Here is a 180,000-nt window from a genome sequence, read left to right on the forward strand (position 1 = left end):
CGGACGTTTGTGCCATGTTCCTTTAATTTAAAGAAACGCTCCATGAGTCGTAATTCCTCCTACGCAAAGCATACTCGTATTGTTGTCGTTCACTTGCTGTAATATTCGCCTTTATATACGCTATATTACATCCGTTATTTTAGGCTCTCGCCTACGGCTTGTCAACAGAAAAAACGAATGTTACAAATTAAACACATATGTATTGTTCGGAAAACAGATAACCCGCGAGCTATTATACAGCTGGCGGGTTATCATTTAGAATAATCAGATATTTTTGTACTTATCAAAAGCATCAGCTGTATCCGGTATATTTTCCAGATAAACGATCTTCCCTTCTGCATCCAGTCGGGCTTTGTCCACTCCAGTAAGTGTATAAACTTCGCCTGTTGCCTTTTTACCGCACACTGCCCATCTGGTTTGATAGGTATCAGCTTCTTCAGCTGATTAATCGTTCTCTACTTACTTGATCATCTTTTGCTAAATCGTAGTAATAAAAATATTCTTCTAAAATCTTCATGGAGTGGCCTCCAAAATCATTTTGTCCTCGCACATTTCACATATTCTTCACATTGCTAGACATACGCTGTAGTGCATCTGTTAAAGCCACAATTTCCTCATCTGCAAACTTATAGAGAAACTTTTCTTGAAAGGCTTGTCTTTGCTCTGTCAAAACTTGCAGCTCTTGAATTCCTAATTCGGTTAAACGTATATAGGTTACACGCTTATCCTGCTCTTTTTTACTTCGTAAAATCAGACCTTCCTCCTCCAGCCTTTTCAGATGCCGGGTCACTGCTGCACCATCCAGAACGAGCAGATGTTGAAGCTCCAGCTGACTTAATTCCTGACGATGATTAATATGATACAAAATTTCGACCTTGGTGAAGCTGGTTTTTAGCTGTGTTTCAAAAGCGTTATTCATTTCTTTACACAAAAGATGCATTCGATAAAATAGCTGGCTTTTTTCAGAGCAATGTTTGATGACATACCCTCCTCCTAATACTTGACCCATCAATTGATTCATCAAGCATTATACACCCTCACTAAAAATAAACAAGTCCTGAGACAAGTCTATAGACAAATCCTACAATCCCAAAAAGATGCTCAAGCTAAACGAATAGTCTGAGCATTCTAGAATTTATAGTTAAGGTCATTCGATGTCTTTCCTACTCTATTAGATCGTATTGTTGATTTCGATAAATTTATGTTCAATTGCTGTCATTTCGTGATTGGGGCGGGATATTAAATATGTATCCATGTAGCCAAAAATTGAAGGAACCGGTAAATAAGACGTTACTTTAAATTGTCGCGCCAGCTTTTTGGACATAAGGGTAATTCCCATTCCCATCAGAGCGAATTCTACCATCGTATCAAATATTCCAACCTCGACAACCTCCCCATGGGTCAATTGCATGTCCTGATACATCTTCTCTAAATGCGTGAGGTACAGGCAGCTATCCGACAATATGATAATAGAAGCTCCTTGCAGTACCTGTTGGAGATCCGAGCCTTCGTGTATACCTTTCCCCACCAGCACAAGCTCTTCACGGCATATTTTTTGATAATGAATATATGGGTTGGTAGGATATCCTGTAACAAAAGCAATATCAAGCTCGCCGTCGAGGATGAATTGCTCCATTTCCGTGGTAGTTCCGGTTTTTAATGTCACCGAAGCCTGCGGGTACATCTCATATACCTTCGTTAGCGCCCTTGTTGTTTCGCCTGCTACAATGGACTGCATTGTGCCGACACGCAATTTTTCCTCCTGGGGTCTCATTTTCATCTCCGTGTCTTGCCATAGCAGTAAAATTTGCTTGTACTGAGCATATAGAATTTCGCCTGCGGGTGTCAGTTCCATACCACGAGGCTTTCGGTAAAATAACGCTGTGCCGTAATAGGCCTCCAGCTTCTTTATTTTTGCTGTCATATTCGATTGCAGATGATTCAGCTTCTGGGCAGCTTCTGTTAGACTTCTAAGTTCCGCCACTGAAACAAATGCCTGCATATTCTGAATATCCACCATTTCATCTCCCATCAAATAAAATGATATCTATATCATTAACAAACATTATTCTTTATGAGTTAAGTGTATTATATTGGGCTTGAGCGGTATTTACTACCCACATTTTAAAATCAGGAGGGATGGCACATGGTACAACAGAAGATTCGTGCAGGTATCATAGGAGGTTCGATGAATAACAAATGGGCCAGCCAAACACATATTCCGGCTTTGCTCAAGCACCCAAGCTTGGATATCACAGCCATCGGCACTTCCCGTATGGAGAGTGCACGAAAAAGTGCAAAAGGCGTGGGGGCGTCATTAGCTTTTGACGATGCGAAAAAGCTCGCAGCTTCAAGGGAAGTGGACATGGTCGTGGTGAGCATAAAAGTTCCCCATCATCACGAGGCCGTAATGGCGGCTATCCATGAGGAGAAGCATATTTTCTGTGAGTGGCCTCTGGGAGCCAACACTGCGGAAGCTGCTGAAATGGCTAAGGCGGCGGAACTGGCGGGCATTCATCATACCGTCGGCTTGCAGGCACGGCAGGATTTTGAGGTTCAAACGATGAAAAAGCTGGTGGAAGACGGGACAATTGGTGAAATTGTATCCTGTCATATGCAAGTAGCTACTTCTGGCAAAGGAGGACGAACAGATCAGGATACGGCATACTTGCTGAATAGAGCCAGTGGTGCCAACCTACTAACCATTAACGGGGGACACTCTTTGGATGCACTGCAATACATCGTTGGTGAATTCCGCGAGCTATCGGCTGTCACAGCATCCCGTTATAACGAAGCCATTATTCAGGAAACGGGTGAAATCATTGCCAAGGATACAGCCGATCAAATTCTGATTCACGGGCTGTTAGAAAAAGGAACTCCGGTATCGGTTCACATTCAGGGCGGGGTGAATTCTAAGTTTGAGCTAGAGATTCAGGGGAAAAAGGGCAGTTTGCGTTTGAGCCAGAATCCTTCGCTTGGACATGTTCAATTTGGGAATCTGACGCTTGAAAAACTTGTATATGATCAGGGAAGTCATCAAAGTTATATTCCTAATGGCTTTTTTGAACCCATACGCATAGCTGCTGAACCTGATGGCTGCTTAGACTTTCCCAAAGAAGGAGTAACCCTGAATGTAGCCAAGGCCCATCATGTATTTGCCGAGGATATTTTGACGAGCACCCGTCTCGCCCCCGATTTCAACCATGCACTAAACCTACATCAGCTACTGGACCGCATTGAGGAATCGGCTGCAACCGGCAAAAAGATTGTATGGTAAGGTAGATTTATTATAAAGAACCTTCAATATCAAGATAGATGTGGAATTGAAGGTTCTTTATAATATTAATCAGTTGAAATTCTCCTTTATTTAATAAAGTCATGCATTCTCGACTTTTATACTATCACCTTCAACCAAAATAAATTCCGCGTTGCTGATTGGATATAAATTTAATTGGCTGCCATATTCCTCAATGATGTTCTCCACCGCTTTTTTAAACGGGATGTTCGTATGGTGGGGGACTGGATAGAATTCAATTATTCCGAGCGCAGCAAAAGAATCCAAAGCAGACGCCTCCTGCACATTGTCCATAAGTCGGACATACTCGATATTCGATGATAAAATCATCGAACCTGCCGATTCGCCTATATACAACTTCCCTGCATTAACTTCTTCAGCAATGATTTTGTCAGCCCCGCTTCTTCTTAGCTCTTGAAGTAAATAAAATGTGTTGCCTCCGGTAATATAAATATAGTCATTTTCTCTAATTTTACTTTCTATTTCATTCAATGTTGCTGTGCTGATTTCGATTTCATCCACGACTAATCCTAAATTCTCTAATGCTTTTTTCCCTGTATTCACATAAAACTTAACTTTCTCTGGAATACTTGCGGTTGGGATGAAAGTGACTTTTTTTCCTTCCAAGTTTTCATCGGCGAAATGGACTAAGCATGGTGCAACATCCTTAAATGAGGACGACAAAAATAATTTTCTCATGTCTTTATTCTCCTTAGAATAGCGTTTAATGAAATGGGATATGTAACACTCTAATCTAGATAAATTATAAAATATATTAGTATCAAAACATGACACCATTAGAGGATGACATGAAAAAATAAACGTTTAATTCCATACTTGCTTTAAGCTATCTATAGCTTAAAGCAAATAAAATCATATAAAAAAAGGAGACATTACCATTGAATAATATCTCCTTTTTTCAGTCTTCATATTCCGTTTTTGTAACAACAAATGAATTTATATCTTCGTAGCATGAGGCAATACTATTCGCCTTTAGCTAAAACCCAATTGAGGTTGCCGTGTAGTAAACTTTCCCGAGCAAAGGTTCGATCTTGCCCCCGTAAAAAAGACTCCAACCGCATAGCGATAGTTCGCCGATGCGGAGGAGCCTGATGTTGTATTGGTGAATCTCAAAGGGTTCGTGGTTAAGATGCGGGAGTCTCCACGCTTATTCCCACTCGATTGTTGCTGGTGGTTTGGACGTTACGTCGTACACGATACGATTGACGTTGTCCACTTCGTTGACGATACGAACGGATATTTTTTCCAATACGTCCCAAGGGATACGTGCCCAGTCAGCGGTCATGCCGTCGATCGAGGTTACTGCGCGAATACCTACAGTGTAGGAATACGTACGGGCATCGCCCATAACGCCAACGCTCTTCATATTCGGCAGAGCGGTGAAGTATTGCCAAATTTCCCGATCCAGACCCGCTTTGGCAATCTCCTCGCGCAAAATAAAGTCAGAATCACGTACAATCTTGAGCTTGTCCTCTGTTACTTCGCCCAATACACGGATGGCAAGACCCGGACCTGGGAATGGCTGACGCCATACAATTTCGGCCGGAAGTCCGCATTCTTCGCCGACTTTACGCACTTCATCCTTGAACAAAGCATTCAGTGGCTCGATCAGTTTGAATTTCATGTCTTCCGGTAAACCGCCTACGTTATGGTGCGACTTGATGGTTTGCGCCGTTGCTGTTCCGCTCTCTACAATATCTGTGTACAACGTGCCTTGTGCCAGGAAGTCAAAATCATCGAATTTAGCTGATTCTTCTTCAAAGACGTAAATAAACTCGTTACCGATGATTTTACGTTTTTGTTCCGGATCATCCACTCCTGCCAGTTTGGACAGGAAACGTTCACGTGCATCAATTTTGACAACTTTCATATCAAATTTACCAACGAACGTCTCCATTACACTTTCGGCTTCACCCTTGCGCAGCAGTCCATGATCAATGAACATACATGTCAATTGGTCGCCGATCGCTCTGTGAATAAGCATGGCTACAACGGAAGAATCTACGCCGCCACTTAAAGCGCACAGTACTTTCTTGTCGCCTACTTGCTGACGGATTTCACGGATTTGCTCTTCAATGAACGATTCCATGGTCCAGTTGCCTTCACAGCCGCACACTTCATACAGGAAGTTGCTAATCATCTCATTACCTTGAACAGAATGACGTACCTCTGGATGGAATTGTACTGCATACAGATTCCGTTCCAGATTACTCATCGCAGCAATCGGCGCACTCTCTGTTCCCGCATCCAGTGTAAAGCCGGTTGGCAGATCTGTAACGTGATCGCCATGGCTCATCCACACGGTTTGACGGGAATCCAGTCCTTTAGTCAACCGAGCGCCCTCATTGAATTGCACGTCTGCTTTGCCATATTCACGCTTGCCCGCACGTTCTACCTTACCGTCCAGTTGATGAGCCATCAGTTGCATGCCATAACAAATACCAAAGATAGGGATGCCAAGATCATAAATTGCCCGATCCACCTGAGGAGCATTGTCTGTATATACGCTGGAAGGTCCGCCTGAGAAAACAATCCCTTTCGGCGCCAGCTCTCTCAGCTTCTCCGCAGGCGTATTGTATGGAAGGAGCTCGCTATATACGCCGAGATCCCGAATTCTTCTTGCAATTAACTGGTTGTATTGTCCTCCAAAATCGAGAACTACAACGATTTCATTAGGCTTATTCATTACCGTGCCTCCCTCAATTGTTCGTTTCATTATACGCAACGATAAAACAACACGTCAAGAAATCAACCATAGTTGAGTGGTCATGAAAAGATTGATAAAATAAATTGATTCTAAATTACTTAATCTGTCCGTAGGAGTGTACACAATGGATGTGCTGAAGTGGATCGCGCAATTGTTCGAAGAATATGGATACGGCGTCCTTTTTTTCGGCTTGCTGCTGGAATTTATTGCCTTGCCTTTTCCCGGGGAAACCACGATGGCTTATGCGGGATATCTTTCCTATGCCGGTACCCTGGATTTCAGCAAGTTGGTGCTGCTAGCGTTTTTGGGCACAACCATCGGTATGACCATTACCTACTTTATCGGAAAATGGGCTGGACTCCCCTTTATTCAGAAGTACGGCAAATGGGTTTTGTTATCGCCGGACAAGCTTCAGAAAACACAAAAGTGGTTTCAACGTTATGGATACTGGCTTATTTTCCTTGGATATTTCATCCCAGGTGTCCGCCATTTTACTGGCTATTTTGCTGGAATTATAGCTCTTTCTTTCCGTAAATTTGTCTTGTATGCTTACAGCGGTGCATTATTCTGGGTCGTCCTCTTTCTAAGCATTGGCAAGCTGTTTGGTCCGCAATGGGATGCCATTTTCCATTTGGTTGAGCTATACGCACTACGAATCGCAGCTGTCGTTGGGTTCATCATCCTGCTGTATTTTATATATCGGTGGAGAAGCTTCCTGTTTGGATCACTATACAAATCCAAAAAATCGGTAAAAACCAGCAACAAGGATGACACGGAATAGTCACACTCCTGCCGCCTTATGACTACAGGCCCTTGCATAATATATCGAAATCACGAAAGGTATTACTACATCCCCCGCTCTTCCAGCCGAGCCCACCATTCGCGGCTCCATCATCTCGGGCGCTCCCCTTACTCCAAACATAGACAATCCGATGATACCTTGGCTCTACGTCGTCAGCATACCCAACAATCGACCCTGTAAATACAATGGGGCCAAGCATAAATTCATATTTTCAGAGCATACTAAGCCAACAAACTCCAATATCGGAGGATTTTACGTATGCCGAATCCGAATAAAAGTTGTCCACTTACTCATGTGTCCTCTAACTTGAAAGATAATGTAAATCATATCGAGAGCTCCTTTGGGAACAGCGTAGATGTAATCATTAAAGAGCTATTATGGATGCAGAAATGGCCAGCGGCTCTGTTTTATATCGATGGTCTGGTCAACACTCAATTACTTCATGATTCCGTCCTGCGTTCATTAATGCGCGTAAACGAACATCATGTACCGGAAGGCACAGAACCATTCGACTATTTGAAGGATCAAATTTTGATTGCAGGTAACTCGGGTAGTGTGGATGAAATGGATGCCTTATTCAACCAGATGCTATCCGGCGGTATTATCATTTTGCTGGACGGATACGCAAAGGGCATATGGATTGATGCTGTCGGTTGGGAGGATCGCAGTGTTAGCGAGCCCCAATCCCAAAGTGTCGTACGGGGTCCAATGGAGGCTTTTACCGAAAATTTGCGTACTAATACTGCTCTGATTCGCAGACGAATCCGCGATCCGCGCCTGTGGATGGAAACAAGACAGATCGGGCAAGTCACCCACACCAACGTGGCTGTAATGTATGTCAAAGGCATCGCTGACGAAGGAGTTATTCAGGAACTGAGAGAACGTTTGGACCGAATTGATATTGACGGAATTCTGGAAGGGGGTTACATCGAGGAGGAAATTCAGGATGAAACCTTCACCCTGTTCCCCACCATTTATAACAGCGAGCGTCCGGATTCAGTCGCTGCCAGCCTGCTGGAAGGCCGAATTGCTATCTTGGTGGACGGGACACCCTTTGTTCTGTTGATTCCCGCACTATTTGTGCAATTTTTCCAGTCACCGGAGGATTATTACCAGCGTGCTGATATCAGCACGTTGTTGCGTTTGCTGCGTTTCTTTTCCTTTTTTATCGCTATGCTTGCGCCAGCAGTTTATATTGCGGTAACTACCTTTCATCAAGAGATGATACCTACAAACTTATTGGTCAGTCTCGCTGCACAAAGGGAAGGCGTACCGTTTCCGGCTTTTGTCGAGGCGATGCTCATGGAAATAACTTATGAAATTTTGCGTGAAGCAGGAGTTCGAATTCCCAAGACTGTCGGACAGGCCGTATCCATCGTAGGTACACTGGTCATTGGACAAGCAGCCGTGGATGCAGGAGTGGTCTCGGCGGCTATGGTTATTGTTGTATCCATTACAGCGATCTCCAGCTATGTTATTCCGGAAAACGGTCTTTCCATTGCGGTTCGTATTGCCCGCTTTGCCTTAATGATGCTAGCTGCAGCCTTCGGGCTTCTTGGAATATTGATGGGGGTAATCGTACTTTTACTGCATTTGACCAGTCTGCGATCCTTCGGAGTATCTTATATGAGCCCGTTCGGTCCCTATGTGGAAAGCGATATAAAAGATACGCTGTTTCGCCTACCTTGGCCTCGCATGAAGACACGGCCTCAATCCATCTCTATCCAAAATACGATTCGCCAAAAAACGAAAAGAAGACGGATTGGCAATAAATCGAAAACCAGAAGGGATCAGCCATGAAGCAGACCATACATTTGTTCTTCGTCTGGGGACTGATTGTATTACTATTAGGTGGTTGCTGGGATCGCAAAGAATTAAACGAGCTGGGCATCGCTATTGGGATCGGAGTGGATATGGAAGGTGACCAGTATCAGGTGACGGCTCAGGTGGTTATTCCTTCGGCAGTAGCTTCCAAATCTGCAACAAGTGGAGGCTCTCCGGTGGTTACTTATCAGGCCACTGCGCCCACGATACAAGAGGCTATTCAAAAAATGACGGATACAAGCCCGCGATCCATCTATTTATCCCATATTCGTATGCTGATTTTAGGCGAGGATTATGCGAGAAAAGGAATATCTGATGCGATTGAAGCCTTGATGCGAGAACCTTTTACCAGAAGCGACTTTTATATTGCGATAGCCAAAAACAACAAGGCCTCAACGATGTTAAATATCCCCACCTCACTGGAAAAGTTGCCTGCCAATAAAATGTTTGCTTCGTTGGATACGTTAACTAAAACTTGGGCTCCTGCCACCAAAGTAACCATGGATCAACTGATTAGTGACTTGGCTAATCCTGACATCCAGTCCACTCTGCCCGCACTGGAAGCTGTCGGTAATGTAGATTCGTCCGTTGAGAAAGGTGAAGATGACAATAAAAGCATATCTCCTGAAACCATATTAAGATTCTCTGGCATCGGTGTATTAAAAAAAGACCGCTTATTGGGCTGGATCAACGGACAAGACAGCAAAGGGTTCAATTACATTCGGAATACAGTGGAATCAACTACAGGACACGCCGACTGTCAGGGAGGGGGTAACATTGCCTTATTGACCTTAAGCAGCAACACCCAAAAAAAAGTGATCATTCGCGATGGAGAACCTGTTATCTCCATATCCGTTACCAACGACAGCACAGTACGAGAGGTCAACTGTAAGCATATGAAGTTAAGCAGTATGGCTGATATTAAAGAAATTGAGGCCGCAAGCAATGAAAAAATCGTTGAAATTTTGAAGCATTCCGTCGAGACTGTTCGACGGGAGTTTAAGTCAGACATTTTCGGCTTTGGTCAGCTGATCCACCAGTCCAAACCTGAGCTTTGGAAACGACTAAAAGAAGAAAAAGAAAATCCATTTTTGGACTTACAAATTGAATATAAGGCAAAAACTACGATCAAAAAAATTGGTTCCTTGTTTGAATCGTTCCAAAAAGAAATGAAGGAGTGAGCTTGGTGGAGGAGAAAGGGCGTATCAGCATTACAAATATAGCCGTACTCGTATTTTTGAGTATTATCGGAGACTGTGTATTGGTGTATCCCTCCCTCATTACTAGCATATCCAAGCAGGATGCCTGGATCAGCTCATTACTTAGCATCCCTGCAGGACTGGCTGTACTACTGCTATTCCTGCGGGTACATCAGCTGTATCCTGATCTCACCTTTGTTCAGCTCTGCCAGCGCATTTTGGGTCCGTGGCTAGGCGCCCTCATCTCCATATGGTATTTGTTCCATTTAATGATGAATTCAGCGATTTATTTAAGAGAAGTCGGAGATTTTATGAACAACCAGACCTATGTGATGACACCTCTTCCCGTTATCAATTTACTTTTAATCCTTGTGCTGGTGTGGGGGATGTATATGGGATTGGAACCAATTGCGCGTACGGCTCAAATCTTATTTCCATTATGCTTGGCTTTCGCTTTGTTTTTAATCCTATGCTTGCTTCCCCAATGTGACAGTCAGCAGCTTAAGCCTATGATGGAGCAAGGTATTCCTAAAATTATGGAGGGCAGCCTATTTGCGCTCTCCTACCCATTCGGTGAACTAGCTTTTTTACTCATGATTTTTCCCTATGTGAGCAAACAACCGGGTCTAAAAAAATCAGTTTTACTCTCAGGACTTACGGCCAGCATTCTGTTAAGCGTACTACTCCTGGTTTCTCTCATGGTGCTGGGCCCTTTTGTAACCGAACATAGTGTGTATACCTCTTATACGTTATCTAAAAAAATCAACATAGGAAATTTCCTGCAGAGAATTGAATCCATGATGAGTACTGCCTGGATTATCACTACTTTTGTTAAAACCATTTTACACTTCTATGCCTTTACCTTAGGAATGACTCAACTACTGCGATTAAATAATGTTCGGACCTTTCTTGGTCCTAGCTTCATGATCCTGTTTGGTCTGATTATCGTGTCGGCGCCTAATATTACTTACTATCTGGATACGATCGTCAACGCCTGGATTTATTGGGATTTGACGGATTCTGTTGTCTTTCCTTCGCTGCTGCTTATCGTATACAAGTTAAGATCGAAAGGCCGCCACAGCCTGGAACCCAGTTGATCCACACCCTTTAACGGAAGGAGCATTCACCGTGCTAATCACCACTGTTATTATCTGTATCGGTTTAGCCATTGCTGCCAAGGATTTGCCAGGTTTGTATCAAAAGCATCGCTTTAAAGATATGTTCGTGTATATCATTATGCTCGGAATAGGCACATGGCTTAGTATTCTTGCTGCCAAATCAGAGGTTACGCCAAGCCCGCTGATTTTGATTGAAATCATCTACAACCCTGTTAACGCTTTTGTGTCACAGGTATTTGGTTTTTAGAAAGGAGACAGCCACATGTCAAAAAAAGCACGTATTAGCGTTCGGCAAGTGACTGTCCTGATGTTTATGAGTTTAATCGGGGATATGCTCTTAATCTATCCGACTATGATTACACATATTGCTCTTCAGGACGCCTGGATCAGCTCCATGCTGTCCATCCCGCTGGGCTTAATCATTATTTACGTGCTTATTCGCGTTCATGAGCTCTACCCTAACCTTACACTTATTGAAGCGATTCGCAAAATTTTGGGACCCATCTTAGGAACCGTTGTCTCCTGCTGGTATCTGTTTTATTTTTTAATGAACACCGCTCTTATTGCGAGAGAGGTAGGCGATTTTCTGACTACACAGTTATTAGTACACACCCCTCTGCGTGTTCTACTCGCTATGGGAATATTCTTAATGGTGCTTACTGCGCTAATGGGAATTGAAGCTTTCGGTCGGGTTAGCGAGATGCTATTACCAGCATATATATTAATTTTCTCTGGTCTGATCCTTGCACTCCTGCCACAAGTTCAGCTTTCTAATATACGGCCTGTTTTGGAAAATGGGCTGGCTCCTGTTGCTAAAGGAATGGTACCAGGCGCGGCAATGCCTTTTGCCGGAATGTCTATTATGCTCATGGTTTTTCCTTATGTAAACAAAAAAGACCATTTTAAAAAGGACATATTGTTCGCTTCCCTTATAGGAGGAATCGTGATTAGCCTGTTTCTGCTGCTCTCCCTTCTTGTGATTGGGCCCTTTGTGACCCACTACAGTCCATACATTTCTTCTGTACTCACGACAAAAATTAATGAACTGAACTATATTACACGCGTTGAATCGCTTGTTGCTTTAATCTGGGCACTGGCTGCCTATTTCAAGGGAGTTCTTTTCTTCTATGCCTTCACTTTTGGAACCCCCCAGTTGTTCCGAATTTCTAATAGTCGTCCATTCGTCATACCCGCAGGAGCGATTGTGTTTGGTATGACCATTTTGATAACCCCAAATGTGTTTTATTATGTAAGAACTCTTGTTTATCCGATGGCTGCCTGGCATTATACGAACGGCTTGTTCATCCCGCTTCTTTTGTGGGTTGTTTACCTCTGTCGGCAAAAGTGGAAGCATCGACAAAACGGGCCGAAAAACTAACAAAAACCTTTTGAAACCGATGCTTAAAAAAGCATAGCCCGATTCCAAAAGGTTTTTTTCATAACTTATGCCATGTCCTGAATGTATGCCAGTGCTGCATCAATATGCCCTTTTACTCTTAAACTGCGCCATTCATGAACTAAAATGCCATTCTCATCAATAAGGAACGTAGAGCGAACAATGCCCATGTACTGCTTGCCGTACATCTGTTTTTGCTGCCATACACCATATGTTTCAGCCACCTGATGCTCTTCATCAGATAACAACTGAAAAGGTAGACCGTACTTGGCAATAAACTTGTCATGCTGCTTAAGTGGATCGGGGCTTATGCCCAGAATCACGGTGTTCAAACCTTCAAACTCCGCATGTTTATCCCGAAAATCACAAGCCTGGGTCGAGCAGCTAGAGGTTAAGTCCTTGGGATAAAAATACAACAATACTCTACTGCCGCGATAATCCGACAGCTTGACACTCTTGCCCTCACTACCAGGCAATTCAAAGTCTGGTGCAGCTTGTCCAATAACGGTCAATGTCGTGGACATCTTATCATCTCCTATCTTGTAGGGGTTCTTATATCATCCACCCTATGAGCCAGCCCCCCGGTAACGCCGAATCCCCCAGTTCCAAGCCAGTAAGCCCAATGTCAGAAAAACAATTCCCATCACAGGAGTTAAGAGCGCCATATGGCGCATGTCCTCTCGTTGAAGGAATAGAGAAGCCGGATATACGCCAACAAAAGCAAAAGGCAGTATCCAAGTCAGCACAACCTGAATGGCACGGTTATAGATCGTTACCGGATAACGTCCGTAGCCCTGAATATTGTACATGAGCGGAATAATTCCTGTGGGCGCATCCGAAAAGAATGAAAGAGAAGTCAATATGGTGTATATACCCGTATAGATCGCCACGGCACTTAGACTCAAAACGATCAGCGCCGGTACGAACCACCACTCCATAGCCAAATCCATCTGTGCGCCGCTGATCCCCATAATAATCAGGCCGATCACTGAGCCGACCAGCGCGGGCGGGTCCACATTTTCAAGGAAAATCTGGAACAGATTATACGCAGGACGGGTCATTACCCGGTCGAGTTCACCTTTTACAATATAACGCTCGCTAAAGTTCCAAAGGTTAACGAAACAACTGAACAGTCCATAAGGAACCATAAAAAATCCGTAAACGAACACAACTTCGCTTTCACTCCAGCCACCCAAGCTGTTCGTATGCATAAAAATAACTAAAATAAAAATAAGATTCGTGGCCTGAAAGAGCAGATCCGAAATGACTTCTACCCAAAAATCGGCACGATAGGTGAGCCGTGATTTCATGTAATTTTTCAAATATTCGCTAATGAGACCCAAATAGTACATCATCGGCTTACCCTCCCTGCACGAACAGACGTCTGCGCGCCAGCCGCCAAATGATGATCATCGGCACGAACAGAACGACCAGCCAAATGATTTGGATACCCAGCACATTCCAGATGCCAACGCCTTTTACACGTCCCGTAAATACAGAGCCCGGCAAATAAGTAATTGCCTGAAACGGCATCCATTGGGAAACTGTCGCCAGCCAGCCCGGAAACAAACTGATTGGCAAGATCAACCCCGAGAACAGGTCTACGACTACGCGCTTCATGCGCATCATGCCCTCATTATTTTCAATAAAAAAGGCCGTCAATCCTGTAATGATATTAATCTGAGTATTAATCAGAAAGCTGAAAAACAGCATGACCAGAAAACCAATCCAGGCTACCGGGTCACTAGGAAGCTTCACGGGAAACAGCAGCATCGCAATCGCCATGCCCGGAATCATAAACAAGAGGAAGCGAAACATCCCCTCACCGAGTCCCTGCATAAACTTAACAAGTACATAGTTATAAGGTCGGATCATCTGAATAGCAATGCTTCCATCCCGAATATCCGTCGATATTTCGCGATCCAGATTGTTAAAATAAAAGGCTCTCGCCATCCACGATACGGCTACATAGGTTGTCATCTGAGCAGCAGTAAAGCCTCCAATACTACCCGCATCACCATATATCGCTTTGTATGTGAAATAATACACGCCAATATTCATGGAATAAATAAGTATGCCTGAATAATAGTTCACACGATAAGCAAGCATGGTGAGGAATCGAATACGAATAAAATCGGTATATACGCTAAGCATGAACTTTGGCCTCCACTATCGGATTGCCCTGGCGTTCTGCCGAGCCAGACTGATAGATACTGCGGACGATATCATCCGTGTTGGTTTCAATGATTTTGATATCCGTAATGTCCGTGCGACCAACTACGTTAGCTAGTACATCCGATACATTAATATGAAGAGGAATCCACACCTTGGCAGCCAAATCGTTATCCATGGTCCACGTCAGCGGCATATCGGCTGTCCATGCCTGCAATTGCTCCAGCTGTGTCGTCGTACCAAATTGAAACCGTACTTCCCTTCCTGTCCCCCAACGATCCTTGAGATCATCCAGTCCACCATCATAAATGATATTCCCATCATCCAACATAATGACGCGCGAGCACAGCGCTTCAATATCCTGCAAATCATGGGTTGTCAGCAAAATAGTGGTCCCGTGTTCACGGTTCATGTCCTTCAAAAACTCGCGAATTTCGGACTTCACCATAATATCAAGTCCAATGGTCGGCTCGTCCAGAAAAACAATGGACGGATTGTGCAGCAAAGCAGCTACCAACTCACAACGCATCCGTTGTCCAAGGCTAAGCTTGCGTACCGGGCGACTTAGCAGATCCTGCAATTGCAGCCTCTCTACCAGCTCATCCAGCCTACGTTTGAAGTCTGTGGCCGGAACCTGATATACTTTGCGCAGCAGTTGAAAAGACTCGATCACACCGATGTCCCACCAAAGCTGGCTGCGCTGACCGAAAACAACGCCAATGTTACCTACAAATTTCTCGCGATCCTCATAAGGGACATATCCTCCCACCTTGAGATGTCCCGATGTCGGCACGAGAATACCTGTCAACATCTTAATCGTGGTGGACTTTCCGGCCCCGTTCTCACCAATATAACCGCATATTTCCCCTTGCGGAATACGGAAGGATATATCTTTGACCGCAGCCACCTCGTTGTATTCGCGGGCGAATAAATCAAGGAAGGCACCTTTTAAGCCCTCGCGGTTTTTTTGAACCTTAAATGTTTTGCGCAGATCCTGCACATCAATTGCTAGCATGCTATACCTCTCAATCAGGATTTGTAAAATCCATAGTTAAATTGATTGTGCTCCAAAAAGAAATTATAATGTAATGAACTGAAAAGCGAAAGGGAGAGCATCCATGACAAGCAGAACCAAAAGGACGATATGGTCGGTTCTAGCCGTGGTAATCGTCGCGATTGTCGGCTTTGCCGTGTACTATTTTACATCCATTTATAATCAGCTGGATAATCTGCATAAAGAGGGTGCTAACTCCCCCTTCAAAAATGTAAAGCAGGTCGATCAGGTTCGTACACCAGAACCGCCCAAGTGGGAAGGTACCGATATGGTCAACATTTTGCTGATGGGTGTCGATGGCCGTGGCATCCAGAAAGGGGAAGTCCCCCGATCGGATAGCATGATGGTCGTATCACTGGACCCCGTGAAGAAAAAAATCCACTTGTTCTCTATTTTGCGTGATACGTACGTGGATATTCCCGGCTACGGAAAAAATCGAATCAATACTGCCATTACTCATGGCCCCAATACGGCCATGAAGACGGCTGGCGATCTATTGGGCATCCCAGTGCAATATTATGTGTATACGGATTTCCAAGGCTTTATCAAACTGGTAGACGCTGTAGGCGGCATTGATTTTGAAGTGGAAAAGGATATGCATTATACAAGTAATGCGGATAAGCATGAATACGATATTGATTTGAAAAAGGGTATGCAGCATCTGGACGGCAACACGGCGCTTCAATATGTGCGGTTCCGCCATGATGCCATGTCCGACTTCTCCCGTTCCGGACGGCAACGGGCATTTTTGGAGGCCGTAGCCCAGAAAATGCAGACCACGACTTCCATTGCTAATCTGCCAAGCATTTTAGAGCAGGTTAACCCGTACATTGATACAAATCTCAGTGTTAACGATATGTGGAAGCTGGCGAATGTAGGGTACCAAAGCAGCTTTGCAGGTAGCGAACAGGTTCCACCGATGAAGCTGCTTGGAGAAGAAAATGTGGGCGGCGCGGCAGTTCTTACCGTCCGCGATCCCGAAGAACTGAAATCATATGTGCAGGATATATTTAATAATCCTCCCACACAAACACAGGAACAAAATAAGGATCAGAACGAAACGAAACAGCCAGATAGTGCATCGTCTTCCAAGACGGATAAAGCCTCCTTTACAGGGGCAGTAAAACCAGTAATGAGGATGCTTCCACACAATCAACAACAAAGACAGGACAAAAAGAGCTATAATGATGTATGCAGGGGCAGCCGTGAACGCTGCCCTTTGGCGTGTGTATACCCTATTTTAATGAACGGAAAGGAAGTTTTGATGATGAAACGGGATAACTCCGAAGCACTATATAAAGAAGCCCTGGAGCATATTGTCGGGGGCGTTAACAGCCCTTCACGCTCCTTTAAAGCTGTAGGCGGCGGCGCTCCAGTATTTATGAAACGCGCCCAAGGTGCTCATTTCTGGGACGAGGATGGCAATAAGTATATCGACTATTTGGCGGCCTACGGCCCTATTATTACCGGACATGCTCACCCCCATATTACCAAGGCCATCAGCGAAGCGGCAGCGAATGGCGTATTGTATGGAACCTCGACGGCCTTGGAAATCAAACTGGCCAAGATGCTAAAAGAGGCCATTCCTTCTATGGATAAAGTTCGGTTTGTGAATTCCGGCACAGAAGCGGTCATGACGACGATTCGTGTGGCACGGGCCTATACTGGGAGGAACAAGATCATCAAATTTGCCGGTTGCTACCACGGTCACTCGGATCTGGTACTTGTAGCCGCAGGCTCCGGCCCTTCCACACTGGGCATACCTGACAGCGCAGGCATTACAACCAACATTGCGAGCGAGGTCATTACTGTGCCATTCAATGACCTTGACGCGTTGCGCCAAGCTTTGGAGCGCTGGAGCGACGATGTTGCGGCAGTCATGGTAGAGCCGATTGTCGGTAATTTCGGCATGGTGATGCCGCAGCCGGGTTATCTGGAAGGGCTGTGCTCGATGGCGCGGGCGAATGGCTCCCTCGTCATTTATGACGAGGTCATTACCGCCTTCCGCTTCCACTACGGCTCAACCCAAACGTATGCAGGTTTGGACAACCATGATGCGATTCAGCCGGATTTGACCGCACTGGGCAAAATCATGGGCGGCGGTCTGCCGATTGGTGCATACGGCGGTAGCAAGCAGATCATGGAGCAGGTTGCCCCACTCGGCCCAGCCTATCAGGCAGGTACAATGGCGGGCAACCCGGCTTCGATCTCGTCAGGCATCGCCTGCCTTGAAGTTCTTCAAGGGGAAGGCGTGTATGAAGAGATGGAACGTCTGGCTGTGAGACTGACGGACGGTATTCAGTCTTCCGCTGATCGTTATGGCGTGCCATTGACGATCAACCGCATTCGTGGAGCGTTCTCGACGCATTTCTGTGATCATCCGATCACGAATTACGCGCAGGCGCAGGATACGGATAGCGAAGCGTTCGCATCCTTCTTCCGCCACATGCTGGATCGCGGTATTCATCTGGCTCCATCCAAGTTCGAAGCCTGGTTCCTCACAACAGCGCATACGGACGAAGATGTGGATGCCACGCTGGAAGCGGCGGACGATTCGTTCCGTGCGATGTCACAAGGTAAATAAGCAGAGCAGTAAGCGATAAAATATGAATAGGATGAGAGCTGGAAGTAATCTTAGGGACGGGTATCCGACCTCTGGGACTGCGTTCTGGCTCTTTTTCATTTCACAACTGTACCCGTACAGTTGCAGATTTTATGAATTGTATCTGATTATGCTATCCGGTTATATTGAGAGAACCACAAGTTGAGATCATGATTACGGGGGTTTATTATGCACAGTCGTTCCGGAAATGGGGTCGCCTATCTGGCAGCTCTCAGCTATGCAGCTATACTTGGCTTTTCATTTTTATTTGTAAAATTGACGGTGACAGAGGCAAGCCCGCTGGATGTGATCGCCCACCGTTTTGCGTTGTCATTAATCGCTTTGACCATTCCAGTACTGCTTGGTTGGATCAAAATCAATATCAAGTTGCGTGATATGCTGCACATTTTACCATTGGCGCTGCTTTCACCTTTACTGTTTTTCCCCTTGCAAGCGTTCGGGCTAATGAGTACTTCTTCATCGGAGGGCGGAATTATTCAAGCTACCGTTCCAATCTTTACGCTTCTGCTAGCCTCCTATTTTCTTAAAGAGCGCACAACAGTGCTTCAAAAGATATCCTTACTGCTATCTGTCTTTGGTGTCGTTTTTATATTTGTGATGAAGAGCGGAGCACCGTTAGCTTCCAATAGCTTTGGCGGTATTTTTCTGCTCGTGCTCTCTGCTATATGCCTATCTGGCTATAACGTGCTGGCTCGTCCATTAACACAAAAGTACAGTCCAATGGAACTGACCTACGTTACCTCCATTTTGGGATGTATCGTTTTTAACTTGGCGGCCTTGGGGTATCATGCCATAGACGGTTCCATGAGCGCTTATACTGCGCCGCTGGTAAAGCCTGATTATTGGATGGCACTGGCCTATCTGGGCATACTATCTACCCTCGTCACCTCGCTGTTATCCAGCTTTGCCTTGAAGTGGATCGAAGCCTCCAAAATGAGTGTGATCGGTAATCTATCCACCCTTATTTCCATGATAGCGGGTGCTTATATTTTGAAGGAACAGCTTGCCTACTATCACATTATTGGTGCTGTGGTGATCATTATCGGTGTGGTGGGCACCAATTTCGGAGGAAGAAAAAGCTTCACGCCGATCAAAACAACTTCGGCTAAATCACAATAATGGGCTAAAAGCAGACAGGTGTTAATTTGCCTTCAAAACAAGAAAACTCCAAGCTGGGTCATTCCAGCCTGGAGTTTTTAACTTCATAGTTTTTTGCGCACTAGACCGGGTACGCCATAACACTCATTAACGCCAGCTCCGGCTGTGTCGTGTCCAGTCTACTATATTGTACAATGATAGGCACATCGCTAGTGACCGTAATTGCGTAAGGAATACCTGGCGGAATCCGTTCGCCGGACTTTTCCAGCGAGGCTGTTCGGATATGGCGGGTTCGTCTTCCTTCCACCACCTCGATCATTCCCTCCAACGGCTCACGGTCTTCAAAATAAATGTCTATGCTCAGCTTTGCCGCACGGTTTCCACAGTTCAGCACACATATACTCTCATGACTGAGCAGCTCTCCCCGGCTTTCCGGTGGAATATATCCATCGGGGATGACCCAGAATAAACTTCCTCGCGGCTGGTTAGCCGCCTTTTCCTGAGACTGTTCAGGTTCTCCCATGCCATTAGCCTCCTTTCACCTATGAATACCTTCACACCTCTAAAGCCTTTTTTACCCGTACGGATTCTCTTTGGTACGCAGCAGTTGAGCCAGAAAAGCAAGCGTCAATCCTTGGCCCCATCCCTGAATGCGTTTGTAGGGTACGTTGCGATAGCCATCTATATCGTTCATTACAGCAGTTCCAGCGGATACGCCAGTCACTGTGCCGTCCTCTTTAATGCGGGAAAGGATGCCGTCGATCGCCTTTTGCGTGTATTTGTTAAACAATCGGCCCTGCATAAGCAAAGCAGTCGCAATCCCTGCCGAGCCGGAGGTTTCCAGATAAGAGGTATCATCATTCAGCACTGTATGCCATAGTCCTTCTGAGGATTGCAGCCGCACTAGTGCATTGAGTTGGTCACGCAGCGAGCCGTCAATGATCATATAGGATGGATGCTGCACCTCCACACATTTCAGCGCCTTGGCCATCGTGAGGGCTGCCCATGAATTGCCGCGCGCCCAGTATATTCCCGACATGCGGCTTTGGTTCGCATGATCCCAGCCGTGATAATACAAATTCGTATCCGGGTCCTGCAAAAATTCTTCATGCCCGTGATATTGCCGGATTCCATCCTCCCAATATGTCTTGTTGCCCAGCAAATGCCCGATCCGCAGCAGATAATAACCGGCCATAAACATCGTATCCACCCATGCTTGCTGCGGAAATACATCATGTAGTGAATTCACGGTGTGCTGGAAAATGCCATCGGCAAACCGCTCAGCTTTTTTCGTCAAAAATTCTGCCATCTCGATGGCGATATCCAGGTATTTTTGCTCACCTGTAGCCTGATGTAGTGCCAACAAACAATGTCCAATAGAAACGCCGTTTACCGACAGAGGCGGAAGTCCATCCTCGATATTCTCGTCAACCCATTCTTTCAGCTTGGTCAAATACTTTTCATTGCCTGTTGATTCATAGGCCTCGCATACTCCATAAAAGGCTACTCCACCCGGCCAATCCCAGCTATAGTGCATTTGAAACGTGCGTTCCACTACACGGCCAATCACCTGTTTAATCTGTTCCTCATCAAAACTCAATGCGGGCATTGCTACGTCTCCTCCTTTGGTAAGCTTCACGTTAGTTGCCCTCCTTGCCACCTGTTCCAAAAAAGGTCATCCGTCAACGTAAGTACATGCGCAGCGGTTGCAAATCCAGTTCCTTCACAGCCGCCGTCACCATATTTGCAATCCGGATCGCACCATTCTCATGAAAATGCGTATTATCCTCCAGGCCGCCGGAAAAGTTCATGTATTCCCCAGGCAGCAGCCACATAAAAAGCTCCTTGCTTTCTTCAGGGCCCAGCTCTTCATATAACTCCTGCGTGCGGGCAGACAAATCAATGAGCGGCACGTTCGCTTCTTCCGCCAACTCGCGAACCGCCGTTATATAGTCGCCATGTGTATCGGACAGCGTACCATCCTCGTTAAAATAGCGACGATGTACAGGCGTAATCAGCAACGGGGTTCCGCCCTTGCTTCTCGCTCCGTCGGTATATAGGCGCAAATGCTCCTTGTAGGTCGTAAAAGGCTCCGTGGCCCGCTTCGGATCAGGCTTCTGATCATTATGACCGAACTGGATGAACAGGAAGTCTCCTGTCTTCATTTCTCCCAAAATAGCGTCCAGACGTCCCTCGTCCACGAAGCTTTTGGAGCTTCGTCCCGATACAGCGTGATTATCCACGCAGACATCATGCTTGAACAGGGCTGGCAAAGCCTGACCCCAGCCTGTATAAGGATAGCCGGACAGCCCTTGATCCGTAACCGTAGAGTCTCCGGCTAGGAATAGCCGAAGACTCTGCAGTGCGGGTGCAATTTCCAGAGCATTGAGCCGTGGCGCAGTGCCAGATACGGTGAGGCGCAGTCTGCCGCCTCGGACAGGCACCGTAAACATCGCTTCCGTGAACTGGCCCGGCAGCGTGTGTACCGGGGGCAGCATATGCTTGCCTTCGCCAGCCTGGAATCGCGTGAGCGTTTCCGCCAGTGGATCGCCGACCAGTATAGTGACGAGATACAGCCCGTCTGGCACATCTGCAATAAACGAAGCGTTCAGTGGAATACAAAAGCTGTTTCGCAGCCGTGTGCGTGCATCCTTGGCTGGCTTCTGCCTTTGTCGCCCGTACACATGCTCTGTAGTCTCGAAGCCATAGCCCTGTTCAGCTGTATATATGCAATCCGGGGACACTGCCTTGTAGCCATCCGCAGGCTCTCCCGGACCAAAGTCAAACTTCCACATTTTACTCACTCCTCGGTCTTAACCCTTCAGGCCACTCGTGCTCATTCCTTCTACGATTTGTTTTTGGAAGGCGAAGAATACAGCGATAACAGGTAGCAGGCTTAAGATAGACATCGCGAACATTCCTCCCCAGTTGGAGGCTGACTCGCTATCGAGGAACATTTTGAGTGCAATCGATACGGTATATTTCTCTGGAGAGTTCAGATACAATACCGGACCTAACAGATCCTCCCACTTCCAGTAGAATGAGAAGATGGCCGCCGTTGCCAGCGAGGATTTGAGCAAGGGTAAAATAATTCGAAAATACAATCGGAACTTGCCGCATCCATCAATCGTCGCCGCTTCATCCAACTCTGCTGGAATCGTGCGTATAAACTGCACCATCAGAAAGATGAAGAACGGCATCCCGAAAAAGGATGGTACTACCAACGGTAAGATTGTATTGATCCATCCAAGCTTGGTGAAAATGATATATTGCGGTACCAGCACTACATCCCCTGGCAGCATCAGCGTCACCATCATCAGAGCAAACCACAAGTTACGCCCTTTGAATTTCAAGCGTGCGAAGCCAAATGCGATCAATGAGGAGGAAAGCACAGCGCCAATCGTTGAAATCACTACGATCGTGAGCGAATTTAGAATATATGTGCCGAAGTTATAACCAGTTGTGCCTTTCCAGCCTGTTACATAGTTTTGCCAAATCCATTCTGTAGGGAAAAGTGAGGAGGCTGTGACGAATATCGTCCGACTTTCTTTAAATGAGCTGAACAGCATCCAAAACACGGGATACAGCATTAGGAGCGCCAGTGCAGCAACCAGAATGTGATAAATTGGCCATTTGAACGTTTTCCATGCCATTGGTATCAGCGCCCCTTTTCCGTTTCATAAAATACCCAAAATTTGGATGTTATAAATAAAATCGCAGTCAGTATCGCAATCATAATAAGCATGACCCAAGCCATAGCCGCCGCATATCCCATATTGCTGAACATAAACGCCTGCCGGAACAGATACAGTGAATGCAGCATCGTTCCATCCATTGGGCCGCCCTCACCCTTGGAGATAACATAGGCCGGGACGAAGGTCATAAAAGCACTGATTGTCTGCATTATCAAGTTAAATAAAATAATCGGACTCAGCAGTGGCAGCGTAATACTGAAAAATTTCCGTACTGGCGTAGCACCATCTACACTGGATGCCTCGTACATTTCATGCGGAATGTTTTTCAGTCCTGCCAGAAAAATAAGCATGGATGAACCAAATTGCCATACAGACAAGGTGATTAGCATCATTAGCGAAGCATTCGGATCACCAAACCATTTCACCGGGGTTGCCCCCAAGGCCGAAAGCAAGCTGTTAACAATGCCCTCATTACTGAAAATATTGCGCCACATGATGGATACTGCAACGCTCCCCCCGATAATAGAAGGCAGATAGTACATCGTCCGATAGGTGCCCACCATGCGTGACTTGGTATTCAAAATCATCGCCACAAACAACGCGAAAATCAGTCGCAACGGTACACCGACCAGTACATACGTAAACGTGACTCGGATCGAATTCCAGTATTTCGGATCGCCTGTGAACATTTTTTCGAAGTTACCCAGACCAATCCATTTGGGCGGGGTGAACAGATTGTAGCTGGTAAAGGATAGATACAGCGAAATAAACATTGGAATTAATGTAAATGCCAGAAAGCCCACAATAAACGGGCTGATAAACGCATATCCGGTCATATTGGCTTTCAAGCTCTGATGATTTCGCAAGCTCATCAAGCCTCCCTTCTGTTGCATTTTAAAAATCAGCAAATTTAAATGTATCTATTAATCGTTGTTATATGAATTTTATTGTGATATTTACAAAGGTTGCCTCTGCGATGGGTTCGTCGGATCAACCGTGCGCAATCATGCTTGGCCCTACGCACGGTTAACCTAACGAAACGTTCCTTCAACCCTGCATTATTACTGCTTGTTATTCGCAAGGATGGTATTCGCATCAGCCCGGAATTTGACCGCTGCGTCTTCAGGCGTCATCTGTCCGAAATTGACTTGCTCAATATAATCGGTCAGAGTCGCAATCACTTCTGGCGATCCAACCGGCGGCGGCGGGCTCATTGGAGAAGCCTTAGGCTCCATGGAAGCCACAAATTCAAACACCTGCTTCGTTGCCTCGCTCAACTCCGGCGCTACAGCTTCTTTGATTTTGGCAGAAATCGGTACGCCGCGTTCGCCTTTAATCAATTTATTCGCTTCTACATCGTTCATCCAGAAATCAATAAATTTAGCGGCCTCATCCTTCACCTGTGAACGGGAAGCCACTGCCCAGTACATTGTAGGCTGCATATACACGCCTTTTTCCATATTCGGTCCAAACATCGGAGCAAGCGCCATTGGGCGATTAACGACCTGTTGTAAGCCCACATATTGATTGGACCACTGCCAAATGCCGATGCCTGTTCCTTTAACGATATCCGATTCCTCAAGAATTCCCTTGGTTTGGTTCATGACTTCAGGAGTCGGTGTCGCCCCCTTTTTAATTAGCTCAGCTAAACCGCCGAAGAAATCAACAAACAGCTTATCGTCGTCATACCCCAATCCTGTTCCTTCCGTATTGTAGAGAGACTTTCCATGTGTCCGCAAATAGTAGTGGAAGAAAATATCCGCAGCCATTGAGCTGTCAAAGTAAACTTTATTAGAGGCTGCCTTCAAAGCCAGCTCTTTGTATTGATCCCATGTCCAGTCGTCAGGAATTTTGTCTATGCCCGCTTTTTTGAGCAATGCCGGATCATATTGGAAGCCCAACACATTGACACCTGTTGGAATACCATATTGCTTTCCGGCAATGATCCCGGTTTTGAGTACATTTTCGTTCACATCAGCGACTTGGATTTTCTGATTCAAGTAAGGCGCCATATCCTCCAGTTGGCCGTTCTTCGCATATTGGCTAATATACGAAATGTCCATCTGTACGATATCCGGCAGTTGGTTTGCTGCCGCCTGCGGGGCGAGCTTCTTCCAGTAGTCATCAAAAGAGGCATATTCCACATCAATCGTCACATTCGGATTTTTTTGCTTATACAAATCGATAACCTTCTGCGTATATTCGTGGCGCGTATCCGATCCCCACCAAGCGATCCGCAACTTTACTTTCCCGTCTGCACTTGTGCCCGAATTGCCTCCACCGTCTGCTCCACTACATGCCGTCGTCAAAACGAGCAGCATCGCTATGATCAGAAACCATCCCTTTTTGCCCACCTATCTCTCCCCTTTTCGCTGTTCTAGAAAGGAGCCTTATTACAAGTAACAATGTACTTACGCAAATTTAATAGCGTTTACATTTGCTCCTGTAGTTATTTTCCCAAATGCAGAGAAACATTGGAATACACAAATCCGATTTCAAAGGTTCAAAAAACAGAGGGACTCAGCAGCTCATCCCCGTTCGTATGATTTAATGTACTCGGACGGTGTCATACCTGCCCATTTTTTGAACACCTGGCTAAAATATTGCGCATTCCCGCCGAAGCCGAACCATTCGGCCAGCTCAAACACCTTTACGTCTCCCGTCTTCCGAATATGCTCAGCCGCACGTTCGATCCGGTAACGATTGACGTAGTGCGAAAAGTTTTCGCCCGTCACTTTTTTGAAAATTTTCCCTAAGTAGTCGGAATTCATATAGAGCATTTGCCCCGCCACTCCGTTCAGTGAAAGATCGGATTTTCTATAATTTTGCTCAATAATAGTGATCATTTTATCCACCGTGGAAGATTGGCGGTATACGTTGCTTTTATAATAAATTGCGGTCATTCGTTCGGCAGCTTCCTGTACAAAAGATTTGAGACATGCCAGTGTTTTTTGCTCTGCCAGCACGACCATTCGGCTCGTGAACGCCGCACGCTCTTCTTCAGGACATATACGGATCATGGCCGCATAGAGCTGTAGCACATAGGAACGGGTTACGGAGATTTCCAGCTTCATACGGGACAGGATGCCGAACAGCCGATCCACTTCCTGTGCAACTTCCTCCCTATTTCCAGCCTTGATCAGCAGACCGAACTTCTCCTCGTCCAGCTCCAAATCTGCCATCTCCCGGGTGTCCTCAGCCGCCAAATCCTCCTTCGTAATGAGACTCCCCTCTCCGGTGTAAAAGCGGTGATTCATACAATGCAAAGTCTCCCGGTACATCCCCCGCGAATGCTGCATGCTATCCGACTCGCTAACTGCGACGGTCACCTCCAGCTTATAAAAGCGGTAAAATGTCGTACGTACCGCTTCAATCTGTTTCATAAATCGAGATGTGTCATCCTCACTCTCCAGCACAATTAGCAGCTGCCCTTGCATAGTCGTACTGAGCAAGACATGATCCATTAAATCCCCTGCTATATTTTGCAAAGCAAACAAATGCTCCGGCTCGTGGGACTCCTCCACCCGCAGCAGCAGCATTCGAACCTGCTTATCTTGCAACTCCAGACCGAACAAACGCTCATAAAAAGCGATATCACGGCTGCCGTAAGTTTTATAGGAAATAAACTCCTTCAAAAAATGCTCCTTCACATGCGGCAGCATACGCTGAAAATCAAGCTTCATCCGGTTCACAAACTGCTTGCGTTCTTCCTGTTCCTCTCGCTCCTGTCCCAACTCTGTCAGAGCGTCATGAATTTGCCGCTCGTTGCAGGGCTTCAACAAGTAGTGCTTCACCCCGTATTGCATAGCCCGACAGGCATAGTCAAAATCTTTGTAACCTGACAACAGAATAAACCGAACGTCTGGAAAATGCTCCGTCGTTTTGGCAACGAGTCCGATACCGTCCAGTCCTGGCATAGAAATATCGCTGATCACAAAATCAGGCGGACTCGCCTGGATCTGATCGTATGCCTCAATTCCATTACGCGCCGTACCTACCAGCCTTGTTCCTGCCTTGCCCCAATCGACCACCTGTGATATGCCTTCCAAAATCATACGCTCATCATCAACCAGTAGCACCTTGTACACGACCCTGATCCCCTTTCACATATGGAATACAGACATGAATTGACGTTCCTGCTCCTGACTCGCTATGCAGCTCTATCCCCCAAGGTGTACCAAATGTCAGGCTAATCCGTTCTTGAATATTCGCAAGTCCAATCCCCCGCCCACGGGTGGTGATCTGTCCGCTCCGCAGCTTTTCCAAGAAATCCGGGGTCATTCCAGGTCCGTCATCTTCAACCCGCAGGAACAGCGCCCCTTCGCTTTCTCTGACCACAATCGTGATCCGACACGGTTCAATACGCGGCTCCAGCGCATAATGGATTGCATTCTCCACCAAGGGCTGAAGTGTTAGCTTCGGAATTTGCGCGTCCATCAATTCTTCCGGGACATCGAGATGGAAAACGAGACGTTCATCAAAACGTGTTTTTTGGATCGTTACGTAGCTTCTCACGATATCCAGCTCTTTTTGAAGCGGAATCAGCTGTTCTTCAAAACTGACCGCGCTGCGTAATAAAAAAGCAAGGGCTTCCACCATTTCTGAAATCCGATCCTGTTTATTGGCCTTGGCGAGCCAGTTCACAGACTCTAATGTATTGTATAAAAAATGTGGATTTATCTGTGCCTGAAGCGCCTTTAGCTCTGTTTCCCGCAGCAGTAGCTGCTTGGCAACATTCTCATTAATAAGCTCACGGATACGGCGGATCATCTTCTTATACGTCCGATGTAGTAAGCCTACCTCATCCTGTGTGGAAAGGGGGACCGCTCCAAGCGCTTCCTCTTCCAGACGGTCGAGATCGCCTTTTTCTATTTTACGCATGTTCTGGATCAACTGAACGATCGGTTGCGTAATGCTGCCCGACAGCCTAGCTCCTAGCGCCAATGCAATAAGGAGCATAATGACAAAAATAGCGCTTACAATTTCTTTGATTATCGTAATACTGCGAAACATATCATCAAAGGGAGTCATATGTAAATACGTCCAGCCCGTATAAGAGGATTTGATTTGAGCAGCAAAAAAGGTCCCGCCTGTATAGGTCGCGATCCCGTAAGGCTGCTTCCGTCCAAGCTCTGCCTGAATATCGCTCTCACTCAAAAGCGGTGTTTCGGGATAGATCATCCGTCTTCCGTCTGTAATCATTAACTGTCCGTCACGGCCGGAGGTCTGCACACGATCCGCTACAATCCGGTCAATTCGCACACGAATCGCAAGCGTTCCAAACCCGTTCAGCGTAAAATTGGAATCGGTAAAAGATTTGAATTGCCGTGCTGCCAGCAAGGAGGAATGGCCTGCCGCATACCATGCATGGGAGCCGTCATATTCGTCTGCCAACTCCGACAGGGTGGATCGAAGCTCTTGGGGGATACCTTCGCGGTTGCCCGCACTCATCACCTGTCCCTCTTTGTCGATTACCATCATAGAATAGACATAGGTTTCAGAGCCGGCAAAGGCAATAAGCCTATTCGTTATTTTTTTGCGCAGTACCATTTTGACATAAGGTGACGTTTCCTTTTCCAACTGGAGCAAATAACGCTGAAGCTGCTCGTCCGTTATTACCTTAAAAGTAACCTTTTCAACATCCTTCAGTTCATTTTCAATGCCAATTGAAGAAATATTGAGTACCTCGGATGTCTTTTTGTACATTTGATTATCATAAATATGAAATACGTATTTAAGTATGACTGCAACAACCGCAAAATTAACCAGCATGAGTACCGTAATCAGCAGTACCATCTTATGATGGATTCCAGCATTTTTGTAAGCGCTCTTAAAATAGGTAATCAGTACATGTCGCCTCCTTCGCTCATCCTGCACGGTCCAGCTCAAAATGGAGAAAACTCTATATATTATACAAAATACCCCATGCCTTGGTCATTCGGCAAGAGGTATTTGGGTTTGCTTAGCGTTGATCGTTTGCTTTCGATTTGTCCGCCTTGCTCATATATTCGTCATATCGGTCATCAAGTTCACGTGCCATACTCCGGTATTTTCGCGTCTCTTCGACAATAGGGTCCATTTGATTCTGAACCCGCACCTCATATTTGGGGCTGAGTCGTTCCCGTTTTTTGGCCTCATTCTCACGAATTTCGCCTTCCGTCAGCAGTTCACTGAGCTGGCGTTCCAATTCTTCGGATTGGCTCATCGCGATTTCCTCCTTCAGGATGATGGTTACGTAGTATTATAACCCGGTTGCGTCCGCTTCTTTCAGCACTTGAATAAGTTGAGAATGAATAGCTGTATTCGTAGCTACAACATGCCGTACACTCAGGTCATAAGGTTGGCCTAATGTGTTCGTAATGGTGCCTCCTGATTCCTGTACCAACAAAGCACCCGCGGCCACATCCCAGGCATTCAAACCGATTTCGCAATAAGCGGACAAACGTCCCGACGCCACATAAGCCAAATGCAAGGCTGCCGAGCCGAGCGCCCGAATGCCCCGTACTTGAGGTGTAAGAACCTGCGTAATTTTCATATTCAACGGTTGTGCATACGTACGATCCGGCGGGAAGCCGATGCACACCAGACTATCTCCCAGCGTTTCTTCTTTCGATGCTTGCATACGATTTCCGTGGACGTATGCGCCTTTTCCCTTTTCCGCTACAAACATTTCATCGCGGGACGGATCATAAATTACACCGACAATTACCTCTCCACGATGAGCCAAGGCAATAGACACACTGTAGTACGGCAGACTGTGCACGAAATTGGTAGTGCCGTCTACCGGATCAATGATCCATAAATATTCCTCTTCACGGGCAGCCTCTAATGCTCGGGCTGAAGCTTCAGCTCCCGGCTCTACCCCTTCTTCACCCAAAATGGCATGATCGGGAAAATGGGTGAGGATGAGTCTGCGAATCATCTGTTCTGCACCTTTATCTACCTCGGTTACTAGATCGGTCGAAGATTGCTTGGTATTCAATTGTTCAACAGTGCCCAGTCTGCTCTTAATCCATTCCCCGGCTTTGGATGCCGCATTAATAGCCACGGCCGTATAGCTTTTTCCTGATACGATATAGGGAACCTTTTCGTTTTCATGTTCGTTCAACGTGTTCACTCTACTTTCTATATCATTGTTACGTGGTTTACGAATCTGCCCTGCAGACAGTCTCTTAACCATCTCTGTTTCAGTACAAGTTTGCTAGTTTACACATTCTAGTATACACAATAAGCTTCATAAAGTTTCTCCATATGGAAGCTTTATCCGCAAAATACTACTTTTTAAGGCGTAATTTCTATGGAAGCCCCATCCAACACTTTGACCCCGTTATCTTCCTGAAGACGCAGTTCATTCATTAATCTGAACAATGCTTCATCCTTAAGTTTGGCTTCAAGCATGACATCAATCCGATCCGTATATCCAGCAATATTACGCAGAAAGGTCAGCAACGGCTCCACCAGAACACCGTCTGCATGACCACGAGGGTCTTTTTCACTTTTGGGACTGGAGGCATGAATTTTGGGCGGCAATGGATGATCAGTAGAAGATCCGGCTTGAGCCAATTCCCCTTTCCAGGTATCCAATATATCCGGCCATAGCTCCCACGGCTTTTCCCCCTCGTTATTGACCCATTGATGATGAATATCGAGAACCATCGGCAAGCCCGTTATTTTGCAAGCTTCCAGTGTTTCCACCGCATTGAACGTTTTATCATCATTTTCCAATGTTAACCGTTGTCTTAATGAAAGATCCAGGGCATTCACTTGCTCTACAAAACGCTGACCTGAGGTCACCTTATCTCCGTAGGCACCACCAATATGAATGTTGTTCTTGGCTTCGGCACCAAGTCCCATGGCCTCCAGCATCGCCACGTGGTACTTCAGATCATTAATGGAGCTCTGCAACACTTCAGGACGGGGAGTGCTGAGCACTGTAAAATGATCGGGGTGAAACGATACCCTCATCTTATTCGCCTTGACATAGTCCCCCACCTCTGCAAAATCAGCGGCAAGCGCCTCAAACGGGTCCCAGTCCCACAGATCCTGATGGGTCGCAAGCGGAATCAGCTTGGATGAGAAACGATAGACCTGAATATCACTCGCACGATTATGACGCAGTAGCCTCAATGTATTATGGAGATTTTCGGCTGCAATCCGTTCTAGCTTGCGGATCGCCGCTTCTCGGTCTCCGATCTTGTTAAAGCTGGCCATGGTCATAGTTTTAGAAGGGGATGCATTTTGCACGGTGACTGACATGGCAACATATCCGAACCTTACGATCATAGATGTCCTTCCTTTCAGCAGTTTACAGTAGATGGCAAGGCCGCCTTCATTCTGTGACCTAAACCCCTTTTCTACTGATCATACCCGGAAAAGCACCTGCTGATTCGGTGTATTGCACAAAACTGTAAGAAACAAACAGCTAGGATTGCTGCTGTGCTCCAAAAAACATTTCATCCGCCAATGCGGTCTGAATTCTTGATTCCTCTTCATTCAGCTTACGAATGAGAGTCATTTCTACCTCGGTCACTTCGTCACCTTGGAAATTGATTTCGGCGATACAGCCCACAATCTGAACGATGGCTACTGCCACGTTGTCCACGCTGTATGCGATGACCTTCTGTCCTGTCGGAAAAACGCGCAGTCCGGATTTAACCATTTTGCCACGTCCATATTCCAGCAGTTCATAAAGTTCTTGTTCGCTCTTGAATTTGCACACCGAGTTAAATTCAGTTTGAAAGCCCATGTCTAGCCGCCACCTTTCATATTTAAGGGTTTGGTAAAATGCTCAAGTACATCAATATATATGAACAAAAAGGAGAGTGATCAGCTCCCCTTCATTTTTTTCGTTTATGAGTTCTCATAGTGCAGTGCCGACCGGCGCTCATAACGCTCCAGTGCAAGAGCAATCATGCGATCCAGTAGACTTACATAGGATACGCCGGTTTCTCTCCACAACAATGGATACATGCTGAACGGTGTAAAGCCAGGCATCGTATTCACTTCATTAATAAGGATATGTCCATCTGAGCGTCTGACGAAGAAATCTGCACGGGAAATCCCGCAACCTTCCAGAGCGCGGAAAGCTTGCAATGCGGATTCACGGATACGATCTGCCACTTCCTCGTCCAGTGGTGCCGGAATGAGCATTTCCGATTGACCATCGGTATATTTGGCAGCATAGTCGTAGTAATCACTCGACGACACAATTTCACCCGGTACCGAGGCAATCGGCTCATCATTACCAAGTACGCTGACCTCAATCTCACGGGCATCGACGTACTCTTCCACGATCACCTTCAGATCAAATTGCAAAGCCAGATCTACAGCCTTTTCCAGTTCTTCTCGGTTACTCGCTTTGGAAATACCGACACTTGATCCCAGATTGGCTGGTTTGACAAAGCAAGGATAACCTAGCTCAGTTTCAATGTTACGCACCAAGTCATGACCGGTTTGTGCCCACTGTGTACTATTAAAATAGCAGTATTTCACTTGCGGCAATCCTGCATGCTCAAACAGCTTCTTCATGACGCCTTTATCCATACCTGCTGCCGAAGCCAGCACTCCTGCCCCGACATAGGGCATATCCGCCATTTCGAACAGACCCTGAATCGTTCCGTCCTCGCCAAAGGTGCCATGCAGCAGCGGAAACAGTACATCCAGTGTCTGCTCTCCATACAGCTTGCCGAACAACGTATCTAATGCCGCCTTGGTGCCGCCCTCAGCATGCTCCAGCTTCAATTGCTCTACAGTAGTCAGAGGCGCATTTAACAGCGTCCCTCTACGCCAATCGCCAGCCTTCGTAATATAAAAAGGAATAATCTCGTATTTCTCATAGTTAAAAGCGTTCATTACCGCATACGCCGTTTGCAGCGATACCTCATGTTCGCCCGATTTACCACCGTACACCAGCCCTACGGTCAATTTTTGATTTGCCATGCCTATCCTCCGCTTTCTTGCTTTCGTCATTGTGCCTGATTTGCTTCACTGTACCTGTTATCCATCATCTCATTTAAAAATAGTCGGCGATGTGATAAAAGCGATATACCGTATTGTCCGTCCACGCATACGAATTTTTATAGTCCCAATAACGATGTCTGGAGCTTACCGTATGTGCATTGACTAGCGGCATGCCGCCAGCATCAAAGGCCGTTACCACCGTGCTGTGCTGGAAAGTTCCGTCACCATCCCAATCATAAAAAATGACGTCCCCCAGCATGAGCTGCTCCGGTCGACTCACCTGCTCTGCGGTCAACCCCCAGGAACTGGAACCCAAATACCGTTCCAGACTGTTGGAAACCGCCCAGCTATAACTCCACAGCTCACGTCCGGCGACCCGTCCTTTATACCACCAGCCCGATTCTCTTTTACCAGTATAGTGGATCGGTGCACCACCTGCAAAGAGGCACTGCGAGATATAGTTGGTGCAATCCACATCAAAAGCCTCAAACTCCGGGTTAAAACTATCCCACCACTGATCTGCATAGGCCGCTGCTTCTTCACGGCGATATCGACTGGGGCGTGCTGATGAACCGAAGCCCAGCACACCACGATTTAGCAGCGGCAGACTTCCTCCCTGATTAAACGACGCTTGTTCGAAAGGAACCTCTCCTCCCGCTGGCTTTCTTTCTGCCGGATCACGCTCAATCCTCGTCACCTGCCAGGCTTCACCCTCGCGTGTAAACGTTAGGCGCTCCCGTTCAATCCGATCCTCCCGGTGAGTCATCCCGCCCTTCTCATAAAAGAGCCGCACATGCAGTTGTACATCGACCACTGCCTCATCTGGGGTATCCTGCACTATTCGTATCGGCTTGGCTCGTGTCTCGCTGCGTAGGGGTACAGCGTCCCGTTCGCTGTACCACTGCTCCAACCTGGCCGCACGTGCTGCCCGCTCCATTCGCTGGCCCACCTCCAGGTACTCATCCGGCTGTGGTACACCATTTACCTCACTGCGATTGTACTGATTCACGTAAGCAAAAAGGGCCTGTTTCCATTCCCGCTCCCCCATCCCTATCCCTCCATTTTTCGTCTTGCTATCCTTATTTGGGGATAACCTCGCCGATATATAACTTCCTTTCTTTCCTCTCTGGTCTGATATGCTCTCTATCTATAAGTATGAATCTCTAAAGCTTGGTATGAACATCGAAAAACGCGGGGGAACGGAACGTTTTATTTTCCAGTCTGACACGCATAATTTAGGTCAAAAAAACTTTACGGAACCGTCTGAAAACGGTATACTTAATCCAAAAGCAATCATTTTGAAATCATGTTTCATCTAATGAAACGAATTACATTCATCTCAACCTCTTAACTTACGATGAACCGCTGAAGATGAAATTGAGAACGCAACCAATTAAAACCAAATTGTGCAAGACGTCGAAAAAAGACATCCCTATTTTCCCGCAAGCATCCACTTCAAGGAGGTAATACTTATGTCAGGAAAAGATCAATTCTCCATTGCCCGTAGCTTGGAAGTTAACGGGAAGCCTTATCGCTACTATAGTCTTAAGGCACTGGAGGAACAAGGAAAAAGCGGTGTTGCCAAGCTGCCTTTCTCCATTAAAGTGTTGCTGGAAGCTGCGGTTCGCCAGTTTGACGGACGCGCCATTACTGAGGAACATGTGCAGCAACTGACAGGCTGGGCTGAGGATCGTGACACCAACAAGGAAATCCCGTTCATTCCTGCACGTATCGTGCTTCAGGATTTTACAGGCGTCCCGGTGGTTGTCGATTTGGCGGCCATGCGTGATACGGTGAAAAAAGCGGGCGGCGATCCGAAACAAATCAACCCGCTCGTTCCCGTCGATCTCGTAATCGACCACTCGGTTATGGTTGATGCTTTCGGTACCAGTGACGCGCTGGACTACAATATTAATGTAGAGTTTGAACGCAACGAAGAACGGTATCGTTTTCTGCGCTGGGCGCAAACGGCATTCAATAACTTCCGTGCGGTGCCGCCGTCCACTGGTATCGTTCATCAGGTTAATCTAGAGTATCTCGCCTCCGTAGCCGCGACCAAAACCATCGACGGCGAAACCGTGGTCTTCCCAGATTCCCTCGTGGGAACGGACTCCCATACGACGATGATTAACGGGCTGGGTGTTGTGGGCTGGGGTGTCGGCGGGATTGAGGCAGAGGCCGGTATGCTGGGGCAGCCGTTGTATTTTGTCACTCCCGATGTGATCGGCTTCAAACTGACAGGCAGTCTGTCAGAAGGTGCTACCGCTACGGACCTGGCGCTAACAGTTACGCAAATGCTGCGTAAAAAAGGCGTGGTCGGGAAATTCGTAGAATTTTACGGCCCAGGTCTGGCCAACATCAGCTTGGCTGACCGTGCGACTGTGGCCAACATGGCACCGGAATACGGCGCAACGATCGGCTTTTTCCCAGTTGATGCCGAAACGCTGGCTTACCTGCGCAGCACCGGACGTACCGATGAGCAAGTCAGCCTCGTAGAGGAATATTACAAAGCTCAAGGCATGTTCCGCACAGCCGATACCCCAGACCCTGTGTTCAGCGATACGATTGAGCTGGATCTGGCTTCGGTTGTACCGAGTCTCGCCGGACCCAAACGTCCGCAGGACCGTGTTGAGCTCAGCCGCATGAAAGAAACCTTCGAAGGCATTATCCGTACCCCGGTAGACAAAGGCGGCTATGGACTGAGCGATGAAAAGATTGCACAGAAGGTTCCACTGACCCATCCGGACGGCTCCACCAGTGAACTGGGTACTGGCTCAGTCGTGATTGCAGCGATTACAAGCTGCACGAACACCTCCAACCCAAGCGTTATGCTAGGCGCGGGCTTGCTCGCCAAAAAGGCAGTACAACGCGGGCTCAAAAAGCCAGGCTATGTTAAAACAAGCTTGACACCAGGTTCCCTTGTTGTAACGGAATACCTGCAAAAAGCCGGGCTGATCGAACCACTCGAAGCCCTCGGCTTCCATGTTGCAGGCTACGGCTGCGCGACCTGTATCGGTAACTCCGGTCCACTTCCTGACGAAGTGAGCCAGGCCATTACAGACCATGATCTGACCGTCGGCGCAGTCATTTCCGGTAACCGGAACTTTGAAGGACGTGTGCATGCGCAGGTCAAAGCCAACTATCTTGGTTCGCCGCCACTGGTTGTCGCTTACGCGCTGGCAGGTACGGTGAACATTGATTTGACGAATGACCCGCTTGGTTATGATCAGGACAATCAGCCTGTCTACCTGAAAGATATCTGGCCTTCTTCCGAAGAAATCAAAGAAGCGATCAGCCTGTCTCTCAGCCCGGATATGTTCCGCCGCAAATACGAAAATGTATTTACAGCCAACGAAAAATGGAATTCCATTCCGGTTCCTGAAGGCGAATTGTATGAGTGGGATGAAAACTCAACTTATATTCAAAATCCGCCGTTCTTTGAAGGACTTCAAGATGGTGTGCAGGATATCATGGAAATCCGTAATGCCCGTGTACTTGCCCTGCTGAATGATTCGGTCACGACTGACCACATCTCGCCAGCAGGCAACATCGCCCCTTCCAGCCCGGCAGGACTGTACTTGAAGGAGCATGGTGTTGAACGCAAGGACTTCAACTCCTACGGCTCTCGTCGCGGTAACCATGAAGTCATGATGCGCGGTACATTCGCCAACATCCGAATCCGCAATAATGTAGCTCCAGGCACCGAGGGCGGTGTGACCAAGTACTTGCCAACAGATGAGGAAATGTCCATCTATGATGCGTCCATGAAATATCAGGCAGCCGATCAGAACCTGATCGTCATTGCCGGCAAGGAATACGGCACAGGCAGCTCCCGTGACTGGGCGGCCAAAGGTACACTGTTGTTAGGTGTTAAAGCCGTCATTGCTGAAAGCTTCGAGCGGATTCACCGCAGTAACCTGGTCGGCATGGGTGTACTGCCGCTGCAATTCCAGGAAGGCTATGGCTGGTCCAGCTTGGGTCTCAATGGTCGCGAAACCTTCGACATCCTCGGCATTGACAATGACGTGAAACCAGGTCAAGAACTTACGGTTGTAGCCAAACGCGAAGATGGCACCAAGTTCGAATTCCCAGTCACTGCCCGTCTGGACAGCACCGTCGATATCGACTACTACCACAACGGTGGTATTTTGCAAACCGTATTGCGTCAAATGATTCAAGCGTAATGATCGATTGAATCATGAAAATCCCCTCCCAAATGCGGTGTAAACTGCAACTGAGAGGGGATTTTTTACATGCTCGAAGCATTCAGGAGAAAACATATTCCAAGGATTGAGAACACTAGGGTTATAAGAAGCGTGAAGAGACCAGGCAGGCTTTTCATGATTGTAGAACTTTCTTCGCTCTTGAACTGACGTCTGAGAAAAGGCTGGAGAAAAAGCATAATTACAAAAGCTATGAAGCTAAGTGCACACAACAACCATACTTCAGGGGAGGATTTGTCAACAAAACGATCAGCCACATCATTGAAATTGTAGTGGATTGCTACATTTCTCGGCATTGTCGGATAGATAAACAAGTAGATACTGAAGGGCACAATAGAAAGAAGAATGGAAAATAAATTTAAAATATTTAATCTACTTCGCATGAAAATCCTCCTTATTAGAGCTAAACAATTTATATGATACACAGATCAGCAGTCTATATTTTTACTTCCCTGGCTTAGTAAGAGAGAAATAATAAAACTAATCATCGTGGAAAAAAAAGAGGCGAGTACCATATACACATTAACTTCTTGTCCTAATCCTACTTCAAACCAACTAAGCGGTTAGTAAAGGACATTCCCACTGCTAAATGAAAAAAAGCCGACCCACTCAGGACCGGCTTCCAACCATGTTCTCTTATTCTCTTACCTTCGCTTGCCAATTACTTCGAAATATCCAAAAAGCCCTCTCCGAACACATCCCGTACATCATGAATGGTAATAAACGCTGCTGTATCGATAGCTTTCACAATCTTTTTAAGCGCGGACACCTCTTGTTTACTAATGACGATATATAGGACTTCTTTTGGATTTTTGGTGTAATATCCGTGTCCTGACAGGACGGTAACTCCACGGTCCATTTGCGTAATGACCATCTCGGCAATTTTATCTTGGTGCTCCGAAATGATCATGACCGCTTTTTTCGGGTTCAGTCCTTCAATCATGAAGTCCATCACCTTCGTACCAACGTACAAAATAACGATAGTCAGCATCAATTTTTCCGGACCAATAATAAAATAGGAAGAGAATGCAACAATCAGATCAAAAAACAACAAGGCATAGCTGATATTCCAATCCAGATATTTGTTAGCGATCCGGGCTAAAATGACGGTTCCTGCCGTTGTACCACCGACCCGTACAATTAAGCCAATTCCAACCCCTACCAAAACTCCGGCAAATACAGCATTAATCGTCGGCTCATGCGAATCAATCCGCCAGTTGACCGTTAAATGCAAAAACAATGAGTTAAATGCGACCGCAATTATAGTGTACAAGGTCGTTCTCTTGTCCAAAAATTTATATCCAACAATCAGCAGCAAGCCATTAATCACCAGATTGACGATCGAGGGAGACCACTGAAACAGGTAGTACAAGATGATCGTGACCCCTGTAACGCCCCCCTCGCCAAACTCATTCGGGATCACATACAGATTAACAGCCAGCGCGAAAAAAAACGCACCCAGAATAATAAATACGATATCTGCAATACTTTTTTTCATATATGCTCTAATCCTCTCTCTAACATTTCAACGGATGAATTGCCAGATGGATTGGCTGACTCTTCTTGCCAAAATACGCTGACAACCAGTTCATGGTATCTACTACCCAACATAAAGTCAATACAACTTTGACACTTTAATTCGCCACCAGACTGCCTTAGTCCAAGCTTAGAATTCCGCAAAATTCTGCTAATACAAGGTTATTCGACAAAAAAACACAATCCCGACTACTAAACTAAGAAAACGGGCCTCTAGCCCTTGTTTAGGCCCTAGGCACATTTTCCCCTAAAATGACCATCCTCCTAATACACATTTTGGACACATACGACCATTTTCCTGTTTTATGGCAAAAGCGTTTTACTTTGGATAAATGCGGGTATAATGATTGAAACCTTACCAAGCAACCTACATGGCATTACGACATCAAGTACATATAAATAGTCCTATACAGTTGTCCTAAGCAACTCAATCTGAATTTGACAATATGGAATTGGAGGAATGACCCACATGAATACAATGAACTTAACTGTCCACACCCTGATGCCCTTTCACCACCAATACCAACGTGCCAACGCGGTGAGTATGCAGAAGAAAGAAGATAGCTCGGAGAAGAAGCTCAGCTTTCAGGACATTTTGAATGAAAAAATGGGTAAAAAATAAAGCTCCGTTAATCCAGTGCATATCTCGCTTTACATAAGCTGAAAAGCCGTAGTTTTCTACATCGACTGTAGAGAACCACGGCTTTTTGCTATCTCACGCGTTTCTAAACCTAAACTCATACATTCATGGAAATAAACCTCTGACGAGCTTAACTGTACTATTTGTTGAGGCTTCCCAGTTGATTGACTTTCGTATCGCTACCGATTTATCGCTCGCCATCCCGATACTGCTCTGCCTTCTCACGCATCCCGGCGACGACGGCTTCCTCGGTATTCAGTTTCTTATCTGCCGCATAGGCACGAATGTCCTGTGTGATACGCATACTGCAAAACTTAGGACCGCACATCGAGCAAAAGTGTGCTTCCTTGGCCCCCTCTGCCGGTAGTGTTTCATCATGGTAGGACAAGGCCCGCTCAGGGTCAAGCGAAAGATTGAACTGATCGTGCCAGCGGAATTCAAAACGCGCCTTGGACAAAGCATCGTCCCGCTGCTGTGCACGTGGATGGCCCTTCGCCAGATCGGCAGCATGTGCGGCAATTTTGTAGGTAATAACTCCCTCGCGGACATCATCCTTGTTCGGCAGACCCAAGTGCTCCTTCGGCGTAACATAGCACAGCATGGACGTCCCGAACCAACCGATCATGGCCGCCCCGATAGCTGAGGTAATATGATCATATCCTGGTGCGATATCCGTCGTCAGCGGTCCTAAAGTATAAAAGGGAGCCTCCTTACAAATTTCCATTTGTAAATCCACATTCTCCTTGATTTTGTGCATAGGGACATGTCCCGGCCCTTCAATCATGACCTGGACATCATGCTTCCATGCGATTTGCGTTAGCTCGCCCAACGTCTTCAGCTCTGCAAATTGTGCTTCATCATTCGCATCATAGATACTACCCGGACGCAGACCATCCCCGAGAGAAAAGGCCACATCGTAGGTTTTCATAATTTCACAGATTTCTTCAAAATGCGTATACAAAAAGTTCTCCTGATGGTGCGCAAGGCACCAAGCTGCCATAATCGACCCGCCCCGGGATACAATTCCCGTCATTCTATTCGCCGTCATCGGTATATATCGCAGCAATACTCCCGCATGAATTGTAAAATAGTCCACTCCTTGCTCCGCCTGCTCAATCAGTGTGTCTCGATACAGCTCCCACGTCAGCTTCTCTGCTTCGCCGTTCACCTTTTCCAGTGCCTGATATAGCGGCACCGTCCCAATCGGTACGGGTGAATTCCTAATAATCCATTCACGCGTTGTGTGGATATTACGACCTGTGGACAGGTCCATGACGGTGTCTGAGCCCCAGCGTACCGCCCAGGTCATCTTCTCCACTTCCTCCTCGATGGAGGACGTAACCGCGGAATTTCCAATGTTTGCATTGATCTTCACGTGAAAATGGCGCCCTATGACCATGGGCTCGCTTTCCGGGTGATTGATATTTGAAGGTAAAATGGCTCGTCCAGCCGCCAACTCCTGCCGCACAAACTCGGGCTCCACTCCTTCACGGATCGCCGCAAATTCCATTTCAGGCGTAATGATCCCTTGCCGCGCATAATGCATTTGCGTCACAGTGCGCCCTTGTGAAGCCCGAAGCGGACGGTTAGTCACGCCGGGAAATTCCACTGTTTCCCGTTTGGAGCCGGGTTTCAGTCCATTATCCTCCGGCTTGACGGCGCGGCCCGCGTAAGCCTCCACATCCCCCCGTTCCAGTGCCCAAGCTCGCCGTAATGGTGGCAAGCCCTGACGAATATCTACCTGATAGGCTTCATCTGTCATCGGACCGCTGGTATCGTACACACGCAGTGGCTCATGATACTCTATCCCCTGCGGCGTATGTGTGGGATGCAGCGCGATTTCACGCTCTGGCACGGCAATGTCCGGCCGAGAACCTTGAATATACACCTTGCGGCTCCCCGGGAAAGAATTAACCCTACTGGATTGCTCCGCACTTGTCTTCTCTACTGCTGTTGATTTCATTCCTGTTTCTTTTGTTCCTTCGGTTTCCATCGATTTCATGATCCATTCCTCCCGTATCGTTGAAATGACACACCGATCCGGAACCATTCCGAGGGTGGCGCTGATCTATGCAAAAAAGCCGGTTCCCTAGGGAACCGGCTAATCAAACGAGGCAGCTATCCAGACAGCACGCACATGGAATAAAACCCTATGCGTCACCGCAGACAGCAGCTGCGTATACATTTCAATGGCCGATTACTTCCCTACGCTGGTATGATCCAGATCAGGTGCAAAGGGTCCGGAATCTTGCCCGATTCCATCTCAGCCTGCATTACAGGCTCCCCCAGTAACTGTGATACTTTCTATTCACATGAATTGGCGGCTATAACAGACATCCGCCATCTCTATCAGACTACTTTAAATTTATAGCTTTGGCAACCCTTGTATGATTTCCTTTTGTATTGATTACTGTTACGGGAGCATAAGCCCCATTTCCTTAGCTGCTTCGATCAAAACCGGAGCAAAATCATGCAGCGTCTCAGGCGCAAGTCGACTGACCGGGCCGGATACAGATAAAGCCGCCGCGACCTGCCCCTTTCGGTTCACAATAGGCGCGGCCACAGCCGCAGCTCCTGGCTCACGTTCTTCATAGCTAGTCGCATACCCCTTCTCGCGAATGTCCTGCAGCTGGGCTTTATATACCTCAGTATCTACTGAGGGAGGCCATTCTTCACTGCTTAGCAGTACCTCCAGCTCCTGTGGCGGCATAAAGGCCGCCAGCACCTTGCTGGAGGCTCCCACAGCCAGCGGCATACGCGCTCCCACGGGAGCAACCCTGCGGATCGCCTGATTGCTCTGCACGGCTTGTATGCGAATACGCATGCTTCCATCCCGCAGGTACAAGCTGACCGTCTCCCCTAAGCGATCACGCAGTCCTTCCATTGCAGGCTGTAACAACACCGCCGGCTCATCGCTTTGGGACAGATGCGTCGACAGCTCCCATATGCGAAAACCAAGCCGATATTTTTCCGTTTCGGCATTCCGAACGACAAATCCCCGATCCTCTAGCGTAGTCAAAAGACGATGAACAGTGCTTTTATGTAGACCAATTTGGGAGGCAATCTCCGTTAGACCAAGATCAGATTCTGCGGTAAAACACAGCAGTATATCAAGTGCACGCTCTACAGCGCGGACGGTTAATTTACGGTCTTCCATCGTGAACCGCTCCTCTTGTATCCATATTCGTTTCACACTATGAAACATGGTTACATAAATTATATAGAATAGTCGCGGCTACTGTAAACCGATGTTTTTGTGACAACCATATTACAGAACAAGAACAAACATCGACAATTCTTTGCATCATTTTTACTTTTCCGGTTCAGACGTTGACTTTGGATAATACCCATCATACGATAATAGGTATCTATACGGACATACCCTACTATTTTCAAGTGGAATTATACCTAAATTTTATGATTCGAAGATCAATTCTATATAAGGAGGCTCTTACATGATTTCGACATCCCAGCGCAACGCTCAGCTACAGACCGCTGTTCAGGAGCCGTCCACCCCACTCTTTAATCCCCGTATGCTGCGGTTCAAGCACGTTGTGATTGCTCTGCTGCTGTCGGTCGTATTTTTTCTATTGTTTTGTTTTATTGCCTTGCATGCTTACATCGCCTGGGTGCTTACGAATCCCACCGTCGCGCCATTATACTCTAATCCGATGCAGGCCAAAGGTATGCCTTATGAGGAAGTCAGCTTCCCAGCCAAGGATGGTAGCCGCATGGTACAAGGCTGGTATATCCCGGCAGATCAATCGCGGAAAACCATAATTTTTAGTCATGGCTATGGAGCTAACCGCGAAGAAAGCTGGATTCCCATGTATGATCTGGCGCATTATGCCCATAGCTTGAACTTTAATGTGGTCATGTTCGATTACGGATTTGCGTCACAAAACAGCAAGGCCGTCGCAACCGGAGGCAAGGCAGAATCCCAACAGCTTCTTGGGGCCATCCAGCTTGCAAAACAACGCGGCTCGTCGGAAATTATTGTATGGGGCTTCTCTATGGGAGCAGGAACCGCTCTTCAGGCGGGTTTGCAAACCAAAGATGTGGACGCGATGATTTTGGACAGCACCTTCCTACTGGAACCGGATACGCTCTACCATAACATTCACAATCAAATTAATTTGCCGAGACATCCATCTTTGGAAATACTGGAGTTGCTGTTTCCAGTCTTGAACGGCACCAGTTTGCATCAGATTCCATATCAGGAGGTTAAAAAAGAGGACTATCCGTTTCCAATCATGTTTGTGCATGGTACACAGGATGAAAAGGCCCCTTACCCCATTGCGGAAAAGCTCGCTGCCAATCAGACCAACCCGCTTTCCAGTGTATGGATTGTCAAAAACGGGATACATGAGCTTATTTTCAGAGAGCACCCTCGTGAATATTTGCGGCGGGTATCGACGTTTTTAAGCAATGTGCAGGAGCTGGAGGACAAGAAAACCACGGCTGCTGCCCATAAACAAACGACTACGAAGTAAAGAATTATTTTCGAAATAAGCATTCATCGCCTTGAAGAAGTCTGCCTATGGACACTTAACCCGTGCCGTAGACAGGCTTCTTTTTTTATTTTCCACGATTAATTATTGTTCTGCACAACAGGTATAACCTGATGAAGGAAGTTCATAGACATATTCCCGATGAGACGGCGAATATACTGGGTACATATGCATCCAGGACAGATCTGCTAGATCTGCCGGATAGCCATAGTGGGATACGGGAGGTAAAAACGATGCTGAGTACTTATGGGTCTTTCCTGCCCTTACGTGTGCTGGAGGAAATTCGTCATTGGAAGCAGCAGGAAAGTTGGCATGTGGAAGTGATTAAATCCGCTACTGAAGGGCTAGAACCTGCTTATGTGCGGCTGCTGGATGATTGGCGAACCGTATTTGAACAAACGGAACGGGCCGCCATAGAGTTGCTTGAAGAGCAACGGAGCGCGCTTGATCCGGTAGAACAGGCATGGCAACATCAGGAGAAAAAAGCGTCGTCTGCCCCCCAAGCTCATACACACCAGCTGGATAAACCATCAGCACATTCAAGGGGATCAGACGCATCAGCAACTGGAGAGAAACCGTTGTCCGAATCAGGCTTGAATTCACAGTCTGCCTCTCAAGAATTAAATCGTCGACTGGACGATTTGCTGCAAACTGCGAACCGTCAATCACAAGAATATGTACGGCAGCTAGGTTTGCTGACCGAGCACAGTCATGCATTGCGTCAACAGCCAAAATCCGCCGGAGTTGTAATACACGCAGCACATGAAAGTCAATATTTCCTGATTTCGACAACTCCCTTTCAAGAGCCCGGCTCCATCGCACGAGCCGCTGGGTTGTATCATGTAGCGGCAGAGGGTGAGGATTACCCGGAGCAAGCGTTTCGAGAGAGGCATGCCAGCATGAGAGGAGAAGGTTCTGGGGCTACTAAAGGCGTCCAGTCCGGTCAGACGCAACCTTCAGCAGCGGAAAAATCCTTAGTCGGTCGCCCGGTCCCTATTGGGGGACATCGGCTCCCTCCGCTTCCTTACCCTTATAATGCGCTTGAACCGTACATTGATGAAAAAACGATGCGTATTCACCATAACAAGCATCATTTGAGCTATGTGAATGATCTGAATAAAGCGGAAAAGAAACTGGAAGAAGCCCGAAAAACAGGTGATTTTGACCTCGTAAAGCATTGGGAACGTGAACTGGCATTTAACGGTGCAGGTCATTATCTGCATACTCTTTTTTGGACGATCATGAGCCCTCAAGGCGGTGGAAACCCAAGCGGACCGCTGGCTGAACAGATTAAAAAGGATTTTGGCAGCTACGATGCCTTCAAAAAGCAATTTAGTTCGGCAGCCGAAAAGGTCGAGGGCGGCGGCTGGGCTATCCTGGTATGGAGCCCGCGCGCCGGGCGGCTTGAAATTTTGCAGGCCGAAAAGCACCAGAACCTGACTCAATGGGAGTCTATTCCGCTGCTGGCGATCGATGTGTGGGAACACGCATATTACTTAAAGCATCAGGCCGAACGTAATAAATACATCGAAGATTGGTGGCATGTCGTCAACTGGCCTGAGGTGGAGGCGCGCTATGCTCAAGCCTCTAAGCTAAGATGGCAACCATTCTAAGCTAAAACAAACTACACCTGCAAATCGTACCGCTCTCTGAGCGCTGCCATCTGTTCTGCCAATCCTTCCGGTTGCACCAGCGAGCCATCGGCAGGCAAAATGGCAGCCCGGCTCTCGACCACACGGCGCAGCGATGCTGTGTACGCCTCGACAGACGGCACACCAGCTAGCTCTGCGAGGCTGCCCATCGTTGCCGGATTCACCTGGGGATAATCCGGCTGCTGCACGCCTGTCGGCGTATCCCCGGCCGCCTCTCGATAAAACTGCTGCACCGCCTGTGCGCGCTCTGCTCCGCGGCCCTCAATCATCACAAATGCTGTGATGATATACGCCTTGGCTTGACGCCGCTGCGCAATGCCGCAAAACTTGCGTCCCCCAACGCTCACATCGTAGTCCCCGGGACAGAAGGACCCGATGATTTCTCCGGTCTGCGCCTCGACAGACCACGGGGCCAGCGCATCGGCAATCAGCCCTGCCATGAGCCGAAAATCCTCATGCAGGCTGATGGCCCGCTGCGGATTCGGCAGGATCAAGGACAGGTTCAGTACCCCCCTGTCCAGCATGACGGCTGCTCCGCCTGAAGGACGCACACATACCGACGTTCCTGAGCTGCGCACCCGCTCCATCGCCTGTGGGGCGTTGGGAAGCCTGCGGTCCCGGTGACCAATCACAAGCGCTCCCGGATGCCGCCATAAATGCAAAATGGGCGCAGCTCCTTTCCCTACTTGCCGACAAGCTAGCTCCTCCCAAGCCAGCGGAAACAATACGTCTTCCTGCGTAGTCGTCAGTGGCGCTTCCAACCATTGCAACGCAGGCAATGCTGTTGTTATTTCTGTTGAGCTATGTATATGATCCATACGTTATCCCCTATCTTAAAAATAACTGTTATCCATAGGCTAATCGTAACTTTCAGGGCAGCTATGCTGCCATTTTTTTATTTCATTCTTCACAGCAACGATCCCGTCTTCTCTATTTCTGATGTTAACAAAAAAAGGCGGCTACGCCTATGCGTAGACCACCCTTTTTTTCATCCTATCACGCCGTGTTCAATCATTCCTTAATCAGGGACAAGAACTCTGCGCGTTGTGCTGCATTATCACGGAACGTGCCGCGCACTGCAGACGTTACCGTTTTGCTGCCAGGCTTTTTGACGCCTCTGGCACACATGCATAAGTGCTCGCCTTCCACGACCACCATAACTCCGTGAGCGGAGACCGCTTCATTTAGAATATCAGCGATCTGCGATGTAATACGCTCCTGTACTTGTAATCGGCGGGTCACCGCCTCCACCAAACGGGCAAGCTTACTTAGTCCTACAATTTTACCGCTGGGTACATAGCCGATATGCACTTTTCCGAAGAAAGGAGCCATATGGTGTTCACACTGACTGTAATAGACAATATCCTTCACGATTACAAGCTCCTCGTGATTCTCGTCAAATGTCACACCCAGCGCATCCCGTGGATCAACCTCATAACCCGCAAATATTTCCTCATACATGCGCGCAACGCGTGCCGGTGTTTCCAACAAACCTTCACGCTTGGGGTCCTCACCGATCAGTTTTAAAATCTGCTCCACATGGTACTCGATTTTATCCCGGTTATCCGCAGCTTTGCGGTTAATATAATCTTTTACGCCAGCCACAGTAATCCTCCTCTATGCAGCAACCTCATGCGGCATCCGTGCTCACGTTGCTCATTATTTCCGACGGCCCTGATTTTTACGCGCACCAGGCTGATTTTTGGAGAACTGTTGGTTCTTCATCATCTGCTGGGCTTTTTGCATCTGTTTCCCATTCAGGTTGTAGCCCATCTGTTTGGCCATTTTTTGCAGCGTTTCAGGGTCGTTTTGCATCTTTTCAAGCTGTTTGCGAAGATAATAAGCACCGATGAAAAATCCCCCGACCAAGCCAACAATCAGGGTAATAATCGGAATGACAATATTCCACACCACGAAGTCGTCACCTCTGTATATTTATATGAAACATCTTGAATTACACGAACCTATCATAGCAAAACATGGGACAGCTAGCAAATTACTTTTTGCAAACATATGTCCTTATTCCTTCTCCAATTCCAGCAGCTTCATCTTGACTGGCAAGCCTCCGGCATAGCCGACCAAACTTCCATTTGCACCTGATACCCTGTGACATGGAAACAGGATTGGCAATGGATTTTTGTTATTGGCTCCGCCGACAGCACGTACCGCCTTGGCTCGTCCGATCGATTCTGCAATATCTTGATAGGACACACTTTGTCCGTACGGAATATTTTGCAGTGCGCGCCATACCTGCTCTTGAAAAGGAGTGCCTCTCAAATCATAGGCTATACTGAATTCCCGTCGTTCTCCCGCAAAATATTCACGCAGTTGTTCTGCAGCTTCGCGCAGCTTTTCCGGCTCCTGTACATAGACATATTCCCCGACCCATGTCCGGGCCCATTGCTGAAGCAATGCTTCCTTCGCATAAAAAGAGCCATAGTCAATTCGACATAGCCCACGATCCGTAGCACACAGCGTCAGCGTGCCCACAGGCGTCTCCATTTCATCATAATAAATCGTAGTTGGACCCTGCGAATCCTCCGTCTTTAATTCAGCAGAAGTTTGTTGCTCTGCCTGCTCTTGTTCCTCTAGCTTGGAATGCGCCTGTGCGATCATTTCGCGTACTTGCTCATGTTGTTCCTTCTCTGATGCTTGCTTGATCGCTGTCATAGCGTTTTCCCCTCCTATTCGACTCAAAGCCCACGCCGCCGTGCCTCTCAGCTCGGGACGCGGATCATCCAATAAAACCTCCGTCAATTTGGGCACCGCGCTAACATCCTTGAAATTGCCAAGACCAATGACTGCATTGCGTTGAATCGGCTTCTTCCCCCGCCAGGCCGCCGCACTTTGACCAAATCGGTCTTTGAATTCGCGATTGCTCAAATCCAGTAACGGTAACAGCAACGGCTTCACAATTTCAGGATCGGGTGTAAGCTCGGGATGATGATCCCAGTTAAGGCCTCGATTTTTGGGACATACGATTTGGCACGTATCACATCCATACAGCCGATTCCCTATTTTCAGCATAAACTCCTCGTCCAAAAAGCCCTTGGTTTGCGTCAAAAAGGACACACACCGCTGGGCATTCAGCTGTCCCGGACCTACAAGCGCGCCGGTAGGACATGCATCCAAACATTTGGTGCACTCTCCGCAACCATCCGTAACCGGTTCATCTGGCTGGAAAGGAATGTTCGTCAACAGCTCCCCCAGATAAATCCATGATCCCAGTGTCGGTGAAATCATCATCGTATTTTTGCCGCTAAAGCCAATCCCTGCGCGTTCCGCAACAGCTCGATCCGACAGCTCTCCGGTATCCACCATGTTTTTTAAAATTGCATCAGGTACCCGCTCACTTATAAAAGCCTCAAGCTTTTCCATCGCTTCACGCAATACCAGATGATAATCTTTACCCCAGGCTGAACGCGCCAAAATACCACGGTACTTGCCCTTGTCCGACTTCGGCGGGTCCTTCATTTTGGAAGGATACGCCACCGCAATGGCAATCAGGGATGCAGGCTGCGAGCCATACAGCTCCGGATAGATGCGCTTATCAATATCGGGCTCTTCAAAGCCGGACTCATAGCCTTTAGCACGATGCTCTTCCAATATAGCTTTCAGAGACAGAAAGGGATCGGCGGATGCGAACCCGATGGAGTCGATACCCAGCCCTGGAGCTGCCTCAATAATTTCCTGCTTGAGCGAAGCCCAAGTCGAGGCCGTTCCGGTAGCCGTCCGAGTTAATTCGCGTTGCATCCGATACTCACCTCTCTTCTACTTTTATCATTACGGCTATGAGAATGTTGCAACATTCTCATATCTCAAATTTCAACAGAAAACAGCAACAGATGCTACCGTAAATTTTTAACAGCACTTGTCGCCAGAAAATCACAACGATTATTCAGTTCGTTGTCACTGTGACCTTTCACCTTCACATATTCAACCTCATGCTTACCCATCAGTTCCCACAGTTCTTCCCATAGTTCCTTGTTCTCCACCGGCTGATTTTTACTGTTACGCCAGCCATTACGGAGCCAATTCTTAATCCAGCCTTGTTTGAAGCAATTGACGACATAGGCAGAGTCACTGTGTACTTTTACACGGCACGGCTCCTTGAGCAGCTTCAGCGCTTCAATCACCGACTTGATCTCCATACGGTTGTTTGTCGTCATCTTTTCGGCACCCGACAGCTCCTTGCGGTGCTCTCCATACAACAAAATGACCCCCCAGCCCCCTGGGCCCGGGTTACCCGAACAAGCACCGTCGGTATATACCATCACTTCTTTCATCGTTCTCTTCCTTTCCTGATTGGGAAACGCTGATCCGTTATAACTCTGATCGGTTCGCACGTATTCCGCATTGATTTCAGACTATCGTTGCTCATAGCCACTTCCACTCCGAGATCGGCCAAAATATAAACTCTGCACGTCCCAGTAAATCTTCAGACTTAACGCTGCCAAAATACCGGCTATCCTTGCTTGCAGCCGTATGGCGATTATCGCCCATGACAAAAAAGTGTTCCGGCTCCACTGTAAAAGGACCGTAATCACCATCCTCCACGTCCGAGTTGGTGTACGGCTCATTTAGCAGCTCACCGTTTACATACAAATGATTATGCTCAATCCGAATGACATCTCCGGGAATACCTATGACTCTTTTCACTAAAAATCTTGGGCTGGACAGTTTGGAATCGGGATCTTTTAAAATCACAATGTCCCCTCTCCCCGGATCATGAAAATTATAAACCAGCTTATTAACGAACAAATGCTGGCTTTCCGTTAGCGTCGGTTGCATCGAATGTCCTCTGACCGTGGACAAGTTAAATACAAACAGGTTTAGAAGCAACAAGACGACCATTGCAATCAGCAGAGTAACTAACCAATCGCGTATGTAACCAGAGCGACCTGCCTGTTTGGACGTTTCCGGTGAAGGTAGCAGGTCTGACGAAGGAGTCAAAGCATCCATAATTAACCTCCTCAACCCTGTTATAAATAGAAAAGCATATCCCGTACCCGATTGCAACGGTTACTCAGATATGCTCTAAATGTAAATATTATACTTCATTTCTGTATATCGATTGCCGATTAATGAGGTGCCAAAATACTCAGCTTCTGAAACGCCTGTAAAATCTGGCTTGCTCCGTAGCCCATAGCTTCGTACAACGGCATGGCCGCACTGTTATGCTTGTCCCCGGCTACCCAAATACGGCTAACCTTACGTTGCTGAAAACGTTGCTCCATGGACTCCACAAGCGATTTCCCAATTCCCATCCGACGATGATCCGGGTGAATAGCAATACGATAGTAACAACCATGATTCTGATCAATCGTGCCAATCAGGGCACCAACGATCTCTCCCTCTTCTTCGGCAACGACGATCAAACCGGAATCCCACGAAAGCTGACGGGCAAAAGCACCCACCGTCTCTTTGTAGCACTCCTCTGACAAGGCAATTTGCATGAGTTCCGTAACTGAATTCACATCACTTAATTGAAAGGAACGAACGTGCATAAGTAATATCTCCCTTTTCGTAAGCATAATAAAAAAATTGAGACAGCACCGTCATTTTTACATAAATCCATAAAGCGCTTATCATGGTGTTAATCACAAGGCATTATGATAAAAATGCATACGATCTGCTATATATGAAATGAAGAACAGGAAAAGGGTGTATGCCCTCAAGTTCGTCATGTCATAGACATGACAGCTTATAGCAGACGACAAAAAAGCCGAAAATTCTGCTTCCTTGACCATTAAACCATACTTTTTGACGGAATACATCCCTTTTTCTAATGTAAGCGCTATATATAAAGCGTTTACATTTTTGGAGGTCAAATTTACCTCTTTTTACCTATGTATTACGTATTCCAATCGGGTTTTTGGACATGCTATCTACCAGGCCCTATTGCTCAGTTTGGTATTTTACAAACAAAAATGTTGAAAAAATAGGCTGGATGCGGTTTAATATAACTATCGAGGGTATTATTACATAGGAACACTTACCCAACCATATAACCAGGAGGGATTTTATTATGGCATTTCAATTACCAGAACTTCCTTACGCAAAAGACGCACTGGAACCACACTTTGATGCACTGACAATGGAAATTCACCATGATCGTCACCATAACACATATGTTACGAACTTAAATGCAGCTCTGGAGAGCGCTCCTGAACTGCAAAGCAAAAGCCTGGAGGATCTGATCTCCAATCTGGACAGCGTTCCTGAAAGCATCCGCACTGCGGTTCGCAATAACGGTGGTGGACACCACAACCACAGCCTGTTCTGGGAAGTTATCGGTCCTAACGGCGGTGGACAGCCAACAGGTGCAATTGCTGAAGCAATCAACAACGAACTGGGTGGCTATGACAAATTTAAAGAAGACTTCACTAAAGCAGCTACAACTCGTTTTGGTAGCGGCTGGGCTTGGCTGGTTGTCGGCAAAGACGGCAAACTGGCAATCACTAGCACTCCAAACCAAGATAGCCCGCTGTTCGAAGGTCTGACTCCGGTACTTGGACTGGACGTTTGGGAGCATGCTTACTACCTGAAATATCAAAACAAACGCCCAGATTACATTGCAGCTTTCTACAATGTAATTAACTGGGATGAAGTTAACAAACGTTACGCGGCTGCAAAGAAATAAGCCAGTAGCAACATTCTTATCCTAAATCATGAAGGGCTGTCTCAAAAGTAGATTTTCTACGAATGAGACAGCCCTTTTGGCATTCTGTGGTAAACTGGTGGAAATCATTCTTTATTACAGTCCCAGGAGGGTAATGGATGCAGACTTTTTTTCGTTATAACTGGATGGTTCGAGAACAATGGTATCGCTGGTGTGAAGAGGTGCCGCAGGAGGAACTGCTAAAAGAACGCATCGGCGGGGCTGGCGGCATTCTAAAAACGCTCTTTCATATCGTTGATGTAGAATGGAGCTGGGTTCAAATCATTCAAGGCAAACCTGATTTCCAGGAGGACTTCTCTCAGCATAATACGCTGGATAAAGTCCGCGAGCTGGACTCGAAGTTTCGACTCGATGTGGAGCCGTTCGTCCTCGCCTGGCATGAAGGTCTGGAACGAAAAAGGTTTGAAGATCACCGCCCGGACGGCAGAATTGTGATCGATGCCTGGGGCGAGGTGATGCGCCATGTCATTGCCCACCAAATTCATCATATCGGACAGTTGTCCGTATGGTCGCGTGAGCTCGGCAAGGCCCCGGTTTCAGCCAATGTAATTGGCAAAGGGCTGATTGAGAGCGATCCATCCATATAGGTCATTTCTTAAGATATTGCTTTTGACCTCTTGCTCTTGATAACACCATAAGCCAATGTAAATAATGCTCCACATATCAGGGCAATAAGATGAGCGACAAGATAATTGATATGACCGTGGTTATCTGACGCTGCAATTGCAAAGCCAGGAAGAGCCGTGGTTCCGAATCCTATGGCTGTCAGCTTGCTTAAATATACATATGCTCCGGCAACCATTCCTCCGAGACATCCAGCAACCAGAGGGAACTTATACTTCAAAGTGACCCCGAAGATCGCGGGTTCCGAGATTCCAAAAAGTACAGACCCGAATGCAGAGTAACCCAGTTCTTTAACCTTGGTGTCTTTGCGATTCAAAAGAATATACCCCAATACGGCGCCCCCTTGAGCCATCAAAGCTACCGATGCCAATGGATTGATAAAATTTCTGCCTGTGTCAGTTAACAGCTGTGCTTCTACCGCGCCCATAACATGGTGCAAACCTGTAATAACGATGATCTGCTGAATACCTGCAAAAAACATAAAGCCGAATATTCCTAGGTTTTGCGTCATCCAAAGCAACGAAACAGTCACCAGACTGGCTAGCTCCCGCCCAAGAGGGCCGATAATCGTAAACAATAGCAGAGAAGAAACAAAGACCGTCAGCAAAGGAGCCAAAAATAGTTTAATCATGTCTGGAACCTTTTTGTTAAAAAACTGATCCAACTTGGCTACCACATATCCCATCATCAGAGCAATAATAATACCGCCCTGAAAGCCTACCAACTGTACGGGAAGGCCGAAAAGACTGATCGATTCCGGATTTTGGCTCCCTTTAGCTACCTCAAAGGCATCCGCCAAGGCTGGATGAAGCATAATCGCACCCAGCACAAGCCCCAGAATCGGACGGCCACCATATCTCTTGGTTGCAGAATAAACAACAAGCAGCGGCAGGATGGTGAAAATACCTGTGGAAACGATTTGAACAAAGCGATTGATCCCTTGGAAAATTGGATACATCTCCACAATCGATTTAGGGCCGAATAGCCCCTTCTGGCCTAATAGACCGGTGATCCCCATTAACAATGCGGCGGCAAGAATTCCAGGCATGATCTCAATGAAGACATCTGACAGCGATTTAATGGCTTTTTGAAAAGGATTTTGCTTTTGTGCAGACTTCGATTTGACATCACTTAATGACATATCTTCTGTTCCGGTCAGTTTGGAGAACACGGCATAGATATTATTGACCAGCCCTGCTCCGAAAATGATCTGCAGTTGATCCCCAGCTATGAAAACACCTTTAACCAGATCAATATCTTCAATCTTTTTTAATTCCGCTTTTTCATTGTCCTCAAGTACAATTCTTAATCTTGTGGCACAATGGGCCACACCGATAATGTTCTCTTCACCACCGATATATTTTAAAATTTCTTGAGAAATTTGCTTATACTGCTTTTCTTTTGCTTCCATCTAGTAAAACCTCCTCTAGCTGAATCAGATGATGTCTTCTTTAACAAATCTCCAGAACAGACCTAAAAAGTCCTGCTTCACCCTGGTCAGCGTTATGCCTACATGCATTAATTCATCACCGCCAAACAGCTCACCAGTTTCTATATTTCTGTAAATGTAGTCTGGATTCAGACCTTTGAATTTTAACGTTTTAATCGCGGCAGCGGGTTGGGATAAAACCTTGAAATAGCTGGCCGCCATTTCCGTTTGATCTTCTGACACAAAGCTCCATGCGGCTTCTTTTTCATCAAACGGATTAATAATTCTGTAAAAGTTTCCAAACTGAATGAGCGATCTCAGTCCCTTATATAGAGCTATCTGTTTTTTCACCATTTCTTTTTCTTCAACGGTTAATGTCGTCAAATCCAGCTCATATCCTAAATTCCCGGCCATGGCGACATAACCTCTGGTCTCCAATGGTGTTATTCTGCCCACTTGATGGTTAGGTACCGTGGAGACGTGTGCGCCCATCGTAATCGGAGGGTAGACAAGACTTGTCCCCCATTGAATTTTCAGTCGGCAAATGGCGTCCGTATTATCACTCGTCCAGGTCTGAGGCATGTAATAGAGCATACCGGCATCAAAACGGCCTCCTCCACTAGAACAGCTTTCGAATAAGACATGGGGAAACTTCGATGTAAGCTCTTCCATAATACTGTAGAGTCCCAGGATATAACGATGCGCCGTCTCCCTTTGTCTCTCAGGTGGCAAGGCGACCGAACCCACATCTGTCATGTGACGATTCATGTCCCATTTTACATAAGTAATTGGAACGTTCGATAAAATATCGGAAACCGACTTAACGATGTACTCACACACTTCCTTCCTCGATAAATCCAACATAAGCTGATTTCTTCCCAGCGTATACGGACGATCAGGGACATGGATACACCAATCGGGATGCCTTCTGTATAAATCACTGTCTATGGATACCATCTCAGGTTCAAACCACAAACCAAACTCCATACCCAGATTTCGAATGCGATTGGCAAGATCCGGCAATCCATCTGGAAGTTTGCGACGGTCCACCACCCAATCGCCTAATGAAGTATTGTCATCATCTCGTTTCCCAAACCACCCATCATCCAATACAAACAGCTCCACTCCTACACTTTGAGCTTCCTTCGCCAACTGCTCAATCTTGTCGGCATCAAAGTTAAAGTAGGTGGCTTCCCAGTTATTAATCAGGATCGGCCGTTCCTTGTCACGAAATGGTCCACGACATAATCTGTTCCTGTATAATTCATGATAAATTCTCGACATGCCGCCCAAGCCATTTTCGGTGTATACCATAACCACTTCTGGCGTTTGGAACGACTCCTCCGGTCCAAGCAGCCATGTGAAATCAAAAGGATTAATCCCCATCGTGACTCTAGTGTTCCGATAGGAATCTACCTGCGTCTGGGCCGTAAAGTTCCCGCTGTACACCAGATTAAAGGCGTATACTTCGCCCTGATCTTCATCTGTCCCTTCTCTTACAAGTGCCATAAAGGGTGCCTGATGAGGGCTGCTAGCGCCACGGCAACTGTCTACCATTTGAATTCCGGGTAAAATTTTTCTCCTTGCTATATTTTTTTCATTGTTATGCGCACCGTACAAGGTAATGAGTTCATATTCATCATCTCGAAAATCCACACTGGCACTTAACGCTCTAAGCAGTTTTAGCTGCTGCTGACCTTCATTATCAAAACGGACATAACGGGTAATGACATCCCGCTTTGGATATAGGCTATAGGATAGTACAATCTTTACATCAATTAATGGATCTTCAAGGATGATTTCCAGTGTTTCTACTTCGCCATCATCCTCCGCATACGTAGAAGGAAGCCCTTTCAATTTTGCTTTGCCTTGGTAAACCCGATGTTCTTTATACCGAAAATCTGTCACTGTAGAACCATTCTCCAATTGAAGCTGATACGCAGGAATCCTGAAATCACTATTTCCAAATGACGGGTATTCTTGCGGGATGGTATCCAGTGAAAAGGCTCGATCCGCCCCATCCGGATTGGGTGAAAATCCTCTATCCATAAAGATGATTTTATTGCTTCCCCGATAGTTCTGAATTTTCTTTCCCCAATACAGATGGGCTAAATAACCATCTCGTATAACCTGCATGACATAACTGGTATTGTTGCCTTGTAAATGGAATAAAAGCTTCTCTTTATCGATGATTATAGCCATAGTGACCCCCTTATAGCGCCAATAGTAATATTTTCAAAAAGTATAAATTATGTTGTTTCCTTGTTTCTTACACCCTAATCATAATGGAATAGTTTTAATAATTATATGGAATAATGTAGACTCTATATGAAACGGTGTGATAATATGCAGAGATGAATTAAGAGGTGAAAACAAATGAGTTCGCATTTTTCCAATCATTCCTATAACAACTTAGATCTCAATCTATACACATGTGGAAAAGAAAGCTGTACCAGCAAACACTCTTATGGTCCAGCCATACGAAGCGGGTATATGGTGCATTTTATTTTAAAAGGAAAAGGGATCTTTAAAGTCAACGATAAAATCTATCATTTGGAGAAAAACGATGCTTTCTTTATTGAGCCGAAGGTTTTAATTTACTACGAAGCGGATGAAGTCGACCCATGGGAATATGCCTGGATCGGTTTTAATGGGGTGCAAGCAAAAGAATATCTAAGCCGGACCTGTATCCATAGGGACAATCCCATTTTCCGGTTTGAAGCAGAGGGCAATCTTGCTCGCTGTATGGAAAGTATCGTCGTTTCTTCTACGCTGAAATCCAACAAAGACCTGTTGCTTACATCCAAGCTGTATGAATTCCTGTATCTGATGTTTGAACTTTACCCTAATCAGGAAGTCAACAATGAGGTAAGACAGCAGCGGTATATCAAAGAAGCGCTTCTCTTTATTCAACAAAACTATTCACACTTCATTACCGTAAGTGACATTGCCAAGTACATTTCAATTGACCGTTCGTATTTGCATCGTTTATTTAAACAGCAACTCAATAAGTCACCACAGGAATTTTTATTGCATTTGAGGATTGAAAAATCTTGCTCCCTCTTAAAAAATACTTCCCTGAAAATCGGAGATATCGCTCGATCAGTAGGGTATAAAGATGTACTCCTATTCTCTAAGATGTTCAAAACGGTCAACAAATTGACCCCATCCGAATACCGAAAAAATCACCAAAAATAACACTTGCATCCCCTAGTCCCTCTTGTAGTGTCATAGCTTCGCTTGTTATTCGAGATCATTGTCTCAACCAGTCCCAAACATGTTTCTACAAGTAGGGGGTGAACAGTTTAGCACAAGGGGTCAAGCCCCACGGGCAGAGACGTTCTACCCCGGCTACCCGTAATAAACCTCTTATGAACAAAGAGGTCAACCAGTAAAAACTGGCTGACCTCATAATACGAACGGACAGGATAGTTGGTTGTTCGCGAAAAATAATAACTCCTTTAATTCCGGAGAGCCAGAGCGGCGCAACAGCAGCTGGATCTCTCCAACGTACGTCTCAAGCTGGTCGATTACGATTTATCATTAGGCCGCATCTGCGATGTCTGCCTTTAAAATCATGGAATTTCTATGAAAATAAAAGTATTTTCCTCTTAATTCACTTCATTCTCATTTAATCATCCATGTAAAAAAGTGTTTTATTTATATAAGCTTATACGAAAGCGAAAGCTTTTTTTAGCGGCAAAAAAATAACAAAGGAGGTTTTTTCGTGAACTCAAACACTGCTCTTATAAGAAAAGGCGGCGCAAATGTGTCGTCTTCCAAACGTCTTCCGTGGGTCGGGCTACTGGCCTTAGCCATGGCGGGATTCATCTGCATTCTTACGGAAAGCCTGCCCGCTGGATTACTGCCGCAAATTGCACAGGATCTTGGGGTCACAGAAGCTCTTGCCGGACAATTGGTCACTCTCTATGCGGTTGGATCTCTTCTGGCCGCCATTCCTTTGACAACGGCTACCCGCGGGTGGAGACGACGGCCGCTCCTGCTGCTGTGCATCATCGGCTTTCTTGTATTTAACACCATCACCGCGTTATCTTCCGTTTATGTGCTGACGCTTGTCGCGCGTTTCTTAGCAGGTGTCTCGGCAGGTGTTCTGTGGGGGATGACGGCCGGTTATGCGCGGCGCATGGTGCCTGATTCGCTGAAAGGAAGAGCGATGGCCGTAGCAATGGTTGGCACCCCGCTGGCATTGGCTCTGGGCGTTCCGCTTGGCACTTTTTTCGGTGCATATACAGGGTGGCGTCTCATTTTCGGAGCTGTATCATTACTGACTGTAGTCCTTATTGGCTGGGTGCTTTGGAAGGTGCCGGATTATGCCGGTGAGCCTGCCGGTGATCAGCTCCCTTTTCACAAGGTTTTCCTGATTCCCGGTGTACGGCCGATTCTGTTCGTCGTTTTGGCATGGGTGCTGGCTCATAATATTTTGTACACTTATATTGCACCGTATCTTGCGAAAACCGCGTTTGCTCAGCGAGTGGATTTGGTTCTTCTTATTTTCGGAATTACCTCGGTAGTCGGCATTTGGGTGATAGGCATGCTGATTGACCGTTTTCTAAGGATGCTGGTTTTAATCAGCATCGCGGGATTTGCTTTGGCTTCTGCAGCCTTGGGAATCGGAATGGATCAACCTGCAATCATTATTCTTAGTGTTACGGTGTGGGGGCTTACGTTTGGCGGGGCAGCCACTTTACTGCAAACAGCAATAGCACAAGCTGGGGGAAAAAGCGCTGATATAGCCCAATCGATGCTGGTTACCGCGTGGAATGTGGCAATCGGCGGAGGAGGTATTATCGGCGGTGTTATTCTTGAACTGCTTGGAGCTGAATTCCTTCCGAGCTTATTAATCATCCTGCTGCTTCCCTCCTTGCTTGCAGCTTGGCTAGCTAAAAAGCATGGCTTTCCTTCCTAAAGGATCTATGAGTATGTGCAACATAAGCAAAAAATGAATCCGCTGCAAGGCGGATTCATTTTTTTGGATTTTAGAATTACATCTTATGCGAGCAAATTCGTTTCTCCAATGAGACTTTTATAAGCGATTGGTGAAGACATTACGATCAGAGTCGTATAGGTTCCGTATTGATCGCATCGGTTTTCAAACGCCTCCAGCTCCTGGGTTGTTTCCGTGAGGACCTTCAATAAATAATTATACTCCCCGCTTATCCGATAACATTCGGTGACCTCCGGTGATGAACGACAAAAATCAAGGAAAGGATAGCAATTCCGGGTCCGAACAAGCATATAGGCGTGGCATTGCTTACCCACTTTTTGCAAAGAAATGACGGTTCGGTATTCCTCGATAATACCCTTTTCTTCCATGCGTTTCACACGTTCAGTTACGGCTGGCTGAGACAGTCCCACCAACTTTCCTAAATCTGTCATTGATAATCTCGCCTGGTTCTGCAAATGAAGCAGGATGCTTTTATCGATTTCGTCCAAAAAAATCGCCCCCTTAAATTTAAAAGTTATTTCTTTTAAATACCTATAGAATCATCGCGAATTTCTTTATAAAACGTGTTTGTTTTATGTTAGTCGCCAGAAATTATTTATATAATAAACACACTTGCTATAAATAATCAAGTAAATTACAGTAGGAGAGGATGAGAAGTATGAGAAATATAGATCTGGAATTGGTGCATAAAAGAGTCAATGAGGTAATTGACCATGCACTTGAGGAAAAAAGGATCGTGGGTACCGTTGTCCAAATTGCATTAGGCGGAAACCTTGTTTACAACAGACCTGCTGGTTGGGCCGACCGCGAGCAGAAACGGCCGATGCAGGAAAATGCTTTGTTCAGATATGCTTCAGTAACCAAGCCGGTCGTGTCAACGGCAGCCTTAGTATTAATTTCGCAAGGGAGATTGCAGTTAAACGATCTGGTGGAAAAATGGTTGCCCGTCTTTCGTCCCAAACTGCCAAATGGACAGTATGCCTCCATGACTGTTCACCATCTGATGACGCATACCGCCGGTTTAACCTACCGTTTCTTCCAGGAAGAAAAGGGAACTTATGAGCTTGCCGGGGTATCGGACGGAATGGATCTGGCGGGAATTACACTTGAAGAGAATCTGCAAAGACTCGCTTCTGTCCCGCTTCTATATGAGCCGGGGAAAATGTGGAGATATTCCATAGCAACAGACGTGCTCGGAGCGGTCATCGAAAAGGTTACTGGAATGCCCCTAAGTGAAGCTGTACGGGTGCTTGTAACTCATCCGCTTTCTATGAAGGACACGGATTTCAAGGCCGTGGACACGGACAGATTGACCGCGGCTTACGCAGACAGCGCTGAAGAACCCCGGCGCTTGCACGAGTTTGATACCGTTCCTTTCGTGGAGGGGACGGCAGGATTCCTCCTTTCACCCAACAGGTTTACCGATAAGACAGCTTATCCTTCCGGGGGAGCCGGCATGATTGGCAGCGCAGGAGACTTTCTTAAACTGCTGGAGGCTTTACGGCAGGGAGGAAATCCGATTCTGCCTGAGGCTCTTGTCACGGAAATGACAACCAATCAAATTGGTGACCTTGTGATGCCCTATTGGCCGGGGAGAGGCTTTGGACTTGGTTTCACGCTGCTTAAAGACCCAGCGGATGCCAATACATTGGAATCGCCGGGAACGTGGCGGATGGGCGGAACCTATGGTCACTCCTGGTTTGTTGATCCGAGAGAGGAGCTTAGTGTTGTAGCGTTCACCAATACGGCGCTTGAAGGAATGTCAGGCAGGTTTACAACGGAGCTGTGCGAATCTGTCTACAAGGGTATTCGAGGAGTTAAGTAGAGAGTGGAGAACGATAGTTCAATGAAGCATTGAAAATTTAAGGGAAGAAGTTATATGTGATACAAAACTGTTACAAATATATCTTGTAACAAAATGAACCACTTGTCAGAATTCGTCCTATTGAAGTCGCATATTATGCGGCTTTTTTTGATTTATGAGATCAAGTGTCGACAAAGAAATTCATAAAATTATGCTACTCAAGTCTCAAGACCCATTCACCAAATAATTTTAAAATTGATTAGATTATTTCACAATCAACATTAATATGCGGCGAAGAGGGAATTTAATCGACCAGAAGAGGGCAGTTGTTCTCTCTCCTATTCAGACACCTTACAAAAGAAAAGCACGTTAAATTACTCAGTCGGAGGAATCACTATTTTGAGAAAGCTATCATTTTTTATTGCCATTATCATGTTAGGTACAATGTTGTCCGCTTGTTCTGCCATTACATCCACCGTGGATCAAGCGCCTGCAGGCGTTACGTCCGGCGAGAGCAAAGAAATCGAAAAATACAATGCGTATGTGAGGCTGAATAACTTGATGACAGGCAGAATCAATGAGGTTCTGGTTCATTATTTCGAGAAGTTCGGAGGTGATACACAGCCTGTAATCGACAAGAACTTCAGCTTCATCATGCTCGGCGTTGCTGAAACTGAGCGGGAAATTGTTGATAAAGCGAACGGCTATACCGCAAGCCAACCTGCTTTTGCGAACGTAGACCCCGTAGTGATCAAACTGACACCGGTCATCAATGATCTGTTGTCCGTCCTGGACGAAATGAAAGCCTACTACGATACAAAAGGCTACGTGGATGATGATTTCGCAAAAGGAAAACAGCTGCATACCAAGCTTGTAAGTGCCAATCTCGCTTACGAGACTGTCGCCAAACAATACTTCACGGCTTTGCAAAAATTGGGTAACGAGCAGCGTCTGGCCGAACTGCAAAAACTCAAGGATTCAGACCAGCAGATCAGGTATAATGCCTTGAAGTTCATGATAGATGCCGAGGCTACGGCCATTGAAATGGATGAGCAGGGAATCACCGCCGACAATGTGCTGCAACTTGATATGACGAAGTTTAAAGCCAAATACGACATTATGACCGCAGATCTGAGTACGCTCATGACAATCTCAAAAGACAAGAAACGAGTTCAAAAAGAAGGGATTAACAGCTTCAGTATCGAGAGCTATGTTGATTCAGCCACTGAGGCAAAAGCGGCCGCTTCGAAAATCATTGAACGCATCAATAAGAAGGAACCTGTATCTGATTCTGATCTGAACGGCCAGTTCCTGAACACTACGGATGGCACACCTGAGAATTTCAATTATAAGCTGAGCAAGGCAGTCGAACGATATAATGAAATAAATTAAGCGTATCGTAGATAAGGCTGTAGCAACGATTCTAGGGAAAGAAAAGCAATGGTGGAGAGGCGAAGAGGTTACAAGATTGCCGTCGGGATTGCGAAACAGAACGGCACGGTTCCCCCACGGCATTGTGGAGGGTCCCTTTACCCACTCATCGACAAACGGCTTCAAGCGCTCGTATTCGGCATCGACATCGTGGACGTGGAACTCGATGATGACAGTGTGATTGTCGGCCGCCACTGCCGAACATATACAAAAACACTACTGACAACAGTATGTAAGTAGCGTTTATGAAGAAACCATAGGGAAAGAGTGATATGACTGAACTAACAGGATACGTTAGTTCAATGGAACAGCGACAGTCTAGGACTTTATTTCGTATTATTAGGTCAACCAAAAATTTGGTTGGCCTATTTTAATAGGTGTTTTAAGATGACGATAGCCGGGAAGAACTAGGTGGTTTTAGGGAAATAAATAACCCCGTCAAGAAAACTGTTCTCCCACTATCACCAACGACCATGTTTGAGCTGGTTGGGGCATGCGATCCCGTATAACAAGCGAAGCTATGAGGTTGGAATCATCGTGGGCTCGTTTCATTTCTCATACGAGAAGAAATTGAATATCTCATTGTGAATCCCTTGCAATCTAAGCGAGCACGCGGGACTACGTTACGCAAAGTTAAAACAGATGCAGCAGACGCTTGGCACTTAGCTGAAATGTTCTACCGCGGCGATTTAAAGCCGCACCGGGCATGGGATGAAGCTCATACAAGCTTGCCTTCAGGGTAAGGTCAAAAATGCCTCTCAAGCTTTGTTTGAACATGCTAGGCTCTCTCACTCTAGGAAGTGGATTAACGATAGAGCAGAGCTGCTAGACATAGCGCTGAAGCAAAAAGTCAAGGTCAACCGAAGCATCTCTCAACATTCCGTTTTAGAAGGAATGATTACCTTATTACTTGCTTTTCAGTCTCAACTCGAAATATTAGAGACACAAATGGAGAAAATTTCCGTAAATCAGCTTATACATCACATATACGCCATACTTAGTAAAAACGATCCCTATTGTCTGTAAAATTACCATATTACCATATTAATCCAGAACTTTCTGTAGGAGCAGAGGGTTTCTTAGTCATGCCTCTAAATGGGGTCCAGCCAATATTTTAACGAAAATATACGCTAAGGGAGCATAAAAAACGGGCTTTTCTTACTCTAAGTTGTTGTCCACTATACATCATTAGCGGTCATCAGTATGCCGAAAAACGGTTCGTTACGTCCGCTAAGGTCATCAGGAACGACGAAAATGCATGTCCGATAAAGCTAAACATAAAAACGGTCAAAATGTTGGCGCTACCCCTTATACCAAAACTGGTCCTCTATAAATTCTAAAGCATCCCGGTTTTGGACAGTAAACCGGTCACTCATAGAATGAATCGTGTTGATACGCTTACATAGATCATCCGGATTCCAGCGTGAGAGTAAGATCTTTGGATCACCACGCATGCCTCCAAGAGGATTCGCACGATAAATGCCTGAAAACGCCAGACGGTTGACCAAAAGCAGACTCCATGCAGCCTCGAACATCATCTATGTTCATATTTTCACTACCCCTATTTATTATCATTTTAGGGGTGAATGACCAATTACATTATGAACGTTTCCCATCTAGGTTTCCCCTTACGCAGAAGATCATGGAAATGAGAAGAAGCACCAATGGTACTGCCGCGCATATGATCATTCCAAAATACCCCGTTACTGTACCAAAGTTATCTATTTGAATAAAATTTTGAGGATAGATGCTGACGGCAAATATGATAATTAACGGAAGATAAAAAATGTATCCGTTCCACTTTTGGGTGAGCTGGCTGATCCCGGCTACAAGATAGAAATAATAATTTGAGGCGGTCATGAAAATTTTGATTGTCCACAAAATGATAAAAAATATTTCAAACCGTTCCAGGAACGCACCGGGGAATTCAATTTGCTGCGCAAAAGAAACGACCGGCCATTGCAATTGGGAAACTTCTTCTACCGACATACAGCCAACGACCATCGTTACCATCATGACATACAAAGCCATTGCAATCGAGTAGCCGATCCCCCCCGCTTTCCATGCTTTTTGTGGATTGACCATAAAATTAGTTAATATGAGCATGGATTCAAAACCCAGCGTCGAAAAAGGTACAACTTTAAGAGATTTGAGGATCGGCCCCCACCCTTGATGGAAAACAGGGCGCAAATTATCAATGTCAAAATGATTGATATTGAGAATGATCAGCAATAAATAAACAATAAAGGTTAAGGGAAAGAAAAGCTCGACCAAGCGAACCATCGCATGAAGACCGCCCGAGGTCAAATAACCAATGAGCAGAAGAAACGGCAAGAGAATCATGCTTACCGGAGTTCTCTCCAATGCAAGGGCTTTGAGGAATTCTGCCATCATTCTGGATACAAGAGAGCAGATCATCACGCAATATACCATGAACGCAATATTGATGAAAAGGCTGATAAATTTACCTGCGATCACAGAATTGAGCTCATAGAACGTCTTCCCTGGAAATCGCCGACACAATTTCACGTTGATAAAAACGACGCCGACACCAAACAGACTTGCCAGCAAAAGCCCCTGCCACACGTCAGGCGTTTGCGTCTGTTCCGTGATGGTTCGTGGTAAACTGACAATTCCCACAGCGTACACGGTCGAAGTTACTGTTAATAGAGCTTGTATAGTAGAAATTTCATCCTGTTTCATGGAAGGTGTGTTGGGCATTACGCTCCCTCTCCTTTTGTATAAGCACCTGTTCGTTCAATCTGTACTTCAACCCGAACGTCGATCGGTATTTCACTGAATGTATCTGCCAATTGTCTTTTACACGATCCCAGTAGGCGGGATAGTTCACTTTTACCTTTGAACCGAAGCCGGCTACGTCTGCTTTCATTTCTTTCTGGAGCTTGCTTAATGATTGGAGCACGATCTTTTTGATTTCATCTTGCACCGTTTCTTTAGCGGTTCGGATGAACAGTTCCTTCAAGAACTCCGAAGAAATAACCGAGTTTTCGTTTAGTTTGACAGCTGTTTTGATACGAACCGTGAATGAGAGAGCCTCCCCTTTGACGTGAGGGATAAGTTTGCTATGGGTATCCTCAACTTCATCCTGATAACACTTCTATCACACACGCCTCAAGATCTGTTCCTTCTTTCGCATTGATCGTAAAAGCCGCCTGCTGTACCAATTCTTCCTTCAGTTGTTCCAGATTAACCTGAGAGCGGCCTTCACGGATTCCCGTTTGTCCCACATCCATTTTTTTGAAGACGACATCAGGAAGATGATCCAGGATCTTTTTTAGATGATCTAATTTCGCCTCGAGTAATCTTGCCATAACGATGACGGTCCCCCTTCAAAAAACTTAAATCATGATATACATGTAATATGTGTAAAATAGTGATAAATATTCATGGGGAAGAACAGGGGTCTATCGTGTTCGGCGATGAGTAGATACTAGAACCAGAGGGACTCTCTTTGAGTATCAGTAAGCAAAAAAACGAACACCAGATGGTGTCCGTTGTTGGTCATACATATGAAGGCGAGGGTACTCTCGTCGAGCGATTCCGTGAAGCTAATCCCTTTTAGCTGCTCATTGAATTCCCGAATTGTTCTGTCGTTCCGTTTGGTTCAACAGTAGGATTTCTGTTTAATGCAATTGGCAAACATTTTGATTTTTGGCGAGTAACACAATCACAAAAGATGCATCCTTTTCAACCTAGCCTAGTCTTTCGACTTGCGGGTCACTGCTTTTTTGAGTGGGAGTCAAATAAATGGAATTTGATACTCGACCTATTAGACGATCCTTTATTTTTGCTGACAGTTATATTATTAACATCAGTTCTCTTTTTGCTTTGCATAATATTCGTTGATCAGATCCAGGAATACCTTGGGAAACGCCAAGGTGGACATATCTGCCTCGCTGATCCAGCGGTACCCCGCCGGCAGCGCATTATGTGCGTGCTCCACCTGCTCAGCCAGCGCAATCAACGCACCTGGCTTCGCCGCGGCGCTGTAGCTGGCCCGCTGCTCGGCAGCCAGCGGCTGTTCGCCCGCCTCCCCGGCAGGGACGGCGACCTCTTCATACTGGAACACACGCAGGTTCCAGTGAATGTGGCTGAACGTGTGCTCTGCCTCACGTACGAACCGCACCGGGCGAGCATGCATGCCCTCTGCCAACAAATGAGCTGCCAGGTGATCCATGGCTGGCTCATCCGGCACCGGACCGTTGTAGCCCTCCGGCCCGGCAAGCTCGTGCGGCAGCTCCCACATACGGGCCAACAGGCCCTTGGCCGGGCGCTGGCGCACAAGCAGGCGGCCTGCGTTGGCACCGCTACCCTCGATAAGGGCGACGGAGCGAGGCTCCAGCCGCGGCGGCTTCGCTTTTGTTTTGACTGGCAGCGTCTCCTCGCGGCCTGCCAGCCTGCCCGAGCAATGCTCCATGACCGGACAGGTCAGACAATGAGGCGACTTTGGCGTGCAGACCAGCGCCCCCAGCTCCATCAGCGCCTGATTAAAATCGGAGGCTCTTCCTTCGGGAATCAGCTCCCTGACCAGACTTTCCATATGCGCTCGCGTGCTGCCCTTCATGATATCCTCTTCAATGAGAAAATAACGCGACAGCACACGCATCACATTCCCGTCTACAGCAGGCTCTGGCCGATTAAAGGCAATGCTCATAATCGCCCCCGTCGTATACGGACCTACTCCTTTCAGTGCAGCAACAGCCTGCGTATCATCTGGCACCTGCCCACCGTGAAGCTCAACTACCTGTTTCGCCGCCGTTTGCAAATTCCGGGCCCGCGAATAATACCCCAGCCCTTCCCACAGCTTGAGAACATCCTCCTCGGGCGCTTCCGCCAGCGCTTCAATCGTCGGAAAACGTGCAATAAAGCGATTAAAATACGGAATGACCGTATCGACGCGTGTCTGCTGAAGCATAATTTCCGAAATCCAGATATAAAAAGGATTGCGATGGCGGCGCCACGGCAAGTCGCGTTTGTTACGTGTATACCAATTCAACAGTTCAAAACTGAAGTAACGCTTTTGTTCCAATGTATTTGTAGTCATCACATCACGTCTCCTTATATTCGACAATCACAAAAGCAGAGGCAATGTTAGGCTGATGTGTAATACTCAAGTGAATGCTGTAATTCGAGTCACCCGTATTCGGTAATCTCAGTCGATCCCACGCAGACGAAGACAAATAAACTACGGGCTTCCCCCCCGGTTCAGGTAAAATTTCCATATCGCTGAACCCGATGATTTGTCCAATTCCACAGCCAAAGGCTTTCGTTATGGCTTCCTTGGCAGCAAAGCGCCCTGCTACGAACTCCGCTAGCCTTCCCTTGCGTTCCACTGCAAGCTCGCGTTCTGCCGGGGTCAACACCCGATTCAAAAATGCATCTGCATATTTACCTGCCAAAATATGAGCCATACGGCTTATTTCCAGCACATCATGTCCAATTCCGTAGATCATTTGGGTATTCCCCGCCCTTTTTTTACTTTACTGGATCTATTGTAACAGTGCGTCCACACCCTGGCGAGTCGTAAAGGCGTAAAAGCGTCACCAAAATATGTTAAAATGAGAGAGGCAATCAGTGAATGCTTTAAATTCGCGGATATGCCGGTTAAAAAACTCCCGTAGAAAGGAAGGATAGGATGTCAGAAACGATTGTGGTTGAAGCTGGTACTGATGCAGGAACAGATGCGGTGATCCGGGCCTCATGGTTTCCCGCTAAAAATACGGCCAAGAGCCTGCTCATCATCGCTCATGGCTACAAAGGATTTAAGGATTGGGGTATGTTCCCCTTTATTGCAGAAGCATTGAGTATGGATAACCACGTAGTAACCTTCAATTTTTCACATAATGGCATAGGTGAGGATCTGGAGAATTTTACCGAGCTGGAAAAGTTCGCACGCAACACCTATAGCCGCGAACAAGAGGATTTGGAACTATTGCTGTCCAATTTGAGATCACGCCATGAATTCAGAGAATTGCCGTTGTTTCTGTTAGGACATAGCCGAGGTGCGGGAAGCTGCTTTGTATATGCACTAGATCATCCCGGCGAGATTGCTGGCGTCATTTCATGGAATGGCGTAACCAATCTTGATCTGTTTACTTTACCACAAAAAGAAGAAATGCGTGCCAAGGGACGCAGCTATGTGCAGAACGCCAGAACGGGGCAACAGCTTCCGCTTGATGCTATCATTCTGGACGACCTGGAGCACAATCGCGAGCGTTTTGCCATTGTAGACAGGCTTGCCAATAGCCAGCTCCCAGCTGTACTTATCCAGGGAACCGAAGACTCCAAACGTCTACGGGAAGGCTCTGCCCAGCTCACCTCCGTTCGTCCCGACATCGAGTGGGTACAAATTCAAGGCGGCAATCATACCTTTAACACCGTTCATCCATTCCAGGGAGGCAGTCTTCAACTGGATCAGGCAATTACCGAAACCCGCCGCTTCATTGACCGGATCACTAATTAGGCAGTAGCCCCCTCAATACAAACGGCGATCCGCCGGGCGGATCGCCGCATTTATTTAGCTTAGCATTTTACAATTCCAAAATGATTAATGCTTACACTCCCGGAATGCTTGTCCGCTTATGTGCTGTACGTGTAAAATAGCTTTCCAGCTTTTCGCGGGCTGCCGGGTCAATTTCCTTGCCCTCCAGGTAGTCGCTGTTTGCTTCGTAGGAGATCCCCAGTTCCTTTTCATCCGTCTGGCCTTCCCACAATCCTGCTGTAGGCGCCTTGTCCAAAATAGCCTGCGGAACTCCAAGATAGCTGGCCAGCAAACGCACCTGACGTTTGTTGAGCGTGCTGAGCGGTGTAATATCGACCGCACCATCGCCCCATTTGGTATAAAAGCCTGTAATGGCTTCTGAAGCGTGATCCGTACCCACGACGAGCAGGTTCAGTTCATTCGCAAGTGCGTACTGAACCACCATACGTGTTCTTGCCTTTACATTTCCTCTCACTTGCGGAGTAATGGAACGTTCCAGACCGATATCCTTTAATGTGTGCTCCACTTCCACGGCAATCGTATCCACGGCTTCCTTAATGTTCGTTTCCCCGGCATATTTCAGGTTGAACGCTTTGGCCACCGCGTAGCTGTGCTCGATATCTTCCTGTTGACCATAGGGCTGGAATACACCCAGCGTTTTGTATTCTTGCCCTTGCTCCTGTGTCAACTCATCTGTAGCCTGCTTGCACAAGGCGGCTGCTACGGCACTGTCAATCCCGCCACTGATGGCGATCAACAGCCCTTTGCTTCCTGTTTTTGTTACGTACGACTTGAGGAAATCCACACGCTTGCGGACCTCCGCCTCTACGTTGATCGTAGGCTGTACTCCCAATTCAGCAATAATCTGTTCCTGCAAACTCATCAGATAAGCACCTCTTTTTTAGGAATTTCCTTCACAAGCCAACACGCAAAAGCCCCGGCAAATTTCGCAGGCGAAAAATGCGGGGCATAGCTTGAGCAGTTTTACCGGCAAAAACGGTCAAATGCACTGGTCAAATCAGCAGCAATCTGATCTGCCGAACGATCTTCGATCTGATGACGCTCGATAAAGTGAACCAGTTCGCCGTCTTTCAGCAGCGCGATCGAAGGGGAAGATGGCGGATACGGCGCGAAAAATTCGCGAGCCTTCGCCGTTGCTTCCTTATCCTGTCCTGCAAAAACCGTATACAGATGATCCGGCGTAATATCATGCTTCAGCGCTTCAGCTATACCCGGGCGGCATTGGCCTGCGGCACAACCGCATACCGAGTTCACAACCACCAGCACTGTACCTTTAGCATCAGGCAACTTGGCCTCCACATCTTCAGAAGTACGCAGTTCCTGAATCCCAAGATTCGTCAGTTCATCGCGCATAGGCTGAACTGAATCTCTCATATATTGATCGAAAGACATAGACATATTCTTTCACTCCTTTTCACTAAATCATATATACTACGTTTCTAATTTCATCCTTTGCCGTAGTAAAGACATGGACATCTAAAGCCCATTATACAATCTTTTTCACGTAATTTGCAAAAAATCCGGTTACATCTTTGCACAATTATTTCTGTATCGAATTTATGACAGGAGGCTCAGAATGCTCCCGATAAGTCGGAATGGTTCTGCGCAAACGGACTTTAAACTGTGTGCCCATTCCCTCCACCGAATCTACGGCAATCGTACCGTGATGACGCTCCACTATACTTTGACATAAGGCCAGACCCAAACCTGTACCTTTCGTTTTGGTTGTGTAAAAAGGCTGGAACAGCTTTTCAAGCTGTTTTGGCGGAATTCCCGGACCTGTATCCCTCACTTCCAGTTCGACAAAATCCTCTTCTTCATGAGTAGAAATGGTCAGCACACCCTTTTCCCCCATAGCTTCCATCGCATTACGCGATAAGTTAAGCAGCAATTGCTTGATTTCCTTAGGATTCAGATGCAGCATCGTTACATGATCCTCCAGTTTTAACTCAATCGTCTGTCCCCTCAGGTTCGCATCTGCCCACAAAAGAGGTGTTAGTTCACGAATGATATCATGCAGATGACACTGCTCCTTCTCGACAATCCGATTCTGGGCCAGGGAAAGAAAATCATTAATAATCCCGTTCGCCCGATCCAGCTCCTCCATCACGATGCGGTAATAATGACTTAGAGAATCAGGGCTCTTCTCGCGCATAAGCTGTAAAAACCCGCGCACAACCGCCATCGGATTACGTATTTCATGAGTAATGCCCGCTGCCATTTGTCCGACCAGACTGAGCCTCTCGAAATTGCCCAACTCACTGCGCAGCGTCTCCAGCTCTGTGATGTCCTGCAAGGCGATAATGACACCTGTCGTTTGATTGATATGTTTATCTCGAATAGGAAGGAAACTGGAGAAGAATACTTTGGGAGATACATTTATAAAATCAGCCCCTGCTTCTCCTTCCAATGCTTTCGCAACTCGTTCGTTGACTACAGGCGAAGCGCTAAAAACGTACAACGAGTTTAAAGGACGGCCTACAACCTCAGGCAGCGTAATATAGGGATCGAAGTCCCGGTAGAGCTCCAGCATCGTTTTGTTCATATGTATAACTCGTTCTTCGCTGTCCAAAGTAACAAGAGATAACGGCATCAAATCCATGACTTGACGCAGCTTATCCACTTCGATTAAATATTTGCTCGTAAACTCAGTTACATCTCGCCGCAACGTCAGTTTCTCAAAGGAATTATGCATCAGACTTACGACCGTAAAACTTGCCAACACACCTACAGCAACATTCCAAAACGTTGTAAGCAGATCAGGAATGTATACTGAAATGTTCTGTTTGCCCCACAATAGCGGTAATAATGCCTTAAGCAGCATATCAGCCACAACATATGTGAAAATTACGAGCTTTTTGTCCAACAATGTTCCTCTTTGAAAAAACTTGACATGCAGTAGCATAAAAGGAAAAAGGATAAAAGCAGTGCCCACATACATTGGGGACATTTCTATCGACTGCGCTATAATTAGAACACCCGTCAATGCAGAAGCAGCGAGAACAAAGGAAGTGCGACGTGTACCATACATGACGCCTACAGCAAGGGGAATAATACCGAGATTGGAAGGTAGGCCATATGGAGGCTGGTATTGAAAGAGCGAACATAGCAATATAGCTGGCAAGCAACACAGATAAAGTATTCCTTGATGAGGTCCGGGAAGCAGATTGCCTGCCCAAACCTTTTTCTTGTCCCCATAATCCGTTAATATAGAGAAAAAACCCGCCGATATAACGGCAAGGAGAACTTGGAGCACACTTTCCTTCAACGCAATTAACAAGGACTTCTCCCCCTCATCATCTTTCCTTGACGCCGTTAGTTGAATTAAAGCACAGGCTACAATATATTACAATATATGTGTTAAAATCCCGGTGTAGAACGACAAATTCTGCTAAATACCGGATATATATTAGAGGATCGTTTTTACGGTTTTTATACTTCTGTAAAATAAGAGATATACGCAACTACTGTGCTCAATGTCTATCTAAAGAGACGGTATTACGATATGATGGAAAATCTGTTACGCTATTCTGAATTTTTTTGAAAATTTGTCGACGAAAAGGAAGAGGTCTATGACTTACGACGTTATTGTGATCGGAGGCGGCTCAGCCGGCTTAATGGCAGCGGCTGCTGCCAGTGGCGAAGGCGCCAAGGTGCTTTTAGTGGAAAAGGGAAATAAACTTGGACGAAAGCTGGGGATCTCCGGCGGAGGTCGCTGCAATGTCACCAATGCAAAAGAGCTGGATGAACTTATTCGCCACATTCCCGGCAATGGCCGTTTTCTGCACAGTGCCCTGGCTGCTTTCGGCAATCGGGATATCATCGCCTTCTTTGAACAACTAGGTATAGCCTTAAAGGAAGAAGACAACGGGCGTATGTTTCCAGTAACGGACAAAGCCAAAACGGTCGTCGATGCTTTGATTAATAAGGTACGCTCTCAAGGAGTCGAGATTCGGACAAGCTGCCCTGTTCAAGAGGTGATTTACAAAGAAGGTCATACAGCTGGTGTGCGGCTGCGTTCCGGTGAAATGCTGCGTAGCCGTAACGTCATTGTCGCAGTCGGTGGCAAATCCGTCCCGCACACAGGCTCGGAAGGTGACGGCTATGCATGGGCAGAGCAAGCTGGGCATACCATTACAGAACTATATCCAACAGAGGTCCCGCTAACGTCAGGCGAGACGTTTATCCAGACAAAAGAGCTTCAGGGACTCTCCTTACGAAACATCAGCCTGACCGTATGGAATGCGAAACAAAAGAAGGTTGTCGTTCATGAAGGAGATATGATTTTCACGCATTTTGGTTTGTCTGGTCCAACCGCTTTGCGTTGCAGTCAGTTTGTCGTCAAGGGAATGAAAAAGGATAAGGTAAACACAGTATTGTTAACTCTCGATTTACTGCCTCACAAACATGCTGATGAAGTCTACCGTGAGACACTGGAACTGGCATCGGTCGATGCTAAAAAGGCGATCAAAAACGTGCTTAAACCTTATTTACCGGAACGCATGATTCCATTGTTGCTTCAGCAAGCTGAACTGCGTGAAGATTTGACCTATGATCATATTCCCAAGCAGCAATGGCAAGAACTCGCCCATCGAATCAAGGCGTTTCCCATTCGTGTGAATGGGACGCTCTCCCTGAAGGAAGCATTTGTTACCGGGGGTGGTGTGAATTTGAAGGAAATTAATCCGAAAACGATGGAGTCCAAGCTGATGCCTGGCTTGTTTTTCTGCGGTGAGATTCTGGATATTCACGGCTACACTGGAGGCTATAATATTACAGCGGCGTTTACGACAGGGCATACAGCAGGGACGCAAGCGGCTTTAAACGAGATGTAGGAGTGGGAGGCACTACGCGTAGGCTTTGATCTTACGATCGCTGGCCCTTCTCCAGATTCAAATCCTCCGCTTCGCTACAAACCGCCATTACAACCGCAATTTTCAAGAAAAATAGGAATTAAAAAGACTTAAATCAGTTGTATTGCTGATTTAAGTCTTTTTTTGAGTAATCGCGTATTGAACAAACTCCATCTTGTTTTAACGTTTACCGCTATTCCTAAACCTCAATAATGATAGGTAAAATCATAGGTCTTCTCTTGGTTTGGCTGTAAATAAACTGACCCACATTATCCTTTAACATCTGCTTAATCAAGCCCCACTGACTCATTTCGATTTCTGTTAACTCGTTCACTGTGGCCATAATCGTGTCTCGAATCTGATTCATCAGCTCTTCGGAATCCTTAACAAATACAAAGCCTCTTGATATGACTTCTGGCGTTGCAAGCATTTGCTTTTCGTTTTTGCTCAAAGTCATCACAATAATCAGCATTCCGTCTGAGGCAAGTTTTTTACGGTCCCGCAGTACAATATTGCCCACATCACCAGTTACCAGCCCGTCTACCAGGCTATTGCCGGATGGTACTTTGGGACCCAGGGATGCCCTTCCCTCTGCGATTTGAATTGTCTCTCCGTTTTGGACAATAAATACGTTTTCCATAGGAATACCGACTGATTCTGCTAGCTGACGATGCTGATGCAGCATTCTGAATTCACCATGTATAGGAATTAAATACTGGGGTTTCATCAGGGTCATCATTAACTTTAACTCTTCTTGGCTGCCATGACCGGATACGTGCATCCCCGTAGCGCTGCCTGATCCATAAATAACGTTAGCGCCCAGTACGTACAGGTTATCGATAACTTGGGAAAGATTTCGCTCATTTCCCGGTATCGCTCCCGCAGCAATGATGACGGTATCCCCAGGCAATATTTCGATTTTGGGATGCAGGGAATTAGCTAAACGGGACAATGCAGCCATCGGTTCACCCTGACTTCCTGTACATAAAACTGCAATTTTTTCTGCAGGATACCGCTCCGTTTCTCCAGCCTCAATCAACAAATCCTCGGGCATGTGCAAGAAGCCCAACTCTTTAGCCACCGTTACCACATTTACCATGCTGCGTCCGAGTAAGACCAGTTTGCGGCCTGTTTCCACAGCAGCATCAATGACCTGCTGGACACGATTCACATTGGAAGCGAACGTGGAGATAAATACCTGCTGCTTGGCTCGAGCGAATGCATCCAGAATGTGCCCGCCAACCAAGCGTTCTGAAGGCGTAAATCCTGGTCTTTCCGCATTCGTACTTTCGGAGAGAAGCACCTTAACCCCTTTCTTTCCGATTTCAGCCATGCGATGAAGATCCGGAAAAGGTCCGCTGACAGGAGACATATCAAATTTGAAATCCCCGGTATGGACCACATTTCCTTCCGGTGTCTGAAAAAAGACGCCCAAGCAATCTGGGATACTATGGACAGTAGTGAAAAAGGATGTCTGAATCTTCCCCACATCAATGGTAGAATCCGCATCTATAAGATGAAGCTCGGCATCACGTAAAAGATTATGTTCCTTTAGCTTAATCTTAATTAATTCGATGGTGAGCTTTGTCCCGAATACCGGAATGTTGATCTGCTTCAGTAAATAAGGAATGCCCCCGATGTGATCCTCATGTCCATGGGTTACAATGAGCGCTCTAACTTTATCCTGATTCTCCAGCAGATAGGTGACATCCGGTACAATGAGGTCAATACCAGGCAAATTTTCATTAGGAAACTTGGAGCCACAATCAATGACGACAATATCCTGATCGTATTGGATGAAATACATATTTTTCCCAATCTCATTAACACCGCCTAGAGCAGCAATGAGTAATCTGTTATCAGCAAGCATCAAGTTTATTTCCTCCTTAGGAAAATGCTATCCATATTATTTATTTTCCGCGTAAACTTATGCACCATGTTGGGAAAGAAATGAGTAGCCTTCCTACATAAGAGGACTTGTTTCACAAATACAAAAAGAAACCCTTGTCTCTAACAGACAGGGGCCCTCACTTGATTGATTACATACCCACCGCAGCCGATATCGCAGCAAAAATAGCAGCAATCAGCCAGAGGATCGGGAATAGTTTGAAGATTACCTTCAGCCACTGTCCAAAGCTGATCCGGGCAATGGCCAATCCTGCCAGCAGCACTCCACCTGTCGGTGAAATGAGATTGGTTAACCCGTTACCAAATTGGTACGCTGTGACTACGGCTTCACGATTAATACCTACAAGATCGCCAAGCGGTGCAAGTACAGGCATGGTTAGTGCAGCTTCCCCCGAAGAAGAGGGAACGAGGAAAGTAATGATATTATGCGCAAGCAACATAATAGTCGTGAATAAATAACTTGGCAAACCTTCCAGAACGCTTGCAAGTGCATTCAATACGGTATCAATAATCATACCCTGTTCTGCGATAATCAGAATTCCGCGGGCGAGGCCTATGATCACCGCGGCGTAGATAAATTCTCCGCATCCTTTTACAAAATTTTCAGCTATCTCCTTCTGACTCATTTTGGTGACAACCCCAACAAAAATACCAAGGGCAAAGAAAAGGGCGCCGATCTCAGTCATATACCAGCCTTTGACCAAAATTCCCCAGACAATCGCTCCAAGCGTTACAATAAATCCACCTATAATTAATTTGTCCCGGAATGTGAAGACGACGTCCTCGCCTGTGCTTTCCTTAATAAATTGCTCGCGGTTTATAATATCACTTTGAAACACGAGGGATTTCTCCGGATTTCGCTTCACCCGGTGCGCATACCACATCGTAAAAGCAATAGAAATCATCGTAAATACAAGCCATTCGATAAATCTCAGCCAGAGCTGAGGATTCCCCTCCACTCCTGCGATTCCCTGGGCAATCAACACTGAAAATGGATTGACAGTCGAACCAACATAGCCAATTTGCGTTCCCAGAAATAAAATAAGAATCGCTGTCATAGAGTCGAAACCCAAGGCAAACATCAACGGAATGAAAATCGCATAAAGTGGGATAATTTCTTCACTCATCCCAAAGGTAGAACCTCCGAGACTGAAGATAACCATAGCAATGGGAATAAGCAAAATCCCCTTATTCTTTAGCCGCCTGGCAAGAGCTGTCAGCGCACGATCAATGGCGCCTGTCTGCAGAATAATACCGAAGGAGCCGCCTACGATAAGAACAAAAGAGACGACATCGGCGGCATTGATAATCCCCTCAATAGGAGCGCTAAGGATCTGAGGGATTCCCTGTCTTAAATCGCCGTTCTCCCCTGTTTTGGGTACAGAGTGATAGGTTCCTGAAACGATTGCCGTTTTGGTCACACCGTTCACTGTCACTTCATGACGCTCAAATTGACCGCTGGGTACAACCCATGTCAACGCGGCGACTGTAATAATAATCAAGAATATTAAGGTATAACTATGGGGCAAGGATAATTTCCATTTCTTATTCGTGATGTTCATGTTTATCCCTCATTCCAAGAATGGTTATACGTAACCTTCCCTCCCATAATGGTCAATATCACTTGGGCATCCCTGATGTCACCAGCGGATGCATTAAGGAGGTCGCGATCAAAAACGGCGATGTCAGCATATTTTCCAGCCTCCAGCGTACCTGTAACCTCTTCCATATAACAATGTTTGGCTCCATTAATGGTCCATGCCTTTAAAACTTCGGATGCCGGCATTCCTTGGTCAGGATACCAGCCTCCAGCAGGCGAGCCATCCGGGAATAATCGGTGAGAGGCCGCATACAGCGAATCGGGGACACTGGTGATAAATAAAGGCAAATCAGTACCTATAGTGATCGGCACGTTAGCTTCCAGCATGGACTTATAATTATAAAAACGGTTTTCATTCTCTTTGCCTGCCACAGCAGACATATAAGCCTCTTCGTAAGAGGGATTTAGCAGCAAAATCTGAGCATAGACCTCGGCAAAAATTTCGTTCTCTCCCATTCTGTTCAGGTCATCTGGATGAGGATACTCCAGATCACTGATCGAATGTCTGATAAGGTGATTGCCTTGCTGCGCGCGGCATTTTTCAATCATGGATACTGCTTGGCGAATCGCAGCATCGCCTTCTGCAGTTAGGCAGCATTTGATCCCCTGGCTGTCCGCTTCCAGAACTGAGGCTTCAATTTTTTCGTAATCGACCGCCCTCAAATTCGTGACTCCAGGCATATCTGCGTAAGGCTCCAACATATCCCCTGTATGATCGGCTACGACGCCGTCAAGCATCAGCTTGTAGCCTTGGAAACGAATAAGGTCTCCATGATAAAGTGCCTTATACTTAATACCAATACTTATATCAAACGGTTCAACAACCGGTTCCAGCGAGAAATGAAACCGGAGTGGCAATTCACCTGTTTCTTTCAATTCCTCTAGAATCGGAAGCAGCTCGCTATGCCGGTCAAAGCCAATATCTTTTATAGAAGTAACTCCTCTTGCAGCCAGCAGGCGGCAAAATTCCATAAACTCTTGTTGGACAAGGCTGCGATCCTGCATCATAGCTTGGAGCAGTAAAGCGCGTGCTTCGGCACTGCATTGATCTGGCGAAAATTGATATCTCTCCTCAGCCAATCGATTCATCCAGCAGTAACTTTTATTTTGGTTGATGGCGATGACCGCCCGATCGGGAAACAATCCATCCAACAAGCTTGGCTCAGGCAGCCCACCCCATTTTTCCTCGCTCCAACCGTAAGCGGTTACATCTTTTCCTGATGGAAGGTGGTTTGCCTCTTGAAGCAGTAGTTGCACTGCTTCTTCACTTGAGGCTGTATGCGTCAGATCCACGCCCCGATGCATTGACATATATCCGGTGAAAAATACATGGTTGTCATGAATTCCCGGCATGATAAAGGCATCGCCCAGATCATAGACAACCGTTTCCGATCCTATCCAGGCTTGTGCCTCTTCCGGATGCCCCACTGCTGCAATACGTTCTCCTCGCACTGCAATAAACCCGGGCGAAGCTTCATTTTCCAATCCATTAAAAATAGCATTGGAGAGTAATACTTTGTCTGCTAATGTATCTTTCATCCCTTGCATAGTTTCACCACCTCATGATTGATTCACCTAACAACATGACGTAATATAACGTTATGTTAATGCTTCTGCTTCTCCCTATTGGATGGAAGCAGAAGCCAGACGTACCTGAACTACCTTGCATAACAGGTAACGGATTATATGGAGAATTGATAACGGTCTCCGATGATGTACTGCTTCCCTACATGAACCGGGCTTCCATGCTGGTCATAGATAATGGTATGCATGTAAAACAACGCCTGCCCGATCGCCGTCTCCAGCAATTTGGCCTGATTTTCATCCGCCAAGGCAATTTGTAATATCGTCTCTCCTGGCTGGTTAGGGTCGATGCTGTATTTTTGCCGCAGCAGTTCGTATACAGACCCCTCCAACTGCTCGTGCATTAGAAATGCAAAGCGTTCATAAGGATAAAAATTGTTTTCCAGCATCAGGGGGCGATCATCCGCATATCTTTTACGCTGGATAAATAACACTTTTTCTCCTGGCGATAGCTGCAACTGATGTGCAATTTCTTCATCTGCTTCTACGATTTCACGTTTTGTGACCACACTGTGTGAAGAAAGCCCGTTGGATTTGCAAGCAGCCGTAAAGCTGATGACATGTTCAATCTTCCGTCCAATTTTGGGGATATTGACAAAGGTGCCTTTTCCCTGACGTTTGGTCAGATATCCTTCATGAACTAATTCGGCAATTGCTTTCCTTACAGTAATTCGACTTACATTATACATTTCGCTTAATTCTGTTTCGGTCGGTATACGACTTCCCTGCGTAAATGTTCCATTATGAATAGCGGTTTTAACCGCTTTTTGTAATTGAATATATAATGGCTCCGCTTGGTCTGAATTTAACATAATGTACCCTCACTTGTCATATAACGTTATATCACTCTCACTTAGAGTATCAAAGGTTACATATTCTTACAAGTGAAGATATTCGAAAAGGATCGTCAATAATGAACGCCGTAGCCGAAGGAACCTTCTACCAGGCAGCTCTGGGCGGCAAGCCTTGAGCCTTCTGCCATAGCAGCCTGAATGTTGCCTTTTTCCAAAAAGCTCAGTAAAAAAGCAGTTATATAAGAATCGCCTGCTCCCATGGTATCCACAGCGTCAACGGAATCGGGCATTTGAAAATAGAACTTCGTACCATCATAGGCGATAGATCGGTCACCGCCACGTGTGGCGATCAGAATTTGCCCCTCTTTTTTTCGATTGGAACGGATAAAATTCTGTGTCTCTTCATCCGTCATATGGCTGCAAGAGAAGAATGCAAAATCGGCATGCATGATATATTGTTCTACCTGTGTATCTGTAAAATCATCTGAAAAATCAAAGGAAATAGGAATTTCCAGTGTCTCCAACTCGGGCAGCAAGTGGCCTGTATGGCTGTACAAGCCAGTATGAATCAGGTCGAATCCGCCAAGATAATCCTTGTCATCTTCGCTCAGTTCCAATGGATGGAGACGTGTCACTCCCCCCTCATTACTGCCCAGAAATACTCTGTCTCCGTCTTCCAGGGTTACACGTGCACAGCCGTTCTCACCGCTGTGATATCTGCACCGTGAAATATCGATGTCAAGCTCACGGAGGGTATGTTCTACATGCCGTGCTTCGTGATCGTCCCCAAACACGCCTATAAAGGCTGCATCCACTCCCGCTTTTTTGGCAAACACACTGAAATTAAGCGCATTGCCGCCAGGGTACATCATGCGCAGATGAACATATTTATCTACCACATTATCGCCAATGCCTAGAACCTTCATGATGGTTTCCTCCTGTTGGTAGGTGCGCTTAGTAAGCTACTTTGCCCATATAACGGCGAGTTTCCAATGGGTGGTTGCGTACATTTGCTAGTGCTTCACGATACACACATACAATGCTGTAAAATAAAACCGGGTTAAAAAACTCTACCACTTCGTCTGCAATCGTTCCGATGCCAAGCTCCTTTGCATCAATCACTTCCACTTTCTCGGCATACTGATTCAGGAAAGTCTGTGCCCGCTCATCCAGCGCCCGTGTACGTCCTTCGTTGATCATCAGAATAAATGGAGTTTCCTTATCCGTTACTTCAAATGGGCCATGGAAGAATTCACCGGAATGGATAGAAGCTGCATGAAGCCATTGCATTTCCATCAGCGAGCAGATGGCAAAGCCATAAGCATGTCCATAAGATGCTCCGCTGGTCAGGATATAAAAGAGTTCCTCATTGCGGTATCTGTCAGCGAATACTTGAGCGCGCGGTTCAACTTGGACTTTGGCCCGGTTAATAATCCCATTGATTGCTCCCAATCCATTCTGGAAAGCTGGGTAATGCGCATAGCCCTCAGTGATTTGAAGCAGTTCAACCGTAAGTTCTAGAATAATGGCCATCGGGTTGTTTTTAACATCGCTCTCATCCCCCCACTCGTAAAGGAAGGAATAATCCGAATAGTTAAGCAGGCTCGCTTCACTATTGTGGGTTAAGCCAATGGTATAAGCACCTTTCTCTTTGGCAGATTTAGCAGCTGCGACCGATTCTGGAGTATTTCCACCATGGGAACAAACGATGACCACTGAGTGTGGCCCCAATCGTTTGGGCAACGCATGTACAAACTCATTCGCTGTATACATCCCTGCTACCAGTTTCTTTGCTTCACTATCCAGAAAATATTTTGAAGGATACATATCAACTAGTGAGCCCCCGCAGGCTACTAAATAAACCTCAGAAATCTTCCCATTCGCTTGTTCATTAATCGTCTGAATCGTCTGTTGTACATTCATGTGTTTATCTCTCCTTTTTATATAACGTTATATAACGTATTGTTTACGAGATAAATATAAGCGCTTTCATTAAAAGTGTCAAGCCCCTTCATTAAAAAAAGCTCTAACCCTTTTGTATGAGGTTTAGAGCTCCTTTTGGGATTTAATTTATATTCATTGATTGGGTTAGCGATAAGAGAGCTATGCCTATAATATACGCGCAAAAAATATGGTCTTACACATGGGTTTGTCCGAATAAACTAAATGAGACAAATACATAATGTCCAATAAATAATCAAGGAGGAAAACACCATTAATACATTTATCGGGTATGTTTTTCTGGGTCTGTCACTTTCCGCTCCCATTGGACCCATCAATGCCGCACAGTTAGATCGAGGTATTAAAAATGGATTTTGGCACGCCTGGTTTATTGGGCTAGGTGCAATCACAGCAGACATTATCTATATGATGCTTGTCTATTTGGGAATGATCCACCTTCTTAATTCCCCATTTGTCAAAGCTTTTTTATGGCTATTTGGTTTTTTCGTGCTTGTGTATACAGGTCTTGAAAGCATCAAAAATGCTGGTGTGATTTCAGAATCCGAATTAAGGGGAAATGGCAATACCCTGACTAACTCCTTTGTTGCGGGCTTCCTGATGTCGTTGTTTAATCCTCTCTCCATCCTTTTCTGGCTTGGTATTTACGGTTCCATACTGGCCAATGTTGCTAATACATATCCAGTACAACAGCTATTGATTTACAGCGGAGCGATTGTACTGGGCGTGTTGGCGTGGGATGTGACGATGGCAGCTGCTTCAAGTGTTTTCCGTAGATTTCTCAAACCCGGATTGCTTAAAACCATCTCTTGGATGTCAGGTCTATCTCTTGTAGGCTTTGGCTTTTATTTTGGTGTACAGGCATTTCAATTACTTTTTTTACGCTAACGCTTGTCTTCTTGATAAAGTTAACGAGATTCCTTGCCGTGCTTTCGACGCACCCATTGAACAATGAGGTCACATATTGCAATTAACAAGACCAGCAGTAAACTGATGTAAACCCCAGGGCGGCTAAGCTTATGAAAAAAGGCCCCGACTACAGCCATAGCTATCAGCAATAATCCAATCCAGCGTTTGATATTGCTTGATGTGCTTGATTCCAGTAACTTACCTGAAGACAGCAAAATAAAGCACCAGTTATATAACAGCATTAAGCCCGCAGCTGTTGTGATATATTCATACACTTTTCCCGGTAGCAGCAACGATAATACGATTGCTGAGATTAATCCAACAGAGATCAAACTGAGTGCATAAAGAGGATATTTGCCCTTCCACTTTCGTGAGAACAGTGTGGGCGCATCTCCTTCCTGGGCAAGGGTAATCATCATCGAAGTCTCTGCATATAGCGATGCTGTCATCGTGGAGAACCCTGCAATAATAAGGACTCCGTTAAACAAATGAGGCACAAAGGCCAGTTGATCGCTACTGAGCGCAAGTACAAAAGGACTTTCCTTCGGATTAAAGGCACTTAATGGTACCATAGACACAGCCAGCCCAATCGAAAGCACATACACTGCAACCAGCGTCATCAACATGACCTTTCCTGCTTTCGGTGCTTCCTCCGGGTTTTGAAGTCGGTTAGACATAATTCCGAGCACTTCAATACCTCCGTATGCATAAAAGGCAAAAATAAAAGATGACCATAACCCTATGCCACCGGTTGGAAAAAAGTCTTTGGAGCTGAGAGGGAACTTCGGATTATATTTACCTCCTCCGATCCAGCCTGCCAAAAGCGCTACCGCTAGGACCAAAAACATCAAAAGAGCCGCTATCTTAATGATCGCGAGTACATTTTCTACACGATCAAAACCCTTATTGCCAAAAAAAACAATCACAAGCCCTAAGAGCCCGAAGCCTGCCGCAAAAATCCACATCGGTACCTGAGGAAACCAAAAGCGTGAAAATATAGACAGCGCAGTTAGTTGACTCCCATTAATAAGCAATTCCGAGAACCAATACACCCAGCCACTGCCGAAGCCTGCCCAATTGCCAAATGCTTTTTGAGCATAGGAACGGAAAGAGCCCTGTTCTGGATGATCTGCTGTCATGCGCGAAAGGGCGTCAAACACCACATACGTTCCAACTGCTGCCAAGAAGTAAGCAATCAGCACGGCTGGACCACCAATGGAAATTGCTAAACTAGACCCGAGGAAATACCCTGTACCGATGGTGCCTGCAACTCCTAACAAGCTCAGCTGCCACCATTTTAGTTTTTGCTCTTTTTGTTTGCCCGCTGAAGACTTGCCCATACGAAAATCACCCTATTCTGAATTTGAGACCTATTTTTTGTTTTTTTATGATTGCCTTCTTCTCCATATTTCATGTGAAAGTCAATTCAATTTGTAATAAAGAAGCACCAGCAAACTCGATTAAAGGTTTGCTGATGCTTCTTTTTAATTAAACGTTTTACATTTTGGACAAAGAAAGTGCCTTGTCTGCATTTTGAATATCCATTTGAATTTGCTGATCCGGATCATAGGCGTTGTAGTAACCATTATTCTTCATATAATTAAAAATTTGCTCATGAAGGTTAACAGCTTTGCTCAATTGGTCACAAAGGACATTTCGAACTTCTGAGCTGGTCGACTCTGTTAAGGCCGCGGCGTAGTTTTTGATCCCACTTTTAGCTGCGATTAACAGATCGGAAGCAATCACCTGATCGGTCATGGGGGTTGTACCGGTCATATTCCCAATAAAAGAATTCACGTTATTCCTCCTTAGATTATACAAGCAGATTTCTAAGCTGTTGAATATCTTGTGTACCGCTGCTGATGTCCTGCTGTAAAATATTTTTTAAATTTGAATCTGAGACTAAAGGGAGCATGGTTTGAGTTTTTGTAATACAAGTTGTTTTAAACGTAAGCAGCTCATGCAATTCCAACTTTTCGTGAACTCCAAGTTTTTGCAAGATCAAAACCTCCTTTCTGAACTTCTTTTGGTATTTCCTACGATTGCTGCCCTTATGCACGATCCAAGAATCTTAGTTTTCACAATGTCCTTTTCAGCTGTTTCTCATGATGAAAAAAGGTTCCTTCAAACCATTAGTCATGGTTTTGAAGGAACCTTTTTGTTCCAAAGTGGCAGCCAGGGCGGACACAATTTTCAGGTATGTACGCTTCCTGAAAAACCGTCCACATCGTCCTCCGGTTGTTGGTCAGAGCTGACGTTGTGTTCCTGTGTTGTGTTAGTAAACGTTTGGGAAGAGCCGTTTTTATACGCCTCGCTCCAGTCTTCATTGATGATGTGCGCTGGAATAATCCAATCCTCCGGGCTATAACCTGGATTTTGCATACCAATATTACTTTGTTTACCTGGACGATAAGTGAGAACTCCTGTCTCAATTATACTTCCTTCATAAGCTTGGCAAATCTCTAATGCAGACAGCACATCCTGGTTCTCAACGTGAACACTGAGGCCTGTATCACCGTTCGTGCTGGCAGAGTATCCAATTTCCTTTAATGTTTCACAGGCTTGGGCGGCTTGCTGCGGATCACGAAATTGAAAACGGAAAGAACCCGTATCCATGTGCTTCATCTCCTCTGAATTTATCTTATTTTGTTATTTGGGTTCATTAGGTATGTTATTTGTTAATATAACCAATCGGAACGCTATTTTTACATTCGAAACCTTTATTTTTCAAAAATTTACCTTAAAGCTTTGAAATTAAATAATTAAAAAAGCAGCTACTGTGACAAATCGCATGTTTTCCCTACGTAAATCCCTTTATGCTAGTAGTAAGGGTATGGTTGCCCGGTCATCCGAACCGAGCGGTCAAAGGATGCCCAAATCCATACATAAAGGCGGAATGAAGATGATAGATTACCGAACATTGGTGACACAGCAATCCATGCATTTGTATAGCGTGTTTGCCAAGTCATTCAAAAGTGTAAACGAACATGCGGTTGCTGGCATCAAAACGGTGGGCTTCAACCCAACGGCCTTCGCCGTGATGGAAGTTTTATATCACAAGGGAGCACAGCCAATTCAACAAATTGGAGCCAAGTTGCTTCTGCAAAGCGGAAATGTCACTTATGTGATCGACAAGCTGGAGAGCCGCGGTTATTTGCACCGTCACCCGTGCGACCAAGATCGTCGTATTATATATGCAGAGTTGACGGACGAAGGACAACGCGTCATGGACGAAATTTATCCTGATTATACACGTCAGATTGAACGTGCCTTTAGCGGAATCAGCGAAACCGAAAGAGATCAACTCATCGGCTTGCTCAAAAAATTGGGCCGTAGCGCTGATAATCTGTCACCTTATCACAAATAGAACGAATAGTAATTTTAGCAACTGATCGTTTGTGAATAAACGAACAATCTTATAGCTGTGCTAAACGAAAATTTAGATTTACACAGAAAAGTCCACCCTTATATTCATGGGTGGACTTTTTTAATGACTAAAATGTTTGATTACTACATTATTAAATATAGCCTTACCGCCATCTGAAAAAAGAGTAATTCCCTGATCCTCTAAGCGTGGAAATATTAAGGAGGAATAAGCTACTTCTCCATCATCTACAAAGACTTCGATGCTGGTTTTATCGACGAGAATCTTCAAGTGGACATTTTTCTTGTTGATATCAAAAGGCGCCTTACTCTCTACATATTTTCCACTCTGATCCGGCTGCCCGGTGTTCGCTCTGTTTACATAAGAGTATTGACCCTCCACCGAAACACCCACATCTACATGACGCTTGCCATCCGCAGACTCTCGAAGCCTCAATCCTGTATTTTTGATCGTTGACCAAGATACATCCGCCTCTAACTGATAGGCATCACCTGCTACCGGAAGCGTGTGAGTCCCCGCTACTTGGATCTGCCCCAATGATTTCGTTGCAACGGGGAACTGCTCCAAAGCTGGTACAGGCTGTGAAACCAAGCGATAGCCGACATCAGATGTACGCTTCAACCGAATTTGGCGAACAACCGAATCCATTCCATTAAAGCCTTCTTTCAGGGTAGGCGTGTTATTGGCATAATCCCAATTGTTCATCCAGGCCAGCGCATAACGGTGACTGTATTGGTCTTTGGCTTTGCCATCCTCGAACGTAACCGCACCATACCAGTCAAAGCCATAATCCAGCCAATCAGGATCATTGCGATCAGGGAGAAATGCTTCTCCATTAAAATCTCCTATCCAATAGGCATACGTGTTAGGCCCGCCGGTTGGTTTACTATTGGCGCTCGCGCCCAGAATCCATTGATGGGTCCCATCATCCGCGCGCATCTGATAAAGGTCAGGACATTCCACAAGCCCGATATTTTCCGTTTGAAAGCCACTCGTAAACTGCCAATCCTTTAAATTTTTAGACTTATAAAAGCCAATCTTCGTTCCCTCTGCCATGACCATCACCCATTGATTACGCCCAGTATCCCGGACGATTTTGGGATCTCTGAAATCCTTCGTACCAGGGTTGGACATCACAGGCTTGTTGCGGTAAGAAGTAAACGTCTTGCCTTTATCCTTACTGTACCACAGAAATTGTTCCTGCTTTCCTCCATCTGCGGAGGGCTGTGTGACAATGGCTACAAGTGCGCCTTTTCCAAAACCAGCGGTGCCATGATCGTCGATCACGACCGAACCGGACCAAGGATCTCCATTCGGGTTTGTATATTTGGGAATCGCCACCCCTTCATCTTTCCAATGAACCAGATCGGTCGATGTTGCATGGCGCCATTCTGTACCGTTCTTATGAGGGTAATCACGATTATATAAATAGTAATAATGATATTTTCCATCCATATAAATCGGCCGCTGCGGATCATTTTTCCACTTATCCGGAACGGTAAAATGGTAGGCTGCCCGGTAGGTCGGTGTTGAATGCTTACTTTGATTCGCTTGATTTTTTGGAGTTGCAGCAGGTTTAGGGGGTTTGACAGCATCCTGTTGGTACATATTCCATCCCATAGCTATGAATATCGTTAAGCCTGTGATGACTACTACGGATCGTATCCAAATGTTCTTGGGAGCTTTTTTTCTCATTATGACGATCCTCCTTACTTCATTGCATCGTTATGTATCGTCCGACGGACGACAGATCGGGTTGCTACCGACTGCCGCCTTCGGACATACTGCTTAAATACCTACTTATTTCTTTCCGTACTCATTTTGGTGTTCTTTTTTGTCATTCGCTGGATCAATCGTGATTTGCCCTTGTTCCAGAATACCGTTTTTCACAACAGAAGTTTTCGAACCTTTAATATTCAGCAGGAAGCTTGGTGCAAAAGTAGATTTGTGATCCGGGAAAAGCCCACGATTGGTCATATAACTCGAAACGACTACGTTATTACCTTTGCCTTGCGGGATAGCAAAATGGGCATACGTCCAGGTAATATCATCACGATCCAGATCCTGATGAAGAACGAGACCGGTTCCATTCAACGGTTTATAAGGCCCTGTCAAGGAAGTAGAAACATAACCCAGCATGTAAATATCATCGTCACCGATCGCATCTACAGTCACCTTAGAACCTCTTGTACTCGTAAATAAATACCACAAACCGTTCATTTTGAACACATTCGCCCGTTCAATTTCATCTGTTACCAGATTGGATGCAATCAAAGGAGGCATTACATTTTTCAACGTATAATCATCATTCAATTCAACGATGCCCAGTGCGCCGTTCGCTAGCTCAGCTCCCTTTTTCTTAGGACTTTGCAGCAGGTTTTGTTGCTCTTCCTTGAAGAAATTCTTATTGCCGCCATAATAAGCTGGGTTTTGAATCGAATCTTCGCCCTGATAGCCTGTCTCTGTTCCTGTGTTGGCTTCAAATATAATATATTTGTGACCTTGATCCTCGACATAGTGAGGGTCTCGAAGAGTATGATTATCCATATCTATTCCGACGCTTTGCTGTACATTTTGATAGGTTTTCCCATCTCCACCGTCATAGATCGATTTCAAATCCTCGACTCCATCTACTTTCAGTGTCTTATCATCAGGCTGAGAGACATTAATTTGAGCCGTGCTCAAGGTTTGCTTGCCGTATAATTTGTTATTTGGGTCATAAGGCTGTCTGCTGGTATAGAATAAACGTACATGTCCATCAGAGGTTAAGGTAGCTGAGCCGGACCATTCTTCTGACTGATTTTTGAGAATCGGATCGTTGGAGAGCAGTTTATCATTGTCTTTAAATACTCTACCAGCATTTTTCCAGCCGCTCAGTGAAGTATCACCCGCTTTTTGATAGAACAGATAAATAAATGTATCCTCGCCTCTTTTAGGATCGCCTGCCAATCCAAAAACGATATTATATCCCTTGTAATTAGCCACTGTGCCATCGGCATTTTGTAACGGCCAGCTGTCCCAGACATCCAGATCAATCTGCTTGCCTGAGCTATCGTGACCAATAGCAGAAGGAATATTTTTAATTGTAGAGGCATCGAAGGACGGAACCTCATATTTCTCTTTACCTTGCTGTTTGAAAATATTCAACATGTCACTACGCGTAATTTGGGTAAATGCACTGTCTGCTTTGGAATCTGCCTCGTCATTTCCCTTTGCAAAAGCCTGAACGCCGCCTCCTAACAGTAAGGTAGTTGCTACTGTTGCAGTGGCTGCTTTACTAAACCATTTGTTAAACTTCAAGTACTCCATCTCCCTTAATCTGATTATGATTTCTAGATTTGAAACCCAACTTTTTGGTTGGTAGGGCCATTTTATATGGTATGTCAAACGATTGATATAGACTGAAAATCCCTATTATGTGAGGGAAGAAAACAGATTCCTCTATAAATTTCATCCTCATATTTTCCTAGTAATTTTCTGAAAATCCCTGTTTTTTCATTCTTATTACATTCAGAAAAATTTGTTACTTGATTTTTTTTCGTATCCCATTTTGCTTGGTTGGTTGCTTCATTCACATGCAAAATCGTTCTTAAATAAATCATACAAAGCCCGATTTGGAAGCGGGTTCAAAAAAATGGTTCCTTAGTACTGTACGGCTCAATACAGAAACAAATTTTTAGTTACAATTTTTTAAGACTTTTTTACCATTTCGTTACCTATTCGATATGAATATATCGCAATCTCTAGGGGGTTTTATTTTCTTTTTTATATACTGGGGAATTTATCGGTCCTATACGAGGTGGCTATTTTGCTGAATCAGTAGGAGGAGAGACCTTAGCATAAAGAAACAGCCCGGCCCCTTATTGGTGTACCGGACTGTCTCTTATAATGAAAGAAGTATATTATTTTTTATGCGTGTTCTCTTTGTGGTGCCTTTATACGCTGATCTGCCTCTTCTTCCGTACCCGGTGGGCGGTTCCGCAAGCCGAGGACAACAAACCAGCTAATCACTGCAATAACGACCATGATCACGAACAAGGAATGCAGACTGTTTTCCAGTACAGACCGGAGTAATCCGGCAACCTTGTCACTTAGACTCTGTGAAGCATGCGGGGCCAGCAGACCATTGATATCCTCCTGCGTAACCCCTTGCTGAGTGAGCTGTCCGTCCGCTGTCTGGGCAGCAATGCGATAATTCAGCCATGAACCGAAGGCTGCAACCCCAATTGTTTGTCCCAACGTGCGCAGGAACGTATTCAAGGCTGTAGATGCGCCACGCAGCTGGAATCCGACCGAGGACTGAGCAATAATCGTGAACACGGTCATCGAGAAGCCGAATCCCAGTCCATACAATAATGTAGACAAGAACAGCAGCCAGATCGGAGCCGTTAGGTCCATCAAGGTCATGACGAAAGCTCCCAATACAATCAGGGTCAGCCCGATCAAAGAGGTTCGACGCGAGCCCAGCGTCAGCAAAATGCGTCCACCGATCATGGAGCCGAACAACCAACCTACCGACATTGGGGCCAGCGCCAGACCAGATGAAGCGGCATCTCCACCGTGTACGCCCTGAATCCATAGTGGAAGATAACTAGTCAGCCCGATTAGCAGGGTACTGACGAGTAGTGCAGCGGCACAGGAAAAAGCAATATCCCGTATCCGAAACAGCTTCAGAGGGACCATCGGTTCCTGAGCGCGCTTTTCGATAACCAAAAACAAAACCAGGAACAAAATGGCCACCGCAGCCAAGGCCAGCAATTCAGGAGAAGTCCAGTCGATATACTGTCCCCCCAGGGCCAATACGAGCAAGAGTGCCGTCATCCCGATGGTAAAGGTAACTGCTCCCGCCACGTCGATACGTGCGGTACGCTTGCTTACCTGTTCCCGCAGGTAACGGGCGATGAAGAACATAGCCAGAAATCCAAAGGGAACGTTAAAGCCAAAAATCCATTCCCAGCCAAAATAGGTGACCACGTAACCGCCCAAGAGAGGCCCGACAAGGGAAGAAATCCCCCATACCGAGCTGATCATGCCTTGGACTTTACCACGTTCCTCCATTTTGTATATATCACCGATAATGGTAAAGGTAACAGGAATGACACCGCCTGCTCCAATCCCTTGAATAGCCCGGTATAAAATAAGCTGCTCCATACTACCAGCCAGCATACAAAGCAAAGAACCAAGTACAAATAACGAGCACCCAATTAGAAAAATGGGTTTTCGGCCAAACAAATCGCTAAGTTTGCCGAAAATAGGCGTGGTTACAGCCATCGTCAGCAAATATGCCGTAAAAATCCAGCTGAGCAAACTCACACTGCCCAGTTCACTCACAATTGTCGGTCCTGCTGGACCGATAACCGTTCCTTCAATCGCGGCCAGAAAGGTGGCCAATAGAACACCTGTCAGCACGAGCCCGCGCTTCATAGGTTTATCGTTTCCCAAGCAAATCACAAATCCTTTCCTTGTAAATACTGTGTTGTATCTGTACGGTTTTCCTTCCAAGCTTAGATGATTACCCGCACTGCATAATCGTAAACAGGCGGCCTATATAGGCCGCCTGTTGTGTACGATGTATATATATTATTGTCTACATATCCTTAATTTTTGTCAACTGTAATCGTATGATAACTCCCGCTATCTTCCGTTTTATAGAGATACCCCTCTTCCATACGAAGAACATGGCTGGCAAAGCGTTCAGCTATCTGTATATCATGGGTAATGATTAGAAATGCCGCGCCTTCAGCAGCCTGCTCTGTACACATACGGAGCAGGCTATTCGCCCCTTCGTAATCCGTTCCCGCAGTTGGCTCATCCAAAATGTAAAGCTTTTTGGGTAGGATAAACTGTGCCGCAACGCTCAAAAGCCTTTTTTCGCCTCCACTTAGCAGGTACGGTGAGGCCTCCAGCCTGTGGCCCAGCCTGGCGGCTGCCAGTAAGCGATGCGCTCGTTCCTCATAGGCGGCGGGAATCGGATCTCCGATCCGTAGACCAAGCTTGGCCCGCACACTGTACAAGCATTCTTCCCACACCGTTGCAGCTGCAAACTGATGCTCTGGTTGCTGGAACACATATCCAATCCCCGCAGCCAGTCGGTGAATAGGCAGCTTCGACATATCCTGCCCCTCCCACCACATGCATCCCTTCGGTGCGGGGAGTAGACCCATAAGCAGCTTGCCCAGCGTGGTTTTGCCAGAGCCGTTCTCGCCCAGCATTACGGCTCGTTCGCCAGGCGCAAGGGCAAGACTCACGCCCTTGAGCGCCGGGCGCTGGCTGCCGGGGTAGGTGAAGGGCAATCCCTTCACCTCCAGCAACGGCTGCCCAGCGCAGTTAGCCGCCGAGCCGGAATTCACCCCCGGCTCACGCGGCATGTCTTCCCTCCCTGCGGAAGAGGGGAGCAGCCCCCAGGCTGCCAGCTGCGCCCCATGCTCGCGCAGCAGCTCTTCGGGCGGACCTTGCAGCAGCATAGTCCCGCCCTTCAGCACGATGACGCGCTGTGCTGCACGCGCGCCATCATCTATACGGCCGGACGCAGTGATCACCGTCCGGCCTGCGGCATGAAGCCGCCGACATAGCAGGACGAAGTCCCGTACAGCCGGCGGGTCCAACTGCGCAGCTGCGTCGTCGAACACGACCAGCGGCGCTTCCAGCGCCAGCACCGCAGCAATGGCGGTGCGTTGGCGCTGGCCTCCCGAGAGGCGCCGCACGAAGGAGCCGCGCTCGGATGCCAGGCCGACGGCCTCCAGTGCAGCAGCAAGGCGCTGCTCTATTTCTGCCGGAGGCACGCGCAGGTTCTCCGGTCCAAAAGCAATTTCGTCTTCGACGATTCCCTGCACTAGCTGAGCATCCGGGTCCTGAAGCACGACGCCGACAGTGGTGGCGACCGTAGCCAATTCAGCGGTGTCGGGGTCCATCCCGTACACGGTCAGCTCTCCCGTCCGTTCACCCTCGCCAGAACGGGACAACCCGCCATGAAGCAGCTGGCACAGCGTAGACTTTCCACTTCCGCTAGCTCCAACAATGGCTACATGCTCGCCCACCGCAATGTCCAGCGTCAGACCATGTAACGCTGGCTCCACCTGGTCATCATACCGATAGCCAAAATTCCTCAAGGAAACAGCCACTCTATTCTCAGAAGCATGATCACTACGTTCATTCATAACCGAAATACCCTCGATCCCTATTGTTCAAGCTATAGCCATGCATAGCCTTGGTTATGCACGTGAAGCGCGTCCCAGTTCAAAGCGTTTTAACAGCCCCGTTCCATTTAAGGCATCGCCCAGTACTTTCGTCAGCAGACCACACAGGACAATGCCGCTCAGGATACGAACGACCAGTGCAATCGTCAGCACCTTCCATCCCCAATGCATATAGCCAAACATATTGGCTGCCACGATAAACCACAGCGGAACCATGGCTCCGCCCGCCAGCATCAGTGAAACTGTGTTCCAGCGGCGATATCGCAAAAGAGCAAATACCAGTTCCGCCACAACCATATAGCAGACAGCCGCCGCGATGATAGACGCAATTCCATAGGCAGAGCCCATAAAAGACTGCACTACTGCGCCAAAGGCATAAGCAATTACCGCCGTACCTGGCTTACGAATAATATAATAGGCCAGCAAACCATATATCATGTACAGCCCGACGATAGCGGAAGTTGCAATAGGCCCTCCCAGACTGTTTAACGTTTTGTTAATCATCGACAAATACACAGTCATGACGCCGTTCAACGTAGCCAGCATGGCCATTAACACGATATCCAGCGTTGTAAACTTGGCAAAAATACGAGATTCTTTCATATATATTTCTTGACTCCTCTCCATAATCTAGTATACAAGGTCATAGACTCTGGCCCTTGTACAAACTGTTACTGTATAAATGTATTCATCCGCTGTCTCATTGTCAACCTAATTTTATTTAACAAGTTGACAATGAGAGCAAAAAAAAGGGGCTGCTTCTTTATCATACCCACCATAAAACAGCCGTAGCGAATACAGCAATCACAGCATATACGTAGCCTAAACGCCCATTTTTCAGTGTACGAAGATACGTCCGTTCTGCATATGCGCCAAAACCTTTGCCCTCCATAGCCAGTGCTGTCTGCTGAACCCGTCTCACAGCATTCACCAACACAGCAGCCGCATACCCGCTCCACCATGATAACCGATTGCTCCATCCTCGTGGTGGCTCCTGTCCACGGACACGTCGTGCAGCCATAATTGTTCGCCCTTCTTCTTCCAATAAGGGTAGAAACGTCAACGCCACTGAAATACCGAACGCAAACCGATAAGGCACACGCAAGCGCAGATTCAAAGCCTGCACAAAATCTCGGGGATCGGTCGTCGAGAGATAGATATAGGATGCCAAAAACAATACAAAAATCCGCAGCGTTAATGCCCCCGCGATATCCAGTCCCTCAGCTGTAACCACAATGGGTCCCCATGAAGCCACTTCATGTCCTTCTCGAATCGCTAGGATAGACAGTATAAAATATGGAATCCCTAAACCAATCAGGAACGACATAGCGCGAAGTTGTCGTGCCAGGGTCAACCGTGCACCCAAGCCAGCCACAGCGATCAGTACCGCCAAGAGTACCGCTTCCCGTAGCGTCGAATCCCATGACATCGACAGAAGACTAAAGCATCCCACCCATATAAGCTTACTTAACGGTCCAAGCCTGTGCAGCGGCGACGAACCGCCGTTATACTGAAACAGCATTTCGTTGTACCTCCAGTCTGAGCCATTCTTCATGCAGTAATGAGTACATCAGCATATCCTTAAAACCTGTAGATGTATGCTGTACCTGCCGTAACAGCCCTTCCTGGGTCCAGCCCATCGAGGACAGCAGGGCTTGCGAGCCTGTATTGCGCGGGTCCACCAGCGCTTCGATCCGATTTAATCGGATCGTGCCATATCCGAATGAAAGCACCAAGCGAAGCGCCTCCGTCATATAGCCCTGTCGCCAATAAGGCTTGGCCAACTCATAGCCAATCTCGGCTTTATAAGCTCCCTCTGTCTGCCAATAATTAAAGCCGCAGCTTCCAATCAGCTTCCCGTTGTCCTTCAGCTCGATCCCCCAGCGCAGCGCATCCTCCGTCTTCGCCAGCTCATTCAACAGCCCAATCATATCCTCAGCATCCTCACGTCCTGACATACCGGAAAGATTCATATAACGGTGAACCTCCGGGTCAGACCAGCAAGCGAACATCGTAGCCGCATCCCGACTTTCCATCCTTCGCAGCCGAAGACGCGGGCTTTCCAGCAGTGGTATATGCCCCTTACATGCATATGCACACATGTTCCATCATCCTTCCAGCATCAAAATACAACAAATATACGCTACATTTAAGCATACACCTCCAACAAACACAACCTCCTTTAAAATTGGACAAGCTTTATCCATGAAAAATAGCCCTCCACTTCCTAAATCAGGATTGAAGAGGACTACATTCAACTTGATGAGACTTTTTATGGCACTAACTGTGATTACTTTTACGAAGAGGCACGGGTAGTGATATGCGCTGGATTTTTCACAACATCCTCGTACAATACGCCCAGCATCGACTGTATTTCCTGCAACTCCTCGATCCCTGCGCCGGTAAGGCTGAACATATCATCATGCGGTGTCAGAAAGTTTTCCTGTGTCAGGTTTTCCAGTTCCTGCTTGACCTCTCGTTCACCTACACGGTACCCGCGTTCTTCGAGCAACGGTTGTACATCACTCACCGTCAAATCGTTCTGCTGTGCGTAAGAAAGCATCTGTATACGGATAAACAAGTTCTGAACATCTGCATGCATCGTTTTAGCTCCTCCCTGGCCTAGGCCAACAATATTATACTGTTTTTACCCTTTGGAGGACAGCTGGAAACAGATGAGGGATAACCTTTGCAGAGAATTGCTCTCTATTATTACTTAAATCCCAGTTCATAAAATTGACCCTTTGAATTAAAGGTACCGATTAGAGATGGAGATCCACTTTTCGTAAAATGCACGACAGCCGTCAACTTGGGATCTAGTTTTGCTTTATAGCCCGTCAGGTCAACCTTCAGAAGCTCCTTGGATTGCCCAGCTGCATTTTTCAGCAGTTGAGCCTCGCTGTATGATTTCATTTTTTTGTAGGCTTCTTTATAATTGGCAACCGGGTCCTGCAATTCATATGCCGCAACCTTGATTACTTTATTCGTACCTTTTTCGACATTAACAAACACAGGATCAGTACCAAACATCAGGTTATACACGGTCTTTCCATTCTCAGTGATCAGCTGGGTTGGTTCATTCAACGCTCCCTGTTTCACGCCCTCCAGACCAGCGAAGACACCGCTTGCCGCCTTCAGTGCGTTTTCATCTATCTCCTGCTTGGCAAGCATCTTTACTGTTCGCAGCACTTTACCCTCCCGCAGAATAATAATGTTATTATCGATTCTGGTATATAAATCTACTGCACCTTTAGGATACTCCGGGCTTTTATCCACTGAAATATTTACGTTTTCCGGTATTTTGCTTGCTTCCGGTTCCTGGAGAACGCTTTTCAATGCGGCTTGAAGTTGCTGTTTGTAGCTATCCTTGAGCTCTCCCCAGGATTGATCTACATATATACGTTCTAATTCACCCTTCTTGGTAACCATGACTTGACCGTGTTCCACACCTTTTATACTGAAATCCCAACCGTTCTCGTTACCCATACTCCATTTCTTTGCCCCACTAAACGTATAGCTTTTGCCTGTTGCTGCTTTTAAATGCTCTTGCGCCTTTTGTACAATTTTAGCATCCACTTCTTTTAGGGATGATGCTCCTGTTGCAGCTTGTGCAGGTTGGGTATTTTTCGTTGAAGCTCCATATACTGCCGATACCGGAACAGCCGTCAGAATCAAACTCGCCACCACCGCGGAGGTGAGTGTGTAATATACCTTTTTCATAATAAAAAACTCCTTTTCCCTTATTTTTTCTGTCCAGAGATTAGATTACGGAGACTAGCCAAAGGTTACAGGGAATTTTCCAGTTGACTGAATGTATACAATCGTTATATCTTAAATTAATTAACCGATGGTAAATGAGATTTGAGGAAAATTAATGTTAGGAGCGTGGACTCTACATGTTTCAAACTATCCCTTACGAAGGAACACGTCAGGAACAATTCGAATCCGTTCTCGGACAACTCCGGGCACTTGTTCACGATGAATCCAATAGGATTGCCAATTTAGCGAACGCTTCAGCGTTACTGGGTCACTTTCTTCCAGATGTGAACTGGAGTGGCTTCTATCTTTATGATGGGACTGAGCTTGTACTAGGTCCTTTCCAGGGTTTGCCTGCATGTATACGGATTCCACTGGGGCGCGGCGTTTGCGGTACCGCAGCAGCTGAACGGCGAACACTTGTCATTGACGATGTACATGCATTTCCAGGACATATCGCCTGCGACGCTGCCTCCAATAGCGAAATCGTTATCCCTCTAATCAAGAACGATGAGCTGATTGGGGTACTGGACATTGACAGCCCGCTAAAAAGCCGATTTGATCACGAAGATCGTGTATTCCTAGAGGAATTTACGGCTATTCTGGTATCCAGCCTGTAACCAAAAATTGTGCATATATATGCTCTTCCTTCGCCACAATATATGAGGGTCCTAAAACCTAAACTATCCGGCGAAGGAGATTGATGATCAATGTTCAACAACATGGCTCCGCAACAACAAATTCATCAATGTGAACAAATTATTCAGCAATTGGTACAACAAACACAGCAAGGAACCGCTATGTATCAACAGTTGCTGCAACAAGAGCAACAAAATGCATCCAGCCTTGAAAGCCTGATGCAACGTGAACGTAATGCGGCTCAAATGATCCAAACCGCAATCCAGGACCACCAAAAAGCTATGCAGCAATACCAACAAGTTATTCAACTGTGTAGTCAGCTGGAAAACACCATCCGCTCGAGCAACCAAATGACTCAACCTGGATTTGGCGATAACTATGCTTCCCGTAGTATGCAACCATCCGCCTTTAGTACAGGAAGCCACATGAATCACAACTTTCCGCAACATATGGGGACGACCGGACAACATTTTGCAGGCAGTAGTAACATGCAGCAGTTCGGAAACAGCAGTCAACAAGGCATGAGAACAGCACCAAGCGGCATGTAAGCTGCTTTACACAAAAAAGGGTGAACAGCAGGCCGTCGATTGGTTTGTTGTTCACCCTTTTTTCATATTACTTATAGCCCTTTCATCAGCTATTGCTAGGTTAATTCCCGCTTGGCCAGCTCCTTCATTCCGTCTCGCAAATACTCAGCCAGCCCAGGGTGATAGCCTTCATACATTTTACTGAAATCCTCATGTTCTACATACAAGTCTCCCAGCCCGCTATAAATTTCTGCTGTAGGGGTATAAAATCGGCTTACCCATTGAAGATGACGGCGGATCAGCGCCTGTACTTCTACACTGTTATGCTTCAATCCCTTATTCATGGCTTCAGCCAACTCCCGATGAATCTGATCTGCCTCTGCCTGCGAATCCAAATAATCCTCTTTGCTCCAGTTCGTCGTCGCAGTCTTACTCTCCTGAACCTTCTCTTCGACCTGTGAACCATAACGTTCCGTCAGATCACGTTCATACATTTCTTGTTTTTCCGGGTTAAACCCTTGGTACATTTGCTCTGGTTCCATCGTTTGTTCTCCTTTCAAATGAGCCACCGTTTCGTCGATGGTCTGAAGGAGAGTATGCAAGCGGAAGACCTTGGCCTCAATATTGGCTCGATGCACCTGCAAAACCTCAGCCTTTTGTTCCTTGGTTTGCTCCAGCACATTGCCAATTTCGGATAAAGGCAAATCCAGTTCCCTGTACACCATGATTTGCTGAAGCCTCAACAGTTGTTCCTGTTCGTAATAGCGATATCCATTATTTCCGATATGATGTGGTTTCAGCAATCCAATTTCATCATAATAATGCAAAGTTCGAACGCTGATTCCCGACAGATTAGATACTTCCTTAACCGTATAAGCCATTCCGCTTCACCTCCCTTGCTTTCACAGTCTACAGCCTCACGTGGCGTGAGAGTCAATACCCCCACTTCCCCACCTTGGTACTACACTTTTACCCTGTAAGCACATTGTGAACCGCCTAATTGCCAACGACTTTTCATACTTGCGACCTACAGCAGGTATCTTTAGATATCTATGCAAAAAAAAGCCCTACAGCGTATTTCAAATAGGCTGGGGGCTTCATATATTCAATTCGATCTGGCTACTAAGAGAAGCTTTTTCCCATGACCACATGATCGTAGTAAGCGATCTTTTGAATAATTTTCTCCAAATTGTGTTGCGTTTGTGCCATATGTTCTTCCACTTTCTTTTTGTGAGCAACCAGGAAATCTCTTCGCTCTTGGATCGTGGCTTCTCCTTTTATATTTAGCTCAAGGTATGCCTTAATTTCTTCAATGGTCATTCCTGTGTCTTTCATAGCCATAAGGAACCTGATCCAATCCATTTGTTTCTCGGTATATACCCTTCTCCCACCTTCATCCCGACCGACATCAGGTAGAATGCCCTCTTTTTCATAATAACGAAGGGTAGATGCTGGCAATCCGCTCCTGATTTCAACTTCTTTAATGGAGTACATGGTTGATCCCCTCCTCGTTCTTGTATTTTCGCTTCAAGTCAGCTGTAACGATAAGTATAAGTTTTCATAGAAAAGAGTGCAAAATTAGGATTTCCCTATTCACAAACTGAACAGCTAGCTCTCTCCCTGTCCTTCCCCTCGCAATTTTCCAATATAACTCCTTACATTCTCCTCCGGATGGCTCACTTCCCATTGATCCAACAGCCGATTGACCTCCTCATCCTGAGAATTCAACTGGTAATAAAATATGGCCGCTCGTAATTGGTGGTGCTCTTCGACAGGTTCATCATCAGGCCAGTGGTACTCTTGCTTGCCGTTCTCATCGGTAGTCCCTATCGCTCCGTCCAGTAACGGAGAGCGGCCTTCTAGGCCTTCACCACGGGCAATGGCTTTGAGAAAATCGGCATGTCTCATGGCAACATCAGGCGAACAACGGTGCAAATTCTCGAAAATATCAAAGGCATCAATCGGATCGTATTCCAGATTCTCAAGGAAATGCCTTTGCAGCAACGCGGCAACTTTCTTATTGCCCGTCAGTCCGGACAGAAAATAGAATGTAGGCATTTGTGCCTCATAACGAAAATCGTCGACATGGCTGATAATATCGTCCACAATCTGGTCGGTCTGAAGGCCTTCACGGGCTAACCGAGTTAGTATCCGCACCGCCTTATACTGCGTCCAATCGTACACCCCGAACGCCACCTCATACAGCATGGGAATCGCCTTTTCCCTGTAATTGTAGATAATCTCAAAAATAGCATCCTGTTGAATGTGCAGCCAGTCACCCAAACCTTCGTACTTGCCCGCCAAACTCTCTGGCTTCTGCAACTCAGTCCCGAAAAAATAACGCGGGAATAGAGGCAATGCCTCTTCTCCCAGCATAGCAGCCGAATTTTTCGCCTCGGCGGTGAACTGCTCTGGCTGATCTACTAATCCGCCAACCTTTATAATGGCTGCAGGAATAGCAGTGTCCAAATTGATTGCCACCACAGTTTTTTTATTTTTCTTCCAAAACTGAAATATTCTCATATGTAATTTTCACAGCCCCTTAACGTATATTACTAAAAATTTCTTTGCCAACTAGAATATTGATTCTGAATATATATCGGCAATCCCCTATAATTCCTCAACACGTTTTCCACCATTAAACAAACATATTATGGGAATTACTTGTATACTTTTCAACAGTTTACTTAATATATGCGATTGCTTCTCTAAGCCTATTCTTTTTTATCATAATTATTTAGTATTATAAGGATATAAAAAAGGAGGTTATCATTTGAAAAGTACAGGTATGACACGTCCCCTAGATGCGTTAGGCCGTATCGTCATTCCCAAAGAAATGCGAATTTCTATGGATTTTAATGTGGGTGATCCTGTTGAGATTTTCGCAGATGAGGAAACTGGTATTCTCGCCTTTCGAAAATATACCGGGGTGACGTGTAAAATGTGTGGTTCAGCAGAACAATTGACTTATTTTAGAGACAGTTTTATTTGTAAAGAATGTATTGAAAGTTTAAAGAAGGGGTTAAATTTCAGTCCTGTCCTGAGACCAGCCAAATCAGCTTTAGCCAACGGACAACGGTCGAATAAAGAGCCCAAACGTCTACGGCGATCAACACAGCAGATGATTGAAAGTCTCAAAGAATTAATGCAAAAGCAGCCCAATGCAGCACAGCACGAATATGCCAAAATGCTTGAGGTTTCCCAAGCCCGTATATCCCAGCTCAAAAAATTGCTATAACTACAGCTTGCTATCCTACATAGGTATACACCAGAGATTTCATCATGTACAGCTAATTTTGAACCGTGATACGCAGCATCATAGCTAACCGACAAAACGCATATGCGAAAATTCAATACTAGGTATAAAGAACCACTGGATGAATTGCAAGCGATTATGCCTTATTTAAGAAGACAATGCCAATTAATAGTAACGCCTAAATTAAACGAAATGACCTTCTCTATGTAAAGAAGGTCATTTCGTTTATTTATTCATTTTAATGTTATTTCCAATCATCCAAATGCTTTACCCGTAAAGGTATGCTTTTTGGGGACATTGAGTTTTAAAAAAAATATCTTAAAGGAACATTGCCCATTCCAACAAGTACGTTTGCACATATGATGTCACAAAATTCAATCTAAAGGAGAGATACACACCTTGTCAAAACATTCTTCTAATCGTTCGATGGGACCGGTTGGTTTTTTTCCAACCACTACTGAAGTGAGTAATTTTGTTAATTTATGGGGGATATTTACTGTGAATGGTCAACAGATTGTTGCTTTCGTAAAAAGTGTAGATCCCGTAAATAAATCAATGTTAGTGCTATATCCTAACGGTACACAGTCTTATATTGACGTTACTCAAATCAGTCAGGCACAAGGTCCGTATCCAAGTATGCCTTCTGTTGCAGGACAAAGCGGTGGCCAAGGTGGTGGATCGCATTGGCAGCCTCATGGGCAGGGCGGCAGTCAAGGTGGTGGGTCGCATTGGCAGCCTCATGGGCAAGGCGGCAGCCAGGGCGGTGGGTCGCAATGGTGGCCTCCTCATGGGCAAGGCGGCGGCCAGGGCGGTGGGTCGCAGTGGTGGCCTCCCCATGGGCAAGGTGGCGGTCAGAGCGGTGGGTCGCAGTGGTGGCCTCCTCATGGGCAAGGTGGCGGTCAGGGAAGCGGGTCACAATGGCCCTCCAGAGGATCTCATAGTGCTAATCGGAAAAATCGGAAAAACTAATACCCATCCCTTAGTGTAGCAAATTGATGCTTGCCATGAGCGAGTGTTGATTGGAACACATTCAATATTGCACCGAGCAAAAAGGCAACGCCTCCAGATGCACGCGTTGCCTTCTTTCCTGAGAACACATTTTCATTAAGCCTTGCTGGCCATGTCTGCAATCTGGTAAAGCCAATCTTTACGTGTACCTTCATCGGATTGGGGTACCGACTCGAAAAATAGATGATACATAACGTCAAGTCCGCAATATTCAAATATACCTTTATCGGACGTCAAGCGAAGTGCTTGATCCATGCCATTGCTGGCATATTCCGCATGTGATTTCCCTTGTGTGTTGAGGATGATGGCCTTCTTCCCCTTGAGCAGTCCCATCTGCACCCCGTTTACATATTTGTAAGCAAATCCGTAAGAGAATACGCGGTCAATATACCCTTTCATTATGGCTGGCATCCCCGTCCACCAAATAGGATAAATAAAGGTGATCACCTCTGCCCATTGCAAAAACTGCTGTTCCCGCACAATATCTTCTCCGATTCCTCCAATAATCTCGCTACTGCTGACTACAGGTTGAAAGCCGATATCATACAGATCACGAACCACCACATCATGTCCTTTTTGCTTTAGCCCCTCCACTGCAGTGGTCAAAATTGCATGATTAAAGCTTCCCTCAGATGGATGCGCGTAAATAATAAGATGTTTCATCTTTTTCTCCTCCATTTACAAATAAAATGAGTGATTGATCAATTACTTGACTTTATACTTCTTCATCTAACTGAATCTTTATCAATCCATAGTTCCAATAAAGATGCGTTTAGTAAACTTGAAGCAGTATCTTGCTCATGAATGTTACCTCGTTGCTTGTTAATCAGTCAGTTAGTGATTGATCAATCACTAACTGACTGGCCTCAGTATAGTTTATTCCTTTTTATTTTGCAAGTGCTTTTGGTTCAACTTTATATAAAAGATTGTAAAAAGATCTGATCCAAGGCAGTGTTATTATCGCTGTCCAAAGAAAATAAAAGTCCCCCTGTTGATGCCCATTAGGGTGTGATGTAGAGCAATCACTTAATATGACTTTATAATGTCATGTTATAAGGTGTATGCTACCGAGTGAGGTGAAGCTTATGCCATTAAGCAGACATTTTGAAATCGTTTATATGTTACTCCATAAGAAAAAAGTGACTGCTGATGAATTGGCAGAGCATTTTGAGGTTTCCACACGAACAATTTATCGGGACATAGATGCCTTAAGCGCAGCTGGGATTCCCATCTACAGCAGTAGAGGCAAGGGTGGCGGAATATCATTGATGGAGGGTTATGTCTTTAACACCTCTTTACTGTCCGAGCAGGAACAAGATGATATCTTAATGGCCCTTCAGAGTGTGGCTACAGCTACCATCCCACAGGTAGAAGAAGTGCTAAACAAGTTGAGTAGGCTTTTTAAAAAAGAAATGGGAAACTGGATCGAAGTAGATTTTTCGCCATGGGGAAGCCAAAACAGCCAGAGACAGCTATTCACTCTTATACGCAACGCAATAATCACAAACCGTGTTATAAAGTTCCGCTATTATAACGTCGCCGGGGAACAGAGTTATCGTAGCGTCGAACCTGCCAAGCTCTTGTTTAAAGATAAATCCTGGTATGTGGAGGGTTACTGTTTAAATACCGAAAGTTATCGTGTATTTAAGATTAGCCGAATGAAAGAGATTGTAGTTACGGAAATTAGTTATGAGCCAAGAACAGTCGTGGCATCTACAGATACAAAGATGAACGACTTGCTTCATACCATTGAAGTAACTCTTCACATTTCTGCTCAAGGAGCTTACCGCGTATATGATGAATTTGCCGAGAAAACAATTACTCAGAGGGAAGACGGCTCTTATATCGTCACGGCACAATTTCCTGTAGGCAATTGGTTGGACAGTTATCTGCTATCCTTTGGTCCCCTCCTTATAGAGGTTAGCCCCGAACAAGTACGTACAAGAATATTGTCTCATTTAGAAACGATGAAAAGAAATTTAAATGATCCTCTATAATATGACATCATGTAGTCATATTATTACTGCTATGATGAGTTTGAAGTTATCGCTCACCACATACTCACCATAGGAGGTTGAAGAATCAATGAATTCACATAGATCCATGCCACCAGCAGTAGAAACTTACTTTACATCAGCGAACAAATCCCGGCTTGAAGCATTTACTTCCGCTTTCGATAAAGATGCGTTGATCTTGGATAACCATCGCGAAATCAAAGGTATGGAAGCCATAAAATCATGGTGTGAAGCAGAAATATTGGAGCCGAATGTCACCTTCGAGATCGTGGATATGGATGACATTAATAATACCATCGTCATAATTGCGAAAGTAGACGGAGACTTTGATAAATCGAATCTTCCCGACCCACTCCTACTTAAACATCAATTTCTAGTAAACAACAATAAAATTAAAGAACTGATTATTACACTTCCATAAAGAAATTAAAAAATAAGAAAGGGAAAACGTATATGCCCGCTTATGTTGTTTTTATACGTGAACAGAGTACCGATCAAACTGAACTCCAACTCTATTCTCAGTTGGCACCGGCAGGTTTGGCGGGACATTCCGTCAAACCCCTAGCAATGTATGGCGCATACCAGGTCCTCGAAGGACCCGATATTGAAGGGCTGGCCATCTTGGAATTCCCCACTTTTGAGGAAGCACAAGCTTGGTACTTTAGTCCAGCCTATCAAAAAGCCCTAAGGCATCGACTACGCGGAGGGCGGTACCGGGGTATCATTGTCGATAGTGTGTAAGGTTCGCAAAACAAGTGAACTCGGAGTGAAGATACCTAGAGGTAGTTCTCAACCACATTGTCAAAATTAGGAGAAATTATTCACATGAGTTTTCAATTAGAAAGCATTTTAAGTGAGTTTAAAGGCAAAAGGGCCTTGGTCACAGGCGGTACCCAAGGAATGGGAGAGGCTATTGCTAAGAGACTTACGGCTGCAGGTGCTACTGTAATTACTACGGCTCGAACTACTCCAGTTAATTTAGAAAATCCGGATCTATTTATTCCAGCCGATATTAGTACGCCTGAAGGTGTAGATAAAGTGGTAACCAGCGTTCTTGAGCGCCTAGGCGATGTAGATATTCTTGTCAACAATGTTGGAGGCTCGTCAGCCCCATCCGGGGGAGCTCTTGTCTTGACGGACGAGCATTGGCAGCAAACTTTTAACGCCAATCTGTTTGCTGCCGTTCGTTTAGACCGTGGACTGCTGCCGGCTATGGTGGAAAAGGGTTCAGGTGTTATTATTCATATTTCATCCATTCAACGTCGCTTGCCTCTATATGATGCAACATTGGCTTATGCTACGGCTAAAGCAGCTTTAACTACTTACAGCAAAGGATTATCCAAGCAGTTTTCGCCTCAAGGCATTCGTATTAATACAGTTGCGCCAGGCTTTATCGAAACGAAGGCAGCACAAAGATTGATTGATCGGATGGCTGAGACGACAGGCGACCGAGAAAGTGCATTAAAGCAACTAATGGACTCGTTGGGAGGAATTCCAATTGGTCGTCCAGGACTACCAGAAGAAGTCGCTGAGCTTGTTGCTTTTCTGGTATCCGACCGGGCCGCTTCTATTACAGGAAGTGAATATAATATTGACGGTGGAACAGTTCCAACGGTCTAAAACTCAAGCTAAATACGCTTTAACCAAATATTTTTCAGTCTAACACTTTATTTTCATCTGGCATTCGCGCAAATAATGAGAAAAAAAGCCCATCTAATGAGCAGACATACGTAAAACGTATTATCTATGTCCATCAGATAGGCTTCTATATAGCTATTTACCGTTTAATAACGATCAGCTTGGTTTCCAACATTTCTTCCATAGCGTACTTTACACCTTCGCGTCCGGTGCCACTTTGCTTCACACCGCCATACGGCATATGGTCAACACGGAAGCTTGGTATGTCATTGATCATCACGCCTCCAACCTCAAGCTTGTCCGCTGCATCCAGCGCGGTCGTGATATTACGTGTGTAAATTCCCGCCTGTAAGCCATAAATTGAATTATTCACATGATTCACAGCCTCATCTACAGAGCTAACGGAATGAATCAGCACAAGTGGGGCAAACACTTCGCGACAGGATACCTTGGAAGTCGGGTCCACATCGAGCAATACGGTTGGCTCCAGAATCCCTCCTTCAGCATGGCCACTCAGAGCGATCCTCGCACCTGCTTGGACCGCTTCCTCCAGCCACTCACGAACACGCCCGACATCCTTGGCTGAGATGAGCGCCGATACGTCCGTGTCCGGGTCTAGCGGATCTCCAATTTTTAAACGTTGAGTCGCTTCTACAAATCGGGATACAAATGTACCATACAGCTCATCGACAACGTAAATACGTTGAACCGAGATACATACCTGCCCCTGATTGGCAAAGGCTCCACTTACACAACGGTCGATGACCACGTCCACATCCGTATCACGGTCGATAATAACGGCCGCGTTGGAACCCAGCTCCAGCGTGACCCGCTTCAAGCCAGCCTTGGAGCGAATTTCTGTACCGACCGCCGGACTACCGGTAAAAGTGATATAGCTAACGCGCGGATCAGTGACCAGTACGTCGCCAATGGTTTTACCATCGCCGCTGATCACGTTAAGAGCACCCGCAGGCAACCCGGCCTGCTCCAGCAGTTCCGCGATCAAGTAAGCCGACAGCGGTGTCTGCTCCGCAGGCTTCAATACGACCGTATTGCCTGCTGCCAGCGCAGGGCCCACTTTATGAGCGACCAGGTTCATCGGGAAGTTAAATGGTGTAATAGCTCCTACTACCCCGACAGGTTCTTTAAGCGTGTAGGCCATTCGGCCCTCACCGCCCGGTGCTGCATCCAGCGGAATGGTTTCCCCGTGAATGCGCTTGGCTTCTTCGGCTGCGAACTTGTAGGTTTGCACGGTCCGATCAACTTCCGCGAGCGCAGCCTTCCATGGCTTGGACGCTTCGCGTGCAATAATACGTGCTGCATCCTCACGCCGCTCTTCCAGCAGGTCAGCCAGCTTCTCCAAAATAGCTGACCGCTGGTGCGCTGGCATGGCCCGCATCTCTGCACGTGCATCAGATGCGGCCTGAATAGCGGTCTTGGCATCCTCAGCACTGGCCTCTGCTACCTCAGCAATGACTTCCCCGGAATACGGTAATTTCAGTGTCGTATATGATGAAGCTACTTGCCATTCACCACCAATAAATAAATGCTGCTGCATGCTTTTTTCCTCCTTTTCTCTATATCAATGTTCCTTTTAACATCTATTTTACCGTCAGTACCGGACAAGGTGCATGCTGAATCACATGATGACTCACACTACCCAGGATCAGCTCTGAAACAAGTCCCTGTCCCCGTGTTCCCATAATGATCATATCCGCCTTTTCCTGCTTTGCACTCTCGCAAATAACACTCGCCGGATCACCATGACCCGCCAGCATACGGTACGAAATGCCCTCGTCCTTCAAATAGTCGGCTGCAGGCTCCAAAATATGACGGCCTTCCTCTTCGATCCGCTCATCCACATCAATCCCAACCGGGGGCTCATTCATGGATAAAGTCGGATTTACATGCAATACGGTCAGATGCAGGTTTCCCTGAAGCTGCTTGGACAACGTTTTGGCTGTCTCCAATGCCTTCATAGCGTGTTCCGAACCATCAATCGCGACCAGAATCTGTTTGAATTCGCTCATATTCTTTTCCTCCCCAGAAGTTCAATATTAGTGTGCATCTACCTGAATGTCCTGCATATGTCGACGACGTACGATCAGCACAGCTACACCAATCAGTACCATCAATGCTCCAAAATAAAACGGAGTTTCTGCTGAGTACCACTCTGACAACTTCCCTGCAAGCCACGGTGAAATGGCCCCGCCCAAAAAGCGCATGAAGCTGTAAGCCGCAGATGCTGTGGAGCGCTCCACTGGAGCAGCCTGCATAACAGCGGTTGTAATCAATGTATTGTTAATTCCCAGAAAAATACCAGCCACAATAACCGCTACAATGACAGTCGCTGGCGAACCTGCTAAAGTCCCAATCGCCATGACACCTAAATCAATAGCGAACAATGTCAGCATGATACTAATGGAAGATACCACGCTCAAGCGTGCTTGAATCTTTGGAGCCACAAACACCGAGGTAAAGGCCAGCATAATTCCCCAACCAAAAAACACGTAACCCAAACCATGCTCGTCTAAATGCATTACATATGGAGAATACGCCATCAACGTAAAGAATCCAAAGTTATATAACAATGCGACAATGCCGAGCGTGAACAAGGCAGGATAACTTAGCGCTTTGAACGGATCGGCAATGGAACCACGTTTTTTGGGCTTTGGAATCGAAGGCAGCATAAACGTAATGAACAAAAATCCCACTACCATCAGTCCGGCTACACCGAAAAACGGACCACGCCAGGAAATGGAGCCTAACTCACCGCCCAGCAGCGGACCCACTGAAATCCCGAGGCCCAAGGCCGCTTCATATAAAATAATTGCTTTAGCTGTTCCAGAAGTAGACAGACCTACAATCGCAGACAGCGCTGTTGCGATAAACAAAGCGTTCCCCAAACCCCAGCCTGCTCGGTAGCCTACAATTCCGCCAACCGTATTGGCCGTGCCGCCCAATCCGGCAAACACAATAATAAATAAAATCCCGGTTAGTAGCGTCCATTTGACACCCAATCGACTTGATACGACGCCCGTAATCAGCATCGCAACGCCTGTCACCAGATTATAGCTGGTAAACAGCAATGACACTTGGCTTTTCGTAGCATGAAGCTGATCGGCAATGGCCGGAAGAATCGGATCGACTAATCCCAGACCCATAAATGAAATAACACAAGCAAAGGCGACCGCCCATACGGCTTTAGGTTGAGACAGCAAGCCTGAGCGTTCTTTTAACTCTTCTGGTAATGCATGTTGTGAACTCATATTATGATGTTACCTCCACATCTGAATGTAAATGTTCTTGTTATGATGGGTCGTGTTCAAGTTCCTCATCCAAAAGGATTTTGCGTTCACGAACCCTGATCCGCAGCTCTTCCAATTCAGTCTGGAGCATACGGATACTGTTGATTTTCCCCTTCATTAATTCCAACTGTTCGTTCAGCGTACGTTCCATATCCTCCAACATGGCCCGTCGCTCAATTGGTTGCAAATGCTCCGTCCGCTCGCGATATTCCTCCCGCTGCCCCTTGAGCATTTCCGCTGCGGACATGTAACGCTGAAGCTCTTGCAAAGAAAAACCAAGCACTTCCTTGGCACTCACTATTTTTTTAAGTAGATCCACATCCTCCTGCGTATACAGCCGCATATTTCCTTCACTGCGCTGCGGGGAGGGCAATAAGCCGATTTCCTCATAATAACGAATAGTTCGCTTGGTCAAACCGCTTTGTTTCGCGACCTCATCAATTTTATACGTAACCATGACACCCACCTTATGAAAAAGATTATATATAAATACTACGCCTATATAACGTTAACGTCAACGTCAACTTTAAAACAAAAAGAAACCGCCTCTATTAGAGGCGATTCCTATTTGGGATTGCATGGTCATAGACCCGAAACATCGGCGCTCAAGCCCATGAATATCGCTTTAGATGAAAATAGTACGTGTGATGATAACCAGCAAAATGAAGAGTACCAGAATAACACCAGTGGAAGTAAACATGCCATAACCGCCACCGCCACAACCTCTTTCTACTTCACCCATCTCAGAATTCCTCCTCCCTCTGTCGATTACAACAAATCGCCCGAAATCAAATTCTTGAGCTGAGAATTAGATAACGAATGCTTTGGAAATAATAACGAGCAGAATGAAAAGTACTAGAATCGCTCCTGTAGATGTAAAAGCTCCATAACCAGCGCCTACTCCAGACATGGTGATTCCTCCCTTCATGGTTTACAAGAGCATCTTATGCTTATGTTACCGTCCATGATAGGGACAAATGCCGCGCCTGACGCCCAAATGTGGGTTAAGATTCTACGGTTCCGTATCCTTCGGAAGCCAGCATACCACGATACAGTAGGTTTCGTGCCTGCATGGCAAGAACAGACGGACTTTCGCGCCCAGGCAGCAATTTCGTTAACGTCAGCCGTTCTATCAAACCGATCACGCATTCTGCTGTCAGTTCAGGGTCCAGTTCCTCACGGCAGGAACCCCATCGTTGTGCTGCCATCAGATGTTTTTTGATGTGCTCTGCCATTTCCGCCTTAATGCGCACCGAGTCTGCTGCCTGGTAAAATCCGACACGAGTGATCGCCGGATTATTAGACAACACGCGAAAAATAGCCTCCAGAAACACTTGTCCCCGTCTCAAAATTTCAGTCTCGCTCTGATCCGGGTCTACCTTCATGTTCTGTACTGTCTCATTCACCAAAGTACGAAAGCTCTCCACAAGCTCCTCATACATCTGTTCCTTGCTTTCAAAATGAATATAAAAATCCGGCTGCGTCAATCCTGCACGCGCCGCGATCGAACTTACCTTTGTCTGATAAAACCCCGTCTGAGCGAACTCTTCAGCCCCCGCTTCCAGTAACAACCGTCGACTTTCCCGACTTCTGACTCCCGCTCTCATCACGGTCTTGCCCCCTTACGCCACAAATCTATCGTATTATAAAATTCCTTTGCAGTAAGAACAACGGGCTTGAGGATGATATATACCTGTCCTTCAAAAGTCCTAATACAGAAGAACTGAAGATTTTGGAAAATCAAGGGCATCCCCCTTCAAGGTATAATTAACCAATTGGACGGATGAACGAGCAGGAGTGAGTATATCGAAATCAAATTTATATATGATGTTATACAAATCTCAATGATGAGGACAATATTTACGCATCATTTCAATTGTTATCAGATCATCATCCAGCCCCCGTTGTTGCAAGCCGTCGATAATTTGCTGGCGCTCCTGATCTTTAACATTTTGGCCAAATTTAAACTTGGCGGTCCATTCCTCGGGTACAATTTTGATCAGAGCGACCCCTTTCAAACGTGAGGCATACCGAGAATCGTTGGCATCAATCGTGTCATACCCGCCTTCTGGTTGCAGCTTACTCATAAAAATGGAAAATGCTGATGCTTTTTCTTTCAAATCCACTACATGCTCCGCATGACCACGCACGGTAATACTTTTAAAAAATGAAGTCGCAGGACATGCCATATGTTCATCTGTAAAATAAGATGGAATGAGCGCATACTCTTTGGCAGCTGAAAAAGTGACCCGGTTATCCTCTTTCATTCGTTCCATCTTTTCTCCAGCACGGCTGCCATGAATATAAAAAACGCCATTCCCATAAGCGAAATTCAAGGGAACCACACGCGGAAAACCATCCTCGCTGTTCATGCCTAAAAATCCGAAACTGACCTCGCTTAGAAACTGCTCTATTTCCTCTAGTTCTGCCACTGTAAATTCTTTTCTTCTCATAGGGATCTCTCCTTCCATCTATTGACCAACAATACATTTCAGATTATGTTGAAAATGGATTATTAAAAAGACCCAATATAAACGAAAATGACTGGTCCAATATAAGGAGAAAAGTATGGACATTACGATTGCTTATCAGCGTGCGATTCAAAAATATCATTTGAAATACTTGGCATTGTATCACGCTCTTCGAGAGGGAATTCTCACTGGCTCCCTTGCCAGCGGTACGCGCCTGCCTTCCAGTCGCGATCTGGCTGTGATGTATGGAATTTCGCGCGGGAGTGTTAAAGAAGCATACGATATGCTGTTGGCAGAAGGATATGTGAATTCGGTAGTAGGCAGAGGAACCTTTGTTATGGAACAGACCGCAATGCTGCCAGACGAATCTCTAATCGACCAGCAAAACCAAAACTCGCCTAATACAAAACAAAAAGCCCCTGCTCTGTCAGCATGGGGACAACGAATAATGCAGATCGAAAGGGAACGAGCCTTATACTCGACTCCTGTGTATGCTACAGATAGAGATGGTGCACACCAGCCTTTGATTTCTTTTCAAGCAGAAGAAGTTATATTGGAGGGTAGCTCACAGATCGCATGGAAAAGTGCATTGGCTGCCGCTGGCAAAGATCTGCAGAAGCCCTCGGATGACTCGATGCCTGCACCAGTGAACGGTGATAACTGGCTGCGTGAAGCGATTTGCCATCATGTTGGCAGAACACGCGGAATTACGGCCTCCCCCGAACAAGTCGTATTATGCAGCGGTTCCATGGAAGTGATCACGTTACTAAGTCAGCTGCTTATTCATGAACAAGATAACATTGTACTGGAAAATCCCTGTTATTCCGGCATCTATCGTGCAGTAACTGCCTCAGGCGGACAGATACACGCTGCTGAACTGGATCAGCATGGAATTATTCCACAGGATTGGGATGCCAAGCTTCTGTTTGTTACGCCTGGACGGCAGTTTCCAACCGGTGCTGTATTGCCATTAACACGCCGTCAACATATTTTGCAATGGGCAGCGTCCAAGGAGGCGTGGATTATTGAGGATGATTATGACAGTGAATTCCGCTGGGTGGGACGCCCTATTGAACCGTTAAAAGCATTGGATCGCGCGGATTGTGTCATCTATGTCGGTTCTTTTTCCAAAAGTATGTTCAGCAGCCTTCGACTCGGTTTTGCCATCCTGCCTGTGGAGTTGGCCCAAGCACTGACTGCTGCCAAACGACTATACGATCCCCTGCCGCCTGCCCGCTTGGAACAGCGAGCACTGGCACGTTTTATGATACGCGGAGACTACATTCGTCATTTGCGGCGGATGACTCGAATATACAGATCACGCTACGACGTGTTCCAGCATGAAATACAGCCGTTGAGTGAACTGTTTCACTGGCATCAGAACGATTGTGGTTTACACGCCTATGCCATCTGGAAGCATGGACCTGCCCCGTATCATCATTTGATGCAGATGGCACGATTTTATGGAGTCACATGGCGTGATGCCGCAGATTACCAACTGACACCAGGACCTCCTTCAGCCTGCTTTAACTTTGCCCACTTAACGGAGCAGCAAATTATCGAAGGTGTTAAGCGTCTGTGCCAGGCCTGGGATCGTATCAAACATAAGTATCACGGAGCAAAGCTGAAGCTTTAAAAGGGTGCTCCATTCGCACTTTATATATAGCAAATTAGACTAACAATAAAGAAGACTCGCCCTTTCCATTCCCTTACTTTTTCATATGATGCTAGTAACTTAAAAGAATTGGAGTGAGAGAAATGGCAGTTAGTCCACTTTGTAAACGGTTTGCCGATATATTAAAAGCAACACCTCAGATCATTAACGGAGTTTGTACTGCATCTGCAGTCAGAAACAACATCAAGCCAATCATTTTGGGGAAAAGGACCAGATCCTTTCTTGCAATACCCCAAGCTTTTTCTTTCGAAAGTATTGGCCGTAACGGAAAAGGATTATGTCTTGGCGAAACCGTGATTTTAACCGCAGAAATTAATCCGTTTATTTCTCGACTTCGTAAACATGATATCAAAGTGACGGCACTGCACAATCACTGGCTATTCGATAACCCCAACCTTTGGTACATCCACTTTGAAAAAGTAGAAAAGCCGCTTGTTTTCGCCACAGAAGTGCGTGACGCCCTTAATGTCTTGACAACGAAGCCTGTACGGCCGATTATTAAAAAAAAATAAGCTATTAATAAATGCCAGAGATCCGCTTAGGCGGATCTTCTTTTGTTATTGGTGGAAACAGCATGCGCTAGACATGAGACCGTATTAAAAATCAGTGAGGAACCCCTTATTTGATCACTAGCCCCAAAAGGCCCACAAATGATGAAGCCTGATGCGGTGAGATGATGCAGCCATTCAAATCTTCTATCTCCACTTGTATTCCATCAAATTCGCAATCACTGAGATCTACCCCCTTGAGCTTGGACCCCGACAGGATGGCTTGATCCAGATTGCAACGGGCAAAAGAGGTTTTTTGTAGTGTTAAATGATAAAAATCTGTACTTATCAAAGAACAATCCTCAAAACCAACTTGCTTGAAATTCGCAAAACGGAACATCGAATAATCCCCTAAGCAATCCAGAAAACGAACGTTTTGGAATCTGCTTCTCGAAAAATCCGTTCCAAGCAATTTACAATTTCTGAACTCTGCGCGATGGATAAAGGAACCGGAAAAATTAACATTAGACAGATCACATTTATCAAAAATGACGTCTGTCCATTCACTTTCTGGCAATGACGATTCTGTGATAGTTACATTTTTAAAAGTCATCTTCTCTAATGAAACTTTAACTGCTTTGATATTGTCCAACATGATTTCCTCTACTGCCCCCACACTAAGTTCGTCTTTGGATCGTATGGAGCGTATGTCTTCACTTAATATGGGTAAGTCCGCAGGAATCTTCGGTGACTCCATTTTATTTTTCATGATACCTCTACCTCCACTATGAATAGACTTCTAGGACATCTATATGAATCTATATGAATCTATTTTCTATTAATTCTCACGCATAAGGTAGCAAAAGTATTTTTGACACATATATTAACATGTGAAGTACACTCACGAACCTTTGTTAGGAGGTTGATAGCATGGCAGTACAGCTATCTAATCAAATATTCTCCATCTCGATCGGGAATTATGGGGATATCTCTTCCTTACGTCTGACAGGAGACACCTTCAATACGAATTATGTCATGAACGGCTCCAACGCACCTAAGCAAAATACGTCAGATCATCAGTGGCTGGGTGAACTTATGTTCACCTATCGTCTCGGTAACGGGGCCTGGACTCGGGCGTGGACAAGCAATTCTGCAGATGCGCGCCAGATCACCTCTTCTGGTAACAGTGTCCAGGTGTCCTATCAAAATTCCTCAAACCATCAGGGAATACGCAACTTCACTTTACATGAAACCTATTCGTTGGTTAACGACTATTTACATTGGCAAATGAAAGTAACGAATACCTCTAATCAAACACTGGAAATTGGAGATTGGGGGCTGCCGCTACCTTTTAACGAATACTGGTCCGGCGGTAATAACGAACAAATCTATGAAACCAGGGTACTCTCTCACTCCTTTGTAGGTCACCACAGCTCCTTTATTACCGCTGGACGGCCTAGCGGCATCGGACCGTATATCCTGCTGATGCCCGATGCCTCAACGGGTGCTGGTCTCGAATATCAGGATCACTGGAGAGTCGAGGAGCATCCAGGCAGTACATGGGCTATGGAGCAAGGTGGCTGGTCTGAGGGACTGAATGTGTTCTATATCCACTCCAATGTCATCAAAAGCACCAACCGTGGTTATCTCGGGAGCACCAGTCTGTCGCTGGCCCCTGGTGAAAGCAAAACGTATGCCTTTAAATTCTACAAGGTAGCAGACGAGCAGGCTGTAAAGGACAGGCTATACAGCGAGGGACATGTGGATGTGACGGTGGTTCCGGGTATGATTGTCCCGACCAATCTCAAGGCTAAATTCGATCTGCATACCCGTAAATCCATTACCTCTGTCACAGCGCAGTATCCCTCCGAAACGACCATCAACTATTTGGAAAATGCCCCTACAAACCACAAAATATATGAACTTACACTAGGACGATTGGGTCACAACAATATTACGGTGAACTACGGTAACGGCGAAAAAACCGTTCTCCAGTTCTATGCCATTGAGCCGATTGACACTGCACTTCAGCGTCACTCCACTTTCATGGTCAACAGCACGCAATGGAATGTGCCTGGGGATCTGAGGGACAAGGTGTTTGACGATTGGATGATGCAATATAAGGCCAAACGCAACAGCTTTGCCGGCTACTGGGGCTGGGGCGATGATTGGGGATTAACTCACGGCCAGTTTCTGGCGGAGAAAAATGTCCAGAAGCCCGTGGTCTCTGAGATCAAGGCAGTCGATGATTATCTGGAGGTGGCTATCTGGACGAATCTGATGGAAGGCCATCATACCGATTATCTGGTCCCCGATTTCCTGATGCCGCAGCCTAATACAACACCAACGTACCGGGGCTATGCCTATCCGCACATCTATAATACGTTTTTCAGCATGTATAAACTTGCCAAGCTGTATCCCAACCTGATCAGCTATCGCAATAGCAAAAACACATATTTGCTACGTGCTTACCGTATTTTTAAAGCGTTGTATGAAGGCCCTGTTGCTTATAACTGGAACACAGGACTTATGGGTGAGCTGACCACACCGGATATAATTAAGGCGCTTCAGGAAGAAGGATTGACTACCGAGGCTAACGACCTGATTGCCAAAATGGCTACCAAGTACAACAATTTCAAAAACACCACCTATCCCTATGGCTCTGAGTACAACTATGACAATACAGGAGAAGAGGCCGTATATACACTTGCCAAAATGAACGGCAATACGACGATGATGAGCAAAATCAATGCCAAAACACGCGCCGCACGCGGTCATATGCCTGTCTGGTACTATTACGCAGATCCGGTCACAATCACCGGAGAAAATTGGTGGAACTTCCAGTACACCACCTCGCTGGCGGGCTATGCGATGGACGACTGGACACGTCGTTATTCGTCCAATCCCGAAGTGGACCAGCGTCTATCCTATGCCGCCAAGCTGGCGAACATCGGGGCGATTAATTCGGGACAGATCAGCTCTGATCCTGCCAATATCGGGGCAGTATCGTGGACATATCAGGCAGGCAAGGGCAATTACGGAGCCCTTGGTCTGGACGGCGGCCCTCTGTTTAACGGATGGCGCGGCATGTCCGGGGAAGCTGATCTGGGGCTGTTTGGAGCCATTAAAATCCTAAGCTCGGATGTTGCTGTCGATCCGATATTCGGCTTATTCGGCTATGGCTGTGACGTTACTGAAAGCAATAACAGCTATACGATTACTCCAAAAGACGGTGTATTCCAACGTCTGCATCTGATCACCCAGAAGCTGAGTCTGGAGCTGAACCGGGATCAATATAGCTTGGCCATCGTATCCAAGTCCAAGAACAATATCCGCTTGATGTTGAAAAATACGACACCTGGCACAGCTCATACGACTGCTGTGACGATAACTGGACTCGCGGCAGGTACGTATGACGTACTGATAGACGGCACAAAAACCGGCTCAGTCACAGCTGTTAACAATGCTGCGACTACTGTCAGACTGAATATCGGTACGGCAGCCAACTACGATATCCGTATTCAGTCCAGTACAGGCAATCCGGCTCCCGCTGGGGACATTATAGCCCATTATGAATTTAACGAAACGGCCGGATCAACCGCAGCCGATTCGTCAGGTTATGGGCAGCAGGCCAGTGTAAATGGCGGCTCGTGGGGCGCGGGACGGAATGGCAATGCTCTGCGCCTTAACGGTACAGACGCCTATGCCAGCCTGCCCAGCGGAATAGTTAGCAGCCTCAATGACTTTACCATTGCCGCGTGGGTACGAGTGAACACGCATAACGGCTGGGCTCGTCTGTTTGATTTTGGAGCAGGAACAGATCGGTATATGTTTTTGACCCCGAAGGCCGAAGGGACAGGTATGCGTTTTGCCATCACTGTCTTGGGGAACGGAGAGGAACAGCAGCTGAACGCCCCGGAACTGGCGACAGGGGTCTGGAAGCATGTTGCCGTGACTCTGTCAGGCACTACAGGAATTATGTATGTGGACGGTATAGAGGCGACCCGCAACACGAATATGACGCTGAAGCCTTCCAGCCTTGGACTGACAGATTGGAACTACATTGGGAAATCCCAGTTTGATGATCCTTATCTGAATGGTGCGGTAGATGAGCTGATCATTTACAACAGGGCTCTGACCGCTCAGGAAATCAGGGGCTTGGCCTCGGCAAGCAGCACCATTACAGCCCATGATGTGGGAGTCCAAGCATATGCTGAGGGGGCAGATTAAAATACACCTATGCATTCATTTCATGCCATTAACGTTTTAGATTGTGAATAATTGGTATTATGAATGATTTATACCGTGAAACATTTGCGTCGTAAATGATTGGTATCGTGAATTACTTTTGCTGATGCTTCCCATCGCCTCCGCCCCGGATTTCTTATATTAATTCTGTAATCAGGGGAGAAATCCGGGGAGATGATGCTTCCGAAGCGAGCCTTCCTATGGAAACCTCTTAAAGCGACCACTTTACCGAAACAATCAGCGGCAGCTTTTCCATCAGCAGAGGAATTAGCTCCGTCTAATGCGTGTCGTTCTTGGTCTTAAGCGAACAAGCTCCTCACTAGTGAGTTGTCTAGTATAGGAGCGAGGGGAAGATCCTGTATCTACTCTGAGCACTCTGCCTGCCCCGCTGGGGCGGGCTACTCGTGTGTTGAACACCTGCATGAACCACTGTACCGGAAAGGCTATGGATAAGCGACCATCTGCCGTGCCTGCATAGTTGACCGCGGCTGCATAATTATCGGACTGTCTGAGCCATACAGAGCCGGAATCCCCGGGTAGTGATACAGGAGTCGTACCTCTAATAACCGTCTGATCTTCGAAGGTCAGTAAGCCCAACTCTCCCCCATAATTGATTTGCAGGTCCGTATAGACGGACTCTACCGTGCCATTAACCCGCCCGGTTGTACGCCCTACCTTCTTCAATTTTTCTCCTACGCGATAAGCGGTAACATGACCCGGAATGGCTCCCACTGTAGCATAACGCGGATTGAGCAGGTTGTTGCGGGTCGGAAGCGAAAGCGCTGCATCAATCAGGTTCGTTCCGGTGGGATTTAAGCGCACGTAACGATACAGTCGTCCTATACGATTCTGGGCAACCGTCCCCCCATCGGCTCCGCCTGGTTGAATTGTAGCTTCCCGATTGTCTGTATTGGAGGGATTGAGGACATGGTTATTGCTAAAAAGATAACGTGTAGCCGGCTCTCCAGTTGGGGAAACGATGAGTCCGGTTGTACCGGAACCTTCAATCGTCCCGACACTGTAGCCGGCGATGACCGGGCGGATGCGCACTCTGTAGTCCATGGCATTAGCTCTGATCTTTCCAGTCTTTACAATTCGGATAGGAACGTTCGATTTCTTTCCTAAGGCAGTGGCCGACAAGAGTCCAGTAGAGGCCGACGCTAGACGATCCGTGTACACAATGACAGCGGCTCCCCTTTTGGGATGGGCAGGGTCCCTGTATCCTACGCCAATGCCGTGAACACCAGACATTTTCAAGACTCGCTTGGCCATCCGCTTTTTTACTTGAAGCGCGGCCGAGAAGGTAGCCAACATAATCATCTCCTTTTACATTCAGATGAAATATTGTATGGCTAAGGCCGCTCCGCGTTCCATTTGATCTTACGATCACTGTTGCTTCTCTAGATCCAAATGGACCGCTGCGCTATCGAACTCCGTATTGAAATGTATATGAAGGTATTACAAAATATGGTATACTCACTCCCGAAATTGACATTCGCTCATTCGATTCTGATGTTCAAGGAGGTACTTCATGTTCTTAACGATATTGACCTACAGCATACAAGCAATTGTAATTTTACTGATTATCTTTACATTGGTGAGAAAAAACAGAAAAAAAATAGGCCGGGGATCACTTTCACTGCTGTTATCTCTTCTTGGTATGGCTGTTTCTTTTGAATTTGGCGATTACATATTGGGAGACCAGTTGCTTTCCTTTTTAGGATTGCCCGCCTGGTCTAACAGTGTTGATAATACTAGGTTTCACTACACCATTTATCTATCCAGTATTTTTTTTATTCCCAGTTTAATCATTGGCTATAAAAATCCTGAAGACTTTGGAGCTCTTATCGGAAGACGAGTTTCTAGTATTTATCTATTTTTGATCATCATTTCGCTTTTATTTTTTATAATAAGCTGTTTGTCGAAGTGAAAGTTGGATGTGGGTCATTCCAAAATAAAAAGCCTTCCTATAATCAAGGAAGGCTTTTTTTTACGATGAGAAGCACAGCTTATCCCTTAACCGCTCCCTCCGCGATGCCTTCCATAATGAATTTCTGAAAGAAGGCATAGATCAGGATAACCGGGATAGAGGTCAGCACGAGCGCGGCCAGAATAAGCGACCAATCCTTGTTGTACTCTCCAAACAGCATATTGGTCGAGAGAATCAGGGTGTAATGGTTCACATCCGTCAACATCAAAAGTGGAAGCAAAAAGTCATTCCAAATCCACAGGAAATCCAAAATAGCAATCGTGACGGTGATCGGCAGCAGCAAAGGAAATATAATGCGAAAGAACGTTTGGAACTCATTGCACCCGTCCATTTGCGCAGATTCTTCCAGCTCACGCGGGATGGATTTGACGAATCCGTGATACAAAAAGATTGCCATGTTCACACCCAAGCCGATATAGATCAAAGCCAAGCCGTACGTACTGCCTTGAACAGACAAATCCTTTGCCATTCGCGTAAGCGGTATCATTATAGAGTGAAACGGCACCAGCATGGAGGCAACAAACAGGAAGAAAATTGCACTGCTCAGTTTTCCACTTGTACGAGACAGCTTGTAGCCTGCCAGTGCCGAACAGAACACGATCCCGCCAATGCCGATAAAAGAAATAATCGTGGAATTCAGAGCACTGTTCAGCAAATGGGTCTGATGAAAAGCCTGACTGTAATTTTCAAAGTGAAGCTTCGTCGGCAATGCCGTAAAGGATGCAAACATCTCGCCCTGTGTTTTAAACGAATTAATGACCGCCATGTAGATCGGGAAGAAGGACACGACTGCGCCCACGCACAACATCAGCGTGATCAGCAAGGAATTGGCTTTTTTCAGCCTCATGCCTCCACCTCCCTCTTCTTCATGACACGCAGTTGGATCAGAGTAAAGATTAGCACAATGGCGAACAAAATAACGGATTTAGCACTCGCATAACCATAGCGGAAGTTGTTGGAGAACGCTTCCTCATAAATGTTCATCGTAATCACCTGTGTACTGCGTCCCGGTCCCCCGCCAGTCAGTCCGTACACGACCTCATACACCTTGAAGGCACCGTTAAGTGTCAGGAAGAAACAGATCGTAATCGCGTGGGTAATCATCGGCAGCGTCACACTTCTCAATGTCTGAAATGCGTTCGCCCCGTCAATAATAGCAGCCTCCTTCAAGCTTTGTGGTACACCCTGAAGCGCAGCCAGATAGATGATCATCATATATCCCACACCATTCCAGAGCGAGACAATAATGATGGAAAAGAAGGATACTTTCGGATCGCCCAGCCATGATTGACCTAAAAAGGCGATGGCCGTCTTTTCAGCGATTTGCGGTAGCACGGAGGAAAAAACGAATGTCCACATAAATGCGCTAATAATGGTACTGATCATATTAGGCATAAAAAATAGCGTCCGAAAAAATCCTTTGCTGCGTGTGCGTGACTCAATCAACACTGCCAGTACTAGCGCAAGTACATTTTGCAGCACGATCATGACCAATACGTATTTAAGTGTAAACCAAAGAGAATTGAGAAAATCGGGGTCTTCCTTCAAGGATTCCACGAAATTCCCCAAGCCGATAAAGTTGTAATTGGGATTCAATCCATTCCAGTCTGTAAAGCTGTAATACATACCGCTGATCGTTGGAATAAGCAGGAAGATGGCGTAAAAGATTAGTGCCGGAGCAGTAAACGCCAGCAGCATGACGTATTTTTTGTAGATTTTAAAAGGCATGGAGTCTCTCCCTCCCGATGTCATTCTGTAGGTTACCGCTACTTGTTCACTTTGTTATACGATTTCCATGCCTTATCCAGCGCCTTAATGACGTCATCCTGCGAGAGCTGGCCAGCATAATAGGATTGTAGCGATTTGCCTGCCTCATCCTTGACCGCCTGCGGAATTGATGGATCTTGGTACGACTTGCCTGCTTTCACATATTCGGTAGCATCATTAACCCAAGGATAGCTCTTAAACGTATGCACTTTGGAGATGGGGTTAAATTTCAATGCTTCATAGAACGCGCTGGAATCCTTGTCGTCCAACACATAGTTAACAAAATCGAGCGCAACCTCCTTATTCTTGCTGGTAGAGGATACAGCCAGCGAAGTCGAAGTGGACAGATTGATCAGGGTCGCATTAGGATCGTCATTAATCGGCAGAGGTGCTACTCCAAATTCCATCTTCGGATCAGATTTTAAAATCGTTTCCGCAAACCATGGTCCCTGAATCCACATTGCCGCTTTACCCGAAGCAAATGCCGCCGATCCATCATCCCCGCCAATTTCCAGCGCCTTGTCTGTACCATTGCTGTTCACCAGATCAATAATATCGAACATGCTCTTCATTTCGGAAAAAGAGCCTTTGTCCTGATTCATCCGTTCGATAAAATCTTTATTCTGTGTGTTCATCATCGCACCTGCTGTGAGCGGCACAAACAGCTGTGGAATCCAGGATTCCTTGTAAGACAACAGGAACGGTTTCACATTGTTCGCTTTCAGCTTCTCGACGACAGCCTTCATTTCGGTCAACGTTCCTGGCGGCTTCAAATCCAAATCCTTAAATATCTTTTTGTTGTACAAATAGCCCCAGGAGATCGTTTCCAAAGGAACCGCTACGACTTTGCCGTCTTTCGTCGTCACCGAAGGCTTTACACTATCCATCAATTTACTGACGAATGGCTGACCAGACAAATCCTCCAAGTATCCCGCTTTGTAAAACGGTGGAATTTCATTCACCGCATGCAGTGCGAATACGTCCGGTGCATCGTTGGAAGCGAGTCTTGTCTTCAGAATTTGTGCGGCATTGTCAGCAGGCGGCATCTCTAGCTGAACGGTGACGTCGATATTTTTATCTTTCTTCTCTTTGGCTACAAACGCATTAATGTATTTATCGTAGTGCTCCTTTAAGCGGGGCTGAGCAATAAACATTTTGAGATTTACAGTTTTTCCGTCTCCACTGGAACCGCTGCTGTCACTGCCTGAAGAATTCGCTCCACATCCGGCCAACAACGTGCCAACCAGCATTGTACTCAATACACCTTTCCACATTTTCATGCAAAATGACCTCCCTTAAGTTGAAAATCTCATTTTGTATACGCTTTCATTATAGGATGGGAGGTCACTTCTGCCATTGGACACCCTTAACTTATTGGATTGGATTTTTTTAAACTTCCTTTCTCATTTCACCGGGGGCCATGCCAAAATGCTTTTTAAATACCCGATAAAAATAAGACACATCTTCATACCCAGCCATCTCTGCAACGGCTTTAATTGAAATCTGTTTATTGGACAGCCATTCCCGCGCCTTTTCCATTCTCCGTTCTACAATGTAGTCCGTTACATTCTGACCATACTCCTGCTTGAATACCTTGCTCATATATTCCTTGCTCACAAAAAAGTTTTTCGCCAACTGCTCCAGTGTAATCGGCCCAGCAAAGTGACTGTCGATATACCGCCGTACCTCCTCCAAATTCAGCTTATTTTTGTATTTTCGCTGCCGAATCAGCTGATCCAGTTCCTGAACATAGCATGACGATACGAATTCCAGCGCATGTTCTACAGAGGATAGGGCAGCCTGCGAAAGCGGAAATCGTTCCTTTGCTGTAGAAGTATCCAGCCCGTTATCCGCTGATAGCTCTTTCAGCAGGGAAAGCAACTCCTGTACCAGCCTGCCCAGCATAGGTTGACTTGGTGCTCCATAACTCTCCAGCTCCTGCACAACCTGCCTGCATGTTAAGTTCACCCCGTCACGATTCAGCTCATTAAAATAAAGACGCAGCAGTTGCTTATACCGGGTTAACTTGTGGAAAAACTCATAATCCAGTTCTGTTACTTCTGGCTGCTGTTCGGCCGCCTTGACCTCCAGATCGTTTTTGCATTTGAGTAGCACCGCATTGAGCTCGACAGGATTGACAGGCTTGAGCAAATAATCAACAGCCTTGTAACGGATCGCATGTTTGGCATACGCGAAATCATCATAACCGCTCACGACAATGATTTTCACATCAGGACATTGGTTATTTAGCGCTTGCAGCAGCTCTACTCCGTCCGCACCCGGCATGTGCATGTCCGTAATCACAATGTGGGGAGCTAACTCCCCGACCAGCCTGAATGCCTCGTCTCCATCCTCAGCCTCACCCACTACTACCATTCCAAGCTTTTCCCATGTGCCGAATGTCTTCAAAATATCGCGGTTCCACGGCTCATCGTCAACGATTAATACCCTGATCATATTTTGCCCTCCTCTGCCGAGATGAATGGAATACGAATAGTGACACATGTACCGACTCCCTGCTCACTATCTATAGTCACTCCGTAATGCACTCCAAAATTCATTTGTATGCGTGAAGCCACATTGCTTAATCCGATATGACTGCCCTTCGCCCAAATTGGTTCCTCCGATGCGTTTTCCAGCTTAGCCCGAACTTTCTCCAGCTTGTCCGGGGGCATACCGTTACCATTATCGCTGACCGTAATGCACACTTCTTCCTTCATAATTTCCACGCGGATTGCCATTCGCCACGCCCCTGCCTTGCGATCAAGACCATGCTGAAACGCATTTTCCAACAATGGTTGAAGCGATAGCTTGGGCAGACGAATATCCATCGCCTGCTCTTCTGTCTCCACTTGAAATACTAATCTTTGCGGAAAACGACGCTGCTGGATACGCATATAATGTCCCACATGATCAAGTTCTGCACGCAGAGAGGCCATATCCTGAGGCTCACGTACCACGTAACGGAACATCTCACTCAGCGAACGAATGACTTCATAGGTATCCTCCGGCTTTTGCGAAAACACCATACTTCCGATCATTTGCAGCGTATTTTGCAGAAAATGAGGATGAATCTGCGCCTGGAGCGCTTTCAATTCAGCCGTCTTTTTTTGCAAATTGATACTGTATTCCGTCTGGATATGCTCGCGTATTCGGCCTGCCATCCCATGTAGACTTCTTTCCAGTAACCCAATTTCATCCGGTCGTGTACTTGGCTCTCCAGCTGGCCCCTTGATCATATCAAGCTCCTGCACCGAACGCGCCAAATGGACAATCGGGCGTGCAGTCCGCCATGCGATGAAAACGGCAATGCAGATGGAAACCAGGATTGAAATCACGCCTACGACAATACCATACAGCATGGTTGAAAAGGCACTGTGGTTAATGGAGGAAGTCGGTATGATTTTGACCAGTTTCAGTCCAACTACATCCAGATCATTGTAGAACACATAATGTTCAGCAGTTTGAAGCATCCCGGGGCCCGGCTTAACATCACGAAGAGCGGTCAGTACTCCTGGAGGAGGAGGCGACTGACGAGCCTGCGCTGGATACATGACCCTGCCATCCCCATCTGTAATCAATACCTGGTGCTGATCCCCACGTCCCAACAGACCCAGCGTCTGATCAAATTGTGACCATAGCACCTCCAATGAAATAGCTCCCGTCTGCTTCTGGTCTTCAAAACGCCGAATACTGCGTGTCAGTGTAAAGCGATCAGGATCTGCAGGGCTTGATCGAATCGAATAATCCTTGTTCGCTTGCCACATCTCGGCGTACTGCGAGGGAATACCGCCCACTGTCGTTATTTCATTTTGCATACTATTAAAGGTAAACAGGGTTTGCGATTGCTTCAGATACAGCTGAATACCGATGACATGACTCCCGGCTGAATAATATACATTCGCCAGCGTATTCAACATTTTTCGCTGAGCATTAAATTGGCTTGAAAGATTGTCAGGCTCGCGTTCATTCAAATAATCGCTTAGATCAGGGCTGATCTGAATGCTGTAAATCAGATGATTCAGACGATCTAACTGGTCGCTGATATAAATACCCGTCCATTTCATATTGGACATGTTCGTCTCGACCACTTCGGTTTCCATAGATGCTCTGCTTTTCTCCGCAGCCAGCACCGTGACAGCAATGACAGGCAGCACAGATAGAACAATCATCGTCAAAATCAGCTTGAGCTGAATGCTACTTCGATACGGGGCCGTCAGCGCCCGGAACCAGCGGACTGCTCGGGTTGGCATAGCGATGCACTCCTCTATTCAGCCATATGCGAAAACGCCCCGCAATTCGCAGGGGCGCTTCAATGTGCCGGATCGTTACGGCGGGATACCTATTCTGATATTATTCGTACGTCGATTTCAACTCATTACTCATCATTTACGCTTCTTCGATAATTATAACACTCCAAGGCTTCAATTGGAGCAATTGTCCATGGGTAACCGCCTGCTCTCCGATCAGCTCCTTGCCGTCTCCGTGCGGATACACCACCGAGCCTGCTTGTTCTGAATAGTTAAAATAGTACCGGATCGTTCGTCCCAAATCATTCGTACCGGACTTAACAATGATCGGATAAGAAGCTTCCTGATCCAGTCCCCATACGCCTGCCTTTTTGGCTACAGAGCTGAACAATTCGCGGATGACCGTCGAACTGACGATACAGCCGATGTAGGTCGCCGTTCCCTGACCATAGCGATTTTGCGTAATCGCAGCATATTTGCCCCAATGCGGGTGATCGTAATAGGCTAATACTTCGGCAGTCGTCGTCGTTATCAGCTCCATCCACGTATCTACCTGATTGTCATCTTCTGCCACTTTAAAAGGATTATTCTTGAGTGTCACATTTTTCGGCTCCACAAACAAGCTGTAATGAATACCACACACTTCGCTAATCACGCCCGGCTGCTGCGATGTTCTCACCTGCACATGTTCGTCGGTAAATCCGCTGCGGGACGTGTATACCACATGACCACCTTGCTCGACATATCGGTTCAGCTTTTCCAGCAGTGCATCTGGCGCAGAATACAGACTCGGAACGATCAAGAGATCATAGTCATCAAACGATTCTGTACCCGGATGGACGATATCTGTCCCAATATTCAGCTTATACAGCTCGTCATACAGACGGCGTACGATGTCATTGTAATTCAGTGGGCTGTTCATATTAAACTTGAACCAGTTAATGGATGTCAACGCTTCGTTGCTAACCAGGATAGCTGTTTTATTTTTCTTTTTCAGATTGACCAGATGCGTGGACAGTCTTGCAAAGTCCTTCCCTATCGTCTGTGCTTCCTCATATACAGGATTCGGTTCAAAATCATGGCTAAGCAGACCCTTCCAGTAGGTTTCGAAGGAATTATGAATGGAATGCCAGTGCCAGTAAGCTACCATATTGGCCCCGGAAGCCAGATGACTGAACGCTTGCAGACGCAATTGTCCCGGATAAGGAACCCAGTGTGTAAACGCCTGCGCCTCCGTTTCCAGCACTAAGTAATTATTATGTTTTGTCGAACGTGCCACATCACCACCGAAAGAGATTTCAATTCCAGTCAAATCATCTTGTGATGGATGGTAAATATCGACACCCGTCACATCAAACGCTTCAGATGCAGCAAAGTGATCCACGTCCGGCTGAATTCCAAAGGAATGACCTCTCCACTCAAAATCAAAATTTTGCGTAACAAATTGGTCTTCCCGCTTATATTCATTGACAATCGCGACCTGCCAGGCCAGGAAGTCCGTCACCAGCTTGCGCTGGAACTGGGAAAAGGCCGCTCCCAAACTTCCATTAATCGTTCCGACCACCGAAGGGAAGTCCTCCCAGCTATTGATGCGATTGCTCCAGTAATCCAAGCCAAATTTGCGGTTCAGCTCCTCCAGTGATTCAAACCGCTCCCGCAAATACTTCACAAACTGTAATTGCACATTGGGACCGCTCGTATTGTAATGCTTTGTCTCGTTGTCTGTCTGAAAACCAATAACTGCCGGATGCTGGCTTACCCGTCCAATCAGCTTGCGTATGATTCGCTCAGCATGGAACAGATACACTGGGTTCGTAATGTCCATAATCTGACGAGCCCCGTATTTGCCCGGTCCCTGAGGTGTTGTCGCCAAGACATCGGGATGCTCCTTCACCAGCCATGTGGGTACGGCATAGGTCGGCGTGCCCACAATGACCTCAATACCCGCCTTATGCATGGCGTCCAGCACCCGATCCACGGAGGTGAAATCAAACACTCCGTTCTGCGGTTCATGCGTACTCCAAGTAGATTCGGCTATCCGCACTACATTGATTCCTGCATCCTTCATCATTTGGATATCTTGGTCCAAACGGTCATAAGGCATATATTCATCATAATAAGCAACACCGTACAATAGCTTTTTCATCGAGTCGTCCTCCAATAAGTTTAATGCTCCTACACCAAGCACCAGCATAAAGTGCGAATATCCATGTAAACCCTGTCCAGTCTGCGCTATATTCGAAACATAGCTCTTCCTGATTACAATATGGTGCCGCTTTCAAAAATACTATATATAAACGATTTTTTATGTAAAAGCATGTATTACAGCACTTGTAAGCGCTCTTTTATTATAGATGAATGTTAGGTACAATGAGATTGTCTAAGCGGTGTAAAATTTGCCCTAATCGAAGGTGATCTGATGATATTAAATCCGGATGTTGATCCAGCTCTATTCCATGATTGTCAATGGCTGCCCATTATCGACTGGAATGTGAAATTTTTTGGCGCTCATATTCATCGGGTCAAAGCGGATTGGTGCATGCCTGAGGAATCTCATATCGGTTTTGAAATTGCTCTCATTTTAGAAGGTCGTCAGGAAACGATAATGGAGAATAACGTATACTCCGTGGGAAAGGGTGATATTTTAATGATTCCACCAGGATTCAAGCATGTAACTCAGTGTGTATCCCCGGATGGAATGTATTATTTTAGCACCCATTTTAATGTTGATGATCCGCTGTTCCGTCAAGAAATGATTAAAAACAATCAGCTCTTTTTCCCGGCAGGCACTGAAACCAATACCAAGCTGCAAAAGGTGGTCCATAGCTGGATTAGCATGGTGCGGGAGAATGGAGAATATACGACAGCGGACCGCTTTCGCATGCAGATTGCTTTGTTCGAGCTATTCGGGATATTCTCGCAAATGATTTCTACGGGATTGGAGCCGAGAATTGCACCTTCATCCGTTCAATATGCCAAGGCCATTATGGAAGCAATTCAATCGAGGTTCAAGCCTTATCGGGGGGATGAATCTGGTGAGCAGACGTTCCGACTTGAAGATGTGGCGGCTTCCCTTGGGATCAGTCCAGGCTATGCGCAGGAAGTGTTCCGCAAGGTCTACGGCTATTCACCACGTCACTATCTATCGGAGACCAAGCTGCATGAGGCTAAGGTGCTGATCCAGCAACCCAATCTACCGCTAAACAAGGTAGCTTCCCTACTGGGATACTCCAGTCTGGCTCATTTCAGCAGACAGTTCAAGCGCTGGACAGGTACCAGCCCGCTAAAATACCGCCAGACGTTAAAACCGATTACGGATGAGCAAAGGAGCTAGACATAAGGAAGGATAACAATGGCTCCACTGCGTTAATCATATGAAAAAGAGCACGACACCGTATATTGCGGCTGTCGCGCTCTTTTTACTTTATTTTCTAATGAGTTTCATTGCCTTAATAATCTATATTGATGGTGAAGTTCCTATCCTGCGAATCATAGCCTGATATCTCCTATGTGCTGATGTACTACATACATCATCCCCATCAGGAATAAGGCCAATCCCAAGTACCCGATTCCGAATTTCCAGCGTGATGCAGCGGGTACTTCGTAATATTTATCATTTTCAAACGGAATGTAGTCAATCCCACACAGCAATCTGAGCTGATACGCATCCGGGGTCGGTATATGTTCTACACCGTTCAGCCATACATGCTGGACAAGACACTGCTGGGGCAGCAGAAGCGTATGCTCCACATCCAGACTTTCCATATATACCGTTACATATTGCTGCCCCTCCAGATCCGAGTAGGTATTAAAGGATAGTCTGCGCGTATGCTCCGGCCCAGGCAGCGGATATCCTTGCTCATACAAATGCTGTACGTCAACCAGCGGCTTCTGTAATAACGATTGAACCTTGACGTCTTTTTTATTGCGTTTGACATATTTTTTGTATAGATCATAGGCAAATAATGCCCAAATAAAGAAAAATAAAATGGATTTCAAATACACAATCACTACAATCCCACCCAATAGGCCCACCAGCCATAACCAGCGTGTCACTGCTGTAGAAATCCGTCCTCCATCGAGCGGATGAATCGGCAGTAAATTGATCAGGTTCAGGAAAAAACCGATATATGCTAGTGCATACAAAAGTGGACTGTCTGTTGCATACGCTCCTGCGTATACTGCCATAGCCCCAACTGTCCCCAATAACGGGCCGCCCATGGCTACGTAAGCCTCTGTCTGGGCATCCAAAGGATGGCGCTTCATGGTGATTAACGCACCGAGAAAAGGAATAAATAACGGTGTCGACACCGGAAGCCCCTTGCGTTTGGCAGCTAATACATGCCCCAGCTCATGCACAAATAACAGCAACACGAACCCAACCGCAAATCCCCACGGGTATATGATCGCATACGTGCCAATCGTAAATGCCATAGAGATCAGCGCGCCGCCAAATTTACTGAATTTTAAAAGGGCAAGTAACGATTTGCCTTTCAGCAGGAGCAATGCTGCTGCACTACCAAGATACCATTTGGATGAGCCGGATTTGGAATCGGTTTTATTGTCTTCTTTTTGCAAAATTATCCGTCTCCTTTCTCTAATACTTCCATTGTATCTTGCAATGTGCAGGTTGTAAAAACTTCTCTAACTCACAGATAAGCGAACTGGGGAAGCTATGTACATTATTCCGTATATTGTAGACATCCTCGAATGTCGGATGGTATATTGGTGCTGGGTTAGATACCCTATTTTGTAAAAGGAGGTTTGCTCATTCATGTGTACTCACTACATGCGTCTCAGATAAAAGGATAGACTTCTCCATGAAGCTCAACCTGTTTTTCACATGAAGGGTTGAAGCTTGTTTAAGTTGTCTTTTTTTAAGACTAAATCTGAACAATGAGGTGTGTTTCATATGACTGAAAAGCGTCCCTTGACTAACTCAAAAGATGTTAGCGAAATATTGGCCCTTGCCCAAAGCAACGGGCTTCACATACGACATGAAGGATTGGAGCTCAATGAGTCCGGGTTGGATTTCCGGGCCCTATTCGCCAAAGACGTTCAGGGTACCCCTTGGGTTTTACGTACACCGCGACGAATAGATGTGGTCCAATCAGCGGCTTACGAGCACAAAGTGCTTCGGTTGATTCGTGATACGCTACCTGTAGCGGTACCGGATTGGCAGGTATATAGTCCAGAGTTCATCGCCTATCCTCAGCTGGAGGGCACACCTGCCGCTACTATTGATATGGAAACAAAAAGCTATGTATGGTTCATCAACCCTGATGCTCTGACAGATAGATTCGTTGCTTCGCTCGCTAAAGCCTTAGCCGCGTTGCACCAGACGGATCACCGACGGGCAGCCGATTTCGGTGTCCGCGTAAAGCAACACGACGAAGTTCGGCACTTAATGGGTCAGCGAATGGAAGAAACACAGCGCGTCTTTGGTGTATCCGGGGAGCTGTGGCAACGATGGCAGGCCTGGCTGGCAGATGATAGCTACTGGCCGGAATATTCCGCACTTGTCCACGGCGATCTGCACCCAGGCCATATTCTAGTCTCATCGAATACAGAGGTTACTGGAATGCTGGACTGGACCGAGGCCGAAGTAGCTGATCCAGCGATTGATTTTACGAGTTACTATACTTTGTTCGGAGAAGTAGAGCTTGCTCGTCTATTGAAGTTTTACAAGGCAGCAGGCGGACGTGTATGGCCGCGTATGAGCGAACACATCATTGAACTGACCGCGGCTTACCCTGTGCTTATCGCCGAATTCGCCCTCAAATCCGGACTAGATGAATATATGGAGATGGCACGTAACGCGCTGGGTGTCCATAAGCAAGAAGAAGGACTGCCCGACATATAATATAGCTGTAGCCACCTGGCAGACTTTGGTTCAATGACGGACCAAGGCCTGCTTTTTTTCTGTCCTCTCTCCTTGTTCGTAAAATTACATTCCGTACTCAAGTGTCTTTCCCCCTGTCTGTTCTGTTATCATGTAGAAAACGGAATAACTCAGGAAAGGATTACGAACCATGAGTTTTGAACTTACCCGGCGAGCGATCAGACAACTATGCAGTCAATCTGCTTACGACGACGGGGATGCCTATTACCGGGCCAAAAAGGTGGCCTTTACACAAATAGATCATAATGAAGGTGTGTATGAAGCTACAGTCAAAGGAAGCGGCTTTTATGCTGTTGCTGCGATGATCCGGCCCAACGGCAGTATCCGCGCGGAATGCACCTGTAGCTCATTTCAGACCACCGGACGTTATTGCAAACATATTGCCGCTGTTCTCCTAAATGCTTATGATATGCGACGTGGGAAAAGTGTGTCCGTACGTTCCTATGTCTCCAGACTTCATCCCGGCACCGCTCCCGATCCAGCAGGAAGTATAGGTTCAGACGAGATGTACACATCTACAGATGACCCAAATGAACACACAGCCAGAAAGTCACGATCCTCAGGCATCACACAAGGGGATCTCCAGTTAACCGACAGTATGTTAAAACTATTCGGTCGCAAAAGACCGCTTCGCAGCACATCTGCGCTGCTGGATACTCGCGCGATCTTGGATTTTCAATTTGTCATTCGGCCTTTTGCCTACGGTTACCAAAAATATATGTTTGGGATAGAAATGAAGGCTGGCCCCAAAAGATTATACATCGTTCAGAAAATCCGCCCGTTTCTGGATTGTATCGAACGTGGGGATAGCTACATGTTCACGAAAAGCTTCTCTTACGAGCCGGAGCTGTACCGCTTCCGAGCTGAACATGACGCTATCCTCCAGCAATTATCTCAGGTGTGCCACCAGGAGCGCATGATTCGGGAAACCTCTGGTACGTATTCAGCCTCCGGCAGTCATATGAGTGGTGAGCGAATGCTTCTCATCCCGCCCGCGGCCTGGGATAGGCTGCTCCCCTTGCTGACAGCAGCACAGGGCGTCTACTTTGAAATTCACGGAAACATGAGCGAAGGTATCCCCCAGTCCGACCTGATGCTTCCGCTGCAATTTGAATTTGATGAGACCGAAGCCACAAGTGAAGGCTACCAGCTAAGCATTCAAGGATTAGATGACTTGACCATCATGGAGGACTACGGTGTCGTCATTGCCGATGGCAAGCTTGTCAAGCAGAAGGCTGATTCCTTACGGCGTTTGTCCGAGCTCAAACGGATGGTCGAAGTACATCACAGACGAGCAGTCCAGATTGCACCAGAACAGATGGAATCATTTATGGATAAGGTCGTGCCCGGGTTAATGAAGCTGGGACGTGTCCATATGACACGTGCTGTCTCAGATCGGGTCGCCCAGCATCCGTTGAAGGCCAAGCTGTATCTGGACCGGGTAAGAGACAAGCTGCTGGCAGGACTGGAATTCCAATATGGAGACATCATCATCAATCCGTTGGAAACAGATGCACGAACGCCAGGTAACGATCGTATTCTGATACGTGATGGGGAACAGGAGCAGCGGATTTTGGAACTGATGGAGCATAGCTCCTTCGCCAGAACAGACAGCGGATATTTTATGGAAGATGAAGATGCAGAGTATGACTTTTTGTACCATACTGTACCGCAACTGGAAAAGCTACTGGACGTCTATGCCACAGGTGCAGTCAAAGCGAAAATCAATAATACGCTACCTGTCCCAAGAATACGAGCGGAATGGGACGAACGTACAGATTGGCTTGAATTTAAATTTGATATTGAGGGTATACCAGAATCGGAAATTCGCAAGCTGCTCCAATCGCTGGAAGAAAAACAGAGATATCACCGTCTGCCGAATGGCGCCTTGCTACCGCTGGAAACAGAGGAGTACAAGGAGTTAATTCGGTTCATGAACGAAACAGGTATCCGCAAAAGCGATCTGGATGCAGCGCAAATTCGGATCCCAGTCACACAGGGGCTGTACTTGATTGATCCTCACGATCATGTGAAAAATCTGACCTTGGGTAAAACCTTTCGCCAGTTGCTAGAAAATATACGCAATCCTGATCATCTTGACTTTCCCGTACCCGTCACGCTCGCCCCAATCTTAAGAGATTATCAGGTCTACGGTTTTCAATGGCTTAAGACCTTGGCACATTACCGTTTTGGAGGTATTTTGGCAGATGATATGGGGCTGGGCAAAACGCTGCAAAGCATTGCCTTCCTCGTCTCTGTATTGCCGGAGATTCGCAGTCAACAGCTTCCAGCCATGATTGTATCCCCTGCATCACTGGTGTACAATTGGCGGAATGAACTGGAGAAATTCGCCCCGCATATCCGCGTCACTATTGCCGATGGCAGCCCGGAGGAACGAGGCCGGATTATACGGGATGGCGCCAGTTACGACGTCATTATTACATCCTATCCGCTGCTACGGCGCGATGCAGAAGTGTACAGCAAGCCATCGTTTCATACGCTTATTCTGGACGAGGCGCAAGCGTTCAAGAATCATGCCACCCAGACGGCACAGGCAGTTAAGGATGTACAAGCCCGTTACCGCTTTGCCCTGACAGGAACGCCTATCGAGAATACGTTGGAAGAACTATGGTCCATCTTCGACGTTGTATTTCCTGAGCTATTTCCCGGCGGAAAAAGAGCATTTCACAACCTGCCTCGCAATGTGATTGCCAAGCGGGTTCGTCCGTTCCTGCTGCGCCGTCTGAAGAGCGATGTTCTTAAGGAACTGCCGGAAAAAATCGAATCCGTGCAGGTATCACGGCTTCTGCCGGATCAGAAAAAGCTGTACACGGCTTATCTGGCCAAGCTCCAGCATGAAACGTTGAAGCATCTCAACGAAGAAGGATTTCAGAAAAACCGGATCAAAATTCTAGCAGGTCTGACCCGGCTTCGTCAGCTCTGCTGTCATCCGGGCTTATTCATAGAAGGATATACGGGAAGCTCGGCCAAATTTGAACAACTGCTGGAGATTATTACGGAATGTCTCGGCTCCGGGAAGCGGATGCTCATTTTCTCACAGTTCACTACGATGCTTCAAATGGTCGGACGCGAGCTTTCCCGTGAAGGGGTTCCCTACTTTTACCTGGATGGACAGACTCCTGCCCCCGAACGAGTCGAGCTGTGCAGTCGCTTCAACGAAGGAGAACGCGAGCTGTTCCTGATTTCCCTCAAGGCAGGAGGTACGGGTCTGAACCTCACCGGCGCAGATACCGTCATTCTATATGACCTGTGGTGGAATCCCGCTGTAGAGGAGCAGGCTACCAACCGTGCACACCGAATGGGCCAGAAAAAAGTTGTGCAGGTTATTCGGCTCGTCGCCCAAGGTACGGTAGAGGACAAAATGTATGAGCTACAGCAAAAAAAGAAAAACCTGATCGACCAGGTCATTCAACCGGGGCAAGAAAGCCTTTCAGCACTGACCGAGCTGGAGATTCGTGAGCTGCTCATGATCTAACCAGCTCTTCCACGCTTATTTTTACGATACTGACACTTCAGAACCCAAAAGGTCCAATGAGGGTGGAAATCTTCCCGCATTGGACCTTTTAATGTTCCATATGTGATTGTCCTGCTCAAACCGATTCATCCTGTTTGAGCACTCTAGGCTCAATGGGAACCAGATTAGATTCAATCTGGGCGCGCTGAGGCTCATACCATTCAGGCAGCATCAGCTTGTGCCCCAACTCATTCAATTCCTCATCCACCGTAAATCCGGGCGGATCGGTTGCGATCTCGAATAATATACCGCCTTGCTCGCGGAAGTATACGGCATTGAAGTATTGGCGATCTACAATGCCACTCGTCCCAAAACCATGCTGACGAACCCATTCGTTCCACGCCTGATGTTCGGTATCATCCTGCGCGCGCCACGCAATATGGTGAACCGTACCGGCGCCGCCGTTCCCCCACGGTACATCCTTGACTGGAATGTCGATCAGGTTGCCCAAATCCCCAGTCGTCTGATAACGGATATAGCCCGCATCTGCGTCTTCACCGATGGGAGTCATGCCCAGAACATTCTCCAGCACGCCTTGGGTGTGCTTGGAATCCGCACTGTAGAGCACTGCTCCTCCAAAGCCCTTGATCGCTTTATCTGTAGGTACGCCTCCAGCTGTCCACGTGTTCACCGGGCCTTCCTCGCGCTCCACCAATTCCAGATGCAAGCCCTCATTGTCTCGGAACTGGATGAATGACTCGCCAAAGCGAGTAGCCTTCGTGAAGGATACCTTCAAGCTGTGCAGACGGTTTTCCCAGTAATCCAGCGAGCCCAGCGGCACGACATACGTCGTAATCCCGACTTGTCCGCCTCCAATTTTACCCTTGCGTGTACCCGGAGCCGGAAAAAAGGTAATGATCGTTCCCGGGCTGCCTTCTCCATTCCCAAAATACAAGTGATATACTTCTGGAGCGTCAAAGTTAATTGTCTTTTTGATCAATCTCAAACCAAGCACACCTGCATAAAAGTCAACATTGCCCTGCGGATCGCCTGCAAAGGACGTAATATGGTGAATTCCAGCGGTTTTCAAAGACATCTTAGTCACTCCTTAATGAACATGATGATTTACAAATTTCAAAATCCATTGTAGCTAACAAACTGTCCAACTGGCTTGCGATATCCTCTTGCCCGCTGACCTGATTCGTCCTCTTTTCCCAAGGTGATCATCATCACGGGTACAAATTGCTCTGGGATATTCAGTACTTCCTGCACCTTCGCCGGGTCAAAACCGATCATCGGACAAGTATCCCAGCCTTTGTCCTTGGCAATCAACATAAATTGCATAGCCGACAGGCTGGCATTACGAATTGCTTCTTCTCTCTGGAAGACAGGTCCCCGCTCGCGATAAAACTGAGTTACCGATTCTACTGTGCTATCATATTCCTGCTTGCTCAGAACACCCAAATTCAGGAACCCTTCGTTGAGGTCAGCTACCTTGGTATAAGCCTCTGTATCACCCAGCACTATAATGGTGGCCGAAGCAGTTAATATTTTATACTGCTTACTTGCCTCATCATGCAGCCTTTGTTTGATTTCTGCATCCTGCACTACGATATAACGCGCATGCTGTAAATTAAAAGCCGATGGAGCGAACTTCACCAGCTGAAATATCTCTTCCAGTTCTTTTGCATCTATAGTAACATCAGGAATAAATTTAGAAGCCGATCTTCTCTCTTGAATAACATTCACCAGTTCGCTCATATTCAGGTCCACTCCTTGATATTATTTTCAAATAAATTATCTTTAAATTAAGAATATATCTTTAGTTGTTTTCTGTCAAGTAAAACTATAAAAGTGTTATGTAAGGGCTTTACCAGCCCTTTACAGATCCGTTGTCCGTATCCTCATCGTAATCGCTTCGCGTTGCGCTTTGGTTAAGCCCTTGAAGACCAGCTCATACGAATGGTCGATCATGCTGTACAAATCCTCCAACGGGAAGCTGTTATCAACCTCTATCGTATTCCAATGCTTTTTGTTCAAATGATAGCCTGGTTTAATGGCCTTGTTCTGCTCACGCAGGTTTTCTGCAATGACCGGATCACATTTCAAGGATATGTGGCTAATGCCATCTTTTTCAGTCAGGAGAGCAAACATCTTGCCCCCTACCTTTAGTACCAGGGGATCAGCACCAAATGGATAATCCTTAACAGCCTCTTTTTGACTCAGACCATACGCTACAATTTGCTCAAACATCAGCCTTCTCTCCTCTGCTCCAAGTTATCGGTCTATAAACCTATTGCGCCCTATTATATCACCTCTATACGCTCCATATACACTAGGTTCGTGCTTTATGGATACCATCACACACACGCTGTTCGGATTGGATTTATATGGGACAGGAACCCTATATTCTGGTATACTTCCCTGAGAGGCTGTATCGATATATTCGAACGGTACTCTGGTAAGATGCAATTTAATAAGTATAAGTGTGAGCCTATGGAGGTGAACTCGTTGGATTTTGCTCTGATCCGAAAGGACCGAGACAAAAGAACGGTCGCAAATTGACTCTTTTTTTGCCTTTCGGACCTTTTCAGCAATGTGCTGGAAGGTTTTTTTGTTTTTCAAAAACTAAGTTAGGAAAGGCAGGGACCCTATGATGCGGTTTCTAGTTGTGGGTGCAGGTGCTATTGGAGGCTATTTCGGGGGACGCCTGGTTCAAAAGGGAGAAGATGTAACCTTTCTCGTCCGCCCTTCCAAGAAGCTTCATTTGGCAGAAAACGGTCTTACGATTCAAAGTGTGCACGGAGATTTTCAGACACCGATTCAGGCTATTACCTATGGTGAAGCTGCTGAGCCATTTGACTGTATTATTCTCGCGGTCAAAGCGTACCACCTGCCTCCAATGCAGCCCGATCTAACGCCTTATATCGGCAAAAATACAATGATTCTTCCGTTACTTAACGGTTATGAACATTTTGGATCTTTACGCGAATATTTCGGGGCTGAAAAAGTGCTAGGTGGGCTTTGTTATATTGAAACGACGTTAAATCACAAAGGCTCTATCGTTCAGACAAGCCCGTTCCACCGCATTGTTTTTGGTGAATGGGATGGAGGAAACTCAGAGCGGGCGCAACTACTATGTAGCCATCTTGATCATGCAGGCTTCACAGTCACACACAGTCATGACATTCAGCGTGAAATTTGGCAGAAGTATATATTTATTGCCAGCATGAGCGGAATCACAACCCTGATGGGTACCTCCGTCGGACCTATACTCGCCACGCCCGAATCGCGTGCAATCTATAAAAGGCTACTGCATGAGATCGTCACAATCGCACGCAATGCAGATATGCCTATTCATTCAGAAATGGAAGCACATACGCTAAAAACGATGGATTCCTTAAAGCCTGAGATGATGTCTTCCATGCAACGTGATATGCAGAAAAATCTACCGGTTGAAGCAAGCCATCTGCATGGTGCACTTCTGGCATTGGCTTCTAGCAGTAATATTTCATATCCGATACTTGAAACGGTGTATGCCCGCTTAAAGGTCTATGAGAGCTTATTGAATTGAATACGAAGTAGGTGGCCATCCGAAAAAGCAGATCCTTCTATAATGAAGGATCTGCTTTGAATTTCCCTATACCTTTCCTCGGCAAGCTTGCTCAAGCCCTTGAAGTAATGCTTCCAGCTCCTGTCTAGTTTCAGCATTTGTAATGATGCCTTCTTGATTCAGCTTCAATGTGATATGCGGAATAATGACCTTTCCATTTTCCACAATCTCTGCATTGATCATTTGCAATGTGAGCAGCAGCGAAGCATGAGCCAGATTGCCGCCCATAGGGGACGGTGAAGCGCTAATGACCGCTGTAGGCTTGTTTACAAATTCACCTGAAGATACGAGCCAGTCCAAGGCATTTTTCAAAGTACCCGGCACACCATTCCCATATTCCGGTGTACAGATCAGCACTCCATCGGCTTGTTTCAATTGCTCCCGTAGCTCTCTTACGGAAGCTGGCCCCTCCTCTACATCCAAGTCAGGATTAAAATGGGGCAGATCCCCCAATCCATCATAAACTATGAATGATATATTTTCAGAAGCCAATCCAATAGTAGCCTTCATAAGCGCGGTGTTGGAAGACTTTTGACGAAGGCTCCCCGATATAGCCAATACCTTAATCTTTTGTTCCACCCATATCATCCCGTTTCCTTTAACAATATCTTATCTTGGATACTCAGTGTACTACAGTCAACGCCAGGAAAATCAAAAAAATGCCTGCGGCTTCGCAGGCATTCATGATGAAGAATCCATGGTCACTACTATGTTCGTATCTGTCGTAAATATATTAGGTATCCTTCTCTTGCTTGCGTTGTACTCCAATCAAGTCAAGGAAGAAGACAAACAACGGAATACCTACAATCAAGCCCCACACCCCAATTAGATGCTCAGAGAAGATCAATACAACAAAGGTGAAGAAGATCGGTAAATTGGTTTTGGATGACATCAGCTTCGGGTTCAGGAAATAGGCTTCAATCGCATGAATAACTACGATCAGAATAACCAAGTAAATCACATAATTGATTCCTCCGACGCTAAAAGCAATCAGACCAAGCGGGATCAGGGAAATAAATACACCCGCCACTGGCACCAATCCCAACAAGAATATAATGAGCGCGAGGCCGAGCAGATTGGGAAAACCCATAATCCAAAGAGCTGTCGTCGTCAATATACAGTTAATGAGTGAAATCAATAGTTGAGCTTCCAGCACCTTCCCGAATGTACCCAGAAACATGCGTCCAAAATGGCCCACTTCCTTGAAGAACCAACCCAGCTTACTATCCACAAACGTAGCTGTAAAGCGTGTAATATAGGATTTTTCCATCAGGAAGAACAAGCTCAAAATAATCGATACCAGCAGTTGTGTTCCCAGTTGGCTGATTTTCATTACCGCATTCCAGCCAGGCTCAAATAACCGCTGAACATTAAGCGTGTCCATAAATTCAATAATCGTTTCGTTCCATTGGTTACGATCAGGATACATGTAGGCTTGCTGAATCATGAGATACACCTGCTTGACCTGTACGCTGATTAGCGGCACCATTCGGTAAACTCCCCACACGATAATCAGGATCAGCAACCCGTATACCAGTAGCAGCACGATCATAGGCGGCACATTGGCGAACCGCTTGATCAGCTTATTCACACCGTTATATATACTGCCAATCAAGATCGTAAGCAACAGTGTTAACAAAATAATATTCATCATGCTTCTTAACATAAAGAGCAGTAAAACGATTATCGCAAGGACAGCTGCCCGCCTGACGCCTGCATGATTCATCCAGTTTCTTACCATTCGTCTTTATTCCCTCTCTCCTACTTGACTGTCACCCTTGCAATCTTCCTCGGCATTAACTTTCTCTCTTTAATAATTTACTGTTAGCAATCAATAGAGAACCTACCATGACTAGGATAGCAATGGACCACCAGAATGTATTTTGAGCATCATCATGGTCCACAATAATGAGCCTGATGACGGCTGTAATCCCAATATAGATGAAATAACGTAATGGAAAATGAAAATTGGTTTTAAAGTACTTAACTATTAATGCAATGAATTCAAAATACAAGAAGAATACAAGCAGTTCTTCCGTGAATTCATAGTAATTTTTGTCGGCTTCTGTATACAAGAACACATATGAAAATATGGACCATGTTTCTTTTAGAAGTAAGAAGCTTAAAATCAGCCCGACTAGAAACAGCGAGATGTTCAAGATTATTTGCAGAAAACCAGGTAACTTTTCAATATACTTCATTAGTGCATTCAATACAGATCCCCTCACTGGTTGTACAGGTTCTTTTATATTATATTATCGGTGCAATACATGAAAAATGCTACATTACTTTTGCGGTCACCTTAATGAAAATTTATATTCGCCCCCGCAATGTAACCAATAGAGATAAAGATCAGTGTCCATACCAGAGAACCGGCGCTGGCCACCAGCATATATTTTCGGACAGGCATCGCGCTAATCCCCGACAAATAGCTTGTTGCATGTCTGACTCCTGGAATAAAATAACCGAACAAAATGGTCCACAACCCAAAGCGTGCAAACCATCCTTTTACCCGTGCAAACCGCTTCGGTGTCAGTCCCACCCACTTGCCGTGCTTATCTACCAATGGCTGACCCAGCTTTTTGCCTAGCGTGTAACTGATCATCATCCCTGTCATCGCCCCAATGAAACTGACTAATATAGATAGGGAATAATTCAGTACCATGATAGAAGATAGATAGCCGACAAACACCATAATAATTTCATCAGGAACGGGTAGCCCTATAATTCCAAGGGCAAGAAGTGCAAAAATAGCGATATATCCGTATTGTGTAATCATGCTGATGGCCCATTCCATAGGGACGCCACCTCCTGACCGATTATTTTTTGAAGGACGGGAAGGGAATACGGCTAACCATTAGGAATGACAGCACTACCATGAGTGCCAGCAACACCCCCGGCTTCAAATGCTCACTCCATAAAAACATAAAGGACAAAATCACACCTGCGGCCGTAATGGGCATGCCAACAAAGCCTTTGCTAAAAGCCATCAGGTTGAATCTTGCCAACCTCACCGCACCGCATATCACAAACAACACAGCTACAAGCGGTCCTATCCAATGAGTATCTCCCAGCTTGTATAACAAGATCAAGAAAGCAGGGGCAACCCCAAATGAGACCACATCCGCCAGCGAATCAAGCTGTTTGCCAAAATCACTGGAGCAATGCAGCAGCCTTGCCAGCAAACCGTCTAATACATCCCATAAAGCAGCCACCACCACAAGAATAAAAGCGGTCATGTATTGCTCATGAATCGTGAAATACAGGGATAAGACCCCTGCCCCCAGGTTTGCAATCGTGCATAGTGAGGGCAACCAATTCCATTTCATACTCTTAACTCCTTTGCCGTAGCTTAGCCTCCGAATATAACGACAAAACGGACGCCGTCCTTGGTATTCTCCGCCTTATAGCGGAATTCGTGTAAATCGAGAATTCGTTTAACGATCGATAGCCCGAGTCCTGTCCCACCTGTCTGACGGCTACGGGAGAGCTCGGCCCGGTAAAAACGATTCCATATCAGCTCCAACTGATCGTCTGGGATGGTCTCACCCTTATTTTCAATGGAAAACGTATTGACTTCCCCAGAGCCTTCGATACGAATCGTGATGGAGCTTCCTTCCTCGGCATGCCGTATGGCGTTGACAACAAAGTTGATAATCACCTGTTCCATCCATCCTATATCGGCATGAATCGGCAGCTCATTGGCAGGAATAATAACCACTTCCAGCTTCTTCTCCTTCAACAGATGGAATAGCTTATCCACAACCTCCTCCACCAGCTCACTCAGGATAAAGGTCGCCTTGCGAAGCTTGAGGGTTCCAGACTCCAATTTGGCAAGGTCTAGCATATCCTTGACCAATCGCTCCATTTTGTCCGCTTCCTCTACAATGACCTTCATATAATGATCCTGCTTCCCCGCGCTGACCCCATCTTGTAGTCCTTCTGCGAATCCTTTGATGATACTTAACGGGGTTTTCAGCTCATGAGAAGCGTTGGCAAAAAAGTCTTGTTGCACAGCCTCCATCCTCTGCTTCTGTTCCATGTCCTCGACCAATTGCTGATTGGCCTCCTGAAGCTCGCGCAAAGCTGTGTCCAGGTTCTGGGACAGGGTATACATGCTGTAGGACAGGCTGCCCAGCTCATCATTTTGCCGGATTGGCGTATGGGCTGTAAAATCGAGCTTGGCCATCCGCTTGGCGGTATTATTCAAAGTAATGAGCGGACGGGTTACCATTCGGGAATAGAACAGGGACAAAATCAGAATGAGTGCAAAACCGCCGATCCCCAGGTACAGATAAAACCAGCGTAGAGCCTCATTCGTCTCACTGATTTCCTGCAACGATGTCACAGTGAACAAGAGATCGATCTCGCCTGTGCTCTGACGAACAGGATGGACGATAACTGCATTTCGTACCCCTGTCCAAGGTTCTGTCCAATCTTCTTCCAACACTTCAAAATTTTTGAGTCTCTCCAGATGATCCTGGGATAAAGGAAACCATTCCTCCAGCGCACTAAACAGCAGGCCTTGACGCTGGCTCCAGGTTTTCAGATCCGGCAGTACAATCTCTGTCACCGTACCGGACAGCCTTACACTGTCATTTGTGCTTGTCTCTTCCGAGTTTAAACCTATATTTTTGAAACCGAGCTTCTGTATGCCTGTTGGATAAATTAAATTGGCAGAAGAGATGCCGTCAGATCCCAACATCTCACCTTCCACAGTGACCTGATCACCAGGCTGAATCCGGGCAGCTCTCAGCTCATCTCCGTGCTCACTCATAAATAGAGACAGCGATATTTTAACGACTTTACCATCTGCTTTTCTGAGACTGATATGAAACGCATCATCCAGCTTTACTTTGCCGTCCAACGTTACAATCGCCAACTGGTTTTTATTCTGAAGCATGAAGCGGGCTGCCTCACGCGAAACCCTGCCCGATCCCCAAGCCTCCTGGACATAACTTTGACCGAAGCTTTGCAAACGGCTTTCCACACGCCCAATCTTCTGTTTCTGATAAAAATTTTCAAAAAACAGCAGCTGACTTAAAATCACCATACCGTAAAAACACAGGAAAAACACAACTGTCATAATGAACAACTTAAAGGTAACTCCCCGTTTGTTCATTCTTCCTCCTCGAACCTGTAGCCTGTGCCAAAAACCGTGCGAATATGGCGTGATTCACGGCCCAGCTTACTTCTCAGCTTTTTGATATGCGTATCGACAACTCGTGTATCCCCTTCAAAATCGATACCCCACACCCGGTTCAGTATCGCATCCCGTGAAACAACGATGCCTTTATTATGTATAAGCAGCCGCAGCAACTCATACTCCTTGGGCGTCAGTTCAACTTCCGCCTGATCCACTTCAAGCCGATGAGCCATCGTGTTGAGCATAGCATTGCCGAACCGCAAAATATGCGACTCCGGCTGCACATTCCCCTCCACCCGTTTCATCAGCGCGTTCGCGCGGGCAATCAGCACCTTGGGACTAAAAGGCTTGGTCACGTAATCATCTGCCCCTAGCTCAAAGCCCAATATTTTATCATCATCACCGGATTTGGCCGTCAGCAAAATAATCGGTACCCCTGAACGGCTGCGTACCTGACGGCATACTTCCCAGCCATCCAGCTCAGGCATCATAATATCGAGTATAATTAGTTCCGGTTGTACCGAATCGAACCAGAGGAGTGCATCTTTTCCATTGCCTGCTTCATAGACTTCCCAATTATTTTGTTTAAAATAATCCGCAATCACTTCACGAATACGTATTTCATCCTCCACGAGAAGAACTCTTTTATTCAAATCGACTTCCCTCTTTCGGTCATTCTAGGACAACAGCATATCAAAGAGATGTGTACTTTATGTGTTCTCACTACTTTTTTATCTACAGAAACTTCCCATCCGCAAATTTCACCTTGGATTAGGGCAAATTTGTCTTCGCTCAGACCATCTCTTCCCCTAAAATCCTACCCTATAATATGTAGAGATACAAAAAGCCTGAACAGGAGGGTAACATATGAGCAATCCAACCATTCAGTGGTTTTCCACTTCCAAAGCTAATGCTTGGCAATCCCAAGCTCATCATTTGACCGAAACCCAAGAGAGTGCCAACCTAACCCTTACGGGAGAAGCATATCAGCTCGTCGAGGGCTTTGGCGGCTGTTTTAATGAATTGAGTTATGTAGCTCTGAATCATTTGGACAGCGAAGAACGAGAGCAGGTGCTTCATGCTCTCTTTCACCCGGAGGGCGAGCACAAATTCACAATCTGCCGACTTCCTATTGGAGCGAGTGATTACGCGCTGGAATGGTACAGCCACAATGAAACGGACGGCGACATGGAGATGAAGCACTTTTCCATTGAGCGCGATCAGCAATATCTCATACCTTTTATTCGGGAAGCGTTACAACTCAATCCAGACTTGAAGCTGTTCGCCTCACCCTGGAGTCCGCCGACATGGATGAAATCACCCAAAGCTTACAATTACGGCACACTGCGCTGGGAAAAGGATATTTTGAAAGCGTATGCATTGTACTTTGTCAAATTTGTTCAGGCATACCGCAAGGCAGGCATTACGATTCACCAGGTTCATGTTCAAAATGAAGTCATTGCCGATCAGAAGTTCCCTTCCTGTGTATGGACCGGAGAACAGCTGCGTGAATTTATTCGCGACTATTTGGGGCCCGCTTTTGAGGAACATGGGCTGGATACAGAGATTTGGCTGGGTACCATTAACGCCCCTGATCCGTGGGAGGAATTAATGAAAAAGACGTCGACCGGATTTGATGAGTATGCCCACACCGTGTTGAGTGACCCCGAGGCCTATAAATATATTAAAGGTGTAGGCTATCAGTGGGCAGGCAAAAATGCCATTCAGCGCACCGTAGCCAGCTATCCTGAGCTTCGTTACATGCAGACCGAAAATGAATGCGGAAACGGAGAAAACTCATGGGACTACGCCAAATATGTATATAACCTGTATCAGCACTATTTCACCAATGGTGTGAATGCTTATATTTACTGGAATATGGTTTTGGAGCCGAAAGGGAAGAGCACATGGGGCTGGGAGCAAAATTCGATGATCACCGTAGATCCAGCGAATCGAAAACCTATTCTGAACCCGGAATATTACGTTATGAAGCACTTTTCTCATTTTGTATTACCAGGGGCCAGACGCATTGGAATTCGGGGTTCATGGGCTGGAAATGCGGTTGCTTTTCAAAATACAGACGGACAAAAGGTTCTGGTCATCGCCAACCCGTTTAAGGAATCTCGCGTGCTGAATCTGTCTGTCGGAGAAACAACACACCGTTTGGAGCTGGAGCCGGAGTCCTTTAACACCATCGTTATTCCTGCTTAACCGTTGTAGATTTCTGGAAGCTTCCAGTCTGGCGCACATCATCAGATTGTGATTTCAGTCGATTCGTATCCCATCGTATGCATAGTTTCCAAAATGGATGTATCTCCTTTTGCGTACTGTAGTTATACATAGTATACTTGGAATAACTACGGACAGGAGGTCGATGAACATCACAACTGTAAAAGACCGGATTGATTTGAAACTGATTAATTGTGATAAAGAATTGACTCTCGCGGTCATCGGTGGCAAATGGAAGTTGATTATTTTGTGGCATCTTGGTATGGAAGGCACCAAGCGATTCGGTGAATTGAAGAAGCTGATCCCTCACATCACGCAAAAAATGCTGACCAACCAATTACGCGAGCTGGAAGAAGATAAACTCATTCTGCGTACAGTCTATCCTGTCGTCCCTCCACATGTGGAATATTCACTGACCGAGCATGGTGAAAGCTTAATTCCGGTACTGCGAGCGATGTACGATTGGGGATCTAACTATCGCGAGAACGTGATCTGGAAAGAAGAAAAAGAAGAAGTGATTCAGGATGTAACACCCGTGTGATTCAGCTAAACAAGCATTTTGCAAAATGCAGATATATATTTTTCATAAAGACGACCCTGGGGTGACCTGGGGTTGTTTTTTGTAATATAAAGACCATCGTCAAGATAATAAAAGAGACGGATACAAGTATCCGTTTCCATTGCCATTAAAATCCGTTTTCCGCTACATATACTTGTTTTACGCTTGTATTCATGATTTACATTACATCCGCTGTGACGTATGATTCTTTCATCCCTATTACAGTGAATCCAAGAAGGAGGCCGTTCCATATGAGCCCGACGCTTGCCCAGCCCTCAACGCTCCAAACGACGCAATTATGCATTGGTTCCATGGTAATTATCCAATATGACCATCGTCAATTTCCTAACCCGGAACAGTATCAACATCATTGCTGCGGCTTGCTTACTATGTCGTGTAACGGCGCTCAGGGCCTGGCGGAATATAAGCTGCCTGAAATTAAAGGCACCTTTGACCTTGTCCGCTGGGCTTCCGTATTTACCTTGCTCAAAGGTCTCTCCTTGACCGAGGCTGAACAATATATTAAGCACCGCGCTGATCACTGGGGACCTATTAAAACAGAGCTGGCACTATCTGCCCTATCCGATCTGACTGCCCATGCGAACTCGTACATTCTCTCCCCAACAGCTACCATCCTCCCCCCTCGGATTAGTCGTTCATATCTTATCGAGCATGGACTGGTCTACTATTCATTCTAGATATCGTCCACCACTCCATTAAGCAATCCACTCTCCAGTTCACGTAAAAAAGCCTGAGACTGCTTACCACAGGCTCAGGCTGTACAACTTCCATTAACCATGTTCGATTATGCTTGCAGCTTCCCTGCGCGAATGTCGTCTGTCATTCCAGCGTAAGGCGCTTGGGAGATTAATTGTTCGTTGTTCACACCTGCATTTTCGATGAAGGTAATATCCGCAAATTCAGGAACCACATACTTCGGATAGGTTTCATACTTTTCACGCGATTCTTCCATCAGCGGAATAAAATCGTTTTGGTAGCGCACCGTGATTTCCGGATGCTCATGAACCCATTTTGGGAAGAAAATAATGCCATGCATCCGTTTTTCCTCAGGCATAAAGTTCAGGGAAACGTCTGTGCCTGTCGGTTCGGTCCACGATACTTTATACACATTCTCTACCAGCTTCACCAGATTGACCTTCTGATCACGTACCCAGCGTCCGCCTACCATCCCACTATGAATGCGATAATCAATCGTATCCTCATTTTTAATATATATTTCGTACTCCCAGCCATTCTCATAGGTGTAAATCATGTGACTGCCGATAAACTTGTCCATCTTGCATCCTTCTTTCCTTATTATGAGTTTATGAATTGAACAAGACATCAAAATAATAAACAATCATTCAAACATGTAAATATAAACATGTTTTATGATACATATAAATTGTAGCGCTGTGATATACTATTGTCAAATACCCATTGCGAGGAGAACAACGTTGAAACGCACATTAAAATATGCCATTTTGGGTCTGGTTCACAAAGAGGAAATGAGCGGCTATGATATTACGAGCCAATTCAAGCAGGAAATCGGACAATTTTGGAGCGCCAAGCACAGTCAGATTTACCCCGAGCTTAAAAGGCTGACCGAAGAGGGACTCATTGAATATCGCACATCCATTACAGGAGCCAAGCTGGAAAAGAAGCTGTACTGTATAACCCCCAAAGGGACCCAGGAGCTAACTGAATGGCTGCTAAGCCCCAAAGAGTTACCGGAAACAGAAAAGGATGAGTTTATGCTTATGCTGTATTTCTCAGCAGCCATCCCCAAGGAAGAAAGCAAGCGCTTGTTCGAGGACCAGATTGCCAAACGAGAAGAAAAGCTGGAATACCTGTACGAAAGTAAGAAATCCCTTCAACGGCTGGACGAGAACCTTCAAGTGCCCGGATCTAGTCAATTCGGCCATTATTTAGTGCTGAGTCGTGCTATTAATCGGGAAGAAAGCTATATTACGTGGCTGAAAGAAACACTATCCCTATTTAAATAGACTTAAAAAACCTTCAATGCCACCTAGATTCGTGGTATTGAAGGTTTGTCCATAACAGGTGCAAACGAAATTCCTCAGTCTGCCGTCGTAATCGAAGAGCCGTAATCTTCAATATGAATATCTGTGCTAAACCTTACGGGAATGGTGCTAAAGGTGGTATCCCAATCCTCTTTGACCTTACGCCAAACTTTAGGATGTTGAATCCTCAAGGCTTCTCCGAAACCTCCGACATCAACCTTCAGTTTTTGCATTTTAGCTACGGTTTGTTCAGCTAATGAATTCACTTTCTCCTGAAAAAGACTCTCTTCTTGTCCAAGCACATTGTTGTTGCGTAAATTTTCATGCTTTATATGCACCTCCGAAATGCGTCCCTCTGAGGTCATTTTTACCTGAAAGAAAATGTCATCCCCCTGAACGATGGCCTTGATCTTGCTTTTCACCGCTTTGATCTCATATGCTATATTTTTACCGGTCTTCGGATCGCTGCTTTTCAGCACGCCTCCCTTCAGATCGCCTTTGATCCACATAAGACCCTCAACCTCTGACTCATTCAGATAACCACCGTATGTTTGCGTCTTTCCCTTAATGATTCCCGCACCTGCAAGCTTGATTTCATTCTCTGCTGTAATGACATTGGGCAATATAAAGCTTCTTTCACCCTTCATGGGTCCAATCACTTTAACAAAGGCCATGGGTTTTATCAACCGTGCGTTCCGTTTCCGGTTTTGGAAAATATCCTTTAAAATATAGGCAGGAATCTGACCAGGAATTTTCTCTTGAAGCGCATGACCCGCCTTTTCTGTACTAATCAGTAGCTGTACGCTGGGCCGAATGTCATTATCCCCCAAGAAAAAGTCCAGCAGCTCATACAACGGAATCTTGCGAAGCAGACTGGAGCTGATAATAACGGTTTTCAAATGTTGCCCAATGGGAGGACGATTGGTCCGCAAAGAAATTTCTCTTATCATTTCAAAAACAGAATCTCCTGTTTCCGTAATATTAAAAAATTTTTTGGCTTGTGGAGAGGAGCTGTTGGAGCCGCCGCTTTCCTCTGGAATGACAAATTGAAAGGTTCCTGTAATTAACTCCTTTTTGGGATAATCTCCCCCTTCCTGATTAATTTGTTTTTCTTGCGAGGATTCTTCCGCTATATCCAAAGCAATACCTGTCTCCAGATTTAGATCCTCCACTGGGGAACTGCTCCAGCAACCTGAAAGTGTACAGCACATCAGAAGAGCCATCAATCCGAGTAATCCTGACTGGACACGAACACGATTCATGAGCGTGCCCCCCTCCAGTACGAAATAAGCAACAGTGGCAGTGGAAGTAGCGCGAATAAAGCGAACGCTACATTCCCGATAACCGTTCCAAAAGAAAATAGCTCATTCAGGTTTTTCGGAATTTGGGATAAGAGGTAGATAAACGGAAGCAAAATGAACAACATCTTGGAATAAGAGCTATTCAAAATTTGAGATACTCCGAGCGAAGCACAATAAAAAGCAATACTGAATGTGGCAAAAATCTGCATGATCCAAATGGTCAACAATAAGGACTCGAACCGTTCTAATAACAGATATTCCACTTCAAAGCTGCGGGCCAAATCTAAAAATGGCCAGGTTCTGCTCAAGACCCCTTCCATTGAAAAGGCGCCAATGCACAGGATCAACGTAGCTGTATAAAAAACGACCGCGATCCCAATCGCCAGTCCGATTGCCTTCGTTGCTTTCTCAGGTTTTTCCATCCGACAAAGAATAATCAGTAAGGACTCTGTCCCCGTTAATGTCAGGATTGTAGTTTTGAGCGTTCTAAGCACTGGCATTACCCCCTCCGACAAGACAGGACGCAAGTTATTCAATTCAAAAATATTTAAACTCAGCAAGCAGATCAGCAAAAAGATAGCCGCCGAAACCGGAAATATCAGTTGACATATCTTTCCTAATGAACCCACTCCCCCCATGCATAGGTACAGAGAGAGCCACATAAAAGGTGCTGAAATCGCCCACGCCGGAGTGCCTTCAAGAAGAAAGAACGACGTTACTTCCTCCACAGATCGGATTTCAAATGCGGCTATACAAACAAAATAAATAACAATCAGCATGCCAATCCCTTTGCCAATGAATTTGCCTGTTATTTGCTGAACATACTGGTAAAAGGTGCTTTCTGGAAACCGCGAGCTTAGTTTGACTATAACCCATCCGAAGAGAAAAGAGGCCACCCCTGCTAAAATGACAGATATCCACGCATCCGGTGTTTTTGCAGCTTCAGTTGCTACTCTTGGAAGGGTAAGCAACCCGGCAGCCAGCATAAAGCAAACCACAATTGCCGTTGTCTGTAACGTTGTAATCTTATCCGCTTTTTTCCCACGGGCCATCTTGCTCCCTCCTGTGTTGAGCTCATCCTTGTCGCTTAGGGTCTTTATGCTTCAAAAGAATGGGTCTGTTTTTCATAAATTGCAACGGTGCTCGTATGAAGTAATCTTTCCAGTCTTTGAACGAACGGGGGGTCGTTAGACTAAGAAACGGAACTCCAAAGCTGTGTAATTTAACCATATGAATACTCAGCATCAGAAAAAACATGATCACGCCATACAAGCCAAAGATAGACGCCGTGAACATGGCTCCAAAGCGCAGAACACGCATGGAAATGCCAGCGCTGTATACAGGGGCGGAAAAGGAAGAAATCGCCGTGACGGCCACCACAATAACGAGTATCGGGCTTACAATCCCGGCGTCAACAGCGGCCTGTCCGATAATCAAACCGCCGACGATGCCCATCGCTGGTCCAATGGGTTTGGGGAGCCGAAGTCCTGCCTCGCGTAAAATCTCAATCGAGGTTTCCATAATCAGGGCCTCAATCAGCGTCGAAAATGGAACTCCCTGTCTCGCACTGATAATGGAAATGACTAGCTTGGTTGGAATCAATCCAGGATGAAACGAGATAAAGGAAATATATAGCGCCGGGGCGAATAGCGATATGAAAGTTGACATAAAACGAAGAAATCGAATCAGCGACCCCGGTAGCCATCGTTCATAGTAATCTTCAGGAGACTGGAGCATCATCCCGTATGTTACGGGCATAAGAAGAGCAAAAGGTGTACCGTCCAGCAGAATCGCGACACGTCCCTCTAGCAATGCAGCCATGACTCGATCTGGTCTCTCCGTATTTTGAATTTGCAGAAATGGGCTGAGAAAATTATCCTCAATAAGCTGCTCTACATAGCCCGACTCCAGTACCTCATCCATATCTATCGTTTTGACCCGCCGCTTCACCTCATCTACAAGCTCCGGGTCGGCAATATCTCTGAAATACACTACCATCAGCTGTTTTTCCACTCTTTTGCCGACTTTGAAGGAAGACATAGCCAGTTCCGTACTTTCCCCATGTCTGCGCAGCATCGCTGTATTGTCGCTGAGTGTCTCTGTAAAGCCGACTCGTGGTCCGCGCAGCACCGATTCCGATATCGGGTCTTCCACCCCTCGTGTACTCCCTTTGGGCGTACCCAGTACAAAAGCACCGGGTATGCCCTGAATCATGAGTATGACTGAACCGAACAGCACCTTTTGCAAGGAAAACTGTACCTCTAACGTATACTCTGTCTCCGATACCAGCATGACCTGGTGAACAATCATATCCCGAAGCTCTTTTCCTCGCGGAAGCTCTTCCCTTTCTTGCCCGGAGCTGCCCCAATCCATTAGCGGCTTTAAAATGTTCTGATCCATGCCAACCTTGTCCGTTAATCCATCTACAAAAAAAAGTGTGCCTTCAGCGTTCAGATTCTCCAGAAAAATCGATCGTTCGTTTACGTCTGCCATATCCGTGACTGCTTGTCTGATTTTGGCTACATTGGCTTCATAATCTTCGGTAAAGGTCCCCTTTGCCTTCTCTGCCTCACTGACAGACGGATTATGATCAGCCTGCTCCGAACGATCTTCCTCTTCTAGCAGCTTCAATCGCTCCTTGCGTCTGCTTTCCCGGCCATCCAGCGCTTTAAGTTGTCGTACTGTCAGAAAAATAATCAAAGGTATGATGAACAAAAAGAAGGCTTCCACCCACACATTCCATTTGGGAGCATGATTTCCAATGAACTGCCACATGCACATTCCTCCTTCATTTCATAGGATTTGTATATAGATTTACCTGAATTAGAAAAAAGATGCATGGAGAATGGACCAGATGGAATAAATTTCTTTGCTCACAAAAGGAATAAAAAGGTGAATTTGATAGATGAACTGTATTGCAAAAGTGGAAATCCATGATAATATCTATTCATTCTATGACTAATGTCACAAATTTGTTGAATTCGTGGTCCATTATTCGAATCTAAAAGGAGTTGTAGGTATGAAGAATCATTTTTGGAAAAAAACCGCTGTATTGAGTCTGCTGGCGGTCATTTTGTTAGGAGGAACGGCAATCAGTCCCAAACAGGCACACGCAGGTTATGAGCCTTATATTGGGGAAATTACGATGTACCCTTATACGTACGCTCCTAAGGGCTGGATAAAATGCGAGGGTCAGCTTTTGGACATTTCTCAGAATACCGTATTATACAGCCTGCTGGGCACTAATTTTGGCGGTGATGGAGTGCGTACATTTGCATTGCCTGACTTGCGCGGAGCTTCCCCGTTACCGAATGTAAACTACTACATCGCTACCGAGGGGGATTACCCGTCCCGCCCATAATATGAACACGCTCATGTGGTATGCTATTTAATAAAGAAGAGGTGATAGCGTGCTCGAAGGCAATAACTTCACACGCAATAAATTAAAACCCTACCGTGTGTTGGTTTCACTCATGCCATTGATCGGTGGTGCGTTCCTGCTCATAGGGACGAATGAAGCCCATGCTGCCGGTTGGGAAAATGTAGTGTTTAACAAACCAACTACATCCAGCGGTTACACCCAGCCCTATGATCCCTCCAGAGCTGTGGATGGGTCAATCGACCCGACAAGCCGCTGGTATCAGGCGAGCAACGGTGAAAAATGGATTCAGGTAGATCTGAGAGACTGGTATATCGTAGATCGATATGTTGTTACAGGTATGGGTGTCCATTATGGATGGAACGATCAACGTGATCCATACAGTTTCCGTTTACAGACGAGCAGCAACGGATTTAATTGGGAGACTGTGGATGCCGTGCAGAATAATGTGAGTTCTAATTTCCAAAAGGGCATTACTCCTGTAACAGCCCGATATCTGCGATTATATATTGATCAAGGAAATGCAAGAAACAATCAATGGGCTTCCATCATGGAATTCTCGGCTTATGGGGAGCGATTACCCGTCCCACAGGCCCCGGGTCATTTTACAGGTATTAAAAATGGAAATACGGTGGAGTTAAGCTGGGATGCCGTTCCTTATGCAACTTCCTACAAAGTCATGCGAGATAGCGTAACGCTCTATACAGGCAACTTAACCCAGTTCATAGACACATCAGCATTGCCGCCAGGTGAAGCAGTTTACACGGTTCAGGCCATGAATGCTAAAGGGGAGAGCACTCCCGCAGAGGTCAAAGTGACCATAATTACCGATGCCGAGAAAGTCGCACAGGCCAAAGCCGCCCTTGCTTTAGGCTTCTCCCCTGGAGACACAGTGGATTCAATATCCCAAAAGCTGACACTGCCACTCACGGGGTTGAATGATACGACGGTGAGCTGGAGTTCGGATACTCCTGACGTTATTACGAACGAAGGAACTGTAATACGCCCGCGGTACGATCTGGGTGATCAAAAGGTAAAACTGACAGCAACGATTACAAAAGGAACCGCCTCGGATACCCAAACTTTTGAAGTTACCGTTTCGAAGATGACTGCTCAAGATACATTGAATCAAGCAGCAGATGCCCTATCGCTTGGCGATTTGTCTGCGATGCAAGAAAATGTATCTCTCCCTTTATCCGGTTATGGCGGAGTGCAGATCGAATGGTCCTCGTCCAAACCTCTTGTCATTGCAGCAGATGGAACACTCACCAGACCTTCCTACAGTAATGGAGATACCGACGTTACCCTAACGGCCACCCTGCAACTTGCAGGCTTAACGAAAACAAAGGATTTTACTGCACACGTACTGCGTCTGCCGATGAGCGACACTGAAGCCGTGGACGCAGCATACAGAGCACTTGAACTACCGCTAACGACAGTAACCGGAGACGTATATTTGGCAAAGGATGCTCTGAATGGTGTTCAGGTGTCATGGTCGTCGAGTCAACCCGAGTTTCTGGATCATACTGGACATGTCACCTTCCCAACCTATGTACAGGGCGATCAGACCGTCATGCTGGAAGCGGTTGTATCAAGAGGTGGGGTTGAGCTTCGAAAAACCTTCAGACTGCTCGTACCCGCATTGCCCGTAAGCGCTGATGAAGCAGTGAATTTGGCGGCAAAAACACTGAATCTGGATTACCCGCAAGGGATTAAGGATTCCATCGCCCTGCCTCGTACAGGGGCATTCGCCACCCAGATCGACTGGTCTTCGGATCGACCGGATATCCTCAGTGACAGTGGTCAGGTGAATCGGCCTAAATATACAGATGGTGATATGAATGTACAGTTAATTGCCATTATTTCTAAAGGTATAGCTTCTGTCCAAAAAACATTCACGATTACCGTGCTGAAAGCATTGCCGAATACACCTTATGTACGATTGAACGGCAGTAATCCAATTGTTCTGGGAACCGGGGATAGCTTCACTGATCCAGGAGCCAGCGTACTGGACAGTGTATACGGCAATATTCTGATTCCCGATCTTTCAGGTATCGGCAATGTCGATACGAATGTACCTGGTGTATACGTATTGAACTATACTTATAGCGACAATGGAAGTTGGACCGCAGAGCCGGCAGAACGCCGTATAAACGTGCTGCCCCGTGCTGTTGCAGCCGCAGCAGGCGATGAGGACATTGCCTCCGTGATCGTCACAGGCGCTTTACCGAGCGCACGGCTTGAGCTATATAATGCTCAGCAGGAGCTTATAGCGGAAGGAATCGCTTCGAGTGAGGGAAAATATACATTTACACCAGTACCCGAAGGAGCCAGCTACTATGTGCTGCAAAACGTAAATGGCATGAAGAGCGCGCCCTCTGGGCTAGTGTATCCACAAGGATTAACCGCGCAGCGTGTCGCGGATTCCATCACAAGCATACCTGCCCCTACAACAAGTGATACAATGCTTATTCTGCCTGCTGTACCCAATGGCTTCCGTGTGACCATCAGCAGCAGTAGTCAACCAGACATCGTACGTACAGACGGAACTATTTTTCAGAGAGACACTCCTTCTGTTGTCACTATAATATTGGATGTCATGAAGGCAAGCGATGGTTCTCATGCTTTGACGCAGGCCATAAAAGTCATCGTCCCTGCTAAAGTGACTGTGGACACAGGCAGGTCTAACAAAGATAAGAATGAGGGTCAGGATCTGTCTGCTGGCGTACAACAGATTGTTTTTTCAGAGCAAGGGAAAGCTGTTTCCCTCTTTGTTCCTTCGCCGGCATTTCTGGATGAACAGATTCAACAAGCACTGCGCGAAGGCAAGGCATACGCTGACATTCGTTTGGAGCAGGAAAAGCAAATGAGCCGTGTTCTCCTGACTCATTCTGTACTGAATAAATGGGAGCAGATTGGAGCTTCGGTGATCTCTCGTTATGGAACACTGATGCTATCCAGTGACACACTAACCAGCATGGCCGCCTCAGGTCAGCAGGACGTTACCATTTCATTTCAGCAGGCAGATCAGCAATTCCGAGATTGGGCTGAGCAACAATCCAACCTGAAGCTGATAGGAGCGGCTGTAGAAATTAAAGCTAACGTGACAGGGACTTCGTCCATCGTTCTGCCGCTGGATAGCGAATCTTCAAGTGAATTGCAGAATGTAGAACCCCAATTCTCTATTCTTGTGATGTATGAAAATGGCGAGCGCGAGATTCTAAAGGGCACTGCTGTGATAAATTCACAAGGGATTTTGTCGGGTGTGAGTCTGAATACACCTCGGTTAGGTACCTTCGCTGTTGCCGTCTCTACGGACGCGTCTCAGGTTGATCAGACCGATGTACAAAATGACCCAATCCATTCGTCAGATTCGCAAGAGCCAGCTCAAGTGTGGCCGGACCTACAAGATCACTGGGCAGCGAAGTCCCTACAATCTCTTGCAGCCAAAGGCTGGATGCAAGGCTATAAAGATGGCAACATGCGCCCTGAGCGTGCGGTAAGCCGTGCAGAATTTGTAGCCATATTGATCAGGGCTTTAGGAACTACTGGAGACGAAAGCCTGTCTACCTCATTTACAGATATGAAGGGGCACTGGGCTGGATCAGCCGTGGATGCCGCTCACCGTCAGGGATGGATTCAAGGACTAACCGCTCAGACGTTCGGACCTGATGAAAGTCTTACCCGTGAACAGGCGATGGTGATCCTGTCACACGCGATGCAGAAACAGACATCCGTTTCCAGCCCTACTGGACTGCAATCTTACAAAGATGATCAGCAGATTGCTTCCTGGGCTTCCACAGCATTCGAGAAAGCCATAGGCTCGGGTTGGATTAGCGGGTATCCTGATGGAACACTCAAACCAAAAGCCGCCATCAGCAGAGGCGAGATGGCTGAACTGCTGGTACGAATTTTCAAATAAATCTGTCGAAGACGTATAATCTAATAGACTACACACTAAAGCGCGGTCCCAGGCTATTTGGGGACCGCGCTTTTTGTTATCAATATTTTATTAAGCTTTGCTTGTGTATTCACCCTTTTCGCTTCAATAAATATATTATGAATATCTGTAAAACGGGGCGATTAACCATCTGTCACCTCTACAGTAGGAAGAATGAGGAGGAGATACTTGAGCATGAAACATAAAAGACCGTTTAGGTTCAGTGGTGCTTCAAAAAAAGACGAGGATTGCAAACCACCAAGAGATAATAGAAGTATCGAAGCGCTTCTCAAGCTTATTAATGAATTGACCTCGATCGTCCCACTTGTATTCGCAAACCCTTCTGCGGCTAATGTATCTTTATTGCAACAGATTTTAAGACAATTGCTGTCTCTGGCGAAAACTTTAAGACTTAGAAGCGGGGCTAAGGCAGATTTACTGGCGGCGTTGGAACTTGCTATTGTAGCATTAGAAGCCACGCCTTTCTCTCCGATCAGCGTAGGTACTACATTACAGCAACTGCTGGATGCCCTATTGTCCATCGTTCTACAGGAATCCCTCAATTCAACTCTTAAAGACAGTTTAATCCGTGCAATCAGAACTGCGGGTACGACGGTTAGCAACGCACTAAGTGAACCGTATTTGTCAGGGGAGCCCGGCCCACAAGGGCCTCCGGGACCTGTGGGGCCTGGTGGTGCGCCTGGTCCAGCAGGTGTGCCGGGCCCACCAGGACCTCCCGGACCTGTGGGGCCTGGCGGTGCGCCTGGTCCAGCAGGTATACCGGGTCCACCAGGACCTCCCGGGCCTGTAGGGGCCGCTGGACCTGCCGGGCCTGTCGGAGCCGCTGGGCCTATCGGGGCCGTCGGACCTGAAGGGCCTGCTGGGCCTGCCGGGGGTGTAACAGGCGCCACAGGCGCTACGGGCGCTGATGGCTTGGTCGGACCCGCTGGAGCCACTGGACCGACTGGCGCTGATGGACTGCCGGGCGCGGTTGGCGCGGTCGGGCCCGCTGGAGCCACTGGACCGACTGGGGCTGATGGACTGCCAGGTGCGGTTGGCGCGGCTGGGCCTGCTGGAGCCACTGGACCGACTGGGGCTGATGGACTGCCAGGTGCGGTTGGCGCGGCTGGGCCTGCTGGAGCCACTGGACCGACCGGCGCTGATGGACTGCCGGGCGCGGTTGGCGCGACTGGGCCTGCTGGAGCCACGGGCGCTACAGGTGTCGGCGGAGCTACTGGAGCCACTGGGGTTACTGGAGCCACCGGTTCAGGGGCAATTATCCCATTTGCCTCCGGTGGTCCTGCTATACTGACAACCGTTCTTGGCGGATTGGTAGGAACCACAAGTTTGATTGGTTTCGGAAGCTCAGCTACAGGTATTGGCCTTGTAAATGGGGTTATAGACCTCACAGGTACGCTTGTAGGACCACTCATTAACTTTGCTTTTTCCGTTCCACGGGGGGGTGTAATCACATCCATTACCGGATATTTCAGTACAACTGCTGCTCTAACCCTCTTAGGATCATCCGTTAGCATTACTGCCCAGTTGTTTAGTTCCCCGACACCTAATAACACCTTTATAGCCGTTCCCGGAGCTACCGTTACATTGACTCCCCCACTAACTGACATCGTTGCTTTAGGAACGACTTCTAGTGGTATTGCTACTGGATTGGCTATACCCGTAACCGCGCAAACCCGTCTGCTTATGGTTTTCTCTGCCACTGCGACAGGCGTTTCCCTCGTCAACACCGTGGTGGGTTACGCAAGTGCAGGTGTCACTATTACCTGATCCAAAACAAAAAGGGCCCTGCAGGATTGTTCCTGTCGAGCCCTTTTTATGCTTTCCCTCACATGAATTAAACCGTCTCAAGCGATATTTTCACTACTTCTCCCTCTTCACAGACGGCGAACGTTTTAATTTGTCCGTGGTCAGGCTCTTGAACGAGGCCTGTTTGCAAATCAATTTTCCAGTCATACAAAGGATCATAAATATAATGACCAGATACTATTGCCTCTGTAAGAGGACCCCCCTTAGGGTGAGGATTACTATTTTCAACAGCATACAGCTTATTCTCCGAAGTGCGGAAAACAGCAATTTCAGCACCTTTGACGTGGATAGTGCGTCCTATTCTGATCGGAAAATCCTTGCTATGACCGACAACAAGCCATTCGGCATTCTTGATCATTTGCTTGCTCGCTTCCTTCCTCAGGCATTTTTAGATGCAATTTTACACAATAGACGGAGTGACAGCCTCAAATAGATTCTTGCGTGTATCCTCATCATGGATGATTTTTTTCCATGGGTCTTCGACCTGTTGTAATGCAAATTCAACGCGTTCTACTAAAGCTTGTCGATTAGCTGTATCGTTAACGACAGCCTTCTGAATCTCTTCCAGACCGATCCGTTCCACCCACTCGGAAGTACGTTCCAGGTATTGTCCTGTTTCCCGGTAGAATTGCATTACGGCTCCTACAATATCAATCAATTCAGCGTCGGTTTTTACTTTACAGAGTGAATCAGCCAACCGTGCTTTAATACCGCCGTTTCCACCGACAAAGATCTCCCAGCCCCCATCGTTGCCTACGATTCCGATATCCTTCGTACATGATTCCGCACAGTTGCGTGGACATCCATTAACCGCTAATTTGAATTTTGCCGGGAAATCCAATCGTTCGAATTTCCGTTCCAGTACTTCTCCCATTCCCATCGAGTCCTGTGTACCAAAACGACAAAATTGCGATCCAACACAGGTTTTCACCGTACGAAGTGACTTCGCGTACGCATATCCCGAAGGCATATCAAGTTCTTCCCACACTTTAGGCAGATCCTCTTTACGTACACCAATCAAATCCAGCCGTTGTCCCCCGGTTACTTTAACGACCTTAACGTTATATTTAAGCGATACATCAGCTATCTTCTTCAAATCTTCTGGAGTCGTTACACCGCCGTACATTCTCGGCACCACTGTAAACGTTCCATCCTTTTGAATGTTCGCGTGCAATCGCTCATTTACAAACCGGGAATCTCCCTCATTTTCATAGGTATCAGGGTTAATCATACCCAAGTAATAATTCAGCGCCGGACGGCATTTGGAGCATCCTTCATCATTATGCCAGCCCAGTACGTTCATCACTTCACGCGTAGTTGTCAGCCCTTTAGTTTTGATCGCTTCCACAATTTCGTCCCGACTCAATGTTGTACAGCCACATATTCCTTGTTTGGCTGACGTTTTGAAGCTGTCTCCAAGAACATATTGCAAAATTTGCTCAACAACCGGCTTACATCCTCCACAGGAGCGCGTTGCTCCGGTACATGCTTTAATTTCATCGACTGTGGTCAATCCATTTTCATTAATTGCTTCCACAATTGCCTTTTTAGTCACACCGTTACAACCGCAGACAATTTCATCGTCCGCCATGGTTTCAACGGATGACGTTTTCGCCCCGTGATTGCCGCATCCAGTACCCATGATCTGTCCATAGATCTCATCTGTCATTTCCGTTTGCTGACGCACATATTTTTGCAGACTAGCAGATTCACTCACATCGCCAAACAGTACAGTACCAACAATTTTATTATCACGAAGCAGTACCTTTTTGTATGTTCGCTTCCACTCATCCTTCGCTACAATCGCCGTATGTTCAGGTTGGGTTATGAATTCGCCAGCTGAGAAAACATCTACCCCTGAAATTTTAAGCTTGGTGGAAACTACCGATCCTGCATAGCCTTCAGTATCCACGCCTGCCAAATGCTTGGCAATCACACTTCCCTGTTCAAACAGCGGAGCTACCAGACCGTAGCAGATTCCACGGTGCTCAACACATTCCCCTACAGCGTATACATCCGGCATGGAGGTTCTCATGAAATCATCGACCACAATCCCGCGGTTCGTTTCCATACCACTTTCTTTAGCTACCTGGATATTAGGTTTAATCCCGACGGCCATTACAACCAAATCTGCTTCCAGCTCGCTTCCATCCGAGAAGCGCAGTCCTTGTACCCGATCTTGACCGTACACTTCCGCAGTTTGCATTTGCATAGCAAACTTGATTCCCTGACGTTCCAGTTCTGCTTTCAACATCGCAGAGGCTTCCCGGTCTAACTGACGTTCCATCAAATCTTCCATTAGATGAACGACCGTAACATCCATCCCCAGGTTGACCAGGCCTTTAGCTGCCTCCAGCCCCAATAGACCTCCGCCAATGACAGCGGCCTTTTTATAGGTCTTCGCTGCTTCCAGCATTGCCGAGCAATCGGCGATATCTCGGAAACCAATAACTCCCGGTAATTCTTTACCCGGAATAGGCAGAATAAACGATTGTGAACCAGTAGCCACTAAAGCCACATCGTAATCAATTTCCAGTCCGTCTTCGGTGAGAATCTTCTTGTGCTCACCGTCGATACTTTTAACCATTTTTCCTGTATATAAAGTAATCCCTTGATCCGCATACCATTGCAAATCGTTCAGTATGATATCATCTATTGTTTTACTACCTTCCAACACATAAGAGAGCATGATCCTGTTATAGTTCGGATGCGGCTCACTTCCCAGGACTGTAATTTCATATTTATCTGTTAATTTTAAAATTTGTTCGACCGTATTGATACCAGCCATTCCGTTCCCTATAACCACAAGCTTCTTTTTACTGTTTATCATATACCGGTTCCTCCATTCATTCGACGCTACTTCCTATCCGACGACATCTCTACGTTTCTAATGAATATTGTTTATGCTTCTATTCTAATACAGCAGATAGGTCTATATGTGATTTCGATCACAATGTAGTTAAAATTATGAATATTTAGGGATTTCCCTATTCTATTTCAAGGGATTAAGGTAAGGACCGGAAATCATAGCAGTGTCATCGAAAGAATCTTTCCAATTCATGCGTAAATACAACCGTTATAAGGAATACTTTATGAACAACTTGTATCTTATGGGAAAACGAATTGAATTGTTTGGAGGTAATCAGCATGTGGTCTAAAATCATTTCTTATCTTCCTAGCTGGAGTACACTCTTTCAAGCTGGCCTCGCGTTGATTATTCCTTTAGGAATTTATTATATAAACACCTCGATTTATTCATTTGTCGGCAGTAAGGGAGCCAAATCCAAACACTCTGGCAGTCATCCGCTCTCTAATAAACATAACGAAGGGCACATGGATCAGCAGCATGAACCGAGCTCTAAAATTACAGGAAATTATGATTCCGACTTACAGGCAATTCGTGAAGCTATTGGCGAAAATAGTGATGTGCATTTTCGTGAGTTTGTGGTGAAGAAATTTCATGCTCGGTCCGTGTTAGTCTTCATAGAAGGTATGCAGGATGAAAAGCTTATGAGCAAGCAGGTATTGGAGGTCTTGATGTTTGAAGGCCAGCAGCAGGGTCAGGATCAGCAGGAACAACCGGAAGGTATAAGTAACTCTTTTATAAAAGAAAGCCTGATGCCACTTACGCAAATTAGTGAAGTAACCCGTATGGAGGAATTGTACGAGTTCATCCTTTTAGGTCATACCGCCCTATTAATTGAAGGAATGAAGGAAGCGCTACTGGTGGGCCCGCCTAATGGCGCTATTCGCTCCGTCAATGAGCCAACCTCTGAAGCATTGCTTCGGGGTCCCCGAATCGGTTTTACGGAAGTATTGAGTGAAAACACTTCGATGCTTCGGCGCCAGGGTTTAAATAAAAGTTTGGAATTGAAGAAATTCCAAGTGGGCAGCAGAATCAAAAAGGATCTGGTTATCGCGTATATAAAGGATATTGTGAATCCAGACCTTCTTGAAGAAGTAAGCCGCAGAATATCAAAAATAGACATGGATTTTTTACCTGAATCCGGGTATGTGGAACAACTCATCGAAGACAATTATTTAAGTCCATTCCAACAGGCTCATAATACAGAGCGTCCTGACCGTGTTATTAATGCTTTGTTGGAGGGAAGAATAGCGATCTTACTGGATGGTACTCCTTTTGCACTTATTGTCCCGGTGACCTTCAGTATGCTGCTTCAATCTCCCGAAGACTATTATGAACGATGGATTCCGGGGACACTATTACGTCTGCTACGGTTTAGCGGGGCTTTTATAGCGCTTATGGGGCCTGCTCTGTACATTTCTTTTATATCGTTTCATCCCGGTTTAATTCCGACCAAGCTGGTCATTAGCATTATCGGAACCCGTCAAGGCGTCCCTTTCCCATCCGTTATAGAAGTCATGATTTTGGAAATCTCTATCGAAATTCTACGAGAGGCTGGCATTCGCCTGCCCAAACCCATTGGCCCTGCGATGGGCATTGTGGGAGGCTTGGTCATCGGTGATGCTGCTGTCAATGCGGGCATCGTTAGTCCCTTCCTTGTGATTGTAGTTGCAGTTACTGCCATTTCATCGTTTTCGATACCAACATATAGTGCGGGCATTACCCTGCGCCTTTTGCGTTTTGTCGGAATGTTCTTTGCAGCAATGCTGGGCATGTTTGGAACCATATTGTTCTTTCTGTTAATTTGTATCCATCTGACGAAGTTGAAAAGCTTTGGTGTACCATATGTAACTCCCTTTTCCCCTATGCGCCTAAGCGATTGGAAGGATCTGTACATCCGGGCTCCTATGTCTCTGATGAAACGAAGACCTGTCATGATGAAAACGCAGCAACGCAAACGCAGATCATGATGCCCAAAACGAAGGAGGAGCTACTGTGTTTAGACGCTCTGATGATAAGATCACAACTAAGCAAGGGGCTGTATTCCTGACCAATACCGTATTGGGCGCGGGGATCTTGACACTGCCGAGAGGTGTAACTGAACAAGTACAGACTCCTGATGCATGGCTTTCTGTCCTCATCGGTGGAGCTATTGTCATATTCGTCGTCTGGATCATGGTGAAATTAAGTCAACAGTTTCCCGGAAACACCATATATCAATACTCCAGAAGAATTGTAGGTACTGTTCCGGGAGGATTCTTAAGTGTGCTATTAATTATATACTTTATAATTATAGCCGGCTTTGAGATCCGTGTGTTGGCTGAAGTAACCATGTTTTTCCTACTTGAAGGCACACCCATCTGGGCGATTGTGATTCCATTCATCTGGGTAGGGAGTTATTTGGTTTTTGGAGGCATTAATCCCATCGCACGGCTGTACCAAATTGTACTTCCAATCAGTCTCTTCTTTCTGCTTTTCTGTTTTGTCTTCAGCTTAAGAATCTTCGAAATTGATCACCTTCGCCCCGTATTGAGTGACGGAATATTACCCGTCATCAAGGGGCTGAAATCAACTATTCTTGTCTTCTCTGGATGTGAAGTTGTCATGACACTGGTCGCTTTTATGCAGCAGCCCGAAAAAGCATTTAAGGCCATGGCCGTGGGCATCAGTATCCCTTTAGTTTTGTATTTTTTGACTGTAGTTATGGTGATCGGCGGGCTATCGGTAGATTCTACTGTGACAAGTACTTGGCCTACCATTAATTTGATGCGCAGTTTTGAGATCCCCGGATTTCTTTTTGAACGTCTGGAGTTTCCACTGCTGGTGATCTGGGTGATGCAAATGTTTTGTAATTTCTGTAGTTTTTTCTTCAATGCTTCCTTAGGTGTCTCACAGGTATTTGGTCTTAAATATCGTTATGCGATTTTCGGCTTAATCCCGTTTATCTTTATTTCCACGATGACTCCTGTTCGTATGACTGAAGTGTTTCGCCTTGGCGATGAGATCGGATACATGGGAATCGTATTATTTTTTCTGATCCCGGTACTTCTCTCCATCGTTTTTATGATCAGGAAGAAGGGAATGAAGCAAAATGTGTAGACGATCTTTCCTATCCTTGCTGCTTGCTTTCATTCTGCTGGTGACTCAAGTCGGCTGCTGGAGCAGCAAGGAAGTAGAGGAGCTTAGCATATATACAGGATTGGCTCTCGATAAGGGAGAGCTCAGTCCATTGGAACAGGAGCTGGAGAAGAAAGGCAGCCGTTACTTCAAGAAAAATACAATTACGACCAGCGTACAAATCGTCCCCAAAAAATCATCCGGAAGCACAAACCAACAAGGCGGCGACGGTGGACAAGAGCTAAACTATGTAAATATAGCTGGCACCGGTGATTCTATACTTGAAATCTTCCGACAGCTCTCTCTCCGTTTGGATCGCCCCGTTATTGGTCACCACCTAAAAGTCATCGTGGTTTCCACCGAATTGGCAAAACTACAAACGATGCAACAATTGATGGATTTTGTGCTACGTGATAATGATATTCGTCCAAGTTGTATGGTTTTCTTAAGTAAGGATCGAGCAGCCAACACCTTAGTTACCAAATATACAGGCGAAATTCCGTCTATTCATATTCTGAATATGCTTCGTAACCATTTTAGAACCAGCAAGGTAATGAGGGGAGTCAATTTGTCTGAATTAGATGGGTTAATGCACTCCAAAAAAAGCTATATACTGCAAAACATTACTGAATCTAAGGGAGAATTAGAATTTTCAGGTGCCGGCATTATTAAAGGGGAAACCGGTCACTGGATTGGTGCTTTGGGACAACAAGACGTGGAGAGTATTGGATGGATTACAGGTGATGTTGAGGGCGGAGCTGTCAAAACGTATGACAAGCGGAATGAAGCCATAACTTATGAAATCAAATCGGTAAAAAGCAAAATAACAACTAAAGTGGGTAAGGACAACGACATCTCCTTTCACGTAAAAATTGAATCCAAAGGGCGTTTAATCGAAAACTGGGATGAGAAGGTAGACCCGACTGAGACGCGGAACATGAAAGAAGCTGAGCAAGAGTTTGAAAAACAAGTGACTAGAAGGATTAAGTCTCTTATGCACAAATTACAATCCGAATATAAAGTGGATGTTGCCGGCTTTGGTGATCACCTGAAAATTGATAAACCACAGGTGTGGAAAAAAGTAAAAGATGATTGGGATTATAAGTTCAGTAAAATCCCCGTAACCTTCGATATTAAGCTAACCATTACGGATTTAGGTTCCTCTGCCGAATAGTCGAAATCCACTCAACAATTTACCTTGGAGTTAACAAAGAACCCCTCTTCTTAGAAGAGGGGTTCTCCACCACAGTGAACTATTCCGATTTAATCTCTCGTCCTTAGATCAATTCTAATGGATCAGCTTAAAAAATCAGACTTTCTCTCTTCACCGTGGGAACGTCTGGCAAAATCGACGAATTGGAATTTGTCCAGTCGATGCCTTGATTCGGTATACTGGAACAATGTGGTGTCTTCCAGATAAACATAGTTACGTACTACAACCACATGAGTATAGTTCTGGAGGTCCATCAGCTTACGGTCTTCTTCATCTGCATCTTCTACAGAAACGACTTTTTTAGCATAACTGATTGGAAGATGGAGTTCCCCCTCCAGATATTCGTAGATAGATTCACGACTAATTTCCTCGGTAAGCACAGGGACAATGTCTGATCGAAAGTAGTCTTTATCCAGTATGACACATTCACCTTCAATTTCACGCGCACGAATGACTTCCCAAACCAAATACTTATCTTTGTCAATCTCAAGATGAGTAGCTATGTCATCTGGAACGGGAATCAACTGATTTTTATGAACAATCGTTTGTGATTTACGCCCAATCCGCTCAGACATTTCTTTGAAACTGACCAATCCCCCTATAGGAAAATCCATCCGTCCGATATCCAGAACAAAAGATCCTTTAGCCTTTATTTTATGGATATACCCATTTTGTGCAAGCAAGTGAAGTGCCTTACGCACAGTCTCACGAGAAGTGTTATACTCCCGGGCCAATTCATTTTCAGAGGGCATTTTCGAACCAGGAGCCAATTCGCCTGTCTGGATTCGCCCCGAGTACTCTTGATAAATTTGCAAAAATATATTCTTAGTCAATTTTCATCACCACGTTTATTGTAGCATTCTTTCACTGACCAAGTTACTAAATTAGGCTAGCAGGGATGAATCTGACTTAATTCGTTTTGTCTGATGAAGAATTCAAATGAATTCTCATTAAGACATATTGCAAATCGTTCGCCTCACCTGGCAATTCCTCAATCGATTCAATCATACTCTGCCCTTCGGGAACAATGACCGGTGTAATGATAGGATACCCTGATTTCTGGATCAGCTCACGGTCAAATTCCATCAGTAGCTGTCCTTGCTCCACGTTTTGACCTGTTTCCACATGCATGGTGAATCCTTCTCCCTTTAATGACACCGTGTTGATTCCTACATGCACCAGAATCTGCACACCTGTTGGATGCTCCAAAATCAAGGCATGCTTGCTTTTCACCATGATGTGAATGACTTTTCCACTGAAAGGGGCAAGAATCCGACCATCCTTCGGTTCCACTGCAATTCCTTGCCCCATCTGCCGTTCGGCAAAAGCCGGATCAGGAACCTGTTCTAATGGCACAACATGTCCTAGTACCGGAGTCTTTACTTCAAGCACATCCAGTGCAGAATTTTGTTGGTCCGAATTTTTCCGTATGGAGTCATTAGCTGGTGTAGCTGGAGTCTGACGACGCTTATTGAGCAGCTTCCCATACATAAAGGTTAAAGCAAACGGCACAATCAATACGATCGCCATCCCAACGAAGAATACCCCCCAGTTGTTTGGGAAAATAGACAGGAAGCCTGGAATCCCTCCCACACCAATGGAAGAAGCCAACACATGATTTACGGTGAGCAGTATACCTGCGATACCGGAACCGATCATTCCGAATACGAACGGATATTTATACCGAATATTCACCCCGAATATGGCAGGCTCGGTTACACCCAGAAAAGCAGACACGGAAGAGGTAAGAGCCAATCCTTTTCCCTTTTGCTCCTTCAATACCAACATCATTGCCAGTGCCCCGGCCCCCTGAGCGATATTGGACAGGGCCAGCATCGGCCATAGGAACGTTCCACCCTGTGTACCAATTAATTGCACGTCCACCGCCAGGAAAGTATGATGCATTCCCGTGATCACGAGCAAGGCGTAAAAACCTCCATAAATCAGGCCACCCAGCGCAGGAGCCAAATCGAAAACGTATACAAGACCAGTCGTAATCGCATTACCAATCATAAAAGTAACCGGACCGATCACTGTAAAGGCAAGAAATCCCGTGATTAATAATGTAATCGGTGCTACGAGCAACAGCTTAAATGAATCCGCTATCTTTTTATTTAGGAATTTCTCAATTTGTGCGAGCACGTAAGCGGATACCAAAACGGGTAAAACCTGTCCTTGATAACCAATCTTATTCACTTCCCAACCAAACAAATCCCAAACTGGAACAGTTCCTTTGGTAACGGCATCCGCATAACTGTATGCACTTAGCAGATCTGGATGAACTAGAATCAAACCGAGTACAATCCCGAGTAAAGGACTACCGCCAAACCTAACAACGGCCGACCATCCAATCAAGGCAGGTAGGAATGTAAAAGCGGTACTGGCAATGGTGTTAATAATAGACGCAAAGTCAGTCCATTGAGGATAGACCTGTACCAGAGCCATTCCTTCGAAAAAGATTCCCTTTCCAGTCAAAATATTATTGATCCCAAGCAATAAGCCTGCAGTCACAATTGCGGGCAAAATAGGAATAAAGATATCTGCCAGCGTCTTGATGGCACGCTGAATCGGGTTTTGTTTTTTACTAGCGGCGTTTTTAACATCGTCCTTAGAAGCCCGACTGCCTCCTGTAATGGAGATCATTTCGTCATATACCTTATCCACCAGACCTGGGCCAATCACGACCTGATACTGTCCTTGTGAAGAAAATTGGCCTTTGACCAGATCATTTTGTTCGAGTGCATCTTTATCGACCAACTTATCATCATACAGGGCAAATCGCAGACGAGTTACGCAATGCGTAGAGGCCTCTATGTTGTCTTTACCACCAACGGCTTTTATAATGTCTTCCACCTGTGCTCTTTCAATCGCCATCTAGTCCACTCCCTCGACGTTTGCTCATTTTTAAAGCAGCACCCCGGCTTAAAAATAAATGTACTACCGGGGTGCTACTGGATATTTCCATACTATTCATTAAGGTTAACGAACAATCCACATATAGGAAGCATACGGAGTCAAAGAGACCACCTGATTTAGCTGCGGAGCATACTGGGTATTACCGATTAAAAGCTCAGCCGCTGCTACTGCTTGATTATCTAATGATAAATAAAATGAATCCGGTATACGGAATTGTACATCCCGCCCACTAAAATTAGAGATGACGACCAAAGTCTCCTGTTCATTGCTGCGTTGATATGCGTAGACCTGAGGATGAGCTTCGTCCAAACGTTGGTAATCCCCATCGGTGATGACCTGTACCGTCTTACGCAGACGAATCAGCCTACGGTAATGGCTGTAGATCGAGTTCGGGTCCTCTAACTGAGACTGAACGTTGATCTGTGGATATCGTTCATCTACCTTAATCCAAGGCGTGCCTGTAGTGAAGCCCGCATTGCGAGTGTTATCCCACTGCATCGGTGTCCTCGAATTATCACGAGACCGCTCTCGAATGATATCCAATGCTTCCTCTGCACTTTTACCTTTCTCCTGCAAAATACCATACATATTCAGCGATTCAACATCACGGAATTCTTCAATATCTGACCACTGCGGATTGGGCATTCCGATCTCTTCACCTTGAAATATATAAGGTGTTCCTTGAAGTCCATGTAGCGTGGTTGCCAGTAGCTTGGCGCTCTCCACATGGTATTCATCATCATCCAAAAAGCGAGAGATCGCTCTTGGCTGATCATGATTGTTAAAAAACAATGCACTCCAGCCGCCACCCTGTTGCATGCCAATCTGCCAATCCGAGAATAGCTTTTTCAGCATTTCAAAATCATAAGGCATGAGTTCCCACTTTTGCCCATTGGGATAATCCACCTTCAAATGATGAAAATTAAAGGTCATGGATAATTCTTTTCTGTCTGGATTGGAATAACGGATACAGTGATCCAGTGAGGTGGAGGACATCTCCCCTACAGTGACACTGTTATACAGTGAGAATACTTTCTCATGTAATTCATGAAGGTATTCATGTACATGCGGACCGTCCGTATAATACTTACGCCCGTCCCCAGGAGCCGTGCTTCCATCGTCGTCCGAGAATTGCCGATCTTTGGAGATCAAATTAATGACATCAAGTCGGAAGCCACTAACTCCCTTCTCTGCCCAAAATTCCAGCACATTAACAACTTCCTGACGAACTTTGGGATTTTCCCAGTTTAAATCCGCCTGCGTCTTATCAAACAGTGTCAAGAAATATTGGTTTGTAGCCTCGTCATACTGCCAAGCTGGTCCACCAAACTTGGAAATCCAGTTGTTCGGAGGTCCTCCATCGGGTGCTGGGTCACGCCATATATAATAGTCCCTGTACTCACTATCCTTAGAGAGCCGCGCCTGCTGAAACCAGACATGCTCTGTGGAAGAATGGTTAACCACGATGTCGATCATCAAGTGCATCCCACGCGCCCGAATTTCCCGGCTCAATTCTTCAAAATCCTGCATTGTTCCATAGTCAGGATTAATCCGGCAATAATCGGCTACATCATACCCGTTATCACGTTGTGGCGAGACATATACAGGCTGCAACCAGATAATATCAACACCCAGTCCTTGCAGATAATCCAGCTTTTGTGTCAGTCCTCTTATATCACCGGTTCCTTTGCCCGTCGTATCGTTAAAACTTTTGGGATAAACCTGATAGACGACCGATTTGCGCCACCAGTCCTTATCTTGAGGAATTAAAGCCTTGTTCATTGCTTCCATTCATGCTCATTCCTTTCTTGCGAAATGAAGTAGCGTAAAAGAATTTATTATAACGCTTTCAACTTCTTGTATATACAAGATTAAATCATGTATATACAAGTTGTCAATATACTTTATGTATTAAGGTAATACCCGTTTTACGGCTAAATGATCAGGAAACTCATCCATTCTGTCCGGATTATATTTCATGAATCTTTGAATAAGCTCTGTTCACACGAAAAAGGCTCCTGCTTATAAGTCAGGAACCTCTCTTTTAAATCGTGAATACGGTATTTATTTAAATCCATATGGATAGTGCACTATAAAGGAGCAATAAGGCCATAATGATATTGAAGGAGCGCTCATACTTATTCAAGAAGCGCTGGAACATGGCTCCGAAAATCGCCCAGCACATTACAGCTACAAAACCAATACAGGTCAGGAGTAACGAGATCGTAAACATTGTCATATACGACACATCATACGGCATTACAAACGTTGAAATGACCGTAATACCATACAAAATAATTTTTAAATTGATAAATTGCAGCAGCAGTCCTGATTTGAAGGAATATCCTTCATTGTGGTCATTATCCTCCGAAGTAGATTTGCTCTTTGCTATTTTTACTGCCAGATAAAGCATGTACAGACTACCAAGAACATTCATCCAGATTTTTACTCGAGGCAAGAAATGATATAAAGCTAGATTAAAATAGCAGGCTAACAGCATAATGGCGAAACAGCCTGCTGTTACTCCCAGTAAGAATGGAAAAGCTCTCTTCAAACCTAACCGCCTGGCACTGTCCAATGACATAATATTGTTGGGGCCTGGCGTAAAGCTAGTAACAAGCACATAAGATAAAAATGGAATAAACGGCATGCAACAATCAACTCCAGTGTGTTATAATTGAATGAAATGTACGTTGAAACGCACATTTGTACTTCATGATTGTACATCATGGTCTTTATATAGCACAATAGGGAGCGAAAAAATGATGGAGAATATTAATTTGATTTTAAGTAAAAACCTAAAACATCTAAGAAATGAAAGAAAATTGAGTTTAGATAAATTAGCTGACCTGACGGGGATCAGTAAAACAATGCTCGGCCAGATTGAACGCGGAGAATCGAATCCTTCGATTACAACGGTATGGAAAATTGCAAACGGCCTAAAAATATCATTCACTGCCCTGATTAGCGAACCGCCTGCCGATGCCATAGTCGTTCCTAAAAGCAAAATACAAGTGCTTGAAGAAAGCAATCACTATCGTTTGTATCCGTTTTTCCCCTATGAAGGAAACAGAAATTTTGAGGTCTACACCGTAGAGATTGAAACAGGCGGGGAACTGAGTTCCGCCCCTCACCGTGAGGGTACTGAAGAATTTATTACCGTATTTGAGGGTGAAATGGTGGTAAAAGTCAGCGAAGAAACGTACACGGTGAAAGCCGGAGATTCGATACGCTTTAAAGCAGACCGTCCGCACATATACTATAATTTTGGAGAAACCCTGGTAAGGATGAATATGATCATTTATTACTCTGTATAATAGTTCAATTCTTGAAGAGCATATATGTAAAAGTCCTTAAATATAAAAGATCCTATTAAAATAAGAGGCTCTTTTAATAGGATCTTTGGTACAAATCATAAATGATTAACCTGTTTGTTGTTTAGGAGATTTCAACTTGCTTGATTATTCGTGCCGGATTCCCAGCTACAATCATATGATCTGGAACATCTTTGGTTACGACTGCTCCTGATGCCACTACGACGTTATTACCTATCGTAACACCGGGATTAATAACCGCCCTGCCGCCAATCCATACATTATTGCCAATCGTTACAGGCTTTCCATACTCTGGACCAGCAATTCGTTCAAATGGATCAATGGGGTGAGTCGCTGTGTAAATATGGACTCCCGGAGCCAGAAAACAATTATCCCCAATACGTACCTCGCATACATCCAAAATGGTACAGTCAAAGTTGGCATAGAAATTTTCCCCAACATGGATGTTGTATCCGTAGTCACAGCGTATGTTGGGTTCCATGCTTATATTTTCACCTGTGGAACCGAAAAGCTCCTTAAGTAACTTTTTACGGTACTCACTATCCGCCTCAGTCGTCTGATTAAAGAGACGTACACATCTTCTCGCATACTCTCTTTCACTCATTAATTGAGGATCAGCTGCTACATACAGTTCCCCATCCAGCATCTTTTGTTTTTCCGTTTTCATAGACATGCGACAATCCCCTTTATATTTTAATCTCATTCTTTTCTTTCGTCCCCACGGGCCGGGCAGCACCCGATATCAAACCAGCAACAATAACGCCAATGAGCACTACAATTAAAGCATGCAGGAGACCCACATGTTCACCTAAAAGCCCTAATCCCGGAGGTCCCACTAAAAAGGCAATATAACCTATTGTGGCTACGGCTCCTACCCGGACATCCGCACCACGAGGATCATCTCCGGCAGCAGACAAACCTACAGGAAAACCAAGTGAAGCTCCAAGCCCCCATAGCAAGATACCCACTCCAGCTAAGAGATAATGCTGTCCCCAGATCACTAGAATAATACCCACAGCAGCCAGTCATTCGCAGCCCCTTCTGCAAACGCCATCCCGAGCACGATGATCCCAATCAGTAGGATTCGCCTTTCTTTCCAGACAGCAAGCTGAACCTTCATATTAGATCCAACCTTTTGCGTAGAAACTTCCTTTTCTTTACCTGTATCATGAGGCAAATAACGATACAAGTAGAAAGTTACTGCGGCAATCATGGCAGCCATAGCTCCAAAATGAATCACAACAGGTATTCGTAACGCCGCTGCTACAGAACCGATGATAGCTCCTACAAGTGTCCCCATACTAAACGAACCGTGAAAGGCGGGCAAAAGCATTTTATTCAACTGATTTTCTACCGCAGAACCTTCGACATTAAGAGCTACTTCAGCTGTACCATAGCCACCACCAAAGATGACCAAACCAACAAACACCATGCTCGTGAGCGAAAATGCAGTTCCCAACCCTACAATGACAAAACCAATCACAATCAAAAGCTCACTTCCCAGAATGACCGACCGTCCACCTATACGAGAAATAACATTGCCCGCACTAAGTAGTCCCAATAAGGAACCCGCAGCTAATCCAAAAATAATAATCCCCATTTCGGCAGTCGAGACATGCAAAATATCGCGTATGACAGGCGTGCGGGACACCCAGGATGCAAAAGCTATACCCGGTAAAGCGAATAAAACAAATAAAACATTGCGAACTATCCTAGGATTCATGGAGGGTTCTACTGTCATCAATTAGCTCCTTAACGATACTTTTTATAAATCTTTTAATAAGTATCATTATAAAAAGTTATTCTACTCGTATCCAGCACTATTGTCAACCTGGGCGGTATCAAAAAGGAATGCTTCCTTGTCCGTTTACTTAGACTAGAAGCATTCCTTTTATTTTTAATGTTACGCTTGATGAAGCGCTCCAATGCTAAGGCCAAACGCAGCTTCGTGAATCACTTCTCCAGTCGTTGGATGAGCAAAAACCGTTTGCGTGATTTGCTGTTCTGTCAGCTCATTGGCAATCGCCAATGTCAGGCTACTGATTAAAGATGATGCATCTGGACCAATGATCGATCCACCCACAATTTTTTGTGTCACATTATCCTTTATCAATTTAATAAAGCCTTCCGATTCATTCATCGTTAATGCTTTCCCATTGCTGGAGAACGAAACTTTGCTTACACTGAAATCCATTCCCTCTCGCTTGCATTGATCCTCTAATATGCCAACACTTGCGATTTCGGGTGAAGTGAAGATGACATTTGGAATGGCGGCATAGTGCATACCTTCCGATCCACCCATGATGGCATCAATAGCCGTGATCCCCTGATGGGAGGCGACATGGGCAAGCTGCATAATATCCGTCACATCACCAATGGCATAGATATGTTCGACGTTTGTACGCATATATTCGTTAACGGCAATGCCTTTCCCTCGCTCATTGCGCTGGATACCCGCTTGTTCAATATCCAGTCCATCCAAATTGGGCTCACGTCCGATCGCAACAAGCACTTTCTCGCTAACTAACAAATGCTCACCTTGTTTGTTTTCATAGGTGACAATAGCCTGTCCATTGTCCGCCTGTTGGATCTTAGATACCTTGGATTGGGTATGGATATGAATCCCAGCATTCTCTGCCGATTGTTTAATTTCTTCTGAAATGTCACTGTCAACCATGGTCAACAAACGATCCATAAATTCTACTACGTGAACCTCTACGCCGAAATTGCGATAGATGAAAGCAAACTCCATACCAATCACACCACCGCCAATAATCGTAATACTTTTTGGTAGTTCAGTAGAGGCAAGGGCATCGGTACTATTCATTACAATAGGAAGATTGATGCCGGGAATATTCACTTTGGTAATTTTAGAACCTGTCGCAATAATGATATCGTTTGCTGTAACCTGGTAATGTCGTTGTCCTTTGACGCTTACTTGTGTGGCAGATAAAAAGGCTGCTTGACCGCGAATAATTTCAATATTATTTTTTTCCATTAAATAATCAATACCCGAAATCAATTTTCCTTTGATTTCATCTTTACGACGAATGACTTGTTTCATATCGACTTGAAGATCTGTTCCCGTATGAATACCAAACAAAGACGATTCCTTGATGTGGTGACAAATCTCAGAAGACTTCACCAGGGATTTAGTTGGAATACACCCTACATTAAGACAGGTGCCACCCAACTCCTCCTTTTCCACCAAGGCCACCTTTATTCCTTTTTTAGCGGCATAAATCGCTGCCACATACCCTCCTGGTCCAGCTCCAATAATTAGTAAGTCCACGTTCTTATCCAGTGTAGGTTGTTCCATCTTAGTAGCCTGTGATGTTACTGTAGACGTCCCCTCTTCGGCAGCAGCGTCAATTGTAAACAAGACCTGATTAGAGGACACTTCGTCGCCTTCTTCAAAGTGGATTTTACTAATGCTTCCCTCGACAGTCGCTGTAATTTCTCGAACACCTTTTCCTGTCTCAACCTCAAGTAGTACATCCCCAAAGGAAACGTTTTGTCCGAGCTGGACGTGATTTCTGCTGGCTTTCCCCTTTTTTCCTCCAGGGATCATTGACATTTTAACTTCCATAATTCTCAAACTCCTTCATAACCAAAAGAGAATTTATTGAGCCCTTTTAGCGAATAATTTAATGTCTGACTACGCCAGCTTGTACCAATTTAACCCCATTAGCCAAACAATCACCCACAGGACAAGTCTTTTCAACAAACGCTGCAAAAGCTTCTGCTTTTTCTTGGCTCTCTGTCGTTTTAAAGTGCATGACAAAACGAATCTCCTGAAAGCCACAACGAACATCCGCTAACCCCATGAACCCATCCGGGTCCAAATCTCCTTCCAGCTCTATATGGAATTCTTCATACGAAAACCCAAAGCTTTCGGCAAAAGCAGCAACAACGATCGACTGACATGCACCAAGCGCACACAGAAGTGCTTCAACCGGATTCATCGCTTTGTCGGTTCCACCAAAATCTTCAGGTTCATCCATCACAATTTTAAACCCTCTAGATTGAGCTTCCACCTGCAACCCTTCAGGTAATTTTTTTGCAGTAGCTTTAAATGTAGTTAACATAAATATAACCTCCCGTTTACTTTGTGAAAAAAATAACTTTATTCAGGGAAATTGTAGCACTCTTGGTTTCGAAAATCAATAGTTAGCTAAGTAATTTATTTTAACTGTTAAGAAAGTATCTGATATGATGAAAAGTACAAAGGTCTGTTATACTTAAGTTGATGTATAAGAAATATAGTTTAGTTGAATGGGTTGGTGTGGCCATGTTTAACTTAGAGAATTGTCTTGCTTTTATTACCAATCGTAGTGGAAAAATCTTTTCGGAAGCCTTGGAGAAAGAATTTCGGCCTTATAACATTACTAGGAGTCAATGGATTGCGATGTATTATATCTATACACATAAATCCATGACTCAACGAGAACTTGCAGAAGAATTGTCGATTAAGGAGCCAAGTGTAGTGCGGCTGCTACAAAAACTAGAAGCCGAAGGGTATTTACTTCGAAGTATTGATGACACAGACAAACGAATGAAACAAATTCAATTATCCGATCTTGGTACGCAGGTTTGTCTTAAGCTTCTGCCGATTGCTGAGAAGTTTAAGCAAGACACCATTGCTGGGATCTCTCAAGACGATCTTCATACCTTTGAGAGTGTGCTTCAGAGAATGGTTGATAACACAAGGAAATAGCAAATATAGAAAAACGACCAAGAAAGGTACTTCCCTTGGTCGTTTTTCTTATAAAGCAAGCATGTAATTGTTGTTTTACACTTCTATACTTACTGGAAAAGTAGAAGTAAATGGTTAAGTAAGTAAGATCGGCTTGATTCCAAAAAAAGGCACACCCCTTACTGGGATGTGCCTTTTTATCTTGCTTGGCGGCGTCCTACTCTCCCAGGACCCTGCGGTCCAAGTACCATCGGCGCTGGAGGGCTTAACGGTCGTGTTCGGGATGGGTACGTGTGGAACCCCTCCGCTATCGCCACCAAACATGAATTTGCCTCGCAAATTCTAACTTCAAGGTTACACCCTGAAAACTGGATCCGAAACTTCCTTGCGCTTTATCTTTAGGATAAGCCCTCGACCGATTAGTATTGGTCAGCTCCATGCATTACTGCACTTCCACCCCCAACCTATCTACCTCGTCGTCTTCAAGGGGTCTTACGTATTGGGAAATCTCATCTTGAGGGGGGCTTCACGCTTAGATGCTTTCAGCGCTTATCCCTTCCGTACATAGCTACCCAGCGGTGCTCCTGGCGGAACAACTGGTACACCAGCGGTACGTCCATCCCGGTCCTCTCGTACTAAGGACAGCTCCTCTCAAATTTCCTACGCCCACGACAGATAGGGACCGAACTGTCTCACGACGTTCTGAACCCAGCTCGCGTACCGCTTTAATGGGCGAACAGCCCAACCCTTGGGACCTACTTCAGCCCCAGGATGCGATGAGCCGACATCGAGGTGCCAAACCTCCCCGTCGATGTGGACTCTTGGGGGAGATAAGCCTGTTATCCCCAGGGTAGCTTTTATCCGTTGAGCGATGGCCCTTCCATGCGGTACCACCGGATCACTAAGCCCGACTTTCGTCCCTGCTCGACTTGTAGGTCTCGCAGTCAAGCTCCCTTCTGCCTTTGCACTCTTCGAATGATTTCCAACCATTCTGAGGGAACCTTGGGGCGCCTCCGTTACTCTTTAGGAGGCGACCGCCCCAGTCAAACTGCCCACCTGACACTGTCCTCGCACCGGATCACGGTACCAAGTTAGAACCTAGATACGATCAGGGTGGTATCCCAAGGATGCCTCCTCTCAAGCTGGCGCTCAAGATTCAACGGCTCCCACCTATCCTGTACAGATCGTACCCAAATTCAATATCAAGCTGCAGTAAAGCTCCATGGGGTCTTTCCGTCTTGTCGCGGGTAACCTGCATCTTCACAGGTATTAAAATTTCACCGGATCTCTCGTTGAGACAGCGCCCAAGTCGTTACGCCATTCGTGCGGGTCAGAATTTACCTGACAAGGAATTTCGCTACCTTAGGACCGTTATAGTTACGGCCGCCGTTTACTGGGGCTTCGGTTCATAGCTTCGCCCGAAGGCTTACCACTCCCCTTAACCTTCCAGCACCGGGCAGGCGTCAGCCCGTATACTTCGCCTTGCGGCTTCGCACAGACCTGTGTTTTTGCTAAACAGTCGCTTGGGCCTTTTCACTGCGGCCCCCTCGGGCTATTCACCCTACCGAGGCACCCCTTCTCCCGAAGTTACGGGGTCATTTTGCCGAGTTCCTTAACGAGAGTTCTTCCGCGCGCCTTAGAATTCTCTTCTCGCCTACCTGTGTCGGTTTGCGGTACGGGCACCTTCTCCTGGCTAGAGGCTTTTCTTGGCAGTCTGAGATCATGACCTTCGCTACTATAATTTTCGCTCCCCATCACAGCCCAGCCTTAACGATGTGCGGATTTGCCTACACATCAGCCTCACTGCTTAGACGGACATCCATCAGTCCGCGTCACTACCCTACTGCGTCACCCCATCGCTCATAACGGATTACGGTGGTACAGGAATTTCTACCTGTTGTCCTTCGACTACGCCTATCGGCCTCGCCTTAGGTCCCGACTTACCCTGAGCGGACGAACCTTCCTCAGGAACCCTTAGGCTTTCGGCGGATCTGATTCTCACAGATCTTTTCGTTACTCATACCGGCATTCTCACTTGAATGCAGTCCAGCGCTCCTTCCGGTACACCTTCAACCCGCATTCAACGCTCCCCTACCCCTGATGCAAAAGCATCAAGCCATAGCTTCGGTGGTGTGTTTAGCCCCGTTACATTTTCGGCGCAGAGTCACTCGACCAGTGAGCTATTACGCACTCTTTCAATGGTGGCTGCTTCTAAGCCAACATCCTGGTTGTCTGTGCAACTCCACATCCTTT

Annotated in this window: 160 protein-coding genes, 2 rRNA genes, 4 pseudogenes and 1 riboswitch (2 of these 167 only partly in view); of the genes and pseudogenes, 53 read left to right on the forward strand and 113 right to left on the reverse strand. The window is 46.1% G+C overall.

What is annotated here, in order from left to right; all coding sequences use genetic code 11:
• From BN1546_RS07315 to BN1546_RS07330, 4 genes are all read right to left on the reverse strand, one after another.
• Positions 1-44: the start of an NCS2 family permease gene (locus BN1546_RS07315; RefSeq protein WP_013369458.1), read on the reverse strand. It extends 1,327 nt beyond the left edge of the window; 44 of the gene's 1,371 nt are visible here — the first part of the coding sequence; the start codon lies at positions 42-44; the stop codon falls past the left edge of the window.
• A gap of 220 nt (positions 45-264) precedes the next feature.
• Positions 265-405, reverse strand: coding sequence for a hypothetical protein (locus tag BN1546_RS27765; protein WP_230493830.1), 141 nt, complete (start codon positions 403-405; stop codon positions 265-267).
• A gap of 148 nt (positions 406-553) precedes the next feature.
• Positions 554-1,024: a MarR family winged helix-turn-helix transcriptional regulator gene (locus tag BN1546_RS07325; protein ID WP_090736873.1), complete on the reverse strand. Its 471-nt coding sequence runs from the start codon at positions 1,022-1,024 to the stop codon at positions 554-556.
• A 147-nt stretch (positions 1,025-1,171) separates the two neighbouring features.
• Positions 1,172-2,017, reverse strand: a complete 846-nt coding sequence (locus tag BN1546_RS07330; protein WP_025677517.1) for a LysR family transcriptional regulator — start codon at positions 2,015-2,017, stop codon at positions 1,172-1,174.
• A 129-nt stretch (positions 2,018-2,146) separates the two neighbouring features.
• On the opposite strand from BN1546_RS07330, the gene BN1546_RS07335 reads away from it, so the two are divergent.
• The gene (locus BN1546_RS07335) at positions 2,147-3,277 is read left to right on the forward strand and encodes a Gfo/Idh/MocA family protein (RefSeq protein ID WP_090736875.1); all 1,131 of its coding nucleotides are present in this window, start codon (positions 2,147-2,149) and stop codon (positions 3,275-3,277) included.
• A 99-nt stretch (positions 3,278-3,376) separates the two neighbouring features.
• Here BN1546_RS07335 and BN1546_RS07340 read toward each other — a convergent pair whose 3' ends face one another.
• Both BN1546_RS07340 and guaA read right to left on the reverse strand, forming a co-directional pair.
• Positions 3,377-3,994: a Type 1 glutamine amidotransferase-like domain-containing protein gene (locus BN1546_RS07340; protein WP_090736877.1), complete on the reverse strand. Its 618-nt coding sequence runs from the start codon at positions 3,992-3,994 to the stop codon at positions 3,377-3,379.
• Between the two features lie 469 nt (positions 3,995-4,463).
• Complete coding sequence (guaA, locus tag BN1546_RS07345; protein ID WP_013369453.1) at positions 4,464-6,002, reverse strand: glutamine-hydrolyzing GMP synthase; 1,539 nt, start codon at positions 6,000-6,002, stop codon at positions 4,464-4,466.
• Positions 6,003-6,147: 145 nt separating this feature from the next.
• On the opposite strand from guaA, the gene BN1546_RS07350 reads away from it, so the two are divergent.
• The 6 genes from BN1546_RS07350 to BN1546_RS07375 all read left to right on the forward strand — a co-directional run bounded on the left by BN1546_RS07350 (position 6,148) and on the right by BN1546_RS07375 (position 12,344).
• The gene (locus tag BN1546_RS07350; protein ID WP_025677511.1) at positions 6,148-6,804 is read left to right on the forward strand and encodes a DedA family protein; all 657 of its coding nucleotides are present in this window, start codon (positions 6,148-6,150) and stop codon (positions 6,802-6,804) included.
• 279 nt (positions 6,805-7,083) lie between these two features.
• On the forward strand, positions 7,084-8,625 hold the full coding sequence (locus BN1546_RS07355; RefSeq protein WP_090736879.1) for a spore germination protein: 1,542 nt from the start codon (positions 7,084-7,086) through the stop codon (positions 8,623-8,625).
• Positions 8,622-9,830: a Ger(x)C family spore germination protein gene (locus BN1546_RS07360; protein ID WP_058831210.1), complete on the forward strand. Its 1,209-nt coding sequence runs from the start codon at positions 8,622-8,624 to the stop codon at positions 9,828-9,830. The genes BN1546_RS07355 and BN1546_RS07360 overlap by 4 nt, the downstream gene beginning before the upstream one ends.
• 5 nt (positions 9,831-9,835) lie before the next feature.
• Positions 9,836-10,945, forward strand: coding sequence for a GerAB/ArcD/ProY family transporter (locus tag BN1546_RS07365; RefSeq protein WP_058831211.1), 1,110 nt, complete (start codon positions 9,836-9,838; stop codon positions 10,943-10,945).
• 31 nt (positions 10,946-10,976) lie between these two features.
• The gene (locus tag BN1546_RS07370) at positions 10,977-11,213 is read left to right on the forward strand and encodes a hypothetical protein (protein ID WP_058831212.1); all 237 of its coding nucleotides are present in this window, start codon (positions 10,977-10,979) and stop codon (positions 11,211-11,213) included.
• A gap of 15 nt (positions 11,214-11,228) precedes the next feature.
• Entirely contained in the window at positions 11,229-12,344 is a 1,116-nt protein-coding gene (locus BN1546_RS07375; protein WP_090736881.1) for a GerAB/ArcD/ProY family transporter, read from the forward strand.
• A gap of 65 nt (positions 12,345-12,409) precedes the next feature.
• Here BN1546_RS07375 and bcp read toward each other — a convergent pair whose 3' ends face one another.
• From bcp to BN1546_RS07395, 4 genes are read right to left on the reverse strand one after another with little or no spacing between them, the layout of a single operon-like run.
• A complete protein-coding gene (bcp, locus tag BN1546_RS07380) occupies positions 12,410-12,886 on the reverse strand; it encodes a thioredoxin-dependent thiol peroxidase (protein ID WP_090736883.1) in 477 nt (158 codons plus the stop codon).
• Between the two features lie 42 nt (positions 12,887-12,928).
• Entirely contained in the window at positions 12,929-13,717 is a 789-nt protein-coding gene (locus BN1546_RS07385) for an ABC transporter permease (RefSeq protein WP_013369444.1), read from the reverse strand.
• Positions 13,718-13,721: 4 nt separating this feature from the next.
• Positions 13,722-14,516: an ABC transporter permease gene (locus BN1546_RS07390; RefSeq protein ID WP_090736885.1), complete on the reverse strand. Its 795-nt coding sequence runs from the start codon at positions 14,514-14,516 to the stop codon at positions 13,722-13,724.
• Positions 14,509-15,549: an ABC transporter ATP-binding protein gene (locus tag BN1546_RS07395; protein ID WP_013369442.1), complete on the reverse strand. Its 1,041-nt coding sequence runs from the start codon at positions 15,547-15,549 to the stop codon at positions 14,509-14,511. The genes BN1546_RS07390 and BN1546_RS07395 overlap by 8 nt, the downstream gene beginning before the upstream one ends.
• Positions 15,550-15,931: 382 nt before the next feature.
• Here BN1546_RS07395 and BN1546_RS27770 point away from each other — a divergent pair.
• The 3 genes and pseudogenes from BN1546_RS27770 to BN1546_RS07410 form a co-directional block, all read left to right on the forward strand.
• A pseudogene (locus BN1546_RS27770) lies at positions 15,932-16,303 on the forward strand (LCP family protein); the annotation flags it as partial.
• Positions 16,304-16,855: 552 nt separating this feature from the next.
• Entirely contained in the window at positions 16,856-18,172 is a 1,317-nt protein-coding gene (locus BN1546_RS07405) for a glutamate-1-semialdehyde 2,1-aminomutase (protein ID WP_017428424.1), read from the forward strand.
• A 207-nt stretch (positions 18,173-18,379) separates the two neighbouring features.
• A complete protein-coding gene (locus BN1546_RS07410) occupies positions 18,380-19,330 on the forward strand; it encodes a DMT family transporter (protein ID WP_090736887.1) in 951 nt (316 codons plus the stop codon).
• Positions 19,331-19,430: 100 nt separating this feature from the next.
• Here BN1546_RS07410 and BN1546_RS07415 read toward each other — a convergent pair whose 3' ends face one another.
• The 14 genes from BN1546_RS07415 to BN1546_RS07480 all read right to left on the reverse strand — a co-directional run bounded on the left by BN1546_RS07415 (position 19,431) and on the right by BN1546_RS07480 (position 34,012).
• Entirely contained in the window at positions 19,431-19,832 is a 402-nt protein-coding gene (locus BN1546_RS07415) for a sensory rhodopsin transducer (protein WP_017428426.1), read from the reverse strand.
• A gap of 51 nt (positions 19,833-19,883) precedes the next feature.
• The gene (locus tag BN1546_RS07420) at positions 19,884-20,918 is read right to left on the reverse strand and encodes a glycoside hydrolase family 88/105 protein (RefSeq protein ID WP_090739139.1); all 1,035 of its coding nucleotides are present in this window, start codon (positions 20,916-20,918) and stop codon (positions 19,884-19,886) included.
• Positions 20,919-20,991: 73 nt separating this feature from the next.
• Entirely contained in the window at positions 20,992-22,104 is a 1,113-nt protein-coding gene (locus BN1546_RS07425) for a rhamnogalacturonan acetylesterase (RefSeq protein ID WP_090736889.1), read from the reverse strand.
• A gap of 18 nt (positions 22,105-22,122) precedes the next feature.
• Positions 22,123-22,962 carry a carbohydrate ABC transporter permease gene (locus BN1546_RS07430; RefSeq protein WP_013369435.1) on the reverse strand — a complete coding sequence of 280 codons (840 nt, stop codon included), beginning with the start codon at positions 22,960-22,962 and terminating at the stop codon, positions 22,123-22,125.
• A gap of 5 nt (positions 22,963-22,967) precedes the next feature.
• Positions 22,968-23,876, reverse strand: a complete 909-nt coding sequence (locus tag BN1546_RS07435) for a carbohydrate ABC transporter permease (protein WP_058831218.1) — start codon at positions 23,874-23,876, stop codon at positions 22,968-22,970.
• Positions 23,877-24,065: 189 nt separating this feature from the next.
• Positions 24,066-25,358 carry an ABC transporter substrate-binding protein gene (locus BN1546_RS07440; RefSeq protein WP_013369433.1) on the reverse strand — a complete coding sequence of 431 codons (1,293 nt, stop codon included), beginning with the start codon at positions 25,356-25,358 and terminating at the stop codon, positions 24,066-24,068.
• 174 nt (positions 25,359-25,532) lie between these two features.
• On the reverse strand, positions 25,533-27,092 hold the full coding sequence (locus BN1546_RS07445; RefSeq protein WP_090736891.1) for a response regulator transcription factor: 1,560 nt from the start codon (positions 27,090-27,092) through the stop codon (positions 25,533-25,535).
• Positions 27,070-28,800: a sensor histidine kinase gene (locus tag BN1546_RS07450; RefSeq protein WP_255305570.1), complete on the reverse strand. Its 1,731-nt coding sequence runs from the start codon at positions 28,798-28,800 to the stop codon at positions 27,070-27,072. Before BN1546_RS07450 ends, BN1546_RS07445 begins: the two co-directional genes overlap by 23 nt.
• A gap of 166 nt (positions 28,801-28,966) precedes the next feature.
• Complete coding sequence (locus BN1546_RS07455; RefSeq protein WP_090736893.1) at positions 28,967-29,209, reverse strand: hypothetical protein; 243 nt, start codon at positions 29,207-29,209, stop codon at positions 28,967-28,969.
• Between the two features lie 36 nt (positions 29,210-29,245).
• On the reverse strand, positions 29,246-30,112 hold the full coding sequence (locus BN1546_RS07460; protein ID WP_017428433.1) for an inositol monophosphatase family protein: 867 nt from the start codon (positions 30,110-30,112) through the stop codon (positions 29,246-29,248).
• A 173-nt stretch (positions 30,113-30,285) separates the two neighbouring features.
• The gene (gene uvsE / locus BN1546_RS07465) at positions 30,286-31,287 is read right to left on the reverse strand and encodes a UV DNA damage repair endonuclease UvsE (protein ID WP_090736895.1); all 1,002 of its coding nucleotides are present in this window, start codon (positions 31,285-31,287) and stop codon (positions 30,286-30,288) included.
• A gap of 139 nt (positions 31,288-31,426) precedes the next feature.
• A complete protein-coding gene (locus tag BN1546_RS07470) occupies positions 31,427-31,750 on the reverse strand; it encodes a hypothetical protein (RefSeq protein WP_016819326.1) in 324 nt (107 codons plus the stop codon).
• A 104-nt stretch (positions 31,751-31,854) separates the two neighbouring features.
• Entirely contained in the window at positions 31,855-32,943 is a 1,089-nt protein-coding gene (locus BN1546_RS07475; RefSeq protein ID WP_025677475.1) for a D-alanine--D-alanine ligase, read from the reverse strand.
• A 73-nt stretch (positions 32,944-33,016) separates the two neighbouring features.
• Positions 33,017-34,012: an amidase domain-containing protein gene (locus tag BN1546_RS07480; protein WP_013369425.1), complete on the reverse strand. Its 996-nt coding sequence runs from the start codon at positions 34,010-34,012 to the stop codon at positions 33,017-33,019.
• A 424-nt stretch (positions 34,013-34,436) separates the two neighbouring features.
• Between BN1546_RS07480 and acnA the strand changes: the two genes are divergently transcribed.
• Positions 34,437-37,148, forward strand: a complete 2,712-nt coding sequence (gene acnA / locus BN1546_RS07485; protein WP_090736897.1) for an aconitate hydratase AcnA — start codon at positions 34,437-34,439, stop codon at positions 37,146-37,148.
• A gap of 65 nt (positions 37,149-37,213) precedes the next feature.
• Here acnA and BN1546_RS07490 read toward each other — a convergent pair whose 3' ends face one another.
• Complete coding sequence (locus BN1546_RS07490) at positions 37,214-37,570, reverse strand: DUF1648 domain-containing protein (protein ID WP_090736899.1); 357 nt, start codon at positions 37,568-37,570, stop codon at positions 37,214-37,216.
• Positions 37,571-37,848: 278 nt separating this feature from the next.
• Positions 37,849-38,685 carry a YitT family protein gene (locus BN1546_RS07495; protein WP_013369422.1) on the reverse strand — a complete coding sequence of 279 codons (837 nt, stop codon included), beginning with the start codon at positions 38,683-38,685 and terminating at the stop codon, positions 37,849-37,851.
• Between the two features lie 507 nt (positions 38,686-39,192).
• Here BN1546_RS07495 and BN1546_RS27260 point away from each other — a divergent pair.
• A complete protein-coding gene (locus BN1546_RS27260; protein ID WP_010348453.1) occupies positions 39,193-39,345 on the forward strand; it encodes a hypothetical protein in 153 nt (50 codons plus the stop codon).
• Positions 39,346-39,550: 205 nt separating this feature from the next.
• Here the strand turns inward: BN1546_RS27260 and thiC are convergent, their stop codons facing one another.
• Both thiC and BN1546_RS07505 read right to left on the reverse strand, forming a co-directional pair.
• Entirely contained in the window at positions 39,551-41,326 is a 1,776-nt protein-coding gene (gene thiC / locus BN1546_RS07500; RefSeq protein ID WP_129550288.1) for a phosphomethylpyrimidine synthase ThiC, read from the reverse strand.
• 222 nt (positions 41,327-41,548) lie between these two features.
• Positions 41,549-41,660: riboswitch (TPP riboswitch) on the reverse strand.
• A gap of 116 nt (positions 41,661-41,776) precedes the next feature.
• On the reverse strand, positions 41,777-42,520 hold the full coding sequence (locus BN1546_RS07505) for an IclR family transcriptional regulator (protein WP_025677464.1): 744 nt from the start codon (positions 42,518-42,520) through the stop codon (positions 41,777-41,779).
• 298 nt (positions 42,521-42,818) lie between these two features.
• Between BN1546_RS07505 and BN1546_RS07510 the strand changes: the two genes are divergently transcribed.
• A complete protein-coding gene (locus tag BN1546_RS07510; RefSeq protein ID WP_040102139.1) occupies positions 42,819-43,856 on the forward strand; it encodes an alpha/beta hydrolase in 1,038 nt (345 codons plus the stop codon).
• A gap of 251 nt (positions 43,857-44,107) precedes the next feature.
• Positions 44,108-45,487, forward strand: coding sequence for a Fe-Mn family superoxide dismutase (locus tag BN1546_RS07515; protein ID WP_090736905.1), 1,380 nt, complete (start codon positions 44,108-44,110; stop codon positions 45,485-45,487).
• An 11-nt stretch (positions 45,488-45,498) separates the two neighbouring features.
• On the opposite strand, the gene BN1546_RS07520 is transcribed toward BN1546_RS07515, so the two are convergent.
• The 7 genes from BN1546_RS07520 to BN1546_RS07550 form a co-directional block, all read right to left on the reverse strand.
• The gene (locus BN1546_RS07520) at positions 45,499-46,344 is read right to left on the reverse strand and encodes a lipoate--protein ligase family protein (protein WP_090736907.1); all 846 of its coding nucleotides are present in this window, start codon (positions 46,342-46,344) and stop codon (positions 45,499-45,501) included.
• Positions 46,345-46,537: 193 nt separating this feature from the next.
• Positions 46,538-47,131: a GTP cyclohydrolase I FolE gene (folE, locus tag BN1546_RS07525; RefSeq protein ID WP_013369415.1), complete on the reverse strand. Its 594-nt coding sequence runs from the start codon at positions 47,129-47,131 to the stop codon at positions 46,538-46,540.
• A gap of 54 nt (positions 47,132-47,185) precedes the next feature.
• Entirely contained in the window at positions 47,186-47,440 is a 255-nt protein-coding gene (locus BN1546_RS07530; RefSeq protein WP_013369414.1) for a YneF family protein, read from the reverse strand.
• Positions 47,441-47,545: 105 nt separating this feature from the next.
• Positions 47,546-49,279, reverse strand: coding sequence for a tRNA epoxyqueuosine(34) reductase QueG (gene queG / locus BN1546_RS07535; protein ID WP_058710696.1), 1,734 nt, complete (start codon positions 49,277-49,279; stop codon positions 47,546-47,548).
• 95 nt (positions 49,280-49,374) lie between these two features.
• Entirely contained in the window at positions 49,375-49,812 is a 438-nt protein-coding gene (rnhA, locus tag BN1546_RS07540; RefSeq protein WP_063211548.1) for a ribonuclease HI, read from the reverse strand.
• A 91-nt stretch (positions 49,813-49,903) separates the two neighbouring features.
• The gene (gene lepB / locus BN1546_RS07545; protein ID WP_025677452.1) at positions 49,904-50,488 is read right to left on the reverse strand and encodes a signal peptidase I; all 585 of its coding nucleotides are present in this window, start codon (positions 50,486-50,488) and stop codon (positions 49,904-49,906) included.
• Positions 50,489-50,607: 119 nt separating this feature from the next.
• On the reverse strand, positions 50,608-51,033 hold the full coding sequence (locus tag BN1546_RS07550; RefSeq protein ID WP_013369410.1) for a GNAT family N-acetyltransferase: 426 nt from the start codon (positions 51,031-51,033) through the stop codon (positions 50,608-50,610).
• Positions 51,034-51,554: 521 nt separating this feature from the next.
• Between BN1546_RS07550 and BN1546_RS07560 the strand changes: the two genes are divergently transcribed.
• Both BN1546_RS07560 and BN1546_RS07565 read left to right on the forward strand, forming a co-directional pair.
• Entirely contained in the window at positions 51,555-52,169 is a 615-nt protein-coding gene (locus BN1546_RS07560) for a superoxide dismutase (RefSeq protein ID WP_013369407.1), read from the forward strand.
• A 137-nt stretch (positions 52,170-52,306) separates the two neighbouring features.
• Positions 52,307-52,795, forward strand: a complete 489-nt coding sequence (locus tag BN1546_RS07565) for a DinB family protein (RefSeq protein WP_013369406.1) — start codon at positions 52,307-52,309, stop codon at positions 52,793-52,795.
• Positions 52,796-52,803: 8 nt separating this feature from the next.
• On the opposite strand, the gene BN1546_RS07570 is transcribed toward BN1546_RS07565, so the two are convergent.
• Positions 52,804-54,243, reverse strand: a complete 1,440-nt coding sequence (locus BN1546_RS07570) for a PTS transporter subunit EIIC (protein ID WP_090736912.1) — start codon at positions 54,241-54,243, stop codon at positions 52,804-52,806.
• Between the two features lie 24 nt (positions 54,244-54,267).
• Entirely contained in the window at positions 54,268-56,463 is a 2,196-nt protein-coding gene (locus BN1546_RS07575) for an alpha-galactosidase (protein WP_090736914.1), read from the reverse strand.
• A gap of 174 nt (positions 56,464-56,637) precedes the next feature.
• Here BN1546_RS07575 and BN1546_RS07580 point away from each other — a divergent pair, with 174 nt between their 5' ends.
• Complete coding sequence (locus tag BN1546_RS07580; protein ID WP_090736916.1) at positions 56,638-57,459, forward strand: AraC family transcriptional regulator; 822 nt, start codon at positions 56,638-56,640, stop codon at positions 57,457-57,459.
• A 529-nt stretch (positions 57,460-57,988) separates the two neighbouring features.
• Positions 57,989-59,188 (forward strand): MFS transporter, encoded by a 1,200-nt coding sequence (locus BN1546_RS07585; protein WP_058831231.1) that lies wholly within the window; start codon positions 57,989-57,991, stop codon positions 59,186-59,188.
• 83 nt (positions 59,189-59,271) lie between these two features.
• Here the strand turns inward: BN1546_RS07585 and BN1546_RS07590 are convergent, their stop codons facing one another.
• Positions 59,272-59,715 carry an Lrp/AsnC family transcriptional regulator gene (locus tag BN1546_RS07590; protein ID WP_058831232.1) on the reverse strand — a complete coding sequence of 148 codons (444 nt, stop codon included), beginning with the start codon at positions 59,713-59,715 and terminating at the stop codon, positions 59,272-59,274.
• A gap of 170 nt (positions 59,716-59,885) precedes the next feature.
• Here BN1546_RS07590 and BN1546_RS07595 point away from each other — a divergent pair, with 170 nt between their 5' ends.
• On the forward strand, positions 59,886-61,052 hold the full coding sequence (locus BN1546_RS07595; RefSeq protein ID WP_090736918.1) for a serine hydrolase domain-containing protein: 1,167 nt from the start codon (positions 59,886-59,888) through the stop codon (positions 61,050-61,052).
• A 378-nt stretch (positions 61,053-61,430) separates the two neighbouring features.
• Positions 61,431-62,423 carry a YiiG family protein gene (locus tag BN1546_RS07600; protein ID WP_090736920.1) on the forward strand — a complete coding sequence of 331 codons (993 nt, stop codon included), beginning with the start codon at positions 61,431-61,433 and terminating at the stop codon, positions 62,421-62,423.
• 69 nt (positions 62,424-62,492) lie between these two features.
• Here BN1546_RS07600 and BN1546_RS27775 read toward each other — a convergent pair.
• A pseudogene (locus tag BN1546_RS27775) lies at positions 62,493-62,663 on the reverse strand (VOC family protein); the annotation flags it as partial.
• Between the two features lie 383 nt (positions 62,664-63,046).
• On the opposite strand from BN1546_RS27775, the pseudogene BN1546_RS27780 reads away from it, so the two are divergent.
• A pseudogene (locus BN1546_RS27780) lies at positions 63,047-63,133 on the forward strand (hypothetical protein); the annotation flags it as partial.
• On the opposite strand, the gene BN1546_RS27785 reads toward BN1546_RS27780, so the two are convergent.
• From BN1546_RS27785 to acpS, 6 genes are all read right to left on the reverse strand, one after another.
• Entirely contained in the window at positions 63,096-63,239 is a 144-nt protein-coding gene (locus tag BN1546_RS27785; protein ID WP_255305275.1) for a hypothetical protein, read from the reverse strand. The pseudogene BN1546_RS27780 and the gene BN1546_RS27785 sit on opposite strands and share 38 nt — an antisense overlap.
• Positions 63,240-64,061: 822 nt before the next feature.
• Positions 64,062-65,183 carry a GerAB/ArcD/ProY family transporter gene (locus tag BN1546_RS07620; RefSeq protein WP_090736922.1) on the reverse strand — a complete coding sequence of 374 codons (1,122 nt, stop codon included), beginning with the start codon at positions 65,181-65,183 and terminating at the stop codon, positions 64,062-64,064.
• Positions 65,152-65,538, reverse strand: a complete 387-nt coding sequence (locus BN1546_RS07625; RefSeq protein WP_255305571.1) for a Ger(x)C family spore germination C-terminal domain-containing protein — start codon at positions 65,536-65,538, stop codon at positions 65,152-65,154. Before BN1546_RS07625 ends, BN1546_RS07620 begins: the two co-directional genes overlap by 32 nt.
• A 25-nt stretch (positions 65,539-65,563) precedes the next feature.
• Positions 65,564-65,794 (reverse strand): hypothetical protein, encoded by a 231-nt coding sequence (locus tag BN1546_RS07630; RefSeq protein WP_014599466.1) that lies wholly within the window; start codon positions 65,792-65,794, stop codon positions 65,564-65,566.
• A gap of 500 nt (positions 65,795-66,294) precedes the next feature.
• A complete protein-coding gene (gene mutY / locus BN1546_RS07635; RefSeq protein WP_090736924.1) occupies positions 66,295-67,527 on the reverse strand; it encodes an A/G-specific adenine glycosylase in 1,233 nt (410 codons plus the stop codon).
• A gap of 4 nt (positions 67,528-67,531) precedes the next feature.
• Positions 67,532-67,936, reverse strand: a complete 405-nt coding sequence (acpS, locus tag BN1546_RS07640) for a holo-ACP synthase (RefSeq protein ID WP_013369392.1) — start codon at positions 67,934-67,936, stop codon at positions 67,532-67,534.
• A gap of 182 nt (positions 67,937-68,118) precedes the next feature.
• On the opposite strand from acpS, the gene BN1546_RS07645 reads away from it, so the two are divergent.
• Entirely contained in the window at positions 68,119-68,946 is an 828-nt protein-coding gene (locus BN1546_RS07645; RefSeq protein ID WP_058710687.1) for an alpha/beta hydrolase family protein, read from the forward strand.
• Positions 68,947-69,037: 91 nt separating this feature from the next.
• Here the strand turns inward: BN1546_RS07645 and nadE are convergent, their stop codons facing one another.
• The 3 genes from nadE to BN1546_RS07660 form a co-directional block, all read right to left on the reverse strand.
• Positions 69,038-69,847: an ammonia-dependent NAD(+) synthetase gene (gene nadE, locus BN1546_RS07650; RefSeq protein ID WP_013369390.1), complete on the reverse strand. Its 810-nt coding sequence runs from the start codon at positions 69,845-69,847 to the stop codon at positions 69,038-69,040.
• A gap of 101 nt (positions 69,848-69,948) precedes the next feature.
• Positions 69,949-70,383: a BrxA/BrxB family bacilliredoxin gene (locus BN1546_RS07655; protein WP_013369388.1), complete on the reverse strand. Its 435-nt coding sequence runs from the start codon at positions 70,381-70,383 to the stop codon at positions 69,949-69,951.
• A 142-nt stretch (positions 70,384-70,525) separates the two neighbouring features.
• A complete protein-coding gene (locus BN1546_RS07660; RefSeq protein ID WP_058831242.1) occupies positions 70,526-72,265 on the reverse strand; it encodes a two-component system sensor histidine kinase NtrB in 1,740 nt (579 codons plus the stop codon).
• 292 nt (positions 72,266-72,557) lie between these two features.
• On the opposite strand from BN1546_RS07660, the gene BN1546_RS07665 reads away from it, so the two are divergent.
• Positions 72,558-73,820, forward strand: a complete 1,263-nt coding sequence (locus tag BN1546_RS07665) for a BaiN/RdsA family NAD(P)/FAD-dependent oxidoreductase (RefSeq protein WP_090736926.1) — start codon at positions 72,558-72,560, stop codon at positions 73,818-73,820.
• A gap of 217 nt (positions 73,821-74,037) precedes the next feature.
• On the opposite strand, the gene BN1546_RS07670 is transcribed toward BN1546_RS07665, so the two are convergent.
• The 6 genes from BN1546_RS07670 to BN1546_RS07695 form a co-directional block, all read right to left on the reverse strand.
• Complete coding sequence (locus BN1546_RS07670; RefSeq protein ID WP_013369385.1) at positions 74,038-75,708, reverse strand: ribonuclease J; 1,671 nt, start codon at positions 75,706-75,708, stop codon at positions 74,038-74,040.
• Positions 75,709-75,877: 169 nt separating this feature from the next.
• Positions 75,878-77,308: a YfcC family protein gene (locus BN1546_RS07675; RefSeq protein WP_013369384.1), complete on the reverse strand. Its 1,431-nt coding sequence runs from the start codon at positions 77,306-77,308 to the stop codon at positions 75,878-75,880.
• Between the two features lie 2 nt (positions 77,309-77,310).
• Positions 77,311-78,894, reverse strand: a complete 1,584-nt coding sequence (locus BN1546_RS07680) for an amidohydrolase (RefSeq protein WP_090736928.1) — start codon at positions 78,892-78,894, stop codon at positions 77,311-77,313.
• A gap of 134 nt (positions 78,895-79,028) precedes the next feature.
• On the reverse strand, positions 79,029-79,742 hold the full coding sequence (locus BN1546_RS07685; protein ID WP_040102148.1) for a GntR family transcriptional regulator: 714 nt from the start codon (positions 79,740-79,742) through the stop codon (positions 79,029-79,031).
• A 95-nt stretch (positions 79,743-79,837) separates the two neighbouring features.
• Complete coding sequence (locus BN1546_RS07690) at positions 79,838-80,650, reverse strand: fructoselysine 6-kinase (RefSeq protein ID WP_090736931.1); 813 nt, start codon at positions 80,648-80,650, stop codon at positions 79,838-79,840.
• A gap of 28 nt (positions 80,651-80,678) precedes the next feature.
• Complete coding sequence (locus BN1546_RS07695) at positions 80,679-81,647, reverse strand: SIS domain-containing protein (RefSeq protein ID WP_090736933.1); 969 nt, start codon at positions 81,645-81,647, stop codon at positions 80,679-80,681.
• Between the two features lie 291 nt (positions 81,648-81,938).
• Between BN1546_RS07695 and BN1546_RS07700 the strand changes: the two genes are divergently transcribed.
• Positions 81,939-82,571, forward strand: coding sequence for a LysE family transporter (locus BN1546_RS07700; protein WP_025676060.1), 633 nt, complete (start codon positions 81,939-81,941; stop codon positions 82,569-82,571).
• A gap of 20 nt (positions 82,572-82,591) precedes the next feature.
• Here the strand turns inward: BN1546_RS07700 and BN1546_RS07705 are convergent, their stop codons facing one another.
• The 4 genes from BN1546_RS07705 to BN1546_RS07720 form a co-directional block, all read right to left on the reverse strand.
• The gene (locus BN1546_RS07705; RefSeq protein WP_090736934.1) at positions 82,592-83,932 is read right to left on the reverse strand and encodes an amino acid permease; all 1,341 of its coding nucleotides are present in this window, start codon (positions 83,930-83,932) and stop codon (positions 82,592-82,594) included.
• A gap of 157 nt (positions 83,933-84,089) precedes the next feature.
• Positions 84,090-84,389, reverse strand: a complete 300-nt coding sequence (locus tag BN1546_RS07710) for a spore coat protein (protein ID WP_058710681.1) — start codon at positions 84,387-84,389, stop codon at positions 84,090-84,092.
• 16 nt (positions 84,390-84,405) lie between these two features.
• Complete coding sequence (locus BN1546_RS07715) at positions 84,406-84,591, reverse strand: hypothetical protein (protein ID WP_058710680.1); 186 nt, start codon at positions 84,589-84,591, stop codon at positions 84,406-84,408.
• A gap of 194 nt (positions 84,592-84,785) precedes the next feature.
• A complete protein-coding gene (locus BN1546_RS07720) occupies positions 84,786-85,208 on the reverse strand; it encodes a hypothetical protein (protein WP_013369374.1) in 423 nt (140 codons plus the stop codon).
• A 286-nt stretch (positions 85,209-85,494) separates the two neighbouring features.
• On the opposite strand from BN1546_RS07720, the gene BN1546_RS07725 reads away from it, so the two are divergent.
• Positions 85,495-85,959: a MarR family winged helix-turn-helix transcriptional regulator gene (locus tag BN1546_RS07725; protein WP_013369372.1), complete on the forward strand. Its 465-nt coding sequence runs from the start codon at positions 85,495-85,497 to the stop codon at positions 85,957-85,959.
• Between the two features lie 120 nt (positions 85,960-86,079).
• On the opposite strand, the gene BN1546_RS07730 is transcribed toward BN1546_RS07725, so the two are convergent.
• The 9 genes from BN1546_RS07730 to BN1546_RS07775 all read right to left on the reverse strand — a co-directional run bounded on the left by BN1546_RS07730 (position 86,080) and on the right by BN1546_RS07775 (position 96,893).
• On the reverse strand, positions 86,080-87,672 hold the full coding sequence (locus tag BN1546_RS07730) for a glycoside hydrolase family 32 protein (protein WP_090736937.1): 1,593 nt from the start codon (positions 87,670-87,672) through the stop codon (positions 86,080-86,082).
• 105 nt (positions 87,673-87,777) lie between these two features.
• Entirely contained in the window at positions 87,778-89,277 is a 1,500-nt protein-coding gene (locus BN1546_RS07735) for a glycoside hydrolase family 68 protein (protein WP_025676055.1), read from the reverse strand.
• Between the two features lie 609 nt (positions 89,278-89,886).
• Positions 89,887-91,401: an MDR family MFS transporter gene (locus BN1546_RS07745; protein ID WP_090736939.1), complete on the reverse strand. Its 1,515-nt coding sequence runs from the start codon at positions 91,399-91,401 to the stop codon at positions 89,887-89,889.
• 173 nt (positions 91,402-91,574) lie between these two features.
• Positions 91,575-93,134, reverse strand: a complete 1,560-nt coding sequence (locus tag BN1546_RS07750; protein ID WP_090736941.1) for an ABC transporter ATP-binding protein — start codon at positions 93,132-93,134, stop codon at positions 91,575-91,577.
• 54 nt (positions 93,135-93,188) lie between these two features.
• Positions 93,189-93,776, reverse strand: coding sequence for an ECF transporter S component (locus BN1546_RS07755; RefSeq protein ID WP_013369365.1), 588 nt, complete (start codon positions 93,774-93,776; stop codon positions 93,189-93,191).
• A gap of 163 nt (positions 93,777-93,939) precedes the next feature.
• On the reverse strand, positions 93,940-94,695 hold the full coding sequence (locus BN1546_RS07760; protein WP_090736943.1) for an energy-coupling factor transporter transmembrane component T family protein: 756 nt from the start codon (positions 94,693-94,695) through the stop codon (positions 93,940-93,942).
• Positions 94,679-95,275, reverse strand: coding sequence for a GNAT family N-acetyltransferase (locus BN1546_RS07765; protein ID WP_040102156.1), 597 nt, complete (start codon positions 95,273-95,275; stop codon positions 94,679-94,681). Before BN1546_RS07765 ends, BN1546_RS07760 begins: the two co-directional genes overlap by 17 nt.
• 194 nt (positions 95,276-95,469) lie before the next feature.
• Complete coding sequence (locus BN1546_RS07770; protein ID WP_090736945.1) at positions 95,470-95,775, reverse strand: hypothetical protein; 306 nt, start codon at positions 95,773-95,775, stop codon at positions 95,470-95,472.
• Between the two features lie 110 nt (positions 95,776-95,885).
• On the reverse strand, positions 95,886-96,893 hold the full coding sequence (locus BN1546_RS07775; protein WP_090736947.1) for a hypothetical protein: 1,008 nt from the start codon (positions 96,891-96,893) through the stop codon (positions 95,886-95,888).
• Between the two features lie 176 nt (positions 96,894-97,069).
• On the opposite strand from BN1546_RS07775, the gene BN1546_RS07780 reads away from it, so the two are divergent.
• The gene (locus BN1546_RS07780) at positions 97,070-97,549 is read left to right on the forward strand and encodes a GAF domain-containing protein (RefSeq protein WP_013369361.1); all 480 of its coding nucleotides are present in this window, start codon (positions 97,070-97,072) and stop codon (positions 97,547-97,549) included.
• 90 nt (positions 97,550-97,639) lie between these two features.
• Positions 97,640-98,116: a hypothetical protein gene (locus BN1546_RS07785; protein WP_013369360.1), complete on the forward strand. Its 477-nt coding sequence runs from the start codon at positions 97,640-97,642 to the stop codon at positions 98,114-98,116.
• 95 nt (positions 98,117-98,211) lie between these two features.
• Here BN1546_RS07785 and BN1546_RS07790 read toward each other — a convergent pair whose 3' ends face one another.
• From BN1546_RS07790 to BN1546_RS07800, 3 genes are all read right to left on the reverse strand, one after another.
• Positions 98,212-98,976, reverse strand: a complete 765-nt coding sequence (locus BN1546_RS07790) for a MerR family transcriptional regulator (RefSeq protein WP_013369359.1) — start codon at positions 98,974-98,976, stop codon at positions 98,212-98,214.
• Between the two features lie 241 nt (positions 98,977-99,217).
• Positions 99,218-99,589, reverse strand: a complete 372-nt coding sequence (locus tag BN1546_RS07795; RefSeq protein WP_090736949.1) for a MerR family transcriptional regulator — start codon at positions 99,587-99,589, stop codon at positions 99,218-99,220.
• Positions 99,590-99,703: 114 nt separating this feature from the next.
• On the reverse strand, positions 99,704-100,618 hold the full coding sequence (locus tag BN1546_RS07800) for a transcriptional regulator (protein WP_090736951.1): 915 nt from the start codon (positions 100,616-100,618) through the stop codon (positions 99,704-99,706).
• A gap of 250 nt (positions 100,619-100,868) precedes the next feature.
• Between BN1546_RS07800 and BN1546_RS07805 the strand changes: the two genes are divergently transcribed.
• Together BN1546_RS07805 and BN1546_RS27060 are read left to right on the forward strand one after the other, a co-directional pair.
• Positions 100,869-101,333 (forward strand): AbrB/MazE/SpoVT family DNA-binding domain-containing protein, encoded by a 465-nt coding sequence (locus BN1546_RS07805; protein WP_013369356.1) that lies wholly within the window; start codon positions 100,869-100,871, stop codon positions 101,331-101,333.
• 417 nt (positions 101,334-101,750) lie between these two features.
• Positions 101,751-102,320, forward strand: coding sequence for a hypothetical protein (locus BN1546_RS27060; protein WP_141651586.1), 570 nt, complete (start codon positions 101,751-101,753; stop codon positions 102,318-102,320).
• A 135-nt stretch (positions 102,321-102,455) separates the two neighbouring features.
• On the opposite strand, the gene BN1546_RS07815 is transcribed toward BN1546_RS27060, so the two are convergent.
• Positions 102,456-103,022, reverse strand: a complete 567-nt coding sequence (locus tag BN1546_RS07815; protein WP_090736955.1) for an NAD(P)H-dependent oxidoreductase — start codon at positions 103,020-103,022, stop codon at positions 102,456-102,458.
• 422 nt (positions 103,023-103,444) lie between these two features.
• Between BN1546_RS07815 and BN1546_RS07820 the strand changes: the two genes are divergently transcribed.
• The 4 genes from BN1546_RS07820 (at position 103,445) to BN1546_RS07835 (ending at position 105,994) form a co-directional block, all read left to right on the forward strand.
• Positions 103,445-104,356, forward strand: a complete 912-nt coding sequence (locus BN1546_RS07820) for a helix-turn-helix transcriptional regulator (protein ID WP_090736957.1) — start codon at positions 103,445-103,447, stop codon at positions 104,354-104,356.
• 88 nt (positions 104,357-104,444) lie between these two features.
• Positions 104,445-104,795: a nuclear transport factor 2 family protein gene (locus tag BN1546_RS07825; RefSeq protein WP_090736960.1), complete on the forward strand. Its 351-nt coding sequence runs from the start codon at positions 104,445-104,447 to the stop codon at positions 104,793-104,795.
• Positions 104,796-104,827: 32 nt separating this feature from the next.
• Positions 104,828-105,115 carry a DUF1330 domain-containing protein gene (locus BN1546_RS07830; RefSeq protein ID WP_090736961.1) on the forward strand — a complete coding sequence of 96 codons (288 nt, stop codon included), beginning with the start codon at positions 104,828-104,830 and terminating at the stop codon, positions 105,113-105,115.
• A gap of 84 nt (positions 105,116-105,199) precedes the next feature.
• Positions 105,200-105,994 carry an SDR family oxidoreductase gene (locus tag BN1546_RS07835; protein WP_090736963.1) on the forward strand — a complete coding sequence of 265 codons (795 nt, stop codon included), beginning with the start codon at positions 105,200-105,202 and terminating at the stop codon, positions 105,992-105,994.
• Positions 105,995-106,151: 157 nt separating this feature from the next.
• On the opposite strand, the gene BN1546_RS07840 is transcribed toward BN1546_RS07835, so the two are convergent.
• From BN1546_RS07840 to BN1546_RS07865, 7 genes are all read right to left on the reverse strand, one after another.
• Positions 106,152-107,570: an aldehyde dehydrogenase family protein gene (locus BN1546_RS07840; RefSeq protein ID WP_090736965.1), complete on the reverse strand. Its 1,419-nt coding sequence runs from the start codon at positions 107,568-107,570 to the stop codon at positions 106,152-106,154.
• A 43-nt stretch (positions 107,571-107,613) separates the two neighbouring features.
• Positions 107,614-108,042, reverse strand: a complete 429-nt coding sequence (locus tag BN1546_RS07845) for a universal stress protein (protein WP_013369348.1) — start codon at positions 108,040-108,042, stop codon at positions 107,614-107,616.
• 27 nt (positions 108,043-108,069) lie between these two features.
• On the reverse strand, positions 108,070-109,281 hold the full coding sequence (locus tag BN1546_RS07850) for an MFS transporter (protein WP_090736967.1): 1,212 nt from the start codon (positions 109,279-109,281) through the stop codon (positions 108,070-108,072).
• Positions 109,282-109,321: 40 nt separating this feature from the next.
• The gene (locus tag BN1546_RS07855) at positions 109,322-109,777 is read right to left on the reverse strand and encodes a MerR family transcriptional regulator (protein ID WP_090736969.1); all 456 of its coding nucleotides are present in this window, start codon (positions 109,775-109,777) and stop codon (positions 109,322-109,324) included.
• A 351-nt stretch (positions 109,778-110,128) separates the two neighbouring features.
• Positions 110,129-110,230 (reverse strand): hypothetical protein, encoded by a 102-nt coding sequence (locus BN1546_RS27590; RefSeq protein WP_014599460.1) that lies wholly within the window; start codon positions 110,228-110,230, stop codon positions 110,129-110,131.
• Positions 110,231-110,324: 94 nt separating this feature from the next.
• Entirely contained in the window at positions 110,325-110,927 is a 603-nt protein-coding gene (locus tag BN1546_RS07860; protein ID WP_090736971.1) for a TetR/AcrR family transcriptional regulator, read from the reverse strand.
• 234 nt (positions 110,928-111,161) lie between these two features.
• Positions 111,162-111,773 (reverse strand): pyridoxamine 5'-phosphate oxidase family protein, encoded by a 612-nt coding sequence (locus BN1546_RS07865; RefSeq protein ID WP_090736973.1) that lies wholly within the window; start codon positions 111,771-111,773, stop codon positions 111,162-111,164.
• A 115-nt stretch (positions 111,774-111,888) separates the two neighbouring features.
• Here BN1546_RS07865 and BN1546_RS07870 point away from each other — a divergent pair, with 115 nt between their 5' ends.
• Together BN1546_RS07870 and BN1546_RS07875 are read left to right on the forward strand one after the other, a co-directional pair.
• Complete coding sequence (locus BN1546_RS07870; protein ID WP_090736974.1) at positions 111,889-113,427, forward strand: MocR-like pyridoxine biosynthesis transcription factor PdxR; 1,539 nt, start codon at positions 111,889-111,891, stop codon at positions 113,425-113,427.
• Positions 113,428-113,549: 122 nt separating this feature from the next.
• A complete protein-coding gene (locus BN1546_RS07875; RefSeq protein WP_090736975.1) occupies positions 113,550-113,978 on the forward strand; it encodes a DUF1259 domain-containing protein in 429 nt (142 codons plus the stop codon).
• A 106-nt stretch (positions 113,979-114,084) separates the two neighbouring features.
• On the opposite strand, the gene BN1546_RS07880 is transcribed toward BN1546_RS07875, so the two are convergent.
• Positions 114,085-114,723 (reverse strand): pentapeptide repeat-containing protein, encoded by a 639-nt coding sequence (locus tag BN1546_RS07880; protein ID WP_090736977.1) that lies wholly within the window; start codon positions 114,721-114,723, stop codon positions 114,085-114,087.
• Positions 114,724-114,884: 161 nt separating this feature from the next.
• Between BN1546_RS07880 and BN1546_RS07885 the strand changes: the two genes are divergently transcribed.
• Entirely contained in the window at positions 114,885-118,184 is a 3,300-nt protein-coding gene (locus tag BN1546_RS07885; RefSeq protein ID WP_090736979.1) for a DUF5695 domain-containing protein, read from the forward strand.
• Between the two features lie 285 nt (positions 118,185-118,469).
• On the opposite strand, the gene BN1546_RS07890 is transcribed toward BN1546_RS07885, so the two are convergent.
• Positions 118,470-119,516, reverse strand: a complete 1,047-nt coding sequence (locus BN1546_RS07890; protein WP_090736981.1) for a hypothetical protein — start codon at positions 119,514-119,516, stop codon at positions 118,470-118,472.
• Positions 119,517-119,733: 217 nt separating this feature from the next.
• Between BN1546_RS07890 and BN1546_RS07895 the strand changes: the two genes are divergently transcribed.
• On the forward strand, positions 119,734-120,132 hold the full coding sequence (locus tag BN1546_RS07895) for a hypothetical protein (protein WP_058831258.1): 399 nt from the start codon (positions 119,734-119,736) through the stop codon (positions 120,130-120,132).
• Between the two features lie 79 nt (positions 120,133-120,211).
• On the opposite strand, the gene BN1546_RS07900 is transcribed toward BN1546_RS07895, so the two are convergent.
• The 6 genes from BN1546_RS07900 to BN1546_RS07925 form a co-directional block, all read right to left on the reverse strand.
• Entirely contained in the window at positions 120,212-121,039 is an 828-nt protein-coding gene (locus tag BN1546_RS07900; protein ID WP_064961755.1) for a carbohydrate ABC transporter permease, read from the reverse strand.
• Positions 121,036-121,920: a carbohydrate ABC transporter permease gene (locus BN1546_RS07905; protein WP_025678011.1), complete on the reverse strand. Its 885-nt coding sequence runs from the start codon at positions 121,918-121,920 to the stop codon at positions 121,036-121,038. Before BN1546_RS07905 ends, BN1546_RS07900 begins: the two co-directional genes overlap by 4 nt.
• Before the next feature lie 38 nt (positions 121,921-121,958).
• Positions 121,959-123,239 (reverse strand): ABC transporter substrate-binding protein, encoded by a 1,281-nt coding sequence (locus tag BN1546_RS07910; RefSeq protein ID WP_025678010.1) that lies wholly within the window; start codon positions 123,237-123,239, stop codon positions 121,959-121,961.
• Between the two features lie 109 nt (positions 123,240-123,348).
• Entirely contained in the window at positions 123,349-124,416 is a 1,068-nt protein-coding gene (locus tag BN1546_RS07915) for a response regulator transcription factor (RefSeq protein ID WP_090736983.1), read from the reverse strand.
• A complete protein-coding gene (locus BN1546_RS07920; protein WP_090736986.1) occupies positions 124,413-126,212 on the reverse strand; it encodes a sensor histidine kinase in 1,800 nt (599 codons plus the stop codon). The genes BN1546_RS07915 and BN1546_RS07920 overlap by 4 nt, the downstream gene beginning before the upstream one ends.
• A gap of 136 nt (positions 126,213-126,348) precedes the next feature.
• A complete protein-coding gene (locus BN1546_RS07925; RefSeq protein ID WP_090736988.1) occupies positions 126,349-128,355 on the reverse strand; it encodes a beta-galactosidase in 2,007 nt (668 codons plus the stop codon).
• A gap of 273 nt (positions 128,356-128,628) precedes the next feature.
• Between BN1546_RS07925 and BN1546_RS07930 the strand changes: the two genes are divergently transcribed.
• Positions 128,629-129,543: an AraC family transcriptional regulator gene (locus BN1546_RS07930; RefSeq protein ID WP_013369328.1), complete on the forward strand. Its 915-nt coding sequence runs from the start codon at positions 128,629-128,631 to the stop codon at positions 129,541-129,543.
• 155 nt (positions 129,544-129,698) lie between these two features.
• On the opposite strand, the gene BN1546_RS07935 is transcribed toward BN1546_RS07930, so the two are convergent.
• Entirely contained in the window at positions 129,699-130,787 is a 1,089-nt protein-coding gene (locus BN1546_RS07935; protein WP_013369327.1) for a site-2 protease family protein, read from the reverse strand.
• A gap of 334 nt (positions 130,788-131,121) precedes the next feature.
• Here BN1546_RS07935 and BN1546_RS07940 point away from each other — a divergent pair, with 334 nt between their 5' ends.
• Both BN1546_RS07940 and BN1546_RS07945 read left to right on the forward strand, forming a co-directional pair.
• Positions 131,122-132,072, forward strand: coding sequence for a macrolide 2'-phosphotransferase (locus tag BN1546_RS07940; protein ID WP_090736990.1), 951 nt, complete (start codon positions 131,122-131,124; stop codon positions 132,070-132,072).
• Between the two features lie 169 nt (positions 132,073-132,241).
• Positions 132,242-135,607, forward strand: coding sequence for a DEAD/DEAH box helicase (locus BN1546_RS07945; protein WP_090736992.1), 3,366 nt, complete (start codon positions 132,242-132,244; stop codon positions 135,605-135,607).
• Between the two features lie 115 nt (positions 135,608-135,722).
• On the opposite strand, the gene BN1546_RS07950 is transcribed toward BN1546_RS07945, so the two are convergent.
• The 3 genes from BN1546_RS07950 to BN1546_RS07960 all read right to left on the reverse strand — a co-directional run bounded on the left by BN1546_RS07950 (position 135,723) and on the right by BN1546_RS07960 (position 137,839).
• Complete coding sequence (locus tag BN1546_RS07950) at positions 135,723-136,682, reverse strand: ring-cleaving dioxygenase (RefSeq protein WP_090736994.1); 960 nt, start codon at positions 136,680-136,682, stop codon at positions 135,723-135,725.
• A gap of 38 nt (positions 136,683-136,720) precedes the next feature.
• A complete protein-coding gene (locus BN1546_RS07955) occupies positions 136,721-137,347 on the reverse strand; it encodes a nitroreductase family protein (RefSeq protein WP_025677994.1) in 627 nt (208 codons plus the stop codon).
• A gap of 120 nt (positions 137,348-137,467) precedes the next feature.
• The gene (locus tag BN1546_RS07960; RefSeq protein ID WP_090736996.1) at positions 137,468-137,839 is read right to left on the reverse strand and encodes an MmcQ/YjbR family DNA-binding protein; all 372 of its coding nucleotides are present in this window, start codon (positions 137,837-137,839) and stop codon (positions 137,468-137,470) included.
• Between the two features lie 403 nt (positions 137,840-138,242).
• On the opposite strand from BN1546_RS07960, the gene BN1546_RS07965 reads away from it, so the two are divergent.
• A complete protein-coding gene (locus BN1546_RS07965; RefSeq protein WP_090739141.1) occupies positions 138,243-139,160 on the forward strand; it encodes a ketopantoate reductase family protein in 918 nt (305 codons plus the stop codon).
• Positions 139,161-139,226: 66 nt separating this feature from the next.
• Here BN1546_RS07965 and BN1546_RS07970 read toward each other — a convergent pair whose 3' ends face one another.
• The 7 genes from BN1546_RS07970 to BN1546_RS08000 form a co-directional block, all read right to left on the reverse strand.
• On the reverse strand, positions 139,227-139,787 hold the full coding sequence (locus BN1546_RS07970; RefSeq protein WP_090736998.1) for an NADPH-dependent FMN reductase: 561 nt from the start codon (positions 139,785-139,787) through the stop codon (positions 139,227-139,229).
• A gap of 145 nt (positions 139,788-139,932) precedes the next feature.
• A complete protein-coding gene (locus tag BN1546_RS07975; RefSeq protein WP_013369319.1) occupies positions 139,933-140,940 on the reverse strand; it encodes an AI-2E family transporter in 1,008 nt (335 codons plus the stop codon).
• A 55-nt stretch (positions 140,941-140,995) separates the two neighbouring features.
• Positions 140,996-141,412: a phosphate-starvation-inducible protein PsiE gene (psiE, locus tag BN1546_RS07980; RefSeq protein WP_013369318.1), complete on the reverse strand. Its 417-nt coding sequence runs from the start codon at positions 141,410-141,412 to the stop codon at positions 140,996-140,998.
• A gap of 89 nt (positions 141,413-141,501) precedes the next feature.
• The gene (locus BN1546_RS07985) at positions 141,502-141,996 is read right to left on the reverse strand and encodes a DedA family protein (protein ID WP_013369317.1); all 495 of its coding nucleotides are present in this window, start codon (positions 141,994-141,996) and stop codon (positions 141,502-141,504) included.
• Positions 141,997-142,018: 22 nt separating this feature from the next.
• Positions 142,019-142,528: a CDP-diacylglycerol--serine O-phosphatidyltransferase gene (pssA, locus tag BN1546_RS07990; protein WP_013369316.1), complete on the reverse strand. Its 510-nt coding sequence runs from the start codon at positions 142,526-142,528 to the stop codon at positions 142,019-142,021.
• A 23-nt stretch (positions 142,529-142,551) separates the two neighbouring features.
• Entirely contained in the window at positions 142,552-144,321 is a 1,770-nt protein-coding gene (locus tag BN1546_RS07995) for a sensor histidine kinase (protein ID WP_090737000.1), read from the reverse strand.
• Positions 144,318-144,998, reverse strand: a complete 681-nt coding sequence (locus BN1546_RS08000; protein WP_025677984.1) for a response regulator transcription factor — start codon at positions 144,996-144,998, stop codon at positions 144,318-144,320. Before BN1546_RS08000 ends, BN1546_RS07995 begins: the two co-directional genes overlap by 4 nt.
• Positions 144,999-145,212: 214 nt before the next feature.
• Here BN1546_RS08000 and BN1546_RS08005 point away from each other — a divergent pair, with 214 nt between their 5' ends.
• The 3 genes from BN1546_RS08005 to BN1546_RS08015 all read left to right on the forward strand — a co-directional run bounded on the left by BN1546_RS08005 (position 145,213) and on the right by BN1546_RS08015 (position 147,831).
• Positions 145,213-146,556, forward strand: a complete 1,344-nt coding sequence (locus BN1546_RS08005) for a glycoside hydrolase family 30 protein (protein ID WP_090737002.1) — start codon at positions 145,213-145,215, stop codon at positions 146,554-146,556.
• Between the two features lie 163 nt (positions 146,557-146,719).
• Positions 146,720-147,115: a winged helix-turn-helix transcriptional regulator gene (locus tag BN1546_RS08010; RefSeq protein ID WP_013369312.1), complete on the forward strand. Its 396-nt coding sequence runs from the start codon at positions 146,720-146,722 to the stop codon at positions 147,113-147,115.
• Positions 147,116-147,384: 269 nt separating this feature from the next.
• Positions 147,385-147,831, forward strand: a complete 447-nt coding sequence (locus BN1546_RS08015; RefSeq protein WP_058831269.1) for a hypothetical protein — start codon at positions 147,385-147,387, stop codon at positions 147,829-147,831.
• A 107-nt stretch (positions 147,832-147,938) separates the two neighbouring features.
• On the opposite strand, the gene BN1546_RS08020 is transcribed toward BN1546_RS08015, so the two are convergent.
• Positions 147,939-148,430 carry a phenolic acid decarboxylase gene (locus BN1546_RS08020; RefSeq protein ID WP_016819418.1) on the reverse strand — a complete coding sequence of 164 codons (492 nt, stop codon included), beginning with the start codon at positions 148,428-148,430 and terminating at the stop codon, positions 147,939-147,941.
• A gap of 160 nt (positions 148,431-148,590) precedes the next feature.
• Between BN1546_RS08020 and BN1546_RS08025 the strand changes: the two genes are divergently transcribed.
• A complete protein-coding gene (locus BN1546_RS08025) occupies positions 148,591-149,139 on the forward strand; it encodes a PadR family transcriptional regulator (protein WP_013369310.1) in 549 nt (182 codons plus the stop codon).
• A 74-nt stretch (positions 149,140-149,213) separates the two neighbouring features.
• On the opposite strand, the gene BN1546_RS08030 is transcribed toward BN1546_RS08025, so the two are convergent.
• From BN1546_RS08030 to BN1546_RS08040, 3 genes are read right to left on the reverse strand one after another with little or no spacing between them, the layout of a single operon-like run.
• Positions 149,214-150,419 carry a Ger(x)C family spore germination protein gene (locus BN1546_RS08030; protein WP_090737004.1) on the reverse strand — a complete coding sequence of 402 codons (1,206 nt, stop codon included), beginning with the start codon at positions 150,417-150,419 and terminating at the stop codon, positions 149,214-149,216.
• The gene (locus tag BN1546_RS08035) at positions 150,416-151,510 is read right to left on the reverse strand and encodes a GerAB/ArcD/ProY family transporter (RefSeq protein ID WP_090737005.1); all 1,095 of its coding nucleotides are present in this window, start codon (positions 151,508-151,510) and stop codon (positions 150,416-150,418) included. The genes BN1546_RS08030 and BN1546_RS08035 overlap by 4 nt, the downstream gene beginning before the upstream one ends.
• Positions 151,511-151,532: 22 nt before the next feature.
• Entirely contained in the window at positions 151,533-153,233 is a 1,701-nt protein-coding gene (locus BN1546_RS08040) for a spore germination protein (protein WP_090737007.1), read from the reverse strand.
• Positions 153,234-153,477: 244 nt separating this feature from the next.
• Here BN1546_RS08040 and BN1546_RS08045 point away from each other — a divergent pair, with 244 nt between their 5' ends.
• The 3 genes from BN1546_RS08045 to BN1546_RS08055 all read left to right on the forward strand — a co-directional run bounded on the left by BN1546_RS08045 (position 153,478) and on the right by BN1546_RS08055 (position 159,565).
• Positions 153,478-153,819 (forward strand): phage tail protein, encoded by a 342-nt coding sequence (locus BN1546_RS08045; RefSeq protein WP_090737008.1) that lies wholly within the window; start codon positions 153,478-153,480, stop codon positions 153,817-153,819.
• 49 nt (positions 153,820-153,868) lie between these two features.
• A complete protein-coding gene (locus tag BN1546_RS08050; RefSeq protein ID WP_090737010.1) occupies positions 153,869-157,759 on the forward strand; it encodes an immunoglobulin-like domain-containing protein in 3,891 nt (1,296 codons plus the stop codon).
• Positions 157,760-157,972: 213 nt separating this feature from the next.
• Positions 157,973-159,565: an exosporium glycoprotein BclB-related protein gene (locus BN1546_RS08055; RefSeq protein WP_090737012.1), complete on the forward strand. Its 1,593-nt coding sequence runs from the start codon at positions 157,973-157,975 to the stop codon at positions 159,563-159,565.
• 67 nt (positions 159,566-159,632) lie between these two features.
• On the opposite strand, the gene nirD is transcribed toward BN1546_RS08055, so the two are convergent.
• Positions 159,633-159,962 carry a nitrite reductase small subunit NirD gene (gene nirD, locus BN1546_RS08060; RefSeq protein WP_013369303.1) on the reverse strand — a complete coding sequence of 110 codons (330 nt, stop codon included), beginning with the start codon at positions 159,960-159,962 and terminating at the stop codon, positions 159,633-159,635.
• Positions 159,963-160,004: 42 nt separating this feature from the next.
• Positions 160,005-162,434: a nitrite reductase large subunit NirB gene (gene nirB, locus BN1546_RS08065; protein WP_090737014.1), complete on the reverse strand. Its 2,430-nt coding sequence runs from the start codon at positions 162,432-162,434 to the stop codon at positions 160,005-160,007.
• Between the two features lie 317 nt (positions 162,435-162,751).
• Between nirB and BN1546_RS08070 the strand changes: the two genes are divergently transcribed.
• Genes BN1546_RS08070 through BN1546_RS08080 form a run of 3 tightly spaced genes read left to right on the forward strand, consistent with a single transcriptional unit; the run spans position 162,752 to position 166,761 of the window.
• Complete coding sequence (locus BN1546_RS08070; RefSeq protein WP_090737016.1) at positions 162,752-164,440, forward strand: spore germination protein; 1,689 nt, start codon at positions 162,752-162,754, stop codon at positions 164,438-164,440.
• Between the two features lie 25 nt (positions 164,441-164,465).
• Positions 164,466-165,569, forward strand: a complete 1,104-nt coding sequence (locus tag BN1546_RS08075; protein ID WP_058831278.1) for a GerAB/ArcD/ProY family transporter — start codon at positions 164,466-164,468, stop codon at positions 165,567-165,569.
• Positions 165,562-166,761 (forward strand): Ger(x)C family spore germination protein, encoded by a 1,200-nt coding sequence (locus tag BN1546_RS08080; protein ID WP_090737018.1) that lies wholly within the window; start codon positions 165,562-165,564, stop codon positions 166,759-166,761. Before BN1546_RS08075 ends, BN1546_RS08080 begins: the two co-directional genes overlap by 8 nt.
• A gap of 122 nt (positions 166,762-166,883) precedes the next feature.
• On the opposite strand, the gene treR is transcribed toward BN1546_RS08080, so the two are convergent.
• The 4 genes from treR to BN1546_RS08100 form a co-directional block, all read right to left on the reverse strand.
• Complete coding sequence (gene treR / locus BN1546_RS08085; RefSeq protein WP_013369297.1) at positions 166,884-167,633, reverse strand: trehalose operon repressor; 750 nt, start codon at positions 167,631-167,633, stop codon at positions 166,884-166,886.
• A gap of 76 nt (positions 167,634-167,709) precedes the next feature.
• On the reverse strand, positions 167,710-169,674 hold the full coding sequence (treP, locus tag BN1546_RS08090) for a PTS system trehalose-specific EIIBC component (protein WP_090737020.1): 1,965 nt from the start codon (positions 169,672-169,674) through the stop codon (positions 167,710-167,712).
• Between the two features lie 105 nt (positions 169,675-169,779).
• A complete protein-coding gene (gene treC, locus BN1546_RS08095; RefSeq protein ID WP_090737022.1) occupies positions 169,780-171,507 on the reverse strand; it encodes an alpha,alpha-phosphotrehalase in 1,728 nt (575 codons plus the stop codon).
• Positions 171,508-171,784: 277 nt separating this feature from the next.
• Entirely contained in the window at positions 171,785-172,366 is a 582-nt protein-coding gene (locus BN1546_RS08100) for a LysE family transporter (RefSeq protein WP_013369294.1), read from the reverse strand.
• Positions 172,367-172,478: 112 nt separating this feature from the next.
• Here BN1546_RS08100 and BN1546_RS08105 point away from each other — a divergent pair, with 112 nt between their 5' ends.
• Positions 172,479-173,033: a helix-turn-helix domain-containing protein gene (locus BN1546_RS08105; RefSeq protein WP_090737024.1), complete on the forward strand. Its 555-nt coding sequence runs from the start codon at positions 172,479-172,481 to the stop codon at positions 173,031-173,033.
• A 121-nt stretch (positions 173,034-173,154) separates the two neighbouring features.
• Here BN1546_RS08105 and BN1546_RS08110 read toward each other — a convergent pair whose 3' ends face one another.
• From BN1546_RS08110 to BN1546_RS08125, 4 genes and pseudogenes are all read right to left on the reverse strand, one after another.
• A complete protein-coding gene (locus tag BN1546_RS08110; RefSeq protein ID WP_090737026.1) occupies positions 173,155-173,724 on the reverse strand; it encodes a sugar O-acetyltransferase in 570 nt (189 codons plus the stop codon).
• A 13-nt stretch (positions 173,725-173,737) separates the two neighbouring features.
• A pseudogene (locus BN1546_RS08115) lies at positions 173,738-174,774 on the reverse strand (MFS transporter).
• Positions 174,775-174,954: 180 nt separating this feature from the next.
• The gene (gene lpdA / locus BN1546_RS08120) at positions 174,955-176,640 is read right to left on the reverse strand and encodes a dihydrolipoyl dehydrogenase (protein ID WP_090737028.1); all 1,686 of its coding nucleotides are present in this window, start codon (positions 176,638-176,640) and stop codon (positions 174,955-174,957) included.
• Between the two features lie 58 nt (positions 176,641-176,698).
• Positions 176,699-177,139, reverse strand: coding sequence for an OsmC family protein (locus tag BN1546_RS08125; RefSeq protein WP_090737030.1), 441 nt, complete (start codon positions 177,137-177,139; stop codon positions 176,699-176,701).
• 203 nt (positions 177,140-177,342) lie between these two features.
• Here BN1546_RS08125 and BN1546_RS08130 point away from each other — a divergent pair, with 203 nt between their 5' ends.
• On the forward strand, positions 177,343-177,768 hold the full coding sequence (locus BN1546_RS08130) for a MarR family winged helix-turn-helix transcriptional regulator (RefSeq protein WP_025675712.1): 426 nt from the start codon (positions 177,343-177,345) through the stop codon (positions 177,766-177,768).
• 183 nt (positions 177,769-177,951) lie between these two features.
• On the opposite strand, the gene rrf is transcribed toward BN1546_RS08130, so the two are convergent.
• Together rrf and BN1546_RS08140 are read right to left on the reverse strand one after the other, a co-directional pair.
• Positions 177,952-178,068 (reverse strand): 5S ribosomal RNA (gene rrf / locus BN1546_RS08135).
• A gap of 78 nt (positions 178,069-178,146) precedes the next feature.
• Positions 178,147-180,000 (reverse strand): 23S ribosomal RNA (locus BN1546_RS08140); it runs 1,074 nt beyond the window's last position.

Source organism: Paenibacillus sp. Mc5Re-14 (assembly GCF_001049835.1).
Lineage (GTDB): Bacteria > Bacillota > Bacilli > Paenibacillales > Paenibacillaceae > Paenibacillus > Paenibacillus polymyxa_C.

Excerpts from the sequence above, each read along its gene's own strand:
- BN1546_RS07335 (WP_090736875.1), top strand. The coding sequence starts at position 2,147 with ATGGTACAACAGAAGATTCGTGCAGGTATCATAGGAGGTTCGATGAAT.
- BN1546_RS07340 (WP_090736877.1), bottom strand. The coding sequence starts at position 3,994 with ATGAGAAAATTATTTTTGTCGTCCTCATTTAAGGATGTTGCACCATGC.
- guaA (WP_013369453.1), bottom strand. The coding sequence starts at position 6,002 with ATGAATAAGCCTAATGAAATCGTTGTAGTTCTCGATTTTGGAGGACAA.
- BN1546_RS07350 (WP_025677511.1), top strand. The coding sequence starts at position 6,148 with ATGGATGTGCTGAAGTGGATCGCGCAATTGTTCGAAGAATATGGATAC.
- BN1546_RS07355 (WP_090736879.1), top strand. The coding sequence starts at position 7,084 with ATGCCGAATCCGAATAAAAGTTGTCCACTTACTCATGTGTCCTCTAAC.
- BN1546_RS07360 (WP_058831210.1), top strand. The coding sequence starts at position 8,622 with ATGAAGCAGACCATACATTTGTTCTTCGTCTGGGGACTGATTGTATTA.
- BN1546_RS07375 (WP_090736881.1), top strand. The coding sequence starts at position 11,229 with ATGTCAAAAAAAGCACGTATTAGCGTTCGGCAAGTGACTGTCCTGATG.
- bcp (WP_090736883.1), bottom strand. The coding sequence starts at position 12,886 with ATGTCCACGACATTGACCGTTATTGGACAAGCTGCACCAGACTTTGAA.
- BN1546_RS07385 (WP_013369444.1), bottom strand. The coding sequence starts at position 13,717 with ATGATGTACTATTTGGGTCTCATTAGCGAATATTTGAAAAATTACATG.
- BN1546_RS07390 (WP_090736885.1), bottom strand. The coding sequence starts at position 14,516 with ATGCTTAGCGTATATACCGATTTTATTCGTATTCGATTCCTCACCATG.
- BN1546_RS07395 (WP_013369442.1), bottom strand. The coding sequence starts at position 15,549 with ATGCTAGCAATTGATGTGCAGGATCTGCGCAAAACATTTAAGGTTCAA.
- BN1546_RS07405 (WP_017428424.1), top strand. The coding sequence starts at position 16,856 with ATGAAACGGGATAACTCCGAAGCACTATATAAAGAAGCCCTGGAGCAT.
- BN1546_RS07410 (WP_090736887.1), top strand. The coding sequence starts at position 18,380 with ATGCACAGTCGTTCCGGAAATGGGGTCGCCTATCTGGCAGCTCTCAGC.
- BN1546_RS07415 (WP_017428426.1), bottom strand. The coding sequence starts at position 19,832 with ATGGGAGAACCTGAACAGTCTCAGGAAAAGGCGGCTAACCAGCCGCGA.
- BN1546_RS07420 (WP_090739139.1), bottom strand. The coding sequence starts at position 20,918 with ATGCCCGCATTGAGTTTTGATGAGGAACAGATTAAACAGGTGATTGGC.
- BN1546_RS07425 (WP_090736889.1), bottom strand. The coding sequence starts at position 22,104 with ATGTGGAAGTTTGACTTTGGTCCGGGAGAGCCTGCGGATGGCTACAAG.
- BN1546_RS07430 (WP_013369435.1), bottom strand. The coding sequence starts at position 22,962 with ATGGCATGGAAAACGTTCAAATGGCCAATTTATCACATTCTGGTTGCT.
- BN1546_RS07435 (WP_058831218.1), bottom strand. The coding sequence starts at position 23,876 with ATGAGCTTGCGAAATCATCAGAGCTTGAAAGCCAATATGACCGGATAT.
- BN1546_RS07450 (WP_255305570.1), bottom strand. The coding sequence starts at position 28,800 with ATGGTACTGCTGATTACGGTACTCATGCTGGTTAATTTTGCGGTTGTT.
- BN1546_RS07455 (WP_090736893.1), bottom strand. The coding sequence starts at position 29,209 with ATGAGCCAATCCGAAGAATTGGAACGCCAGCTCAGTGAACTGCTGACG.
- uvsE (WP_090736895.1), bottom strand. The coding sequence starts at position 31,287 with ATGATCGTAAGGTTCGGATATGTTGCCATGTCAGTCACCGTGCAAAAT.
- BN1546_RS07470 (WP_016819326.1), bottom strand. The coding sequence starts at position 31,750 with ATGGGCTTTCAAACTGAATTTAACTCGGTGTGCAAATTCAAGAGCGAA.
- BN1546_RS07475 (WP_025677475.1), bottom strand. The coding sequence starts at position 32,943 with ATGGCAAATCAAAAATTGACCGTAGGGCTGGTGTACGGTGGTAAATCG.
- BN1546_RS07480 (WP_013369425.1), bottom strand. The coding sequence starts at position 34,012 with ATGGGGGAGCGGGAATGGAAACAGGCCCTTTTTGCTTACGTGAATCAG.
- acnA (WP_090736897.1), top strand. The coding sequence starts at position 34,437 with ATGTCAGGAAAAGATCAATTCTCCATTGCCCGTAGCTTGGAAGTTAAC.
- BN1546_RS07490 (WP_090736899.1), bottom strand. The coding sequence starts at position 37,570 with ATGCGAAGTAGATTAAATATTTTAAATTTATTTTCCATTCTTCTTTCT.
- BN1546_RS07495 (WP_013369422.1), bottom strand. The coding sequence starts at position 38,685 with ATGAAAAAAAGTATTGCAGATATCGTATTTATTATTCTGGGTGCGTTT.
- BN1546_RS27260 (WP_010348453.1), top strand. The coding sequence starts at position 39,193 with ATGAATACAATGAACTTAACTGTCCACACCCTGATGCCCTTTCACCAC.
- thiC (WP_129550288.1), bottom strand. The coding sequence starts at position 41,326 with ATGAAATCAACAGCAGTAGAGAAGACAAGTGCGGAGCAATCCAGTAGG.
- BN1546_RS07505 (WP_025677464.1), bottom strand. The coding sequence starts at position 42,520 with ATGGAAGACCGTAAATTAACCGTCCGCGCTGTAGAGCGTGCACTTGAT.
- BN1546_RS07510 (WP_040102139.1), top strand. The coding sequence starts at position 42,819 with ATGATTTCGACATCCCAGCGCAACGCTCAGCTACAGACCGCTGTTCAG.
- BN1546_RS07515 (WP_090736905.1), top strand. The coding sequence starts at position 44,108 with ATGCTGAGTACTTATGGGTCTTTCCTGCCCTTACGTGTGCTGGAGGAA.
- BN1546_RS07520 (WP_090736907.1), bottom strand. The coding sequence starts at position 46,344 with ATGGATCATATACATAGCTCAACAGAAATAACAACAGCATTGCCTGCG.
- queG (WP_058710696.1), bottom strand. The coding sequence starts at position 49,279 with ATGCAACGCGAATTAACTCGGACGGCTACCGGAACGGCCTCGACTTGG.
- rnhA (WP_063211548.1), bottom strand. The coding sequence starts at position 49,812 with ATGAAAGAAGTGATGGTATATACCGACGGTGCTTGTTCGGGTAACCCG.
- lepB (WP_025677452.1), bottom strand. The coding sequence starts at position 50,488 with ATGGATGCTTTGACTCCTTCGTCAGACCTGCTACCTTCACCGGAAACG.
- BN1546_RS07550 (WP_013369410.1), bottom strand. The coding sequence starts at position 51,033 with ATGCACGTTCGTTCCTTTCAATTAAGTGATGTGAATTCAGTTACGGAA.
- BN1546_RS07560 (WP_013369407.1), top strand. The coding sequence starts at position 51,555 with ATGGCATTTCAATTACCAGAACTTCCTTACGCAAAAGACGCACTGGAA.
- BN1546_RS07565 (WP_013369406.1), top strand. The coding sequence starts at position 52,307 with ATGCAGACTTTTTTTCGTTATAACTGGATGGTTCGAGAACAATGGTAT.
- BN1546_RS07570 (WP_090736912.1), bottom strand. The coding sequence starts at position 54,243 with ATGGAAGCAAAAGAAAAGCAGTATAAGCAAATTTCTCAAGAAATTTTA.
- BN1546_RS07575 (WP_090736914.1), bottom strand. The coding sequence starts at position 56,463 with ATGGCTATAATCATCGATAAAGAGAAGCTTTTATTCCATTTACAAGGC.
- BN1546_RS07580 (WP_090736916.1), top strand. The coding sequence starts at position 56,638 with ATGAGTTCGCATTTTTCCAATCATTCCTATAACAACTTAGATCTCAAT.
- BN1546_RS07595 (WP_090736918.1), top strand. The coding sequence starts at position 59,886 with ATGAGAAATATAGATCTGGAATTGGTGCATAAAAGAGTCAATGAGGTA.
- BN1546_RS27785 (WP_255305275.1), bottom strand. The coding sequence starts at position 63,239 with ATGTTCAAACAAAGCTTGAGAGGCATTTTTGACCTTACCCTGAAGGCA.
- BN1546_RS07620 (WP_090736922.1), bottom strand. The coding sequence starts at position 65,183 with ATGCCCAACACACCTTCCATGAAACAGGATGAAATTTCTACTATACAA.
- BN1546_RS07630 (WP_014599466.1), bottom strand. The coding sequence starts at position 65,794 with ATGGCAAGATTACTCGAGGCGAAATTAGATCATCTAAAAAAGATCCTG.
- mutY (WP_090736924.1), bottom strand. The coding sequence starts at position 67,527 with ATGACTACAAATACATTGGAACAAAAGCGTTACTTCAGTTTTGAACTG.
- acpS (WP_013369392.1), bottom strand. The coding sequence starts at position 67,936 with ATGATCTACGGAATTGGACATGATGTGCTGGAAATAAGCCGTATGGCT.
- BN1546_RS07645 (WP_058710687.1), top strand. The coding sequence starts at position 68,119 with ATGTCAGAAACGATTGTGGTTGAAGCTGGTACTGATGCAGGAACAGAT.
- nadE (WP_013369390.1), bottom strand. The coding sequence starts at position 69,847 with ATGAGTTTGCAGGAACAGATTATTGCTGAATTGGGAGTACAGCCTACG.
- BN1546_RS07655 (WP_013369388.1), bottom strand. The coding sequence starts at position 70,383 with ATGTCTATGTCTTTCGATCAATATATGAGAGATTCAGTTCAGCCTATG.
- BN1546_RS07665 (WP_090736926.1), top strand. The coding sequence starts at position 72,558 with ATGACTTACGACGTTATTGTGATCGGAGGCGGCTCAGCCGGCTTAATG.
- BN1546_RS07670 (WP_013369385.1), bottom strand. The coding sequence starts at position 75,708 with ATGCTTGCTGATAACAGATTACTCATTGCTGCTCTAGGCGGTGTTAAT.
- BN1546_RS07675 (WP_013369384.1), bottom strand. The coding sequence starts at position 77,308 with ATGAACATCACGAATAAGAAATGGAAATTATCCTTGCCCCATAGTTAT.
- BN1546_RS07680 (WP_090736928.1), bottom strand. The coding sequence starts at position 78,894 with ATGCAAGGGATGAAAGATACATTAGCAGACAAAGTATTACTCTCCAAT.
- BN1546_RS07685 (WP_040102148.1), bottom strand. The coding sequence starts at position 79,742 with ATGTTAAATTCAGACCAAGCGGAGCCATTATATATTCAATTACAAAAA.
- BN1546_RS07690 (WP_090736931.1), bottom strand. The coding sequence starts at position 80,650 with ATGAAGGTTCTAGGCATTGGCGATAATGTGGTAGATAAATATGTTCAT.
- BN1546_RS07695 (WP_090736933.1), bottom strand. The coding sequence starts at position 81,647 with ATGAATGTACAACAGACGATTCAGACGATTAATGAACAAGCGAATGGG.
- BN1546_RS07705 (WP_090736934.1), bottom strand. The coding sequence starts at position 83,932 with ATGGGCAAGTCTTCAGCGGGCAAACAAAAAGAGCAAAAACTAAAATGG.
- BN1546_RS07720 (WP_013369374.1), bottom strand. The coding sequence starts at position 85,208 with ATGGATACGGGTTCTTTCCGTTTTCAATTTCGTGATCCGCAGCAAGCC.
- BN1546_RS07725 (WP_013369372.1), top strand. The coding sequence starts at position 85,495 with ATGATAGATTACCGAACATTGGTGACACAGCAATCCATGCATTTGTAT.
- BN1546_RS07730 (WP_090736937.1), bottom strand. The coding sequence starts at position 87,672 with ATGAGAAAAAAAGCTCCCAAGAACATTTGGATACGATCCGTAGTAGTC.
- BN1546_RS07745 (WP_090736939.1), bottom strand. The coding sequence starts at position 91,401 with ATGAAGCGCGGGCTCGTGCTGACAGGTGTTCTATTGGCCACCTTTCTG.
- BN1546_RS07750 (WP_090736941.1), bottom strand. The coding sequence starts at position 93,134 with ATGAATGAACGTAGTGATCATGCTTCTGAGAATAGAGTGGCTGTTTCC.
- BN1546_RS07755 (WP_013369365.1), bottom strand. The coding sequence starts at position 93,776 with ATGAAAGAATCTCGTATTTTTGCCAAGTTTACAACGCTGGATATCGTG.
- BN1546_RS07760 (WP_090736943.1), bottom strand. The coding sequence starts at position 94,695 with ATGCTGTTTCAGTATAACGGCGGTTCGTCGCCGCTGCACAGGCTTGGA.
- BN1546_RS07765 (WP_040102156.1), bottom strand. The coding sequence starts at position 95,275 with ATGTGTGCATATGCATGTAAGGGGCATATACCACTGCTGGAAAGCCCG.
- BN1546_RS07770 (WP_090736945.1), bottom strand. The coding sequence starts at position 95,775 with ATGCATGCAGATGTTCAGAACTTGTTTATCCGTATACAGATGCTTTCT.
- BN1546_RS07775 (WP_090736947.1), bottom strand. The coding sequence starts at position 96,893 with ATGAAAAAGGTATATTACACACTCACCTCCGCGGTGGTGGCGAGTTTG.
- BN1546_RS07780 (WP_013369361.1), top strand. The coding sequence starts at position 97,070 with ATGTTTCAAACTATCCCTTACGAAGGAACACGTCAGGAACAATTCGAA.
- BN1546_RS07785 (WP_013369360.1), top strand. The coding sequence starts at position 97,640 with ATGTTCAACAACATGGCTCCGCAACAACAAATTCATCAATGTGAACAA.
- BN1546_RS07790 (WP_013369359.1), bottom strand. The coding sequence starts at position 98,976 with ATGGCTTATACGGTTAAGGAAGTATCTAATCTGTCGGGAATCAGCGTT.
- BN1546_RS07795 (WP_090736949.1), bottom strand. The coding sequence starts at position 99,589 with ATGTACTCCATTAAAGAAGTTGAAATCAGGAGCGGATTGCCAGCATCT.
- BN1546_RS07800 (WP_090736951.1), bottom strand. The coding sequence starts at position 100,618 with ATGAGAATATTTCAGTTTTGGAAGAAAAATAAAAAAACTGTGGTGGCA.
- BN1546_RS07815 (WP_090736955.1), bottom strand. The coding sequence starts at position 103,022 with ATGAAACATCTTATTATTTACGCGCATCCATCTGAGGGAAGCTTTAAT.
- BN1546_RS07820 (WP_090736957.1), top strand. The coding sequence starts at position 103,445 with ATGCCATTAAGCAGACATTTTGAAATCGTTTATATGTTACTCCATAAG.
- BN1546_RS07825 (WP_090736960.1), top strand. The coding sequence starts at position 104,445 with ATGAATTCACATAGATCCATGCCACCAGCAGTAGAAACTTACTTTACA.
- BN1546_RS07830 (WP_090736961.1), top strand. The coding sequence starts at position 104,828 with ATGCCCGCTTATGTTGTTTTTATACGTGAACAGAGTACCGATCAAACT.
- BN1546_RS07835 (WP_090736963.1), top strand. The coding sequence starts at position 105,200 with ATGAGTTTTCAATTAGAAAGCATTTTAAGTGAGTTTAAAGGCAAAAGG.
- BN1546_RS07840 (WP_090736965.1), bottom strand. The coding sequence starts at position 107,570 with ATGCAGCAGCATTTATTTATTGGTGGTGAATGGCAAGTAGCTTCATCA.
- BN1546_RS07845 (WP_013369348.1), bottom strand. The coding sequence starts at position 108,042 with ATGAGCGAATTCAAACAGATTCTGGTCGCGATTGATGGTTCGGAACAC.
- BN1546_RS07850 (WP_090736967.1), bottom strand. The coding sequence starts at position 109,281 with ATGAGTTCACAACATGCATTACCAGAAGAGTTAAAAGAACGCTCAGGC.
- BN1546_RS07855 (WP_090736969.1), bottom strand. The coding sequence starts at position 109,777 with ATGGTTACGTATAAAATTGATGAGGTCGCGAAACAAAGCGGTTTGACC.
- BN1546_RS27590 (WP_014599460.1), bottom strand. The coding sequence starts at position 110,230 with ATGTCTGGAGTAGGCGCTGGTTATGGAGCTTTTACATCTACAGGAGCG.
- BN1546_RS07860 (WP_090736971.1), bottom strand. The coding sequence starts at position 110,927 with ATGAGAGCGGGAGTCAGAAGTCGGGAAAGTCGACGGTTGTTACTGGAA.
- BN1546_RS07865 (WP_090736973.1), bottom strand. The coding sequence starts at position 111,773 with ATGAGAAGAAAAGAATTTACAGTGGCAGAACTAGAGGAAATAGAGCAG.
- BN1546_RS07870 (WP_090736974.1), top strand. The coding sequence starts at position 111,889 with ATGGACATTACGATTGCTTATCAGCGTGCGATTCAAAAATATCATTTG.
- BN1546_RS07875 (WP_090736975.1), top strand. The coding sequence starts at position 113,550 with ATGGCAGTTAGTCCACTTTGTAAACGGTTTGCCGATATATTAAAAGCA.
- BN1546_RS07880 (WP_090736977.1), bottom strand. The coding sequence starts at position 114,723 with ATGAAAAATAAAATGGAGTCACCGAAGATTCCTGCGGACTTACCCATA.
- BN1546_RS07885 (WP_090736979.1), top strand. The coding sequence starts at position 114,885 with ATGGCAGTACAGCTATCTAATCAAATATTCTCCATCTCGATCGGGAAT.
- BN1546_RS07890 (WP_090736981.1), bottom strand. The coding sequence starts at position 119,516 with ATGTTGGCTACCTTCTCGGCCGCGCTTCAAGTAAAAAAGCGGATGGCC.
- BN1546_RS07895 (WP_058831258.1), top strand. The coding sequence starts at position 119,734 with ATGTTCTTAACGATATTGACCTACAGCATACAAGCAATTGTAATTTTA.
- BN1546_RS07900 (WP_064961755.1), bottom strand. The coding sequence starts at position 121,039 with ATGAGGCTGAAAAAAGCCAATTCCTTGCTGATCACGCTGATGTTGTGC.
- BN1546_RS07905 (WP_025678011.1), bottom strand. The coding sequence starts at position 121,920 with ATGCCTTTTAAAATCTACAAAAAATACGTCATGCTGCTGGCGTTTACT.
- BN1546_RS07910 (WP_025678010.1), bottom strand. The coding sequence starts at position 123,239 with ATGAAAATGTGGAAAGGTGTATTGAGTACAATGCTGGTTGGCACGTTG.
- BN1546_RS07915 (WP_090736983.1), bottom strand. The coding sequence starts at position 124,416 with ATGATCAGGGTATTAATCGTTGACGATGAGCCGTGGAACCGCGATATT.
- BN1546_RS07920 (WP_090736986.1), bottom strand. The coding sequence starts at position 126,212 with ATGCCAACCCGAGCAGTCCGCTGGTTCCGGGCGCTGACGGCCCCGTAT.
- BN1546_RS07925 (WP_090736988.1), bottom strand. The coding sequence starts at position 128,355 with ATGAAAAAGCTATTGTACGGTGTTGCTTATTATGATGAATATATGCCT.
- BN1546_RS07930 (WP_013369328.1), top strand. The coding sequence starts at position 128,629 with ATGATATTAAATCCGGATGTTGATCCAGCTCTATTCCATGATTGTCAA.
- BN1546_RS07940 (WP_090736990.1), top strand. The coding sequence starts at position 131,122 with ATGACTGAAAAGCGTCCCTTGACTAACTCAAAAGATGTTAGCGAAATA.
- BN1546_RS07945 (WP_090736992.1), top strand. The coding sequence starts at position 132,242 with ATGAGTTTTGAACTTACCCGGCGAGCGATCAGACAACTATGCAGTCAA.
- BN1546_RS07950 (WP_090736994.1), bottom strand. The coding sequence starts at position 136,682 with ATGTCTTTGAAAACCGCTGGAATTCACCATATTACGTCCTTTGCAGGC.
- BN1546_RS07955 (WP_025677994.1), bottom strand. The coding sequence starts at position 137,347 with ATGAGCGAACTGGTGAATGTTATTCAAGAGAGAAGATCGGCTTCTAAA.
- BN1546_RS07960 (WP_090736996.1), bottom strand. The coding sequence starts at position 137,839 with ATGTTTGAGCAAATTGTAGCGTATGGTCTGAGTCAAAAAGAGGCTGTT.
- BN1546_RS07965 (WP_090739141.1), top strand. The coding sequence starts at position 138,243 with ATGCGGTTTCTAGTTGTGGGTGCAGGTGCTATTGGAGGCTATTTCGGG.
- BN1546_RS07970 (WP_090736998.1), bottom strand. The coding sequence starts at position 139,787 with ATGATATGGGTGGAACAAAAGATTAAGGTATTGGCTATATCGGGGAGC.
- BN1546_RS07975 (WP_013369319.1), bottom strand. The coding sequence starts at position 140,940 with ATGGTAAGAAACTGGATGAATCATGCAGGCGTCAGGCGGGCAGCTGTC.
- BN1546_RS07985 (WP_013369317.1), bottom strand. The coding sequence starts at position 141,996 with ATGGAATGGGCCATCAGCATGATTACACAATACGGATATATCGCTATT.
- pssA (WP_013369316.1), bottom strand. The coding sequence starts at position 142,528 with ATGAAATGGAATTGGTTGCCCTCACTATGCACGATTGCAAACCTGGGG.
- BN1546_RS07995 (WP_090737000.1), bottom strand. The coding sequence starts at position 144,321 with ATGAACAAACGGGGAGTTACCTTTAAGTTGTTCATTATGACAGTTGTG.
- BN1546_RS08005 (WP_090737002.1), top strand. The coding sequence starts at position 145,213 with ATGAGCAATCCAACCATTCAGTGGTTTTCCACTTCCAAAGCTAATGCT.
- BN1546_RS08010 (WP_013369312.1), top strand. The coding sequence starts at position 146,720 with ATGAACATCACAACTGTAAAAGACCGGATTGATTTGAAACTGATTAAT.
- BN1546_RS08015 (WP_058831269.1), top strand. The coding sequence starts at position 147,385 with ATGAGCCCGACGCTTGCCCAGCCCTCAACGCTCCAAACGACGCAATTA.
- BN1546_RS08020 (WP_016819418.1), bottom strand. The coding sequence starts at position 148,430 with ATGGACAAGTTTATCGGCAGTCACATGATTTACACCTATGAGAATGGC.
- BN1546_RS08030 (WP_090737004.1), bottom strand. The coding sequence starts at position 150,419 with ATGAATCGTGTTCGTGTCCAGTCAGGATTACTCGGATTGATGGCTCTT.
- BN1546_RS08035 (WP_090737005.1), bottom strand. The coding sequence starts at position 151,510 with ATGGCCCGTGGGAAAAAAGCGGATAAGATTACAACGTTACAGACAACG.
- BN1546_RS08040 (WP_090737007.1), bottom strand. The coding sequence starts at position 153,233 with ATGTGGCAGTTCATTGGAAATCATGCTCCCAAATGGAATGTGTGGGTG.
- BN1546_RS08045 (WP_090737008.1), top strand. The coding sequence starts at position 153,478 with ATGAAGAATCATTTTTGGAAAAAAACCGCTGTATTGAGTCTGCTGGCG.
- BN1546_RS08055 (WP_090737012.1), top strand. The coding sequence starts at position 157,973 with ATGAAACATAAAAGACCGTTTAGGTTCAGTGGTGCTTCAAAAAAAGAC.
- nirD (WP_013369303.1), bottom strand. The coding sequence starts at position 159,962 with ATGATCAAGAATGCCGAATGGCTTGTTGTCGGTCATAGCAAGGATTTT.
- nirB (WP_090737014.1), bottom strand. The coding sequence starts at position 162,434 with ATGATAAACAGTAAAAAGAAGCTTGTGGTTATAGGGAACGGAATGGCT.
- BN1546_RS08070 (WP_090737016.1), top strand. The coding sequence starts at position 162,752 with ATGTGGTCTAAAATCATTTCTTATCTTCCTAGCTGGAGTACACTCTTT.
- BN1546_RS08080 (WP_090737018.1), top strand. The coding sequence starts at position 165,562 with ATGTGTAGACGATCTTTCCTATCCTTGCTGCTTGCTTTCATTCTGCTG.
- treP (WP_090737020.1), bottom strand. The coding sequence starts at position 169,674 with ATGGCGATTGAAAGAGCACAGGTGGAAGACATTATAAAAGCCGTTGGT.
- treC (WP_090737022.1), bottom strand. The coding sequence starts at position 171,507 with ATGGAAGCAATGAACAAGGCTTTAATTCCTCAAGATAAGGACTGGTGG.
- BN1546_RS08100 (WP_013369294.1), bottom strand. The coding sequence starts at position 172,366 with ATGCCGTTTATTCCATTTTTATCTTATGTGCTTGTTACTAGCTTTACG.
- BN1546_RS08105 (WP_090737024.1), top strand. The coding sequence starts at position 172,479 with ATGATGGAGAATATTAATTTGATTTTAAGTAAAAACCTAAAACATCTA.
- BN1546_RS08110 (WP_090737026.1), bottom strand. The coding sequence starts at position 173,724 with ATGTCTATGAAAACGGAAAAACAAAAGATGCTGGATGGGGAACTGTAT.
- lpdA (WP_090737028.1), bottom strand. The coding sequence starts at position 176,640 with ATGGAAGTTAAAATGTCAATGATCCCTGGAGGAAAAAAGGGGAAAGCC.
- BN1546_RS08125 (WP_090737030.1), bottom strand. The coding sequence starts at position 177,139 with ATGTTAACTACATTTAAAGCTACTGCAAAAAAATTACCTGAAGGGTTG.
- BN1546_RS08130 (WP_025675712.1), top strand. The coding sequence starts at position 177,343 with ATGTTTAACTTAGAGAATTGTCTTGCTTTTATTACCAATCGTAGTGGA.